Below are 230,686 nucleotides of genomic sequence, written 5' to 3' on the forward strand. Positions count from 1 at the left end.
AATTGTTCATCTGCTGAATCGGAATATCCATATCGTAGATTTCTTTTAATGCAGCACTCTGGATAATCTCTTCAGTCGTACCGTCTTTCACTACCCGGCCATTTTTTAAGGCCACGATGCGATCCGAGTACACAGACGCAAAGTTGATGTCATGAAGGACGATAACTACTGTTTTGCCAAGGTCATCGACCAAACGGCGCAGAATCTTCATGATTTGAACAGAGTGTTTCATATCCAGGTTGTTCAAGGGTTCATCCAAGAGGATATAATCCGTGTCTTGCGCAATGACCATTGCAATAAATGCGCGCTGGCGTTGCCCCCCTGAAAGTTCATCCAGATAGGAGTTCTCCATTTCCTTCAAATCCATATAATCGATCGACTGATCCACCATTTTTTCATCTTCATCATTGAGCCGACCTTTTGAATAAGGAAAGCGGCCAAAAGAGACAAGCTCGCGAATCGTCAAACGGACATTCATATAGTTAGACTGCTTTAAAATCGACACGCGTTTTGAGAACTCATTGGATTTCAACTTTTTTGTATTGGTTGAATCAATGAGAACTTCACCGGTATCTGCATCCAAAAGACGGCTGACCATAGAAAGCAGTGTGGATTTCCCCGCACCGTTCGGTCCGATAAAAGACGTAATTTGACCGCGCTGAATATCAACAGAGACGTTTTCCACAACTTGTTTTTTTCCGTACAGCTTTGTCAATTCACGAACTTGGATCATTTAGATCGACTCTCCTTTAATAGTAGATAGATGAAGTAAATTCCACCGATGAAATTGATGATAACGCTCAATGTCGTGTTGAAAGTGAAGATCCGCTCCACTACCCACTGGCCACCGACCAAGGCTACTACACTGATAACAATAGATCCTGTCAATAAAAATGAATGTTTATATGAAGTGAAGAATTGATAAGATAAGTTTGCGACAATCAAACCGAAAAAGGTAATCGGTCCAACCAGCGCCGTGGCAATCGCAATTAAGACAGCTGACAGCACAAGCATTTGTTTCACCAATGCATCGTAGTTTACACCAAGATTAATCGCTGTATCGCGTCCCAACGTCAGAACATCCAAAGATGCATTTTGTTTCCAAGCAAATGCAATCAACAAAGTAATAATGACCAGGGAGGTCCATACCAAATCTGAATTAACATTATTAAAGCTGGCAAACATCCGGTCTTGGATGATTGAAAATTCATTGGGGTCAATCAGGACTTGCAAAAAGGTGGTAATACTGCCGAAAAATGTTCCGCAAATGATGCCGACCAACAAAAGAAAGTAAATCGGCCGATCGTTCTTTTTGAAAAGCAAGCGGTAGAATAACAACGCGAATATCACCATTACGGCGATCGACAGCAAGAAATTCACTTGCTTGTTGACGATTGTAATATGATCTGAACCAAGGAAAAAGATCAGCAATGTTTGAAGCAGCATATACAGTGAATCCAAACCCATAATGCTCGGCGTCAATATCCGGTTATGGGTAATTGTCTGAAAGACAACCGTCGCATAGGCGATAGCAACTCCAGTCAACACCATGGCAAACACTTTGACACCACGTCTTGGCAATGCATAATCAAAACTTCCGTTCAAATCCTGGAACAGGTATACTCCACAAGCCGCTAAAGCCAAGCCGACTAATATGAGCATCTTATGTAGGTCACGCATATGCTTTCCTCCTAAACAATAAGAAGAGGAAAATAAAGCTTCCAATAACGCCGACCATCAAGCTGATGGAAATCTCATACGGGTAAATCAGCACTCTTCCCAAGATATCGCACACCAGCAAGAAAATAGCTCCAAGCATTGCAGTATGCGGCAATGTTTTTTGTAAATGATCTCCTTTGAAGATCGATACAATGTTCGGAATGATCAACCCGAGAAACGGGATAACCCCCACCGTCAAAACAACTGTCGCTGTAATCAAAGCTACGAGCACCAACCCGATGTTGACCACACTCCGGTATTTCATCCCCAAATTTTTGGAGAAATCTTCGCCCATGCCTGCAACCGTAAAACGGTTGGCGTACAAATAAGCGATGATAAAGACCGGAACACTGATGTAGAGAAGTTCATAACTTCCCTTCATAACCATCGAAAAGTCACCTTGCAGCCAAGCGGACATATTCTGAATCACGTCCGCTCGGTAAGCGAAAAACGTTGTGATGGAAGACAGGATGTTTCCAAACATCAAACCGACCAAAGGAATGAATATGGCATCTTTGAATTTGATGCGGTTTAGAATTTGCATGAAAAGGAACGTGCCGGCAAGCGCAAAAGCGAAGGCCACTGTCATTTTTTCCAGCATCGATGCATTTGCGAACAACAGCATCGACACAAGAATCCCAAGCCGAGTGGCGTCCAATGTACCTGCCGTTGTCGGAGACACGAACTTATTGCGGCTTAACTGCTGCATGATGAGTCCTGCCATACTCATCCCTGCACCCGCCAGCAAAATCGCGACCAGCCTTGGCAGACGGCTGATCAGGAATATCTGTGTCTCTTCCGATTGGAAGTCAAGCAAATCAATAATACTGATACTGCTCACTCCAACAAACAAGGAAACGATCGACAGTATGATTAATGTTGGTATTAAATAACGTTTCTTCATTACTGTCCCTCATCTGTCCTCAATAAATCCTTATTGATTATTCGATAGTGATAATCATTATCACTTCCGTACAGGTTTTAGTATATCATGCATGGAAACAGAGTCAATGATTAAATGAGAATAATTTTCAGTTAGCTGAGAATACGGCTCTTTTGTCAAAACTTTGTCAAATAATTAAAAAGCAAACAAAGAGTATACCGGCATGGCATACTCCTTGTTTGCTTTTCAATTTGATCCCGCTAGTCTGCCGAATGAGCAGCATGAAGTTTAGCTCACCGACTTAACCCGCGATTTCTTGCGCTTGCTCTATTACTTCTGCCGGTACAGCAATCGCTTCGATTTCATTGTATTCGCTGTAATCAGCCTGTATGTCTGATTTAATGTTCATCGGTTCCCCTTCTATATTCATATCCATGTCCATTTTCATGTTCATGTTGTTCGTCAGGAAGGTCTCTTTATCAATATTGATGATGTAATTTACCGAATGAATGGTCATGTCTTCGAGTCCCATCTGCGCTTCGATTTCCATTTGGCCCAAAGTTTTCTCCAACTGCTGATCCATTAACTCCTTAAACTTTTCTCCTGAAGCATCAAGCGTCAAAATGTACTCATCTGCTGTTTGCTCAAAAGTAAAATCATTTTGGAACTCAGCCAATTCTTCCAGTTGTTGAGATGGATCGGCTGTCTGCTGGTCTGCCAGCCCCTTTAAATCTTCAATGCTTTCATCCGGCATTTTTAACCAAGTATCCATTGTTTCTTCGTACATGTACAAGCCTTCTTCTGCAAAATACATTTCCATATTCATCGGATTGGTATTCTCAATGTCTTCTGAAACAATGGAAGTCTCTGCTGTTTGATGGAAAGCCAGTGGATCAGTTGCCATGTCCATCGCGGAGTCCACCTTCATGTTGATCACCATGCCGTCCGGCTGCATAGTCATCACTTGATCGGTTACAATATCTGCATGCAGCCCTGTAATTTCCCCAGAAGCTTCAACTGATTTTGTGTACACCTCTTCTGCAGTTAAATCGCTGTCTTCACCTTTTGCCGATTCATCTCCAGATGCCGGTTCCGCTGTTTCTCCACAAGCTGAAAGGCCGATGGCTAAAGTGGCTGTACTCATAAACATGATCCATTTTTTCAAAATGATCATCCTCCTGTCAGTTTATTTTAATTTCCTTATAATTCAAACCTGTCTATTCTACGAAAAATGTTGGGAAAAGTTTCATATTCACTATTTACCCTAATTCTGTTCGTTTATTTCATCAATTTCGATTATACTTTTTATTGTGAGAAAAAAACGAGGTGGAATTTTTGAGATTAAAACATTTTTTTAGTTATTACAAGCCGCATAAACGGCTCTTTATCATTGATTTTTCCAGCGCCGTCTTTGTGGCTATCCTGGAACTCGCATTTCCAGTCGCTGTTCAATGGTTTATCGACGATCTGCTGCCAAGCGGCAATTGGGGAACTATCACTACCGTCAGTTTCCTGCTGTTGGCCGTATTCCTATTAAGCACCTTCTTGCAGTATATCGTCAGCTATCTTGGACATAAACTGGGCATCAATATCGAAACGGATATGCGTGAAGAACTATTCACTCATGTCCAGCGGCAATCGTTCCGTTTCTTTGACAACACTAAGACCGGACATATCATGAGCCGCGTCACCAACGATCTTTTTGATATTGGTGAACTTGCCCATCATGGACCTGAAGATTTTTTCATCGCTATCATGACGTTCTTCGGAGCATTCGGCATTATGTTCTGGATCAACCCCAAACTGGCGCTTGTGACTTTAATCGTCATTCCGTTCCTAATCTGGCTTATCACTTTCTGTAATGTGAAGATGAACCAAGCCTGGGGCAGCATGTATGGAAAAATCGCTGATGTTAACGGCCGAGTAGAAGACAGTGTGTCAGGTGCACGAGTCGTGCAGTCGTTTACGAATGAAGAATTTGAAATCGAGCGTTTTAAAACGGATAACGACCGCTTCCGTCTGGCCAAAATCGTTGCTTATAAAGTGATGGCAGCGACACATTCAAGCATCTATATGATGACTCGTCTTCTGACTTTAATTGTGCTGGTTTACGGAGCATGGCTCAATTTTCAAGGTGAATTGTCTTATGGTGAACTCGTCAGCTTCGTTCTGTTCTTGAATGTACTGATCAAACCGATTGACAAAATCAGTGCATTGCTTGAACTGTATCCAAAGGGCATGGCCGGCTTCAGCCGATTCCGTGACCTGATTGACCAGGCACCAGACATCAACGACCGGAAAGGTGCGGTAGCCGTCCAGAAATTAAACGGCAATATCACCTTCGATAATGTCCATTTCGGCTATGATGACAATAAACCCGTTTTGTCAGGCATTGACTTGAAACTTCAGGACGGGGAAACCGTTGCGTTCGTTGGCCCTTCAGGAGCCGGGAAAACAACTATTTGTTCATTGATTCCCCGGTTCTATGACATTCAACAGGGAAGCATCTCTATTGACGGCATGGACATCCGGGATATGACCAAGCATTCCCTGCGTTCACAGATCGGCATTGTGCAGCAGGACGTCTTCCTGTTTACGGGAACCATTCGCGAAAACATTGCATACGGCAAGCGCGATGCCAGCGAAGAAGAGATTTTAGCTGCTGCTAAAAAAGCTCATCTTGAAGATTTTGTATTAAAACTGCCACAAGGCTATGACACCCAGATCGGGGAACGTGGACTGAAATTGTCCGGCGGCCAAAAACAGCGCCTTGCTATCGCTCGCATGTTCCTGAAAAACCCGCCCATCCTGATTCTGGATGAAGCTACGTCTGCACTCGATACGCAAACAGAGCGAGTCATTCAGGAAGCATTGGCTGAACTCGCTGAAAACCGTACCACTTTGATCATCGCCCATCGTCTCGCCACCATTCGCGATGCTGACCGCGTAATTGTAGTAACGGAAGACGGCATTGCCGAGCAAGGCGGTTACAGTGAATTGTTGGAAAGCGACGGCATTTTCGCAAATCTCCATCGCATCCAATTCCAGCAATAAGAAAGCCTGAAGACTTCTTCAACATGCTGAAAAGGCACATCTCAAGTTTTGAGATGTGCCTTTTCCTTTTCTATTTGCCGATGACAAACTCTTGATAGCGCTCGTGATCCGCATGGCTCAATTCCACTTTCAATACAGTGCCTTCCTCTTCGTATTCCGTTTCCAGAATGCTGGCATGTTCATTCAGATAAGCGACAATGTCTCCGCGATCAAAAGGAACGACCATGCGGCAAGTAACATAATCGGCAAAAATGCGTTTTTTAACGACTTCCAACAGTTCATCTAAGCCTTGGCCTTCTTTGGCAGCCATCCATAAACCGTCTCCATTCACTACTGGGTAACGGACTCCGGCCAAATCGGATTTATTGAAGACGTATAGCGTTGGCACATTCTCTACTCCAACTGCCCGCAGAGTTTGATTGGTCACTTCCATCATATAGCGGTGCTCTTCATTGGAAACGTCCACGACATGCAGCAACAAATCTGCGTTTCGAGCTTCCTCTAATGTAGACCGGAACGCCTTCACTAAATGATGAGGCAGTTTGCTGACAAACCCAACTGTATCTGTCAGCAAGAAGCTTTTATTGTCTTCCAGGCGAATCTGCCGGACGGATGTTTCCAATGTGGCAAACAGCATGTCCTTTTCAAATACCTGCTTCTCCTCATTCTGTCCGGTTTTAGCCAACAAGCCATTCATCACTGTCGATTTTCCAGCATTCGTATAGCCGACCAAAGACACGACAGGCATGCCTTTTTTGGTACGCTGCTTGCGCTGGGTGACACGCTGATCTTTGATATGCTCAAGCTCTTTATGAAGCTTCGAAATCTGCTCTTCAATTTTCCGGCGGTCGAGTTCAAGCTTTGTTTCTCCGGCTCCACGGTTGGCTACACCACCACTGCTGCTTCCGCCTTGACGGCCAAGCGAAGCGCGAAGGCCAATTAAGCGCGGCAGCATGTACTGAAGCTGCGCCAATTCCACCTGTACCTGAGCTTCACGCGTTTTTGCCCGCCTTGAGAAGATGTCCAGAATCAGCATAGTCCGGTCAATAACTTTGCACTCCAGGTCTTCTTCCAAATTTCGGATTTGCGAAGGCGATAGCTCATCGTTAAAAATCACCAGATTCGCATCTGCCTCTTCGTAGAAGGTTTTAATTTCTTCTACTTTGCCGCTTCCTACATAATGGGAGGGATTGATGCGATCCAGGTTTTGTGTGACCTCCCCGACAACCTCCACATTGCAGGCTTCTGCTAAATTATGCAATTCTTCCATTCCATATGTGAAATGAAGATCTTTTTGAAGCTGGACACCGACAATGACCGCTCTTTCTTGTAATTCATCCATTTATCATGTCCTCCTTTGTCAGGAAAGGAAAATTCCCACTCAATTCATCTATTTTACCACAGTTGTACTGCCGCTAAACTATAGGAGCGGCAGCCGGTACAATCCCTGCTCAAACTCCACTTCCGTTTCCCCACCAGTAAAGTTCACTTCTTCCAGACGTTCCTGCTGCTGATTGGTTTTTCTGAATACAATGCGGCAATTGGACAAATCAAGACTTCCGCCTAGAAGCTTTCGCCATTTATCAGCAGCTTCTTCTACATCCCATACACCAAAAACGCAGGAATCGATTGAAAGCGTTTCGTTCAATGCTTGAATAGCGCCGTTAGCGCGCAACTGTTTATAGCGCTGTTCACCTGTTTCTTCCCATTCGATGAAAAATGGAAAAGGCAGCTGTGCGGATACCTCTTCTTCAATGAATAGCATTTTCCACTTGATTAACTGCCCAGCTTCAGTCCGCCGCTCTGCATTCAGAACTCCTGTGGTTTTAATTCCACGGCCTTCTAAGTCTTCGTTCGTTTTTCTGATATTTTCAGTCCGTAAACAAATCGTCCCAAAACCGATTTGGTCATGCAGCAGCAACCGTGTTAGCGGATGCTCAGCTTGAGACGCAATTTTTTCGTTTTCCACGGACAGCCACTCAATATAACTGTCTTTCAAATAGAACAGGGCATTGTGCGTGCCCCATTTTAGATGTTGCCCTCCAACAGCTGCGTGGAATCCCTTTTTCCGCCACTGGGCTGCCGCTTCCTTGGGGTTTTCGCCTACAAAATGAACTATATGATCTAACTCCATAAAGCACCTCACTTTTTTTGCTATGTTATACCGTTCGCCACTGTCTCCCTAGTTCCCTTTTTGCAAGAGCTGGGAAACCTAAAACAGGGCTTCCCATAATTATTATCAGAAAATTTGATTTTTTTACCAAAACGGGTGGTTTTTCTGCTAGTTATTCGGTAGGGTAAAACTTAAGAAAAACTTATAGAAGGTAGGGAGTCAGGATGGATAGAAAATTATTTATGAATCCCGTATTTATAGTATCCGCCGCCATCATTCTTATACTTGTTGTTTTAGGGGCGGCTACGCCAGTCCAATTCGAGGAAGTAGCAGGAAGCTTATTCAGTTTCACTACCTTGAATTTTGGCTGGTTTTACCTGCTTGCCGTCTTTGTCATTACACTCTTCCTCATCATCATCGCATTGTCCAAATACGGCGGCATCCGGCTTGGCGCCGACACCGACCGTCCGGAATTTCCATTCTTTACATGGATCGGCATGCTATTTTCTGCCGGTTTTGGAGCTGGGCTTGTATTTTGGGGAGTAGCCGAACCAATGAGCCATTTTTTCACTACACCTTTCGGTACTGAAGCACAGACACCGGAAGCCGCAAGGATTGCCATGGGTTACTCGTTTTTCCACTGGGGTATCAGCCAATGGTCAGTCTTTGCCATCGTTGGACTCGTCATTGGATTTCTCCAGTTTCGCAAAGAGAAACCCGGCTTGGTTTCTACAGCGCTTGAACCGGTACTTGGCAAAAAGCCTTTAGTCAAACATTCCATCGATTCCCTTGCAGTTATTGCAACAGTGATGGGAATTGCTACATCTCTAGGCTTGGGTGTACTTCAAATGAACGGGGGACTGAATGCGGTCTTCGGCATCGAAAATGCCTTTCCGATACAATTGGCAATTATTGTTGTCATGTTCATTGCCTATACCATATCTTCTTCTACCGGCTTGAAGAAAGGAATTGCATACTTAAGCAACCTGAATCTGGGTCTGGCATTGCTCCTCATGCTATTCGTCTTTATTGCAGGACCGACTGTCTTCATCATGGAAACCTTCACTTTAGCAATGGGCGACTACGTCACCAACTTTATCTCCTATAGCCTGCGCCTCGAGCCTTATGAAGATGGGGCTTGGGTACAGGGTTGGACAATCTTTTATTGGGCCTGGTCGACTGCCTGGTCTCCATTCGTCGGTGCGTTTGTGGCACGTGTATCCAAAGGACGGACCATTCGGGAATTTGTTTTGGGGGTATTGGTCATTCCTCCTGCCATTGCCTGCGTCTGGATTGCCGTCTTTGGAGGAACAGCACTTTGGTATGACTTAAATCAAGGCACTGGAATTGCCGAAGCAGTCAATAATGACCTGACCTCAGCATTGTTCCAAACTTTTGAAGTGCTTCCTTTGAGCACCATCATGTCAGTTCTGGCAGTCTTGCTGATTTTCACGTTCCTCGTGACTTCTGCCGACTCGGCCACTTACATTCTAGCTTCAATGACCAGCTACGGAAGCTTGAATCCACCTACAGTCTTTAAAGTTGTCTGGGGTGTGCTGATGTCAGCAATTGCGGCAGTTCTGCTCTATGCAGGTGGATTGGGAGCTTTGCAAACTGCTTCACTTATATCAGCTCTGCCGTTCACGGTACTTCTGATATTGATGCTTTGGTCCTTTACTAAGATCATTCGTACAGAGGCACCACCTATACGAAAAGCCGAATTGCTCCGCCTGCAGGAAGAAATCAAAAAACAGAATGCTCTCCAAAAACAAAGAGATAAATAACCCTGTAATCGACAAAAGGCGTACAGCCCTTCAAGTGAAGGAGCTGTACGCCTTTTTGATTTAAGATTTATTTGTCTTCATTGATCAAACGAACTGTTTCGTCGAACTCTTTATCAATTTGCGCATCCGGTTTGTATGTTACCAGGCTAACAAGCCATGTAACAAGAAGACACAGGAAGAAACCAGGAATGATTTCATAAACACTGCCCATGAAATTGGTCATTTCAGTTGCTCCAGGATCTTCTGCTGCTGTTCCGATCAAATCCCAAAAGATGACCGTAACAGCCCCTACAATCATTCCGGCCAAGGCGCCTTTTGAAGTTAGCTTGCGCCAGAATAAAGATAATAGAATGATTGGTCCGAAAGCCGCACCAAATCCTGCCCATGCATAAGCGACTAATCCCAGAATGGTATTGTTTTGCTCCCAAGCAAGGTATGCAGCAATGACCGCGATAAGTGCTACAGCGATACGGCCCAAATTCACATAACCTTTAGGTGAAGATTCTTTTTTAAAAGCGATTTTGTATAGATCTTCAATCAAAGCAGATGAGCTCACCAAAAGCTGAGAAGAAATTGTACTCATAACCGCTGCCAAAACCGCTGCCAAAACAAATCCAGCGATTAATGGATGGAACAGAATCTGACTCAAGTCAAGAAAGACCGATTCAGGATCTACTAATGTTGCTGCAGGATTTTGCTGGAAGTAAGCAATCCCGATAAGTGCAGTTGCTGTTGCTCCAAGAAGACTGAAAATCATCCAGCCCATGCCGATGCGGCGAGCGATACGGACTTCCTTCAATGTTTTAATGGCCATAAAACGGACAATGATGTGCGGCTGGCCAAAATAACCAAGCCCCCACGCTACAGCAGAAATAACTCCAATAGTCGATGCACCGGAAACCAGGCTCAACATATTCGGATCTACTTCACGGATGCTTGCGGCGGTTTCACCAAATCCGCCTGTAGCGAAAATTCCTATTGCCGGTACAGCGATCAGAGCCGCTACCATCATGATACCTTGCACGAAATCCGTATAGCTGACGGCAAGGAACCCGCCAAATAAGGTATAGGCCACAACTACAATCGAACCTAGAACAAGACCTAAATGATAGTCCATTCCGAACGAACTCTGGAAGAATAAACCAGAAGCCACCATTCCGGATGAAACGTAGAATGTGAAAAAGATTAAGATAATAATACCAGAAACGATTCTTAATAAACGTGATTTGTCTTTCAAGCGATTCTCCAGGAAACTCGGAATCGTAATGGAATCACTAGTAACAAATGAATATATACGCAAGCGCGGTGCTACGAAGAACCAGTTTAAAAAGGCACCAATCGTCAAACCGATCGCGATCCATACTTCAACTAATCCACCGAGGTAAATAGCACCCGGCAAGCCCAGTAAGAGCCACCCTGACATATCCGATGCCCCGGCACTAAGAGCTGCAACTGCTGGTCCAAGCCCCCTTCCACCAAGCATGTAGTCGGATAAATCTGCTGTCTTTCGATATGCATACCAGCCAATAAACAGCATGGCAGCAAGATAAATAGTTAAAGCAATGATTTGATATGTAGTATCTGTCATTCTATCCCCTCCTTGTATAACAGTGTACCATTCTTGCTATTTATTAAAAGTCCCTTTTTCGGTTTTGCAATTGAACGAAGTGGGGAAAAGAGTGTCAAGGAGGAGATTATTATGCCATGGAGCAAAAATGATTATCCGGATTCGTTCAAGAATCTCGACAGTAATGTACGCAATAAAGCCATCGAAATTGCCAATGCATTGCTTCGCGACGGTTACGAAGAAGGCCGTGCCATTCCTATTGCACTAGACCGCGCCAAAGAAAGTGAAAGCAGGAATGAAGAACGGCCGGTCTACGAGATCAGAAAACATGATGAAGGCTGGCAATTAAAGAAAAAAGACAGCAAGAAAGCCATCTTGATCGAGGAAACCAAAGAGAGCCTGATGGGAGAAGCCAAGCGCTACGTCAACAAAAATAATGGGGAACTCCACATTTACACCGAAGATGGTTCATTGTCGGACACGCTTTACGAGTGACTTTAAAACTGTAAAAGGCTGCTGTCATTTGACAGCAGCCTTTTACTTGAACCAGCCTTTTTCTTTAAAACGGGAAATGGCTTCGATTCGGTTACCGACTTCCAGTTTTTCTAAAATCGTCGAAATGTAATTCCGAACGGTACCGGTGGTAATGAACAGTTCTTTAGCAATCTCTTTTGTACTCCGCCCTTCTGCGATCAGTTCCATTACCTGGCTCTCTCTTTCAGTTAAGGGATTTTCATCGGCATAGGCCAAATCCACCAATTCCGGGGCGTAAATCCGGCGTCCGTCCATTATGGTCCGAATGGAAGTAGCAAGATCTTCGCTTGGGCTGTCCTTCAGCAAATATCCACTGACTCCCGCTTTTCTAGCACGTTCAAAATAGCCCGAACGTGCAAATGTAGTGAGGATAATAATTTTGCATGGCTGATTTTTGAGGATTTCTGCCGCATCCAATCCGCTTTTTAACGGCATTTCAATATCCATAATACAAATATCAGGCTGCAGTTTTTCGACAAGCTCAATCGCCTCTTCTCCATTCGCCGCTTTGCCGACCACTTCCAGGTCCTCTTCCAAATCCAACAGCGAGCCCAAAGCCCCTAACATCATCCGCTGATCTTCAGCCAATACGATCCGAATCATTTCATCGCCTCCTTTGAACTATAAAGAATCACGTTTGGCACTCGGATATTCAATGTAGTCCCATCCATTATCTTAATATCCACCGAACCATTCACAAACTCAAGACGCTCTCGCATACCGGCCAGCCCATTTCCCTGTAAAGACGTGTTTCCTTCCGGGAATCCGTTGCCATCATCCTGTACTTGCACCAGAATCTCTTCAGGATTTTGTTTGATCAAGATGCTGCAACGTGTCGCATCACTGTGCTTGACGACATTTGTCACTGCCTCTTTCAGGCACATGCTGAGAACATTCTCCACCAGAAGCGGCGTATTCGTTACTTGCGGTGATCCATAGAACACAAAATCGATCTCAGCGGCTTTTAAAATCTGCTGGATTCGCAGCAGCTCTTCATCTAATTTGGTGCCGCGCATATTGGAAACCAGTTCACGCACTTCCTTTAAAGCTGTTCGTGCTGTCTGTCGAACATCATTTATTTCATTTAAGGCAGATTCAGGGTTCCGGTAAATCAATTTTCCAGCTAAATCGCTTTTCAAGCCAATTAATGATAACTTTTGGCCCAAGGTATCATGAAGATCACGCGCAATCCGTTCACGTTCTTCGATGATGATAAGTTGTGAAATGCGTTTGTTGGCGTCTTCAAGCTGGCCCTCCAACTTTTCTCGCTTGTTGCGGTTGTAGGTATTGAAAGGCAAAAGAATGACACCCAATATACTGAGCACAATAAACGGCAATTGGGATATATATAATTCACTGTGATCAAAAAATCCGAATACTACGGCCGCAATGGTCGTTCCGATATGGAGGCCATAGATAATGAAAAAACCAACTTTATTGCGAAGGTTTCCAATGAAAAAAGCTACAAAAATAGAGAGATAGACATAGCCGAACAACAGGATCATTCCAATGTTGACGGCCATTTCGAAACTCACCCATACATAGACGAAGCCGGTTTTAGAATTGAAAGAAAGCCGGTACGCAATGAAAAAAAGCAACAGCAGCAGAATGCCGAAAATAATTTCAGGGAGCGAAGATGAGCGAAAGATAAAGAAGAAAGGCAAAATACAAAAAATAACCCAAGCGTACAGGCTTAACCATGGGTTTTTAGGGAATATCTGATACCAACTTTGCATAAGGGCTTCCTCTTCCTTTCTATATGATTCAATCATAGCAAAAAATGAGCAAAAGAAAAAACCATTCCGTTAAGAATGGTTTTTCTGTTTGTTTTATTGTTCAGCCGTTTTCGAATTAGCGAGTAAATGTTTGATATCACCAAATGTAACGAATGTTTTATTCGGCGCATCATACAATTTGTAACGCAATGATTTAAGGCTGGATTTGATATTGATCGTTGTCGCTTGTTGAAGCGGCGGGGTAGAGACATGCACTTTTTCCAGGTTGTAGTTTGGAACACGTGGGCTCAAGTGATGCACATGGTGGAAACCGATGTTGCCAGTTACCCATTGCAATACTTTTGGAAGCTGGTAATACGAGCTTCCTTCTACAGCCGCTTTTACATAGTCCCATTCATTTTCGTCTTCAAAATACGAATCTTCGAATGTATGCTGCACGTAGAATAACCAAATGCCGAATGCTCCGGCTACAAACATCGTTGTTCCTTGAACGATCAAGAATGCCTGCCAGCCGATTGCCCAGATTAAGAGCGAGTAGATCACTACAAGTGAAATATTGATCAAATACGTGTTATTGCGTTCTTTTTTGCGTGCATCTTTACGATTGAAACGGCTTGAAATCAAGACAAGGAATAAAGGTCCGAACCCGAACATAACCAGTGGATTGCGGTACATGCGGTATTTGAAACGTTCCCATTTTGATGCTTCTACGTATTCTTCGATTGTCATAACCCAGATATCGCCGACTCCACGCTTATCAAGATTACCACTGGAAGCATGGTGTATCGAGTGTTCTCGCTTCCACTTTTCATAGGCAAAAAGTGTCATGATGCCTGTAATAGTACCGACAACTGCGTTTGCTTTTTTGTTTTTGAAGAATGATCCGTGTGTGCAGTCGTGGAAGATAATGAAAGTGCGGATAACGAATGCGGCCGCTACTACCGATAATGCAATGGTTAACCAAATGGAGACATCAAGTGCCTGATAAGCCAGGAACCATGCCAAAATAAAAGGCGGAATAGTATTCACTAATTGTCTTACACTTGATTTAACATCTGCTTTTTCAAAAGGAGCGATAAATTTACGTAACTGCGCTGTTTTTTCTCTGCTCATGTTTTTGTTTTCCTCCTCTATACGGACATTTTCAGTCCGGATAACTTATTAACCTAATCATAAAGGGAAAAGCGTATAGACATAAGACACAAACGTCTATATTTCTATATGACAGTTGTCATGTATTTCAAAAAATCTACTTCTTTAAAATTACAAGCAATATGTGTATACTGTAATTAATCAGAAAAATCAGAACGGAGTGAAGCGTATGACCGGTCTCGTTGCCGTCATTATGGTCTTTTCAATCCCGCTTGCAGGCATTATCAGCTCTCATCTCCAAACCCAGTCTAAACTCAAGCACAAAATGATTGAATCTGAGCTGGAGCTCGAAAAACTGAAGCACGATAATTTCGTGATCGAAACTCAAAAAATGCGGCTGGAACTGGAACAACTGAAATTGGAAGATGCCAAAAAAGATGAGCACCTGCTATTGAAGTAAACAGACTGAGTCCTGCTATTGAAGTAAACAGACTGAGTCCTGCCACAAAACCCAGAAGACCCGTCGCGCAATTGCGCGACGGGTCTTCTAACGTTTGGTTCTACACGGGCGCTTGCGCATTTCTTATTGTCCAGACTCCAGCGCCCAGCTCTTCGGGTCATAAGCCAACCCGGCTGTGCGGAAAAGAGCGCCGCTTTGCCGGTCTGTCTTATGCCCATCAGAGCTACACGGGCGCTTGCGCATTTCTATGCAAATACGCTGTTTTCTATTTCTTTTAATTGATGGAAATATGATTTTTTGTCCATCAGTTCTTGGTAGGATCCGCTTTCTACGATGCGGCCGTTTTCCATGACGACAATTTGGTCCATTTTTTCCAGACCTACGAGGTCATGACTGATAATGATGAAGGTGTCGTCCTGGCCGAGGCGGAAAAGTTCATCGTAAATGGCTCTGCCAGTTACGCTATCGACTGAAGAGACAGGCTCATCCAGGAACCAGAGTGATTTTCCTTTTAGAATAGCTCGTGCAATTGCCAGACGCTGTTTTTGTCCGCCGGATAAGTTTTGTCCTTTTTCTTCCACTGCCATTGTCAGCGGAAACAGTTCCAGCTGCACTTTGGCTAATGCCAGTTCCATCTGTTCATCAGTTGCCGCAGGATTGGCAATCACTAGATTACTTCGTATCGTCCCATAAAAGAAATGGTTTTCTTGAAGCACGACATTCATTTCCTCCCACAGGGATTCTTGTTCAACTGTTTCAATTGGCTTTCCGCCTATCGTATACTGCCCATGAGAAAGAGGAAAGACATTCAGCAGCAATTGTATAAGTGTCGACTTGCCTGAACCGCTTGGCCCGACAATCGCCGTCTTTGTACCTGGCTTCAAATGAATGGAAACTTTATCAACTGCCGAGCTTTTTTCTCGCGGATAACTGAAAGATGCTTCCGTAAGCCTTAAATCAAGCTGTCCAGTAGGCAGTTTATCCGTTCCTCGCGGAGCGGCTGGTTCCGCTACAATTTCCTCCAACCTTACTGCAGCTTTGCGGCTTTCTTCGAAATAGGCAGGGAAAGCGGCCATCGGTGCTACGTTTTCGAAAGCAGCAATGGAAATCATGACAAGCATAGCCAAATACAAGCCGTTAAGTTCGCCTGCCGCCACAAAATACGCGCCGACAGCCAATACGAAAAATGAAACCAGCAATGCCACCAACGAATTAATGGATTGAGCCAGATTTTCTTCAAGCCCCTCTTTTCGTTGGCCTTCGTTATAGTAATCTGCATCGTTTCTCAACTGCCGTTCTTTTGCAACAAGCTGCTGATGAATTTTCAGATCGCGAAAACCATAAAGGAATTCGGTGGCCTCAATAGCTAAACTTCCTCGGCTGGCTCTTACTTGTCCGCCTGTCCGCCGTTTTCTAATAGAAAACAATGCCGGAACTGCGACAACTGTCAGCAGCATTCCAACGAACATGACAGCAGCAATTCCCATGGAGAAAAAAGAGCTGAAGAAAATAGTGCTTAAAAAAACGATTCCTAGTACAACCGGTGGATAAAAAACACGCAGCAGAAAATTTTGCAGGCTTTCTACATCTCCAACGATACGGGACAATAAATCTCCACTTCGATACCTCCCAAAGATTCCAGGAGCAAGTGGGGACAGACGCTCAAAAAATGACACCCTTAAATGGCTGAGCATGGTAAATGTTGCACGGTGAGAATACAGACGCTCTCCGTACCGGCTCAATGCTGAAGCAAAGCCGAATAACTTCAAACAGGCGGCCATGACGACAAGCGTCGTCATGTGAGAGGTCAATGCAGCTTTAGATATTAAATAACCACTCGACCCCATCAGCGCCACGCTGGCGATTCCTGCTAAAAAACCGAAGAAGATGGCAATTGAGACATCCTTTTTCTCAACAAGTGTTAATTTCAGAATATGTTTTAATTCATTCATTTCGCGCCACCTCCTTGCTGTGCGGCAAGCATGTCTTCATAAGGACTGTAATTTCGCAGCAGTTCCTCATGGCTTCCAGCGGCATTGATTTTGCCGTTATCCAGGAAAAAGATTTGATCAGATCCTTTTATGGTATGCAGGCGATGGGCAACCGTTATTACCGTTGACGTTTTTTTCAGCTCGTCCAACGACTCCTGAAGGATTTGTTCAGTCCGTAAATCGAGGCCTGTGGTCGGCTCATCAAATAAAATCAAGGACGGTTTCTTAAGAAATGCACGGGCTAATGCAATTCGCTGCTTTTCTCCGCCCGATAATCCGCGGCCACCTTCTCCGATTAGGGTGTCAAACCCTTGCTCAAGCGCTGAGACCATTTCAGCGAGGCCTGCCTTTTGAGCTGCCGACAACACTTCTTCGTCGCTGACTTTCCGGTTCGTCCCCATCTCCATATTTTCACGGATCGTACCGGAAAAAAGGTAAGGGCTTTGCGATATATAACTTAATTGGTCGAACCAGGACTTCTCACTGACGTTCTCTCTCGGCACTCCATTTATCACCAACCGGCCCTCCGTTTGAGGTAGAAGTCCGGCCAACAAATGCATAAGCGTCGTTTTACCGGAACCGCTTTTCCCGATAATTGCCACTTGGCTGTAGGGAAAAATTTCCCCATTAAGCGGTGCCAGCGAAAACCCTTCTCCATACTGGAAAGCCAGTCCTTCCAATGAAAGATGAGGCGGCTCAGGTGCAACAGTCTCGCTCCCCCAAGTCAATGGCGAATGATTTTTCTCGAGTTCAGCAGACAATTGAGCAGCTGCCGATACGCTGCCACGCGCTGTATGGAAGGCACTTCCGAAATCTTTCAGGGAGTTAAAGAAATCCGGCACTAAAATTAATATGAAAAACGCTGTAAAAAAGCTAATACTGTCAAATACAACCAGACGCAGTCCGATTTCCAGCGCGATAATCCCAATACTCAACATTGAAATGTATTCCAGCATCAAAGAAGAGAGAAATGCTGATTTTAATACTTCCATTGTCGAGTCACGGAAACTCAAACTACTTTTGCGGATTGTCTGCTGTTGCTTTTCAGCCTGTCCAAATAATTTAAGTGTCGACAACCCTTGCAAGATGTCAAGAAAAGTACCCGAAAACTGACTGAGCTGTTCCATTTTTTCATCCGCTTTTTTCTTCGTTCCTTTTCCGACCATAGCCATAAAAATAGGGATAAATGGCGCGGTAATCAATATAATGATTCCTGATGTCCAGTTTTGAGTGAAGATTACAACCAGCAACAGCACCGGAATGATATAGGTTTGGATCATTTGTGGGATGTATTTACTAAAAAACCCATCAACTTCATCTACTGCATCCAACAGCAAGCTGACCTTTTGACCGGATTGGCCCTTAGCCGCTGATAATAATGGATTTTCAGTAAATGACTTTATTAACGTATTTCGAAATTCACTTTTTACGTCAGCTGCTAAATTAACACCCGCTCTGCCAATCGCATAACCAGCTCCTACACGCAGCAGAATAGCAGCGAATAGACCGCCGAACAATGGCAGCAAGCTCTCGAATGTAGCATTTTGAAGAAAAACGCGATCCGCAATGAATACGAAAAACAAAGCTTGTCCGATTGTAGCAATCCCTTTTACAAGTGATGCTGCTAACAGGAAAGTCATTTTGTTTTTTCGTTGAAATGCTAGCTGTTTTAAATCGTTCATGCTATTCTCTCCTTCGCTTTACCTCCTTCTATTATAAAGCATTCTATAGGGAAACCCTGTGTCAGGTGCCCATGCCAGCTGGATTTAAAGACGGATTTGTTACAGTGTTGTTCACAAATATCCTAGCTTTCCAAGCATGCAAAAACCTGCAGATTTGGGAAACCTGCAGGTTTGAAATGTTAATTTTCAATTGTCTTTTCATAAGAGCCTGTAGAAAAAATGGCCGTCTTTAACCAGGCCATATCTTCTTGTATTTTCAATTTCAAGGATTGGTCAACGCATTTTCGATATTCTTCCATTAACTTAATCAATTCGTATTCGAAAATGGCTAACTCTTCATCTGTAATCACTGCGAACACCCTCTTAGGTAAGCCGTTTATATACCATGCTTTATTACCTATCGTAGTAAGCCTATTATACCAAAACATTTATTTTTTTGCCATAAAAATAATTTTTTATTTTACAAAAGTAACAGTAGGATGGAATAAGAAGTTAGTCCAGTACAAAAGGCCAATAAACTGCTTTCTCTGTCTTCAGGCAGCTCTTCTTTTAAAACGTTTAAAATGACACCTCCCGCTAGGAAAGCAGTCAATACGGAGATAATCCATTCATGGACATCAGCAAAAGCTCCAATCCCCCAACCGATCAAAATTGCGGCAGCTAATAGCCACCTGCCGTATCGATCGTAATCTTCCTGGTGAGTGGCACGCAACGCTTTGTCATTGGTTATAAAATGCACCCCCATAGCAACGAAGAACAATGCCATCCCCCAAGTATCTCCATACTCTTCCCTGACAAGCAGATAAGCAATAACGCCATTGTAAAGAGCGAAGGTAACGATATGAACCCAGAAAATACCCGAAGCCGATGTAGGCTGATTTGTATGTTTATTTTTCCTTTTAGAGGTTTTGACCGAATGCTCCAGTGCATAAAAGATGACCAGACCGACCATAGCGATCAAGTATATATGATTTTCCAAAAACCGGAGGCTGCTATTTTCAAGCTCTCCTTGCAATTCATCCTGGAACACGCTCAATTCCGGCAATAAATGCAAGAAAACATAGGCCACCGATATACCGCCAGCAATGGAAAGAAACCGACTGCGCGGCAGCACTTTTAGAAACTTTAAACGTTTTGAAAAAAGATGAATCAAAATAAATCCGACGGCAAAAACAAAACTCAGCCAAATCATCTGTAAGCTCCTTCCTTTAAATATCATTGCTGTACAGCAAATTTTTAAAGAGTTCTGCCTTCAGGCAGCATATATCCTACATTCAACATAATCTTTCTTTTTATTTATGTCCCCTTAGTTGCAAAAGCGTAAACTAACCAGCTGTTTGACTCCAACGGCTTCTTTGTTAAAAATAAAAAAAGCGTCCCGAAAGACGCTTTAACCTTATCTTATTTGTTTCTTTTAAACTCCTGCTTTTTGGCTATGCTCAACGGATAACTCCCGTAGCTTGAATTTCTGTATTTTTCCTGAAGCCGTCATTGGATATTCTTTAGTGAACTCAATATAACGAGGAATTTTGTGACGGGAAATTTTGCCCTTGCAATAATCTTTCAGTTCCTCGGCGTCAAGTTGTTCTCCTTCTTTTAGAATCACCCACGCCATCAGCTCTTCTCCGTATTTCGGATCTGGCACACCTACTACTTGAACGTCCTGAACAGAAGGATGCTGGTAAAGAAATTCTTCAATTTCACGCGGGTAGATATTTTCCCCTCCGCGAATTACCATGTCTTTAATTCGGCCAGTGATGGCAATATAACCGTCTTCATCTTCAACCGCAATATCACCAGTATGAAGCCAACCTTCTGAATCAATGGCATTTTTAGTTGCTTCTTCGTTTTTATAATAGCCCTTCATGACATGATACCCTCTTGTACAAAGTTCTCCGGGGACTCCTGTCTCAGCCTTTTTTCCTGTCGTTGGATCGATGATTTTCACTTCCACACCCGTATGTGGCTTGCCCACTGTCGAGACTCGTTTTTCAATATCATCGTCAGCACGCGTTTGTGTGATGACCGGTGACGACTCTGTTTGACCATAAGCGATCGTTATTTCCGAAGCTCCCATATCATTAATGACTTTTTTCATCACTTCAATCGGGCAGGGCGATCCTGCCATAATGCCCGTGCGAAGCGTCGAGGTATCGAACGATTCAAATTCGGGATGGTTCAGTTCCGCAATGAACATAGTCGGTACCCCGTGAAGGCCAGTGCATTTTTCATCCTGTACCATTTGCAGTACGCGTTTTGGTTCAAATTGCTCCGCAATGACCATCGTTGTTGAATGAGTCACCGCCGCCATTGTCCCAAGTACACAACCGAAACAATGGAAAAACGGTACCGGGATGCACAACCGGTCTTTTTCCGTCAGATTCATCGTATCGCCAATCAGCTTGCCGTTATTGACGACATTCAGATGCGTCAGCATGACGCCTTTGGGAAATCCGGTAGTGCCGGACGTATACTGAATATTAATGACATCGTCAGGATCCATCGAATGGAAACGTTCCTCTAACTCAGAATCGCTGATCTTTTCCGCAAAAGCCTGGAATTCACTCCATGAATAGATTCCCGGATAACTATTATTGCTCATGACGATCACCCGTTTCAGATGAGGCAGCTTCTTGCTCGTAATTTTTCCCTTATCAGCCGTCGCCAGCTCAGGACAAACCGTATTCAGAATTTCTATATAGCTGGTCCCCTTGAACTCTTCCCCTAATATCAAAGTCGTCGCGTCCGACTGCTCCAATAAATATTCCAGTTCGCTCGATTGGTAGCTGGTGTTGACTGTAACCAGCACGCCACCCATTTTACCGGTGGCGAATTGGCTCAACAGCCACTCACGTTTATTATCCGACCAAATCGCCACGTGCTCCCCTTTTTCAATGCCGATGCCGATAAATGCCTTTGCAAGCCGGTCTGTTTCTTCGTCGAATTCCTTATAGGTTTTTCGAATTCCATGCTCCGGATAGACATAAGCCTCCGTATCCGGATTGCGTGCGGCCTGTTCTTTCACCACTTGGCCGACTGTTTTCTGCAAAATCACCATTTTCCATCCCCCTAATTGAAAACGTTTTCAGTCCCTTATATATTATCACAAAATTCCAAATTAATGGACCCGCTTTTGGGATGGAACTAAACGGACAGCTCGCCCTTTTCATGCACAGCGTGATAAACTAAACCTATTATGTAGAACGGAAGGGATAATCCATGGAATTACAAACAATGCATGACCAACTAACAAACCGTCTTTTGCAGCAACAGCTGGTGTCAGCAACCATCAGCCAGCCAAGGCTTAAATCAAATGACATCAAGCGAATCAAGTTGAAGCCGGTTGAAATAAAGAAGGAATACCTGATTCAATTTGAGTATCAGCACGAACATGTCCTGAAACATGAAAATCTGCCGGTTGAGGAAGCTTCAAGAAAATTGGCTTCGCTATTTACTGATTTCCGCCAAGCCCTGTTTCAATTTACAGAAGAAAAAGTACAGATTCAACTTTCCAAGAAGTTCAAAGTCAGCTGGAAAGCAGAGCAGACTGGCGAACAGAAAATTGAACTTTCGCATAACCGTAAAAAGCAATACTTACTGGAGGATGGGATTCCCTATCCATTTCTTGTGCGCCTGGGCGTTCAAAGCGCTGATGGCAAAGTCAAAAAGCAGAAATATGATAAATTCCGTCAAATTAATCGCTTTATCGAATTCATCGATGATGCGCTTGTTCATTTGCCGCAAGACCGCACAGTCCGCATCCTCGATTTCGGCTCTGGAAAATCGTATCTAACCTTTGCCCTGTATCATTATTTACGCATCGAAAAAGGGTTGGATTTACGCGTTACCGGCCTTGATTTAAAAAAGGAAGTCATCGAGGAATGTCAGCAAATCGCACAAGATCTCCGCTATGAGCAGCTGGAATTCCTTATTGGGGACATCAATGATTACAATGAAGAATCAGCTGTTGATATGGTCGTCACTCTGCACGCCTGCGATGTAGCAACCGATATGGCTTTGTCACGAGCTGTCAAATGGGATGCCAAAGTGATTTTAAGCGTCCCTTGCTGCCAGCATGAATTGAATAGCCAGATTGAAGCGCCAGAACTGGGCATTATGCTTCAGCATGGATTGATCAAAGAACGTTTCAGTGCATTGGCTACAGACTCTATCCGTGCAGAATTGTTGTCGCTCGTCGGTTATGAAACGCAATTGATGGAATTTATCGATATGGAGCACACACCAAAAAATATTTTGATCCGCGCCTATAAAACCGGCCGAAAACCGGCTGCCGGACAATTTGACCGCTACCGACAATTCACCGCTTTGCTTTCTGCCAAACCATTTCTTGAAACTGAATTAAAGGAGTACCTATGAAACGTAAAAACTTAGTGAATGGCATGATTCTAGCCTTTTCCGTTGTTCTGATCCGCTTTATCGATGTTCGCATCTATGACATGAACCTTGTTGTGACACTCCTGATTCTCGTTGCGCTTATTTATGGGGCCATGAGGCTAGTTGAACGCTTTCCGGCCTTGGATCAGCCAGTCAGCAAACGGACATCGTTCACAGTCAACACCATGGTAATCATCTCTATTTTTCTTGCGTTCTTTATCTTCAAACTCTAACAAACCGAAAAAAGCGATAGCCAAAATTTCTGGCTATCGCTTTTTTCTTATTCAAGGGGAATTTTCATTCGGTTTCTGCTGTGCCTGTTCCTCGATTGTTTTGTATATATAAGTTTCCACCGGTTCCAATGTAAATTTTAGGTTACTGGTCTTCAGATTGTTCTCTAAATAATCCAATTGGTGGTCTTCCACTGTGTAAGATTGCAGGTTCAAGATGTCGTTGACGTACAACATCCCCTCATTCGTCGCCATCGGGCTGTCCTCACCCGCTTTTTCACGGGCTTCAACTTGCTTCATACCGAAAATCAGGCCCTCATCTTCCAGCTCCTTCATCGCCGCCCCATAACGTTCTTCTCCAATTTCTTGTGATAAATGCTGATTTAATTTTTTAATGTCATCGAAACTTGCACCTTTGTAGTATTGCGTATAATAAGCCATTAAAACCTGTTCTTTATCGTTCAACTCTTCCATTGCCAACCCCTCCATCATTATGCTGTTATTTCTGTTATTCCCTTTTCCTCAAAGCAATATGCACGCTGATAGAATATCGTCTAAAAAAATGAAACCTTGGCCTTCCTGGTTCGTTACTACTACTGACACGATAACAGAAAGCAGGTGGCATCACATGGCTGAACAGGCGATTGTCCAGATCAAGAATCTGTCAAAAACAATCGGCAATAAAAAAATCATCAAAAACCTGAGCCTGGAGTTGCATAAAGGCGAGATCACTGGATTCCTGGGTCCTAATGGAGCCGGCAAAACTACAACTATCCGAATGATGGTCGGCTTAATGCGTCCCACTGAAGGAGAAGTTTGGATTGATGGCCAATCCGTACAGGCGAACTTTGAAGGAAGCATCCGCAAAGTTGGAGTAATTGTAGAAAATCCTGAAATGTATAAATACATGTCAGGGTATAAAAATCTCCTGCATTTTTCCCGCATGCATAAAGACGTTTCAAAGGGCCGGATCGATGAGGTCGTCAAACAGGTCGGCATGCAGAACCGCATCAACGAAAAAGTCAGTTCGTATTCACTTGGAATGCGTCAGAGGCTGGGCCTTGCGCAAGCGCTTTTGCACGACCCAAAGTTTCTCATTTTGGATGAACCTACCAACGGGCTCGACCCGGCAGGAATTCGCGAATTCCGAATATACCTTCAGAAAATCGCACGGGAAAGTGGGGTCGCCATATTTGTCTCGAGTCATTTATTATCTGAAATCGAACTTTTATGCGACCGAATCGCGATTATTCAAAATGGTGAATTAATCGACATCAAAAATGTCAACGAACTTCAACAGTCCCGTTATTATATTCAAGCAGAGCCTTTGGAACTTGTCGGAGAAGTTTTGACAGGCGCTGGATTTCCAACCGCCCTTCACGACAAAGGCTATTTGATCGATTCTGGAGCGGAACATATTCCCGGAGCCATCAACTTATTGGTCGGAGCAGGCGCGAGAATCTTTACAGTCCAGCCTTACCGCGAAACACTGGAAGCCCAATTCCTTGAAATGACGGGAGGCGGAGAAATTGCTCAAGCTCATACAGAATGAATGGATGAAATTATGGAGCCGGAAAATAACCTGGATCATGGTCATTTTACTGGTATTTGTGGTATTTGCTGGTCTGGGAATTACCAAATGGATGAATTCCACCGCTAATGAAGACGTCACTGAGAGCTGGCAGGATATTGCACAGGCAGAAATCGCCAACAGTACAATTATGCTGGCAGAGCCTGACCTCAGTGAGACGCAAATCGACTACTATGAAGGGCAGATCGCCATCGCAGAGCACCGTCTTGAAAATGATATTCCTGCATTGGAATACGCTAGCATGCAACAGCAAATGCTCGATACCCATATGATGATGTCACTCGTTACACTATTGGCAGTCATTGCAGCAGCGGGAATCGTAGCAGCTGAATTTTCACAAGGCACGATTAAAATGCTGTTGACGCGACCGGTGAAACGCTGGAAAATCCTTACGTCCAAGTACATCACAGTTTTGCTATTTGCTGTTTTACTGAGTGTGGTTTTGCTGATTTCGACGGCAGTGGCCGGTTTGCTCTTTTTTGGAATCGGGGATGGAGCACTTCTCATATGGAATGGATCTGAAGTAGTGGAAGCTTCCTTCTGGCTCGAAGCTCTTAAATTGGCAGCTCTTAAATTTTCAAGCGTCTGGATGATCAGTACGTTTGCCTTTATGCTGGGTACAGTCTTCCGTTCTAGTTCGCTGGCTATCGGTTTATCAATCTTCTTAATGTTTACTGGCATTCAAGCTGTATTTCTTTTACAGAATTATGAAATCGTCAAATACTATTTATTTACCCATACGGATTTGACACAATTCTATACCGGAAATATGCTGATTCCAGGAATCACCATGACCATGTCTGTTCTGGTGCTGATCGTTTACTTCCTTGTGTTCATGGCCATCAGCTATTGGACATTTGGAAGAAGAGACATCACAGCTTAACAAAAAAGCGCAAACGGCCGTTCAACTCCGACAGGCGTAAGACGATCTAGCGAAGCGGCATGTTTTCAGCCGCACAGTCAGAATGGCTTACGACCCGAGAAGTTGGCCGCTGGAGCTGGACAAGAAAGAAAAGCGCAAGCGCCCGTGTAGTCCCGACAAGCGCTGGAGCCTAGCAAATCAGAAAAGCGCAAGCAACCATAAGCTTAATCGCTAAAATCACGTCTTCTACCTATAATAAAACAAAAACTGACCTAGAACCTCTGGGTCAGTTTTTGTTTGAGCTTGTAGACAAAAGAATATATATGTCACTAAACGAATGAAACTTTATTTCATTTTACTTGCACCGGATCCTGCGCTCCAGGCGGACGCGTTCCGCGGTCTCGCGCCGAACTAACTCGGCCTTACGTCCGAGTGGATTTCGGCACTTCGCTTTCCCGCAGGAAGCGAGTCGGGCTGTGCCTGACTCGTTTGCGACGAAGCAGCGCAGCGATGCAGGAGCATATCTCTGCCCTTCGCCGCCTTGCGCTTCGGATCCTCGAGTGAAGGGTTTTTTAACAGTCTTACTCAGGCTTTATTTATCCTGAGCTGACTAGCAGCCTTCTGCCTTTGATTGAAACCATACGATCCCGACCGGGCTGGCCACGAAGACTCCTGTTGGAAGCAGCGCAGCGACGAAAGCTGAAGACCCCACAGGAAAGGCATTGGCCGAAGCTTGCAAGGACAAGCCTTTGCGACGAAGCTAGCGCAGCGATGCAGGAGCATGGGTTTTTCCAGTGACGAGGAGGCTGAAGCTGAGCCCACGGAAAGCGAAGTGGCCAGCCCGGTTGGATTATACATCCTATTCATTTTAATTTGACTTTGTCTACAGTCTGAAACAAAAACTGACCCAGAATCTCTGGGTCAGTTTTTGTTTATCCATTCTGTTAAAGTCTTTATTACTTGATTTTGTTGCTCAATCGCTGTTATTTCAGCTGAATTATCACCTTTTTGTCGCCCATACAAACCAAATTGCGCATGATTGCCACCTTCGATTTCCACAAACTCACTGTTCCCAGAGAACAGCTCCCGGCTGTCTTCAATATCATTAACCGTAGACAAGCCATCCCGTTCACCATAGATAGATAGCATCGGTAAGCGGCTTTCCGAAAAATCACTGGCTGGATAGGCGCCTAAAAAATAAAGACCTGCTAGCTTCGGCGAGGCGTCTTCGGCATAAAAAGAAGCAGCCACCCCGCCTAAAGAATGCCCGCCAAGAAACCATTCCTCAACTTCAGCATGTTCTTCTATTACGGCATCTGCTGTTCGAGAACCCAATATTCCAAAATTCAACGGCAATTGAGGAATGGACACCACAAAGCCTTGTTCACTTAGGGACTGCCCAAGATAAGCATAGGCTTCCTTTTCGACTTTAGCCCCCTGGTACAGGATCACTCCTTTGCCATTTGGTGATTCGGGCTGAAAAATCAATCCTTCCCCGTCACTTTCAATCGAAGACAAATCCACAAAATCAACCAATACCTCACTCGGCCCGTAATCAAATTGAGCATAAATAACAAAGCTGGCGACCGCAATCACCAATAACGCAAAAACGCTCATTGCAATACGGAACAGCCATTTTTTCATTGCGACACCTTCTGTTTGAGCACCTTAGTCTTAGTAAGCTAAGCCTACACGGCACTGAATAAATTTCTCTGACTTCAGCTGTTGATAAGCAAATTCAGCCGTATCTCCGACTGTTATCTCCTTGCCTTCTTCCGGCAACAACTCCCTTTCAGTACGATAATTGCCGCGAGCTTCTCCGTCCGGCAAGTATGTAGGGCAAACAATGGTCCAATGGAGATCTGTTTCATCAAACAGCCGGTAAACTACTTCATGCTCTTCGGCAGCAAAAGTCATCTTGCGCTTGGAATCTCCACCTTCATAGCGAAGCAATCCCGGGCTCAGGCGGCTGTTTAAGATTCCGGCTGTCCCAATTGTGATTACCCGTTTGATATTGTGCTTTTCCATCACTTTCACTATTAAAGGCGCAGCTTCAGACAATGTAGTGGTACGATCTGTGCCAATCGCACTGAAAACAGCCGCAGTTCCGGCGATTGTTTTTTCAATATCTTCCGCATTTCGGACATCCCCAACAATGATTTCCAAATTCGGATGTGCTTCTAGTTTTTCCGAACGTACCAAGGCCTTTACCTGGTGGCCATCAGTCAAAGCCCGCTTGAGGATCTCGCCTCCAACGCGGCCCGTTGCTCCAAATATCGCCAGCTTCATTACTTTTCCCCCTTGTATTCAATCTGTTGAAAAGAAGCTGTTTTTCAATTACTTAAAATGATAGCCTTTTTTCGCCAAAATCCCCTTTAAATCTTCACGACGCGGCTTTCTTAAGAAATCAGCCATCTGCTGTGTCCAAGTCGCTGTTTTCTGGTTTGAGCCACGGCTGGCGTAATAGGCTTCGATCGTGCTGTCATATTCCGGCAAAATGGTTTCGTATTTGGCTTCATTGTATTCATTTTCATGCAGAATAGCTTCAACCGGCAAACGCGGTTTCACACCATTTGCCTCGTTCGGAACACCTACTGTCAAGCCGTAAACCGGAAAGACACCCTCAGGGAGGCCGACCAATTCACTGATCGCTTCCATATTATTGCGGACACCACCAATATAGCAGATGCCGTATCCTTTTGATTCTGCTGCAAGCGCCAGATTTTGTGCCAGCAATCCAACATCCGTTACGGCGACAATCAGGTTTTCTGCGCGATCAAAAACGATTTCCTGTCCCTGCAGTCTGCCGGCATGCTGCAAGCGATTGTAATCAGCACACATCAGAAAGACAGCTCCTGCGCCTTCCATTTGTTTAGCGTTACTGGACAACTCACCTAGCTTGCGGCGTTTTTCGGGATCAGTTACCCAAATAATCGAGTATGCTTGCACAAAATGTGACGTGGCCGCATGCTGTGCTGCCTCGACTAGTTCACTGACTTCCTCCTGTGACAATTGCTTTTCTTTATAATCTCGTACGGAAGCATGTGCTTTCATTAATTCGATAACCATATATGGCAACCCCTCTCTATTTGTTTATCTTATCGTACCAAATTCTCTGCTGCGATACTCTTTTCGTGATTTTTGCTACAATAGAATCTATAGAGGTGAAGAACATTGAAAAATACGAAGACCGCTTTTTCCATCCTTTTTTTACTGGTTCTTGGCGGTTTTTTATTCATATGGATTGAAAAAGAAATGGCATTCCGCGAAGAATTGGAGAAACGGACTTTGCCTTCGAGTCTCCATCCTATCGTGGAAGAAAAACGGGATCAGCTGGTCGCAGAAGCTGCTGAAATCGGTATTGATGTCGTAATTACAGATGGCTATCGCTCGCCTGAAGAACAGGATATTCTCCATAGCCAAGGCCGCAGCATGTCCGGGAATGTAGTAACTTATGCAGAAGGCGGCGAATCCTACCATAATTATGGATTGGCTATCGATTATGCCCTGCGTCTTGATGATGGTTCAGTGGTATGGGATATTACACGGGACGATAATGGCAACGGTGAAAGTGATTGGTTCGAAGTCGCAGATATTGGGAAAAAGCTGGGCTTTGACTGGGGAGGCGACTGGCAGCGCTTTAAAGATTATCCTCACCTCGAAATGACTTTCGGTTTGTCGATCCGGGAACTTCAGCAAGGATGGCGTCCTGAAGACAAGATGGAATAGCAGCCCGCATGTCATATCCCTTTGTAACAGATACCCTTACTGCTTCGTCTACTTTACAAAGGAGGCAGAAGAGTGATGAAAACGATTGCGGCCATTTGCACCCTCATTCCGTCTTTATTGCTGATAGCCTGTGGTACTGATGAAACAAAAGAAGAACCTTCGGATGATCTATCTGGTTTTACAGTGACTGCTTCACAAGCTGAATCGGTAAAAGAACATTTTGTCTATCGCTTAGCTTCAGAAAAAGAACAATATACCGAGGGAGAGGAAATAGAAATATATGCCGAACTTGAATATACCGGTGAAGAGAAAAGCATGGAAATCTCACATGCGGCCTCGCCTTTCTATTTCCCCATCCATGAAGAAACGAGAGATTATTCGGTTGAGTATGTCATGAACGAACCGCTGCTGACCACTCGCTTGGTCCCAGGGGAACCGCTGCGGGAAAGCTATTCCGGAAATGGTGGGTATAGTGGAGAAGATGATGATGCCTATATTGAATTTGTCCAAAGCGTTATGAACAATGAGTTTCCTCCTGGATACTACACGCTCTCCGGATACGCAGATTTCACAGCTATAAACACCGATAATTCAAGCAAACATTACACCATCCCTTCACAAATCGATTTCAAAGTGGTGCCCAAAAATTAAAACAGCCCGGTTCAATTGAACCGGGCTGTCTTTTGCCGACGTGGTCTCGTCATCTCTTATTATAATCATGGAGGTAAGACAACGGTGTCAGGCAATAAAGCTCCTCTGGACACCTCCGAGAAATTTTATACAATTCCCAAAACAATTCTTCAGATATTTCATAACGGAAAATCGAGTCAGGCATTTTCTTTATCTTTGGAGCAGCCTGCTCACTTTTCACTTCTTCTATATCCACCCAAACCGTTTTGTATTCACTTGCAGCTCTTTCCACACTTAAACGTGCAAATAGCGTTATGTACTTTTCTCCGGCTTCTATATGGGTACCTTTCGACCTTGAAAAATAGAAATGGATATCTTCTTGGCAAGTCGGTGGAAGTTGCGACAAAATTCCCCTCACCCTTTCTTTATTAAATATAATAATCAAATAAAACAAATAAAAAAGCCGAAAAGACCTCTCCAATTGAGAGTAGCTTTTCGGCTTTGCTGGCAGCTCTATTCTCTGCAGCACTTGACCAAATTATTCAATTGCGTATTTGAGTAAAGCAAGAGACAGTCATATAGAATTCATAAGGTGGAAACGCTATTATTTCCCTGTTGCTTCTACCTTACTGGAATTTTAAGAGTTAGTAAAGAGGCTTATTTGAATAGTCTTTCCACTGAAAGTCAGTTGCTTCTAAGACCTTTGCGAATTTAGCTCCTCTCAAAATTCCAGCGCAAAAGAAACAGGAAGAGGAAATCGGCGATTTCCTCTTCCTGGTTTTTATTAGAGAACCGGACAGAACTATCCGATCATTTATTCACTTTGGTCTCATCAAGACTTTCTTTCATCCAAACTTCTCCGTCTCTATAAACCATTTCTTCTGGATAACGAAGATCCATAACCTCTTCCTGTGTTTCTTTTGAAGGTGCTTTAGTAGCCAATGAGACGACAATGATGGTAATGATTGCCGCTGCAGCACCAAACACTCCCGCACCTGTATCGATGATGCCAAACAATGTAAAGCCGCCATATTGGGCAGAGAAAATATAAATGAGCGTTACCGTCAAACCGACCAGCATCCCAGCAATTACACCTGGACCATTTGCGCGTCTCCACCAGACACCTAGAATTAGAGCAGGGAAAAACGTTCCGGAAGCCAAAGCGAACGCCCATGCAACAATCTGTGTGATAGCACCCGGGGGGTCCAAGGCGACAATACCGGCAGCGACAGTCGCAATAATGATTGACCAACGGCCAACTAATAGGCGTTGTCTTTCAGTCGCTTGCGGATTGATCGAACGGTAATAAATATCCTGTGACAGAGCCGCGGAAATAGCAATCATTAAGCCGCCGGCTGTAGAGAGGGCAGCTGCCATAGCTCCTGCCGCCATTAAACCGACAACGAAAACTCCCAGGTTCGCAATTTCGGGAGTCGCCATGACGACAATATCGCGACTGATGACCAGTTCCGACCATTGTAGAATTCCATCTCCGTTTTGATCAGCTACGGAAAGCTGGCCCGTATTGACCCAAGATGTGGTCCATGCTGGAAGATCCGCAATTGAGGAACCAGCGACTTGCGTCATCAAAATAAAACGGGAAAACGCAGCATAAGCGGGTGCAGAAAGATAAAGCAAGCCGATGAACAACAATGCCCATGCTCCACTCCAACGTGCTGCTTTCATAGTCGGAACTGTGTAGAAGCGGACAATAACGTGCGGAAGTCCCGCTGTTCCGGCCATCAAAGTAAACATTAAAGCTAAGAACTGCCAACGTGTCGCTTCTGTGAAAGGAACGACGTATTCTGAAATTCCCAGTTGAACATCCAGTACTTGAAGTTCACTGACAATCTGTCCGTAGGAAAGCCATGGTAAGGGGTTATTCGTAAGCTGCAGGGACATAAAGATAACCGGTATCAGATAAGCGATTATCAGCACGAGATATTGTGCAACTTGTGTCCAGGTAATTCCTTTCATCCCCCCTAACGCTGAATAAAAGGCGATTAAAGCCACACCAATCATGGTACCGATTGCAGTATCCACTTCCAGTAAACGACCGATTACTACCCCGGATCCTGAAAGTTGACCGATGGAATAAGTAAAACTGATAATGATTGTAGCGACAGCCGCAATCAAACGGGCTGTGCTGCTTCTGTAGCGATCCCCAATAAATTCCGGCACTGTGTAACGTCCGGATTTTCTCAATTGCGGGGCAAGCAGGAAAGTCAGCAGTAAATATCCGCCAGTCCAACCCATGATATAGGCAAGGCCATCGTAGCCAAGAAGCATGACTGTCCCAGCCATCCCGATAAAGGAAGCTGCGCTCATCCAGTCAGCACCGATCGCCATTCCATTAAAGACAGCCGGTACGTTGCGTCCGGCTACATAAAAGTCCGATGTTTTTCTAGCTAAGTTATAAAAAGCGATTCCGATATATAACCCGAAGGTCGCTAAAATAAGTCCTAGCGATACAAGAAATTGTGTATCCACTGATTTTCCCCCTTTTCAAGTCACAAGAAATTTAACCTCGTTGCTTTATCGCCTTCTTATTCTGAAGTACTTATGCAGTCGGCGATCATTTCTTCCTGTCCTGATCCAGGCCGAATTTCTTGTCGATGCGATCATTGACTATTGCATTGATGAATAATAAGAGGATGAAGATTAATACAGCGCCTTGTGCGCCCATGAAATAATGAAAAGGAAATCCGTTTACGCTGAAACCCGATAGCTCTTCTGCAAAAAAGACTACCCCGAATGACGCACTGAATCCAATAAGCAAATAGATGACTACGAGAGTTGTTCGAATACGGAAATAAGCATCTGCATCTTTCTTATCAATCTTTCTCAAGAATTTCACCCCATTCATTTAATGATGAGCCGGTTACTTTATCGATCATCCTTTCAAGTAAAAGATGAAACGGATTGTTTCCATGAAAGGCAGCGGAACCATGATGATTTTCACTAACATAAAAGCGAAAATCGAGCCAAAAGGCACTAAAAAGAAAAGCGGCTTTCGCTTTTTCAAACCTGCTACGACAGATAACACGGTAATTAAACCAAAAGCAAGTACCCAGATCATTTAAATCCCCCTTTAAAATATGAAAGCGCCGTCATTCCAAGGATGTATAGCTCTTCCAAAATTAACTTTTTAACGCCCCCTTACCAAAATTAGTATTTTTTAACACATTACATTATTTAATTATTCTAAACTTTCGAACTATTGTCAACAGTTTCTTTTAGGCATAAAGGATATTAAGAAATGAATAAAAAAAGAAAAGGACGCCCGTTCAAGCAGCGACTCACTTAAACAGACTCCCTTTCAATTTACTGTTGATCAAATAGATCAACAGAAACTTATATTTCCCTTTTACTCACCATGTGCCCAGGCAATTCGCGGGTCAATTTTTCTCGTCATCCTTACCATGACGGGCTGAAATCCCATTCGTGGCCAGAAATAAGAGGCTAGTTGGTTTGGAGTGTGCCAATCCGCAAAAATATAATCAAATCCTTGCTTTTTCATTTCACTAAAGCAATGATTTGCCAACGCACGCCCCACTCCTTTTCCACGAAGGTCGGGATTTGTGGAGGCTGCGGGCAGCTCTGCACAATTCTCAGGGATCACGAGGCTCATCCGATCTTCTTTACGGAAGTACACGTGAAATCCTGCTATCTGGTCTCCTTGTTCGGCCATCCATAAATAAGCATCCTGATCCTCAGTCAATGCCTCATAACTTTCCTGGACGTCTTCCATCGTTTCCCGTGTAATAGGCATCCAGGAAGGAGCCGCGGCTTGATGGATGCTGTTCCACATTGCCATTTTTTTCAACAGAGGCGCGTCTTCTCTGTCCCCTTTTCTAAACTCCAACTTTGGCAGGGCACCATTTTTCGGTTCAAAATCATCGAGAGACAGAATGCCATATTTCTGGTCGAAACCGAACGATTGATCCAGCCATTGATCAATAACCACTTCATTGCCAAGCGGCGCCATCAGCATGTGGTGAAAATAACCATGCTTGACCCATTCTGCTCCAGCATCTGCATACAACAGCCTTAATAGCCGAGGGTTTTCATGTTCGCTGATTGCAATGGACTCATAATCCATCCACACATAGCGTCCATGCTTCGCATCTTCCTTAAACTCATAAAGCAGGTAGCCAATAACATCAATGCCTCTCACGGCCACAATACCATTAATAAAAGGACGTTCCAATATTTTTCGCAAGACTTCTTCAGTATCATCAATTTCTTCAAATCTTTCAGGCAAAAAGTTGAAAATTTTCCGTTCACGTTCATGCCGCTTAGCAAGCAGCACCGACATCTGACGAATATGCTTTTCTTCCATTCCCATAATTTGAATCATCCAAGATCACTCCTCTGAATGAAGTTTCACTTTCAATATTCCATAGTCGCCAGCTCTCATTTTTTCACCAAACCGGACAGGAACCGGCTCTACAAAAATAGGGCCATCGACAATTATTGTATGGAATTCCCCTTCTTCTCCACAGGCATCCACGCCCGCAGCTTCGAGTTCATCGATTAATTCATTCGTAAACTCGCGTCCTAAAAAGCGCTCATCCAAGCGCTTTGTATCAACCACTGTGATAACAGCCCGGAAGCCCTCATTAATTAATTCCTTTAATAATTTTTTACGCGGTTCCTGCCACAGCGGATGGCTGACACCCATGTTCGCTTGTGCACTGACCTTTTGCACCCATTCCAAATGATCTTGCAAATCGATGTCACCATACACGCCCATGTCAATTCCCTGTGCCTTAAAGTTCTTCAACTGTTTGATAAATTCTTTTTCATACCCTGACCAACTTGCCTTTCCTATAACCAGTGGCAAGCCCATCCGCTCGGCCTGGGCTTCCATCACTTCAATTGGAAGACCGTGCGATCTTGATTTGGTGCCATCCTCTTCAAACATCGTGAATAACGCCAATGGCACATGCCCTTCTAGTACTGCGCGGTAATAAGCAAGCGCTGAATCTTTTCCGCCGCTCCATGACATAATAAATGAATTTTGCATAATACACCTCTTTTTTATAATTCCCTGTTGCTGTAGTTAGTTCGCCATAACAAGTTGAAAATCCTTTTGAGCAGAATAAATTTGGCGCCTCTACCTGTTGATTTCATACTTCAAACAACTAAGTGTTTTCCAAAATGTAACAGTTTTTCTTATATCGTACTCTTTTCAGTTTAACACGCTGAAGTACAGGGAAAACTTTATTAAATACAAAGGAGGCAGACAGATGCAACAGCACCAATTATACGTAAATGGCAAGTATACCGATTCCTCTGGAACAGAATGGATTGACATCATAAACCCCTCGACAGAAGAAGTGATTTCGCAAATTCCAAAAGGCACTAAAGAAGATGTCGACCGCGCCGTGGATGCTGCTTTTCAAGCACAAAAAGCCTGGGAACTTACACCGAACATTGAACGCGGCAAAATTGTCCGTAAACTTGGCGACAAAATCGCGGAAAAACGTGATACGTTTATAGATCTTCTCCAGGAAGAACAGGGAAAAAGCTATGAATTGGCAAGTGGTGAAGTCGATCTTGCCATTGATTATTTTCATTACATGTCTGAATGGGCACGGCGGATCGAAGGCGAGATTGTGCCGAGCGACCGGCCGAATGAAAATATCTTTATCTACAAAAAGCCGATTGGTGTCGTAGCCGGCATCGTACCCTGGAATTTCCCGGTTTTCATTCTTGCGAGAAAAGTAGCGACCGCCCTCGTCACTGGTTGTACGATTGTTTTAAAACCAAGTCAGCAAACACCCAACACTGCCATGGAATTCACGAAAATCATCGACGGCATGAAAGAAATTCCAGCAGGTGTCTACAATGTCGTAACAGGGACAGGATCCGAAATCGGCAATGCACTTGCATCCCATGAAAAAGTGCAGTTGGTTACCATGACGGGCAGTGTCCCGGCAGGCACAAAAGTTATGGAAGCTGCTGCGCAGAATATCACCAAGGTCAATTTGGAATTAGGCGGCAAGGCTCCGGCCATCGTTACTCAAAACGCAGACCTCGACTTGGCAGCTGAAGCGATCGCCACTTCCCGATTAGCAAATAACGGGCAGGCTTGCACAAACGCTGAACGAGTATATGTCCACGACAGCGTAGCGGAAGAATTCACGAAAAAACTCACCGCTGTTTTTGAATCAAAAACATTGGGAGATCCACGTCAGGACAAAGAAGCAGACATGGGGCCGCTTGTCAGCCAGGACCGTCTTGATACGGTGCATGAAATGGTTACACAAGCCGTGTCAGAAGGCGCAACTGTTGCAACCGGCGGTGAACGAGACAACAGCCGTTCCGGCTTTTTCTACAAACCTACGCTGCTGACAAATGTAAATCACCAATCCGCCATTATCCGGGATGAAATTTTCGGTCCTGTATTGCCGGTAACGACTTACAGTACGTTGCAGGAAGCCATCGAAAAGGCCAATGACACAGAATACGGCCTGTCATCTGCCGTCTATACAAACGATTTGAATGAAGCCATGCAGGTCGTCAACGAAATGAAATTCGGCGAAACTTACGTGAATCGCGAAAACTTTGAAGCGATTCAAGGCTATCACGCCGGAATGCGCAAGTCAGGACTTGGCGGAGCGGATGGCAAACACGGAATGGAAGATTTCCTGGTCACGCAAGTTGTCTATATGCAGTATAAAAACGGTAAATAAACGAAAGCAAAAACACTCGCTCATGAAAACGAGCGAGTGTTTTTGCAGTGACTTAGTTTGTTGAAGCACACCAATAGAAAAGCGGCTGAGAGTTCTCAGCCGCTTGATCTTGTAGACAAAAGAATATACATCTCACTAAACGAATGAAACTTTATTTCATCTTACTTCCACCGGATCCTGCGCTCCAGGCGGACGCGTTCCGCGGGCTCGCACCGAACTAACTCGGACTGGCGCCCGAGTGGATTTCGGCGCTTCGCTATCCCGCAGGAAGCGAGTCGGGCTGTGCCTGACTCGTTTGCGACGAAGCAGCGCAGCGATGCAGGAGCATGTGTTTTTCCAGTGACGAGGAGGCTGAAGCTGAGCCCACGGAATGCGAAGTGGCCAGCCCGGTTGGCTTATACATCCTATTCATTTTAATTTGACTTTGTCTATAGTCTGAAGCGGCTGAGAGTTCTCAGCCGCTTTTGCCTTTTTTATTTTCCGACCATATTTTCCGGTTTAACCCATTCGTCAAACTGATCAGCAGTCAGATGTCCGCTGTTTACAGCAGATTCTTTCAAAGTTGTACCGTCTTTATGCGCTTGCTTGGCAATTGCCGCCGCTTTTTCGTATCCGATATGCGGATTTAATGCTGTAACAAGCATCAAGGAGTTGCTGACATGATTTTGAATAACGTCCAGATTGGCTTCGATGCCTACTGCACAATGATCATTAAAACTGATTAAGCTGTCTGTCAAAAGACGGACAGATTGCAGGAAGTTGTATGCGATCACTGGCTTGAATACATTCAGTTCAAAGTTCCCCTGGCTTGCCGAGAAGCCGATTGTTGCGTCATTGCCCATAACTTGAGCCGCCACCATCGTCAATGCTTCGCTTTGCGTCGGGTTTACTTTTCCTGGCATAATCGAGCTTCCCGGTTCGTTTGCAGGAATTGTAATTTCACCGATTCCGCTTCGAGGACCGCTTGCCAACCAGCGTACATCATTGGCAATCTTCATTGCATCTGCTGCAAGTGCTTTGATGGCACCGTGTGTATAAACCATTTCGTCGTGGCTCGTCAATGCATGGAATTTGTTTTCAGCAGAAGTGAAAGAAGTTCCTACTGCTTCACTGATGAATTCAGCAACAGAAGGTCCGAATGTCGGATCGGCATTGATGCCTGTTCCTACTGCAGTACCTCCGATTGCCAATTCACGCATATGTTCAACGCTTTCGCGAATCATGCGCTCGCTTTTTTCAAGCATATGCTTCCAGCCGCTGATTTCCTGGCCAAGTGTCAAGGGTGTTGCATCCTGCAGATGTGTGCGCCCAATTTTGATGACATCGTCGAATTGCTGCGCTTTTTCATCCAAAGTTGCCTTCAGCTTTTGAACAGCAGGCACCAGGTTTTCAGTCACTGCCAAAACTCCCGCTACGTGCATCGCTGTGGGATATGTATCATTGGAGCTTTGAGACATATTCACATCGTCGTTCGGATGAAGTTTTTCATCGGAATTTTGTTCCGCCAATAGTTCATTGCCGCGGCGCGCCAGAACTTCGTTCATGTTCATATTGGATTGTGTACCGCTCCCAGTCTGCCAAACAACTAACGGGAAATGATCATTCCATTTTCCTTCAATCACTTCATTCGCTGCAAGTTCAACAGCTTTCATTTTTGCTTCAGACAATTTCCCCAGTTTATGGTTTGCTTTAGCTGTCGCTTTTTTCAGTTGGGCAAAGGCCATGACAACTTCATGCGGCATACGTTCTGTACCGATTTCAAAGTTCTGTACGCTGCGCTGAGTTTGAGCGCCCCACATTTTATCCGCTTCAACTTGAATTTCACCGATGGTATCTTTTTCTGTCCGATACTGCATTCCATTCACTCCAATTCTGCTGTTTATGTATACTTCTTTTCTATTATAACCATATTTGGCCGCAAAAGAGCGACCTTTGCAGTTAAAAATCGCCAGCTTTGCTGCTGAAAAACTCTTCTATTATCGCTTCGTCAGAATGCGGAACATACTCCCCTTTGACAATTTGCGCACCGTTTATTGATCCGCTGGAAAGCAGTATCAAATCATCTGGACCACTTTCCTGCAAGGCTGCCAGAACTGCTTCACGTCTTGAAGGAGCTGTTACTACCTGTTGCTTGTAAGGTACTGTAAAACCTTTCAATACCGCATCAATTACAGTGCCTGGTTCGTTGTCTCCCGGATGATCAACAGTGACCACAAGGACGTCGGCTTTCCCTTCAGCTGCTCTGGCCATTTTGGGCATTTTCGAGAAATCCCTTATTCCAATGCCTGCGATGAGCGCAATCAAACGCTTGTGTGATAGTTTTTTCACCTCGTGCAAGACGGCTGACAAAGCCACCGGTGTGTGGGCATAGTCTAGAATGACTTTTCGGTTTTCCGGACCGTGGATTACCTGGAAACGCCCTTCAACCTGAGACATTTTCGGCAGGACGGCCAAAATAGCTTCAAGCTCAATACCCGACAAAAGAGCCGCACCAATCGCCGCTGTCAAATTGGCCGCATTGTATTCGCCGTAAAGCGGCACATGAACTGGCCAACGTTTTTCTTGGTAGCATAAATCAAACTTCAGTCCGGTATCGGAAGATTCGCATGCTGTCCAAATCAAATCAGCTCCAGAATTCAGTTGGCTGCTATATGTCAAATGAGGATAGCTGATGACTTCCAGAATTTCTTCAGCCATTCCTTCATCATCAATATTGACTACAGTCGCTTTGGCCTGTTTGAACAATAATAATTTGGATTGAAGATAGTGTTCAAATGTCTTATGGTATTCCAGGTGTTCTTCTGAAATGTTGGTGTGGATAGCCACATCAAAGCAAATGCCTTCGACTCGTTTTTGATCTAGGGCAATAGAAGAAACTTCCATAGACACTGCACGATCACCTTCTGTTACAAACTTTTCAAAAATCTTATGGATGTCAGACGAAATTGGAGTCGTAGGTGTGCTCTTGTAGAAGGGAATCTTGCCATTTGCTCCCAAAATTCCTGTAGTCCCAATAAATCCGCAGGAAACACCGAGGAGATTGAACAAATTATAGACATATGTAGCTGTCGTTGTTTTTCCATTAGTTCCAGTGACGCCCACTTTGATTAACTTTTTCTGTGGTGAGCGGTAAAAGAAATCGGACATATAGGCGAGAGCCGCTCGGACATTTACCACTAAAGCGAATGAAAGAGTCGGATGCTGTGCTGCATATTCAGTCATTATAGTTTCGTTAGAACCGACAATTGTTGTTGCTCCATTGGCAATAGCTTCACTGATATACAGATGTCCATCAGTATTATCACCCGGCACACAAAAGAACGCACACCCTTTGACTGCCCGCGTTGAATTATACTCGATTGAACTGACTTCTGATTTTTCAGGTCCAAATTGCTTGATGACGGGGAAAGAAGGAATGCTGGTAAGTAGTATCTCCATTAAAAGGCTCCTTAGGGGAAAAAAATATGTCAAATACCTATAGTTTCACAGGAACATGTATCATTATTCTATCATTTCCGCCTAACTGAGCAAACAATTTTAGTCGAATTAAGTCGAATTTTTCTGAAATGACGTTTTTTTCTGTACTTTTACAATACACAAAGAACCCCTTGCTCAAACATATTAGTGAGCAAGGGGAGGCATTAGCTAGTTAAATTTTAATTTTTTCGATCGTTTGGTCTTTTTCAGCCAGTTCATAACGCAATTGTTCAATAGTTTGTGCATACTCCGATTTCCCTGTCAGGTTTTCCAGCATTTCTCGAACATCAATTCCTGAGGATTCTTTCAGTGTCTCCTGTAAAGTCGACATCAGATTGGTGGCGTATGAAGTGACTTTATTCGCCCCTCCACCTTCACCACTGCCTGTATCCACTACCGTAATCTTGTCGATATTGGCAAGCGGACTGGCAATTTCTCTTGCATATTCCGGCAGCATCTTGACAATCATGTCGAGTGTTGCTGCTTGTCCATACATTTCAAACGCCTCAGCAATCTTTCGTTTTGCTTCTGCCTCTGCTAAACCACGCAAACGAATGATATCTGCTTCTGATTCCCCTTGAGCACGTTGGGAGTCAGCACGCGCCTGACCGTCCAGCCGGATTTTCTCTGCATCGGCCTTCGCCATCGCTTCAACCCGGTACTTTTGTGCATCGGCATCGGCCAACTGTTTGGATTTTTCCGCTTCTGCTGCCTGTTCAACCGAATAGCGGTCCGCATCTGCTTTTTTCTTCACTTCAGAATCATATTGGCGTTCACGGCGCTGAATTTCTTTTTCTTCCAGTTCGATTTGTTTCTGGCGCTCAATAATCTGAATTTGCATTTCCTGCTCGACGACTTCCTGCTTGGCCTTTGCAGTTTCAAGCTCATAAGCCTGATCAGCACGAGCCTTCGCAACATCCTGCTCGCGGCGGTACTCAGCCACCTTCAGCAAATTCTCTTTCTCTGCTTCAGCAATTTCTGTCGCACGTTCAATTTCAGCTCTCTGCGCATCTTTGCCTGCTTCTGCGCGCTTAATGCGCGTCTGCATTTCAGATTCTGCAGTGGATATATCAGCATCACGTTTCACTTGGGCGATTCTTGCTTTACCTAATGAATCCAAATAGCCGTTTTTGTCACGGACATCCTTGATCGTGAACGATACGATGATCAATCCCATCTTCGCCAAATCATGCGAAGCGACACGCTGTACTTCCTGCGAGAACTTATCGCGATTCTTGTAGATTTCTTCTACTGTCATAGAACCCAAGATGGACCGAAGATGGCCTTCCAGTACTTCTTTGGCTTCGTTTTCCCGGTCTTCTTTTGACTTTCCTAAAAATTGCTCAGCAGCGGTGGCAATCTCCGATATGGATCCCCCAATTTTTATAATGGCAGTCCCGTCGGCCATCACTGGCACACCCTGCTCAGTATAGACTTCCGGTGTCGTCACTTCCAGCTTGCTCGACAATAAACTCAGTGGAGCAGCCTGCTGGAACACAGGAAGCAAGAAAGTACCTCCACCGCGTATGATTTTAATGCGGTTTCCAGAATCATCCGTGTGGACATTCTTTGAACCTAAATAACTCCCTGTAACAATCAACGCTTCATCCGGTCCAACCGTTTTGTATTTGGTAATGTAAACTCCGACAATCGCCAATAAAATAAATGCGACAACTCCTAGTGCAATCCAGCCCATCTCCATTTTAAATCCCCCTTGTCAATTTCATTTCTTTTTTAAAATCTAACGGTTCGTAGGCCTGCACATATAAAGTGCTGTCATTCACTTCGATGATCAATACTTTCTGGTCTTGACCGATGGCTTCATTGTCATAGCCGGTTGCACGCTTTGAAATCACTCCCGCGTAGGTTTCCAGGACCACTTCTCCGTATCCGTCGACAGGAATTGGAATGATGACATTCGCTACTTGTCCAGGGAGCGAATCTTCCGAATAGGCAATGGATGATTCAGCAGAAGACAATGGCAACAAAATAAAGAAGTAAAGCAATAAATCCAGTACAGCTGCGAGTGCTGCTGCAATCATCAAAACGGACCATTCATTGAACTGTGTAGCCGTTTCCAATAAAAAACCGATTGCGGCGCCAAATGTAATAAACGCTAACACCACAGTCGGATTGAACATTGGCAGAGCTTCTCCGAAATCAGCAATATCTCCAAAGAAAACATACAATACAGTCAGCGCCCCTGCTGCAAGCAAAACATACATATAAATTTGCTCCATCGGCAAGCCAAAAATCAGCATTCCAAAACCTCCCATTCCAGTAAGTCTATTTCCATCTTACTAATTAATACGAATTACAAGGACAAAAGTTTCAGAATTCTTGGAAATCCATAATAAAAACCCGTTCTTTTACAGAACGGGTTTGGCAAATTGCAGTTCGTGGAAACCATGTACCAATTGAAAACCAATTCCCACGTATCCTTCATTAAGCAATTGCTGCTGTTTTTCTAAATCATCTAATTTTACCGTCGTATGGTCAACATACTGAACAGCCGTATTTTCTAGATCTTTTACCAGAATATAGCGTTCTAATCCGACGTATTTTTCCTTCAAGGCAGCAATGTGCATTTGTTGGGTAAATTTGTCTTTTAGGCTTGGAATATTCATAGGCGCGACAGTACAGCAAACGTAGCGAAATTCCTCTTCTAGATTTGGCAATTCTTTCATAATGACTTCAGCTAATTTTTGTTGCAGGCGATTCCCGCGATATTCTGGAAGAACCACTGAAATTTCCTGGTAAATCACTTTTTGCAGTTCTTCCGGCGGAAGTCCAATATCCCAACCTAAATGCTCTTCATCGATTTCGGGAATCAGCAAGGCCCTAAACCCAATCAATTCATCTTCAACAAAGGCACCTACCAGCAACCCCCGCTCGTTCAAGATAAACAAAAATTCTTCGGTGGTCAAAGCTTGAAGTGCAGCTTTTTCAGGAAGCGATTCAATTACTCTTGCTTGAACCTGTTCTATTATGGGCAGATCTTCCAAATACAGCCGCTTCATAGAAAAAGGAAGTTTTTTGTGAAGCACTTGGTTGGTTATTGTGCCTTCATGCAGCAACTTCATCAGCAATTCTCCTCCGTATAGTTATGTAGCTTTAGAATACCACTTCCACCTTTGAACGTCTGCAAGTTTTTTCAATTACCTCATTAATTAATTTTTTTAACAAACGAGTATTTGATCTACTTGGAATCTATTTTAAAAATTCATCAATTTCTTTTTGACTGCGCAAGAAAATAACTTTGTTTCGCGGACTTTCTTCTATAAACTGCGCCATTCGTTTTCTCATCTTAGATTTTCTAGCACGATACGTAGAAATAATGAACTTCAAAAAGCCTTTATCCAACTTTTCCGGACAACCGCTCGCCATATCTGGACGTGTTTTTCCTTGATTGATGATCCTGCGCTTGAAGACACGATACAGGCAGATGTATAGCGGGAGTTCCAGGTAAATGAGAGTATCTGCCTTCTGCCTGCGCGTTTCATAGGTGCTGGTATAGTTCCCTTCGATGATCCAACAGTCCTCTTGAACCAATAACTGCTGTTTCGCTCTAAATTCTTTTTCACTGCTTTCTACCCAGCCAGGTTTCCAAAAATAAGTATCCAGATGATGGACAGGGATAGCTAATTTTTCTGACAACTTTCTTGAAAAGCTTGATTTGCCAACGCCTGCTGATACTCCAAGCACCATAATTTTCTTCATGACCTTTCCTCCTCCGCTGTTATTTCTTTCAGTTTTTATATTATAAGCCAACTTAGATTTAGACTGTAGCAAAAGAATATTTAATAATCACTTGCAATATATGTAACCCCATGTTATTCTAAGGAAGAATTATTTTTGTTCGGATGACTTTTTACAAAGTGTCAGATGTCCATCTGCAAGATTTGAGCAAGGATAGTAATACAATGTATGCTTACGCATACGAGGAGGAAACACACATGGAACAAGGTAAAGTAAAATGGTTTAACTCAGAAAAAGGATTTGGCTTCATCGAACGCGAAGGCGGCGACGATGTATTCGTACATTTCTCTGCAATCCAAAGCGAAGGCTTCAAATCTTTAGACGAAGGTCAAGAAGTAACGTTTGATATCGAGCAAGGCCAACGCGGTCTTCAAGCTACTAACGTTCAAAAAGCTTAATCTAAAGCCAACTTATCAATGAGCTCTTCTTCGGAAGAGCTCATTTTTTTGTGTGCACATATAGAGCCGCAGCCCGGAAAGTTTCCGAGCTGCGGTTTTCTTATGGTTTTGCTGATCGTGCATAAGCGTGGCTGAACGCGCGTAACATCAATCCAGACAGGTGCAAGAGCGTATTCCTTCTCCCAAGCAACCGCCTACACTAGTTTTTCTCCATTAAAAAAGACGATAGTTGCCTCAAACAGCAACTACCATCTTTTACTTTTCTTTAATTCAACCAAAAATACAGCTGGAAGACTGCAAAGATCAGCACACACACCGCAAGCGTGCCGAAAACGATAGCTAATGCCAATTTCTTTCCGGTCATACTTTCACTCCTTTTGAATTTTCAATTCTTCAATGAACTTGAAGATATCGTAAGCTCCTGCCCCTTTATTCGACTGGACTGTCAGAACGCTGCCGTCAGCCGGGTAAAATGCAGAATGAAAACTTACTCCAGGATCATAGCCCATAACTTGGTACTTTAAAACACCGTCATCTTCATTTTGAATCCATACGCCGTAGCCATAATCGCCATCTTCTCCAGATGCACGAGTCTGCAGCATCGTGTTCGCCATTTCTTCAGTCAATAAGGTGCCATCCATCAAACGGTTCCAGAAATTCGCCATATCACTCGCTGTGACGTATGCGCCTCCGTCAGCACCCCCGCGGATTGGAATAGCGTACTGATTTGTACGCCATACGCCATCTTCTTCAATATAGCCAAAAGCGGTTTGGCCAGGCAAACGATCCAATCGGAAGTAACCTGAATTGTACATTTTGGCAGGAGCGAAAATCCGTTCCTCCACTACATCAGCAAACTCTTTTCCAGTCACTTGTTCAACAATCAATCCGATTGCGATAAATCCTGCATTATTGTAATGAAATCTTTCACCCGGTTCAAACATCATTGGCTGGTCTTTGAACAAAGGAACAAAATCCGAAGCAGTTTGCATCATGTACATCGGCTGCTGTTTCCATAAGTCTTCGAAATCTTTCATGACCTGTTCATCAAAATAATCTGGTATGCCAGACGTATGCGTCAATAGCTGGTCAATGGTCACCTCAAAGTGAGAAAAAGTATTCGGAAGCAGATCCGATAGCTTATCGCTGAAACTTAACTTCCCTTCCTCCACCAATTGGCAAACAGCCACAGCTGTGAACAGTTTACTGCCTGAAGCAATACCGAATCGCGTATCAATCGCATTTGGCCGTTCATCGGCGCGATTGGCAAACCCCCTCGCAGCTGTCCAGGCTTTCTCTTGCTGCAGATAAGCCACTCCGGAAAAATCGATTTCGTCCATTTTATCCATTATGGGATTAGCTGGTTCTACCTGTTGAAATCGTCCTTCTTCCGTAATATTAATTTGGCGGCCGTCGTTCAATTCAATAGATAGCGGCTGGGTCTCGCTTTTTTGCTTGGAAAAATACCATGTGCGCTTTGGAGGCACTAAAATAATGTAAGCATGCCCACTCCCAAGAAAATTCAATGATTTCGGATCGACGCCTTTATTGCCGCGGACCGGGATATCCATCTCTTCAATCAACTCACCGACTTCTTCGACATACGGTGTGGTAATACTCACTTCGCTGATATTAAGCAAAGAATCAATAGTAAAATTACCCATACGGTCGACGCTGCGACGCGCGATAAATTCGATGACATTGCCTGCTGGATCCTGAAAATAAAACGCATCCGCATCAAAATTGGGATAAAACACTTCATCCATACCTTCTTGGCGGTTCAACGTCACCCGTTCACTCGCCCACCATTTGGCAAGAGTGAACTGATTGCCCGGAATGTTAAACGCATAATGATAGGCTGCCGGTTTTTCCGATTCACGAAATACCAATTGAGAGTCTCCAATCGCCAATGTAAAGCTGATTTCATCTTCTTCAACAATCCGGAATCCTAATTGATATTCGTAAAATCCTTTCATGTCTTCCAGCTGATTTGTGTATAAGGTCACCTTTTTAAACATGTCCTCACTCCTTGCCTTAAGCATACCGAAAAACCAAAGTTTTTACCTCTTTAAAGAAAAAAAAAGAGCACAAGGCTCTTTTTCTCTATTGCATTAAAACCCTTCAGTATACCGAAGCTTGATCATGTCGCGGCATTCGATGCCATTCTCCATAATCGGCTCCGGATAGTTTCGTCTGAAAAAATCGGGATCAATGGCATGCATGCGAAATCCGCATTTCTGATATAACGCCAACTGATCCAAGCTTGAATTGCCCGTGCCAATTTCAACAATCTCGAACTTCCGGCGAGCCGCTTCACTTAAGGCATGCTGCAGAAGTTGCCGGCCATAACCCAGCCCCCGGAAATTTTCGGCAACTGCTACATTTTTGATTTCCACGATCTCGGGCGATAAAGCACATAGGACATATACACCTACTATCGCACCTCCCTGCTCACCGATCATGCACCAGCCGGATTTACAATAGGCGCGGACCAGGCTTTCAGAAGGATCTGCCTCGAGCAATAAATCCATTGGCAAGGGTTCATGAGCCTGCAATGGACGAATATCCATTATTTTGGTTCTTTAAATCCTTGATCAATCAAATAATTTTCAGCATCATCAAAAGTCCCGAAGCTTTCTTCCAGGTTTTTCCCCGTATAAATGTTCCAGAAAGGCTCTTCGTAGACCAAGTCCAGCTTCACGTTATCTCGATTAACCCACGTCTTGTCATATGGCGGTTCCGGTTCCAGAGACAAATAATCCAGCGAATCAGCAAGTACGCTGCGCAATTCCTTTTCGGAAAAATCACGGATGTTGACGAAGCCTTTTTTATCCGCTTCATATTGCGGCAAGTTTCCTACATAGACAAAGCCGTTGCCTGTCGGATGCAAATGATAGACGACAATTTTTTTGTCGTACAGACTCTCTTCATAATGAAAATTCACACGTTTCATCGATACGTCTTTTCTTGTTAATTCCGGAAAAGATTCAATGATTTCCAGCTTTTGCTCAAATGTTAACAATCTCATTACCTCATTTCATAGTTTCATTTATTCCATCAAAAATCTTAGTAAGATCCAAGACATAGACCTGCTGGTTGCATAAAAAGCCCGCAGAAATATATGGTTACACCCATTTCGCATTTTCAATTACCATTTAGTATAACACGCCGGAGACATTCCCACATCCATAGAAAAAAGCTGCGCGAACGCAGCTTTTTCCATATAAATTGAATTGAACCATTCAGTTGTTGGCGTTCTGTAAAAAACTAGATTTTCGTCTTTTTATGTTTTATAACATCACTTTTTCTTATCGAACGGCCACCAAACGCCCCGGTCAAAGGATACCGAAATTGCTGGTATCAGGAGCGGCAAAACAATCAGTCCATACAGCAGCAATCCGGTAATGACGATCGTCGCAATCTGCACGAGGCTCAACACACCAGAAGGCATCATTGCACCGAATGTACCTGCTAAGATAATCGCTGCCGTAATGATGACTGTTCCCATTTTCGCCATTGATGTCCGCATTGCATCGCGAACGGTGATGCCGTTGAATGACTCTTCTCGGAACCGGTCAAGCAGGAAGATTGAATAGTCGACTCCCAGCGCCACCAGCATGACAAATCCGAAGAATGGCACTGCCCAGCTGATGCCATCGTAGCCAAGGCCATTTACAAAAATCAATTCCGCTATGGAAATTGATGTATAGTAGGTCAGTAAAAGTGAGCCAATCATGTACAGCGGCATAATCAGCGAACGGAATAACAGTGCCAGGACAATGAACAAGCTGATCAGCATGATGGCCACTGTATTCGTAAAGTCATTGGAAGATACTTCTTTCAAATCACTGTTGATACTCGAAATTCCACTGAACGCCACTTCCGCTTCCTCAAGCGGCGTTCCTGTTACAGTACGTTCAACCGTCTCTTTAATTTCAGCAGTAATGTCGATGGCTTCAGGAGAGTATGGATCTTCTGACAACACCACTTCCATCATCATTCCCGTGCCATCAGCAAAGGAGTAACGATCCAAGACCTGTCTAAACTCTTCACTTTCCAGTGTTCCTTCCGGAATGAATAAGCCTGTGTCACGTACAGCTTCGCTATCGCTCATTTCCTGCATCATATCCACTGCTTCAGTCAATCCGGTTTGAATTTCAGCAAGGCCGTCGTTCGAAGCACCGAGACCCTCTGCCAATTGTGTCAACCCAGCACTCAGTTCAGCTGTTTGGCCAGCTGCTCCAGCCAAGCCCTGCTGAATCTCTGCCAAACCGCCACTGATTTGCGTCAAAGCCCCTACAGTTTGAGGAATATTGCCTGTTTGCTGCAAGCCTTGTGAGACCTGCCCTAATTGTTGATTGATTTGCCCAAGTCCTTCAGCTGCTTCACTCAGCCCTTCAGCATTGCCTGTTTGTTCGCTGATGGCAGTCAAGTTGGTTTGAACTTCCGTAAGACCCGCCTGCACTTCACCAAGCCCGTCACGCGCCTCGCCGAGTCCATCAGCCATTAGACCAAGCTGTTCATCCACATATAGTTCATCAATTACATCGCCTGTCGGACGCGTAATTGATCGGACCGTTTCAACTCCGTTGATTTTTTCGATCTCTGCACTTAATGATTCAAAATAAGGGACAGTTGATCGGTCTGTTAGCGATTCGTCTGACTTAACAATCACTTGAACAGGCAGCGAATCGCCTTTTCCAAAGCCCTCTTCAATTGCTCGTAAGCCTTTCACCGACTCATATTCTGAACCGATTTCATCCACCGTGTTAAAAGACAGTGAGTTATTATACGTAAACAATAACGGTACTGTAATGACAGCCACCACCAGCATCGACAGCAATGGACGATTGATCGACAGCTTACTCATGGTGAGCCATAATTTGCTATCACTGTGAGAAGCTGATTTTTTTGTCGGCCAGAATAACTTTTCCTTCAATAAGGACATGAAGAAAGGCACAATGGTGTAGAGCACGAGCAGGAGAACAAATATCCCGACAGCTACAGCTACTGCCGATTTAAAAATCGGAAATTCAGCAAAACCAATAGCGAAGAATCCGATAAATACAGCAAGACCGCTGATGAGCAAAGTTCTTCCTGCCGTTTTATAGGTATTGACGATCGATTGTTCCACGCCATGTCCAGCCGACAATTCTTCTTTGTAACGGCTCAACAGCAAAATGCAATAATCCGTTCCAATCCCAAACAGAATTGCCACCAAGAATATCTGTGTATAGTTGGAAACCGGGAATCCGAACCAGTCGATGAAAAACGCAACAATCGATTGACTCAATAAATAAGAGATTCCGACTGCAACCAAAGGAATAAACGGTGTCACAATCGAGCGGAAAACCGCCAGCAATAAACCAAAAATCAAGATCACTGTAATGATTTCTGTTCGCTTTAAGCCTTCCTGCGCACTGATGTTCACATCATTGTTGATGATGGCTTCCCCAGTCACATAGGCAGTCAGATCCGCCCGGATAATAGTTTCTCTAATAGTGTCCGCAACAGCATTCACTTCTTCGTCGGTGCCATCAACTGTGACTGGCATCAGTACCGTTTTACGGTCTTCTGCAATCAGTTGATTTTCTAATTCTTCACTTTCAACAGGATTTAAGACACTTGTCACCGGGTCCCCCAGTGCTTCAATATCCGCCACCATTTGTTCGAGCGTTTCACGCGTCGCGTCTGTCATTTCATTTTCCAATGGGATGACAAGAGAGATGGTCTGTTCTGCAGCATCCGCCTCTGTCAGAATGCTTGAAGCGAGTTGCGAAGATGCTTCATCAGATAACTGAAAAGATCCAGCCTGTTCTGCCTGTTCCGTTAAATTGGGCGCTAGTAAGAATAAGGCCACTGTCAAAACAATCAAGCCGATGGCAATCGGCCATTTAAACTTTAATACGCTGTGCATGTATTACACTCCATCCATTTTTAAGATCGTTTTCAGCTTCCGGAAAATCGTAAGAAATTGGTCTATCTCTTCATCCGCGATATTTTCGGCCATCAATTTTTCAATATACTCCGTCAAAACTTTGTCCAGTTCCAGAATAATTGCCTGCCCTTTATCCGTAAGCTCTAGCAACTTTTCACGCCGGTCTGTTGTCTGGACAACCCGAACCACTTCTTTTTGCAGCAACTTTTTTATGCGGCTGGAAATCGCACTTTTATTAACTGCCTGCAGCACGGCTAACCTTGCTGATGTAATTTGTTTTTCCTTACCGATCAGCTTAAGCATTTGAATCTGCTCAGGTGAATACTCGTTCCACAAAGGATGATCAACCGATTTGATAACCCGTTCTGTTCCGTATATCATTACTTCCTCAAAAAGATCCACCGCTTCTTTTATTCGTGCATCCAAGATAGTTCACCCCCTAAACCAATAATATTAGTTTAGGGGGTGAACTATCTAGCGTCAAGCAATATCCATATATTGTCGCAAAAAAACCTGTGAACAAAAGTTCACAGGTTAGGTTATTCGATGTCGCGCGTGGCAGTATCACGGATCTCTGCGCGTCGTGCATACACATTCTTCGCAATGGTCTTGATTACTGCATATACGGGAATGGCTAAAATAATTCCCCATAGACCAGCGATATTTCCCGCCGCCAAAATCAGGGTAATGACAGTCAGCGGGTGAACATCAAGCGATTTGCCCATGACGTTCGGGGTGATGAAGTTACTTTCGATTTGCTGTGCAATAAGCATAATGATGGCTACATATACCGCCATAATTGGATCCTGCACAAGCGCGATGATGATTGCTGGAATGACCGCAATATATGGCCCTAAAAACGGAATGACGTTCGTAGCCATACCAATCAATGCCAACAGCAAAGCATATTCTAAACCGATAATGAGATACCCGATCAGAAGCATTATCCCAACAAGGAAACTGACAAACAATTGTCCTTGAATATAAGCCTGGAGGGTTTCATCAATGTCGTGCAATGTTTTGCGGATCCATCTTTTTCGCTCTCCGGAAAAGAAACCGGAAATAAACGGAACAAATTTCTTATGGTCAACCAATAGGTAAACCAGGAAAAACGGCACCAAAACCAATGTAATCACACCGGAAATAAAACTGGTGATAAAGGATAAAACCCATCCGCCGATATCGCCAAGCCGTTCACCAATTTGCCCGGACATGTCATTCAACTGTTCTTCAATCGAAGCAGGAAGCCGGTCACGTTGGTCGAATATGTATTGGCTATACTCTTCCACACTTTCAATTATTTCAGGTGCGTTATCTACCAAAGCATTTATTTGATCTGTAACAATCGGCCCGATCATGACATAAAACAAATAGAACACCAAGATGATTGAAAACAGAACTGTTAGAACAGCAGCCCATTTCGGAAATTTTTTCTTCATTAAAAAATTCAGGATCGGTCTTGTGAGATAGAACAAAACGCCTCCCAACAACAATGGAACAAAAATTGTTCCAGCAATAATGAATAGAGGGTCGAAAATTCCTTGTACTTCGATAAATAAACGAATGATGACTAAAGTCAGGATAATTCCTACCCCTACTTGAAACCAAAGCTTGTTCGTCAAGCATGTCACTCCCTTTCTTTTCAATAGTATACCCAGTTTACCATGAAAATATGGTATTATATTTTTTATGTTGTTTTGAAATTGTTGGATAAAAAGACATCATTGGCAAATAAACTATTTTATCAAGCAATGGAGGATTTAAAAAAATGGATCAATTATGGCTTACCATCAAATTTTTACTTCTTGGACTTTTCCAAGGACTCACCGAACCGATTCCTATTTCATCCAGCGGACACTTGCTGATTGCTCAATATTTTTTAGATGTACAAATTGAAGGAAGCGTGTCTACTTTCGCTTTGCTGGTCAACAGTGCATCCCTGATTGCTGTACTGATCATATACCGCGAGGATATAAAACGGCTGGTTGTTAATGGATTAAAATACTTTACTGTTAAAAATGCTGAAACAAAGCGAGATTTCATGTTTGTTGTCTACCTCGTAGTAGCAACAATCCCCGCTGCAATAATCGGCCTCTTATTCCAGGATCTGATTGATGATAATCTATCAACTATCGTAACCGTCGGCTTAACATTGATCGTTACCGGTTTCGGCCTTTGGTGGATCCGCAATATGCGCGGCCAACGAAAAGATGGCAATATGACGATGAAAGATGCAGTCATCATCGGCTTTGCACAGTCAATTGCACTTATTCCAGGAATCAGCCGAAGCGGTGCTACAATCGTGGCTGCGATGGCACGGGGCATCAATCAGGAAACCGCCTTGCGCTTCTCTTTCCTATTGTTTATTCCGATCAGTTTGGGGGGCGCTGTTTTAAGCATCACTGACATCGTCAATGACGCTAACTTGGCTGCCATGATTATTCCTTATACCATGGCTTTCCTCGGATCTCTTGTAGCTTCTTATTTCTCATTGAAATGGTTCATGAATATTATGGCGAAAGGCCAACTGAAATATTTTGCTTTTTATTGCTTTATCGTAGGTCCGCTCGTCATTCTGGCATGGCTCGTATTGAACTAAGAAAAACGCAAATGCTTGAACAGCCCACCAGTAATTGAAGAACTTAAAAAGGCAGGCAATCAATGGAAATTGATTGCCTGCCTTTTTCTATCGGTTAAAGAAATTAGCCGTGTAATATGGCTGGTTCTCTGAATTAAACGCTGTCCCAACACCTAAATATCCAAACTCAGGCTTTACGATATTCTCACGATGTCCCATGGAATTCATCAAACCTTCATGCGCAAAAATGCTGCTGTATTGTCCATACGCCAAATTTTCTCCGGCCACATAAAACGTGATGCCATCTTCATTCATCCGGTCAAATGGTGATTGACCCGCTAAGTTGGTATGACTAAAATATTGATTTTCCGCCATATCCTCACTGTGTTTACGAGCTGTCATTCTTGTCTGTTCATCCCATTTCAGCAGAGGCAACTCACGCTGGATACGTGCTGAGTTGGTTAATTCGAAAAGCAGGTATTCATAACCTTCCTTTAATTCTTCGGTCGGTTCTGTATAAATTTCAGTCCGCTCGTTCTCCAGTTCTTCATGAATCACTTGCACGGCAGTTACCGTATCTTCTTCATGAATATCATAAAAAACTGTCGTGTACGTATTTTCCGTTTTAAAAACATCGTATTCCTCACGGGTATCGAGTATATATTGAACATTCCCTTTTTGAAGACTTTTCAACGGGACTCCCAGCAGAGAACGAACTTCAGCTTTAGTAGAATCCATTGAAATACCTTCCGTCGAGAAAATCAAATCCTGATTGGTGAACATTCCGTTCACTTTGTTGTCCTTATCATAAGATAATAGTACATAGTTTTGATAATCCTGATGATAGCTATGCCAATCCGTTCCGTATTCATTACGCATCAGGCGAAGCGGCATGCCTACCTTTTCCTGAGCTTCATCCTTATCCATACCAAGCGTAACATTATGGATGGCAAACAAAGAATCGGTTTCAACCAGTTCCGGTTTTGCCACAGCTTCCGGCAGCTCAATTGAATTGGAAGCAATCAAAGACTGAAGTTGAGCACCAACACGCGAAGTGAAATTTTTCGCTCCATCCAGCGCTTGGGATACTTCCGGATCATCAGTGATGTTTTCAATTGTGCGATCGACAGAATCCAAAAAACTTAAATCGACATATTCACCAACCGGTTCCTCCCAAATCGGACGCGCGAAAAAAACGACCAGCAACAGAATCATCAACCAAAATAGTTTCCGCACATGCATCACCTCTTACCTTACAGTTTAATCGCAAACCCATCATCCATAAAGCAAAAAGCCTTTGGTACAGAAAAGCGCAGGCAGCCGTCTAGTCGCGACAAGCGCTGGAAGCCTTACCGGTAATGACGGTCTTTGCCGTTGCCGGTAAAGCCGAAGCGACTCGAGCGGCTGGCCTGCTCGAGTCTGGACACAGAAAAGCGCAAGCGCCCATGGAGCTCTGACGGGCATAAGACAAACCGGCGAAGCGGCGCTCTTTGCCGCACAGCCCGGTTGGCTTATGACCCGAAGAGCTGGGCGCTGGAGTCTGGACACAGAAAAGCACAAGCGCCCATGGAGCTCTGACGGGCATAAGACAAACCGGCAAAGCGGCGTCCTTTGCCGCACAGCCGGGCAATTGAGAAAAACACAAGCTTCCCTATGCATCAAAAAAAGATGCCATCACAAATGATGGCATCTTTTTCAACTAATTAAGCTTCTTCTGTAATAGCCGTTTTTTTAGGTGAACTGAAAAGAAGTGTAAACGCCAGACCCAATGCGAATGTCACCAAACTGGTAATAAGCGTGGTTGAGTCGGCTGAAAACCCTGGAAATACAACAAACAAAGACCCTAAAATCAGTCCGATAATCGCTGCATAAGTGACATAGGTGAAATGCTCCAACAAGTATTGAATGGCCTTGCTGCTGACAATGAATCCAACGATAACGCCGGCGCCGATAGCCAGAGCAACGGGGATGTTCAATGTCGATAGAGCATTAATAGCGGTTGAATAAACGCCTAGTAACAGCAAGATAAACGATCCGCTAATTCCCGGCAATAACATCGCCATACTGGCCAGCCAGCCAGAGAAAAACAGCAAAAAGAAAATCGGCAATGTGAGTGAGGTAATCGGCGCCAAATCTTCTTCTGTCGGAATAAAGGCAGTCACTGCCAATGCCGCTCCGATAACCAGCAAAATGATTAAGTGGCGTACAGTAAAGTTCTTTTTGACTTCCGCCTGCTTCATGATATACGGAATGACACCAATGATCAGTCCCATAAAGAAAAACTGTGTCGCTTCATAATGCTGTTCCAATAAATATTCGATGACCCTGCTAAATAGTAATAGCGTTATGACAATTCCGATGCCCAGCGGCACTAAAAATCCAAGATACTTTTTCCAATCACGGCTGAAAAAGCCGCTGATGGCTTCCAATAAGCGATCGTAAATTCCCAAAATAAACGCAATCGTGCCTCCGCTTACTCCCGGAATCAAATCACTGATTCCCATTAAGATGCCGCGGTATATATTCTTCCATTCCATTCGTCTAATCTCCTTGTCTTAAAATCACTTTCATTAGTATAGCATGTGCGAATTGGAAACTCGAGCTTCACTTCAAGTGTTCTATCCGCGGACAAAGCTAGGTCAAAATCTTCTTCGCTTCTTCTATAATTGTTTGCACTATTTCAGCAGCACCTATTTCCTTGGTCAAACTTCGCGTGGATTGTCCAGCCCATAACGACATATACGCTGGATCATTCGCTCTTGCTGCGGCTGCCCGAATGTCTTTGGTGATGGTGTTTTGGGAAGGAAAAGGCAATGGCTGGATGCCACTTTGTTCAAACTCCTGAATAAAACGATTTTTAATGCCCCTTGCCGGTCTCCCTGAAAAGCTTTTGGTCACCACCGTACTCTCTTCATTACTTTCAAATACCGCCTGCTTGTATGCCGCATGTGCTCCAGATTCTTTGGCGGCTACAAAACAGGTTCCGATTTGAATGCCTTGCGCACCAAGAATCAATGAGGCAACCAACCCACGGCCATCTACAATACCGCCTGCTGCAATAACAGGAATTTCCACAGCATCCGCTACTTGCGGAACCAGCGACAGTGTCCCAATCTGCGCACCCGCCGGATGATTTTCAAGAGAAAATGTGCTGCGATGTCCGCCTGCCTCACTGCCCTGGGCAACTATGGCATCTGCTCCAGAAACCTCCGCCTGCTTCGCTTCCTCTACCGTCGTGACCATAGCCACTATCTTAACCTGTCGCTCTTTGGCTACTTTCATCTGTTCGGCTGACAAACAGCCGAAAGCTGTACTGATGACTGGCACTCCTTCTTGAATACAGATAGTGAACTGCTCTACGCTCCAATCCGGTGACTGGTAAGAAGATTGGACTTCTTGAATTTCCAATTGCGAGCGAAAAGGGCTTAATGCTTTTTGCACTTCTGCTAAGCGGCTAAAATCATCATTCACGGTTGCAGCGAAAATATTGACTCCGAAGTTTTTTTTGGTTTTTGATCGAATCTCTCTAATGGTTTGCCGCAAAGCATCTGGTGTCATGTATGCAGCTCCCAAGGTTCCAAGTCCTCCTGCTTCACTCACTTCGACGACAAGTTCAACAGTCGTTGGTCCCCCGGCCATACCAGCTTGAATAATTGGATAGTCGATTTTCAACAATTGGCAAATTCTCGTTTCCAATGAAATCATAAAAAGCCCTCCCACATTTGAATTGTCTGCACTTTGCTGTTGTTCCCAGTATCCCGTAAACCGTCATAGACGGCAACAGGGAACTTTCCAACGGGGTGCATCGTTTCATATAGTAAGCACAAACACAAGAAGGCGGGATTTACTATGAAGGGGTTCCTTTCACTTATAGGCATCACTTTAATTGCTGGAGCATTTGGATTGATTCTCTTATCTTTTTATGGCAATCCTTTGGAAAAGATGATTAGCCAGGAAAGAATGTACGCATATATCGAAACACGCCAGAATGTTTTACCTGAAATACCGCAACAAAATCAGGTGACCACAAAGATTCCTGAACAGGCAGCCTTTACTACAGCAGCCTTTACTGCGATAGATAGCAGCTGCGTCAGAACTTCATTGGAATAACAAAAGCCGACTCACATTTCGAGTCGGCTTTTTTGCTATTATTACACCATCAAACGAATTGCATTGCCAGATGGATCTTTGACTTCCCAATAATCATCACGTTCTACAACCTCAGTTCCCATGACCCGAAGATTCTTAGCCAATTCTTTGCGTTTACTTTCTTCCAAAATCAATGTGTAATAGTGCAAGCCTGCTTCTTTTTCGGGTAATGCTGGGATACCCGTGCCATTCCAGACATTCATACCGATATGATGATGATATTTCTGATCAGCTAAAAATAATGCTTGCCCACCCATACTTGCAACAACTTCAAAGCCTAGTCCATCCACATAGAAGCTCTTTGCTTCCGCTAAGTTTGAAACATGCAAATGGATATGTCCCATTTTAGTTTTAGCAGGCATCCCTTTCCATGGTTCCGAAGATCTTTGCGCTGCTTCAACCAACCCTTGCGCGTCGATTGGATCTACTGCCATAGAAACTTCGTCATTTCTCCAATTCCATTGTTTTGGATCACGGTCGCGGTAGATTTCGATGCCATTGCCTTCTGGATCCGATAGATATAAAGCCTCGCTGACCAGGTGATCCGAAGAACCCAGCTGAATTCCTTGCTGGTGAAGATGAACCAAAACCTTGCCCAAATCTTCTCTTGTCGGCAGAAGAATTGCAAAATGGTACAAGCCAGCGTAGCGCCCTTGCTTCGACGTCACCCCCTCCATTGCTTCGAGCTTCACTAAAATTTTGCCCCCCGCACCGAGCTGCACGTGATGTTGATTTTCCGAAATAACATCAAATCCGATTATTTCCTTATAGAACTTTGTCATCTTTTTTAAGTCAGTTACTTTTATTCCTACTTCCCCCACATATGCGACGGGTTTCTCATGAAAATTCATTTGTATTCCCCCTACCATCTAGTTACTTTATGTAACAAATTATATTTATAAAACTATACTATGTCAAGTAACTTAATTCCTTTAAAGCAGCAAGTATTTATGCTATCATTATAGGAAAGGAGTGAGGATTATGGATACTTCTGTCATTTGTCCACGTTTTGAAACAGCCATTTCTCTGCTCAGTCAACGCTGGACAGGTTTGATTATTTATCAATTATTATCGGGACCCCAACGCTTCAGTCATTTAACAGAAGTAATTGGCATCAGTGGCCGCCTGTTATCTGAACGCCTGAAAAATTTGGAGGCGCAAGGATTGGTTACACGAACCGTGTATCCCGAAACGCCCGTACGGATTGAATATGCATTAACCGAAAAAGGCGCTTCATTAAAACCGGTTATGGATGAAATCCAAAACTGGTCTCAGGTCTGGGTAGATCCTCCAGAAATCAGAAAAGCATAAGCTGCCCGTCAGCTTGTACGCGAAGCTTTGCTATTTACAATAGTCTTTATTATTTTTGGCAATACAGCTATTGACTCTTCACAGCATTTTCTAAAGCAAATAAAAGAAGAGCTTATCCAGTTAAGTGGATAAGCTCTTCTTTTATTTTTCCTGCAACTGCATGATGTGCTTTAAGCCTTCATGGGCTGTACTGAATATCGGAGTTTTGCTGTCCAGCTGAACAATAGACATGGCAAGCTTTGGACTAATGCCTACGAGAATACATGTAGCGCCTATTAAATCAAGCGTGTCGTTCATCATCTGAATTTGATATCGAATCTGATCTTCAAACTTTTTAATGCCGCTTAAGTCGATTAGAACATACTCGATTTTTTTCTCGGAGCATTCCATTAGAACCGTAGCAATCAATTGATCCGTACGATTTTTATCAAGTTCTCCAATCAGCGGAAGGGCGATTGTTTTATTCCAGATGCTCAAAATAGGAATCGATAATTCTTTAATCAGTTGCGCACTGCGCTTTTGTTCTTCGGCTTGCATCGTGACGTCCATCAGCATGACAATATAACCTTCTGGTTCATTGTTCTTATCCATGATCGGTGTTATTACAATATCGGTCATTACTTGGTTTCGGATTGTAATGCGGGTGCGGTGAATTCCGGTTAATTTCTGCATAACCTGTTTCTGATGCTGCGGACGTTCATGGAATGCATCCATATTCATTCCAATCATTTCTTCACAGTCTGACATGCCATATAAAGGAGCAACTTCATTCATCAATCGGCAAGCTTCAGAATTCATCCACCTGATGGTATATGAATTATCTGCTATGAGAATGGTTTCGCCGATTACGTCAAGAGCATTCAGTAAAACTATATTTTCCGGTATCTTTCCTATGGCTGCCATGTTTTTTCACCTGATCTTTCGATTATCACTTACTCGTGTTCATATATTATGCCACAGCGGCATAGACATTTCCCGTTCTTTGAAAAATATTATTTCAGTGGCATAATCACTTTTTCTCTTGCCGTTGAATAGTTTCCATCAAACCGCTCAACACGTTCATTTCTTAACCAATACGTAACCGGAAACAGCTTATCTAAAAAATAACGGTCATGGGAAACTGCGATGATGGTCCCCGGAAATTCACTTAAGGCCTCTTCCATCACTTCTTTCGCTTCCAGATCGAGATGATTAGTAGGTTCATCCAAAACTAACAAGTTATGATTTTGATGCATCAACTGAGCCAGGCGAAGCCTCATCCGTTCTCCTCCACTTAACTGCCGTACCGGCTGGAAAACCATATTGCCGAAAAACAGGAATTTCGCAAGCATCGGCCGTGCATCATATTCTGATACAGCAATAGCTTCGCGAAACTCTTCAATAATCGTCCTGTCATTATCCATTTCCAAAGTATGCTGAGACAAATAACCAATCGACAAACCGCTACCTAGCTCCACTTCACCCGCATCCGCATGCTCTTTTCCTACAATCATATTAAGGAGCGTCGTTTTCCCTGTTCCATTGGAGCCTACTATGGCGGCACGTTCTCCATAACGGATATGCACGGAAACGTCATGAAATAAAATCCGGTCTCCAAATTCCTTCCAGACCTTGTCCAAAAAAACGACATCTTTTCCACTACGCCCATCTATTTTAAAATCCAGCGCCATCTGCTTTTTGGTCAATACAGGACGGTCCAGAACTTCAATGCGCTGCAAGGCTTTTTCCATGCTCTTAGCCTGACGATGCATACCTGCATTTGGTGGATTTGCCCGATTTGCCCACTCTTTCAAACGCTTAATGGTTTCTTTCATTTTTTGAATCTTCTTCTGCTGATCTTGGTATTGTTGAAATTCAATCAGCAAGCGAGCTTCCCGTTCTTTAACATAACTTGAATAATTACCGGCATACTGAATCAAGTCGCCTTGATCGAGTTCCCATATATGTGTAACGATTTCATCCAGAAAATAACGGTCATGGGAAACAAGGACGATTGTTCCTTTATAGTGGCTGATGTATGTGCCTAACCATTCGATTGCATCCAAATCCAAATGATTCGTTGGTTCGTCCAACAATAGCAGGTCCGGTTTTTGCAACAATAATTTCGCCAACCCTACCTTGGTTTTCTCTCCTCCACTCAAATGTCCCCATTGCTCGAATTTTAATTGCTTGATTTTCAATCCATTGAGCACTTGGTCGATCTTAACATCAATGTCGTATCCGCCATGTTGAATAAAATTATCCTGCAGCACTCCATAACGCATCAACAAGCGATCCAATTCTTCCGGAAGAGCATTTCCCATTCGCTTCTCCATCTTTATCAGCTGCTCTTGGATGTAAGTAAGCTCTGAAAATACATCAATCAGCAATTGTTCCACAGTCCGCTCTTCCGCTTCAGCAGGTGACTGCTCCAACAAGCCGACCCTGCTGTCTTTTTTCCATGTGACGATTCCTTCTGTAGGCTGCAGGATTCCGGCCAATATATTTAAGAGGGTCGTTTTTCCTTCTCCATTTCTTCCGACAAGGCCAATGCGCTGGCCTTCTATAATCTCTCCTTTTATGTGATTGAATAATTTTTGTGTAGCAAAGTGGCACATCAATTGTTGAAATTGGCTAATGATCATGGTTCTCTTCCTCTCTGTTGAAGAGACACGAGCACAGAAAAAAGGCACGCCAAGAGGCATGCCTTTGCTAAAAATCCGATTGCAGGCAGATGTCTCTTACTGGTAATTTTCATTCAATGCAGTTGGCTGAAAAAGGACAGACTTCTCCCGTCCAGCTACTCCAGTGAAAGTAACGCCATGAAGAATGTAGAGATATTCCTGACATTCTGTCATGCGCTTACCAGTTTGATTCATCTTACCCACCTCCTTCACGTATTTCTTACATCATACAATTCCAAATGATTATCGTCAATATGTTGACGGAATATTCTTTTTTATATTTCTTCACAATAAAAAGTAGGTATAAATCCCTTGAAATCGGGAAAACAGTAAAGTAACAGCACTATAGCAGAAAGGGGAATCAGAAAATGTCCATGTATTCTAAATTGGCTTTTGATAACGATACCCGAAAAGTAGAAAAGGCTTTGAAAAAGTACGAAGACAAAAAGACCGAAGCACTGGTGTTGCTAGCGGAAATTGACATGCTGGAAAAAATGGAAGATGTCCAGGACGCAGAACTCTGGAGACGGCAAGCAATGAAAGAAAAGCTTGTAACGGTTGAACGCCAGCGGAGGGACTTAACAGAGATGATTACAAATTACGTAGAGAAATATGGCGAACAAGATCTGCACCGTTACGCTGAATTGCTGCAAGAGCTTGAAAATGACAAAGCAAAATAAATAAAGCCGGAGTCCTTTAGGACTTCGGCTTTTTCCTACTCTTTTTCAGAAGAATTTCTGCTTATGGACTGCAGAATATCCCCAGTCCATCCTTTTTTCTTTAGATAGAGATAAAGGACGAAGGTCGAACCAAGAATCACCAAGAGCGCAGCGACATAACCAAATTGCCAATTCAATTCAGGCATATTTTCAAAATTCATGCCCCAAAGAGCTCCCCAGGCCATGATGGGTGTGAATAAAGTAGTCAAAACGGTCAAGGTTTTCATAATTTCATTGCCTCGGTAATTGGCGACTACATTTTCGATATCAACCATATTATTGACTTCGTCTTCATATGCATTGACGAGCATGACACAGCGGCCGATACGGGCAGCCGTTCTTTGATATTCCACTTCTTCCGCTACGCTTTCCCCGAAAGTTTCCACAATGGCCATCTTGATTTCCTGGAATCCCATGATCAGGTGTTTCCATAATAAAATCTCGTGGCGAATGTTTTCAATCTTCTCCAAGGTTTTTTTGTTGTTCTTCTCTTTGATTGCCCACAATAGATCGTGCAGACGCTCTTCAAAACTATCTATTTTATGTAAGATGGAAGCCACCATTTCACCAAGGATGACCATCATCACTTCTATAGAAGATGTGGCACTCTCCATTTGGCGAAGCATTTCCTCCTTCTCCAAATCCGTATCGTTTTCGAAGTCTATTTTATTGGTGACAAAGATATCGTGGGACAAATAGAAATGAAAGACTTCCCGCGCGCCTTGTGATTTGGCACTTTGCCTGTAAATCAATGAACCCCACAGTGACTCTCTGCCTCTTTCAACGGTGTGCGTATGAAGAATATTTACTGAAGGATTTTTTGATTTATCGATCCAATTGAACGTCTTTTCATTTTTGGGAAGATGTTTGCGAAAGTTATATTCTTCAGCACTTTCTTCTTCATGCCAAACAGCATGCTTGAATGTATATTGCGGCATTGTTTTTCCCCTTTCCAACCGCTCTGCGATGTAAAAAGCAAGCCAAAACTCGGCTTGCTTAGTCTTTTTGCTGCGTGTTGTCCCTATATTTTTCATTCGAGTTTTCCTTGTACTCCAAATCCCTGTCAGGCATAGGATCCATATCCTTTTCAGAAGGCATATTTCGACGCGGTTCGACTTCTGGAATCAGTTCTTCGCCTTCTTTATTTTCACGGTCTTTACTCATCCAAAACACCTCCTTGGATTCTTGTTATTCCCGTAATTACCCGTTTTGTTTTTTTATAATCCAATAAAGCAGTTTAGGTTAATGAATTGCTAGTAATTTAATCAACGCGGCATCATCGGGATATGCCAGCTCCAATTCGTCGATTTCAGCAATAGGTTTCCATGCCACATCGGCAATCCACTCATCCCCGGTGTGAAGAACAATTTCTCCGCCAGTCACTTGCACCTTGAAATAAGTAACTTCGAAAGATACAGCAGAGTCTTCATAATTTCCGGTTCTGGTGTTCAACTTCTCCAGAATGTCAATAGTCAAGCCAGTTTCTTCAAAGAATTCCCGAATGCAGCATTGCTCCACTGTTTCGTTTCCTTCCATACCACCCGCAGGTACTGTCCACTTTTTCTCTTCACCAGGCACTCCTTGCAACACTAATAATACTTCATTTTTTTCATTGACACAGACACCTGCTGCGCCTTTCCAATTTGACATTTCCATATGATCTCTCCTATAGGCTGATTTTCGATTTAAGCAACTTTTCCTTCTTCACAAAAGAGTAAATTGCCAGTTGTTGTTACGTTACCATATATTTCGGTATACCGGAAAGGCTTCCTTAAATAATTAATTCAGTGCAAAACAAAACGGCTTGCTTTAGCAAGCCGTTTTACCGGGGGTATTACTCTGCCTTTTTTCGATGTTCCTGTTCTAAAACTATGCCGTGAGTCGCATCCGGCAGACCAAGATCTCCGGAAAAGCCATTTGCTCTATAAAAGGCATCTGCTGAAGAAGAATCCGTTCGGACAACCAATTCCCGGAAATGCCCTTGTGCATCTTTGAGAATCTGTTGCAATAGCTTTGTACCAATTCCCTGTCTGCGGGCACTTGCTGAGATATAGAACCTGCGTAGCCTGCCGACGCCTTCTTTACTGGAATAAGGATCACGGTTTAAACCGCCAATTGCTACCAGGTGATCATGATGATCCCACACTCCATAGAGTATCTCGCCCGTCTTATTGAATGTATTGCTTCCGTCTTCATACTGATCTACGAGCCTTCTCAAAAAACGATAGCCTTCCGCTTCACTTTCTTCAACCAGTTTTGAAACATCCACTTGTTTTAAGTCTTCGATTTCTTTGATTTTCACTGTCATGTCGCATCCTCCTCATTATGGATATCCACTTTCCATTTACGGATTTTCAGACAATCTCTTACCCTTTCAGTGTATAGGAGTTGCGATTCGATTACCAATAAATATCAGAATTTTCTTTCATTAATAACGCAAAGAAGACTGCACTATCTGCAGTCTTCTTTGGTTAAAGAGCCGCATCTTCAATTGCAGCTTTCTTTTCTTCCGTTTTCCTAATGATAAAAATACTGGCTTCATAGAGACCAGCCATCGGAATCAACACCAGCAGTTGGCTCAAGAAATCTGGAGGCGTAATCAATGCGGAAACGATCGCCAGTACAAGGTAGGACCATTTCCTGACTTTTTTCATCGACACTGAAGTCAGTACCCCTATAGAAGATAAAAACAATGCGATAATCGGCAGTTCAAAAAGCAAACCTAAAGGAACTGTCGTCATGATAAGGAAATGAATGTATTCATTTGCTGAGATCATGACGTCAAAATTCGCCATCCCCATACCAATAAGGAACTGAAAGCTCAACGGATTGACGATAAAGTACCCAAATGCGATACCTAAAACAAAAAGTAAAAACATGACAGGAGAGTAGAGCCCCAGAAACCGCGCCTCTCTTTCCTCAAGCCCTGGTTTTACAAATTGCCAAATGAAATGGATCAAGAATGGCAACGATAACCCCAAAGCCAATGTAGCGGAAATAGAAGTATAAAATTTAATAACCTCTAAAGGGCCTAAAATAACCAAGTTATTGCCTTTGACGATGTAAGGAAACCAAAAATTCAATGTAGAAAAAACGATCACCAGAAAGAAGAGAAACACAATGGCACTTTTAATAAGCTGCTTCCGCAGTTCCCCTAGATGATCGACTAACGTCTCCACTTGCATTGCCGGTTCTTCTGTCGATGGTTTTGGCTCTTTAGTGGGAGGTTCCGGCATTTTCTCTGGAACCTTTTCCGTAGGCTGGTCTGGCTGTACCGCTTTTTTACGCAACGGGCTTGTTAAGTTTCTGTCTCCATACGGATCCATTTAACCACCTTCATAGCTTTTCAGATTTTTTTAAGTCTTTCTCTTCAACAGTGTCTTTTTTTACTGTTTCTTCGTCATCATCATCCATTAACCCTTTAGTCGAACGCTTGAATTCAGAGAACGTTTTGCCGACTGCTCCGCCGATTTCCGGCAGTTTTTTCGGACCAAATATGATTAGGACAATCACCAAAATTATGATTAGTCCTGGTACGCCAATTGAAGCTAATCCACCCATCTTGTTTCCTCCTTTATCCTGCCTTAATGGGCAGTAAAATTTCGCTTAGACCAATTAACACTCAGTACAACAACTCCACTGAGTGAGTTTTTTCTATCTTAAACGAGTGATCCGCCTTCACGGCTGTAACGAATAATGCCTTCAGCACACCGGTAAGCCAATGCTCCGACGGTTCCGGTTGGATTGTAGCCTCCATTATGCGCAAAATTACCGGCTCCTACAACGAATAGATTTTCAGCATCCCAATGTTGGAGGAAATTGTTTACCACACTAGTTTGAGGGTCTGCCCCCATAATGGTGCCACCCGTATTGTGGGTGGTCTGGTAAGGAACGATATCATAATCAGAAATCGGACTGCCTGCTACCACTGTTTTGGCACCCATTTCTTGCATAATTTCCCCTGCTCTTTCCGTGATGTAGCTATGAAGTGCACGATCCTGATCGGTAAAGTTATAAGTCAACTGCAGCAACGGTACACCGTATATGTCTTTATAAGTGCCGTCAAGCGCCATGAAATTTTCTCTGTGCGGCATTGAAGCTCCTTGGCCGCCAACATTCAAGGTTCTCGTATAGTTTTCTATAGAAGCGCGTTTAAAGTCCGCTCCCCATGACGGGGTGTCTGGAGGAACCGGATTGTGGAGAATCGGCCGGGATCCGGTTTGTGTCATGGATAAACTGGCTCCGTGTATAAATTCCAGATCACTATGGTCAAAAGCATCTCCATTAAAATCATCAACGGTCATTCCAAGTGCTCCCGCTCCCATAAAGGTATTCATCTGTTCATCAAAGAAACCAGATGCTCCTGGCAAAATCTGATACGCATAATTTTTGCCAAGCGTCCCCTGTCCCGTTTCCGGATCATATTGCTGACCAATATTAGAAACCATCAGCAACTTAGCATTATTCAGGATATAGCTTGTTAAAACAACGACGTTTGCCGGTTGAATGAATTCCTCAAAAGTTTCCGTATCGTAATATCTGACTCCGGTGACGCGATCCCCTTCTTTCATCACTTCGACCACGTTGGCATTGAACTTAATTTCGTAGTTGCCTGTTTCTCTGGCTGTCGGAACAACGGTAATTTCCGGAGAAGTTTTTGCTCCGTACTCACAGCCGAAGCGTTCACAGAATCCGCAGTATTGGCAGGCGTTGATTTGCTGGCCATCCGGATTTTCATATGCTTCCGAAAGGTTAGCAGAAGGCATCATAAATGGCGATAGCCCCAGATTGGAAGTAGCTGTTTCAAACTTTTGCAGAATCGGTGTTTTTTTCATCGGCGGAGTGGGATAGGGACTCGAACGCTTACCCCAAAATGGGTTATTGTCTTCACCCGAAATTCCGGCTGTCTTTTCAAATCGATCAAAATACGGTTCTAATTCATCATATGTGATTCCCCAATCCTGAATCGTATATTCAGCCGGCAATTTGTTGGCTCCATACTTTTCATCTGTCAGAGTCTTGATTTGGAAATCGTAAGGAAGAAAACGCCAATTCTGGCCATTCCAGTGCGTCCCGGATCCACCTAAACCTTCACCCAGCAAAAAAGACCCCATTTGACGCATCGGCAACGCCCGCTGTTGGCGGTTGTTGCGGAAAGTAATGGTTTCCCTTGATAAATCCTGCATCAATTCATAGCGGATAGCGTAGCGGTATTCATCATGGACAATACTGAAATCTTCTGTCCCACGCTCTCGGCCACGTTCCAGTCCTACAACTTTCAAACCTTCTTTCGCACATTCAGCGGCAATGATTCCACCTGTCCACCCTACACCTACCGTTACCACATCAACGCTGTCTAAAGTTGTTACCATATAATTTCCCCCTCTTCATTTAATGCTGCATGCCAAGAGACTGAGGTTCGATTTCAACAAATTCTTCGCTATCGATCTCACTGATATAGGCTGCCTGATGACCAGGGAACCCTTTCATGCGCCAGCCCTCCATGTTATGATTACCGCCATAAATCGGATCCGCATAAGCCCCTTCCAATGTCGCCTGTCTTAACAGGCGGAAAAAGAACAATGAAGTGGTCCCTTTCATCTGGATCTCATCTTCTTGGAAAGCTGTTAGGATTTCGTCCATCTGTCCGCCCTCCAAATCAACAAAATTGGCATTGAATCGGTTTTGCGCTTCCTGCTGCATGAGCTGAATTCCCTGCCGGAACATTTCATTTCTTTTTAACCGGCTTTGATAGCCTTGTGTAGTCTCTCCTTCATAAAAAGGACCTTGCATATATTCTTTTGAATTTTCACCGTAACTGCCTGCCAACTGCTGATCGATAAAATAAGCTACCCCTAAACCAATGGCGCCCGGTCCCAAATCATCCTCCGGAAAAATCCGCTCAGTGGCCTGGTTCAAAATTTCAAATTCTGCATTGTTCTTGAAGAAGACCAATCCTCTGAGTCCGCCGGCAGATCCCGTTTCTTCTTGAGGAGTTCCAGGAGCATTTGTTGCCGTTTCCGATTGATTTGTATTAGCACCGATCAATCCACCGATAATTCCTCCGCCAATTAATGCGCCTGTAGCAATGCCTGAGGTTTTTAAAAAATCCCGCCGAGAAAAATTCTTATCTTTTTTCGCCATCACGCTACCCCCTTCTATAATTAACGTAAAGAAAATTCTGAATATTGATTACTATACCCGCTCATCTATTTCTTATTCATAATTTTTAAAGAAATTTCTGACAATCTTCCGTAAAAAAAGAGAGACGGTTCCCAAAAACTTTAGGAATCGCCTCTCTTCTATTATTATTTAACAATAAAAAAAGCCAAGGGAATGAACACCTCGGCCTTGTAGCATAATGATTTTAGTTTAATACTTTAATAGTGATGTTTTTGCGTCCCCATTGCAAGGCTTCCCCTTGTGACGGAATGAAGACATCAATTTTATTGCCTTTGATTGCGCCGCCAGTATCTCCAGCGATTGCTTCTCCATATCCTTCGACCCAAACTTTAGAGCCAAGCGGAATAACTGAAGGATCAACTGCGATTACTTTTTGGTTTGGATTTGAACGAAGGTCAATTCCTGTCGCTGTAGTTCCTGAACAGCCTGCGCAATATGCTGTGTAAGCTGTAGCAGAGACAGTCATTGTTTTACCAGACTGTGTTGAAGCTGCTGCAGGAGCTTTTTCTGCAGGTGCACTTGCTGGTGCTGGTGCTGGTGCTGCTGATTTCGCTGGAGCTGGTGCTGCTGCAGTTTTAGCTGGTGCTTTTTCTGCTACTGCCGTTCCGCCTTTGACAACCAGTTGCTCACCAGGGTAAATAAGGTGTCCGGAAACGCCATTCCAACTAATTAAGCTGTCCAATGAAATTCCATGTGCACTAGCGATTTTAAATAGGGTATCGCCTGATTTTACTGTATATGTTGAGTTGTCCGCTTTTGTTTCTGATGATGCTTGTCCATCGACTTTAAGTTCCTGGTTCGGCAAGATCAAATCTGAGGATAAGTTGTTCAATCCTTTTAAGCTTTCTACTGATACGTTCTTATCTTGTGAAATTTCCCACAGAGTGTCACCTGATTGGACTGTATACGATGATGATGCACTAGCTGTAGTTGCTGCTCCCACACTTAAAGCTGCGATAGCAGTTAGTGTAACGATTTGCTTTTTCATAAATTGAAATTCCTCCTTTTCACTAACTTGAATGATCATAACACCCTCACATGTCAAGGACATGACAGAACGACAGATGGAACATAACAATTTCGTGACACAGAATTACACTTTGTTACAATCTGTAATAAAACTGATAATGAGCCGGCACTTCTCTAATAAACCTGAAAGAAGTTCTACTTAGACAGTTTAGCTCTTGAAAATGAGGGAATATTACAATGTTCTTTAAAGAAAGAAAATTAGGGGGGAGTCACTTGAAAAATGTCACTGTAGTTTTTTGGACTTCGTTAATGATTTGTTTAGGGATGGTCGGCTGGGGACTGATTACACCGGAGAATTTCAAGACCCAGACGGGAGCACTTACTTCAGCGATCTCCAGTACATTTGGCTGGTATTACTTACTCACCGTATTTTTAATACTTGTTTTCTGTGTATATTTGATTTTTTCCAGATTTTCAAACTTGAAATTAGGGAAGCCAGGAGACAAGCCAGAATTTTCTCTTGCCTCATGGTTTGCGATGCTGTTTAGTGCAGGAATGGGAATGGGGCTGGTTTTTTGGACAACAGCTGAACCGATCTCCCATGCATTTATCAGCGCACCCAAATCAGAATTGGGATCCGATCAGGCCATTCAGGAAGCGATGCAATTCTCGTTTTTTCATTGGGGACTGCATGCATGGGCCGTTTATGGAATCGTCGCATTGGTTCTGGCTTACTTCAAATTCCGTCACGACGCACCAGGGCTAATCAGCGCGACGCTGATTCCTTTGTTTGGTAAAAAACTGATGGCCGGACCACTAGGAATACTGATTGATACACTGGCTGTCTTTGCAACAGTAATCGGTGTTGCTTCAACGCTTGGGTTTGGATCTGCTCAACTGAACGAAGGTATTTCCTTCCTTTTCGGTACACCGAACACATTTGCATTTCAAATGCTCATCCTTGCTGCAGCAACGGTCCTTTTCATCGCTTCTGCCTCTTCCGGCATTGGACGCGGCATCAAGTACTTGAGTAATATCAATATGATTCTTGCTTTTGTTCTGCTTCTGCTCTTATTAATTGTAGGACCCACCATTTATATTTTTAATTCATTTGGCGACGCAATCGGTGGCTATTTGACCAATTTCTTTTCGATGAGTTTCAATCTTGAGCCGATCAACGAAGATCGACGGGCTTGGGTTGATGGATGGACGGTATTCTACTGGGCATGGTGGATCTCATGGGCGCCATTTGTCGGCATCTTTATTGCCCGCATTTCCCGCGGGCGGACAGTAAAAGAATTTATGCTGGGAGTCTTGTTAGTGCCTTCATTGGTCTGTTTCATCTTTTTCGCGGTGTTCGGCGTTTCCGCATTAAATCTGGAACAAAACAACATTGCCAAAATTTCTGATTACAGTCTTGAGACTGCGACTTTTGGGGTTTTGCAATATTACCCACTTGGGATTTTACTATCTATTATTACTCTATTCGTCATTGCCATCTTTTTCATCACTTCTGCCGACTCTGCTACGTTCGTTCTGGGAATGCAGACAACTGGAGGAATGTTGAATCCTCCTAATCTGGTCAAAATTACTTGGGGCCTCATTCAATCGGCTGTTGCTGCCATCGTTGTCTATACAGGCGGCACCCAAGGTTTGCAGAATTCTTTAATTATTGCAGCCCTGCCCTTCTCTGTGGTCATCATCTTAATGGGGGTTTCATTCCTTAAAGAAGCTTCTCACGATCCATTGGTGAAAAAGCAAAAGAAAAGCAGGTAAATCAAAAAACCCCGACACATAAAAATGTGTCGGGGTTTTTTGAAATTATTTGAAAACACTGGTGCTGTGTAAGGGCTGAACTTTTGATTTTGGATCCAGGTAAGATTTAGCGTTATTGATGGCAGTCGGCGCTTCGCCAAAGCCAACGGCAATCAATTTGACTTTGCCTTCGTACGTGGCGATGTCTCCAGCCGCGTAAATGCCAGGGATGCTGGTTTCCATCTTGGAGTTGACGATGACTGAATTTTTGTCCATCTCCAAGCCCCATTCCTTAATTGCCCCCAGTGAAGTGATGTTGCCGTAGTTGACGATGACATGGTCTACGTCCAGGTGTTCTTCGTTGCCTTCTTTGTCAATTAGCACGAGCTCGTTTACCTGGCCTTTTTCGCCCACAAGTTCTTTAACGCCGTACGGTTTTTTAACCTCTACTTTTGAGTCCATCAGGACATCAATATTCGCTTCGTGCGCTGTCATTTTATCTCTGCGGTGGCTCAATGTCACATGGGAAGCAACATTTTCAAGCATCATCGCCCAGTCAACAGCTGAATCCCCGCCGCCTAAGACGACTACTTTTTTGTCACTGAAAACTGTCAGGTCTTTAACACCATAATGAAGGGTTTTGCCTTCGAAAGCTTCACAGCCATCGACTGCAAGTTTACGGGGCTGGAATGCACCAACACCGGCAGTGAGCAGGATGGCCTTGGTGTAATGCAAGCCTTTGTCTGTTTGAATGACAAAATGATCACCGTGACGTTCAGCAGCAGTGACGGTTTCTTCCAGGCAAATTTCAGGATCTCCATATTTCGCCTGTTGAACAAGATTGTCTACCAGATCCTTCGCTAATACTTTCGAAAATCCACCTACATCGTAAATGAATTTATCTGGGTACAGCTCTGTCAGCTGGCCGCCTAACTGCGGCAAACTGTCTATAATTTTAACTTTCATCTTGCGCATACCGCCGTAAAAGGAAGCAAACAGGCCAGTGGGCCCGCCGCCGATAATTGTAATATCAAAAATTTCGCGTTCTCCCATTTATAACACTCCTAATCTAATCAATATCTATATCCTATCATATTTACCCTAGCTTCACGCCATTAGACTTATGACGGAAATTAAAAAAATAAAAGTTTGAATTATCTGTATGCTTTCCTTAAACTGAAGAATGGATACATAAGAGAGGATGAGTTTAATGGATTTAGCAATCAATGAAAAAGTGGTTATCGTCATGGCTTCAAGCAAGGGATTGGGTAAAGCGACGGCACTTGAGTTTGCGAAAGAAGGTGCTACTGTTGTCATCTCAAGCCGCAATCAGCAATCTCTTGAGAAAACTGCTATTGAGATTAAAGAAGCTTCAGGAAATCAGCAGGTATTTTCCAAAGTCTGCGACATCTCTCAAGAACAAGATATCGAGAATCTGGTCAAATTCGTTGCCGATCAATTTGGGCGGATCGATGTGCTGATTAACAATACCGGCGGACCCAAAGCGGGTGGATTCGATAAAATTGAAGATGCGGACTGGTATAAGGCATTCGACCAAAACTTGCTCAGTTATATCCGCACCTCCCGCGCTGTGCTCCCCTATATGAAAGAACAGCAATTCGGGCGCATCATCAATATCTCTTCTTCTTCCGTCAAAGAAGTGATCGACGGCTTGATTTTATCCAATACACTCCGCGCAGGAATGGTCGGATTTGCAAAGACCCTTGCACGTGAAGTAGCAGGAGATAATATTTTAGTAAATACAGTCGGACCGGGCCGGATCAGCACGGATCGAGTGGCAGAGTTAGATCAGATTGCAGCTGAAAAGCAAGGAGTTCCTGTTGAGCAGATCGTTGAAAAAAGCAAATCAGGCATCCCTGCTGGCCGCTACGGCGAGCCAGAAGAATTCGCCAAAGTCATCGTTTTTCTTGCCTCAGCTGCCAACTCTTATTTGACTGGCCAATCCCTGGTTGTAGAAGGCGGTTCATTAAAAGCTTTGTAATATGCCAAATGATTATACAGCCGCTCGAAAAATCGATATACTGGGAAATGAACCAATTACAAAGGAGATGTTTTAGAATGGCGAAAAAAGGACACATCCACATGGAAAATGGCGAAATCATCGAATTCGAACTTTTTCCAAACGAAGCACCAAACACGGTTGCAAACTTTGAGGAGCTTGCAAACTCTGGCTTTTATAACGACGTAACTTTCCACCGCGTGATTCCTGGTTTCGTAAGCCAAGGCGGAGACCCAACCGGCACTGGTGCTGGCGGCAGCGGCAAAACAATCAAATGCGAAACTGAAGGCAACCCGCATAAACACCAAGCTGGAAGCTTATCAATGGCACATGCCGGAAAAGATACTGGCTCAAGCCAATTCTTTATCGTTCATGCACCACAGCCGCATCTTGATGGAGTCCACACGGTTTTCGGACAAGTGACTTCTGGACTTGAAACTGCCAAAGCAATGAGCAATGGCGATAAAATGACAAAAGTTCACGTCTTTGACGAAGAATAAGTCTATATAAGCTTAAACGGCCTGGGATTTTTCCAGGCCGTTTTTGTTTTTAACAAATTAAATAAACCTTCTACAGTTTTCTTCATTACAACTTTACAGTGTTCTTAATTTTATTTTTACTAAGCTGAATTTACTTTCTCTTATTAAGACAAAAATTTTCCAAAAATTAAGTCAATTAACTGATATTATATCAAATAAGTGGTATATTAATCGTAAGAGTTTTATCATACAGGGGGTGGGTCAGGTGAAGAAATTCTTTTTCTTACTGCTGCTTATAGCCCTGGTAATTATGGTTGCTGCCTGCACGCAGGAAAGTGAACAATCTGAAGAAGAAAGCGGGTCTGCCGGAGAAGAACAAACAGTCGAAAACCCAGAAGGAACAATGAGTACAGAAGAACAGCCGTATGTCGTGGGAACTGACACTTCTTATGCACCCTTTGAATTTCAATCTGGCGGTGAGTACACGGGAATTGACATTGAATTGATGAACGCGATTGCGGAACTTCAGGGATTTGAAATTGAGTTCAATCCAATGAATTTCGATGAAATTATCCCCGCCTTGGAAGCCGGAGATTTGGACATCGCGATTGCTGGAATGAGTATTACAGAGGAACGACAAGAAATTGTAGATTTCTCAGACCCTTATTTTGATGCTGGATTAGCTCTTGCCGTTACTTTAGATAACACGGAAATTAACTCGCTGGAAGATTTGGAAGGAGAAGTGGTAGGGGTAAAAAATGGAACTACCGGTTCTAAGTATCTTTACGATAATCGCGACGAATTCGGTTATAGAATATCCAGTTTCGATGAAAGTCCCACTATGTTTGCGGAAATGAAAAATGGCTATTTAGATGCAGTCGTGGAAGATTATCCAGTCATAGCTTATGCTATCAGCACGAAAGACTTGGAAATTAAAATTGTAGAAGAGCGATTGACTACTGAACAATATGGCATCGCTGTGTTAAAAGGAGAAAATGACGAGCTGCTTGAACAAATTAACGCTGGCCTTCAAGAACTGCGCGATAATGGTAAATACGATGAAATTCTTAACAAATACTATATTCCCTAAATCGAAAGGACTGTGAAAAAAACGAGTGAACCCGCCCTGAATGTATACCCAGTGCGGGTTTTGTGCGGCTTTTTCGAGCTTTGCGATCGACAAATCTGAAAATACGATTCATTGCTGACTAAATACGTTTCCCTAAAAAAAATAGGCAGAAAAAAACACGCCCACAGGCGCATTTTTTACAAAACTTTGCTCAAAAACGCTTTTGTCCGCTCGTGTTGCGGATTGCCGAACAATTCCTTCGGTACATTTTCTTCTACAATGTAACCACCATCGATAAACAGCACGCGGTCCCCCATTTCAGCGGCAAACCCCATCTCGTGTGTAACCACGACCATTGTCATTCCTTCACGTGCCAGTTGTTTCATGACATCCAGTACATCTCCTACCATCTCGGGATCGAGTGCCGAAGTCGGTTCATCAAAAAGCATGATCTTGGGATCCATTGCGAGCGCACGTGCAATCGCGACACGCTGTTTCTGTCCGCCGGAAAGCTCACCTGGATAAGCCTTCGCTTTCTCACGCAAGCCGACTTTGTCCAACAATTCGTAGGCTTTTTTCTCACTGGCTTTTCTGTCGCTCTTCTTCACTTTCATCGGTGCCAGAATGACGTTTTCCAGTACGGACTTGTGAGGAAACAAATTGAACTGCTGAAACACCATGCCAACATCCTGGCGAATTTGATTGATATTCACTTTCGGGTCAGTAATATCCACTCCCTCGATATAAACATGCCCTCCGGTAATCTCCTCTAACCGATTCAAGCAGCGAAGGAACGTACTTTTTCCGGATCCTGAGGGACCGATGACACAGATCACTTCTTTCTCTTCCACTACGGTACTCATATCTTTAATGACTTCCAGGTTGCCGAATGATTTTTTTAAGTTTTCTACTCTGATCATAGTCATCGCAAAACAAACTTCCTTTCTACAAAGCTCGCCAGCATGGAGAGCAAGTATATGACGACAAAGTAAATAATCCCTAGGATTAAGTACACGTTAAAAGCATCGAATGTTGCACTGGCCTGGATACGACCTTCCTGTGTCAAATCCGCTACCCCAATTACTGACAACAGGGATGTATCCTTCAATGAAATAATCGCCTGATTGGTGATGGTCGGCAGCATTCTTCTGAAAGCCTGCGGCAAAATGATGTAACGCATGTTCTGTGTTGAATTCAATCCTAGTGAACGTGCTGCTTCTGTCTGCCCTTTATCAATCGATTGGATTCCGGCACGGATAATTTCCGAGAAGTAAGCACCTGCGTTGATGGCAACCGTCACAATACCTGCTGTTGTATTATCCAAAGAGATAAATTCCAATGAATTCAAGCCGAAATAAATGAAGAACAGCTGGACGATGAACGGAGTCCCCCGAATAGCGTCAACAAAAATTTTCGCAATCCAGTTTAGGATTTTAAGCGGCGCCAATCGGAACAGTGCAATAATCAATCCGATTAGAAACCCAATAACGATGGCGATTGCAAAAATGTATAACGTAACTTGCAGCCCTTCCATCAAATATGGAAAAGCATTAACAATTGTATCCATACAAATATCCCCTTTGCATAAAAAAATACAACGCGCTTCTGCGCGCTGCATTTATTTTTTATTCTGCGATATACTTCGCAAGAATTTCGTCATATTCTCCACTAGCACGCAATTCTTCAAGACCAGCATTGATTTTTTCAAGAAGCTCTGCATTTTCACCTTTTAATACAGCAATTCCGTACTGATCTCCAGTTAGGCGTTCACCGACTGTTTTTAGAGCAAGACCACTTTCAGCAATCGCATAGGCGATGACCGGATAATCTTCCAGCAACACATCGGCATTGCCGTTAGAAACTTCCTGGAACATAGATGGGCTGTCTTCGAATTGTGCAATTGAGTAGCCATATTCGTCTTCATTGTCACGAGCGAATTGTGCACCGGTTGTACCGCTCTTGACAGCTACAGTTTTGCCTTCAAGATCTTCCAAAGCAGTGATGTCATTGTTGTCTTCAGCTACAACAAGAGACAGTCCTGCATCAAAGTAAGGATCAGAAAAATCGACCACTTCTTTGCGTTCATCTGTAATACTCATGCCGGCAATTGCTACATCCAATTGACCTGCCTGCAAAGCCGGAATAATTCCTCCGAAATCCATCGGACTGAATTCAATGTCAAATCCTTGGTTTTCAGCAATCGCTTTAATCAAATCAATATCGATTCCTGTATATTCGCCGTCCACTTCAAATTCGAAAGGCGGATAGGTTGTATCAATCCCTACTGTATATGTGTCCCCTTCAGTTCCACTATCACCGCTTGTCGCACCTTCTTCACTTTCATCGGATCCACATGCTGCGATCACGAGCATCATTGCAATCAATAGTGCTAAAAGACTCCACTTCTTCATTTTATTGCCCCCTTGTTTTCTTTCTTCGGTCAATCTAAATAATAATATATCATAATTTTCTCAATTCCATAACCTTTGATAGAAAATAACCAACATTCTGCAAAATAACCCAGTACTAATTAACCTCTTTGTTGCGCCACTTCTCTTTTTCTGCGCAAACGGATGAATAATCGGAAGTTATGGACCAAGGTTTTCACTACTGCATATGTCGGAATGGCTATTAAAATACCGATAAACCCATATAGAGCCCCCGCAATCATCAGCAACAGAATAATCGTCAGCGGATGAATATTCAGTCGGCTGCCCATTATATTTGGCGTGATCAAATTCCCTTCAATTTGCTGAACTACTAGTAAAACCAGTACAACTTTTACTGCCATCCAGAGATCTCCACTCATTAATGCGACAAATAAAGCAGGGATGATTCCAATGATGGGACCTAAAAATGGGACAATTATCAGAAACATGGCAAAGATCGCTAAACTCAGAGCGTAATCCAGTCCGATAATCAGGTATCCGATATACATTAATATTCCCACTACAGCAGCTACAATCGCCTGACCCACAATAAATGTCGATAAAGTCCGATCAACATCTGTTAGTAGTTTTTCGCCTTCAAGCTTATGCTCTTCAGGTAAATACTTTATTAAATGCGGCACGAACTTTTCATCATCCTTCAATAGAAAGAACAGGACAAAAGGAACCACTATCAGCACAATGGCAATATTCATAAGCATTGCTAAAATGTTCATTACATTATCCAGTAAACCTTCTGATAGATTCTCCAAATAATCCAACGCCCATGCTTTTATCTGCGGACCTGAGATTCCCCCCAGCTGTAAACCGGATAATAAGGTGTCCGATTCCTCCGTTACTTCTTCTACCTTTTCAGGAGCCAGATCCGCAAAGCTTTCAACTTGGGATGAAACAATAGGTCCGAAAAAATAAATTAGAATGGATAAAACAAAAATTATAATTGTAAAGACGATTCCGATTCCTGCAATTTTGGGCACATACTGCCTAAGCCATTTTACAAAAGGCCGCAGCAGGTAATAAAGGAGTCCTCCTACTAAAATAGGGGCAAAAATAGTAGCGATGACGATCCGCAATGGTTCGAAAATATAATCAATTTTCCCCAGAAAAAATAAAGTGATAGCAACAAGCAGCACCGCGGTTGTATATTCAAAAAATGGTTTCCTGATCCACAAATCTGTCCTCCGCCTTTCCTGCAATGCTGGAAAATTCCAGCACGCAAAAAAGCGAAAACAAAGAGAAGCTTTGCTTTCGCTTTTTACCGTGTTTTATTTATCTTCTTCAAGTTCGCGCATCTCTTTATGAGTTTGCGGGAAGGCATTTGCCTGCCATTCGTCGCGGTATGCAGAGTCTAATTGGGACAACCCCTGCTCAGTAGAATCTTCTAAAGCTTCAACGCTTTCGCGCTCATCTACTTTCGAACTGTTGCGCATATCCGTATCTTCTTTTACACGGACGGTATTTTTTTCTTGGTATGCCTTGTAAACAAAAATTCCAGACGCTGCTGCGAGCGCACTGCCTATAAGCGTATTCATTGTTGATTTTTTCATTAGAATCCCTCCAAGAATGCATGGTTTCTTTCACTTCTACTTGTATACCCTATATATGATTTTTTAACTAGCTGTGAGCAACTTTTTTATTCATTTAAGATTTCAGCTGCTGTAAAGCCTTTTCTTCTGCCGGAATTCGCACAAGAAGAAGCAGAAGCGCATTTGCAATACTGAAGATTAAAGCTGTTCGCCACGCGCCAAAAATGAGAGGCAGCGAAGCAATCTCTAAAGCAACGACCAGGTAGTTGGGATGCGGCAGCCAACGATACGGCCCTTTCTTCACTTTATCCGCCCCGGGCAGAATAAGTATTTTAGTATTCCAAAAGCGCCCAAGAGACGATAAAGCCCAGACACGAAGAAACTGCGCCATAGCAAAGGCCCCTAGAAAGATTTTCCAGCCAGTTCCAGGTTCTGGTCCGATTGCCCAAACTTCAAGCAGCAGCGAAAGAAAGAAAAGCACATGAAGCAAGACAATCCATTTATAATGTCCAGCGCCAAATTCAATGGCCCCTTGCCTTTTCATGACCTTTTCATTAAACCGAGCATATAGTATTTCCAATAGCCTTTGCAAAACGACAAACCCGACCAACAGTAAGAAGAAACTCATAACGTTGAATCTCCCCATTCAAGCCACAGCATTTCAGAACTAAAGCCAGGACCTAAAGCGGTAAGCAAGCCCTCTTCTCCGTTCTTTGGCTTTTTTTCCATAAAATCCTTTAATACATAAAGAACCGTAGGCGAAGACATATTGCCGTATTCGGCCAGCACAGCTCTTGAAATATTCGTCTTGTCAACTGTCAGACCAAGTGACTTTTCATAAGCCCTCAATACTTTCTTGCCGCCGGGATGTGCGATGAAGTATGTAATATCTGAAGAAGTCTTCGATATTTTTTTCAAAAAGACATCTACATTGGGTTTTAGCCACTTTTCGATTATTTTTGGAATATCACGCGAAAAAACTACATGCAGGCCTTCGTCTTTTATATCCCACCCCATCACATCCTCAGAATCCTGCATTAAAGTCGATTGTGAATCTTTAATACGGAATCCTTCACCCGACATGTCCACTTTGTCTCCCGTGACCAAAGCACAGGCTGCACCATCCGCAAAAAGGGAGGTGCCAATCAAATTGCTTTTTGAGGTATCCGATCGCTGAAAAGTCAGACTGCACAGCTCCAGGCAAAGCACCAGGACTCTAGATTCAGGATAAGCACGGCAATAATCGTCAGCACGGCTAATCCCCGATGCCCCTCCCGCACATCCAAGCCCCCATAAAGGAATTCGCTTGATGTGGGGCGGCATTTTTAAAACATTCATGATTCGCGCGTCAATAGTCGGCGTCGACATTCCTGAACTCGATACAAAAATAAAAGCATCTATATCCTCTTTATTCACCCGCGCTTCTTCTAGGCACCTAGCCACCGCGCGGCTTCCCATTTTCACTGCTTCTTCCACGTAAAGGCGGTTCTTTTCCTCTAGCCCACGCTCTTTTTCAAACCATTCCAAAGGAGCAGCAAAATAACGGCCTTCAATCTGACCGTTTCCAAATACCCGCAATAACCGTTCAATGTCATCATAGTGCCCCCCGAACAAGCTTCGGACTACATGAACAATCTCTTTTTGATTGACATAGTAGGGAGCATTCTCCGTAACTACTTTACGAATCATGGACATCAGGATTTCCTCCTCTGCATCTTATTTCATCTCTTTTTTCGTTCGACAGGAGTATTCCAAAATTACCCTATTGAGCTTCATAATAAACTTATTTGCCCGAACCTTGTATACTTGAAGAAAAGATAAGGAGGTAGCATATGGCGGTTAATCAGCAGATCCTCGGATGGCAATTAAACAACTATGATGACTTCTTTAAAGCTTTACAGGAAAAACAGCACCCGCTGATTCCAGTCGCTCATCGCGGCCTCTGGAATCCTGCGCCAGAAAATTCACTTCCTGCAGTTCAAAGCTGCATCGATCACAATATCTTTTTAATTGAATTAGACATGCAGTTGACCAAAGACGGCCACATTGTTCTCATGCATGACAGTACAGTCGACCGGACGACAAATGGCTCAGGAGAAATAAACCAACTGACGTTAAAAGAAATAAAGGAATTATCGTTAAAAGAATTGAATGGTGGATCCAACGCAAAAAACACAAAAGAAAAAGTGCCTACGCTTCTCGAAGTTCTTTCAATGATTAAGGGCAAGGCAATGGTCAATGCGGATAAGGCATGGGACTTGCGCCATGAACTCTATGCTCTGGTTGAACAATATGATTTGTTTGATTATTTCATGTTAAAAAGCGATAAACCTGTTGAACAACTAATCGCTTTTTTTGACTCGAATCCACGAAACATGTCTTATATGCATAAGCTGAGTGACAAAAACCTTCACCAACTTGATCAGTTGCTGGAGACTGTTTCTCCAACAGCAATTGAACTTCTTTTTTATACAGAGGAAGATGAAGTGATTTCCGAGGCTATCATCTCCAAACTTAAAGATCAAACGAATTTGTGGGGCAATGCGCTTGATTTCGCTGAAAATGCACGCCGTTCCGACTCACTATCTCTTTTAGATCCTGATATGGGCTGGGGTTGGTTTATTGACCGCGGCATCAGCCTTATCCAAACAAACTATCCCCTGCAATTCATGGATTATGCAGAAAAGAGAATGAACATAAACGAACCCGGCTGAACTTTAAGCCGGGTTCACTTCTTTTAATAATTCCTTTACCTTTTTACCGACAAGGCTTGCTGATGCCGGATTTTGTCCAGTTACTAAACGCCCTGATTCGATAACACAAGCTGTAAATGGCAACTGTGCTATTTGAAACAAAGTTCCTTGGTTTCTTAGGGCCTGCTCTAGTGAAAAAGGAATATCCCCATACATTCCCATTATCTTTTCCTCCAAATCCGAAAAACCAGTCACTACATGGCCAGCCAGCAGGTTCCGCCCATCAGATAAATGGATGTTCTGCAAAGCGCTCGGTCCATGGCAAACAGCTGCAACCACACCGCCCCTTTCATATATGGATGCTGTCAGCTGCTGCAATCCTGGATGGTTAGGAAAATCAATCATTGTACCATGCCCGCCTGTAAAATAAATAGCGGCATAGTCCCTGTCTTTGACTTGATCAGGCGTCATTGGTTTTTTCAATTTCCCCATCAATTCATCATTCATGTAGTAGTGGCGTGTTTGCTTATGGACCACGGCTTCCATCAGGCTAAGCGGATCAATCGGAACCCGGCTGGAGGCGGTACTGATAATGTCCACATCGAAATGTTCTTTAATTTCATGATAGAAATCAGTTAATTCTCTTAACCAAAGCCCCGTTTTTCTACCTCTTGCTCCAACTAGCGCTTCATTTGTCACTACAATAAGTATTTTCTTCATAATTGTCTCCTCTCTCAATTGAATTCACGTATTTCTCCTTTATTCCCCATATAGCAGAAAACTACTCTCACTCTTATATATACCTTGTTTTATTAGTTTATATAACAATTAATTATTACTTTTTACTTTTTTATGTGGTAAAATAAGATCAAATAGGGAGGGATAAATATGAAGACTTTTTTGTCTTTTATTGCAGCTGCCATCCTGATGTTCAGTTCGTTTTTGTCTCCCGCCAAAGCGATTGTTTTGTTTGATGACGTATTTGCCGATCATCCGTTTGCTTTTGAAATTGCTTACCTGTACGAAGAAGGAATCATCAATGGATATCCTGATGGAACCTTCAGACCAAACGATCCGGTTAAACGCTCCCATGCCGTTGCCATGATTGGACGAGCTCTGAATTTGGACGATACTTCCCGCTCAACAGGCTTTAGAGACGTTCCCGCCAGCCATCCGTTTTCCGGTTATATCGCTTCTGCTGTTGAAGAAGAAATTGTTGTCGGCTTCCCGAATAATTATTTCAGACCTGACTGGACTGTGACTCGTGCACAAACTGTCACAATGTTAGACAGAGCTCTCCATTTCCCGAAAGCTCCAGACAATAATTTCAAAGACATGAAGAAAGGCCACTTCGCCTTTGACGCGGTTTCAAGGCTCGCTCATTACGGGGTTGCACGCGGTTATCCGGATAATACTTTCCGTCCGGACATCCAGGTAACACGGGCTCAATTTGCTGCGTTTCTGGCCCGCGCCATCGAGCCGTCTTTCATTCCCGAAAAACGGGACTTGCTTATGACAGCCAATGACATTCTGGCGGACCTTCAAGCTGAAGATTTCGCTGGTGTTGCAGCTTATGTGAGAACCTCTGATGGATTGACTTTCTGTCCTTACAGTGGCGGTTGCATCGACAACGGAGGCGTCACATTCACAAAAGCACAACTGCCTGCTTTCATGAATGACCCCAACGATTATTTATGGGGTTATCAGGACGGCAGCGGCTTCGAAATCAATTTGACACCCGCCGAGTATTATGATCAATATTTGATGGACGCCACCTATACTGCCAAAGAGCGCTATGGGCGAACTGTCCAGCCAACAACGCATGAGTTTATTCACCGCCTTTACCCTGAAGCGACTATTGTCGAATACTATTTCCCTGGTACTGCTCAATATGATGGAATGGATTGGCAGAGCTTGAACATGGTATTCGAGAAGAATAGCAATGGCAACTGGGTGTTAGTGGCCATCATCAATGACCGTTGGACCATCTAGCTCTTGAAATTAAACAAAGAAAGACCCGGCATTTTCACATGCCAGGTCTTTCTTTGTTTTCCCCCGATTTCTTTAATAGTAGAGTTAAGGCAGTTTTAAATTTCTCATTGTCTTCAGGCCGCCGTTTCTTCGGTCCTTTCATTCTGCCTCCGCCTTGCCGAATTTTTTTGGCGACATGGCGTCCATGAAGCAATTGTTCAATATTCTCATCTGAATAGACGCGTCCATTCTGGTCAATCGGAATACCCCGTTTGGCAAGTACCATCGCTGCTAGTCCATAATCCTGGGTTACCACAATATCTCCCTTGCGGACCCGGTTAACCAGTACAAAATCTACAGCATCTGCTCCTTTTGACACTGTAATCGTTTCTGCTCCTTCCCTATGCATTTCATGAGAAGTATCACAAATCAAGATGACCGGCAGTCGGAAGGCTTTAGCCAAATCGATTGTCTGCCCCACTACCGGACAGCCATCTGCATCGATCAGAATTCTGACCATTATTTCTCCACCTCTTCCGCCATCTCATCTACCAATTTTTCTGCTGCCCTTCGGTAAAGATTACTGGTATGAGCCAATGATGCGATAAGCAGTACACGCTCCAGTTCTTCAGAATCCTCAAGCCCCCGAACTTGTTTGGCAGCTTCTTCTGCCTGGCGCTTCAAACCCTCCGCAAAAATTTCCGAGTTATCCTGCTGAAGGTTCAAATAGCTACTGTAAAACTGTTCTAGATTCAATTTCTGGTGCGCTGCTTTTTCATTGATGCCATTTAATACCTGTTTGACATCGTTGATCGACAACGTGCTTTTCATCTGGTAAATCAAGCTGATGAGCATGATGTGGTTGCGGCTGTACTTTTTATTTTGGACCGGGTAGAACAATTTTCCTTTAGCATAGTTATTGATCATGGTTTTTGTCAGGATCTTCTCTTCAGGATGCCTCTTCGATTCGGCAAAACTGGACTCGAACAATTGAATGACTTGATCAATATAGAGATCAATCTTCGGAATATCCTCTGGCAGAACCTGATTATGGAAAGCCATCGCTTCGATAAGTTCATTTGATTTCTCCATGTTTTCTCGCTCCCTGGGGTGTTTCATACTGACTATTTTACATCATTATCAAAAATTCTCCAAACTTGACTCTATATATCAATACTAGTATCTTTATATGTAGTTTCAATAACTACATCTACCAAGGAGTTGTTTTTTATGACCACTTATATCCGAGAGCCCTTTAACGCCTTATCGCATTTAGCTGGAGCGGTATTGTCTTTAGCTGCACTTTTAGCAATGGTCCTTAAAGCTGCCTATGCCGATGAATCTGCTTTGCATGTAACAGCTGTCGCCATTTTCGGCATCAGCCTGATTCTCTTATACACAGCTTCTACCATTTACCACTCAGCAATTTCACAGCCCCATGTCATTGCATTTTTGCGGAAACTGGACCACTCGATGATCTTTGCTTTGATTGCAGGATCGTATGCCCCGTTCTGTTTGATTGCACTCGGTGGAACACTTGGCTGGACCTTATTTTCCCTTGTTACTATTTTAGGATTAAGCGGAATTTTCTTTAAGATGGTCTGGTTTCATGCACCTAGATGGCTGTCTACCGCCATTTATATTGCTATGGGCTGGATCATCATCTTCGCTGTCGTGCCACTGGTGGACAGTTTGTCTTTAACGGGCTTGCTGCTGCTAGTGGCAGGTGGAATTTCTTATACTGCAGGCGGCATCATTTATGGAACAAAACCCAATTTCCTGTCTTCCAAGCATCTGGGATTCCATGAAATTTTCCACCTCTTCATCCTTTTCGGCAGCCTCTGTCATTTCTTGTCTGTCTATTTTTATGTATTATAAAGAAAAGCGGAAGCAGCCGTTTAGCTCTGACAAGTGCTGGAAGACTTCCCGGTAATGGCGTTCTTCAGCTATTGCTGGAAAGTCTGAAGCGCCCATAAAGCTGAATAAGGAATTGCACTTAAGAGCATTTAAAACAAATTGTTAGAATGCTATGATAGGTTAAACCGTCTGAAAGGGGCTTTACCTATGAAAACTATAGACTTACAGCATTCCGAAATGGCTACTGCTTTATATGAAGCATACATTGAAGGTCATACAATCTCTAAAGAACGAATCCCTGCTTCATTAGAGAAGAACCGTGCTTACTCGGTCCAACACGCTGTAACTTCCAAGAAAACCAACGATAACGAAGAAGAGTTGAAGGGCTACAAAATCAGCTTGACGAGTAAAGAAACGCAACAGCTCTTTCAATCAGAAACTCCGTTATACGGTGCCCTTACTACCTCCGCATTGTCAGACGGCATTATTGATCTGAATTCAACGTCTTCTCCATTGATTGAAATCGAATTGATTTTTATTGCCAAAGAAGATTTATCCGCAGCCGACGATGTCCATGCACTTTTGGAGAAAACCCAAGTAGCACCTGGCATTGAAGTACCCGACTCCCGTTTTGACGATTGGTTTCCAAAAATCAGCCTCGGGCAAGTGATCGCAGATAGTGCAGTTGCCGGGAAGATCATTGCAGGTACACCACTAGACAACGTCACTTATGCTCAACTCGAAAAGTTACCGGGTAAACTTACATTGAATGGCGAAGAAATTGCAGCTAGCGACTCCTCCGAAGTGTTGGATCATCCTGTCAATGCAGTCAAATGGCTGGTCAATGAATTGGCTGGACATGGATTGACTGTCAAGAAAGGTATGTCTATTTCTTCCGGTACGTTCATTTTGCCTAAAACGCTGGAAAGAGGGCTTTATGAAGCCAGCTATGGTGAACTGGGGTCGGTAACTTTAACAGTTCGATAAACAAAACTTGTACCTCTTACGAATGCAGCAACACCAACTCACACCAAAAGCGGTTCACAAATAATGTGAACCGCTTTTTTTCTTTTATAGGTTAGCAGGTATTCTAAATTTGCTCATGATCCATACATAATAAGCAGCGACACCGAACATGAAAATTCCTAACAATAAATAAAGATTTGCATAGCCTGCGATTCCAGCGATGACTCCAAGAGATACGGAACCGATGGCCAATCCGCTGTCATAAAGAGCAAAGAAAGTACCGGTAGCATACCCACTGCGATGCTTTTCCGCTGCTTGGATGGCTAAGGTTTGGAAACTTGGAAGCAACGTGCCATAACCTAAGCCGACTAAAGCTCCAGAGAACAGCAGCATCCAAGAAGAAGTCGTAAAGCTCAAGGAAATTAAGCCGATTCCGAACATGATGCATGAAGGTATAATGACGATGTTTGGTCCAATAGAGTCAAATAGACGCCCCGTGAATGGCCGGACGAGAAGCATAGCTACTGCATAGACCATAAAGAAAAAGCTTGCCGTCTTAATCAGACCAAGAGACTCTGCATAAACGGAAATAAAGGCAATAATTCCGGCATATGCAAACGACACCAAGAAACCGACGCTGGCAATCGGCATGGATTTTTTTTCGATAAAATCACTAATCGCCAGCTTTCTTTTTTCCTTCTTCGTCCGAATATCTTCTCCGACATCAACGGATAATACACAGAAGAAGCCAATAATCATAATAAATCCCAAAATCATAAAGATGAGTTGATACGACAAAAATGGTTTTAAGGTCAAACCGATGAAAGGTCCAACAACGACAGCTAAGTTCATGGCAATGCCATAATAGCCAAGTCCTTCTCCGCGGCGTTCGGGCGGGACAATTTCCGCAGCGATCGCTCCGCCTACAGTAGTGACAAGACTAAACCAGATGCCTTGAAAAAAACGCAATGCAAGTAGCGTTTCGAAATCTCCAATCAATACGTAGAAGAACGTGCTGATCATAAACATCAATACCGAAATCACTAAGATTTTCCTCTTGCCAAATTTCTCAAGAATCATTCCAGCAATAAACCGAATAATGATGGCAGATACGAGAAACACCGAAACAGCTATGCCTCCCTGGGCTGCCGTCCCTTTCAGATCGTCCAGTACGTAAAGAGGAATCAATGTCATCAATGCGTAAAAAACAACAAAAATAAAAAAGGTGCTAATTGAAATATTAATAAAACTTTTCGTCCAAATCGGTCTTTTTTCAGCCATGCTTTCCATCCTTTTCTTTAGAACTCTTCACATTTATTTTTTTCAGCAGAATCAGCAGCTGATTTTGTTCTTCATCAGAAAGCCCGGAAACTAAATTCTCTTCTACATTCCTGACCTGTTTTTCAATTTCCGGCACTTGCAGCAAGGCAAATGGAGAAAGTTCGACAATCCGTTCACGCTTGTCTTCGCCTTCTCTTCTCGCAATCCAGCCGCTCTCTTCTAAGCGCACAATGGTTCTTGTAACCGTCGGTGCTTCCACGTTCAAATATTGCCATATCTCTTTTTGCGTCATTGAACCAAACTGCTTCAGACAAAAAAGAATAGACCATTGGGAACTATATAGCCCAAATCGCTTTATGGCCTCGTTTACTTCTTTAATGGATAACCGGGATTTTTGATTGATTTCGTGAAACAATAGTTTTTTCATAGGTACACACCTTCGAATTTATTTACTTAGGTAAGTATACGTCTCTTTAATTTGCCTGTAAAGAAAAGTATTTCGGTTCCCAAAGAATTTCAGTCATACTTATTCAGGCTCATTGGACATAAGGTGCGCTAAAATTTGGATAGGAAGCAAAAAAAGCCATTCCCTTTTATATCAAGGAAACAGCTTTTTTGTTAGATCAAAAACCCATTTTTCTTTGCATCAAATAGCAATTCTTCTCTGAATTTTGGATGGGCGATTGCCGCCAAACGCTTGGCCCGTTCTGAAATGGAAACTCCGTGCAAACGGGCTACTCCGTACTCTGTGACAATATTGTCTACATCGTTTTTTCCTGTGGTCACTACAGATCCTGGAGCAAGTTGCAGTTTAATGCGGGACAATGTATCGTTCTTTGCAGTTGACGGCATGCAAATATAGCCTTTGCCATTTTCCGCGAACCGGACACCTCGCGCAAAGTCGACTTGTCCTCCGCTTGAAGAATAATACTTTCCGCCAACCGTTTCAGAAGCACATTGCCCGAACAGATCGACTTCAGTTGTTGAATTGATGGAGACAATGTTCTTTTCTTTTGCAATTTCCCGTGGATCGTTGACGACGCTCACCGGAAGAAACTCAACCGCTGGATTATTATCAATAAAGTCATATAGTTTTTTGGAACCAAAAGCAAAAGTCGCGACAATTTTTCCAGGATTCGTAAATTTACGGGTTCCATCCACCGCACCTGCAGCTACCAGTTTTGCCACACCATCCGGCAGCATTTCCGTATGGATGCCCAGATGACGATGATCTGTCAGCATACTAATTACCGCATTGGGAACTGCACCGATTCCAATCTGCAAAGTATCTCCGTCCTGAATATCCTGAATAATCGAAGACGCAATCAGCAGGTCCTTATCACTGACTTCAAGAATCTTTTCTTCTGAAAGAGTAGCGTGATGTTCCACATATCCCGAAATTTGACTTACATGAATTTGATTGCGGCCATATGTACGGGGCATTTGATCGTTCACTTCCAGAATAAACGGTACCTTTCCGATGAAATCAGCCACATAATCAGCTTGTGTTCCCAAAGTAAAATACCCGTGCTCATCCATTGGCGAAGCCACTGTCAAAATCATCGACATTTTCGTAACTTTTTGGAGCATACGCGGCATTTCGTGGAAATTATTTGGAACCAGTTCCATCTTCGCCTGCTGATATACTTTCCGTGTAGCACCACTCAGGAAATACGAAACATGCTGCAATTGTTCTATTTCCCCTTGAATGTACGAACGCGACCGTAAAGCCAACATCTGATGGATTTTTACGCCATCCAATTGCTCGGCATTTTCTTCCAATATGTCCAATAACCGAATCGGCTCCCCATTGGCAATCGGAACGATCAGATCTGCTTTCGAATCAATTAAATCAATGACTTCCTGTGGGCTTAAGTTTTTTCCCATTTCATAGCCTCCCCTTTGCTTCATTATTCTCCAACTTTACCATATATAGCGAAGGCCTCATCATTTCCAAAATTTATGAATTATTCCGTCTTTTCACCCAAAGAAAAGAACCGTCAGTTTTTCTGACGGTTCTTGTTTTTTAAGGCAAATCCAAGACCGGCCAAGCCAAATAACGCCATAAGTGCCCATAAAATTAAAAGAATAAAAGAGCCTATCCCATTTGAATCCTGCAATACAGCCGTCAGCTGTAAAGCGAAGAAAGCCAGACTAACCAGGGCAATTGCACCGAAATAAATGATTCGTGCTTTAAAACTGAAATTTTTCATTTTTTAAACCCCTTTGATTTTTCATTGGTTTCCAAACGATTTTTCGTCCAAACCAGTGTAAACAACAAGAACAGCTCAAATGCGTTGGTAACCGCGGAACTGTCCACAGGGATTGGCACTGCACTACCGATGCCCATAATCACTGCCCCAATCAGCATCCATTTCCAGCCGGCCTTTCTCCACAACACTGCCCCAGTAAAAACAAGAGCAACTGTTACAAGCAGAACCATTATCGGCGGCCCTGAAGCGGGTTCTGCTGATACATAACGCAATACGCCGTATTGTTGTTCCGTCATAAGCTCTAAGCTCCAAGTCTCAAGAGCCAGTTCGATAATAATTAATGCTGCAGTGTATAGCATAAATCCGTAGAACACTGCCCTTTGTCTTGCCCATCTGATGTGAGCCAGATTCATTGCTCCCCAACAGAACAAAACTAGCAGCGGCGTAAAGAAAGCATGGCTCCAGAAACGAAGTAGGTTCAGGCTCTCCAGGACTGATCCCTCTCCGATATATTTTCCGATTGCAATTATGCCATTATCATAAATCAAGCCAACCAGCACCAAATACAAGAATGCCGTAAAGTTCCACGATCGCTGTTGTGTAACTCCCCAAATCGTAAGGCCAATATAAGCAGCTGTAAAGAAAAAGTAAAGAGCTGTGTCCACCGTATCACCTTCCGCAATTTACCTATTGCTTTTATCATTCACTTATATGGGGAATTTCAAACGCGCCAGTCAGCAAACCCCTAATTTATTTGAGGAGGAATTTTGTACGGCTATAGCCTTCTTTTGATTTCTCGACTTCCAATATGGCGGGAATCGCTGCTTTCAATTCCTGCACATGGGAAATAACACCGATCATCCGTCCCGATTTTTGCAGGTCGATTAAGGTTTCAATTGATTTATTGAGTGATTCTTCGTCCAGCGAACCGAAGCCTTCATCGATGAACATCGTATCAATCGAGACATTTCCTTGGAAGCTTTGAATGACATCCGCCATTCCAAGTGCCAGACACAGTGAAGCATTGAATTTTTCCCCACCTGACATGGTCTTCACGTCACGCGTCTGCCCTGTGTAAGCATCGTAAACATCCAAGCCCAACCCACTTTGTTTGCCCCGCGACTCCTGGCGGTCGCTGCGGATCAAGTGGAACTGTCCATTGGATAAATTCTTCAGCCGCTCATTGGCAGACAGGAGGATTTGCTCTAAATATTCAATCTGCAGATAGCGTTCAAATGAAATCTTCAAACCATTTTGACCGCGGATCATGTCATGCAGGTCCGCAATCCGGTTTAAATTTTGCTCAGCTTCAAGTGCTTTCCCAATCACTTCCTGAATACTGGTAATTAACCCCACTCCCGCTCTTGCAAAGTCCTGAGAACGATTGCGCTCTGCAAGTGCCTGCTCATAAGCGGTTTTCAATTCTTTCAGCTCTGCTTCTGCCTGACTTATGTCTTTTCGGCTTTTTGCAGCGAGCAATTCTTTCAGTTCGCTGACTTGTTTCATTAGGGTATGACGGACTTGGTTGAATTTCAATATATCCTCTTTCAATTCGGCAAATGCAGCATCCGTCAGTTTCGCCTGCTGATAAGCTTCTTCAGAATCGAATGCTGATTTCGCCAAGGCTTCAGCAAATTGCTGCTGTGCTTTCTCTCTTTTTGTGGTTATTTCTGCTGCTGCAGCTTTGACATGCTGGACAGTAACCAACGCACTTGCCAGCTGCTCTTTCGATTTTTGAAATTGCTCTTGAACGCTGATCCATTTTTGTTCAAGCTGCCGTTTTCGTGAGGTAGCTTCCTGTAACTGCTCGTTCAGGACAGACAACTCTCTCAGTTGTTCCGGAATCGATGCCAATTCGTTTTCAAACACCGCTTTTGTCGTCTGGAAAGTTGAATTGTGCTTCTGCATTTTTTCCGTTAAGCTATGTTTGTTTTTCTCAAGTTGTTCAATTTTTCGGGAACAATCTGCGAGTTGTTCTTTCCATTTCCGAAGTTCCAATTTGCCAGCCTGCTGTTCCATTGTTTGCTTTGTTAGCTTCTGCTTTGCTTGCTCTAACTGGCTTGCATGTTCTTCCGCCTGCTCAGCATCTAAGTTAAGATTTGCTAGATCTTTGTCTTTGTTCTCCAGCTGCTCCTGCAAAGCGAAAAGCTTGGCTGAAGCATTACGGTATTCTCTATCCACTTTATCGAAATCGGCTTTTGCCGCTTCCACTTGTTCTTTCGATACCGTCAGTTCTTCCGTTTTCAAATTGGCACCCGGATGATCCAAACTTCCGCAGACTGGACAAGCTTCGCCATCATGCAATTGTTCCGCAAGAATGTGTGCCTGATTGGCAAACCACTGACTCTCAAGCTGACGATAAGATCTATCTGACTGTTCGAAGGCCGTCTTATTCGCTTGCTGTACAGCTTGCTGCTGCCGTCTCTGCTCTTTCAACGAAATGAATTCACCTGTTACCCGGTACTTTTCAGTCACTGCTGACAGCTCCAGCTGCGTTTCATCAGCAGATTCCAGAAACTCTTCCAATTTGGCGATTCTTTCATCAATATTCTGCTTCTCAATTTTTTGATTGGTGCATTCCTTGTCAGCCTGGTGCAGGAGCTTTTCTGATCGTTGCGCATCTTTTTCAAGATTTACAAGAGTTTCTTTTTTGCGATCCAGCTCTTGAATAGCTGGCAGCAGCTTGTCCAGGTAGACAATCTGTTCATTCAGTTTGTCGCGTTCACCCTGAAGTTTTTGCTGTTCACTATAAGCCTGTTCTGCAGAAAGCTTGTCATATTCCGCCTGCTTTTGCTGCTCGATGGCTTTTTCCTGGAGTTCTTTTTTCTCTTGTTCCTCTTTCTGCAAATCTTGAAATAAACTTTCAAGCCCCGAAATATATCCGGCACGCTCCGCTGATTGCAAGATTTTTTCCTTTTCTGCATACTCGGGCTGCTGCTGTTCCAGTTTTTCAAGCTGGTTTTCTTTAGAATCCAGTTCGCTGAAGCGGTCATTCCATTTCCTTGCTTCGTGATAGGCATTCATTTTATCACTATGAAGTTGGTAGACGGTCTGGTATCTTTGTTCGTCCACGCTAATTTTTTCCTTGTAGTAGACGGCTTCTTTTTCCAATCCGGCAAGCACCTGATTAATATTCATGTGCTCGCGGCTTAAAACCTCAAAAAGTTCAGAGTCACGTTCCGGCAACGAAGAAGTGATGCGCTGGATGTGGCTGCTCAAATGGTGCTGCTCGCGTTCAAATATTTTCGCCGCTGCCTCCTTTTTTTGCTTGAGGCGCTCGCTGATTAGCTTATACGGTTCCGTTTTAAAGATTTTACGAAGAATTTCCTCTTTGTTGTCTGTTTCGGACGTCAGCAGTTTGCGGAACTCCCCTTGTGGAAGCATGACAATCTGGCTAAACTGATTTTGTGAAAGGCCGATAATTTCCTCTACGCGGCGGTTGATCTCTGAGACAATCTGGCGCTCGACACATGGTTTTTCGCCTTCTTCGCTGCGTTCAAAAAACTCGTAGCGTTCTCCCGTCGGGCTTTTATTGCCTTTTTTCACATGGCTCATCTGACGCAAAATCCGATAGATTTTACCATGGATTTCAAACTCCATCTCGACACAGGTATGGGTACCGTCATCGGCAAAATCACTTCTCAATATGCGCGATTCACTGCGGTCCGAGCCACTCGCTGACCCATACAGCGCAAAGCAGATTCCATCAAAGATAGTCGTCTTTCCTGAACCCGTACTTCCTGAAATGACGAAAAGCTGGTTTCCCTGCAAATCGGCAAAATCAATTTCTTCGGTGTTTTTATAAGGTCCGAATGCGGTCAGTTTCAGCTTTAAAGGTCTCATGATTTCACCTCTTCTTTTCCAGCCGGTTCCTCTTGCAAAAATTCCTGCAGGACATCTTTGAAGATATCGGCTGTTTGGACTGTCGCTTTTTCGCCTTTTACTTCTTCATAAAACGCATGGAATAAGGACAAGGAATCCATTTTACGGCGTGAACCAGCTTCTGTTTGAGCCATGCTTCCTGAAAAATTTCTGCGCTCCACATGCATGGCATTCGGGTACACTGAGCGCACTTTCTCCATCGGAAATAGTACAGGAGCATCGTCCAATAAGGTCACGAACACGTAATCATCACTTATTTCGTGTTGAAGAATTTCATCCATAGTCCCTTCAACAGTACGCATATTGCGCCTCGGCGAGAACAAGCGCTTGGTCACTGAAACATCTCCTTCAGCATCCATTTCAACAATATGGAATCCTTTTTGGTGATGCTCTTCTGAAATTGAGTACTTTAAAGGCGATCCCGAATAACGGATGGTTTCATTCAGCACATAATGAGCTTTGTGCAAATGACCGAGCGCCGTGTAATGAAACCCGATGAAATGATGGGCATCCACATGCTCTGCTCCGCCAATCGAAAGCGGCCGTTCAGAATCACTAGTATTCTCTTCCTGTTCGCCATGTGGGGTTACAAAAGCATGGCCAACAAATACATGCCGGGCCTGTGAATCATAAACGGATTTAATGTTATCAGTGATGGCTTTCATGGCATCATTATGGGTACGGATTGTCTCATCATTAAACGCATAGCGGACCATCGAAGGATCCGTATAAGGCACTAGATGAAAATGGACTTCGCCGAATTGATCGGCAAGAACCACAGCCTGATGGTTTTTTTGGACATGTCCTGCGATATGGATTCCATTCATCTTCATCATTCGGCTGCCGAAGTTCAACCTTCCGGGACTGTCGTGATTTCCTGCCACAGCCAAGACCGGCGTCTTTAACTCCAACACGATTTTCGCTAGTACTTCATCCAGTAAATTGACAGCATCGGTTGGCGGCACTGCACGGTCATAAAGATCTCCAGCAATGATAACCGCATCTGGCTGTTCTTCTTTTATTGCATCTATAAATTGCTCCAGCACAAACTGCTGTTCTTCTGTCATATAAATTCCTTGCACCAGCTTGCCTAAATGCCAGTCAGCGGTATGAAAAAATTTCATTGTATTGCCCCTTTCTTCACTTATAAAAGAATATATGTTCGTTCCATTATACACGATACTGTCTGCTTGTTTTAATTGGATTGTTGTTCTATAATAAGAACAAACGTTCTTATTAAGAGGAGGGTAAATCATGAAAGCACAAATTCTGAAGGCTTTTAAATACCAGCAGCTCGTCGATATGATGTATATGGCTAATGACGGCAGCATCAGTAAACGCCGCATCAAAATTTTAAAGGTGTCTGGAGATTCATTCCAGGCTTATTGCTTTCTACGCCACAAGAAACGCACCTTTAAGATGGAAAATGTGCTTTCATTGATGCCTGTCACGCGTAAAGAGCGTCAGATTATTTGAACCTTACGCCCTTATGATACACTGAAAGAAATGGCTTTTGGAGGGTGAAATGATGAGACTAACTGTTTATTTGGCCGGAGAAATACACAGTACCTGGCGCGAAGAAATCAAGAAGAAATCGGCTGCCTTGGATTTGCCGATTGATTTTGTCGGTCCTATGGAAATTCATGAACGCTCGGACAATATCGGTGAAGACATTCTGGGTGTACAGCCAGATTCCATCGCTAAAGATCAAGCGGCTTCAAGCTTCAACAATCTGCGTACCGGCGTCCTGATGCACAAAGCCGATTTGGTCATCGCCCTTTTCGGCGAACAGTACAAGCAGTGGAACACGGCAATGGACGCCAGCACAGCGATTGCTTCAGGCAAGCCGGTTATCATCATCCGCCCGGAAAAATTGCACCATCCCTTGAAAGAGTTGTCACGAAAAGCGAATGCCACAGTTGAAACCTGCGATCAGGCAATTAAAACTTTAGCTTATATTCTTGAATAAAAACGGCCATTCTTCACCTTATGAAATTTGAGGTGAAGAATGGCCGTTTTTCGGTTTTTATACAAACTCATCCTGCATCGCTCCGCTAGCTTCGTCGCCTTCGCCTTTGTCAAAGACCTTGCTCCTGCATCGCTCCGCTAGCTTCGTCGCAATAAAAAAAAGCCCCAGAGGGCTTTTTTTTATTGGTACCAGCTTCCGACTATCGGGTAGTCGAATTGTTCGTTGTTAAGTGCTCTGATAATCCCCATAATTGGAATAATGACAGCCATTAGTCCAAAGACAATTAGCATCGGAATCCCAATAAGGACAACCGTCAGCAAACTGGAAATGAAAATTAGTACACCTAAAACAAGTTGGAACAACAGCGCTTGGATTGACAACTTCTTCACTTCTTTGTCTGCTGAAATCAGAAAAACAATCACAGGAACAAGGAACGGAGCAAAAAATGCACTGGCATGGACGAGTATTTTCAAACCTGTGTTTTCCATCACGTAAACCTCCAGTCAAATACTTTCTTATACTCTATATACGGATGGCCAACTGAAAGGTTTCAGGATTTTTATTTATTCATGCTCAAAACGACTTTTCCGAACTGGTTACCCGAAGCTAAATGATCAAAGGCCTCTTGGGCTTGATCCAGCGGAAATACTTGGTCGATAATCGGCCGCATATTATGGGATTCCATATGCGACAGCATGGCGCGAAGTTCTTCGCGGCTTCCCATCGTCGAACCGAACAATTGATATTGCCCATAAAAGAATTTGCGCAAATTGAAATCGACATTGTCATCAGTGGTAGCACCAAAAATAACAATCCGCCCGCCTTTTTTCAAAATGTCGAGTGAACGGTTGAAGGTAGCCGCTCCTACACTGTCAATGACAAGGTCTACGGTTTCATCCGCTAACTCTTTCGCCCAATCGCTATCAGTAGGAATCGCCAGATCAGCTCCGATTTTCATAGCCTGCTGGCGTTTTTCTTCGCTTCGTGATGTAACAATCACCCGAGCTCCTGAATTTTTGGCAAATTGAATCAAGAAGGTCGCAACGCCGCTTCCTGCACCCGGAATAAACAAGGTACTGCCTTTTTTCAATTGCCCTTTTGTAAACAAAGCACGATATCCAGTCAATGCCGGCAATACTAGACTTCCTGCCTCTTCCCAGCTTAAATGACGAGGCTTCTTTTCCACCTGTTCAGCGGACAAAGCTATTTTTTCTGTAAAAGTTCCATGGTCGGGCATACCTAAAATATCGAACTCAGCGGGCGGTGCATCGCTGTTTGTATACCACCGCAATGCAGGATTGATGATCACTTCATCTCCATAAGCAAAGTTGGTTACATCTTCACCTACCGATTCCACCACCCCTGCCCCGTCCGATCCAATGATTAAGGCTTCCGGATTGTCCCCATAACGTTTAACCAATCCCAAATCTCTGCGATTGATACCTGCAGCTTTTAGAGACACTACAACTTCTCCTGATTTGGCTGTCGGCTCTTCTAGGTCTGCTAACTTCAATTCCCCTGACTCTATTACAAATGCTTTCATTTATTTCATCCTTCCTGAAAGTATTCACTAAATAATTCCAACTGTGTTTTGCTGATAATGTCCTGTGAAAAAAGTGGAACATGGACCAATTTTTGTTTCGGGAAAGTTTCATTGATCTGCTGGAGGTATTTTTTTTCGTGCTTTTTCCGTTCCAATAAAAATTCCCCATCCGCCTCTTTAGGCAATATTTTATTGATGATGAGAGTTTTTACATGGAGGTGATAATTATGCAGCAGGTCTAGCGCTTTTTTTGTTTCCAAAATGGGCAGTCGTTCCGGATTCAGTACAAAGATAAACCCGGTTTCCTGTTCATCGAGCAGCAGATCCCGTGCTTTTGAAAAACGCTCCTGCCGTTCTCTCAGCACATCATAAATCGGATCTTCCCTTGGTTCACCATCGTTCAGCAGCTGCGTGTAATTTTCATTGGTCTTGCGGCGCTTTTCAAGCAACCCTTCAATCCAAACCCCCATCAATTCCGGCAAGGTCAACAGGCGGATGGTATGGCCTGTCGGAGCGGTATCAAAAACCAATTTATCAAAGTTTTGGCGCTCTTCCAAAATAATATGGATCAGCTTATCGAATAAAGCTGCTTCATCTGCACCCGGAGAAGCCTTTGCGGTATCCAATTGGCGGTTTACTTCCTCCATCATACTGGAATGGACGGTGCCTTTGATATTGGCTTTAACCGTTTTAATGTAATTATCGGTTTCAATTTCAGGATCGATTTCAAGGGCATAGAGATTATCAGCAATCGATTTTGTTTTGCCGCCAATTTTTTGATTGAAAATATCACCCACATTATGGGCAGGGTCCGTCGAAATCAATAAAGTTTTATTGCCATTTTTCGCTAATTTCCAGGCAATGGCTGCAGCTGATGTCGACTTTCCGACACCACCTTTTCCACCAACAAAAATAATGCTTTTTGATAATACATCCATTCTTTTCCCTCATTCCTAATAAAACTAACAGCAACGAATTCCGGTTAACGGAGATTTATCCATCCCCATCCGTAAATGCCAATCATGAAACTCTTCAATCATATAAGGATACAATTCCAAGGTGTAGTAATAGACCGGATTTGGTATCCCCAGCATCTCCGAATAAAGCATCAAAAGAAAAAGGTCGTCTTCATCTCGAAGTTCACGTGCAATTTCAGAACGATGCGGCAATTCAAGGACGGCCTCATAAAAAGCGATCAACTGTTTTAATTTGTCGAACACCAACATATCAGCACCTCTTCCTTATAAAAACGGAAGGGACCACAAACTACATGATCCCTTGGCCGTCTTCCTATTTTTTTCTGCTTTACTAATCAGTGGGTTGAAGCATTCACTGCTTGAACTTTTGCTTTATTCGTCGTCTCCTGAGAAATCAGGATCTGTTTTCTTCAGCAAAGCCTGGATAGCTGTCAGGATAATCCAAAGTGTAAAGACGAAAATGATGGCTCCAAAGACGAACAGCAGCGTACTTGGCTGGTCTGCATACCAAGCCCATTGGAGGAACACTTGCTGGAACATTGCCCAAAGCGTCATGAACATCAAGAAAATCATTGGAATAAGTGTAATCATGTAATTGCGTCCGAGTTTTCGAAGCCAGATGGAAATCAGCAACAGACTGATGCCGGCGAGCAGCTGATTGGCTGTACCGAATAGCGGCCATAATAAGTAGCCGCCTGAACCAAATCCATTTGGCCCTTCAGGAAGCAGGACCAGCGCCGCACTAGCTCCGACAGCAATTGTCGTCGCAACATGCTTTTTCTCAAGAGATGGAATCTTGTATTCTACTCCCAATTCCGAAATGATGTAACGCATTAAACGGACCGAAGTATCCAAAGTTGTGGCAGCAAATGATACAACAATGATTGACACAATCGTTGAAGCAACTTCTGATGGAATCAGAAGGCCTTGAGCCAAATTGGTAGCGCCTTCGATAAATGCTCCTAAACCTGCTCCGTTGGAAGCCTGGAAACTGCTATAAGTTGCAAAAAATGACTCACGGTCAGGGAACAAGGTAATAACGGCAATAATTGAAATCAGCGCCAAGACCCCTTCACCTACTGCACCTAGATAACCAACAAAACGTGCATCGGTTTCTTTATCCAATTGTTTTGAAGTAGTTCCCGATGATACCAGACCATGGAAACCGGATATTGCTCCACAAGCAATGGTAATGAATAGCAACGGGAACCAGGAGATATCTGCATCTGGATTCGTTGCTGGCGCTGTAATTTCCGGATTAGTAAACAATAAACCAAGATAAAGAATTCCCAGCCCAACAATTAATTGATGAGAGTTGATAAAATCACGCGGCTGGAGCAATTTCCAAACCGGCAAAGTCGAAGCGATATATACGTAGATCATCAGCACGATGATCCAGATAAAGAAGGCTGTTGAAATTGCCCCGAGTCCGAATAGCCCTGCTCCATCTTCACCGCCCATATATTGCACAAGATCTATTTGCATAAAGCTCACTTGGCTGGCAACAATAGCCGTTATGTACATGACTGCCAAAGCGACCAGTGAAGGAATCAACATTTTCTTATTTTTTCTGTATACTGCGTAGCCAATCCAAATCGCTAACGGAATCTGGATGAATACCGGTATGACACTGGCAGGGTAAGAAATGAACAGATTGGCAATTACCCATGCGAATACCGCATTGACCATCAGAACCAAAATCAAAATAATGAACAGGAACAAAATCTTCCCACGCTGACCGATCAAGCGATGCGCTAGCGTCCCTACTGACTGGCCTTTGTTTCGGACTGACAGAACCAATGTCCCGAAATCATGGACACCTGCCGCAAAGACTGTTCCGAGCACTACCCATAATACTGCTGGCAGCCAACCCCAATAAACAGCGATGGCCGGTCCTAGTATTGGCGCTGCTCCAGCTACCGAAGTAAAATGATGCCCCCATAACACGAATTTGTTGGTGGGCACGAAATCTACTCCGTCTTTAAAGCGATGTGCCGGAGTAACATAGTTCGGATCAAGCCTAAAAATCTTTTCTGCTACAAATTTAGAATAAAAGCGGTACCCCAGTATGAATATAAAAATTCCAATGGCGGCCAATGCAATGGCATTCACAATCCCAACCCCTTTTTCATTTTTTTGCAAACGCTGACAAATCGCTTGTCATTTAATCATAGAGGAGTGTCACAATAATGTAAATGTTCTGATAAATTATTACTCTCCTGAATAGTAGTTGAAATAAAGAGATGAAGTTCCAGTACCTCACACAGAGGAAAATTATTTCTTTAATTTGTGTTATGTATCTTTGCTTCGTATAGCTTTAATTTGGTGTAAATGATTTCAAGAACAGGCACTGAAACCTGTATCTCCTTTGCTTTAGCAAAAAGATACCCCTGCAAATGTTCAGCTTCTGTAGGCTGCATTTTTTCAATATCCCGCTGCATCGATGATTTCATTCCTGCATCCATACTGTTGATCCTTTTTAACTGGGTTTCAGCAATGCCTGGTTTTATCGGCGCACCTATCTTTTCCATGATGAGTGCAAGCTCTTCCAAAAGTGTTTGAATGGTGTGCTTTCCTGTTTCAAGATCCCGTATCGGTCCGATAGGCGATTCCATCATTGAAGTAATGCCGGACATCGCTGTAATGAACAAATATTTATGCCACATTTCCTGATTGATGTTATCGCTCCTGTTAAATTCAGCTTTGGTTCCAGAGAAAGCTTGCTCCAATTTTCTGATCCGCTCAGTCTTCTCTCCTGTCCGTTCTCCATAAACTAATTGATGGACGGGACTTGTCTGGATAATTGTGCCATCCTCGGCCAAAGTGGTTTCGACAAAGCATAGACCTCCAATGACTCTTTCTTCTCCAAACGCTTCAATCAGCGGCTTCATATGTGCTATACCGTTTAATAAAGGCAAGATCATGGTCTCTGTGCCGACAAATGACTGAACATCCTCTATTGCATTTGCAAGCTGGTAGGATTTAGTAGAAATCAGCACGACATCAAACTCCGGGCTTTGCTCTTTTTTAGTAATTAGCTTAGGTGATAATTGCAGGTCTCCATGTTTACTTTGGATTCTCAATCCTGTCTTCTGTAATTTTTCTTTTCTGCTTTCTCTTACCAGAAAGGTGACGTCTTCTCCTTTTTCCAGCAACCGTCCGCCAAAATACCCTCCAATAGCACCTGCTCCTACAATCAAAATTTTCATTGGCTCACTCCTTTTTATATTTTTTCATAGAACCAAATCCCGTTCTCCATTTCGCGTGTGCACTCCTTCTTATGTCGAAGATATTCCAGGTGTGCCAGTGTTTCTCCAACAGCAAAGCGCATTTCATGAACGGTCAAAGGTCGACTGAATAGACTTTCGCATGTTTCGAAAATACTCAATGGTTTAGTGACGGCTTGCAATGTCTCTTCCAGCCGTTCATCATGATGAGCCAACAACTCATCTATTCGCTGAGTAGCTCCGAAAAAAGGATTCCCATGAGATGGAATAACAAATTCTATATCTAATTTCCTGACGTTTTTTAATGAATTTAGGTACAAACCCAAAGGATCCGGATTTCCATGAAACCAATATGAAATATTTGGAGTGATTTTCGGTAAAATATGATCTGCAGAAAAAAGGGTTTTTCTCTCTTCATTGTAAAAACAAATCATACCATCTGAATGACCAGGTGTAGAAATAACCCGGTATTCGAAACGTCCAATCTGTATGAAATCTCCTTCTGAAAGATATTGTTCAACCTTCGGCAAAGGCGAGACCAGCGATTTGAATTCTGCTGTGTTCTTTACCATTTGAGACGCTTGGGCTTCTGGAATTCCTGAAGCCCGATAGTTTCCGGGAATACTTTCTAAGAAGGGATCTGCCCACGCAGCCATTCCAGCTTTTGCATCCGTTTCTGTTATCCACACTTTCGCATCTGTTTTTTCCTGCAATCCACCGGCATAACCAAAATGGTCAGGATGGTAATGAGTTACTAGTATATCTGTGACTTTTTTAGTCTTCAGCTTGCGTTCCCAAAAGGCTCTTGTTTCGTTATTGTTGAGTCCGGTATCAATTACTGTCCAGCCCTGCTCATTTTCTGCCATGAAGCAATTCACATGATTTAAACGGAAAGGCAAATCAATTCGAATCGCTTCAACTCCAAGCTCCTCCAACATAGCCACAATTTCAAGGCTGTTGTTTGAAAGAGGCTGCATCATGGTTTAAGCACCAACTTGCCAATGGTTTTCCGCCCTTGCAGTGCATGATGCGCTTTAGCGGCTTCCGAAAGTGGGTAGGTTCCTCCAATTGTTAAAATCAATTCTCCACTCTTCATGTATGCCAACAACTCTTTGAAGCTCCGCTGGAACAATTCCGGATAGCGCATAATTTGAGGCAGAAAAAAGCCGATGACTGATTGATTCTTGCGCATTAACTGGCCGGGATTGAAAGTGGCCTGTTCACCGCTAGCCGCACCAAAAATGACAAGACGGCCAAAGGGGGCCAAGCACTTTACGGTTTTATTAAATACTTCACCGCCCACCATTTCAAGTGCCAGGTCCACTCCTTTGCCGTCAGTGATGCTCTTTACTTTATCAACCCATCCTTCTTCTGTGTAGTTGACCAGATGAGTGGCGCCCATCTTCTGTGCGTGAAATAACTTTTCTTCTGTGCTGGCAGTGGCAATGATTTTTCCAGCACCAAAAATCTTGGCCAATTGGACAGCAATGGCACCAACGCCACCCGCTGCAGCATGAATCAACACTGTTTCTCCTTTTTCCAGGCGCCCCATGGTTTTCAAAATGTGGTAAGCACTCAATCCTTGAAGTGGAAGGGCGACAGCTTGATCAAAGTTGACCTCATCTGGAACTTCCGTTAATACACTTTGGTCGACTGCGGCATATTCGGCGTACCCTGCAGAACCGATAAGCGCGACTACACGGTCGCCAGTTTTAAATTTCTCAACATTTTCTCCCACTTCTACAATTACCCCAGCCACTTCTGATCCAGGAATATAAGGCAGTTCTGTCGGTACGACATACTTCCCTTCTCGCCTTGCCGTGTCGGCATAATTAACGCCAATTGCTTTCACTTCAATAATAACCTCTGTGGCAGCAGGATTTGGCTTTTCGGCTTCAACAAATTGCAAAACTTCCGGCCCGCCATATTCTTCAAACTTGATTACTTTCATTCTTAATTCCCCCTAACAAATATAATGTTCTGCACCTAATAGGTTTTTAGCAATCTGCCGTTTCACTTTACCGATACCGCCTTGCTGCAGCCGGCTTAATTCACCTGTCACAATAGCTGTGTAGCGCGCAAGCTGATTTTCTGAAGTCGCTGCCTGCATTATTTTGCGGGCTGCCATTTCTACTTCCAGTAATGTGTCACCAGTCAATGCTCGTGCCAAAAATATTTTTTGTCCCAGCTGTTCCTGCTTGTCCGTTTCAATAGCTTTAGCAGTTCTCATAACTGTCGATTCAAGTGCATATAAAGCGATGGCGATATCCGCCAATGCCATCAAAACTTCCTGCTCTTCGCTGAGTGCGCTCCCGTATGTTTCATATGCTACACCTGTGCAAAGCAAAAAAATACGACGAATCGCTTTCACCGCCTCTATTTCCCGGGAAATAGGCGCTTCCCCGATAGGCACAGGGGATTTCATCTCTTCAATAGCAGCTGCTGTCAGCTCAGGCAATGGCAGCTTCCCTTTTGCTGCCTGTTTCAATAGATTCCCGGGAATCAACAGGCGATTCACTTCATTGGTTCCTTCAAAGATACGATTAATACGAGAATCCCTGTACATTTGTTCCACTTTGTATTCCTTGATATAGCCATAGCCTCCGTGCAGCTGCAATGCTTCGTCAACTACAAAGTCGAGTGTTTCCGAGCCATGTACTTTGCAGACCGCACATTCAACCGCATATTCCATCAGCTGTTTGGCAATCACTCCGTAGTCTTCTGATTCATAAAGACCTCCAAGTGCATCTTCTAGGTAACCAGCAGTCCGGTATTGAAGAGATTCAGAAGCATATATACGTAATGCCATATTAGCCAGTTTTTCCTGGGTAGCTGTAAAGTCAGCAATCGCTTTTCCGAATTGGCGCCGCTCGCTTGTATATTTCAATGCCAGCTCCAACCCATACTTTGCCGCTCCCATACAAGCAGAGCCCAGATTAAAACGGCCAAGATTGAGCACATTCAATGCAATGACATGACCCTTTCCGATTTCCCCGAGCAGATTTTCCACCGGTACTTCGCAGTCCTCGAAGATAACAACGCGTGTAGAAGAGCCTTTGATCCCCATCTTTTGTTCTTCGGGACCAAGAGACAGGCCGGGATGGTCCTTTTCCACGATAAATGCAGTAAAATCGGAGCCATTTACTTTTGCGTAAACAATAAAGGTGTCCGAGAAAGCCGCATTGGTGATAAACATCTTTGTTCCGTTCAATATGTAATGCGTTCCAGCCCCATTAAGTTTTGCAGTGGTTTTAGCAGACAAAGCATCTGATCCTGCTCCAGGTTCAGTAAGACAATAGGCACCGATAAATTCGCCGGTAGCCAGTTTCGGCAAATATTTCTCTTTTTGCTGTTGTGTTCCAAAATAAGTAATTGGTAAAGTCGCAATGCATGTATGGTTAGAATGTGCCACGCCATATCCTCCAGCCGACCCCAATGATTCTCCAACGAGCCCTTTACTGATTTTGTCTAAGCCGAGGCCCCCATATGCTTCAGGAATGCTATGACCGAGCAGGCCGAGTTCTCCCGCTTTTTCAAACAGCTCTCTGACCAATCCAAAATTTTGCATCTCGATTTCTTCGTTATTTGGACGCACTTCCTTCTCGAGGAAGCGTTTGGCAGTCTTAGCGATTAATTGATGCTCATCTGTGAAATCTTCCGGTATAAAAAAGGATTCAGACGGCTGGTAAAGAAAAGCCGCCCCTTTATACCCTGAAATTTTAGTTTTCATGAGGGCTCGCCTCCTTGATTAAATGTCTTTCCAACTGTTTACGATGAAATTCGGGCAGAGCTTCGCTTTTTTGAGTCTGGAAATTAAAATGAACAGCACTTGCCTGGCCTTTCGCAATCAGCTCGCCACTTTCAGTATCTTTAATTTCGTGCACTACTTGAAAACTGGAATTGCCGATTTTGCTGACGCGTGTTTGAACGGTCAATTTCTGATTGTAATAGCCTTGATTGACGAAATCACACGAAGCTGAAGCAAGAATGATTTTCCAATTGTTAATGTCTCGGCCAAACCCCAACTCGGCAAAAAATTCGACCCGTGCTTCTTCTAAGTAAATGAAGTAGCTAATATTACTGATATGGCCCAATGCATCTGTTTCACTGAAGCGGACTTTCACTGGAATTTCGTGCGCCATGTTTGTTCCTCCTTTATAAATCAAGCGATGCCGTTAAGAACCAAGTCACTGTATATATCAGCCAAGTGTTCTGCTGAAATTTCTCCTGACGGATTAAACCATTGATAGCTCCAGTTAGTGATTCCCAAAATGGCAAAGGCGACTATTTCAGGTTCAATACCTTGTCTAAACTCATGTTGAGCAACACCTTCACGCAGGATGCTCTCAAGATTTTTCCGGAACTGCTCACGCTTCCTTTTTACTTCCACTGCATTTTCTTCGCAAAGATGTCGCATTTCCCTGAAGAAGACTTTGCCGCTCGGACCATGATTTGCAATATCTGTGATCAACAGAGCAACAAGCTGGATCAATTTTTCGCGATTGCTGTGTTGTGTTTGCTGAATTTTCTCTTGATGTTCCAGTAGATCATCGATATAACTCAAATGAATATCCATCAACAGCTGCTCTTTGCTTGAGAAATAATAGTAGAAAGTGCCTTTCGTGACACCTAATGTCTCGACAATATCCTGTATGGAGGTTTCACTGAAACCTTTCTCCTCGAAAAGAAGAATACTTTGCTGTTTAATTTCTTTTTTCATGATTATTTCCCGCCATTCGTTTTCCGGTAGTTTACAGAACGTGCATGCCGCCATCGACGACAACGACATCTCCGGTTATGTAATCAGAAGCTTTTGAAGCCAGGAACAAGGCAGTTCCTTTCAAGTCCTCTTCTGTTCCAAAGCGGTTTAGAGGTGTTTGAGCAAGGAGGCCATCTTGTCCTTTCTCCATTACCACTTTCGACATCTTAGTTGGAAAGAACCCTGGAGCGATGGCATTCACATTAATATTGTGCTGTCCCCATTTTGCAGCCAAATCTTTTGTAAAGGTAATAACCGCTCCTTTGCTCGTGTTGTAGCCAATGGTATCCATTAATATTGGATCGATCCCCCCCAATCCGGCAACCGAAGAAATATTGATGATTTTCCCACTCTTTTGCTCGATCATGACCTTTCCTGCTTCACGGCTCATGAGGAAAGTGCCCGTGACATTTACGTCCATTACCTTTTTCCATGCATCCAGTGGCATATCAGCCACTGGAGCTCCCCATGTAGCCCCTGAATTATTAACTAAAATATCGATAGACCCAAACTTATCAAGTGTCTGTTGAACCACATTTTTCACATCATCTTCATTGGTGACATCACAAGCCAGAGCCAGTGTACGGATTCCCATCTTATTTAGTTTGTCTGCAGTTTCCTGACAAGCCTCCACTTTCCGTGAACACAATACAAGGTTCGCCCCTGCTTCAGCAAAAGCCTCCGCCATCATGGCGCCAAGTCCTCGGCCCCCACCTGTAACAATCGCTGTTTTGCCATTTAGTTTGAATAAATCCATTACATTCATTTTCATCCCCCTCACTGATTTCAAGATTTTATATACTAACTAGTTAGTATGTTCAGAATACTTAAATTTAATGTTACCGCTTTCAATTCTTGTTTGCAAGAAGCGATCCAATTAAAAAGAAGGCGGGTCCGCTACTTCAGGTTGCGGACCTGCCTTCTTTTTAGTTATCACCTTTTTTTTCATTCGCATTGTCTGGTTGCTTCGTTTCCTCTTTAGCTGCCTTGTCCGCTTTCTTGAAATCGTCACTATAATGCACTTCCTGCGCAGCCTTTAAATCCAATTCCTTATCAGCTAACTTTTCATGAGGTTCTTTTTCCTTACTCATCTTAAAGAACTCCTTCCTCTTAAAATTTATATATACTTCTTATTGATGCCAGTTTTCCCGGTCAACTTTTCCCTAAACATTTACTCAGGTAAAAAGTCCACGATTTGATGTAAATCCACATTTCCTCCCGATAGGACGACGACCACTTTTTCATTTGCCGCATTCACTTTCCCAGCCATGACAGCGGCAAGTGCCGTGGCACCCGATGGTTCTATTAGCTGCTTCGTGCGTTCCAGAAGAAATTCAAACGCCTCTCTTATTTCCGCTTCAGTAACCAGCACTAAATCATCCAGATGCTCTTTCAAAATCGGAAAGGTCAAATCGCCAGGCTGCGAAGTGCGCAAGCCATCTGCAATAGTAGATGTCCCAGCAATTGATATGATTTTCCCTTGCTGCAAAGATAAAAAAGTGTCGTTTGCAGTCTCCGGCTCCACACCGATCACTCGAACCTCAGGCTTCAGCTTTTTAGCAGCACACAAAATTCCACCTATTAAGCCTCCGCCTCCAACAGGAACAACAATGACAGCGGCTTCGGAAACCTGTTCCAAAACTTCGATTGCAATTGTTCCTTGACCTGCGATAACAGCAGAGTGATCATATGGCGGAATATAAACGCCGCCATTTTCTTTTGCCAATTGTTTGGCTCTCGGTATCCGGTCAGCGGAGGTCAACCCGCAATATTCCACTTTGGCGTGATAAGCCTCGATTGCTTTTACCTTTGCGCGATTGGCATCTTCGGGTACGACAATCACTGCTGGGATTCCCAGCTGACCTGCAATATAGGCAACGGCCTGTCCATGGTTGCCGGACGAAGCTGCTGTGATGAAGTTCGCACCTTCCGCCAATGCCTGTTTCACCGCGTTTGTGGCTCCGCGTATTTTAAAAGAGCCGGTCTTTTGAAGATGCTCTGCCTTTAAAAACACTTCCATTCCACTGCGTTCATTCAAAAGTCTAGAAGTTAAAACCGGCGTTCTATGGATCGTATCCTGAATTTCGTCGTGCGCCTTTTTTATCTCATCCAAACTAATCATTTCATCCACTCCTTACCTTGTTGAGGGAAGTTCTCCTATATAACGAATTTTATCACAACAAATTTAAATAAATTAATTATTCAAATCCATAAAATTGCAGTATTTTTCTTTTTGCTGTTCATTGAAATAAGCATATGACTATACAATCAGTTCTTATTGCAATCTAGTCAGCGTATACAAAAGAATTTCTTTCACTCTAAATGGTTTGGCGGGTGCGAGTATTCAATCCCCTTGCTATACGGTAGACTAAGATTGCGAATCCTTGAAAAGGAGTGAATAAATTGTTGAAACGATTAGTGGTTACCGGCTATAAACAGCACGAACTGGGTATATTCGATGAAAAGAATCCAGGCATCCGGTTCATTAAAAAAGCTTTGGAAAATCGATTTCGTGCTTTGCTAGATGAGGGACTGGAATGGGTGATTTTAAGTGGACAGCTCGGAGTTGAAACTTGGGCTGCAGAAGTGGTTTTGGATATGAAGGAAGAATTTCCGGAATTGAAATATGCAGTACTAACACCTTTTCTTGATCAGGAAAAAAGGTGGAACGAAACAAAACAGGAGCAATACCAGATGATACTCGAAAACGCAGATTTTCATCGCAGTTTGACCAGCAAACCTTACGAAGCACCTTGGCAGTTTATTGAGAAAAACAAATTCCTCCTGCGCAATTCTGACGGCATCCTGATTGTCTATGACGAGGAAACGGATGGGTCGCCGAAGTTCATCAAAAAAGAAGCGGAGCGCTATGCTGAGAAATCAGACTATCAAGTATTAACGATAACCGGTGATGATTTGCGGGTTGTGACAGAAGAAGAACAAATGAATGATTGGGACCATTAAGAGATTCCTCTCCTCCTTATTTAGTTGACTCAACAGCGACTTTTAGGTAACCTTAACAACTATGTTAAAAAAATTACATCAGGAGGAACTATGAAGAAAGCTTCGAAAGTCTTTTACATTACATTTGCGCTGGTTATCTTAACTGTTGCTTTCGGCGTGATTGCGCCCGAGCATTTTGAAACTGTTACTGGAAACATCCGCAGCTATATCAATACAGCATTCGGCTGGTATTATTTACTAATTATGGCCATTCTGCTGATTCTTGTAGTCATAATAATGGTTAGTCCATATGGACAAATTCGGCTTGGCAAAGATTCAGACCGGCCTGAATTTTCAACATTCAGCTGGATTTCCATGCTGTTTTCCGCAGGGATGGGGATCGGCCTCGTCTTTTATGGCGCTTCTGAGCCTCTGTCCCATTTTGCTGTTCAAACAGCAACAACGGAACTTGGATCAGACGCAGCTTTCAAGGAAGCTCTTCAGCGCTCCTACTACCATTGGGGTACACATATTTGGACAATGTATGGAATGGTCGCACTTTCTTTAGCGTTTTTCCAATTCAGAAAAGGTGAACCTGCATTAATTTCATCAACACTGAAGCCGATTTTCGGGGACAAGATGAACGGTCCTCTAGGGACTTTCGTCGATGTGCTCGCTGTGTTTGCAACTGTCTTCGGCGTAGCCACATCACTCGGCTTTGGCGCTGCTCAAATTAACGGGGGCATTGCCTATCTATTTGGTGTACCGCAGGAACATTGGGTACAGATACTCATTATAGGCGTTGTAACTTTACTGTTCATTGCTTCAGCATGGTCAGGACTGAACAAAGGAATTAAGTACTTATCCAATGCCAATATGGTTTTAGCGCTAATTTTACTCGGACTGGTACTGGTATTGGGCCCCACTCTTCTGATTCTAAATATGTTCACTGAAACATTTGGTGAATACATTCAGAATTTAATCAGTTTGAGTTTCCAATCTGCGCCTCTGGATGCAGAAAACCGCAATTGGCTGGATAGCTGGACCATCTTTTATTGGGCATGGTGGCTTGCCTGGGCTCCATTTGTCAGCATGTTTATTGCCCGAGTTTCTAAGGGACGTACAATTCGTGAATTTTTGGCCGGTGTCGTACTCGCTCCAAGCATTTTTGCTGGAATCTGGTATGCCACTTTCGGCACCACAGCAATCAACTTCCAGAAGAGCGGCGTCGATTTAACCGTCTTCCCAACCGAACAGACCTTATTTGCGATGTTCAGTGAGCTGCCTTTTGGGATCTTCATGTCTATTATTGCAATTATGCTGGTCACTACATTTTTCATTACTTCAGCTGACTCGGCTACTTTTGTACTGGGAATGCAGTCAACACATGGCTCATTGCTGCCAAGCAATCAAATCAAAATCCTTTGGGGGGTTGCTCAGTCGACAGTAGCTGCGATTCTGCTATCTGTGGGGGGATTGACGGCGGTACAAAATACCATCATCATTGCGGCACTGCCTTTCTCCTTTGTAATCATCTTAATGATGTTTGCTTTGTTCAAGGCATTGAATCTGGAATTGCAATTGATAAAAAATAAAAAATAAACCCTAGCCGTCTTCAGGAGCATTCCTGTAGACGGCTTTTCTTATTGATTAAAGAAAGAAGGACCGGGTATAGGATAATGAGACAATACACTTGGAGGTGTTCTGGAAATGCAGAAAGAAACCAAAAAAATCATCCAGGAATCATTGGATGCATTGCTTGAGAACGATTCATTTCTTCCTGATCTGGCAAATCGGAAACAGGCTTTCGCTTCACTCAGCGCCATCCTTTCCACACCCGATAAAATACATAAATCATTCCTGCGGGTTCCCCTGGATGACGGAAGTGTCGTGAGAATCCCTTCTTATCGCGCACAGCATAACAATGCAATGGGACCATATAAAGGCGGAATCCGTTTTCATGAAAGTGTTAATGAAGAAGAAGTCATCAATCTCGCCTTTTTAATGACCTTGAAAAATGCCCTTCATAAAGTGCCATTCGGTGGAGGCAAAGGTGGGATTGTTCTCAATCCACGAGAATACTCGGAAAAAGAACTGAATCTTATTTCCAGAAAATACGTCCGCTATTTTGCTGATGTTATCGGTCCGGATAAAGATATTCCTGCTCCTGATATGGGATCGGGCGAACGTGAAATGGATTGGATGATGGCGGAGTTCAAGAAAGTTCATTACGGAACCCCTTATTTAGGAAGCTTTACCGGTAAAAGTGTCGTCAACGGCGGTTCTCTTGGAAGACGGGAAGCAACCGGAAAAGGCGTATACTTTACATTCCGTTATCTGCTCCATGATTACGTAAAGGCAAATGAACAACTACTTTCTAACAGCAACAACCGCTTTGCCAAGACTACCTTGGAGCTTTACGACCGCCCTTTGAAAATGGCTGTTCAGGGCTTCGGAAACGTCGGATCGGTTGCAGCGCTTGAAGCATACAAATGTCCGTTGATTGACCATAAGATTGTTGCCGTCAGTGACCGCAACGTTACATTATTCAATGATGACGGGTTGGACATTCCAGCGTTGATCGAGTTCACCAAAACCAACCGCGGGGATTTGCCATCAACAAATGAACAGCTCGAAAGTTCCAACATCAAAGCCGACATAAAAGAGCGGGACAGCCTTGTCACCCTCCCTGTCGATGTCCTTGTTTTGGCGGCATTGGAAAATCAGATTCACAAAGACAATATGAAGGAAATCCAAGCACGGATAATCGTTGAAGGTGCGAACGCACCAACAACATCAGAAGCTGATGAATACCTGAACGAGCAAGGGGTTGTCATCATACCAGACATTCTGGCAAATGCCGGCGGGGTCATCGTTTCTTATTTTGAATGGCTGCAGGGCCGTGAAACCCAGTTCTATACTGAAGCGGAAGTTTATCGTTTACTGATAGAGAAAATGCAGGAAACAATGGATATGATGCTTCCGCAATATTATGGCGATCCATTCGCATTACGCCAAAATTGCTTTATCCATGCCGTCATGAAGCTATCGACTGTCATCTATCGTCAAGGCAAGCTTTACTAAGGAAAAGCGGAAGCGCCCGTGTAGCTCTGACGGGCATAAGACGAACCAGCGCCGTGGCGTTCTTTGCCACACAGCTGGGGTGGCTTATGACCCGAAGAGCTGGGCGCTGAAGTCTGGACATCAAGAAAAGCGGAAGCGCCCGTGTAGCTCTGACGGGCATAAGACGGACCAGCGCCGTGGCGTTCTTTGCCACACAGCTGGGGTGGCTTATGACCCGAAGAGCTGGGCGCTGGAGTTTGGACATCAAGAAAAGCGGAAGCGCCCGTGTAGCTCTGACGGGCATAAAATTATATATTGATGATTATTGAAAACGCACAACCCAATTTGTAGGGTTGTGCGTTTTTTACAGTTCCGACATTCTGCGCTGGTGAGAAATTCTATAAGCATCATGCCGGAAATTCAGAATCCGGTCTTCCGAACACTCAATGCCGTCGGTCATTAAAGTCGGATCGAAAACAATTGCATCTGCTTCCGGTGCTTCTTCTGTTATCTCCAAATAACCGATTGTCAGTTTTTCGCGATCGTCCGGCCATTCTTTTGTCGGATCGTCGGTGGGGTCTTCCGGCTTCCCTAAAATCACTTCCAGACGAAAGTTCACTGGTCCTTTTGCAAGACGTTCTTCTATATCCGCTTCAAAATAGCCCACGCGCAAGGTACCTACCTCAAGTGGGGACAAAGTCTCCACTCCATCTTCCGGCTGCCAGAGGTACTTGATTGGCTGCCGATGGCCAGCTTGATCAATAAAATAAAAAGCATGAACCGAGTTATACTGTCCTGTAGCAAAACTGGCCGGTGCCTGCATTTTTCGGATATTGTTTAGCATCGCTCCACTTTCAGGATAGTCTGAAAGCAAGGCACCCAGTTCCTTCAAATTGGGTTTCCCTTTCTTAAATGACTTTACAACCCCCAGCATTTCCATGAAGATTTCAGGCGTTTTGGCAAAAAAAATGGGAGATGTAACGCCAACGATATTAGTGGCGTCGCCGTTCGGCAACCGGAATTGGACGGCCATTCCCTTGACCGGCGACATTGCATCGGCCCAAGTAGGGTCTGGAGAAAAATGCGAAAAGCGTACAAATGCTTCACTTTCACCTTTTTGAAAATGTGTTGCCGTCGTCCATTGACTGGCAGCACCGGTTGCCGTAAATTGAGCTCTGTAGCTTTTCCCTCTGGCATGGGCTCGGCGGTAACCTGTATGCGTGCCAAACACCTTTTCAATTCGATCAATAGCCGTTTCTGCTAATTTGTCCATTTCATCACCTCTTAATAACTCTATACCCCTTCACACCGTCTTTAACAGTTTAATGCTGATCTGCATACATCCACCACGAAACCGTAGCTCCGAGACCCACTATACCTATAAGAAACACCAATAAAAAACTGCCGATCTCAAGAGCTGGACCAGTTCCAGCGATCCCACTAAATATAGCTGGCACCGCCCAAGGAAAATACTCCCCGTGACCAGCTGCCGCAATGATTTGTGCCAGCACCACCATAAATAGAATAAAACCGATAGGCGCTAAATACCCTCTGCCGTAACAGGCCAAAAAAGCTGGCAATGTGCTAAGCGCTAGCGTGAGAATTGTCGTGACCAATAAAATAAAGCCACCCTCCATAGCAACTTCATAAGACAATCGGGGAAGTTGGATGACAAGGCCGATAGCGACGCCGAGCAGGATGACATAAACACTCAACAGAAAGTTCGTAAAAAGTACGGCTAAAAATTTTGCGAGGATAATCACCATTCGATGGGAAGGCAAAGTCAGTAAATCCTTGATGGTCCGATCTGCATACTCTCTTCCAAACACCCAACTGGTCACAAATCCGAATACCAGAATGCCTCCAACCGCAATTATTTGAGCCAGCATACTCAGATAAGCCGGCCAATCTGCAACTCCAAAAATCTGCGCCTTGTCTCCGATTAGTCCTGAACTTTCAGCGAGCTCTGGATTTTTTAAAACAAATATAAAAAATCCGGCCATTAAAGGAGCCATTGTAAAGACGGCCAAGGTAATCCAAATCATCTTTGACTTTCGAATCTTCAACAATTCCATATGAGTCGCCGTAAAGAAAGTCATCGTATCCCCCCATTCACTGTGTAATGATACGTAGAAAGTACGATTCCAGCTCTTCTTCTTCCACAGCCAAGTGGGTCGGGGGAAATCCTTCAGAGACTAAATAACGAGAAATTTCATCCGGATGTCTGACTGCATGTTCAGTGATTGTTTCAATTCTTCCTGTTGCGTTAAAAATGGCTTGATACCCTGCATGATTTAACGCAGCCATCGCTTTTTCTTTTTCCTTTGCATCTACAACCAACCGTTTGTTAAGCAGATCTTTAAATTGTTCTGTTCTGATTTCCTGAAGCAGTTGCCCATGATGAATCACCCCTATTTTAGTCGCAATTTTAGCTACCTCGCCCAGTAGGTGACTTGACATAAAAATTGTTACCCCCAGCTCGTAGGCTAAATAGCGAAACAGTTCACGGACTTCCACAATGCCGGTTGGATCCAGGCCGTTAGAAGGTTCATCCAAAATCAAAATTTCCGGCTTATGCAATAAAGCCTTTGCTATTCCGAGACGCTGGGTATTGCCTAATGAAAGTTTCCCAGCCTTTTTGTCTGCATATTTTGTCAGCTTTAATTGGTCCATAACTGTTTGTACCGCTGCAGGATCGGAAACGCGCCTCAAACGGCGAAAAATTTCCAAATTCTCTTTTACTGTAAGTTCGGAATAGGCATAAGGCGTTTCCACGAGACTGCCGACTTTCGCCCATAAAGAGTAATTGGCAAGTCCAATTTTCTGCCCTTGAATATAACAGGCTCCATTGCTGGGGCGAATCATTCCTAAAAGCATTTTGATGGTAGTCGTTTTGCCCGAACCGTTTAATCCAATAAAACCGTAGATTTCCCCTTTCTCAATTTCCAGAGAAACATCTTCTACAGCTGAAAAGCCCTTGTAATGCTTGGATAGATGAGACAATTGAATGAGTGGTTTCATCTTTACTGCTCCTTCGTTAAAGCTTCTTTACCTCTCTAAAAAAACAGAATTTTCATTTATATTATCTGCCTGTTTCTTCTAATATACAATCGCTTTTTGGATATTGAATAAATTTCCTTGAAGCGCTTGAATATTTTCTACCGGAAAGGGAATACAAAAAAGAATGCAGAACACAAACTAAAGGAGGCATTGTCCATGGATTTTAAACATGAAAACAATAAGTTCTCGGCATTAGAGAATTCCGAAGAATTGGCTTTTCTAAGCTATGTACCCAATGGAGATATATTAACTGTCGACCATACCGAAGTTTCTCCACAGCTGGAAGGTCAGGGAATCGGCAAGAAATTGGTAGCTCAAGTCGTTGAATACGCCCGCAGCGAAAACAAAACGATTGATCCGCAATGTCCATTTGCCAAAGCAGTCATTGAAAAAACACCTGAATATCAAGACGTACTGTGAAATTGAACCAGCATCCGTACCAAAGCGGATGCTGGTTTTTTGTATTGTTTGAGGAGCGCGTCAACGGGAACATGAACAATAAAAGGGGTTGAAAAATGTGAAGACATCACTTGAAGAAGCCGTCAGACTGAACGCACAGCCATTCAGTTCAGTCGAAGATTTGACACCTCTTTTAGAAGCAATCGGTGATGCAAAATTTGTCCTTTTGGGAGAAGCAACACATGGAACGTCCGAATTTTACACGTGGCGGGCAGCTTTGACCAAAAGATTGATTTTGGAAAAAGGTTTTTCCTTGATCGCTGTTGAAGGTGATTGGCCTTCTTCCCAACGGGTGAACCGTTACATTAAAGATTTTGATCAAGACGAAAAACAACCGCATGCAGTACTTCAGGCTTTTAAACGATGGCCTACCTGGATGTGGGCCAATGAGGAAATTGCTGATTTTATCAACTGGCTGAACAAACACAATCAAACAAATCAACAAAAAGTCGGTTTTTATGGCATTGACGTTTATAGCTTGTGGGAATCCATGGAAGAAGTACTCCTTTACTTAACAGAAACCAATCCGGCGGGTGGAGATACCGAATTGGCAAAGAAGGCTTTTTCCTGCTTCGAGCCCTTCAACCGCGAACCTGACCATTACGCCTTGACTGCTGCAGACTTCTCCAAGTCATGCGTGGAAGAAGTCTCCCGGTTGCTGGCCTCGATCCGTTCGAATGAAGACCTATACAAAGATGAATATGAAAGTGACTTAGATCTGAAGATCAATGCCCTGGTCACGAAAAATGCAGAAGACTATTACCGTGCCATGATGCAAAGCGGTGAAATGTCATGGAATATCCGTGATGAGCATATGGTGGAAGCCATCAACGAAGTTCGGGATTATCACGGCAATGAGGCAAAAATCATTATTTGGGAACACAATACCCACATTGGCGATGCCAGTGCCACTAATATGAAAAACGATGGCATGACCAACGTAGGACAGATTTTGCGTGAACAAAACCGTGTAGAAGATGTTTATTCCATTGGCTTTGGCACCCATTCAGGAACCGTCATTGCCGCACCTTCCTGGGGAGAGCCTGCTGAAAAAATGGAAGTTCCTCCTGCCACACCAAACACTTGGGAAGATCTTCTGCACCGTACGGGGGCATTCGATAAATTTCTTCTGTTTCATTCGGAAAATTTCAGTCTTTTTGACCGCTGGGTTGGCCATCGTGCAATCGGGGTAGTCTACAATCCCAAGTATGAAGCTTATGGAAACTACGTACCTTCAAAAATGTCCCAACGCTATGATGCTTTTGTTTTTATTGACCGCACTCACGCCTTATCTCCACTCCAAGTCGAAGACCGCTTCTAAAAAGAAGCGGTCTTTTCGAGCGTTTCATTCGACCCTAAAATTTTGAATGTTATGATAAAAGAAGACTTGCTTAGCAGGAATTAATTCTACTAAGCTTTAGTTGCAGAAATGACGAATTATCAAAGGAGCTGTACTGACAATGACGGAAAAGAAACAACTTGGAAAGACCGGCTTATACATTAACCCAATTGGCCTTGGCATAAACGCTGTAGGCGGACACAACCTTTATCCCGATTTAAACGAAGACACCGGCAAGGAACTGGTTCATGCCGGTATTGATAATGGATTAAATTTTATTGACACTGCTTACGCTTACGGCTATGGCCGATCAGAAGAACTGCTTGGCGAGGTGCTGCAGGAATCAGGCGCACGCCATGAGATGGTGGTAGCGACCAAGGGCGCGCAACGCCGGCAAGGGGAAGAACACATTACGGACAACTCTCCGGCATTTTTAGTCCAGTCCGTCGAAGAAAGCCTGAAACGACTTCAGACCGATTACATCGATTTGTTTTATATTCATTTCCCTGACGAAGAAACACCGAAAGCCGAAGCCGTCGGAGCCCTGCAACGCTTAAAAGAAGAAGGAAAAATCCGATCAATCGGTGTATCGAATTTCTCCATGGAACAATTGAAAGATGCCAATCAAGACGGTTATGTGGACGTTTTTCAAGGCGAATACAATCTGCTGAAGCGTCAGGCAGAAGATGATTACTTCCCTTACGTAAAAGCACAAGGGATTTCCTACGTTCCCTACTTCCCGTTTGCTGCAGGCTTGCTTGCCGGAAAATACGATAAAAATAAAACCTTCGATGATTTACGGACAAATATGCCTCATCTTCAAGGGGAAGAATTCGAACGCAACTTGGAAAAAGTTCGGAAGCTGAAAGACCTTGCTGAAGCGAAAGGCACTGAAACTGCTCATATCGTATTGGCCTGGTACTTGGCGCGTCCTGAAATTGATGGGGTTATTCCAGGGGCTAAACGTGCTGACCAGGTGTTGTCGAATTTAAGTGCACTGGACGTCGAACTAAGTACTGAGGAAATCCTTGAAATTGGATCTATCTTCAAAAATTAACCTAAACAAAAAGGCGACCCCTGAAGGTCGCCTTTTACAATGCTTATTTAAATTCGCCGTCGTTAATATTATACAAATAACTCCAGTTATCCGCTTTATATAGCTGGTGGAAAGTAAGGCGATCACCAGTACCCAGTGTCACTTCTTCTCCAACAATCGCTACTATCATCGCTGTTCCCCCATTATCCAGGTTCAAGTACACATCTCCGATAGAAGGACGAATGGCGTTTTTCTCACGTAGAACTTCCTCTAACTGAGCATCTTGCTCCAGCTGTTCAGCTGAAACTTTGGATTTATCCAGATAGACGATATCGTTGCTGCCTTCTTCTTCTCCAGGCACCATAACAAGAAATTCTTTTGACTTCACGGTATTCTGTCGACTAGTAATGACATTTTTTCCTTCAACCGATTCAACTTTTTCAAATTCATTCAATGAATAATGATCCATGTAATCGGGATCTGGTTTAGTGATTAGAATATAACCGCCTTCTTCTGCCGGCCGATCTTCCCGTAAGGTATATCTGGATCCGAAGAATAAGAATGTATCCATATGTTTTGGTTTGTAGAATGTGACTTCATCAGCCTTGCAGGCGACTTGTTCCATATCCTTTACGCGGAACATCAGCACCGACTTTTTAGCCAGCGGTTTTACAGAATACACCTTGTGTAATTCATTTTGATAATAAACGAATTGCCCTTTCCGTACTTGCAGTAATTTCATCATTTACCCTCCGATACTGTTGTTGCTATGGCTTTATTCTAGAGTAAAAATAGATAGAAGTCCATGCAGGGACTTGAATTGTTTGGTATGCTACTATCACAAAAACTATTTACAGGCGAGGTGCCTATATATGGACAATGAAAATAGAGATGAATACATTGTAAAGAAATACCAGGAAGATGAACAAATTATGGTTCAGCTCTTTGTTCAATGGTGCACAAATCACCAATTGGATCCGGCCGAACTTTATCACCGAGCATATCCTGGACAGCTGCAAAGTCCTATTTTAGCTGCAGCAATCGATCAAGTAGATGCAGAAGAACTCGATATTGATCATGGCACATTGTTGGATGTCCTTCAGATGTTCGGAAATGACGATTTGGCTTTTGTGGTATCGGAAGAAATCGATAAGCTTTTAAAAAAGTAAAAGATCAAGTGCCTGTGCACAGGATCTTTTACTTTTTGCGTTTCCGCAGTTCTTTAGCTTTATTTTCAATATAACTGGTGCGCAAATTTTCATACCGATTGGATGCTACATTGCTGTAGATTTTATCAAATTTCGAATCATCTTCGACGGGTTCAACTTCTTCAATTTCCTCTGCTTCAACGGATTCTGATCGTTCTGTCAGCCCTTCTTCTTTCTTGTCTTTAAGCATTAACCCCACTCCTTCTTTTAAGCCTGCTGTTACTTAAAACTTTCCCTTGATCGTAATTGGATAAACACATAAAAAAAGCGGCCTTCTCATTTAAAAGATGGCCGCTTCCTCTATCAGACAGTTAATTTACTATTTTTTAATTCTTTACCGAGGAACTTGGCAAGTTCAAGCATTCCATATTTTCCGGCTCCCGCTTCTGCATCAGCGTTGTAGTTGGTATTGGTGTTCACATCATAAGTAAAGATATCCCCATCCGCGTTGCGAATAAATTCGATTCCAGCTACGTTAATATCATTTTGACGCAAGAAATCTTCGTATTTTCTCAGGATTGGATCATCAAAACCTTCAATCACTTGAAATTTCGGCTTTTCTTCAACTTCTTCCCCCACTGGGCAGAACAAATCATCAATCCGGCAAGCATCTGCGGGACACAACTCAAATCCTTCAGATGTATCTACTTGAACAGCGTAGACAAATTTTCCGCCGACAAATTCGCAGCGGGTTATAAATGGTTCCGGTGCTTGAATGTACTCCTGAATCAATGTAATTCCATCAATCGAGGGTTCAAATTCAGTGCCGTCGACATATTCCTTCAACGCTTCGAGCGAGTGGAACAAGCGCACACCCAACCCTTTACCGGCACGGTTATGTTTAGTGATGAAAGACGGGACATCCATTTTTTCTGCAGCTTGTAAAATTTGTTCTTTGCCATTTACAGCAATTGTTTTCGGTGTTTGGATTCCTGCTGCGTTTAACGCCATATATTGGTTGACCTTACTGACTTCGAGGCGCAAGGCGCGGCTCCCGTTAAAAACAGTACGCCCATGATGTTCAAGCCATACCAGTAAGGATTCAGTCAGTTCAGGCGCGAAACGATGGCCTCTTGTATGAGAAGATGCACTCATACGGCTGTAAAAAACGCCTTCAGGCGGAGCTTCGCTCAAATCAACTAAGCCTTCATCAATAAACCAGTCTTCATAAGGCAATCCCAATTCATCAAGCCGTTTGAATAAATGGGTAGTCCACTCTTCATTTTCGTGAATTACATAGATTTTCTCTGACATGCTGTATCCTCCTAGATGTTCAGCGCTTTAATCGCTTTTCTTTTTTCTTCAACCAATGGCATCACTTGCTGTGAAAATCGCTCCATTTCTTCCAGTTGCGGAGAAAATTGCAGCAACAGCAGGTCCAGTCCTGCTTCTTCATAAGCGACAATCCGCTCCGCAATCTGGTCCGGTGTACCAATTAAGTTTGGGCGCAAGCCACGATTTGATACCGAATAATCTTCCAGTTTTATTTGCTGCTCCAATTGCGATTTGCTGACAAAATCATTGTACCCAACATAACCGTCCGTTTCTTTCACGTCAGTAATGCGCGCGTACTCTTCAGCAACTTGCTCTTCTGTATCACGGCAAATCACGTATGCTGCCATGCCAAATGTCTGCAGAGGAGATCCACCAGCTTGCTGTCGCAGTTCTTTCATGCCACTGATTTTCTCTTGAATTTCTTCCAGAGTCCCGCCATGCATTACATAGGAATCGCAAGACTCCACTATTGATTTCTTGCCTCGCGGACTTTCCCCACCAGCGTAAAGAATTGGGTGCGGACGTTGCACCGGTTTAGGTTCAAGACGGGCGTTTTGAATATCGTAATATTTTCCTTTAAATGAAAATTCCTCTTGTGTCCACATGCCTTTGACGATTTTCAAAAACTCATCCGTCCGATCGTATCGCTCATCGTGTTCTGTAAACTCTCCGCCATATTGCCTTGCCTCTTCTGCCCACCAAGCTGAAACCACGTTCAACGTAAAACGGCCGTTTGATATTTGATCAATGTTGGCAGCCATTTTTGCTGCAATTGCCGGGTTATGAAATGCGGGACGGATGGCTGTCATAATTTCGATTTTTTCAGTCACTGCCGCCAGCGCTGCTGCAGTAGACCAAGCTTCAAGGGAATCAGCTGCCATCCCTTTAATATCATTTAAATTCAATTCCGCAATCAAGGTAGTGTCATAACCCCATTTTTCTGCGGATTGAACAACTTTTTTCGCATACTCAAATGTTGGCGGCATCTGTTCTTCGTCCACGTTCCGCAACCAACCGCCAAAAATCGGCAACCAAAACCCATATTTCATCTCATTTCACACCTTCCTGCTTAAATCAATTTCTCAAAAGATTCAATCTTTAAAAGAATAAAGAAAGTATACAATAAAACCTTCAATCCTTACCAGTAAACTAGACTTTAAATTCATGATAAAAATAAAGGGAGGGTTGCCGCTTTTATAAAAGCCGATTATTTAGCAAATGAAGCAGGCATGACCACTGCGGTGACTTCCCCTGTCGCGCATAGCGTTTCTCCTGCATAGACTTCTGTTTGCACCTTGAATTTTTTCGGATGGATTTCTTCAATTCTGCCCATTGCCTTTAAAGCAATTCCTTGAGGAGTCGGCTTTAAATAATCGACACGCAGGGAAGCCGTGACAAAACGCGGCGGCTCCTCTCCACTGCCAGCTTCAAATCCTTTTTTACGGTGGAGCGCCAGCGATGCGGATCCTGTTCCGTGGCAGTCTACGAGGGAAGCTATCAATCCGCCGTACACAAATCCAGGAATGGCTGTATGCTCAATTTTCGGTGTATACCAAGTTATGGTTTCTTGTCCATTCCATCCTGTACGGAACTTATGACCTTCTTTGTTCAGGCGCCCGCAACCGTAACACCAGGCAAAGTCTTCTGCGTAATCGTCCTGAATAGCATGTTCAATCGTTTCTGTCATAGATCTCCCTCACTTCTTAAGTATAATTTTTTACTTTCATTCTTTGTTATGTCCTCCATATTACGCTTTAATCAACTATTTTCTAGTCAAGAATCGTTTAATTGGATAGTCAGCAGGGAACACAAAAAATATAACTGGAAGATAATTGGAAGTTGGTTGAATTTACATGAAATCTTACAGCGTAGCGCCAAACCAGGACGCCTCCCGTTGGATTGTAAAATTGGAAGATGTCGCACCCACAGATTCTTATACATCTAAAGATGGTGCAATCGCAGCTGCGCAAAAACTGGCTAAAAGCAACAGCCCTAGCAAGGTGGAGATTTTAGATGACAACCACAATGTCATTGATACAAAAGAATACTGATTAAACTTGGGATGGCATGCCCCCGGGTTTTATTAGTTGAAGGGGAATTTATCCATTAACTTTTCATTCTCTCTTTAGGAAAAGTGGAATAAAAATGCAAAGGAAAAAGCATGATCCTTTTCATCAGATCATGCTCTTCCTTTTCCATCCCTCGAAAATCCTGAGGGATTTTTTGCACGCGGAAAATTTTATTAAATTCTTTCTACAAACTGTAAATCTCTGACGAATACGAAACTCTCGTCATTGCAGTTTAGTTACGCTGACTGTCACTTGCCGATAGGGCAATTAGGTTCACATCTACTTCTCAGTGAAATTTTTGGTTCTGCAGTCAGGCTTTCAATTGCACTTCCACAAAAAACTTACGGCTTACTGTTTGAAACACTTTCCGGATAGAAACCCAATTAACAATGGTTCCTGACAAGAGTGAATATCGTCAGTAAAGCAAATTTCCCGCCAAGGCTGTGCAGTTTCTCGTCTGAAGGCGATTCTGGATCGGATCCAGTCGTATTCTTCCGACGGTGATTCCGCCTTGTATTCATATAGTACCCATCCTTCTATTAAATTTAAACCTGTTTTTTAAATATTTTTTATTAAATTCTGAATAATATTTTTACATTTCACCGATCTCCCTCTATACTATTAATTAGTTCGAAATCCGTAATACTATAGAGGAGAGATTCGTATGGTTAAAAGTTTGCCGGCACGTTCAGCTATTCCTGTTGAAGAGACGTGGGACACGTCCAGTTTATTTACCGATTCCAAAGAATTTGACCGCGCATTAGAAAGTTTGGAAAAAGAAGTGGAAGCTTTTAATCAAAAAACCCAAGGAACGATTACCGATGTTCCATCCATCATCCAGGCTTTAACCGATTACAAATTCATCATTGAGAAACTAGTTCCGATAAGCACATACGCCAGCCTGACAATCAGTATCGATCAGACAAACGATCAATCACAGATGCAATCCAGCAAATTCAGTGCAGCTTCCGCTAAAATCAGCAGCAAGCTGTCTTTCATCAGCAGCGAGCTCCTGGCTTTACCGAAAGAAACACTGGAAAAGGCCATGCAGGAATCAGCTGAGTTCAGCGTGTTTCTAGAGAAACTGCTACGTAAAAAACCTTACCAGCTGCATCCTGAAGTGGAAAAAAGCCTAGCCGCTTATTCGTCCACATTTAGTGCCCCTTACGGTCTTTACAACACAACAAAAATGGTCGATATGAATTTTGAAGACTTTGAAGTAAAAGGCCAAAAGTATCCGCTCAGCTACGTTTCCTTTGAAGGCGATTGGGAAGCAGAGCCCGATCCAGAGCTGCGCCGTGCAGCATTTGAAGCTTTTTCGAATAAATTAAAAGATTATCAGCATACCACCGCCAAAACGTATGATATGCAATTGCAGACAGAAAAAACGACGGCAGATCTTCGTGGCTATGACAGCATCTTTGACTACCTGCTCTTTAACCAGGAAGTAGACCGCTCGCTTTATAACCGCCAAATCGACTTGATTACTAAAGAGCTTGCACCGCATATGCAAAAATACGCAAAATTATTGCAGAAGGTGCACGGCCTTGACCGGATGACTTTTGCCGATCTAAAAATCTCTCTGGACCCGAGTTATGAACCGGAAATTACAGTGGAAGAATCCAAACAATACATCGATGATGCGCTCTCCATCATGGGCACTGATTATATTGAAATGGTCAATCGCTCTTATTCCGAAAGATGGATCGACTTTGCACAAAACAAAGGAAAATCAACCGGTGCTTTCTGCTCGAGCCCATATGGCGATCATCCCTATATTTTGATTTCCTGGACTGGCCGCATGAACGAAGTCTTTGTTCTTGCCCACGAACTCGGGCATGCTGGCCATTTCTATAACGCCAACCGTGAACAGAATGTCTTTAATGCGCGGCCATCCCTTTACTTTATCGAAGCACCTTCAACAATGAATGAAATGCTCGTAGCCAATCATTTATTGAAGAACTCGGAGGACCCGAAGTTCAAGCGCTGGGTCATTTCATCGATTGTCGCGAGAACCTATTACCATAACTTTGTTACTCATCTGCTTGAAGCTGCTTATCAGCGAAAAGTCTATGAACGGATTGATTCCGGACAAAGTGTCAACGCCGGCGTTCTAAACACAATCAAACGCGGCGTGCTGGAGGAATTCTGGGGAGATGCCGTCGATATTACGGATGGCGCCGAGTTGACTTGGATGCGCCAACCGCATTATTACATGGGCCTATATCCGTATACCTACAGTGCAGGATTGACCATTTCTACTCAAGTATCGAAACGAATTTTAAATGAAGGACAGCCAGCGGTAGAAGAATGGTTGAAAGTCTTGAAAGCCGGCGGCACGAAAACACCAGTAGAACTTGCTCAAATGGCCGGAGTTGACATCACTACCGACCAGCCGTTGCGTGATACCATTGCCTATATCGGCGAACTGGTGGATGAACTGGTGCGATTGACAGAAGAGATCGAAGCTGAATAAAGAAAAGCGCAAGCGCTGGAAGCCTGAGGACTTCGCTTTTGCTGCTAAGAATGAAACCATAAAGAGCTGTACGCACTTAGATGCGTACGGCTCTTTTTAGGATTTCTTGTTCTGCCACAGTAATAGCTGCTCCACGAAAATGGCAATAATGGTACCCGTGATCAGTCCGTTAGACATTGTAGCTGCCAGAACCGATGGCAAATTCGCCACGCTTGCAGCTGGAACGAACATGATGCCGATACCGCTCATTAAACCGAAAGCAGCCACTTTATAGGAATGCTGACGGTTTTTTTCGTTCTCCAATTCGGTAAAGGCCATCTCTACCATTTTGGTGAATACGGCAAAGATGACTGCGTAAGCCACAGGAGCCGGCAGCGAAGCAAGGATTGCCATAAGAGACGGAAATAAACTGATCAGGATAACGATGACTCCTCCAAAAATGAACGGCTTTAATGCAGGTGTTCTGGTAGCGCTGACAAATCCAGCCGCTCCTGAAATCGGTACAGGTCCGATGGAAGAAAAAAGGCCAGCTAAGATATGGTTGATACCCGAAGCAACCGAAGCCTGCTTAATACGATCTGGCGCTTGGATCCCAAAAGAGTTTTTTAAAACGCTCTCCATCACTTTAATGGAAGCCATCATGTTGGCAATCAATAAAATGGTCAGGAATAAAGCTGTAACAAACATTCCACTATCCCAAATTAATGGTCCAAAGACCAGCATTTCCGGCAAGGAAACCAAGCCGCTTCCCCCGCTTCCTGCTTCGGGCGATTTGCCTAATATCCAGAAAATCAGCCAACCTGCTGCAATCGCAAACAGAATAGAGTAACGGCTGACCCAGGGCGCTTTATGGCTCATAAAAAAGAAAGTCAATAAAATCACTATAATGCCGCCCATTAATACCACACCATCTACCGGGTCGCCCTCTGAGACGATGCCCAGTAAGCCCGCGAGAATCGACTCGCTGATTTGAAGCACCAACAGCAAGAGGTAAACAAACGTTATCGTAGGTGTAAACAAAATCTTTAATTTGTCGACCAAACCCGTATAAGCGAAGATAATAAAAAGGACGCCACTGTATAATAAGCCGCTTTGCAGCGCTTGAAGCGATTCTTCCATAGAGGAATACATGATCCCGACCAAACCGGCATAAACGATGAAAATCCCCCACCACAAACCAGCCGGCCCTTCATTAATGGGCATACGGTGTCCGACAAAAGCCTGGACTAAACAAGCGATGCCCAACACAAACATGGTTCGCTGTACAAATAGCGCCGTATCCGTCGTATCCAGGCCAAAGATGCTGGCAATTGCAATTGGTGCTGCTATGGAAGAAGCAACCAGGAAGACCGCCCATTGCACACCGCCAAAAATGTTTTTCATAAGCTCTTTCCCCACTTCTTCGTTCTTCTCAATTGCTTACAGTATACACCTATTGAAAAGATCAAAAAAAGCCCTGACAATGTCAGGACTTCAGTTTATCGCGGGCTGCTTTTTCTTCGTTCACTTTGTCTACAGTTTCTTGTGGATTTTCAACGTTTTCATCCGATTTTTCCGCGTCAAAACCATCTTTGTAAACGGCCGGATAGCCTTGCTCTTCCAATTGTTTCACTTGCTTGCGAGAAGCTCTAACCAATAACCGCACAATCAGCACGGACAAAATGAATATAATAACGACAGAAATAATCCCGGGGATGTATTCCGATTTGTCTTCAGGAAAATATAAAAAATCCATTGTGTTGATTCCCACCTTTTAAGCTCAAGTTTCATCTCATTATACATGATTCCCACAGCCATTTAATGGAGGAACGTGAACATTTCATGGCAAGTTCCATTAGGATTTCTTTGATTTCAAGCAATAAAAAAAAGCCGATCCCCGTTGAAATCGGCTCTTTCTTAAAGTCGTCAGTAGCTTTCAGAAACTACTGTGAATCGACTATTCTTATGTTCACCGCTTTCGATTTCATCAACTAACGCAATTGCATAGTCTGCATAGCTGATGTAACTCTTTCCTTTGCTGTTGACGATAAATGCATCGTCGCCTTTCTGATAACGCCCCGTACGACGGCCTTCCGGATCGAAAAAAGCTGCGGGACTCAAAAATGTCCATTGAATGCCTTCTGAAGCTTCAAGATCGGCTAAATTTTGTGCTTGGCCGTTGGCGATTGATTTGAACGCTTCGGGAAACTCTGGAGTTTCTGCCAAACGTGTCGTTCGTGCTTCATCAACAAACAGACTGCCGGCGCCTCCAACCACAATCAACCGGGTGCCCGGAGCATCTTTAAGCGAATTAATAAGGTTTCTTCCTGCTTCGATATGCTGCTCTGCCTTTTCTGGGGGAACACCGAATGCATTTACCACCACATCGAAGGGAGCTAAATCTTCTGAAGTCAAACTGAAAACATCCTTCTCCAGCACTGGAACGTCAGAATTCTCGACTTTCTGAGAGTTTCTGACAATCGCTGTCACTTCATGCCCTCTCTTTAAAGCTTCTTTTAAAATTAAATTACCTGCTTTTCCAGTGGCACCAATAATTCCGATTTTCACTTACCTCTCCTCCAGTCTCTACAATCTGTAAAGATAAATAAAAGAATCAGCCTGCGACTATCGTATTTTGAAACCGCATGTACGATTTTCAAAACGGTTTAGATAGAACGTGCAGCTACAGACTTAAAGCGATTTGCAGCTTGTTTAAGAATTTCAAATGAACGTTTTCTCTTTTCCTGATCGTAAATATAGGAGACAGCGATTACTTCATCAACCTGCAGTTCTGCTATAAATTTCCCTAAGCGTTCACTTAGCGCCTCTTCATCGCCTTTAAAGGTGTATTGGGACATTCCACGTACCATCATTTCTTCACGATAGCTCCACTGGCCATCCATCGTATCCAACGGCGGCTGCAAAGGGTTCTTGCTGCCTCTTACCACATTTAAATAGAATTGATCACTGGATGTGGAAAGCTTTTCAGCTTCCTGGTTAGTATCAGCTGCAATGACATTTACACAAACCATTACGTACGGTGCAGCCAAGTATTCAGATGGCTGGAACCCACTGCGGTAAATTTGAAGAGCTTGCTCCAACTGCTGCGGCGCAAAATGTGCTGCAAATACATATGGCAGTCCAAGACGTGCAGCTAGTTGCGCACTTGAAGTGCTGGATCCTAGAATATAGACCGGCACTGCCGTTCCAACACCCGGATGCGCCCGGACAGGACCTTGTTCTTCAAGAGGCTTTAAGTAATTTTGAAGTTCGACGACGTCCTGCGGAAACGCAAACGCTGTTTCCTGAGTGGTTCTGCGAAGCGCATGTGCTGTCTGCATATCGGTGCCCGGAGCTCGTCCAAGACCGAGGTTCAAGCGGCCCGGATGCAGCGTTTCCAACGTCCCGAATTGCTCTGCTACAACTAGCGGTGTGTGGTTCGGCAACATGATGCCGCCCGATCCCACTTGAATGGATTCAGTATTTTCAAGAACTTTGGAAATTAGAATCGCGGTAGCAGAGCTGGCAAGTGTTGCTGTATTGTGGTGCTCAGACAACCAGAACCTCCGATAACCCAATTTCTCTGCATGCTGTGCAATTGAGACCATTTCATCTAGTGCATCTTTAGTTGTTCCACCTTCGCGAACCGGAACTAAGTCCAGAACGGAAACCGGAAATGAATCTATAGGGTATGGCATTTTTTTACTTCCTTTCATCCTTCGTATGCTCTAAGGATAAAAGGAAAATATCGGGTATACAAACTATCTGCCTGCTGATTGATGATTTAGAGTTCATAGCTCTTTCCAATTACTGCAAACTCGACTTCACCAGAATAACTGGATTTTGCTGCGTTTAAAATTTCAGCTAAATCTCCGTATTGAGGCAGATGGGTCAACAGCAATCGCTTGGCATTGGAGCGTTCGGCCAGTTCCCCTGCCTGACTGCCGCTCATGTGACCTTGAATAATACCCAGGTATTTTTCATAGAGATTGGATTCTGCTATCACCAGATCCGCATTTTCAGAAAAGCTGACCAATTCCTCTTTCCAGCTGGTGTCTGCAGTGAATACCGCTGTCCGCCCATTGGCTGTGAATTTCATAGCCAGACAATACACCGGATGAATCGTTTCACAGAATGAAACCTGCCAGGGACCTAGATTCAGTGTTTCTGATTCTTGAATAGCCCGCCCTTCCGTCACACCTTTATAGAACAATTTCTTGAATTCATCCGGATCCTTGTCATGCGCATAAAACAGGAGAGGTGTATCCCATTCCTTCAACTGCATGCCCACCATTGCGGCATGCTGCAGTACCCCGATGTCGGCAATATGGTCTGGATGGTAATGACTGATGATCACTGCATCTAAATCACGTAGCTCTGTGTAGTTCTGAACAGCCGCTAACACCCCGCTTCCGCAATCAACTAAACAACGAAATCCGTCTTGTTCAATTAAAAATGCTGAAGTCGCTTCATTTTTATTGGGATAACCTCCCCAAACGCCAATCGGTATGATCTTCAAAAAATCCACTCCTGTCTCTAATTTCTTTCAGTATAACTGATTGAACAAAGATCCTCTTGTTTAATCCCCCTCTTCCAGTGGTATGCATATTAGTAAGATACAAATTTACTTTGGAGGGATTACATTGACTTTAAAAATGACAGTTGAAAACGCAGTGCAAGCCAAAAAGGAAATTGAGAAATTAGAAACACAAGGATACTCTCTTGACGATATCTACATTTTCGCACACGACAAAAAGCGCAATAAGGACATTACCAAGGCATTAGACACGGAAGAAGTCGGCATAAAAGAGCAAGGCTTCTTGGACAGCATGAAAAACATGACCAGTTCACGTGGAGACGAACTTCGTGCGAAATTAGCAGCTGCTGGTTTATCCGACCAGGAAGCAGAAGAATATGAAGAAGAACTTGATAAAGGAAAATTGGTTATCGTCGCAAACAAAGACGTCGAATAATTGATTGCTAAAGCATCGTCGATTCAATCGGCGGTGCTTTTTTATGCGTTATATTGATCCACGGACTACTAATTGTTTTTTAACTATTCTAATATGTTATTTTTAACCATCTAACGGCATAGGTATATAGGGTTATCTATAGATTTAATCCCTTTTTCTTGTTGTACCCCATTATTCCATTTGTTATATTTAGATAGGGATTTTTTAATTTTTAAAAAACTTATCACTGCATCAAATCGCAACAAGGGGGAACAACATGAAAAGTTTAAAAATGGGAAGTGCCTTTGTCGGCATTATTGTTGGAGCCGGATTTGCTTCTGGCCAGGAAATTCTACAGTATTTTACAAGCTTCGGTTATATGGGAACAGTTGCAGCAATTCTTGCAACCGCTTTATTTGCCTATTTAGGGATGAGTTTGACAAGGCTCGGAAGCCGGATGAAAACTACATCGCATAAAGAAGCCATTTTCGGTATTAGCGGAAGAATCATTGGTACAATCGTCGATTACATAATCATTCTTACTCTTTTCGGAGTAGGAGTCGTGATGATTGCAGGAGCAGGTTCTATTTTCTCTCAGCAATTTAATTTACCAGCACCTTTAGGAAGTACAGTCATGGTAGTCTTGGTAGTTTTGACCATTATGATGAATGTCCAAAAAGTCATTGCAATCATTGGCAGCATTACTCCATTTTTGATTATTGCTGTCATCGGTTTGGCAGTCTACAGCCTAGTGACGATGGATTCCTCATTTGCAGCACTTAATTCAATTGCGAATGAACAAACTTCAGCTTTGCCAAATTGGTTCATATCTGCCATCAATTACGTTTCATTTAATATTGCGGTGGGTGCTTCAATGGCCATTGTCATGGGAGGCACTGAAAAAGATGAAAAAGTTGCTGCACGCGGCGGCTTTATTGGTGGACTTATCCTCGGCGGCTTGATTATTTTGAGCCATTTGGCGATTTTCTCCAAAGTGGACATTGTGGGCAGCGCAGAAATGCCTTTGCTGCAAATCGCTGATGATATTTCTCCTGTTCTTGGAGTCTTTATGTCATTTGTTCTCTTCGGCATGATTTACAATACGGCAGTCAGTATGCTGTTTTCATTCTCAGCACGCTTTGTCGTAATGGGAACTAAAAAATTCCGTATTTTTGTCATCATCGTCGGAATTATCGCTTACATCTTAAGTTTCGTTGGATTCACTGAACTTGTGAGACTGTTCTACCCAATTGTAGGCTATCTAGGATTATTCCTAGTTGCAGCTTTAATTGTAGCGGACATTCGAAAACCCCATAAAGAGAAATTGCAATAAACGGAGTTCTTCTCCGCTAACACGGGAGCCGCCAAAGCATGCCACACTGCTTTAGCGGCTTTTTTATGGTACGGTTAATTTAGAAAAGTGGAAGCGGCCGTTTAGATTCGACCGGCATAAGACAGTCCAACAGTGTAACGCTCTTTGTATGCAGTTAGGTTGTCTTATGACCCTAGCATTTGGCTGCTGGAGTCTGGACAAAGAAAAGAAGTAATTGCCTCGTCCGGCAGAACTTAAATTTAATTTAATCTTATCCCACTCCAATAAAGTGGAAGGAGTCTTTCTTTATGAACCAATTTATCAAAACACCTGAACAGCAAGCGTTAATCGAACAGCTTCACGCCATGCATCCGACTTTCCAGGCACGTGAGCCCGCATTGGATGCCCACGGCTCCTTCCCTTTCGATAACATCAAAGATTTGAAAAAAATAAACTATCATACTTTGTCGCTGCCAAAGGAATATGGCGGCCAGGGATTGGGGCTCTATGAATATGTCTTGGCACAGGAGGCCATAGCGGAAGGGTCAGGAGCAACAGCGCTTTCAATCGGTTGGCATGTCGGCATTGTCCTGGAATACGCAGAGAACCGCCATTGGCATGCAGATTCGGCTGAATGGCTGATGGCAGAAATTGCAAACGGTGCATTCATCAATACAGCCGCTACAGAAGCAAACGCCGGCAGTCCCGCAAGAGGCGCCTTGCCGCGTACAACCGCTGTTCTTGATGGCGATTCGTACATTGTCAGTGGAGAAAAAACCTATACATCCATGGCACCGGCTCTTGACTATATTTTTGTGACCGCCGCTGCAGAAAATGATGAAGTCATTACCGTCATCATTCCGCGCCATGCCGATGGAGTCTCAATTGATGAAACTTGGGATATGCTGGCGATGCGCGGCACCGCAAGCCATACATTGGTTCTCGACAATGTCCGGATTCCCAAATCCTATATTTTAAAACCGACTGGGGCTGGAGCCGCCGCTAAAGGCTGGCTGCTTCATATTCCTGCCTGTTATATTGGCATTGCCGCTGCCGCTAGGGCCTATGCAGTAAAATTTGCTGCTAATTACAAGCCTGCATCTCTTGGCAAACCGATTGCGGAAACCCCTGCCATCCAACAGACCATAGGTGAAATGGAGCTCGAACTGACGACCGCACGCCATCTTTTATATGGAACTGCAGAACGTTATGTTCTTGCAGACAATAAAGCTGAAATGGATGAAGCTCTGAATATCACGAAAATCGCCGTCACTCATGCAGCAATGGGCGTAGTGGACAAGGCGATGAAAATTGTCGGCTCCCGCGCTCTTTCGGAAGACAATCCGATGCACCGCCATTACCTTAACGTTCGGGCCGGACTCTATAATCCGCCGATGGAAGATATGGTTAAAAGTCAGCTGGCGGCGCAGGCTATCCAGCAATTTACCCACCACTTAAAAACAGAGGTGAAATAACTTATGGAAACGACGCTTTGGATTAATGACACTGAGATACATGCTTACAACTTTAAAGAAGAGTTGGTTAAAGAGCTTAATTCCGAAAAGGAAAAAAGAAAGATTTCCTTCGACTTTAAAGTCACCAGTGAAGAGTATCATGACATCGCAGTACTGCTTTATGAAATGCATTTTCGGATTCGTGTTCCAGCTAAAAAAGTTGAGTTTGACGCATCTATCTCCAATTATTCAACATCCATCACCGATCTATATAAACCCAATCAAGTAGCCGATTATTACTTGGAATTGATTGAACAGGATTAGGCACGTTGAACGTAGAGGATTTTCCTCAGCAGAGAATGAAAAAGTCATGAATCGAACTTACTCTTTAATCAGGTACAAAAAGAAGCCCAGGACATCAAGAGATTCTGGGCTTCTTTTTAATTCCGCTTGAAACGGCTTCCTTTTTTCTTCCGCCTAAGTCTCATCATCAGCTCTTCAGCCTGTTCGCTTTTAGAAGAGGTTGTCTTTTGATCCAAACTAAGAGCCAATTGGCCATTTTCTGCATCAATGGTAAACCATGAATTGATCTGGCTTCCTTCAGGCAAGCGATTGGCGGGCAAGACCAATTCAATGCCTTCTGCTTCCACTAAAATAACAGCATGTCTGCCGTCTTCAATCCGGTCCAAAATGCCTTTCATCGTGTTACCCTCCTATGCATGCCAGGCCCTGCTCTTGAATAGCTTCCAGCGTCCCTTGGCCGATTCCTTTTATGTCAGTCAATTCCTCTAAATTTTCAAATGGCCGTTGATCGATAATAGCCTGCGCATAAGCATCGCCAATCCCCGAAATCTCTTTCAACTCTGCCGAAGAAGCTATGTTCACATCAATGCAGCGGTTTTCCCCTTCAGTCGGAACCCCTTCCCGCTGTGTCTCTACGGTGTAGGATTTCCCATCTGTCTTAACCAGGATTGTCCCGTTGACATCTGTGCCATACACTTTCACTCCTGCATTTTCAGCGGCAGCTATTACTTCCGCATGCGGATGTCCGTAGGAATTATCGGCGCCTGCACTATAAATCGCAACTTCAGGAGCCACGGCCTCTAAAAAGGACGGACTTGTCGAAGTATTGGAACCATGATGCCCCAGGTGCAGAACTTCCGCATCGAGATTTGTGCCGCTGTCGATCATTTCCTGTTCTTGCTTAACGCCCGCATCTCCTGTAAAAATGAAACGGACATCGCCATAAGTCATTTTCATTGAAACCGATTCTTCGTTTGCCGCTCCGGTGATTTCATCCGGGTACAGCACTTCGATCTGGAGAGAACCCACATCAAAAACATCCCCGCTTCTCGGTTCAACGTAATCCGAACCGCTTGCTTCAATGGCCTGCAGCACATTAGTGAAGGTATTGGAGCTGCTCGTATTGCCTGACATCCACACTTCTCCAACATCAAATTCACCTATCACCTGCGCCATCTGCCCAATATGATCGGCATCCGGATGTGTCCCCACGACGATATCAATGTCTTTAATTTCTTGTTTTTTTAAATAATCCACCGCTTCTGTAGAGTTCCAATTACCTGCATCAATTAACATTGAGAATCCTTCAAATTCAAGCAATGTGGAATCTCCCTGGCCCACATCAATATAATGTACGGTCAGACCGTTCTGGGCAACTTCCTCTTTACCCGGCTCTTTAAGTTTTGATTGTTCACTTTGTTGACTGCTTTTTTTGTCTTTGTTTTCTTCTTTTGGCTGTTCAACTGTTTCTGCACACGCTGCCAGCAACACCATAACAAAGACTGCCAGTAAGGCCCACGTCATCTTTTTCAAAAACTCACTCCTCTTTCTCCAGTGAATTTTACCACATGCAATGAAAAATGAAAAAGCAGGACAAGAAAATTTCCTTGTCCTGCCTGATTTTGTTTATGTAGACATATAGTCGCCGCCGTTCATATGCAGGAACTGACCTGTCATGTATGAATTTTGCGGGTCTGCAAGAAACACATACGCTTTAACCAGCTCGTACGGCTGTCCAGGGCGCCCTGCCGGCACGTCTTCTCCAAAATCATCGGCCACATCCGGATTCAAATCACCAAAAGTTTTAGTGATCAATGGCGTCCAAATCGGTCCGGGTGCAATGCCATTTACCGCAATCTCCTCACGTACAAGACGCCGGGCCAGCGATCGGGTCATTGCCACCATTGCTCCATTGGCTCCTGCATAATCAATCAAATCCGAATGTCCTCGGTAAGCATTGATGGAGGCGGTATTGATAATGCGCGAACCCTTTTTTAAATGTGGAAGCGCCGCTCTCGTCAAATAGAACATGGCAAACGCCTTGATTTCAAAAGTTTTCAACATCTGCTCATCGGTAATATCGAGCGGCGAAGTCTGCGGATATTGGTAGCCGGCATTATTCACCAGGATATCCACTTGACCAAATTCAGCTAAAGTGAATTGGATCAACTGGTCGCAATTTTCCGATTTGCCTAAATCACCGCTTAACGCTTTGGCTTCTCCACCATAGCCTTCAATCAATTCAACGGTTTTTTGGGCCCCTTCGTCGTCATCGAGATAACCGATGACCACTTTCGCACCTTCCTTAGCGTAGGCAATTGCCACTGCCTGACCAATACCACTGCTGGCGCCAGTGACAATCGCCACTTTGCCGGCGAGTGCCCCACTGGCCTTGTAATCTTTTAAGTCAGTGTTATCGAATTCTCTGTCTGCCATATTCTCACCCTTTCAGCTTTTAATGTACGCTGGGGATTTTCGTTAAATGCCAGACATCATCTGAATATTGCTGGATGGTACGATCGCTTGAAAAAATACCGGAAGCCGCAATGTTTTTTACACACATTTCAGCCCACTTTTCCGGATGCGCATAGACGTCCAAAATTTGTTCATGCGCTTTCGCATAACTGCGTATATCCTTTAATATGAAATAAGGATCGCGGTTCTCCAGCAATTGCTCAACAATAAAGTCGACATTCGTTTTTCCTTCTGTCCATTCCCCTTTAATCAGCTCTTGCATCAACTGTGCAATTTCCGGGTCCGACTCGATGATTTCTTTCGGATCGTAGGACCGGTCCTTTTCATACTGCATGACCTGTTCGGCCCTCATTCCGAAAACAAATGCATTTTCCTCGCCAACCTGTTCAAATATTTCAACATTTGCGCCGTCAAAAGTACCCAAAGTCAAAGCACCGTTCATCATCAGCTTCATATTTCCAGTTCCCGATGCTTCTTTCGAGGCGGTTGATATCTGTTCACTGACATCCGCTGCGGGAATCATATATTCTGCTTGCGTTACATTGTAATCCTCAACAAAAACGACATGCAGATGCTTTCTTGCTAAGGGGTCGCTGTTTACTTTTGCAGCTACCGTATTGATCATTTTAATGACTTGTTTAGCAAAGTGATAGCTTGGTGCCGCTTTACCTCCAAAAAAGAAAGTCCGTGGATATGGCCGATACGTCGAGTCCCGTTTAATCCGATCATACAGCATCTGAATGTGGAGAATATTCATTAATTGGCGTTTATAGCCATGGAACCGCTTGATGTGAATATCAAAAATCGAATCCTGATCCACAATGACATTTTGGTTTCGCTGAAGGTGATGGATTAAATGCTCTTTTTTCAAGCTCTTGATTGCTTGGAACTCTTGAAGAAAGGCATGATTTTGAGCAAGATAATGCAATTCGTTCAACCGCTCAGGTTCCTTGATCCATTGCGGTCCGATTGTCTCTGTAATCAGCCCTGACAACTCCTGATTCGCTTTTAGCAACCACCGGCGATGCGTAATGCCATTGGTTTTATTATGGAACTTATCCGGAAATTGTTCGTTCAGCTCTTTCATTTCACGCTTTTTCAAAATCTCCGTATGCAGCTTTGCTACGCCATTTACTTTATAGCTTCCCACTACAGCTAATACCGCCATCTTGATAATTCCATTTTCGATAATTGACAGTTTGTGAAGGGATTCCTCGTCGAGTTCCTGCTTCTGCAAGCTCTCTTTAAAGCGCCGGTCGATTTCTTCGATGACCATATAGATTCTCGGAAGCAAAGACTGAATCAGCCGGCTGTCCCACTTCTCCATAGCTTCTTCCAGAATCGTATGATTGGTATAAGAAATCGTACGGTTAGTTACATCCCAAGCTGTTTCCCAACTTAAGCCGTGATCATCTATCAAAAGACGCATCAATTCTGGAACCGCCAGAGCCGGATGCGTATCATTGATTTGAATGGCCACATTTTCAGGAAGTTCTTCTATAGCAAAGTTACGATTTTTCAAAATGGTTTGGAGAGATGCGCTGCAGAGAAAATACTGCTGCTTCAGGCGCAAAATTTTTCCGGCATCCAACGAATCATCAGGGTACAGCCGATCTGTTATTTTGGCAGTCTCGTGCTCGTACACAGCATAATCCTTGTCTCCAGGAAATGGCCGATCTGAAACTTCCGCTTGCCATAACCGAAGTGTATTAACGGTACCACCGTTTGCACCTACTACCGGCATGTCATAAGGCACCGCTTTAACCCACTCGGAATTTTCCACTTTGACCTTTAGACCGTCCAGCCCCATGACCAATTGAACATCTCCATAATAAGGAATATCCACCGCCAACTCTTCACGGCGAACATCCACATTATGCTCCTTTTGAATCCACTGAGTCGGCTGCTCTGTCTGGTAGCCATTGACGAAATGCTGAGTGAATAAACCACCTTTATAGCGCAAGCCATAACCATGTCCAGGCAATTCAAGCGAAGCCAAGGAATCTACAAAACAAGCGGCCAATCTTCCCAAACCGCCATTGCCGAGCCCCGGCTCTGTTTCAAGCTCCTCCATCTCAGATAGTTGAAAACCCATCTCTTCCAGGCCTTCCTTGACGATATCATAATAATTTAAGTTGATAAGATTTTGGCCAAGAACCCGTCCAATTAGAAATTCAATGGAGAAATAATATAATTGCTTTTCATTATTCTCTTTATACAATTGGCTGGTTCGAGTCCAGCGATCCTGAATGCATTCGTGCGTCATTTCCCAAAGTGTTTCGTAGGCCAGTTCTAGAGTTCTTTCCATTCCCTTGTGTTCCATTCGAGTGACAAAGCTATTCTTGAACTCTTCTTTTGATGAAAACATAATTGGCACACCCCTTTAGGTTATCCTTTCATAGAGTTTAGCGTATTCTGCTGCAGAGCGCGACCAGGAATAATTGCCTTCCATGCCATTTTTTTTGATGGCTTCCCAATGCTCCGGCTGCTTATAAAAAGCCAGCGATCGGTTAAGCGCAGCATCGAACGGGCTATCCTGTGAAAAGTCGCTCAAAAAACCATTTCCGGTCTTCAAATTTTCGTCATATTCCACAACCGTGTCTTTCAGGCCCCCAGTTTTATTGGCTACCGGTACAGTTCCATAACGCATGGAGATCAATTGGCTCAAACCACATGGTTCGAAATGGGAAGGCATCAGGAAAATATCCGCCCCCGCATACAATAAATGAGCGAAGCTTTCATCAAAGCCTACGTGAACGTAAACCTTGTCCGGAAAATCGGCGGCCAATTCCCGAAAGAACTGTTCGTATTTTTCTTCTCCAGAACCCAATAATACAAATTGAACATCCTCTTCCTTCAATAAAGCAGGAAGCACTTCCTGCAAAACATCGATTCCTTTTTGTCCTGCCAGCCTCGAGATCATCGTTAATAGGGGCACGTCTCCGCGTTCTGGAAGACCAGCTTTCATCTGGACCGCCCGTTTGTTGACCTGCTTTCCTTCCAGACTCATTGCATCGAATTCACGCTCAATGGACAGATCCGTTGCCGGATTATAGACTTCTGTATCGATGCCATTCAAAATACCGACCAAATCCTGCTCTTTTTCTTGGAGAAGACCATTCAATTTTTCTCCATAAAAATCCGTCAAGATTTCATCGCGATAAGTTGGACTGACAGTTGTTACTTTATCCACATACAAAATACCGGTTTTCAATGCATTGAAATCGTCATTCCACTCCGCGATGCCTTCGTCATAATAACGTTCATCCATTTCGAAGTTTTCCTGAAATGTATCTTTTGAGAACTTTCCTTGAAACTGCAGATTATGGATTGTTAATACTGTCTTAATTGCCTTAATAGATGAATACCGCTCATCTTCCTTTAGCAAGAAAGGAATTGCGGCAGTATGCCAGTCATGGACATGAAGCAAGTCCGGCTGCTTTGTTTGTCGCTGCACGATCTCCAGTACCGCACGATTGAAAAAGGCATATCGTTCAGCATCGTCTTCCTGGCCATAAATTTGATCTCTTTTGAAGTAGTCGTCACTTTCTACAAACAAAAATTTCACATCAGCATGGTCGTATTCAAAAACCCCAAAAGATTTTTGCTGGCCTTTAAAACTGAATTCAATTGATTCTTTAAAGGCGAATTCGGCGGTATACTCTTCTGAAATCACACTGTATTTTGGTACGATGACGTTGATTTCATGGCCTAATCTGCTGAGTTCTTTTGGCAATGCTCCTATTACGTCAGCCAGTCCCCCAGCTTTTGCAAAAGGCGCACATTCTGCTGCTGCCATAATGATCTTCATCGTACATCCTCCTTCGTGACACGTTCTCCTTTGCGCAGAACAATCGGCTGTTCCGGCGTTCCATTCAATACCACGCCTTCTCCGATATAGACGTCTTTATCCGCAATAACATAAGACAGATTGCAATTTTCTTCAACAATACATTTTTGCATGATAATGCATTTTTCTATACGTGCATTTTTCTTAATATAGACGGCCCGGCTAACGATACTGTCTACCACTTCCCCCATGATCGTACTGCCGTTTGCAACCAGCGCTCGCTTAACACGGGAACCCTTGACATATCGTGTCGGCGGTTCATCTTTGACTTTCGTATAAATTGGACGGTTGGGCAAGAACAGCCGCTTTCTGTTTTCTTCATCGAGCAGCGCCATTGAAGCTTGGAAATAGTTTTGTACCGAGTCAATAATGGCAAAATACCCTTTGTATTCATATTCATTGTAAGTGTAAGGGCTCTTCTTCAAATTAACGACATCTTCGACACTCACTACCTTTTTTTCACGGTGACTTCGGATTAGATCAATCAGTAAATTTTTTGATAGAATATAGGTTTTCAATGAAATTCCTTCGCTCACAGCTTCCGTAATGTCTAGACCTGAATCGATATGCTTGTTGAGCATATCCCTGAAGTCCAATTGGTTAATAGTGAAACCATTGGTTACTACAGCGTAAGGCTGAGCACTTTTTGTGAAAAATTGCATATGTTCTTCTAATGCGGCAAATGCACCAACGCTGGAGAGTCCACCGTCGCGTTGGGTAACTGGCAGGAAAAACAACCCGTTTTTCCTGCGGTCCAAATCCCAGCTTTTTCCTACACCAATATGATCGAGCAAAGAAGCAACTGGATAAGACGGGAACACACCAACCGTATTAATACCTGAATTGACAAGGTTTGATAGAGGAAAATCAATTAATCGATAACGTCCAGCAAAAGGTACAGAAGAAACAGTCCTTTGCATTGTCAAATCCTGCAGCCCTTCTTTTTTAACAGAAGCATCCACTACAGCCAGTAAGTTCATTTTCTGCCACGCTCCTTCCATTCATCCAATTGTTCTTGGGTCAATAAGACCACCTCGTCTTGCTGGTCAGCAATCTCGAAGCCCTCAGGAACTACCAATCTCGGCGGCACAATCGCCCGATGAAGTTTGGCGCCTTTGCTTATCGATACCCCGCTCATCACGACACTTTCAGAGACCGATGCTCCTTCTTCAATTTTCACTTTCTGAAATATGACAGATTTTACAACTTCTCCCGAAATGACACAACCTTCGTTTACCATCGATCCTTGTACATCGCCGCTTTCAGTAATGATTTGCGGAGGAAGCTGTGGATTCGAAGAAAAAATTCGCCAGCCTGGATCGTGCAAATTCAAGCCTGAATTTAAATCCAGCAAATCCATATTGGCTTCCCACAGGCTTTCAACCGTTCCAACATCTTTCCAATATCCTTTAAACGGATAAGCGACCATTTTTTGACCATTTTCCAGCATATTCGGCAGGATGTCTTTCCCAAAGTCATGGGAAGACTCTTCATTTACATTGTCCGTTTCTAAATACTCTTTTAATTTTTTCCAGTTGAATACATATACACCCATAGAAGCCAAATTGCTTTTCGGATTTTTCGGTTTTTCATCAAATTCCATGACATTCAAATTATCATCGACGTTAACAACTCCGAACCTGCTGGCATCTTCCCATGGCACCTCTAACACTGAAATCGTTACGTCTGCTTCATGTTCTTTGTGGTATTCAATCAGCAGCTCATAATCCATTTTATAAATATGGTCTCCAGAAAGAATCAATACATATTCGGGTTCACACGACTGAAGAAAACTAATGTTCTGGTAAATTGCACTGGCTGTTCCTGCATACCATTTGATGCCATCAATCTCAGCATAAGGCGGCAGCATTGTCACCCCTCCGTTATGGCGGTCCAAGTCCCACGGTGTCCCAAGACCGATATACTCGTGCAGCATATGAGGCTGGTATTGAGTTAAAACTCCGACGGTCTCAATTCCTGAATTGGTGCAATTTGATAACGGAAAGTCAATGATCCGATACTTCCCGCCAAACGGAAGCGCTGGTTTGGCTATTGTATAAGTTAGTGATTTTAACCGGCTACCCTGTCCACCGGCCAATAGCATTGCTACTACTTTATCGTTCATCCTGCTCCACTCCCATCCTGTTTTTGTTTCCATATATTCATCGTAAACGCGGGCAAATCCATTACTACGGAATACGGCAAGTCATCATATGGGGCATCTGCCGCTTCAATAACTGCTTTCCGGTATTGCTTCCCTGTTGTAAAAATTTTTTCATACGCAGTGCCTTTCGGAACTCCCAATTTAAAATCAGTATAGTGATGGTTCGAAAAATTGCAGACAACGATGCACTCATCCTGCGGCATATAGCCTCTTCGAACAAAAGCAGCCACGCTTTGTTCATGGTTATCCGCATCGATCCAGGTAAAGCCATCAGGATGATCGTCCAATTCAAAAAATGCTTTTTCAGCTTTATAAAAACTCAGCAATTCTTTTGTGAAATCAGCCATTTTTCTATGATCTTCATCTTCCAATGAAGGCCAATCCAATTCAGGTTTAAATTCCCACTCTTCGAAATGGCCAAATTCCTGCCCCATGAACAACAATTTTTTACCCGGATGAGCAATCCAGAAACCAAGCAGCAACCGCAGTTGAAGGAAGCGCTCATCCAGCGTTCCTGGCAGCTTATTCAATAAAGACCCGCGGCCATTCACTACTTCATCGTGGGAAAGTGCGAGGAGATAGCGCTCTTGGTACTGGTACACGAGGGAAAAATTCATCTTTTGATGGACTTCAGAACGCTGGGAAGGCGGTGTTTCCATGTAATCCAACGTGTCACGCATCCAGCCAAAGTTCCATTTATAATGAAAACCGACACCACCGTCAGAAACTTCATGAGTTACTTTAGGATAATGCCAGGCATCTTCTGCAATCAACAGTGTTTCCGGATAAAACTCCTTTAAACTGTTTGTCAACTTTCTCAAAAAATCGGCGCCTTCTTTATTATGGGGACGCTCTTTCCTATTTGGAATAAACAACAAACAGACCAATGCATCCATGCGAAAAGCATCGAATTTAAATTCATTCAGCCAATAGTGGGCACTCGATATCAAAAAGCTGACAACTTCACCTTTTTGAATATCAAAATTTAAAGTGCCCCAGTCCGGATTGGCACGCCGCTCTTCCCGTTCATCTTCGTACAAAGGAGTTCCGTTGAACATCACCATCGCATGCTCATCCACACAAAAATGTCCCGGAATCCAATCTAAGATCAAACCGACTTTGTGTTCCGCGCATTTGGCGATAAAATATTTCAGATCATCTGCGGTTCCATAGCGACTGGTTGGCGCAAAATAACCCGTTGTTTGATAACCCCAGGATTCATCAAGCGGATGCTCTGTAATGGGCAGAATTTCTATGTGGGTAAAGCCCATATCCAAAATATACGGAATGAGCTCTGAAGCCAATTCACGATAATTCAAGAAACCTCCTTGCGCATTACGCTTCCAGGTTCCGATATGTACTTCGTAAATGGCCATCGGTTTTTCAAAATGGTTCTTATTTTGAATCTTCTTTTGATGCAAAACAGTTTTCGACCACGTGTGCTTGGACGCTGCTGCTACTACCGACTTGGTTCTCGGGCGCATTTCGCTCGCTTGGGCATAAGGATCAGATTTTCGCAATAGTTCTCCGTTCGGTGTTTCAATGATGTATTCATAGGCGTATCCAGTAAGTCTTTGAGGAATCTGCAGTTGCCAGATCGTCGAATCAAAGGGATGCTGCTGCATTCCAAAAATTTCTTCTCGTTGGCTTGCAGGATCTGTACAAGCTACTGCTACGCTAGCTGCATCCGGAACCCATATCGTGAATCTTGTTTCCTCTGCAGCGACATGCGCGCCAAAGTATAGATACGCATCTTTCATCAGCCCTGTATGAAAAGCTTCCAGCTTTTCACGAGTAAGAAGACTTTGCAGATCATTCATTTTCACACCCCCAAATTTTTTACAGTTCCGTGTCTCCTTTAATTCTACATAAGTTATGTAAATCCCTTGTAAAGATGCTTAATTGTTCAAATATTTAGTTAAATATAAAAATCAGTAAGTTTACCGTTCGAAATGTCTACACATTTCTAACCACTTACGTACTTGTTTGCGGAGAGAATATCTACTACGCTTAGAAGGATATCTGTTATCGAAAGCGAGGCTGAAATTTTTGCAAAAATATAGAGGGTTGTTGCTGGCTGTTTTCTTCAGCATTTTTTTAGCTGCATGTACCCAAGGCATTGAAGATCCACTCGAGTGGGAAATAGAGGATTTTACGTTCACCAATCATAATGATGAAGACTTTGGCTTAGCCGACTTGGAAGGCGAAGTATGGCTGGCTGATTTTGTTTTTACTAATTGTACTACCGTCTGCCTGCCAATGATGGCAAATATGACAGACTTGCAGGGAAGATTAAAAGAAGAAGGTTTGGATGTCCAGATCGTTTCCTTCAGTGTGGATCCAGCGTTTGATAAACCCGAAATTCTGAAATCCTACGCCGAGAATTATGGAGCCGATTTATCCAGTTGGAATTTACTGACGGGCTATACTCCAAAAGAAATTGATGAATTTGCTATGAAAAATTTCCAGACTTTAGCTCGGAAACCTGCCAATGATGAACAAGTTATTCATGGCACCTATTTTTACTTGGTAAACCAGGAAGGTGTCATCATGAAATCATATGATGGATTAAATCCACCGGTTGAAGAGATTTTGGCTGATGCGGAAATCCTATTGACGGAGGAATAATTATGAAGAAAAAGAGGATATGGATGCTTGCATTGCTGCTTGCCGCCGCTTTATTGCTGTTGTTTTTCTTTATACCCAGGGAAAATACACCCGCACCGGAAAGTCGTGTAATTCTGGAGCATTCATTCAGAACGTATATTGCACCCTCCTGCTTTGAACAAGCTGATGCTACAAACTTCTTGGAAGAAGCGACGCTGGAACAGGCCCAAGAACTCAATTATCCCCCGCATTCTTCCTGTACCGAAAAAGCCTTTGAAGAAAATAACGACAGCGGCTTTATCCGCCTTCTTAAAGAACTGGGTATCATGGAAAAAGAATCAAAAGACTGGTAATAAAAACAGGCAGAGAAAACTACTCTCTGCCTGTTTTTATTCGTTACTTTATTTAGTGAATCACTTTGACACACACCGGGGCCGTCGTCTGGACAATATTTTCAACCGTGCAAGGGGCACCTGAATGATGGACTTTTAAAACAGTTAAGGTATGAGAGTTCTCATTCGCCACGACCAGCCATTCATTTCCTGGAATTATGGCGAAATGCCGTGGGCCTTCCCCGCCCGAATCCGTTAATCCGACCACTTCCAAAGTTCCGTTATGCTGAACAGCAAAAGAGGCAATGCTGTCATGGCCACGGTTCGAAGCATAAACGAAACGTCCATCACTTGAAACGGCAATTTCCGCACTGGTATTTCCCCCTTTATAGCTGTCGGGAATTAAGGGAAGCAATTGCAAAAATTCCAATTGCCCTGACTGGCTGATTCTATAAACCATCAGCGTAGAGTTTATTTCATTCAATGAATACACAAAAGGTTTCGTGGGATGAAAACTTAAGTGCCGCGGCCCTGCTCCTGCTTCTGTTTGAATTGAATAGCGAAGCGCCAGTGCACCTGTATCAGCGTCCAGTTTGTACGTAAATATCGTATCGGTCCCTAAATCGGACACCAAAAATAAGTTTTTTCCGGGAACCTGTATGACTGAATGTGGATGTGCGGCATCCTGCCTATCTGCATCCGGTCCGGACCCTCCGTGCTTCACCGAAGCCGCCAAAGTTCCAATTGACCCATTCGCATGAAGAGGATAAACATTAACAGTAGCACCTGAGTATGTAACAGACAAAAGCCATTGTCCGGTTTCGTCGATCGTGACGTGAGCAGGATGATCGCCATTTGAAGATTGACGATTAATTTCCACTATTTTTTTGGCGATAGGATGGATCCAATAGCTGACCAGCTCCCCATTCCCCACTTCGCTCGCCGCAACAAAGCTGGTACCATTTGGATGAACAGCGAGAAAAGAAGGGCGTTCAATACCCGCCACACCCAATTGCTCTGTTAGTTTCCCAGTATTGTCTTCAAATTCCCAAAGTTTAATGCCCGGTTCTTTTTCTGATGAATACGATCCTGTCAGCAAAAAGCTGGTTGCCATCAAATTCCCCCTCGACTGTCTAATATGGAAATCAAATTTAAGCCGCCGATATTTCGGCTTAGATTCCGATCCAAATTCGATTGCTTAAGTACTATATAAAGAATTCTCCTGCATTGTTTCCCTGATTCACAAAAAATAGAAAGCGGATTTCGAGTGCTTTGATTCGATTTTTTAATTTAGTTTATCAATTTTATAATTCTCGTGAATTTCCGATACAGATGAGGTAAAGTAAGCTATGAACCTGACTAATCCATAAAATGAGAAAGAAGGTTGCTCATGAGAAATTTCGGTTTATCCATTCGTGAAAAAAGCATTGTCTGCATCGGCTTTATGGGAGTCGGTAAAACAACCGTCGGCAAGCTGTTGGCTCAAAGACTCTATCGCAGCTTCATTGACATTGATGTGGAGATCGAGAAGGAATTTGCCATGCCAATCCCACAAATATTCGAAGTGTATGGTGAGCAGGCATTTCGTGCCAAAGAAAAAGAGTTGATTGTGAAATACAGCCAGCAGCCATTGAATATTATTTCTGTCGGCGGCGGTGCCTTTCTGCAAAAAGAAATACAGGACATTTGTATGGCTAATTGCATCGTCCTGTTTCTCGATATTACATGGGAGTCGTGGAAAGACCGAATCCATATTCTCGTTGACAACCGCCCTTTGTTGAAAGGTCGCTCTCTTGAAGATATGAAAACGCTGTTTCTGGAACGGCAAGTTATTTATTCATTGAATCATTCCAAATTCCAGGTGGATAACTTTAAAGCTGAAGAAGCTGCTGATTATTTGGCTGATGCTTTGAAATTGTCATGGGAGATTCATGCACCGCAGCCAAAATGAAAGTCGAAACCGCCATCTACACATGGCGGTTTTTTTGTCGTAAGACCCACTACACTATCACCTTATTCGTTTTACTATTCAGTCAATTTAATTATACGCCATCAATTGAGAGCTTTCAATTTTCAAAAGCATCGGTTTACCAATCTACAAGTGAGCACCTTTTAAGGCACTCATCTGTTTTAAGATTTCCTCACAAATGAATAGCTGTCTGGATAAATAACTGGACCATGAGATAAAAAGCGACAGCGAATTTCAAATTGAACTGGAGACCGTTCCGGATTCCACTTAATCCATTGACACTGCTTAAAATAATTACCGGCATAACGAATGGAGACAGGATGATGGAGATGACACTTCCTGAAGTCACTGCTAAAACAACTAGTTCCGGCGGGTATGGAAAAGGAATAGCTTCTAAAACGCCTGTCACCAATACAATAACCGGCAGAGGGCCTAATCCGATAAAGCCCAACAGGATCACAATGAACGGAACCAGGAACAACACATTCAATACCGGAACGATTCCGGTCAAAAAGTTCATGCCATCTATTACGTAGTCCCCTATATCCGATTGATTTAACGCATAGATCAACAGCCCCGCTGCAATTAAAATACTGAATTGCTGTGCCTGTTTAGCGACCCCTGCTGAAAAATAATAACGGGTTTCAGCAAAGAGACTGGAAGATTTTTTTTTGATAATAAAATATAGAAAAGTCCAAACAAGTATGACTAGTGGAATGGTTAATAAAAATTCCAACCCCGTGAGTTCATGAACAAGAAAAATTGTCCCGAACAATGAAATGAACAGGAATACGAATTCAGCCACATCCTTGTTCCACTTCCCTTGATTCCGCGAATTTTTCATCGCCTTTTCGATTTCCTGCTTTAACACAAAAGAAAAATCCACTCCGTATTTCTTTTCCTGATAGTAGGAGAAAATGACGGATAAGACCGTTCCAGCAAAAGCGAAGACAAACCCAAGCAGCATCGACTTCCAAAGAGTCGCTTCCAGCGCTTCCACTGCAAAAATGAAACTCGGAATGCTGATGACCCATAATGTAGAAAGTCCAAAGCCCCGCAGGATAGCTGTTCCTTTAAAATTCTCCCATGCCTCGTCTTTATGCTCCTTTAAAAAAGTATCGATAAAGCGGTACATCATCGGCACAACACCAAACAAAAGAAAGTGAGAAATCACTTGGGTCATCGCCATTAACCCAAAGTAGAACTTCTGGCTTTTATTGAGAAAGTTATGAGCAAAACTCATTATTTCCTCAATATAAGGCTCTTCTTTTAAAACCCAGCTGATCATTGGCACAATCAACAATAAACCGATCAGATTTCTCATTTGCTGCAAGCCTTGAATGACGTCACTAACAGGGGAATTACTCGTAAAAAACAGCACCATTAATGCCGTGGCAACTAAAAATAATTGCAATTGAATTTTTTTAAATGGCAATAAAAACAATGCCGACAGCAAAATCAAAGCACCTAAAACAGCAAGCATATCGGTTAATGTGCGGCTCTCATAAAAGTAAGTAATAAAATGCACTAAGGCATATATTGAAACTGAAAAAATAAATCCTATACCGGCTTTCCGGTTCATTTTAGTACCTCCTGACCTCTTCATTATCTGTTTCCATTCTACACTTTTTTTGTATTTTATATTTTCTTAGCTTAGGTATTTCCAATTGAAGGCCAATTCGAATGACAGAAAAACATACCAAGATTTCATACGCTTCTTAAGATTTTTTGTTTTCAGTTAATCTGTGATATGCTCTGAGGTAACAATGAAATGTACAGCAACTTCCTCCGGAAAATAAACTGAATTTCATTGAATAAAGCATTTTCTATTTTTAAAATGAGCTTGTCGACAAAGTGTTCTAACAGCATGGGAGGAATTAATAGTGGGTGTAACAAAAAGTTTTTTCATTACGTTGTCCAAAAATCGGCCATTGAACAGTGCTGCTAAAAAATGGGGATTGAAACTAGGCGCTGGGAAAATGGTGGCTGGGACTGATATTCAAAGCATGATGCAGTCAGTAAAAGAACTGAATGCGAATGGCATCAGTGCAACAATTGATAGTCTTGGCGAATTTGTTTACACCAAAGAAGAAGCGACACAAGCTAAAGAGGCTATATTGAAAACACTGGAAGCCATTCAGATCCACGGTGTGAATGCGCATATGTCGGTTAAATTGACGCAAATTGGCTTAGATGTCGATCCCGCTTTTTGTCTAAAGAACATCCAAGAAATTGTGGCAGCTGCTGCCAACTATGATATTTTCATAAATTTAGATATGGAAGACTATGATCACTTACAACAAACACTAGATATTCTTGAAGCGCTGCTCGAGGAATTCGAAAATGTCGGCACAGTTATCCAAGCCTATTTGTACCGTTCCGAAAAAGATGTGGAGAACCTGAAAAATGTTCGCCTTCGTCTTGTAAAAGGTGCATACAAAGAAAGCGCAGAAGTCTCCCTTCAGGAAAAGAATGAGATCGATGAGAATTTCTTGAAATTGATCAAGATTCACCTTCAAGCACCTGGATATACTTCCATCGCAACCCATGACCATCATATTATTGAGCAAGTCAAAGCTTTTGTTAAAGAAAAAAATATCCCGTTGGATAAGTTTGAATTCCAGATGCTGTACGGTTTCCGTTCAGAAATGCAGAAAGATCTTGCAAAAGAAGGTTATGCGTTCACTACTTATGTGCCTTTTGGACAAGATTGGTATGCTTATTATATGAGGAGACTGGCTGAAAGACCTCAAAACATTGCATTAGCCTTCAGAAGCATGGTTTCTAAATAAAAGGAAAAGCATCTCCAAAAAAATCGGAGATGCTTTTCCTTTTATTAACTTTCTCCACGTTACTTTCCACTATTTATCAAAATTACGTGGATGCTTCCAGCGCTTGTCGGAGCTACATGGCTGCTTCCGCTTTTCTACAATCAATCTAAATTTTTCACTTTTATTGGCGTTAGGTCGCGTTGAAGATTTTTTCTGTGTCTTTCGTATTGCGCTGGCAGCATCAACGCTTCTCCTAAAGTTTCCGGCGATTCGTCAATCGCGAATCCTGGTGGATCGGTGGCGATTTCAAATAGGATGTCTCCATATTCACGGAAATAGATCGCGTTAAAGTAATTGCGATCCTGAACAGGGGTGACACCAAGCCCATAGGTTTCCACTTGTTGCTTCCAATCCAGTTGATCCGCATCGTCAAGTGCCCGCCAAGCGATATGATGGACTGTCCCGACCCCCATCTGTCCTGTTCCAACTTGAGACAATTTCACATCAATAATATTGCCAAGGTCGCTTGCGGCACGCAAGCGCAGAAGTCCATCTTCTTCACCAATTCTTTCAAAGCCCATGACCGTTTCCAGTAATTCAGCCGTTTTTTCTGCATTGGCTGTGTACAGCGTTGCCCCGCCAAATCCTTTAATGGCCACAGCTTCCGTTATTTCACCGATTGCCCACATATTCGGTTCGCCTTGCTGTCTTTCAACCAGCTCCAAATGCAAGCCGTGCGGATCATCAAATGTTAGGTATTGCTCTTCAAAACGTATTTTTTTTGAAAATGGCACGTTGAATTTTTCCAATCTTTTTTCCCAAAACACTAAGGCGCCAACAGGAACTGCATAAGTGGTGACACCTACTTGGCCATCTCCAATTTTTCCTTTATAGGCATTTCCCCAAGGAAAGAAAGTGACGATGGTTCCCGGTTTTGCGGTTTTATCACCAAAATACAAATGATAAGTTCCTGGATCGTCAAAGTTCACTGTTTTTTTGACTAGTCGCAATCCTAGTACACCCGCATAAAAATCCACATTTTCCTGTGGATCTCCTACAATTGCCGTAATGTGATGAATTCCCATCGATTTTTTTGTCATTGTGCAACACTCCCTCAGCTATCTTTCACTCTGCTTACTCACCTTACCACTCCATTATCTTGAACTGAAGATATTTGACTGGAGTTTTCAAACTAACGCTTGTCGTCATTTGGCAGATTGTTTTCATGTTCTGCCATTTTCTTTTGTTTGTTATTTTTGATCTTTTCTAAGTTTTCCTGATGTTCTTTTTTGTCTTCTTCAATCTCTTTTTTTGCTTCCTTTTCTTCAGACTTGGACATATCCGTATTTTTCTGTTCTTCTTCAATTTGATCTTTTTGATGCTCTTTGACTTCCTCTATTTTCTCCATATCTTCATTGTATTGTTCTTCAACTTCTGAAGTAGAAGGCAGGAAAGGTTCATCATTAAAATCGGTTCTTCGGCCGTAGCGGAGCATTTCATAGATGATCAGGCCGTTATTCGGCATTCCATTGGCTGTTTTCATCGGCACGATATCAAACACCACATAATAGAACGCATAAAAAACAAAACGTTCCCAAAAAGTTGCATATTCTTCCAGCATCCCATTTGCCAGAAGCGCATTTATTGTAAGTGCCACTACCGTATTCACCAAAATCGGACCCGCATAAAGGGAGATATACGCAATTTTCCCTTCCCTTTTCAATGAGTCGTATGAGAACCAACTATATAAATGATAATATTTACGTACATCAAACATGCCTAGCTTAAAAATTCTAGGTCCCGACCCAATGGTCATCCGAGGATTTTTCACACCCAGTATTAAACTCATTAACAAATAGCCCGATTCCCTTAAAAAGACAACTACCGGTAAAATAATAAATGCAGAAATTATTAAGGCGATCAAATCGGCTAATCCAAACATTCACTCACTCCATTCGAAAGCTTAAAAAAGCTTTACCTCTTAAGTTACCCATCTTATATTGCATTTTAGCTTAAAGCCTGTTACAAATATATTTCATTTTATTAAAGTTAATTCGTTGGTCCCTATCTTTTTTCATGTTAGCATAGCTATTATATAAAAAAGCCAGACTAATTGCCTGTAATTGGATAGAGATATGATGGACAAAAGAAGTATTTACACTAGAAGGTATGAAATGCGGGGAAAATTCATTTTAAAGGATGGATACTGTGGGAGTTAAAATCAAACGCTGGACTCAAAAAAAATGGGTTGTCTCTCTTTCTTTTATTGCTCTTTTATTGACTATGTTCGTTTTCGAGGAGATCTCTTCTTCTCCTGATGCTTCAGCATCCATACAAATAGCGGGTTCTGCCGCATTCAGCTCGCCGCCCGATATCAATGAGATCCAGGAGCGAGTCAGCGTTGTAAAGAACCTAGCATACAGCGATTCTAGAAATAGCTTTTTGGATATCTACCACCCTAAGAACGCTACTGCTATGATGCCTGTCATTTTATGGATTCATGGCGGAGGTTATGTGGGAGGGTCTAAAGACAGCCGTCAGGATTATGCGATGGCTTTGGCAGATGCCGGCTATGTAGTGGCGAATATGGATTACGCGTTAGCTCCTGCTTCCCGTTATCCCGGCCCGGTGTTCCAAGCCAATCAAGCGCTTGCCTATATGCAGCTTCACGCTGCTGAATATGGCGGTGACATGAAGACGGTGTTCGTGGGAGGCGACTCAGCTGGCGCACAAATTGCCAGTCAAGTTGCTGCTCTTGTTTCAAATGCGGAATTGGCCAACACCATGGCAATCCAGCCAGCAATATCAAACAATCAGCTTCAAGGAGCATTGTTATTGTGCGGCCTCTACAATTTAGACACCGCTCGGGCCACTGCATTTCCAAACATTGATGTATACCTGACAGCTTATACCGGCGCTGAACCGTTCGAATCATTTCCGAAAATTGATGAACTTTCTACGGTCCAGCACATCAGCCCTGAGTTTCCTCCCGTTTTCATAACCGTTGGCGATGCGGATCCTTTTGTTTCCCAGTCCGTGGAACTGGTTGATGTTCTCCAATCCAATGAAGTATCAGTCAACTCTGTATTTTTCGAAGGTACCCAGAAAAATTTGAAGCATGAATATCAATACGATTTGAGTACACAAGATGCGCGGGATACATTTGAAGAAACCTTGAAGTTTCTGTATATCCACAGCAAGTAAAAAAACGAGCGAATCGCTTATAAGCGGTTCACTCGTTTTTGTTTTATCCTTGATTTATTGCACTTTCTTTTACGACAGGAGCAGCTGCACGCTGTCTCTTTCTTGAAGGAAGCATATTGAAAAGGATGTTCAGGACAATAGCCGTCACACTTCCAGCCACAATGCCGTTACTGGTCAAAATTTGTAGGCTTGACGGCAATTGAACAAACAATTCAGGAACGACCGTAACGCCCAATCCAATACCGACAGCACAAGCTACGATCATAGAGTTTTCTTGAGAATCCGTAATAATCGTGCTCAGCATTTTGATGCCTTGTGCAATCACCATACCAAACATCGCAATCATTGCTCCCCCTAAAACTGATGGCGGGATAATCGTTGTTACAGCAGCAATTTTAGGAACGAATCCTAGTGTAATTAGCATGATGCCTGCTATCAGAATAATTTTGCGTGATTTGATGCCAGACATTTGAATCAACCCGACATTTTGCGAAAACGCAGTATAGGGGAAAGAGTTAAAAATTCCTCCTAGTACAATGGCTAAACCTTCTGCACGGTACCCTTTTGCTAAGTCTTTCTCTGCAATTTTCTTTTTTGTGATATCTCCAAGAGCGAAATATACACCAGTTGATTCAACCAAAGAAACCATCGCTACTAAAATCATGGTAAGAATAGCAGGCCACTCGAATGTCGGAGCTCCAAAGTAAAAAGGTTCGACCATGTGAAAGTAAGAAGCATCTGCAATAGGAGAGAAATCCACCTTCCCAAGAAAAAAGGCAGCTACTGTACCGGCAACCAAACCCAGGAGGATGGAAATCGCTCGGAGAAAACCGCTAGTAAAACGGTACATGAACACGATGAACAAAAGCGTGCCGAAAGATAGGCCGATATTGGCAAGAGAACCAAAATCACTGGCTCCCTGGCCGCCTCCCATATTATTAATAGCTACTGGAATTAACGTGATTCCGATGATGGTCACCACTGTTCCTGTAACCACAGGCGGGAAAAACCGGACAAGACTGCCAAAAAATCCACTGATCAAAACGACAAATAACCCAGAAACTAGAATAGCGCCATAAATAGCGGAAATGCCATATTGTCCGCCAATTGCTATCATTGGGCCAACTGCAGTAAATGTACAACCAAGTACAACCGGAAGTCCGATTCCAAAGAAGCGGTTACTGACGATTTGAAGAATGGTCGCTACCCCGCAAAGAAGGATATCAATTGCGACAAGATAGGTCAATTGTTCAGGAGTAAGCCCAAGTGCTTCCCCAACAATCAGCGGCACCAATACTGCACCGGCATACATCGCCAATACATGTTGAAAGCCTAACGCCGTTTCGCCGAATGCTTTTTTCATTGAACTTTCGCCTCCTCGTAAAATGCCACTTTGCCATTCTCTAAAGACGAAATGTGCGCCAATGTTTCCACACGAATTCCGCGTTTACGGAGCAATTTCCCACCTGGCTGGAATCCTTTTTCAATGACAATGCCGATACCGGCCAACTTGGCACCCGCTTGTTCAACAATATCCAATAACCCTAATGCGGCTTGACCATTGGCAAGAAAATCATCCATGACCAGCACAACATCATCTTCCTGAAGAAAGTCCTTTGATACGGAAATATCATTGGTTTCATTTTTGGTGAACGAATGGACACTTGCCGTATATAAATGATCTACTAATGTCAACGATTTTCGTTTTCTTGCAAACACCGCCGGCACCCCCAAAACCAATCCGGTCATCATCGCCGGTGCAATCCCTGAAGATTCCAACGTCAAAATTTTTGTGACGCCGTCTTCCTTAAAGCGCAAGGCGAATTCTTCTCCAATCGCCTGCATTAATGGCGGATCAATTTGATGATTTAAAAACGAATCTACTTTCAATACAGATTCCGATAAGACTTTGCCGTCTGATATAATTTTATCCTGCAATTTTTTCATGCTGCCAGCTCCTCTTCTATCACGGCTGAAGGCATGAAAAAAAGCCCTCAGAACGTGCATCCATTCATACCATGAGTGGAGCAATGTCCTTCGAGCTTGAATTCGAAAGGAAACAAAAAGAATAAACACCTAAAAAAGGTGCCATTCAGCTGTTTCGTTGCTTCTCATAGTCAGTTCGTTTACGGCAAACCGGTAGAAACTTGCGGGCCATATCCCCGCGATTATATGAGTGAATCGTATTTGAATGGTCTTATTATAGCACGCTGTTTTTGCTTTTCAAGAGAGTTGAAAATTAAAAAAATATTCCATTTATTCAGATATAATCCCTGTTTCTTCTGCCTCTGACCTTCGTAAATGTCTGAGCAATTCCTGACGAATAGCTGCAGGAATTTTTTCGGATTTCTTGCTAGCTAAATTGTAATTTACGTAAACGGCATTGTTCCGCGCGCAAAGTTTCCCGTCCTGATATAGCTCTTCGTATAATTCCAGACTGCTTCCGCCAATCTTTTCCACCCAGACTTTAACTTCAACATCCATGCCAAAGTAGATTTGTCCTGTAAATTCCAATGTTGTCTTGACTATGACCATTTTCCAATTCGCAAAATCATGATCAGGTGTAAACAGTTCAAACAACGGGTTTCTTGCTGCTTCAAACCATACCGGCAAGCTCGTATTGTTAATATGGCCTACCGCGTCTGTTTCCGAAACTCTTGGTGTCAATACGGTTGTATACATGTGTTTCCTCCTTTCTTTTAAGACATTCCCTGCGCTTTTTCGTCTAATCTAACCTAAATTGCCATTATCTTGAAAACCAAAACCGGTTGGAGAACAGCAAAAAAGATGGCACCGATTTGGTATCCATCTTTGCCCTTTAATTGTTGATGTACTTCTCGAATACATCACCGAAATCTTTAACGTGATACTGGTTGCGGACAGAAGTCATCCACGTAAAACCAAAATCGGTCAATTTTGAGTACTGGTCATCCAATACCACGTCACCGGCTCTTGAATTCTGCAAAACAGTGACGGCCTTCTCCAAACTGTCATTGGCCATTTTGATGATGATTGAATTTTCATGGGTATTTTCCGCGATTCTTAACAGCGATTTATAAAGATCTGTTAGCCGGTCCGCCTGTTGTTTTTGAACGTCAATTTTAAAAGGAACTGAACCTACAGTAAATGCAAGCTCTAAATCCAAATCGATTTTACCGGCTGTTTCGAGGACAACATTTGAAATGGTGTGCTGAGAATATGGATAGCGTCTCAGTGTCCGCTTGGAAGACATCGCACTTTCTCCATCAACGTGGATAATGGCAAGATTTGTGAAACAGTATTCGTCCGCTTTTGTTTTGATGAGAAAATAGATTTTTTCTCCGTCTTCGTACATGACGTAGTCATCGGAATCGGTTTTATCAAAATCCTGCGGATCGATTATTTTCCCAATATCCGATAAACCAAGTGCCTCAGATGCCATCTTTTTAAACATGTCGCCAATTCCCCTTTATCCATAAAATAATGGTGCTTATTAATTTATTCTAGCAAAAAATTGGAAATAGAACACCGGTAATAGTTAGATAATCCATAAAAAAGAACGAGAGAACGATCTCGTTCCATTTTACCTATGGCGATTATCGGCAGTCCTGTCCACTTTATAAGTAAATTCCACCTCTACAGTTTTGTTTGCAGGAATGTGTACACGGAATTCCAATTCATCTGATTGCTTTAATTCATAATCATGGGTGGATGATTCCATCTGCCAAATTCGATCGGGTATGTGATGATCGACTTCGATTCGTACGTATTCGGATTTTTGGTTCTGCAGCTTATAAACATAGGTTACGTATTCGAAATTTCCACGTTTGTCCCGTTTTTTCTCCCAGCTTTTACTGACAATATCGAAAGCTTCCCCTATAAGCAATGACACTTTCTGTTGTGCTGCCGTATGGCTGATGACATTTTCTCCTATAAATTCCATTTCCCCATCCTGGTCTTGTTCATATACTTTTAAAATTCCTTTGTGCAAAGGAATTCCTAGCTTATTGGTTGTGGTGTTATCGAATTCCATTATAACTTTCGCCTGTTTACTGTCTGCTTCTACTTTATAAAGCTTACGAAAAGCAGCTTCCCTTATTTTCAGGAAACCGATTTGTTTCTTCTGTCCATGCAAGATAGATACCGGACGATCGATGGTGTAGCTATGGTGATCCGCAAAACTATGTTCTTCAAAAAAAGATTCCGGCTCTTCCGATTTAGCAAACAGCTTGGCCCGCGAATTTATTGGATGGGCATCCATATACCGATTAATCTTTCCAGCAGCTAGTTTAAGCCGGCTCTCCAACAAATCAATGCCACTGTGATTAGTAAGCTGTATCCACCCCGTAAGTGTCAGCTGTGAACCCGAAATTTCAGCGACATAACTTGTCTGCCATTCCAAACCTTGGGTTAAGTAAGAAACTTTCACTTCGAGATCCTGTTCAACGGCTTTTATTTTCCAAGTCAGTACAGGTTTCGTCAATAGGCCTGCAGGCAATGCCGGCAGAATCAGCTGCCCAATCGGATCAATGACAATATCCCCCGTATCGACACGTTCACCGATAATATTTCCCGAAATAGTGAGCAACCGTATTTTCATCTCTTCATCCAGCTCTGCATTTCTTACAGTTATCACTTCATCAAGATACTTTTCCAACAGTCTTTCCTTACTGACCAAATCGGAATCATAGCTTTGTTCCAGTACATGAAGCCCCTCAATTAAGACGGAATCGACTTCAATTTCCGAAGCAACATCCATGAATTCGATTTCTGTTACTTCTTTATTTCCTGGAATCATCCGCGTCTCCTTAACCAATCCAAATCCATCGTTGTAGACGGTTAAACTTAAAGACGTCTGCTGTTGGCGCATTGAATGGAATTTCATCCGGATCTCTCCCTTTTAAGAGCCTATACTACTGATCTAATCGGAAAACAAAAAACTTTCTTTGCAGCTTAGAATGCACTGCTGAATGGAACTGCTTATATACCCCTCACCATTACAAGGCTGAAATTCAACTTGGGTAACGCCCAAAATACTTTCTCAGATACGCAATGATTTCCAAACGACATTCTTCTGTTAGCGGCGACTTTTTTGGATGTATTAATTCTCCATACAGCATCTCTCCTAAAAATCGAAGCTCTTCTTGATATTGATGATTTTTCTGATAATCGTATACTTTTACTTTTATGTAAACCGCCGTTCCTTGTTCGACAAAATCGGTGACGGTGATTTGGCAGTTCATGGTTCTTCCTCCCACTTTTTGTTTCTGTTGCTAACGGGATTTCTCTAAATACCTCATAAGATTTCGCCAATCTCTCCGCTCTTCGCTGTTCGGATCGTGAACAAGGACATTCTCGCGATTGAAAATCATCACCGGCCGATGTTCAAGATTATATGCCCGCCATTCAGGCAGCTTCGGTGTATTCGGATTACCGCTTCTGGCAAAACGGATCCAGGAATGATGCATCTCTTCAGCTAACTTTTTCCGCTCTTCCGAAGAACCGGTCATTTTTTCGACCCCTGGCTTCGAAATCGTATTCCATACAAACGGAATCTCCAAACTATGACAGGCTTTCAGCTCCCCCCCATAAGCAGGCGTTTCCCAATCGAATCTATACACCCATACCGGTGCACCCAACTTGACCTGCAATTCGGCCAGTTGCAAAGCCGGAAATGTGAACAGGCTCATGGTCATCAATTTATCATACATATCCTGGTTCAACTCTTCTCCGTTTATCAGGTATTCGGAAATCCCTAGCCAGTTTAAACCGAATGCATGTTCAAAGATTGAAGAGATTTCTTCCTCGTCACTTTGTTTCCATCGTGGATCAAAAAAGCTGAAAAGCCGGTATTCATCTTTATTTGTACCAATCAGGACCGGAATCTCTTTTGCAGCTCCTTCCGCTATTGCTTGCTCAGGATGCACGGGAAGCAAATAGCCTTCAACTACGGGAACAAGACTCATCGCCGGCAATAGAGCAGCAGTATCGACTAGCTGCTGAGCTGGGATTTGCCTGATTTTGTCCACTTCACCATGGTTGATTTTCAGAGCAGCAAGAAGACGGCTGCTAACTTTTTCCGCTATGGAAGAACTGAGAACATTTACCGCTGCACCACTTTGCAGGATGGCTTGATGGAATAATCCTTGTGCTTTTGGAACTGCCATCAGCACCCCAATGCTCATGGCACCGGCAGATTCTCCAAATACCGTTACACGTGCCGGGTCTCCTCCAAAATTCTCAATATTATCCTTTACCCATTGAAGAGCAGCAATCTGATCTAGAATGCCGCAATTGCATGATCCTGAAAAAGCATCGCCTCCAATGCCGCCCAGATGCAAAAAACCGAGAGCTCCTAAACGATAATTGAACGTCACAACGACAACATCCCCTTCCGCGGCAAAAGAATGTCCATCGTATAATTGTCCAGATCCTGCGCCTGTAGTAAAAGCCCCGCCGTGAATCCATACCATGACCGGACGGCGCCGACTGTCAGCTGAGGGTGACCAAACATTTAAGTAAAGGCAATCTTCACTTGTATTGTCCGTTTGAGTGCCCAAAAATTCCATGATGCCATTACTCGCCTGTATAGCTGATGGTCCGAATAAAGAAGCTTCCCGAACTTCCGTCCATGGATCCGGTTGCTGCGGCGCCCGAAAGCGTCGGTCTCCAATAGGCGGCTTAGCATAGGGAATGCCTTTCCAAACGGTGACATTGCCTTGCTGCTGGCCCCTCAGCTTTCCATATAGACTTTCAACAATGGTCGCTGCCATAATTTCCACCCCTAACTAATGATGCTTTGACCCCTATATTCTACCATTCATCTTCCTGAATAGCCTTGTTTTTTCTGATTATTGAGTTAAATTAAACGATTTAGCGTTTTAAGCTAAATTTAAACAGAAAAAAGATCCGGAAGCTAATGTCCGAATCTCTTTCTCCTCTTCTATGGCAACCAAATTTGCTCTTTCTTCTCTAGAATAAACCGATTGCTTTACCGTCAGCAGTTACATCCATATTCAAAGCAGCAGGCTGCTTGGGAAGGCCTGGCATTGTCATAATATCTCCAGTCAGGCATACGAGAAAACCTGCTCCCAGCTTAGGAATGATTTCCCGGATTGTGATGGTAAACCCTTCAGGACGCCCCAGTAATTTGGGTTGATCCGATAACGAATACTGGGTTTTAGCCATACAGATCGGCAAGGAGTCCCAGCCGTATTTTTTCAATTCGACCAACTGCTTTTGTGCATGATCCGATAATTGGATGTCCATTCCTCCGTATACTTTTTGAACAATCGTCCGGAGTTTATCTTCAATTGAATCATCTTCTTTATAAAGATGCCGGAAGTCGGTTGGACGCTGTAGTTCCTGTTTGACAAGTTTAGCCAAAGCGATTCCGCCTTGTCCGCCTTTCCCCCAAACCTCTGTCATGGCAACGGCTACACCTTCTTTTTCTGTCCACTCCAGCACTGTATCCAATTCCGAGTCACTGTCTCCAGCAAAACGGTTTAGCGCCACAACCGGCTCAATGCCAAATTGACGGATCGTGTCCACATGTTTTGCCAAATTGACCATACCGCGTTTGACGGCATCTGCATTTTCTTCTGCCAATAGATTCTTTGAAATCCCGCCATGCATTTTAAGTGCACGGACAGTCGCAACAATTACGACTGCGTCCGGATGAAAGCCGCCTTTTCTCGATTTGATGTGCATAAATTTCTCGGCACCCAGATCTGCACCGAAGCCCGCTTCCGTTACGACAATGTCTGCTATTCTTCTTGCTGTATTCGTTGCGATCAACGAGTTGCAGCCATGGGCGATGTTCGCGAATGGACCGCCGTGGATGATGGCAGGCGTTCCTTCGATAGTTTGGACCAAATTAGGCTTAAAGGCCTCTTTCAGCAATAAAGTCAAAGCCCCTTCCACTCCAAGGTCTCTTACTGTAACCGGCTCCCGGTCGTACGTATAGCCAATGACCATCTGCGCCAACCGCTCTTTCAGGTCGGCTAAAGAAGTAGCCAAGCACAGGACCGCCATAATTTCCGAGGCTACCGTAATATCGAAGCCATCCTGGCGCGGCACGCCTTGTCCAGGTCCGCCAAGTCCGATTGTCACTTGGCGCAGTGCACGATCATTGATGTCCAATGCCCGTTTCCACGTAATGCGCCGCGGATCAATAGTTAAAGAATTCCCTTGATGCAGGTGATTATCAATAAATGCAGCGAGTGCATTATTGGCAGAAGTGATGGCATGAATATCCCCTGTAAAATGCAAATTGATATCTTCCATTGGCAAAACTTGTGCAAATCCGCCGCCAGTAGCTCCACCTTTCACACCCATGACCGGACCTAAAGATGGTTCGCGGAGCGCAACTGCGACCGATTCATCTAATTGTTTAAATGCATCTGCTAATCCTACCGTAACGGTAGACTTCCCTTCTCCGGCAGGAGTCGGGCTGATAGCTGTAACCAGCACCACTTGTCCCATTTTTTGAGCAGGCGGCAATCGATCCACATTAATCTTTGCTTTAAAGTTTCCGTACAATTCCAAGGCTTCTTTAGAGATGCCTGCCTGTTCTGCAATTTCCAAAATCGGCAGAATAGTCGCTTCGCTCGCAATTGATAAATCCGTAAACGCCATGAATAGAATCCCAACTTTCAATTTTTTATTCAGTATAACCTGTTTTTATCAAAATAAAAATAACCGGCTCTCCGAATTTTAGAGAGCGGCTATTTTATAAGTAGTTTCTAGTTCAAACTGCTTTGCTTTATATTATTTCCTGGAAAAACAATAACAACTGCTCCAACAAAGATTGGTGCCGTGATTAGAACCGCATATCACCGACAATCATCAATTCAGGAAAATCTTCTTCCACTGTTGCTAATAGATCATTCTCTTCCAACTGTTCATACAGTTCTTCCTCGTCAGCCTTTCGGATCGGCTCCAGGTTTTCAGTGAGATCGTGGAATTTAAGAATGTATTTTTTCTGTCCGTTTTTGGTCAGTACATAGACGTCAAGCGGGTTATATTTTTTTACGTTCTTCAACTGCTGGTACTCCAGAATTGAGGCCGCATCCAACTTGTTGAAATGAGTAAAAAGAAAGGATTCAGAACGTCCCTGTTCCGCTGAAATAAAGCTCATTTTTGCTTGATGGCGATTAATGAAGCGTTCAGACAAAGACTGGTGAAAAGTAATCGTTTCCCATTCGACGTCATTGCTGTACTTTTCGATAAAACGTTCGGATAAAACCTGATGGCGCGTAACCAGTGTCCAGTCCACTTGGCGGGCATGGCGATGAATCATCGGCATCGGCAAATATTGATGGCGTGACAACTCTGTCCAATCTAATTTGTCTTGATGCTTTTCCATAAATGCCGGAGACAACCCTTTCGAGTTGGCCAACTGCTGCTTCATCGAAACAAGCTTCCAGTATTCCGTTACATCGAATGGTCTGCCTTCTTTTTCAAGGGTTTTTTGCTGCTTTTTACCGAGCTCTTCCGAAGCAATCGGACGCCACTTCTTTTCATCTGCGTACTTTTCAATAAAGGTTTCGGAGAGCTTCTGCGTTTTTATAATGTCTGCCCAAAACAAACGATTTCTGTATTTCCGGATAAAACCTTCCGACAAATCTTGATGACTCGAAATCAACTTCCAATTTACTTGATCCAGATTTTCTTTGATAAATCGTTCGGATAACTGCTCTTCCTGGCAAATCTGATTCCAAGAAATCGAACGTTTGTCTTTCAGGTTCCTTCCTTCCATTAATTCTGTTAAGGAATTAAACATATAAACCACTCTCTCTTTGCTTTTTTGATAGTGTTTATAGTAACATGCCTCTCCATGAAAAACCCGCACTCCGGTCGAAACCGGAATACGGGAGATCCACTTTGGCTGCTATTGCTCTTCTTGGTTTTCTCTATTCTCTGTATCGTCCTCTATATCCGGGATCCGTCCGCTATCCGTCATCTCCATATCGTTTTCCAGTTCTCTCTGTTCCTTTTCCAACTGCTTTTGCTTCAATTCCTCTAAATTTTTGTCTCTTGCCATCGTAACCCCTCCTTATCTTCTATTATTTTTCATATTCCCGCATGTCAACTAATAAAACTGAACACAAATTCCCTTTTATGAACTTTCACACTCTTGCTTTTTCTATTGCATTATCTATTTAGGGCTAAGAAAAACTGGAAATCGGTGATGCGAGCCCACGTTCAACCCTTCCTCACCCGATCCCGAAACACAGAACATAAAATACACAAAAAAACACCTCCGTTTGAGCACTCAAAACAGGAGGCGTTTTTCCATTCGATTTTATTGCTTTTTCTTTTTGACAATTGCTACCGTGCATCTTGAAACGCAAATAAGTTTTTCTTCTTCATCAACAATCTTAATATCCCAAACCATTGTCGTTCTGCCTTTATGTAATGGCGTGCCGATTGCTGTCACTATTCCTTCTTGCTTGCCGCGCAGGTGGTTAGCGTTGATCTCCAAGCCGACAGCAATCTCTGTTTCCTGATCGATTAACTGCCAGGTCCCTACACTGGCCACCGACTCTGCCAGCACAACAGACGCTCCTCCATGGAGCTGCCCAAAAGGCTGGTGGGTTGCCGCATGTACAGGCATGGTCGCTACTACTTTATCAGGAGTGATATCGCCAAACTCAATTCCCAGTACACCCGCAATCGTTTCTTCCACTGGTTTCATTTGCATAATGACATTCTCCTTTTCCATTTTAAACCCCTCAGCCCTTGCTTGCACTCGGCTGAGGGGGCATTTTTCTTATACGTTGTTTTTCGCGTACAGTTCACGCAATAGGAATTTTTGTATTTTCCCGCTGGCATTCCGGGGAAGCTCATCGACAAAACGGTAAGTTCTTGGTCGTTTGTAGCGGGCCAACTTGTCGTTATTGATGCAGAATTGTTCCAACTGCTCTTCGGTCAGAGTGGAATCTTTAACAACAACAAATGCCATAACCGCCTCGCCCCATTTTTCATCAGGAATTCCGAGCACCGCAACATCTTGGACCAGTTCATGCTCGTGCAAAACATCTTCCACTTCGCGCGGATAAATATTCTCGCCGCCGCTGATGATCATATCATCAACTCGGTCAGCTACAAACAAATAGCCATCTTCATCGAGATATCCCAAATCACTGGTATGGTACCAATCTTTGTACAGCACGCGGGCCGTTGCCTGTGGGCGATGAAAATAGCCAGCCATCATGCTTGGTCCTCGAACGATAATTTCACCGACCTCGAATGCCGCTAATCGTTCATCCGGCTCCGAAGGGCCTTTTTCGTTAGGCCGGACGATTCGGATTTCATGATTAAAGGCAGGTTTGCCGGCAGACCCCGCTTTGGTCAACTGCTCATCTTCAGCCAAAAATGTAATAGCCGGCCCCATTTCTGTTTGGCCATAAGCTTGAATTAAATCGATTCCCAGCACTTCTTTTACATGCTTGACCAGAACAGGCGCCATTGGAGCCGCTCCATATAATCCGCGCTGCAAGGTTTTGACTTTCAAATTTGCTCCTTCCAGATCAGCCATCATACTCCACATGGTCGGTACCGCAAACATGACTGTAACCTTTTCTTTTTCAACTGTCTCTACGACTGCCTGCGGGTTAAATTGGTGCATGATGATGCTTGATGCCCCCGCCTGGACACGCGGAATGATGCAGCAATGTAATTCTGCACAGTGAAACATCGGCGCAATTACCAAGCCGATATCATTTTTTGTATATTTCAGCATTGCGATGCATGTCAGACTTTGTTCAGCCATGTCCCGATGACGATGAATGACACCCTTTGGCCTACCCGTTGTTCCACTTGTATACATAATGGCATACGTATCCATTTCATCGACCGGCACACATGGATCTGTAGCAGGTGCCTCGTTAACCTTCTCGCGGTAACTGACAGCGTAATCCGGAGCTTTTTCATCTATATACCAGAATTGAATACTCGGAAACTGTGCAGCAATGCCTTCAATCGTTTCCTTTAAAGCCTCTTCAAACAAAACGACTTCAGGGCTTGCATCATTTAATATATACGCCAACTCTTCAGGCTTCAAACGGAAGTTGATAGGGTTAAAAATAGCACCGATTTTTGCACAGGCAAACAATGCAGTAGGCAACTCACTGTTATTGAACAAAAAGCTTGAAACACGATCTCCTCTGCTGACTCCCTCTGCCGTCAATGCATTTGCTAAACGATGAACTTCATCACTCCATTGCGAATAGGTCCATCTTTGTTCCCTTCTTATATCAACTAGCGCTTCTTTGTCCGGATACCTGCTCACCGTCTGATCAAAGATTTTGCCAAGTGTCGCATACATTTTTCTACCTCCTCCTTTTAATGAAAGCGTTCTCTCCCGGTTTCTTTTCATGATGTCAGAAAAAAGGTAATATTGCAACAATTCAAAGTATCATTTTCAACTAAGAAATTAGTCCTCTTTCTTAAATAATGAAAATTTCAAAACAAATCATCATATCGACAACTACATCTTCAACAATAGTTGTTCATAGACAATTAAAGAGAAAATCTATAAATATAGAGCAGTAATTTAGTATTAGCTATTAACTTTTTCCAAATCATGCCGATAGTTATTATGTGAACGCTTCTTTTGATTGCCTATAAGGCTATAAAAATCATTTTTTCGAAAAGAATTATAAAAATCATTTTTTGTTACCATTATCTTTGTAACACAAATGTAATATTGAAACTTATTGCCTATATTGGATTAATTATATAGAATTAAGTAAATTACAGAGAATAGATCGAATTATCGATAAATAGAGAAGAAAAAGGGGTTTGAGAATGAGAAAGATTATTTTTACATTATTCGCAGCTACTGCATTATCTTTGGCAATCGGAACTTCCGATACTGAAGCCAGTACTTACACAGTTAAACCAGGAGATACCTTATGGAAAATCGCTTCAAGCAATAATGTTTCAGTCAATCAACTATTAACATGGAATAAGCTGTCATCCAATTCAATTTATCCGAATCAATCAATTAAAGTTTCAGCCGTTTCGACGCCGGTCGCTTCTCCACAAAAGACCAGTGTTTCAAAACCAGCCGCAAGTTCTGTAAATACATATACTGTTAAAGCAGGAGACACTTTATCACATATAGCCAGGATCCATAGCACCAGTGTCAATTCGATCTTGCAATTGAACAAACTGTCAGGCAGCACCATCCACCCCGGACAGAAAATAGCAGTCAGCGGAAAAGTACAAGCTACCGCACCGGCTACTGTAGTGAAAGCACCTACACCTGCTCCGACTGTCTCTAAAGCCAGCACTTATCGTGTAGTCAGCGGCGACACATTAACCAATATTTCCAAAAGACATGGCATGTCCGTTTCTCAGTTAATGAGCTTAAACAAATTAACTACAAGCTCGATTAGAATCGGCCAAGTATTGAAAGTGGATGGCAGTTCAGCCATTAAGCAGCCTGTGACGGTGTCCAATCCCACACCTGCGGCTCCTGCAGCTTCAGGTAAAATTTCAACAGTAATCTCAACAGCCAATTCTTTGTTGGGAACGCCGTATAAATGGGGCGGCGCTGCACCAGGTGGATTTGATTGCAGCGGATTCATCTATTATGTATACAATCAGGCAGGCTTCTCTGTACCAAGAACAAATACAACAGGACTCGATGCCGCATCATTTAATGTGAGTTCCCCTGAAGTCGGAGATCTTGTATTCTTTAAAAATACCTACCGTGCAGGAATTTCTCATGTCGGTATTTATGTTGGCAACAACAGTTTCCTACACGCTGGCGGAGATCGTGTTCAAATTACTAGCTTGAATGACAGCTATTGGGGCAAACACTTCGACAGTTACCAACGTCTAAACGTAATGAGATAATAAGGAAAGCGCAAGCTACAGCAAGAAAGAAAAAGCAGTGTCGTTAAATCGACACTGCTTTTTCTTATTGTCATCTATGCTCAAGCGAAGTGTTTGACATCAAGAACCTCTTCTTTATTTATAATGATTATCATTTAATATTGATTTTAAATTAAAAACTGTTATCATTAAGTTGTAACCAGTTACATAAAAAAGAGAATGAGGTGTTCGATTCATGAGTACAAACAAAACAGGCTTAACTACTAGCTGGGGCGCCCCAGTCGGTGATAACCAAAACTCTCAAACAGCAGGACAACGCGGTCCTGTCCTATTGCAAGACGTTCATTTGCTTGAGAAACTTGCACATTTCAACAGAGAACGCGTGCCTGAGCGCGTAGTACATGCTAAGGGCGCAGGAGCTCATGGTTATTTCGAAGTAACTAATGATGTATCTAAATATACGAAAGCTGCTTTCTTATCGGAAGTCGGCAAGAAAACAGATTTATTTGCCCGCTTTTCAACTGTAGCCGGTGAACTGGGATCTGCCGATACTGTCCGTGACCCACGTGGCTTCTCTTTGAAATTCTATACAGAAGAAGGAAACTACGATCTAGTCGGCAATAATACGCCAATCTTCTTTATCCAAGACGCAATCAAATTTCCTGACTTTATCCATACACAGAAACGCGATCCACGCACCCACTTGAAGAACCCTAACGCGGTGTGGGACTTCTGGTCATTATCGCCGGAATCATTGCACCAGGTGACTTATTTGATGGGCGACCGCGGAATTCCGGCAACCCTTCGCCACATGCATGGTTTTGGCAGCCACACCTTCAAATGGACCAACGCGGAAGGCGAATCTGTTTGGATTAAATACCATATCTTGACTGAGCAAGGCATCCAAAACATTACTCAGGAAGTGGCTGACAAAATTGCCGGCGAAAACCCTGATTTCCATACGGAAGACCTCTTCAACGCAATTGAAGAAGGCGATTTCCCTGAATGGAAAATGTATGTACAAGTTATGCCTTTAGAAGATGCGAACACGTATCGCTTCGACCCATTCGATGTAACGAAAACATGGTCCCACAAAGACTATCCATTGATGGAAGTTGGCCGCATGGTACTTAACCGCAACCCTGAAAATTACTTCGCCGAAGTTGAGCAGGCTACTTTCTCGCCTGGCACATTGGTTCCTGGCATCGATGTATCACCGGACAAAATGCTTCAAGGCCGCTTGTTCGCATACCACGATGCTCACCGTTACCGCGTAGGCGCTAACCACCAGATGCTGCCAATCAACGCAGCAAAAAATCAAGTCAACAACTACCAGCGCGACGGCCAAATGAACTTCGGCAATAACGGCGGCGGTTCAGTTTATTACGAGCCAAACAGCTACGGAGGTCCTGCTGAAACTGCAGCAGCTAAACCAGCTCCGCTTGAAGTATCCGGGGTTACAGATTCAGTCCCTTATTTCAAAGAAGATTATTATACACAACCAGGCGACCTATATCGTTTACAAAGCGCTGAAGAACAAGAGCGTCTTGTGGCAACATTCGTTGGCGGCTTAAGTGCTGTTGACAGAGAAGATATTAAACTTCGCCAAATCAGCCATTTGTACAAAGCTGATGCTGAATTCGGTACACGTGTTGCTGACGGTCTTGGTCTTCAAGTACCGGATCTTACTGAAGCAAAATAATTAATTGATAATTTACTACTTATATTCTCAATTAGCACTTTATCCATTATTTGGATAAATGGCTTTTTATAAGGAGCATAATAATCTTACATTTTTATCCACCAAAAAAGAGACCAGTAATGGTCTCTTTTTCCTTACTTCTCTTTTACGTCCATTAATTTGTTGGCAATAATTTTCGCTAGATCAGAACCATTTTGTATACAGGCGCCAATTCCTACTCCAAAATAAGACGAGCCCGCCAGTTTAATATTGGGAACCAGTTCTTCCATTTTCAATTCCAGTGCGCTGATAGCTGTTTTATGTCCCATATGGTAATTAGGCATCAGGTTTTTCCAACCGGTTACTTCGATTGCTAGAGGTGCTTCCTTAATCCCTAAGCTTTTCCGTACATCTCCCATCGCCACATCAACCAATTCCTCTTCAGACAAATTCTTCAGCACGCCATAGGATGGATGTGAACTTTTATAGAATAGGCGAACTAGAAGCTTATGGTTTTTCGAGGTATGACTCCACTTCCGGCTGGTCCATGTACAGGCATTGCAATGCAGATCGCTTTCCTGAGACACGATGAATCCCGTACCGTCTTCTGGGAGTTGATTATCGGGAATATCAAATCCAAGGTAGACGCTGATCAAGGAGGAATTTAAAAACTGATCGAATTCTGCATTCAGTTCTGTCATTCCCAAAAGCTGCTGCGCAACCTGATGAGGAGTCGCCAGAATCACGAAATCCGCCTCTATCGCCTCTCCGCCTTCCAGCTCCACAAGATAACGTTCGTTGTTTTTTTTGACCGCCTTTGTTCCGACCCCTTTCAATATACGTACATGTTCTAGTTTTTCTTCTATTGCATCAATCAGAACCTGCATGCCTTGATCGAATGATATGAACTTCTTATTGGCGGCGCCTTGGAAGAATTCTTTGTTTGCCTCGAACCCTTTTATGATACTGCCGTATTTATTTTTATAATCAACCAGGTAAGGCAATGTAGAAGCTAGGGTCAATTCATGTAGATTTCCTGAATAAACGCCGGACAATACAGGCGCAATCTGGTTTTCAACCAATTCCTTACCGAGAAATGCTTCAAGAAATTCTCCAATTGAGCTGTCGCGTGTAAAGTTTTCATTGATGCTGTCAAAATCCTTTAACGCTTCCTGCTTGCCTTCTTCTGAGACAAGCGTTGAACTGAATAGCGCTTCTCTACTCATCGGAATGCCGAACACAGTATCCTTCGGAATTGCATGCAGTACATTATTTGCATACAGATAAGAAATTCCCGTACCGTTGTATACGACACGGTCCTTAATGCCAAGATCTTCAATCAACGGCATGACGCTGGCATGACGAGCAACAATCGAGTCGGCTCCAACTTCCATGATGAATTCATCATCCGCCACCGTCTTGATCTTGCCGCCCAACTCCTGCTCACGTTCAATCAGCACCAATTCCATATCAAGATTTTCTTCGAGCTTCAATTTCTGTAAATAATACATTGCGGAGAGGCCTGTAATGCCTCCACCGATGACTACAGCTCTTTTCAACTTTATCCACTCCTTGCCTATGCTTACATTTTACCAATATTTCTGCCTGTCACCAGGGATCTTTTTGTCTTTTTTGATACGCTTTTCTTCCTTCTCCATGTTAGGATAAAAGGTAGATACCCGCATTTGCTGTGCGGAAGGGAGAGACATTAATGATGAATGCTATTGATCAGAATATCATAGAAAGACGATCAATCAAGAAATTCAAGGTTGATGCTGTCAATGTTGAGGAAATTATCGAACTGCTGAATGTTGCAAAATGGGCACCAAACCATAAAGTTAACGAACCTTGGCGCTTCCAGCTCTACACAGATGCTGGAAAAGAGAAATTTGTGCAGGCGTTTATTGAATCGATGCGCACACCGGACGGTGAAATCCCTCCAAAAGCACTTAATAAAGCCGACTACTTCCGCAGCATTCCACTTCACCTGGTCGTCATCATGCCGGAAGATCCGAGACAAAGAAGATGGGATGAAGACTACGGCGCGGTTTCTTCTATGCTGCAGAATTTTCAATTGGCCGCATGGGAGCGCGGCATTGGAATGATCTGGCGTTCCAACGACTGGATCTACAATCCTGTGTTTCGCGAAGCGATCGGTGTGAAACCAGGCGAAAAAATCGTAGCCACTATGATGATTGGCTACCCCGCCCATGTCCCTGCAAAACAGGAACGGACGGATATCCGCGAAAAACTGACGATAATCAGTGAGTAACAAAAGAAGAAATCAACAAAAGATACCGCAGACTGCGGCATCTTTTTTGTTTGCAAGGAATTTATTTATTTCATCAATTCGGACTCGGGTGTATAGATTTTTTTAAGACATTGGGAACTATTTCGAGTAGTAGTGGTCTAATGAAGAAAGAACTCAGAATTTTGAAAGAAGAGGATGAAGGGACGATGAAAACAGCTTGGATGGTTCTTTTGTACCTATTTATTTTCGGTTTATCCCTTTACTTTTATTCCACTCAACTGAATGGTCCGACTGCAGATCTTCACCAACGCCTCTTGCCTGTCGAGATCAAAACAATTAAGGCAGGAATGAGCGAAGACGAGCTTCAGAAAATCGTAGAGGACGCCAAACAGGGCGGCGACACCCTGTCCATTGCAGGCATGCAGCATAGCCAGGGCGGACAGACCGTCTATCCGGACGGAATTATGATTGATATGAAGCCATATAATCAAATAATAGAAGTTAACGAAGAAAAAAAGACAGTGATGGTGCAAAGCGGTGCCACCTGGGCAAATATTCAGGAGGCAATCAATCCTTATGGCTTATCGCTGAAGGTTAGTCAATCACAGAACATTTTCACCATTGGCGGTTCACTGAGCGTTAATGCGCACGGCTTGGACATTCGCAACGGCAGCTTAGCGGACACAGTGGTTTCAATGCGCCTGATGAATGCTGATGGAGAAATTCTACAGCTCAGTCCTCAGGAGAACACCGAACTATTTTATGCTGCCCTCGGCGGCTACGGCTTGTTCGGCATCATTTTAGACGTAACGCTGCAGCTGACCGATGACGAATTGTATGAAACTGATACAGCACGTATGACTTACAGTGACTACCCATCTTACTTTAAGCAACATGTTCAAAAGAATCCGGATGCCAAAATGCATTTGGCCCGTATTTCAATTGCGCCGGAATCGTTTATGAAAGATATGTATGCCATTACCTATAAGACAGCTTCTGACCAAGGACAGCTTTCTGCTTATCAGGAACTGAAAACTGAAAACCTCGTAGCGGTTCCAAAGTTTTTCCTGGGACTATCACGCATCAATGAAGCAGGAAAAGACAGTTTTTGGAATGCCCAAAAAACCTATACCAAACAAATCGATGGAAATCTTGTGTCACGAAATAACGTCATGCGTTCGGACTCAGAATTCATGGAGTATGACAATAGCCGGAAAACCGAAATTCTTCAGGAGTACTTTGTTCCAGTGGATCAATTCGAAGATTACATCCCGGAGATGAAAGCAGTTCTTGAAGCCCATCCTGATTTCAATTTATTGAATGTTACCATCCGCTATGTCGAACAAAACGAGAAAGCGGTATTATCCTACGCCAAAGAGGATATGTTTTCTCTCGTGCTGTTGGTCAATCAGGGAACCGACGCAGAAAGCATAGAGAAAACACAGCAAGTCGTTCGAGAGATGATCGATGTGACACTCGCACATAATGGCAGTTACTACTTGCCTTATTTTGGCTATCCCACCAAAGCCCAAATGCAGGCAGCCTATCCAAAAACTGAAGAATTTTTCGAATTAAAAGACCGCTTAGATCCGGAACATCGTTTTATGAATCTCTTTTATGAGGAGTATCGGCCATGAACTATAAACGCTTCATTTACTACCAAGGCACCATCGGCATGGCATCCAGCATGATTTTTCCTTTTTATATCCTGCTGATTAAAAACGTCGGCAATAGTTATGCCCAGTTTGGCTGGGCATATGGTTTGTTCGCATTGACGGCTGCCTTGTGCTATCCGCTGATCGGCAAATACGCCGATCATGTCGGAGATAAAACGCTGTTGGCTGTGTATTCATGGGGCATGGCCATTCTGTTGCTGTTTTTTCCGCTGGCTTCGGAAGTTTGGCATGTATATATTCTGCAAGTATTCATGGGGATGCTTGGAGCCGTTCAGAAAAATTCGGAAAAAACGGTTTTGGCACGTTATGTAACCAAAGAAATCGCCGGCACTCAAATCGGCCGCTACCATGTTTGGACATCTGTCGCTACAGCTGTTGCTGTCATTGCCACCGGTTACCTCATCGATTTCCTGACAATCGCCAGTATCTTTTATGTTGCTTCCCTGGTTTTCGCTTGGAGTGGCATGCTGTTATTGAAATTAAATATGCCCGAACCACAACAGTGAATGATTAAGTCTGCTTATCAATAGTTCCATGTAATTCAAAAAACGTCCATGTTTCGGCCATTTTGATGGCCGAAACATGGACGTTTTTTTTACTAAAGAAATCAAACGTATTCTTTTTTCAGCACAGACATTGCTCCTACTGCTCCAGAAAACTCACCATTCTCGGGGAACACAGGAACCGAACCGCGCAAAATGGTATAGCTCGTTACAACTTCCTTCAATAATGGATTATCAATGAAAGAAGACCCAATGTAGACAATCGTCGAGCTTCTGCATTGACCGGCTGCCTGGACACTGACCGTACTGACCGTTTCGCCGACTAGGCCGATAACTGTCGCCAATAATTCTTCTTTCGTCAACTCATCTGAAATTGAAAACAAGTTCTGTCCGAAATTACTGGCTGTCAATTCACCTGAAATCGGCGGTTCTTTGCCTTCATAGATGTGCTTAACCTTTAAATCGATCCGGTCACGAGAACCCTGTCTTGCCAGTGCTACAATTTCATCGTAATGGGTGACGCCAGTCAATAGATGGCTAAGCCCTATCAAAGTGCCGCCGCCGACACCGGTGCCGCCTAAGCGTCTTTGAACATTATCTTGGATGCAATGGATGGAGGTGCCGGTTCCGACATTGGTCACCAAATAGGCATCTTCTAAAAGTCCTGCCTCTTCGAGAAGGACCTGCACACCCAGATGGGTCGCTTCAAATTCCACCATTTCCTTTACCGGCTGATCGAGCAAGGATACCAGAACACCGGATTTCCCTCCCGTTACACACACTTTACTGTCGACAAGACCGTTTACCCAGTCTGCGACTTGCTCAATCTCTGCAATTGGATACTTTTGAAAATGGACTACTTCTTTTTCCGTATAGGCCACTTTAATCAACGTACCGCCTGCATCTATTCCGACAATCATTTCCGCACCTGCTCTTTCTCGCATCCTTTTAGAAAAATGCCAGATAATAAATACACATATGATGAAATTCTACCATACTCGAATATTTTATGGGAGATGTTTGCACGCTGCTCTAAAAGCTTTTTTTCTGTTTTTTTACTATCTGTTAAAATTTGTCCTATAAGCTGAAGCTATTTTTATTTTCTCCTCTTATTTATTAATCAGCTGGGTATACTGCCTATAAAGAAGGAGGGATTTAACATGACCCATAAGGTTTGGTTTCAAACAGCTGTTGCCATTATTCTCACGTTAGTGATTATTCGATTGTTCATTGAAGTACAAGGTGTATTTTCTCCGCTATTTGTCGTCGTGGAAACGATTTTTTTGCCTTTATTGCTGGGTGGGGTACTTTTTTACCTGACAAGGCCGATTCTACGGTTTCTGCAAAAAAAGAAATTCCCTAAATGGGCAGCTATTTTACTTATTTTCGCTTTAATCGCCTTTCTGGGTTGGTTGTTTTATATCCTCATCGCTCCAATTGTTTCCGAACAGATAAATTCTCTTGCAGGAAATGCTCCGGAAATCATTGAAAGTGCAGAGGATTATGGACAGTATCTTTTGAATCAACGCGAACACTTGCCGGATTCTGTCCGGGAACAAGTAAACAGCCTGACCGGACAATTTACGGACTGGGCATCCAATATCGGTTCTTGGATTTTAACATCCTTGATGGGGCTATTGTCAGGAGTGCTCGCTCTCATTCTCGTCCCGTTTTTCCTTGTGTATATTCTAATTGATCATGAGAAGTTTGCACCGTTCATCGCTCATTTCTTCTCTGGCGAAAGAAAAACCTGGATCCGTAAAACCTTGCACGATGTGGATGAAACCCTAAAGTCCTATATCGTGGGACAATTATTTGTCAGCTTGACTGTAGGGGCTATGTTGTTGATCGGCTACTTGATCATTGGACTTGAATATGCATTCTTGCTGGCACTTATTGGAGTTGTGACCAATGTCATTCCGTTTCTTGGGCCTTATATCGCCGTAATTCCGGCAATGATCATTGCACTGGTTCAAGACCCGATTATGGCTGTATATGTGGCCATCATCATGCTTGTGGCTCAGCAAATCGAAGGGAATTTGATTACGCCAAACATTATGGGCAATGCGCTCGATGTTCATCCGCTGACGGTTATCACATTAATATTAGCCGCTGGAAACATTGCCGGTATTTGGGGCATCATACTGGCAGTCCCCTTCTATGCTGTAGTAAAAACCATTGTCACCAACATCTACTCTAAACGGCAAGAAATCGAGCACACAGCAACAAAAGAAGTGTAAGAAGAATGCATAGAAAAGCCGAGTGTTAACCAAACACTCGGCTTTTTTGCTATCGTCATGTATCCAAAAAGTTTTTTCCCACCAACTCTTTAGAAGATAAAATAAACGCTTCCACTAAACGAACGGTATTTTCGAGATCTTCCAAATCAACAATCTCAATAGGGGTATGTGTGTAGCGGGAAGGAATGGATATAGCTCCTGTTGAGACTCCTGTAGAAGTCATATGAATCGCGCCTGCGTCTGTTCCGATACCCATAAAAATCTCCTGCTGGTAAGGGATGTCCTGCTCTACCGCAACTTTTTCCAGGAGGCCCGTGACTAGCGGATGTGAAATCAATGATTTATCCGCAATTTTTATACACGGTCCGCCGCCAAGTGTTCTTGTGCCGGTCATCAAGACGTCATACGTATCACTTGTAGGTGTGGTATCAATAGCCAAGGCGAAGTCCAGCTTCTTGTTTGGAGATAGCACAGAAGCCCCCCTTAAGCCCACCTCTTCCTGTACAGTGAAGACGCAGTATATATCACCATGGTTTTTTTCCGGCTTTTCCTGAAGTCGGTCGATCAGCTCAATCAAAACAGCGCAGCCCGCCCGGTCGTCCAGCGCTTTTCCGACTATCCGATTGCGCTTTTTGTCGCCTGCTAATTTCAGGCCGCTGCCATAGCTGACCGGCTGGCCGACTTTAATGCCCATTTCGAGAACTTCATCCGCAGAAACCGCCCCAACATCGATATAGAGATCACGATGCGAAGTAATCCGTTTTGGGTCATCCCATTTCACATAATGGACAGCCAATGCGCCGATTACACCATCCACATAGCCATCCCTACCTTTAATGGTGACGGGCTGAGCCAGCAAAATTCGATTATCAAAGCCGCCCAGCAACTCGAAGCGCAATGTGCCGTTCGGTTCGATTTTCTTAATGATAAAACCAATTTCATCTGCATGTGCAGCTAGTAAGATTGAAGGCATCTCCGGATCAGTCGCATTTACTGTAGCAATTAAGTTGCCTAGAGCATCCACTTCCAACTTGTCCACTTTGTCTTGAATTTCATTTTTGATGTACCGTTGAACGTCCTGTTCAAAGCCACTCGGTCCCACCAATTCGCACAGATTTTTCAGCAATTCATACAAAACTCATCGCCCCTTGAACTTTTAGTTTGATAGATAGACATCTGTCATCAAGTCATTGCTCATTGGATGAGGCTTATAATCTTCCACATAATCGCTTTGTGCAAGCGGCGGAGTCGTATAAGCTAGCATCACCCACGGCGCATCTTCTTGGAACAGTGCTTGCGCTTCTTGGTAAAGCTCTGTCCGTTTCTCCTGATCGATGGTTTCCCGTGCTTCCGTGATCAGAGAGGTAAACTCGTCGCTCTTGTAGAAAGCGATATTCTGTGCGGGCACTTCTGCATTTGTTTTGCTCAAGTTCGGATACAGGAAGTTGTCGGGATCGGCCATTACACCCGTCCAGCCATACATCGCCATGCTGTGCTTTCCGCTTTTCGTATCATCCAAATAAGTAGCCCATTCCATTGAGACAATGTCTGCCGTGATGCCGATTTCGGATAAGTCCGATTGAATCGCTTCAGCAATTTTCATCGGCTCTGGCAAGTAAGGACGCGGATTGCTCATGGTATATAATTCTGTTTCAAAACCATTTTCGTAGCCGGCTTCAGCCAACAGCTTCTTCGCTTCTTCGACATTGTAATCGTATTTTTCCAACGTATCGTCATGGCTCCATAGAGACGGAGGCAATGGACTCGTAGCTGGATCTGCCAACCCATTATAAAACGCATCGACAATCTCTTCTTTATTGATTGCCATATTGATCGCTTTGCGCACTAAAGGATCATCAAACGGTTCTTTTTCCATATTGAAGGCCATATAGCCGATATTGAAACTTGGACGTTTCTGCAGCTCGAGTCCTTGTGTTTCTTCCACGATAGTGGTGTCGCCTGCGTTCATTCCATCCAAAACGTCGATTTCCCCTGTCTGCAAGGCGTTCAAACGCGCCGCATTTTCAGGAATCACCTGATAGATGAGCTTGTCCAGATACGGTTTTCCTTCCATCCAGTAATCAGGATTTTTCGCCAACGTAATTGTACTGTTGCGGCTCCACTCTTCGAACATAAACGGCCCTGTTCCCACCGGATGCTCATATAACTCGGCGCCGTATTGCTCAATCGCGGCCGGGCTTGCAATCCCGAACATGGAAATGGCTAAATAACTGAGGAACGGAGCGGTTTTGCGCTTCAGTTTGATTTCGAGCTCGTGTTCGCCTGTCGCTACGACATGCTCAATCAAATGATTCTCGTCTCCCTTAAATCCACCGTATAGGAAAGGGTAATAAGGAAAATCTCCTTGATGATACGGGTTTTCTGGATCCATCCAGCGTTCAAAATTAAAGACGACGGCCTCCGCATTAAAGTCGGTTCCGTCATGGAATGTAACGCCTTCGCGCAATTGGAATGTCCATGTCAATCCGTCTTCGCTGGAACTGTATTCAGTTGCCAGCTTTGGCTGCAATTCTAAATTATGATCGTACTCCAGCAAAGTTTCAAAAACATTATGGGTGACACGTATAGATTCACCATCCGTCACATTAATCGGATCCAGACCAACAGAATCCGCGCCACGGCCATAAATCAAGGTGCCTCCCTGCTTGTCTTCCTCCGTCATTTCTCCCTCACTGTTTTCTGTATTCACCGTTTCAGTGTTACTTGAACAAGCTGCCAGCAATAAAACCAAAATCAGCAAAAGATAATATAAACTATGTGGCTTTTTCTTCATACTTTTTCCTCCCTGCATGTCTTTTCCACTTTTTGTCTACATAACGTAAGCTAATTATAGTAGTTAGTAAACAAAAAGAATATAAAATTAAGTATATTCATTTTAATTAAAATTATCAAATAAATATTAAATATATTTATTACTCCGCCATTTACTTTATACCTCTTAAATCGGACTCCCTTAGAATTTTTTTGAATCATGTGCTTTTCTCTTCAATTTTGGGTATAAGGTTCTTATGCACTAGTGCATTGTTGTAGCCGCTACCCAACATTCTTACTTTTAGAGAAGGAGAGTTATTTATGCCGTATGTATTAATGGAAGATGACACAGCTTTGTACTATGAGATCAACGGTCAGGGAACGCCTATTGTTTTTGTCCACCCCCCTGTTATGGGACATATGGTTTTTAAGCATCAAAAAAGACTGTCAAAAGATTATCAGCTCATTTTCTATGATCTTCGGGGCCATGGCCGAAGTTCAAAGGGAAACACACCTTTATCGATAGAGCTTCTTGCGAAAGATATAAAATGCATATTAGATGAACTGAATATCCGTAAAGCCGTTATATGCGGGTTTTCCAATGGTGGTACGATTGCACAGGAATTTGCACTATTATATCCAGAACGTACAGAAGCTCTTATTTTATGTGGCAGCTATTCGCAAGTTAATAGCTTTAACTTAACGAGTATGCTCAGATTTGGTATGGCGATGGCTAAAATTCGTAAAATTCCATTGGTCGCCAAAATTCAAGCAAAGTCTCATAAATACTTTAAAGAAGACGAAGCTGAATTCTATGAATACGGCAAATCAGCTCATTCTGAGAGTGTTTACGAATTTTGCAAAGCCGGCCTTTACTACAATTCCACGCCATCTCTTTATCGTTTAAGTATGCCCGTTTTATTGGTTTATGGTTCACTTGAAAAAACGATGCACCATTATAGGCTCCCTTTTCAAAAATATGCATCGAATCTTAAAGTGGTTTACATTGAAGGAGCCAGCCATGAAGTGCCACCTCGCCAGTTTCCTGAGTTTAACCAAGTGATCCATCAATTTCTACAATCACAAAGAAAAGTGGAAGCATCCATTTTATAAGTACGCAAACAAGGCATTCTGCTTAAAATAAGCGGAATGCCTGATTAGATATTTCTATTTACTTTTATTTTGCCGGGAAACTGCGCTGTAAGAAGAGTTTACCAAGTTGAATAATTGTTCAATTTTATTCATAATATCCAGGGCTAACAAGCCATTGCCTTCAGCGGTTTTGGGGTAGCCGAGCGGCATGGTGCGCCGAACCAATTGCGCATACAATTCAGCTTCTGTCAGCCCACGGGCAAACTCTTTTTCTGCAATATTTTTGATTAATGCCAACGCTCCAGAGACATGCGGCGTCGCCATTGACGTGCCTGACAGACTGGCATACTTTCCTCCGGGAAATGTGGAATAGATATCGATGCCCGGCGCCACTAAATCAATTTCATCGTTCGTATTGCTGAAATTTGCAATTCGGCGATCAAAATCCACTGCTCCCACTTGGATTACTTCCCCGTATGCTCCAGGATAGGCGAATTCATCGGTGTCATGAAGATCATCCCCTTCATTGCCTGCAGCACAGACAACAGGGATGCCGACTCCTATTGCCCGTTTGATTGCTTCATGGAGTTCAGCTACATCTTCCGGTCCACCCAGCGACATGGAGATGACACTCACTGTCTCACCTTCGGGCCCTCTCCAATCAATCGCAAAATGAATTCCATCAATGATTCCCTGATATTCGCCACCCCCTTTTCCTGTCAGCACTTTCAAGATGAGCAAATGGGCTGCAGGAGCTACTCCCGCTATTCCCCCTTCTTCTCTATATGAAGCGGCGACAGTTCCAGCCACATGAGTTCCGTGACCATTGTTGTCATCAAAATTCGATGGATCTCCATTAAAATCAGAAGTGAAATTTCTGCCGCCAATTATGCGCTCTTGCAGATCGGGATGATCTACTTGGCAGCCTGTATCGAGAATGGCGACAACATTGCCTTTTCCTCTTTCTGCATCGTCCCATACTTCTGGTGCATGAATCATCCGTACCCCTTCTGGGATCTGGGGTGCCTGTTCAGCTATTTCTTCTACACGGTAAGGAATTAAATGTAGATTCGCCATTTATTTCACTCCTCATAATTTCCAATTATTTTCTTACTTTCCTAATTCGTCGAATGGGATCAGAACCCTTTATTATTTTATAGAAAAAAAGATTCGTGAAAAAATAGACTTTACTGTATACCCCATATTCGTTTAAATCCACCCACCCCAATAGTGACAGCGCCAACTCCCTTGTCACCGTCAAACTTTAAGTCCCTACACAATTGCTAATTTCAAAACCGTATTATGAATCGCCCTAAGGGAAGACATGAACAAGTTATTTCAAGGAGACAAAGGGTTTTAATGATCGGTACAGAATACAACAAGAATAGTTAAAAGTGAGGAGCCGATTACATGAAGAGATGGATGATCTATGGTGCGAACGGCTATACCGGCGAATTGATTGCGAGAGAAGCTGTCAGCAGAGGAATGTCTCCTGTACTTGGTGGACGCAGCGCCGATAAAATCCGTCCATTGGCAGAAGAGTTATCACTGGAATTTAAAGCCTTTCCGTTAGATGAGCATGCCGCTGAGCACTTGCAAAACATTGAGTTAGTTCTTCACTGTGCAGGCCCTTTTCAAGTGACCAGCAAACCTATGATTCAAGCCTGCTTATCGTCAAAAACTGATTACTTGGATATTACCGGGGAAATATCTGTATTCGAACATACCCACTCCCAGCATGCACTGGCCCAAAAACAAGGAATCATCCTATGTTCAGGAGTCGGCTTTGATGTCGTACCCACAGACTGCATTGCCTTAAAATTGAAAGAAGAAATGCCCGATGCCCTCGAATTGGCGCTTGGCTTCGATTCGGATTCAGGCATCTCCCCCGGTACGTTTAAAACAATGATCCAAGGTCTCGGATCAGGCAGCATGCGCCGAAGAGAAGGAAATTTAGAGGCTGTACCGCTCGGTAAACAGCACCGAAATATCGATTTCGGACGCGGTTCACGTTCCGCTATGGGAATTCCCTGGGGAGACGTCTCAACCGCCTTTTATACGACCGGCATTCCTAATATTTCTGCCTGGATTCCTATGCCAAAACCACAAGTTTATGGGACACGTTTGATGGGGGCAGTCCTGTCTCTCCTGGCATCAGATTGGGTAAAAAAGAAACTAGAGAAGCAAGTGGAGAACCGGATAAAAGGTCCCGACAGCGAAGACCGCTCCAAATCACCTGCCTATATTTGGGGAGAAGCCAAAAATCTAAAAGGCGTTGTCAAAGTCGCTCGAATTAAGACAGCCAATGTATATGACCTGACAGTTTATGGCTCTCTGGAGATTGTCAGCCGTTTACTAGTTGAAAATATCGAAGGTGGATACTATACACCTGCCGGGCTTTTTGGCCCAGCTCTAGTGGAAAACTTGCCGGATTCAGGAAGATTTGAAATCGATTTATTTTACCCGTATTAAAGGATCCTTTATTTTGACATTGATGATTGATATCTCTTCCATTAATTCAAAGCGCTTCATAAGATGGAGTTTCAACTTCCAGCTTCAAAAAAAAAAGACAAATTCAGGCTATCCGAATTTGTCTTTACTCTCAGTTACTATCTGTTTTCATTAATTGCATCCGTTGGTTGAATAAAGTCGGATAAGACAGGAAACCAAGCATAACACTCGTTACAGCTGCTGTTGTCAGCAACAGAAACATGATCAATAACTGGAACTGAACAGCTTGGATCGGGTCTGCTCCTGCAATGATCTGCCCGCTCATCATACCAGGTAACTGAACGAGCCCGACTGTTTTTTGGCTTTCAATTGTCGGAATCATGCTAGCTTTTATCGAGCTGATCAATTGTGTGTGTATGGCCTGTTTAGGCGTACCGCCAAGTGACAGGATCAGCTCGGTTTCGTCTTGATGAGACTCGACTTCTGCTGTAAACCGGTTGAGGAAAAGGATGGATAAAACCATTGAGTTCCCTACAACCATTCCGCTGATGGGAATGATGTACTGAGCAGTGGCCGGTGTGATGTTGAAACCAAGCAAGATGCCTTGTGTTAACACTTCCACGAATATTAAAGTTACGGCCACTTTCCAAATGATGCCTCGGATAGCTGCCCCTTTTTTCTGGGCATTATGTGTAGCCGCCACCACCATTAAAGCGACCATCAGAAAAATATAAATTAGGCTTTCCGAGTCAAAAACGAATTTCAATACATAGCCGACCGCTAACAATTGAACGATTGAACGCAACGTGGCGATGATTGTGTCCCTCTCCAAGCCGAGATTCAAGGTTTTGGATAACAGAAGAGGAATTACGACAAAAATTAGGGTGATCGATAAGGTTAAATAGCTCATCCCGCTTCCCCCCTAACGAACCGTCTAACTTTATCATTCGCTGGATCATTGAGCAGGTTACTTTCACCCGTCTCGACCACTTCACCATCCATCATCACCCAAGTAAAATTTCCGATTTCAAGAGCCTGCTGGAGATTATGAGTGATCCAAATGATGGTAGTGCCATATTTCTGGTTGATTTTGACGATTAATTCCTCAATTTCTTTTAAAGAGGTGCGATCCAGTGAAGAAGTAATTTCGTCGAGCAGCAAAACTTCAGGTTTGTTGACGAGTGTTCGGGCAATAGAGACTTTTTGGCGCTGTCCACCGGATAAGTCTTTGACTTTCCGTTCCATCAACTCTTCTGCAAGTCCAACATCCTGCAGTAATTCAACCGCTTCCGTCTTGGACAAGGACTTTCCTTGCAGTTCCAGCGGCAGGCTTAAATTCTTATATACACTGCCAGCAACCATCGGAGCGCTTTGAAGTGCAATACCCACCAAACGGCGAAGTTCAACTGGCTCATAATCTTCAATCGACCGATCTTTGATGTAAACCTCTCCTGATTGGGCCGATAATAAGCCGTTGCATAATTTTAATAAAGTCGTCTTGCCGGCTCCCGACGGGCCCACCAGTGTCGTAATCTTTCCTTCAGGAAACGACCCTGTAATATCTTTCAGTATCGGATTATCCACAAAAGAGAAATTTACATGATTGAAGTGGACAGCCGGTTTATAATCTACAGACATGAACATCGCTTCCTTTCGAGCAGAAAAACAGCACATATTTTACTATGTGCTGTTCGCATTACTATTATTCTTCCAGCTTGCGCTGCGCGAACTCATCATCCATTTTCAGGAAGTATTCGCCGCCTTCTTCTATCGCTCTAACTCTTGCAATAATATCGCGGAACGACTTTTCTTCTTCCATCTGTTCCTCGATAAACCAATCCAGGAAAGAAAGCGTTGCATGTTCCTGCAGCTCGTCAGCCAATGTCACTAATGCGTAAATATTGCTTGTTACGCTTTTTTCTTGCGATAAGGAGTTCTCCAAAACGTCGAGTGCACTGACAAAATGATTTTTCGGCTCGGTCAAAGCCTGCAGAACTGGCTTTTCATCCATCGTCACCAAATAGTGGTAAAACTTCATTGCATGATAATGTTCTTCTCTCGATTGAATCAAATAGAAGTTCGCAAAACCGTGATAGCCTTTTTTGGAAAAGTATGCTGCCATTGCAGTATAAGCATGTGCTGCCTGCAGTTCATTGTTGAATTGATCGTTCAATGCATTCGTTAGTTTTTCTGATAACATCGTTATTCCTCCTTTTTCTTATTTAGAATTATTATAATGTAGTCAATATACCATAGCTTTAAAAGTTAATCAAATCAAATGAGAAAATGATGGATTAAATGAGAATTAATATCAATTATTACAGAGTTTTATTTTATTTAAATGATAATTATTATTGTTTAGAAAACATTCAGGACTAATAACTTACTTTTAGTAACAAGATGTAGTACGATATCATATAGATAGGGCTCATATAGGGGGAAACTTAGATGACAGACATGAAATTAGATCCTAAAGTGTTTGCGATATTAAAAGAAAAAATTCAAATGATTGAAACCGAAGAAGGCGCTGTTTATCTGGTCGGACCGATTCGGCTGCCTGTAAACTTATATGATGAGACTTTCATATTCAACTGGTATTGCTGGTTAAGCCTCGAAGAAGTCACCGAAGATTACGAGAGCATCATCGAGAAATTGAGTTCGGCTAATCTTGCAGAATATCAACAGTCAAGCGTCCTAGTTTATGGTGATTTCGAGAACGAAGCAGAAGCATTGATCCGCATGCATTCCATCTGCCACACGGGCGATATTTTCGGTAGTAAGCGCTGCGACTGCGGCTATCAATTAAAACAATCTATGAAACGAATTACAGACCATGGCACCGGAGCCTTATTTTATTTAGCCAACCATGAAGGCCGTGGCATTGGCCTCTTCAGCAAAGCGATGGCCTATGTCTTGCAGGAAAACGGCTACGATACAGTTGAAGCCAATGAACGTTTAGGATATGTGGACGATTCTAGAAATTACGGGGATGCCATCGCAGTACTCCAGACATTACGCACTAAACCGGTGACTTTGATGACAAACAATCCGAAGAAAGTGGATGCCATTGAAAAAGCGGGTCTGGAAATCGCTTCGAGAACGTCTCTATGGGGAGATGAGTCGGAATACAACTCAAACTACCTGAAAACCAAAGTCAAGCGTTCAGGCCATCTTAAAGACGGGGAGGACATCATGAATGTCAAACCATGAATTTTATATGGATTTTGCGCTCAACAACGCGAAGACTCTAAAAGGTCAGACAGATCCTAATCCGCTGGTCGGTTCCGTAATCGTCAATGACAACCGTATCGTTGGAATCGGCGCCCACCTAAAAGCAGGGGAACCGCATGCTGAAATCCATGCGCTGCGCATGGCCGGTGATATGAGCCGCGGTGCCACGATTTACGTGACACTAGAGCCTTGTTCCCATTTTGGACGGACGGGTCCCTGTGCCCAGGCGATCATCGACGCTGGAATTAAAAGGGCTGTAGTGGCTACCTTGGATCCAAATCCGCTCGTTTCCGGAAACGGCATCCGGATGCTTGAAGAAGCCGGCATTGAAGTGATTGTCGGGGTGCGCGAACAGGAATCACAGAAAATGAACGAAGTATTCAATAAATTCATCGTTGATAAGACCCCTTTCGTTACGCTAAAAGCGGCATCTACGCTCGATGGAAAAATTGCTACTCATTCACTCGACAGCAAATGGATCACCTCTAAGGAAGCACGCTTAGATGTCCACCTTCTGCGCAGCCAGCATATGGCGATACTGGTAGGTGTCGGTACCGTTATTGCAGATGATCCTGAGTTGACTGCCCGTATTCCAAATGGCAGAAATCCGCTTCGTATTGTCCTTGATTCCACTCTGCGCATTCCACTCGATTCAAAACTTATCACGGATGGAGCAGCGAATACGTGGATTTTTACGAGCCAAAATTACGATGCAGATAAACGGAAAACATTGGAGGATTTGGGGATTTCCATTTACGAAACCAGCAGTGAAACTCAGGTGGATGTCTTGGACGTCGTTCGCGTACTAGGTGAGAAAGGTATCTCTTCTCTCTTCATCGAAGGCGGAGGTACCATCAATGCTGCGTTTTTAGAAAATAGGTTGATTGATAAAGTGGTATTTTACTTTGCCCCAAAAATTGCAGGCGGCAAAATCGCACCCACTTTTATTGAAGGAACAGGTGTTGAGTTGATGAAAGACGCCATTGACCTTCGCGATGGTGAATTCAGCAAAATCGGTAAAGACTTTAAATTTACGGGTTATCCCGAAAAGCGAGGAAGCAGCTAATGAGATTCGGGTTTGATGTAGACGATACCTTGATCAATTTACGTGAGTATGCGTTTCATTATTATCAGGAGCAGTTAGATAAAAGCGTAGACATCGATATTTTCCATGCTTTAAACCGCGTAGAAATACATGAAGCATTTGGGTTGAGTGATGAGGAAGGCAAAACCATGTGGAACCGCTCATTGGATTTTTTGTATTTTACTGACTGTCCTCTTTATCCCGGTGCACTTGAATTGCTAAAGCAGCTCGAATCGGATGGTCACGAAATTTATTACATAACGTCCCGTCCACCTGAACATACAGAAAACACCTTCAAGTGGTTGGTTGCCCAAGGATTTCCCATTGAAAAAGAGCATTTTTTCTGTGGCATGAAGGATTCTGAAAAAGCGGGAATCATCAAAGATCTGCAATTGGATTATTATTTCGACGATAAGCCGGCAGTTCTGGAGACTTTAGCAAGCGATCCGGTAAAAGCCATTGTCAAAGACCAGTCTTATAACCGCCATCTCAACTTGCCGCGCGTGAAAAACTGGAATCAATTGGGCGATTTGATTAACAGCGAAATGAAATAAGAAAAGGAATGAAGAAAGAAACTTCAATAGCTAAAGTTTTTTCTGTTGCATATTCTTTTCAATAATATAAAAAAACCACATTCCTTGGAATGTGGTTTTTTGTCCTATACGCCTGAGTAAGCCAGAAATCCGCCGTCTACAGGGATCGTGATGCCTGTGACAAAGCCGGAATAGTTTTCATCAATGAGCCAAAGCATTGTTCCGACCAAGTCTTCGGGCTTGCCGAAACGTTTCATCGGTGTGCTGGCCATGATCTTGCCGGACCGGGGAGTTAGTGAACCGTCTGCATTGGTAAGCAGGTCTTTGTTCTGTGTTGTCAGAAAAAAGCCTGGCGCAATTGCGTTGACACGCAAATTTTCTTCTGCAAAATGAACAGCCATCCACATTGTAAAATTATTGATAGCCGCTTTTGCCGCGCTGTACGCCGGTACTTTGGTCATCGGTGAATAGGCGCTCATGGAGGAAATATTCAAAATAACCGGTGCGTCCTGCTTCAGTAATTCTTTGCCAAATACTTGGCTGGCTAAGAAAGAGCCGGTGAAGTTGCTGGCAAAAACGCGGGAAAAGCCGTCTTCCCCCAACTCGAAAAAGGACTTTCCAGCAGCATCTTCTTCATGAATTTCAATATCTGTAATGGCATCAGGATGATTGCCTCCTGCTCCGTTAATGAGGATATCAATCCGTCCGAAGGCCTCCAAAATCTGCTCTTTGGCTTTTTCCAAGGAAGCTCGATCTAACACATCGGCAGCCACAGCAATCGCCTTGCCGCCTGATTCGTTGATTTCATCTGCCACCCCTTGTCCTTTTTCAGCTGTCCGATTCAAGATAGCCACATTTACTTTTTGACTGGCAAGCTGACGAGCCATTTCTGAACAAAGGACGCCGCTTCCACCGGTAATGACCGCTGTCCGTCCTGCAATATTTTCATGAGTTGAAAACATAGTATCCCCCCTTTATTTTGTTTGGTGTGCATCCCATAGTCCTAAGAGATACATAATGCCAAGTGCCCGGTCATATAGACCGTATCCAGGTCTGCATTCTTCATTCCAGATATGGCGGCCATGATCTGGACGGGCATAGCCCGTATAGTTTTGGTTGGACAATTCCCGGACCACGCCATTTAGGTCGATAGAACCGTCCTGCGTATAATGGGAGGTTTCAATAAAATCGCCGTTGTCGAAGATTTTAACATTACGCAAATGCGCAAATGGCGAGTGCTTGGCGTATTTTGAAGCCAAGTCTACCATGTCGTTTTCAGGATTCGCGCCCATGGATCCTGTGCAGAAGGTGATGCCATTGGCAGGTGAATCCGAGATGGAAATCAGCCGTTCCCAGCTCTTTTCTCCTGTCATGATGCGCGGCAGCCCAAAGATTGACCACGGTGGATCGTCCGGATGAATAGCCATTTGGATACCACTCGCTTCAGCTGTCGGTAAAATCGCATTCAAAAAATAAGCAAGGTTTTCCCATAATTGCTCTTCATCCATGCCTTCATATTCCGCAAAAAGTTCTTGAATCCTTGCCATTTTCTCTGGCTCCCATCCTGGGAGGGTCAGATCAGAAGCTGAAGAAACTGTTTCAATCAGCTCGGCAGGTTCCAGAGATTCGATTTTCTCCTTTTCAAAAAATAAAGCAGTTGAGCCATCCGGCAGTGGATGATAGAGGGCCGTTCGGGTCCAGTCAAAAATCGGCATAAAATTATAGCAAATTACTTTGACACCGGCTTCCCCTAAATTCCGGATGGTTTGTTTGTAGTTTTCAATATACTGATCACGCTCTTCATTGCCAAGCTTGATGGATTCATGTACGTTGACACTTTCCACTACGTCAGCGTGGAAACCGTGGGACTTAATATAATCGACTTCAGAGGCAATTTCTTCCTTCGTCCAAACTTCTCCTGCCGGCTTGTGGTGAAGCGCCCAGACAATCCCTTTTGTTCCTGGAATTTGCTTGATCTGTTCTAACTGCACACTATCATTGCCGCGGCCGTACCAGCGAAATGTAATATTCATAAGAGCCCTCCTTCTTTAAGCTAATTCATTGAGATAGTCTTTAACCAACTGAGTAACGCCCTGCTCTCCAGATGATCGGTAAGCTTTGGTCAAGTCACTGCCGATACCTACTGCTACAGCTCCGGCATTCAACCATGCGTTCATGTTCTTGATATTGATGCCTCCTGTAGGCATAATGCGCACTTTTGGCAAGGGGCCATTGACTGAACCGATAAAAGAAGGTTCAAATCCATTGGCAGGAAACAGTTTCAGGATATCACATCCCCATTCCGTCGCTTCGACCATCTCTTTGATCGTCATGCAGCCCGGCAAATAGGGAACATTGTAGCGATTGCAGACCTTAGCGATTTCCGGGTTGAAATTCGGGCTGACGACAAATTCGGCGCCATGCAGCAAGGCATGCCGTGCAGTCTCTGCATCCAGAACCGTTCCCGCGCCAATCAATGCCGGGGAATCTGCCAGTTTATCAAATACCCGTGAAACATTCGGAGTTGTATAAGTTAATTCAATCGCCTTTAAGCCACCTTCTATCGCGGATTCAGCAACTGCTATCGCTTCATCCGCATCTTTACCACGGATAACGGCAACAATTTTGGCATTCAGAATCTGTTGGTAAATCTCCATTTTCGGAATCATCTACATCTCTCCTCAGTCAAAGACAATTAACGCTTTTCTTACTTTATCCGGATTTTTTTCAACAAATGTAAATGCATCTTTTACTTCATCTAATGAAAACTTGTGGGTGATCAAGCCACTTGATTTCAGTTCATCGCTGTTTAACAGACTTACCACTTTTCCAAACTGGTTGGTTTGCAGCCTGGAACCCACGATGGTGATTTCCTTCTTGGTAATCGGCAGTTGTGGAATCGCCGATGGGCGCTCATCAAATCCAAGAATGACCACACTTCCTGCAGGAGAAACCACGTCAATGCTCAACTCTACCGTGGCAGGAAGGCATACCGCATCAATCACTACATTGGCTCCTTCGTTCGAGGTAAGCTCAAGAATCCGTTCTTTCACAGATTCATTGCCTGCGTTGATCACTTCATCTGCACCACTTTCTTTTGCAAATGCCAACCGTTCTTCGTTCAAATCGGTCATGTAAACAGTGGCCCCGGCAACTTTAGCAAGCTTTAAAATACAGATGCCGATAGGGCCGCAGCCTTGAATAAGAACTGTATCTCCTTTTTCAACATTTCCACGCCAGACAGCCTGGGCACCGATTGTGTATGGCTCAGCCAAAACGACTTCGTCCCAACTTGACTCTTTATTCACAGCGTGAAGCTGTTTTTCGGGTAATACAACAAACTCACGCATGCCTCCATCTTCGTGAACACCAAAAACCGATAATTTCTCACAGACATTTGGACGGCCTTTTCTGCAGGCATAGCATTCACCGCAATAATTGATTGGTTCTACGACCACATGGTCCCCGACCTTTAGGCTTTTAACGCTATTCCCAACTTCAACTACTTCACCAGCCACTTCATGTCCAACTACTCGGGGGTACGTAGCTAATGGATTAGTTCCATGGTAAATATGCATATCGGAACCGCAAATCCCTACCCGTTTCACTTTGACCAGTACTTCATCATCTTTTTGAATTGCCGGAACTTCCAGCTCAATAATTTGCATTTCATTCGCTTTTGGAACTTGTACTGCTTTCATTTTCACAACCTCCTATTCAAATAGACTTGGTAAGAACAATGTAATTTGTGGAATAAATGCAACCATCATAAGCACCACTAAACTGACTCCTAAAAATGGCAGCAATTCCCTTGCGGTTTTTCCGATAGAGACTTTCCCAATCTGGGAAGCCACAAAGAGGCAGACGCCCACTGGCGGCGTGACTAATCCAATGACTAAATTCAACACCATCATAACACCAAATTGGATAGGATCCATTCCAACTGTCAGTGCGACCGGCAGCAGAACTGGGAACAAAATAACCAAGGCCGCAATCGTTTCCATGAAGGTACCCACGAAAAGGAGCAATACGTTGATCAATAGAATGACAATAATAGCATTCGTTGAAATCCCAAGAATCGATTCTGCGACAAGCTGTGGAATCTGTTCTCGCACCATTATCCAGCCAAACAGATTGGCGAAGCCTACGAGCAGCATGATGGATGCTGTAGCCGTCATGGAAGATAGCATGATTTCCGGTATTTTCTTAACCGGCAATTCCTTGTAGACAAAAATACCGATGACAAAAGCATAAAGAACAGCAATGATTGAAGCTTCCGTCGGTGTAAAGAAACCGCCTAAAATTCCGTAAAGAATGATAAACGTCATCAACAATGCCCAAAAAGCACCGGTGAAGCTTTTCCAAATTGCTTTGATGGGTTGACGTTCACCTTTCGGGTAGTTCCTTTTAACTGAAATTAGGTAAGTGGGAATCATTAACCCAATACCCAAGAGAAGACCTGGAAGCGCACCTGCTAAAAATAGATCTCCGATAGATAACGATGCTAAAGTTCCTACAATAATCATTGGCAATGAAGGCGGAATAATCGGTCCCACTGTAGAAGAAGATGCCGTTACAGCAGCCGAAAATCCAGCACCGTAGCCTTCTTTTTTCATAGCAGGTATCAATATAGAACCAATGCTCGCTGTATCTGCAAGAGCTGTTCCCGAAATTCCTGCAAATCCCATTGACGCACCAACGTTTGCAAGTCCTAAACCACCGCGGATGTGTCCGAAAAGATCGTTTGCAAACTGGATGATTCGATTAGTGATTCCACCTGCATTCATTAAGTTACCGGCCAGGATGAATCCTGGAATACAAAGCAGAACAAATGAGTTTAATCCACCGAACATCCGTTGAGGGATGATGTTGAGCGGAATACCGGCCAACATCAGATAAATAAAGGAAGCCAGTCCTAAACTGAAAGCAACCGGAACTCCCAGAAAAATTAATACGATAAAGGATACAAAGAGCAAAGTAGCCATCAGTGATCATCCCCTCCATAGTTTTGACTGTAATCTTGTTTGTTTTTGATGAGGTCAATAATCTTAATGACTGCATAAAATACTAGGAAGACGCTCATGATCAGTAAAGATGCGTGAATAACTGACATTTGGAACGGCATCGTTGCCGATCTTTGATTGTCACCGAGCAAAGTGAAGTTGTATCCTTCAACGACCATCACCAGACTTAACAGAATGATCGCCAAATAAATGATCACTTCATAATACCTTCGAAAATTATTGGACATTCGGTTAAGAAGCATATCTACGTTGATAAATTCATTACGCATCAAGGCTAATGGGGCACCGAAAGCAATTCCGTATAAAAAAAGGTACCGCGTCAATTCTTCCGTCCAAATAAAGGAAAACGGGGCAAAACGTGAAATTATCTGTATAGTGACGATAATGATTACACCAGCAAAGCTGAGGACGGTTAAAAAAGCAAGTGTACTGTCAATCAATTTTCGGAACTTTGACATCCGAATTCATTCCTTTCTCAATGGAAAGGCACATTTGACCATGACAGCCAAACATGCCCTACTCACATATTATTCAACTGCAAGGATCTGTTCGTACAATTCCAATTGTTCCGGAGATAAAGAAGATTCTACAGCCGGTGTCATTGCTTCACGGAAAGCATCTTGGTCAACATCTACGAATTCCATTCCCGCATCCATCAATTCCTGCTCGACTTCAGCAATTTCAGCTTCGTATAATTCATCGCCGAAAGTTTGTGCTTCTGCGGCAGCATCTTGTACGACTTGTTTCAAGTCATCAGAAAGTGCATTGTACTGCTCATTGCCAACTAGAATGTAAATCCATGAATAGACGTGTTCTGTGCGGTTCACATAATCCTGAACTTCAGCCAATCCACCACTTTGGATTAAATCCACCGGGTTTTCCTGACCATCGATTACACCTTGCTGCAAGCCAGTGAAAACTTCATTGAAATCCATTACTTGCGGAGCAGCACCAGCAGCCTGCCACACATCCAAGAATAATGGAACGTTCGGTACGCGCATGCTGAATCCGCTCAAGTCGTCTGGAGAAGTAATCGGCTCATTAGATGTCAAGTTACGCGGAGCGCGTGTATGGTAGTAAAGAGCCGTCAAACCTGCCTCATCACTGATTTCCTGCTTGATCTGTTCACCAATTTCTCCTTCAACCACTGACTTCACATGATCAATATCACGGAAGGCATAAGGAACTGCCATTAATGCGGCATTGGGAGCCCAGTTTTGCAAAGTTTCTCCTGAAATAACCATGTCAGCTGTTCCCGCTTGAATCGAATTGATCGTATCTGTTTCTCCTCCAAGAGAGTTATTCGGATAAATGGTAATCTCCATTTGGCCATCTGAATTCGCTTCAACCAATTCTTCGAATTTCAAAGCCGTTTGGTGCCAGATATGATTTTCATCAGCTAAATGGCCGAATCGCCACTCAATTGTTTCTCCTGATCCTGAACCGCCTTCTTCTGAACCTTCATTTGAACCACATGCGCCTAATACCAATACCGATGCAAAAATACCTGTTAACAATTTCTTTTTCATCTTTAAATCTCCCCTTTGATTTTATTGTTTTTCAAATACTCATAAACAGTTACCGCAATCTGAACGCCTTCTTTTCGATTACGTGTTTCGTTTTCCTGTTCAATTTCTCCTGGAACCAGCACTCGATTAAATCCTTCTGCTGCTGGAACTTCCCGGATTTCTTTGATCATTTTATCCATCTGTTCTAGAAAGCTTTCGGTATCGGTAAAAAAGGAAGGATTGATTGCACAGAAATAATGGCCAAGTTTCCGTTTTTTATCCAACTCCTCATACATTGAATTAATATGAGGACCGAACGCCATACCAGCCAGCAGTCCTGAGAAAATATCAACAATCATCGATAAACCAGAACCTTTTGGACCACCAAATGGCGTTAAGGAAACTACTTTCGCAGGATCTGTTACTGGTGAACCTGCTTCATCCACTCCCCATCCCTCTGGAATATCTTTGCCTTCTTCTTTATGCTGCAGAATTTTTCCTAATGCGACATTTGACGTAGCCATATCTAAAATGAAAGGTTTTTCGGACTTCGCAGGAACTCCATAAGCAATTGGGTTCGTTCCAAGGAAAGATTCTTTTCCACCGAAAGGAACAACAATTTTATCGGTATGAGTCATTGCGATACCAATCAATTTATGTTCTGTGGCTTCTTGAACAAAATAACTAAGCGCGCCGCAATGACTGCTGTTCATGGCTGTAACCATGCCTACACCATTTTCTTTGGCCATCTCAATTGCGTGATTCATTGCAATATCCGCTATGACATGCCCAAAGCCATCATCTCCATCAACTACACCCGTCACCGGACCAGTTTGATTAAATGAAATCTCAGGCTTCGGATTAATGCCGCCTGCCTTTAACCTTTTCATATAATGTTCGGTGCGAAGCGCCCCATGTGAATTCACTCCGCGCAAATCAGCGTGAATAAGAATTTCAGCGACTTTGGCAGCATGTTCCTGGCTTATATCAGCACTTGCCAACTTTTCTTCGATCAACTTTTGAACTTCCTCAAAAGGTACCGTTGCTGTTGTCATAACACTCCTCCTATTCCACGTTAATTTGCCGCTCTATAAGGCAGAGGTTCCATCAATGTTATCGTTCAACTACTTTTTTATCTCCGAGAAAATTCTCTACTTCTTCTAGATATGGCAGCCCTTCATTGTCTCCCGTAACTGTTGTGACTAAAGCACCTACCCCATTCGCGAAGCGCAATAAAGACTCTTCATCAAATTGGTTTAAGATTCCATATATATATCCTGCATCAAAGCCATCTCCCGCACCAACTGTGTCGACAGGTGTTACTGAAAAACCAGGCGCTGAAATCCAGTGCCCATTTCTGTATAATCTGGATCCATTTTCTCCATCTTTAATGACCAAATCCTGCAAGGCAAACTTAGCTGTATATGCCACCAATTCTTCCAGAGTTTTCTTTTCTGAAATCATTTGGATTTCATCCAATCCCGTCAACAGGATATCGACTTCCGGAAAAATGGCCTCGTAGGCTTCACGCGCTTCCTCGATGCTCCATAACTTTAATCGGATATTGGGATCGAACGAAACAATAATCCCTTTCTGTTTCGCTATTTTAAGAATTTTCTTGGCAATCCTCATATTCTTCTTTCCAAGAGCCAAGTAAACACCCGTTAAATGGACTGCGTGGATGTCCTCAAACAAATCTTCCGTAATATCATCTTCTGTGAGAGTAGCGATTGGGGAAGGTTCTCGGTAATAAAACGTTTTTCCTGTTCCGTTTGCATGGATTTCTTTAAAATTTAATGAGGTTGGCACACCCTCGACGAAACTGACGGATGATACATCGATCCCTTCACCTCGGGCGAAGTTATAGATTACCCGGCCGAAATCATCTTTCCCCAACCTGCTGATCCATTTGCTGTTAAGCCCCAAACGTGCACAGCCAATGGCAAAATTCATTTCAGCCCCACCGACTTTCCGCTCAAACTGGGTCACGTATTTCAGCGGCCCTGTCGTGGACGGATTCATAGTAATCATGGCATCTCCTATCGTTAATACACCAAATTCTTTAGACAAACTCTCACCTCCTTTACTTTATATGGATTCTCGTTCAACTAAAATCGGCCGGTATCGCTGTTCTGCATATTCTTCCTTGAAATCTTTGCTGACTATCAATTTCAGTAATGTCTCTGCTGCATGATGCCCGATTTCAAAAGTGGGCTGCTTAATGACTGAAATTGGTGTCGTAGCCATTTCAAGAAATGGAGAATCATCAATGGCAATTACGCCGATATCTTCTGGAATAGACAGCTTATTTTTTTTAATGAACTTCAGTAATTCAATTAAAGCTAAATCGTTCGTAGCAAAAAATGCTTCTGGACGATTGGTGGATTCCCATAAACCTTGAAGTCTATTGCTGATAAGTTGTCGTTCCGCTGCTACGATCCAATCTTCTTCTACGGCCAGTCCATGAGATGCTAACGCTCTCTTAAAACCTATGATGCGTTCGATACGCGGTGTCACATTTTGAGCAATAGAGGTGGAAACCAAACCGATTTTCTTTCGTCCTTTTTTCGCCAGTTGATCTACCGCTATCTGTGAAGCGCTTTCATTATCTAACAAAAGTGTCGGGAAAATCGGTTCATTGATTACTCGGTCAACAAAAACGATTGGGAATTCGGCATTCTTCAACTGTTTATAATAATCGTTATTGCCATTCGTAGGGAAGATGATTAAACCATCAACTTGCTTTGCTACTAGCATGTCGATATAGGAACGCTCTTTATCCGGCTGATCATCTGCGTTGCATACAAACAAATGAAAACTATTTCTTTCACATTCATCTTCGATAGCGCGAATAATTTCAGTAGAAAATGTATGCAAGATATTTGCTACTATTACACCAATCGTTCCTGTTTTTTTCTGTTTCAGGCTTTTGGCTACCTGATTTGGAATATAGCCTAATTCCTTGATAGCTGCTTCTACTCTATGTTTTGTTGGTACAGCCATAAACTCAAAACGATTATTTATATACTGGGAAACAGTGCTTTTTGAAACTCCCGCCTTTAACGCTACGTCTTGCATTGTTATTTTTTTCATTCTATCCCCTCGCACTAAACCGGTTTAGTAACTCGTTTAGCCAAAGTATAAATGAAACCCCTTTCAAAATCAATACCTTTTTTTCAGAAAATTTGGTTTACCCACTACAACACTTCAAAAGTCATAGAAAGCTATCGTCATTGGATTGTAAGATAATTATTATTCTAAAAAAAGGATGGGGAAAATTTCCCATCCTTTTTGTTATTCAACTTTATTTTCTTCGCTCAAATGGCATTGACCAAAAGCATCGTCCAAGGTATCGTACCTTCCAATACGATGGACTTTTCCATGTTTGATCTCCATAAAAGTATAAATGGTAACGTGGCCATTCTGATCTTCCCATGTAGCTTCTTGAACGCAAATCACTTCGTCACCTTTAGCATAATAGCCTTGCGTTTCCATATGAATGCCTGACTCGCGAATCCATTGCTGAAGGATATCATGGCCTTCTGCTGCACCCCTTGGACCGATCAATTCAATATGTGGATCTGAGACTTCCAGCACACCTTTAATGTCTTTTTCGTTTACTTTTGTTGTCCATTGATCTGCAATTTTAATATTGTCCTCCATTTTATCTTCTCCCTTCATCCAGACATCGCCCTGCTTTTCCTGCGATTCTATGAGGTTGAAAAAGAAGATAGGAAAAAACCTATCTTCTTTAGTAATTCTCGTTTTTCAATTTTTTAAACGTCTCCACAAATTTATCTGGATCTGTATAAACTTTGTAGGTCAAGACACCTCGATGTGTGTGGAGATACAGTAAGTTGGCTTCAGAAGAAAAGGACTTATAAGAAATATCCCATACATTCGCTACATGGAACTTAGTTGCAGAAGTCACCAGCGTATCTTTGTACAATTGGATATTGCACTCAGTTTCGACGATTTTCATTTCGCCAGCTTCGATGGAACGCTCCGTGTCGATATAAGTGATGGACGACAATAAATTCAGTTGTTCCAAGTCAGCATTCCTCCTACAGATTCTTTTCTAAAAGTTTACCGTATAGAGAGGGTTTTAAGCAAAACATACGTTTATTTCATTATTAATAGGATGTTGCTAAGTAAATGGGCCAGCTTATCAAATAAATGATAAACTATTCTCACAACTACTTCATTATCCAGGAGGGCTGTTATGGAAAACTGGTTTGCTGCTACATCCACCTATTCTTTCGATCCTTTTTCATTCAGCCACCTATTGGCATTGGCGATTGCTTTTACTGGACTGATCGTATTGATTTCAGCTAAAAACCAGTTGAGGAAAAAAAAGAAGCTATTTCAGTTAATGCGCTGGACATTGTTTGCCTTTCTTTTCCTATCTGAAATTTCCTATCAGTACTGGGCCATTACAAATAAGGTATGGAGTTTCAGCGAACAGATGCCTTTGCACCTATGCGGAATAGCCTCTCTTACTGCTATGATCGGTTTACTGACTATGCGCCCTCTTTGGATTCAAATCTCATTTTATATCGGCATCATTCCAGCTTTTTTGGCCTTGATCACCCCAGAACTTCCCTATGATTACCAGCATTTTCGCTTCTGGAAATTTTTTGTCCATCATACTTCGATTTCTTGGGCCTGCTTGTTTTTAGCGTTGTCCCGACCTAGCGCTATTACCATGCGTTCCGTCTTTTCCGTTTATGCTTTATTGCTTGCTTGCGCTGCCCTTATCGGTTTTTTAATCAATCCAATAACCGAATCCAACTATCTTTACTTGATGCAGCGCCCGACCACCACTTCTCCACTGGATTTTTTTGGTGATGGCCTTTGGTACTACATCAATCTTTGTCTAATCACCCTAATCCTTTTTTTCTGCCAATACTTGCTGTTCCGAAAATTTATCAAAGCCTCTTAATCCTGCTATTCCGTCTCAAAGTATTCATTGATCAAATCTCCATTCACACCAATAGCCGCTGCACTTCCTTCGCCAGCTGCAATGACCAGTTGGGAAGGGACAATCAACGAAGCATCACCTGCTGCGTAAACATTCCAGACATTTGTCCGTCCGTAATCATCCGTTAAGATTCCGCCATGTTCGTTTTGCTCGCAGCCAAGCTCTTTAGCAAATGGCGTGGCATGGCTCCACAGAGGTGTCACAAAGCCGCCTGCCCGGTCAATTAAAGTACCATCTTCAAGTCTGACGCTGCGTAATTGTCCATTTTCACCTTCCAAGCCGTCAACGATATCCTCTACCACTTTTATACCTTTTCGAAGCAGCTTCTGCTTATCCTCTTCTTCCAGCCGTCCCTCACCATTTGTAAAAACAATCAAGTCATGGCTCCAGGTATAAATTTTTTTCGCCATTTCAAATACCTGCTTGTCTGCAATAACGGCTAATGGTTGATCGCGCAGTTCCCAACCGTCGCAGTATGGACAGCTGAATAAACTGGTGCCATAAAATTTTTCGATATCCGGAACATTCGGCTGTTCTTCTTTCAAGCCTGTTGCAATGATAATTTTAATACTGTGAAACACGTCACCACTTTCCGTTGCCAGTTCGTAATGTGTTTCAGAAATACGATTAATGCTGGTTATACGCTGTTTTTTTATTTCTACACAATCGTATTTTTCGATATCCTGACGTCCCAGACGTTTGAGTTCTTCCGGTTCAATGCCATCCCGAGTAATAAAACCGTGTGATTCCCTTGTCACTAGATTGCGTCCGTTATCATCATCAAACAACAATGTATTTCTTCTGGATCTACCCAGTACTAATGCAGCATTCAATCCCGCAGGTCCGCCTCCGATTATTGCGCAATCATATATCATAACATCCATCCTTTATTATCGTTTCTCCCGAAAATTCCCCTTTCTTCTCTTTACTAAACAAATGTTTTAACTATATTGTGGTTATGCAAATAAAAAACAAGGCTCCCGCTTTCAGAGGGGACTAAAAGATCGGCACGGATATCGGTTGACCTCCGGCGTCAGATTGAGCGGCATGGCCTTGCAAGGCGCCATGGCGATTTTCACAGTGAACCTAAACTGAATTCTTCGATTACTGGATGAGCGCAGGCAAGCTACGGAACAATAAAGGTGAAAAAAAAGAGTCAGACGGCAGTTAATCCTACCTTCTGACTCTTTTTTTAGTATCCCGCTGATTCCAAGGGAGGGTTTTTCAGTCCCCTTCTTTTTAGGCTTGTTTCACTAATAATCCCGTTAAGATATCGATAAAGAACTGGTTTTCTTCTGGCGTCCCAACAGAAACTCGTACGTAGTCAGGCAATCCCCATATTTTACCGTGGCGAACAATGATCCCTTTCGCCATCAATTCCTTGTACAACTTCTCGCCATCTTCGCCTAATTGTACAAGCACGAAATTGGCCATGCTTTCTATATAGGTTAAGCCCAGCTCGTCAAAAGCTTTGTAAAGCTGTTCACGTCCAGCTTTATTGGCTTCCTGTGAAGTTGTCACGTGTTCAATATCTTCGATAGCGGCAGTTGCTGCAATCTGCGCTAATGTATTGACGTTAAATGGCTCTTTCACTTTTAAAATCGACTGAATGATCGGTTCTGAAGCAATTCCAAAACCAACCCGCACTCCGGCAATGCCGTAGATTTTCGAGAAAGTCTGCAGGGTCAGTACCGGGTATCCGGCATTGATGTATTCGATGCCGTGTGTGTAATCTACAGCATCTGCAAAATGGCTGTAAGCAGCATCGATCACTACCAATACGCCATCAATCGCTTCAACTAATTTATCCAGATCCGCTTTAGCCATATACGTTCCTGTCGGATTGTTTGGCGTACAAATGTAAATAATCTTAGTTTTGTCTGTAACAGCCGAAATCATTGCATCTACGTTGAATTCGAAGCCTTCTGAAAATTTGACCGGCACCACTGTAGCGCCCATAATATGTGCTCCAAAATCGTACTCGCTGAATGATGGTGATGGGACAATCACTTCATCCCCTTCTTCCAGGAAAGCCTCCGAAATCAAGGTAATCAATTCGTCCGCACCATTTGTCGGAATGACTTGCTGCGGATTCACTTGAAATTCATTGGCAATGGCCTTTTTCAATGCGCTGGCATCTGCATCAGGATAACGGTTCAATTCCGCCAAACCATTCTGGATGGCTTCTAAAGCTTTAGGGGATGGTCCCATTGGATTTTCATTGGAAGCCAATTTAATGACACGGTCCAAGCCCAATTCTTTCTGTACTTCCCAAATCGGCTTTCCAGGCGAGTAGGGTTGGATTTTCTCCAAAGTTTTGCGTGCTTTAATATTGTTTGAGCTTGTCATAGCGATTCCTCCAAAAGATGTAAGTGATGTACCATTTATTTATATGTTTATAAACCAACCCGTCTCAACAGTCAAATCAACCGAATAACCATTCCGTTCGTTGGCCATATTGAGAACTCCTTAGACTCGATCTTCGTCCTCAAAACAAAAGAGTAAAGATAACCTTTAGTTATAGAATGGTTGGTCAGAACAGCCTGCTGCTTCTCTCCATTATACAGAATTGCCGCATTATTTAAACATGTCTGTGCAACTATTTGTGTCGAATAATAAATTGTGGTTTACTTTTAAACAGATGAAGTTATAGAGGAGTTTTAAAATGATCAAGAAAATGAAATTCGCATGCGCCCCATTCCTTTTACTGCTGACATTGAGCGCATGCTCTGATAATGAAGAAGCCTTACCTGAAGAAAACGCAAATCCCGAAACGACTGAAGAAGCAGCCTCAGAGGCCACTCCCGAAAAATCCTCTCTAGAATTGCCGACTGAAGAAGAAGTTGTTGTCGTGGTCAATGGAGAAGAAATTTTAGGGAATGTTTATAATAGTGTTGCACGGCAGCTGGAAAAAACATTAGCCGCCCAGGGCCACACCACATCCGGAGAAACTGCCGAGCTGCTGAAAGAACAGACAATGTCTGTGCTGGTGGGCAATAAAGTGATTTTGCAGGATGCTGAAGAAAAAGGCTATACAGCTGACGAAGCAGCAGTTGAAGAACGTCTGGAAGAGTTGAAAGGCCAGTTTGAGACGGAAGAAGCAATGGATGAAACATTGAAAGAAACCGGATTTAGACTGGAGGATATGGAAAATCAGCTCCGTGAACAATTGGTGTATGAACAGTATGTTGCAGAAGAGGTAGAAGCTGGCGAAGTGACCGATGAAGAAGTAAAAGAAGCCTATGAGGGGTTTGTTGAGACTTCTGAAGAAGAAGCTCCACCCTTCGAAGAGATGGAACCGACTATCCGCCAATCTCTGGAAGAGCAAAAAACACAAGAGGCTGTATTTACCCGCATAGAAGAACTGAAAAAAGAAGCTGAAGTTGAGGTCAAAATATAAATAAAAACATCCTGCTCAACTTGGGCAGGATGTTTTTATTATGCCAGCTTTTCTGAACAGTAAGCGAGAATTTCTTCTTCTTCCTCGTCTTCAAGTCCGAACTCAAGCGCGCCTCTTGTTTGCTTGTCGATAAAGTTGTAATGCGCTATGCGGGGGCCCGCTTCTTCTGCAGCAATAATGACACGCAGTTCCAGACCACCTTCGGTATATAATTCATCATCTTCGTCGACTTCGACATTTAACAAAAATTCATAACGGTCACCTATCATAATGCCTGTAGGGTCGTTAATTTTGTGAAACACATAATCTGTAATTTGCATTGTAACACCTCCGTTCTTCTATTCTAGCCTTTCTGCACCTATTTGGACAGGTGAACGGCGAAATAAACGTTTAATGCACTATTGAAAGGGAACATAGATAGAGTGAAGACAATTAAAGGAGTGGAAATCGAATGAACGTATTAGTTATTGGAGCAAACGGTCAAGTCGGCCGCAATATTGTCAAAGAGTTAGCTGAATCCAAACATGAAGCGACCGCAATGGTCCGTAAAGAAGAACAGATAGATAAACTGAAAGAACTTGGTGCCTCCAAAGTCGTACTGGCAGATCTGGAAAAGGATTTCAGCGATGCCTTTGAAGGAATCGATGCAGTCATTTTTGCAGCAGGATCAGGACCTTCAACAGGCGCTGACAAGACTTTAACCATCGATTTATGGGGATCCGTCAAAGCAGCTCAATATGCACAGGATAAAGGGGTTAAGCGCTTTGTCCAATTAGGATCAATGGGATCAGATGATCCAGATGCCGGTGGCGAAGAGATGAAGCCGTATCTCGTTGCGAAGCGCACAGCAGATGAATTGCTGCAGGCAACCGATTTAGACTACACGATTGTCCGCCCTGGAGCGCTTTCAGACGAAGACAAATCCGATAAAATCGAAGTATCTCTAGAAGGCTTCTCTTCTATGGAAGGAAGATCCATCCCAAGAGCAGATGTAGCACATGTGCTTGTTGAAGTACTTGACCGCAGCAATACTTATAACAAAGTATTCGAAGTATTGCAAGGAGATCAGCCGGCTAGTGAACAATTGAAGAACTTATAGAAACGACCTGAATAGCCGGAAAAAAGAGCGGATGGATTTCCGCTCTTTTTTATGTTAAAATAGGCAATACGATAATAGAGGACGTGATAAGCATGATTAATATCCAACCACCAAAAGCGGATGTGACAATTACACAGCGCAAACAGGAAATTACAGGTGACGAAGCCGTCATCAAACCGTTATACGGCTTTATCGATCTGCATGAAATTCCGCGCGATAAAGGCGGCATCATCCAATTCTTTAACCACAGCGGTGAGTTGTTGTTTGTCGGAAAAGCCCGCAAACTTCGCCAGCGTGTGAAGAAACATTTCGAAGATTCGGTATCACCGTTGAAAAATCACCGTGAAGAAGTTTACCGCATTACTGTTTCCATCGTAGATGATCCAATGGAACGTGATATTTACGAGACGTATTTGATTAACACACAAAAAGCTAAATACAATGTAGATAAAGTATTCTACCAAGAACAACAATAAAGAAGGAGGCCTGCGGGCTTCCTTTTTTTATTGGTCTATATGGTTGCCGTCAGATGTATCCGTCAACCATTTTTCAAGATAATGATGGGTATGCCCTTCCGGAAAATCATGGATTACTCCAAATTCCGAGAAACCCTGTTTTTTATAAAATTCAGGCGCTTGAAAGCTTAACGTATCCACAATCATCAATCGATGGCCCTTGCTCCGCGCATAAACTTCCGCTTGAGCCATCAGCTTTGCAGCAATCCCTTGACCTCTGGCTGACGGGTCCACCCATAAGAAATCGATATGAAGATGCCGCCAAAAACCAGTGGCTGTCAGTCCTCCAATGATTTCCTCCCGATCATTACGAACGATGAAGCTCATTTGTTCGAACCCAGATGTTTGTTCTCTCGGTAAACTCGCGTTATTGTGTTCAATCACCTTTTTTCGAATAAAATCCCGATCTTGTGCTACTTCCTGCTGAATGATTTTCACCGGATTGTTCCCCCTTTTATTTATCCTCTCTCCATTTTCCTGCTTTTATGCCTCTTCTACAATAGCTATGTTTTAATTTGCTTCTCAAAAGGAATATACAATTAATAACTATGTTTTTTGGAGGAACCTTTATGTCATCCTATATAAAAGAAACCTTATCTGCCCGCTGCCAAAGTGAATATGACCCACTCCGGCGTGTCCTGCTTTGCCCGCCGCGCTACATGGCAATAAAAGATGTTATCAATGATGTGCAGAAGAGATACAAAGAGGAAAACATTAACGTGGACAAGGCGCTCCATCAGCATAATGAATTTATCCAGGCATTAGCTGATGAAGGCATCCAAACCGACCTGATTGAGCCTTCCGAAAATTATCCTGAACAAGTTTTTACACGTGATATCGGATTTACCATCGGTGAGACAGTGTTCATCAGTGAAATGGCCTCTGAAATCCGCCAAGGAGAAGAACGGGAGCTTCAGAAATGGATGGAAGCACACGAGGTCAACTTTAAGCAGTTGACGGGCCATCGCATTGAGGGCGGCGATGTCATCATCGACCGGGATACTGTCTTTGTTGGAGTCAGCAGCCGTACTTCTAAAAAAGCCATCCGTGATTTGCAGCTTCAGTTGCCGGATTTTGAAGTTATCCCTGTTTCTTTTAATGAAAAATATCTGCATCTTGATTGTGTATTTAATATCCTCTCGCCCACAGAAGCATTAATTTTCCCAGAAGCACTGGACATGGCCACTGTCCGGATGCTGGCAGAGCGCTATACCTTAATACGCGTCAATGAAAAAGAGCAGTTTGCGCTCGGCACAAATGTGCTGTCAATCGGTGATCGGAAAGTTTTCAGCCAACCACAGAACCGGCAGGTCAATAAGCAGCTGACTGCCCGTGGGTTCCATGTAATTGAAGTCGACTACTCCGAAATCATCAAATCAGGCGGCGCTTTCCGCTGCTGCACGATGCCGTTGGTCCGTGAGTAAGTGTCTTTGAATCGCCTACTATTGAAATATGGACATGTGCGGGAAAATCTAAAAATCACACTTTCTTGAATCATAGTAAAATCCCAAGCTCTAGCGGCTTAGGATTTTCTGCTTATTCTATAGATTGCTTGCTACTTCCTGAGTTACTTGCATAATAAATTCTTTCATCAATTCCACCCCATCTGGCGTACCGATGGACTCAGGATGGAATTGGATGCCGTAAACTGGATGTTCCCGATGTTTAACGGCCATGATGGTATTATCATCAAGCGCTCTCGATTGCACTTCCAGGCAGTCAGCCAGAGTTTTCGGCTCCAATACGAGCGAATGATAACGCATCACCGGCAATGGATGCGGCATGTTTTTAAACAGACCTTGCTGATTATGTGAAACTTGCGAGACCTTTCCGTGGCGGATAAAAGGAGCTTCTACCACTTTCCCGCCAAACGCTTCACCAATCAATTGTTGGCCAAGACAAATGCCCAGAATCGGAATAGAGTGATGCAATTTCTGAATCAACTCAATCGATTCAGGCAATTCCCGCGGATGGCCAGGCCCAGGCGATAGAATGATGGCTTGCGGGTTTTTCGATTTGATTTCATCGAGTGTCAAAACACCATAGCGTACCACCTCAACTTCCACACCCATGGCAGCTACTGCCTGATAAATATTATAAGTAAACGAATCGTAATGATCGATTAACAAAATCATCCGAACACCTCCGTAAGTGAGCGTGCTTTGTGCAGCGTTTCCTCGTATTCCGCTTGTGGATCCGAATCAAAGACGATGCCAGCACCAGCTTGGACATGGACCATATCATCCTTGACCACGAACGTACGGATCGCCAACGCGACATCCAGGTTGCCATTAAAGCCGAAGTAGCCGATTGCCCCTCCATAGACCCCTCTGCGCTCTTCTTCGAATTCTTGTATCAATTGCATGGCCCGCACTTTTGGAGCTCCTGAAACGGTTCCAGCTGGCAAACAGGATACTAATGCATCCAATGGGTGCATTTTTTTGTCGAGCTCCCCTGTAACTTCCGATACCAGATGCATCACATGCTGGTATTTCTCGATAACCATGTATTTCGGCACTTCCACAGTTCCAACTTGAGCCACTCGTCCTACATCGTTGCGGCTGAGATCCACCAGCATTTTATGTTCTGCCTGTTCTTTCTCATCACCTGCCAGCTCTTCTGCCAATTGGTCATCTTCTGAGATTGTTCTGCCGCGCTTGCGTGTGCCGGCAATCGGATTGGTCACCATATGGTTGTCCCGGATCGTCAACAGGCTCTCCGGTGAAGCTCCTACGACAGCATAGTCATCAAAATCGATAAAAAATTGGTAAGGAGACGGATTTTGCTTGCGCAATTTGCGGTACAGTGTAAAAGCATCCCCCTTATAGCTGGCAGACAGACGCTGTGACAGGACTAGCTGGAAGACATCACCTTTGCGGATATGGTCTTTTGCCTGATCTACTTGTGTGCGAAAAAAAGCATCGCTGGTTTTAGAAACGAATTCCAGAGATTCGTGATCTGCTGCAGCTGATGATTTTTCCGGTACGGATAATTGCTTTTCAATTTCATCAAGCTTATTTTCAAATGACAATATCGTCACATCATTTTTTACATGGTCAAAAACCACAATGGTTTCATAAACTTGCAGATGAATGTCAGGCATCTGCAAACTGTCTTTCTTCGGCGCTTTGATCGGTTCATACACTTGTATGGCGTCATAGCCGATATAACCGAGAGCTCCGCCTGTAAAAGGCAACTCTTCTACTTCCGCTTCATAACGGGGCATCAGCCCTTTTATCAGTTCCAGCGGCTTGCCCTCATGCACTTTTTCGGTACCTGTCCGAAAATCGATTTCCCGCAGTTGCCGCCCATGGCCAATATATCCGATAGACGGATTCGCTCCAATAAAAGAATAGCGTCCGGTGACACTGGTCTTCAATGAACTTTCAAGTAAGCATTTGCGTGCTCCTGTTAATCGGTTAAACACCGCAATTGGCGTCAAAGAATCTCCATCAATTTTTCTCATCTTCATTTCTTTACTCATCTCGACTCATCTCCATTTCTCAAATGCGCAATTTGTGATTGCATCTCTTGATTCTCATCTCTTGCTAAAAACAAAAAAGCCCTCTGCAGGAACAGAAAAGTTCCTTGCAGAGGACGGATTGACCGCGGTACCACCTCATGTTAAAGCTGACACAGCTTTCACTTGATCCCCGATAACGCAGGGAAAACGGATTCTTCTACTGGTTTTTCAAAGAATCACTCATAAGCCCATTCACACAGACACCCCACCAGTTTCCACCTGCCACTGGCTCTCTTTGAGAGGTTGATCTGCGCTACTCTTCTTACTCATCGATTTAGCTCTGCTATGCTCTGCTCAACTAGATTTCGGCGGTGTCGCTTCCGACCCCTTCAACCGCAATCCGTACAAAAAAGGTTGTGCCCATCTTATTCAATTTAAGCTCATTTGTCAACTAAAAACATTACTTATTTAGATAATTCTGTATTTACTAAGAAGAATAAGGTATAAATAAAGTAAGCGTTTTTAAATTTTACAGTAGAGGGAGGAGAAAAGACGATGAAAAAATATTCATTTCTATCATCAGGGGTTATAGCCTTCAGTTTATTGCTTTCAGGTTGTGCAGGTGAAAGCACAAGCGATACAAGCAACGAAGGTGGAGAAGACAGTACTCAGATTAGTTTTATCCACTGGAGAGGCGAAGATAAAGCTGTATTGGATGATATCATTGCCCAATTCGAAGAGGAAAATCCCAACATTTCTGTGGAAATGACCATTTATCCCTCTGAGCAGTATCAGGCAACTGGGCAGCGTCTGCTGCAAGACGGCTCTACAGGTGACGTCTTCACATCCTTCCCTGGCGCACAATTCGAAGCCATTGCCAGTGCCGGCATATTTGAAGATTTGAGCGGTGAAGATTTTGTTTCCAATTTTGACGAACAACTGATTAGCGTTGGGGAAAAAGACGGAGCTCAGCTTGCACTTCCTTATCAATTGGTCTTTAATATGCCTGTTTACAATAAAGGCATGTTCGAAGAACTGGGCTTAGAAGTGCCGAAGAGCTGGACTGAATTTCAGGAAATGGCTGACACACTTCTGGAAAATGACATTACACCGATTGCCTTTCCTGGAGCTGACATTGGCCCCAACCAATTTATGAACAGCATGATGATGAACAATGCACCTGATGAAGATGTTTTTGAAAAGCTTCAGAATGGTGAAGAATCATTGACCAACGAATGGTGGGTCAAAACATTGGAAGATTTCCAGCTGCTTGAGCAAAAAGGCTATATTCAAGCAGATGCACTAGGTACTTCCCAGGATTCTGCAATGGCTATGGTGGCTAACGAAGAAGCTGCTATGCTTGCGACTGGGTCTTATCATATGTCTGCTTTGCTCGACCTGAATCCAGATCTTCAGTTGGATTTGATGGCTCCGATCACAGTCGAAGAAAGCGAAGCGGTTTATGAAGGCATCAATACGGCCACCTTTATGTTGGCAGTAAACAGCAAATCAGATAAAAAAGAACAGGCAAAAGAATTTGTCGCATTTCTCAGCCAACCGGAAATTGCTTCCCAATACGCCAACGAAACCGGGCAGCACTTAACGGTCAATGATGTCGAATACGAATCTGAAGTGCTGAAGAACACAGCTTATTGGATCGATGAAAGAAAAACCCGGTTCCAACCGCGCTTCCTAATTACCAATGCCCAAATTGAAGCAGCAGTCCTGAGTTCCATTGAAAACGTTTTGGGCGGGGCAGATCCAATGACAGCGGCTGAAGAAGCACAGCAGCTTGTAGAAGAAAATAGGGAATAACTAGGATGAAAATTTCTAAATCCATTTATTTCTTCTTTTTACCGGGTGTTCTTTTATATGCGATTTTCTTTATTTATCCAACAATCAGCGCCTTGTTCTATTCGTTTACAGATTGGGACGGCCTCAGTTCGAGTTTTCAATTTGTCGGAATTGACAATTACGAGCGCGCCTTTACAGGAGATACCATTTTCCGAAAAACCATCGGAAATAACTTGAAGTTCATGCTCGTAGTGGTTGTCTTCCAAACGCTCGTGGCTTTGGCCTTCGCCTTAATAGTGCTAAAGAACACGAAGACTACCATCTTTTTGCGAGCGCTTTATTTTTTCCCGACCATACTGTCTTCTGTCTCAGTAGCTTTTATATGGTCATTCATTTACGATCCGTCACTTGGTATCTTGAACCAAACACTAGAGCTGGTTGGACTGGATTTCTTGAGGCAGAACTGGCTCGGCAATGCCAATATTGCCATTTATTCTTTGGCGATTACCCAAATCTGGTTCCACGCGGGGCAAATGCTCATTATTTTTGTAGCAGGCTTGCAGGCAATTCCGGAGGATCTTTACGAAGTGGCCAAAATAGAAGGCGCAACCAAATGGCAGACTTTCCGCAAGGTGACGTGGCCATTGCTGGCACCTTCCGCTACGATTGTTGTAGCGTATACCACTATTCAGTCGTTTAAAGCATTTGACCTGGTCTTTGCGATGACTGGCGGAGGGCCAAACAATTCAACCCAAATCGTGGCCACCTATATTTTTGATATCGCCTTTAGAAGTTATCAATTTGGCTATGCAAGTTCCATTTCAGTTATCTTTATGGTGATCATCGCGATTATTACGTTCCTGCAGTTCAAAGCTCTGCGCTCAGACCGAATCTCATACTAAGAAAAGTACAAGCGCCCGTGCAGCTCTGACGAACATAAGACAGACCAGCAAAGTGGCATGTTTGCAGACCCACAGCTGGATTGGCTTATGACCCGAAGAGCTCGGCGCTGGAGTTTGGACGATAAATAAAAATCAAAATTTTAATTTCTTAAGCTTCAAGAAAGGAGGATAAAAGCTTGTTCTTCCGAAGATTTTCTTTACTCATCTATGCATTGCTGATTTTAGTTCCTTTACTGATTGTGATTTTGACTTCCATGAAAACTTTACAGGAAACATTTAGAAGTCCGTTGGGTTTCCCAGAAGGCGGCCTGCAATTCGAGAATTACACAGCTATTTTCCAGGAACAAACGATGGCTGGCTATTTTATAAACAGCACGATCGTTACTTTGTTTTCTGTTTCTTTAACCTTGTTTTTTGCTTCTATGATTGCTTACGGCATCACACGGCTCAACAACTGGATTGGTAATTTCTTGTTCATCCTTTTCACACTCGGCATGATGGTGCCAGCTCAGGTTAGCATGATTCCCCTTTATTCGCTGATGCTCAATCTCGGGTTGACCAATAGCTTATTGGGGCTCATTCTAGTTAATATCTCCACTACTTTGCCGATCGCCGTCTTTATATTGACCGGTTTTATGAAAACTTTGCCGAGAGAATTATTTGAAGCCTCGACAATAGACGGTGCCGGAAATTGGAAAATCTACACCAAGGTTGCAATGCCGTTGTCATTGCCTTCACTATCAGCTACAGCGATTTTCCTTTTTGTGATGCACTGGAACGACTTGCTATATCCTCTGCTGTTCATTACGGATAACGCCTATAAGACCTTGCCGCTCGCTTTACTCGAGTTCCAAGGTGAGTACTCAACAAATTATCCAATGCTCTTTACTGGTGTAATCATTGCTTCAGCACCCATGGTTATTGCCTATGTTTTCCTGCAACGCTATTTCGTTGCCGGCATGACAGCTGGTGCTGTAAAAGGTTAGTAAAAAGGACGACAACGCCCACAGAGAGCGTTGTCGTCCTTTTTCATTGCCAGAACATCGGCTTATCGACCATGAACCAAAGCATCAACAATAATAAGAAAATATAAATCCATAAAGAACGTTTCAATCTCTTAACCAGCACTAGTTGAACGGCGTCCTCTTGGCCGAACTGACGAAGAGTCGGCGTAAATGCGCGTGCCAAGAAAAAAATAGAAGCTACCATCACGACCAGCGTACATACAATCCACGGCGTGCCCCACCCCCATGGACCCTGCCAAATTAACAGGATGCCGGTTGCTACTAACACGTGGCCAGCATGTTTAACTAGTCGGGCAGCAGATTTGAAAGTTGTCACAAGTGAATCCAGCACTGGACCAAAAGCAGTTTCCATTCGCCTAACCAAAGGAAGCAGCACAAAAAAAGGACCGATGGATAAAACGGCACTTAAAATATGAGCGTATAAAGTGATTGTATACATTTTGTTGTTACTCTGCAGCCATATGGAATTCATGAACCCAAACAGTCATATCGGGCAGCCACGGCATACCTGGATGAAACGACAAAATGGACTTTTTGTAATCCTCGACTGATGCATAGCCTTCCCGGTTGACCATTTCATCCGTCAACTCGCCAAGTGTTTGCTGATAGACCTGATCTACAACAAATTTCTTGTTATTCAATACCAGTATTTCTCCGACATCTGCATACCGTCCATTTCGGCGTGTAGCCGACTTTGTCCCCATCAGAACTTTTTCGACATCTCGTTTATTGGTTACAAGCTTTTCGATACTGCAAGTTTTTGGGGGCAGTTGCCGTTCATTATTTTCAGACATTGCTATTCCACCTCTCATCATTCTTCTTCAGTATAACCCTTTTCACTCTATAAAAAAATCGCTCTGACAGTGTCAGAACGATGCTGAAAATTATTTTGCAAATACATGTTTGCCAATTTTAGTGATTGTAGTACGCGAGAAAATCCAAGTATCTGTAACACCGCTTGGATTATAATAATAAGTTGCACCAAGTGAGGGGTCTGAGCCTTTAACGGCAGCTTTCACTGCTTGATAAGCCGATGAATTTGGTTTTAAGCTGTATTGCCCATCATTTACGGCAGTAAACGCATTACGCTGAAAAACTACATTGTATGTACTGCTTGGAAATGCTGAAGACTCCATACGGTTCAAGATGACTGCAGCTACTGCTACTTGTCCTGTATAGCTTTCTCCTCGTGCCTCTCCATTTACAACGCGCGCCATCATATCAACCTCTGAAAGTTTTGCCCGTGTCAATGGGCCAGTAAAACCTGTAGATGGAACATTGAAATCACGCTGGAACTGGATAACTGCCTCTTTTGTTATAGATCCATAATAACCTGTAGGCGTAGTATGGAAGTAACCTAATTTCTGTAAAGTTGACTGAAGCTCAGTTACATCTTGTCCAGAAACACCTTCATGCAAATCTGGAGAATGCGCTTCTACGGAGTTGTGGGAAAAACCTAAGAATAGAACTGTAAACAAAGCGAATACTAATACTTTTAAATTCTTCATGCTTTCTCTCCCTTCTATTCCAAGAATCAACAAAAGATTCTTTTTAATAGTATATAATTGGAATTGAAAGAATACAATCCCTCGTAACTACTTAGTTTTATTGAAAAAATGCCCGAAAGTTGTAGTATATTGTTTTTTATTAAAAAACCCATGTTTTTTACCCCTTAAAATTAGGTATTTTTACTTACATTCGTGAAAAAAAGGAGGGCGACACGTGTGTCGCCCGAGCTTGTAGACAAAAGAATAAATAGTTCATCCAACGAATAACTACTTATTTCATCGTATTGATATCGAATCCAGCGCTCCAGGCGGACGCGTTCCGCGGGCTCGCGCCGAACTAACTCGGCCTGACGTCCGAGTGGATTTCGGCACTTCGCTTTCCCGCTGGAGTCGCCGCCTTGCGCTCCGGATTCTTGCGTCAAGGGTGACCAGGTTTGCTGGGACTATTTTTTCTGGAACTGACTAGCGGCTTCTTCCTTTGATTAAAGCAACACGTTCCAACCGGTCTGGCCACGAAGACTCCTGTGGAATCAGCGAAAGCTGAAGACCCCGCAGGAACGCAGTGACGAGGAGGCTGAAGCTGAGCCCACGGAACGCGAAGTGGCCGGACCGGTTGGGGATATGCACCTCTATTCATTTTGGTTAGACTGTGTCTACAGTCTGGAGCGACACGTGTGTCGCCCTCCTTTTTTCTTCTCTATAATCTCTCATAATGAAGCTGTGCAAATTGTCCATACGATTTCACTGTTTTCAGCTTCAAAGGGATTTCAAAGTCAAACTGCTGAAACAGTGGAATTCCTTTGCCGATTAATACGGGAGCAATGGAAATAATCCATTCATCAATGAGATTCTCTTTAACGAAACTGCGGAGCAAATTGCTGCCCCCAATTACCCAAATGTTTTTCCCCGGTTTTTCTTTAATTTCTTTCACGAAACTGGGAATGTCTCGATTCGTAAACGTTACATACGGATTGTCCCCTGCAGAAGAGGAGGTATAAACATAACTAGCTGTCTCTTGATAAGGAAATTTGCCGTTTTCCGCCTCCATCACCCAATCATAGGTTCTGCGTCCCATGACTACAGTATCGATGGTTTTCATGAATTCAGTATACCCCGCGTCTCCTTCTCCTTCTGTTTTGAAAAGCCATTCAAGAGAGTCGTCTTCTGTTGCAATATAGCCATCCAAACTTGCAGCAATGTAACAAACGATTTTTCTTTCGCTTTCCATGATTGTGTCCCTCCTTAAAGATCTGTTTCACTATAGCTTTTATCAAAAAAGAGTCTCAGCATCAAAACTGAGACCCTTTCTTTATTTACTTTCCAATTCCGCCATCGCTTTATGTGTTTGTGGAAATCCATTGGCCTGCCATTCAGAACGGTAGGCAGAGTCCAATTGTGTCAATCCGATTTCTGCTTCGTCCGTATCGGCATTGACACTTTCTTCACGATCCACCTCTACACTATTTCTCATATCATTGTCTTCATATACCCAAACTTTTTTTGCCCGATTCTTTTTATAGGCTGTCAGCAAAAGAATGCTGCTGGCCATTGCTACTCCTGTATAAATAAAGTTTTTTGTCATATTCTTTTTCATATATATCCCTCCGGTTATCTTCAAGGTTCCTACTTTCTTTACTTCCCTCTTTCCTAAAAATTTAATCCTGGTCATCTGCCTCGGAGCTGGGTTTCGACGGCAAGGTATTTATTTGGTAAAGTGGAAGAAAGAAACTGACTGGAGGCGTTCAGATGAAGAAGATTGTTATTGTTTCAGATACTCATATTCCATTCCGCGCCAAAAAATTGCCACAACCATTGGTGGATGCATGTCAGGAAGCTGACTTTATCATCCATGCCGGTGATTGGCAGACGATGGATGTTTATCACGAACTGGCGGCTTATGCAGAAATCGATGGCGTTACCGGAAACGTTGACCCTTGGGATATTCTTGAAAAATTCGGCCGTAAAAAGATTCTTACCTTTGGTGAGTTGAAAATAGGTGTTGTTCACGGCGACAGTGACCGCAAGCCTACCGAACAACAAGCTTACGATACCTTCAGCAATGACGCTGTTGACATCATCGTATTCGGCCATTCCCATACACCGGTCATGCGGGAAGCTGACGGAGTCACATTGTTTAATCCAGGCTCACCGACCGATAAACGCAGACAAGCGCAATTCTCGTTCGGTTTATTGGAAATTGGGGATAGCTGGGAATTGAAGCATGTGTTCTTCGATAAAGAAAGTTAATTCGAAATTCCACAACGAGTTCTCAATGCTTGATTTGATCATCAGACACAGCAGAATACAGCTAATAAAAAAATCAGACCTCCATTAACGGGGGTCTGATATTTCTTTGCATTCTTTTATCAGCACAAATCCAAGCTGTTTTAATGCCGACTCAAGATTCGCTTCAATCAGTACATCTTTCAAGGCAGCGGCGAAATGTGGGACCTTTAATGCCATGAAAGGCTGAATTCCTGTGATAACAGGTGTCACGCCGATGATTTTAAGGATATTTACAAGCTTCAACAAATATTCCCCAACAATAGAATTGATTTGTAAAACTCCTGAAACATCAATTATTAAGTACTCCATCGATTCATTACTGCATTTTTCAAGAACATGCTCGATAATAACTTGTGCACGCTGAGCCGTGATCTCTCCGATTACCGGAACAATGGCGACGCCTTTTGTTACAGGGACAATGGGTGCAGTCAATGTTTGAATTTGGTCATTTGCTTTTTCAAGTTCCAGCACATAGGTCAACAATGTCGACATCATTTCAAAAGTATAAAGTTGATCTTCTGAAAGCCGGTAGTATTGATCGTCCAACCCGCAGATGGTGCCATAGACAGTTCCATCCTTGTAATAGACCGGGATGCCCACAAAAGTGCCTTGGCCATAATTTGCGGTGATCTCCATAGAGCGGGTCATGTCATTTTCCGAAACATTATCTATGACCAAAGCTTGGGGACCATGATTGATGCTCAAACTGCAGAAGGATTGAGGAAGCGGCATCGAACTGCCTTCTTTGACCAGCTCTTTACCGGAGTTATGCACTTTAATAATATGGTTAGTCTGACCGTCATTCTTAGCAATAAATAAGGAATTGATTCCAATTTGTTTACTTAGAAGCTGCAAGATGTACGCGGCAGCCTCATCAAAATCACTAAAATTCCGTTCCTTTTGCGTGTTTTCCACTGTCATTCCCCCGTCCCCTTTGTTTCTATACATTGTATTTTCTATGATAAATAAATCAGAAACTATTAATTGAGGAGATAACTAATTTTCACCAATTGAATTTTTTCTTTATGCTTTTATGCTAGGCCGAACATTTTCTTTTCAGTGCCGGGCTTTCCCGCCCTTTCTATTACAGAAACAGATACAACTTGAACATGCCTATATTACTACCTTAATTGTACAATTAAAATCTTTAATTCCATATTTAATTTATGTAACAAATGTTTCGCTCTATTCATATAAAGGTTCACTATTGTTCAGAAAAGGGTATATGCATAACAATAGCATGTGGAGGTGGGAAAATGGAAAACGAATTCGATGTTCTTGTATTGGAGCAATCCGATACGTTAATTTATTTTAGATGGACAGATACTGAAGATGTATGCCGCGTAAAAAGAGATGAGCAAATCGTTTATACAGGCACCCAAAATTCATTCAAAGACGAGGGATTAAAAAAAGGTGAATTGTATACGTATACCCTCGAGCGGCTGAATGCATCGGGAAATTGGACAGACAAAATCAAGCTTCATACTGGCACTGAAAACCGTAAGAAGGATAGCATCAATCGTTTAGAAGAAATTGTCCTTACTGCTATCGTTTCTGAAGGCCGGGTTTCTTTAGCTTGGGGAGAAATTGAAGGCATCATCCGTTTCGATATTTACCGGAATGGAAAATTTATTGAGACGGTTGAAAAAAATCAATATACCGATCGGCAAGTTCCTATGGATGAGGAATCAACTTTCTGGATTCGCGGCAAACGTCCTGTAGCAGACGCCGAGGAAAGCTTCAGTGAAGGCAAGTTCACTATAGCAAAAATTTTTGGCGCATTGAATTGGAATTCAACAAAAGAAAAGGCAGCTATGGAAGATTTTTGGCTGACCAAAAAAATTGCTCCTTTGAAGTCATTATTATCGGATCAGGAAAAACCGAAGATTTATCCAGTCTGGCACTTCCGCTATAATACGTTCCTGCCTGAATTGATATTAAAAAATCCGAACTTGTTATCACCTTTCCCTTACTTCCAAGGCGACGGCCGAGAGTTCGACCCTGACTCATTACATTACCGGACCCAGGTCAATTTCACAGTCGATTTAAAAGAAGAAGAATCGTCATTTTCCTATGACAAGGATGTCGGTCCTACTATCGGCTATAATTGGCGGAAAAAATTCAGCAAAGCGGATGTCGCTTCCGCTGAAGGCATTGAACTGGAAAAGTTTGAAGAAACCGGCCATAAAGTTACCATCACTTTAAAACACGCTGTCGGAAATCCGATTACCACTTCTCCGGATATCGATTATCACGTGTCTGCCGCTTTTTATAGAGATGGCACTTATGACATCGTCGGAATACATGATCAATCACCAAATCATGAAGTCTATTTAAAGTTCGGTGATGACGGAAAATGGATGGAAGTCCACCAGACCGAAAGTGAAGGATTGGCTTATATGGCAGGTCCCATTGCCAGCCAGTATTGGCGGATATCCAATTTTTATTGATCACTGTTTCACTCATTCACCAAACAAAGCCCGAACCGGAACAGACTCCGGATTCGGGCTTTGTTTATTTTAGTTATTCAAACTTCATTGGCTTGCCTGATGTCTAAAGGAGCTCCAAGGGCGCTTTCGCTTTTCTTGTTGTCCAGACTTCAGCGCCCAGCTCTTTGGGTCATAAGCCAACCCAGCTGTGTGGCAAAGAGCGCCACTTTGCTGGTCTGTCTTATGCCCGGCAGAGCTATTACGGGCGCTTTCGCTTTTCTTGTTGTCCAGACTTCAGCGCCCAGCTCTTTGGGTCATAAGCCAACCCAGCTGTGCGGCAAAGAGCGCCACTTTGCTGGTCTGTCTTATGCCCGGCAGAGCTATTACGGGCGCTTTCGCTTTTCTTTTCTTATTTATCCAAAAATCGCTTGCGGATATGAGGGGGCGGCAGCATGCAGCTGTCCAGCTTGCCAAACACTTTGTAACGGTTTTTGGCTACTATATCGTATGCTCCATCGCGGATTGCCCGTGGGAATGGTTTCAAATAATAGGCTAGCTTCCAAAGTCCGGTTAGATGATTTGAAATCATCAAGGCACCTTCAGATTTCACGTATGCCTGTCCATCTTTTATTAATACCACACTATCGACATCTTCGGGTACCTTGTATTTCTTAGAAAGTTCCTGACCGACTTCACTTTGCAATGAAGCAAATTGGTAATAGCCCGCCGGATCATGATTTATGATGAACTGAACGCTCGAATCGCAAAAATTGCAATCTCCATCAAATAATACAATGGCATGTTCCATACTGGTTTCCTCCTTTGCCAAAAATAGTTCTGTTATCTAAATATCCTCTTTCTCCCTTATTGAAACACTTCATCAGTTGAAACTGTTCCTTGGTGAAAAAATAATTTCCAGCCATTTTGACGTTTTTTCCACACGGAACTGCGATTTGTCACTCTTCCGGTTTTTTGATTAATCAACTGATAGGTAGTTAATCTAGCTGCCGGCCCCAATTCATGAAGGCTAAAAAATTTTATTTCCATTGGATCTGGACTTAATGTGTCATCTTCACTGTAATGTGATCGTTTAATGACTCCGCCCGAACTGCCGAATTCAAAAAACTCATCGTCCAGCACATCGCCCAGCTTCTCGGCTGAAACCCGTACTTCCGGATGCAGATGGCTGCATTCCAATTCATACATTTCTTCAGTCAATTTATCCATAGCCATGCTCCTCACGTAGTATTTCCCAGGAAATACTTTCTCTAATTAAAACCCCCTGGCGCTAAGACAGGGGGTAAAATTCAAATTCTATTTATCATCTTTGAAAAAATCCTGAGAATCTTCATTTGGCTGATCCTGCGGGGTATCGGATGATCCAAAGTCTTCTACATCTTCAAAACTATCCTGATAATCACGAATGGCGTTGTCTTCTTTCTCAACCGGCTGCCCTGTAGATGGCTGCAGCACATCTTCTTCCGGTGGCCGGCTTTCCAAGTCAAGCTCTTGATCCGCATGGTCGATACAAGTCAATGCGGTCGGCAATGCTTCTAACCGTTCGAATGGAATATCTTTGCCGCACACGGCGCACGTACCGTAAGTGCCCTCTTCAATAGCTGCTAAAGCTGCCTTCGCTTCCTCCAGTTCTTCTTCCTTAAACTGAGTAAGTGCTATACCGCGCTCCTGATCATACAAATCGGTTGCATTGTCGGCTGGATGGTTATCGTAATTTGAAAGCTCCGTCGTCTCGAACTCTTCTGTATGTTCTACGCGCTCTTCAAGCGATTCTACTTGTTTTTGTAATTGGTTTTTCAATTGCTTCAGCTGTTCATCCTTCATCCAATTTCCTCCTCAAAAAACTCACTTATCCTATATATTGCCTTTATGGAGGAAATCAAACCTGGAAGAATACTTAACGCTGCAGTTTTAACGCTTAAAAATCATCAAATCGGTCTAGTAAACTCAATAAATAATCATCCAAACGATGACGCATTAATTCATCAGACAGGCCTTTCATACCAAAAGCTTGCCATCCCGGATAAACAACAGGTGAGCCATCAAGTGTATCTGTCAGCGAAACAAGATCCCAATAAGGATCGTAAGTGAACGAACTTCCGGCGTAGCGTTGGTAGGCTGCCAAAAAATCGTTGGCTACAGAAATCCCATACATCTGAGCCAGATTGACACGGCAATGGCCGACATCAATTCCCGCTGGACCACGACAAGCATTCACCCAATCTACGATGGCGGTGATTTCTCCATTCTCCCATAAAATATTGGCGGGATGAAAATCCCGGTGAATAAAGCATTGCTGAGCTTGCGGCCGGCTTCCGGCAACAATATAAAATGCACGCATCCAATCGTTCTGAACTTTAGACCATGTCGGCTTTTCCAATAGGAACGCATTATTATAAGAAAAGTATTCGTGAGGGAAGTCGTCTGCATTTATTTGGTGCAGTTTAGCTAAAAGCGCTGCCAGACTTTCCAGCCACTTCTCATCATTGGATGGTTGAAGTACAACAGATCCGGATACCTTTGTCATCAATACAGCTGGCATTCCACTTTGTTCGCCTGTTTCATCATAGGCGATTAAATGCGGTACAGAAAAGCCGGCTTGTTCAGCGAATTGAAGGCTCGCTGCTTCATGCTTTGCTAAATCCGGCTCTTTCTTCAGCCAATCTGCTTTATGAAAAAGCCTTAGGACGTAGTAGAAGATATTGCCGTTCTCGCGGATAGCCAGTTCAAACAATAGGGAAGAAGTTCCGCCTGTCAGCGGCTTGATGTTTGTAATTTCTGCTGTTTCTCCAAGTTGCGCTTTTACCCATTCCACTGATTGCGTCCGTAAGCCATTCTGATCGTTTCCTTCCATCCTTGCCGCTCCTTTCTGCCCATCTTTTAGTTTTAGTGTACCATGAACATTTGGAGTCTCCATAATTTATAGATGACATAAAATAACCTAAAAACCACTTCTCTGCATAATGAACAAAAGCTACAAGGAGCGTTTAACTGAATTTCACAAGGGTATGGGGTGATAAAACGCCAAGGAGATGAATACAATGAAAATTGTTACCCCCATTCCAAGAGCCAAAGAATTAGATAGCACCCTACCATTGATCAATGAAGGCTTTAACTTTAGTTTGAATCGTCGCAGAGAGCTTGGATCCGATATTTTTGAAACACGCCTAATGGGCCAAAAAGCTATTTTCATGGCTGGCGAACAGGCTGCAGATCTTTTTTACAACAATAAGTATTTTAAACGCCAAGGTGCGATGCCTCTTCCTTTGAAGAAAAGCCTTCTAGGCGAAGGCGGGATTCACGGCCGGGATGGCGAAGACCATCACCACTTCAAAAGGATGTTCCTATCCATGATGACTCCTGAAAGGCTGGAAGATATTAAGCGAATGGCGATTGAGGAATTGGATGCCAAAGTAAACAGCTGGGAAAACAAAGAACAGGTAGTCTTAATGGATGAATTGAATGAAATTCTTACGCGCGCCGTTTGCCATTGGGCTGGTTTGCCGTTGAAGGAAGTTGAAGTCAAACAACGCACCAACGAACTGGCCTCTATGGTTGACTCTTTTAACGGATCTTTGACCGACTTTACAGAAGGTGCACAGAGCCGCCAAAGCCAGGAAAAATGGCTGAAGGAGATTATCCAGGATATTCGTTCTGGTGTCTATAACCCGCCTCCCTACACGGCTGCCTATATCGTTGCCCACCACAAAGACACCAATGGCAAGTTATTGGATCTTCAAACCGCCGCTGTCGATTTAAACAATGCTTATCGGCCAATGCTCGCAACTGTTTATTTTATCGCCTTTGGAGCACTTGCGCTTCATGAATTTCCTGATACCCGTGTCAAACTTAAAGAAAATCGGGATAACTATAGCAGAATGTTCGCACAGGAAGTGCGCCGCTATTATCCTTTTGCGCCGGCTATGGCAGCCAAAGTAAATACTAGCTTTGTATGGCACGGCTACAAATTCAAAGAAGACATGCTTGTTGTTTTGGATTTATTCGGAACAAATCGTCATCCTGACAGCTGGGAAGAAGCAGACCGATTTATGCCGGAAAGGTTTAAAAATTGGAACGGCAGTCCTTTCTCCTTTGTTCCACAGGGCGGCGGCGATCATCATGTCGGTCATCGCTGTGCCGGTGAATGGATGACTGTTATGGTGATGGAGGCATTCTTCAAATATTTCATTGAAAATATCAGCTATACGGTTCCTGAGCAGGATCTGAGTTATGATATGACACGCCTTCCAACTATGCCTAAAAGCAGATTTATCATCAGCAATGTTAAAAAGATCAAGGAATCGCCCGATAACATTCGTTACGACCAGCAAAACCAATCGATTTTGCGCCCCCAGCATTGACCATACGTCACACTTGAAGTTTAAGTATTAAAGATTAGCATTCCTTCGCTTACTTTCAGCTTCTTGCTATAATTAAATAAAATTCGCTGATTGACAACAAATAGCAAGTCTTATACTATAGGTTAGTAAAAGTAAATAACCCGGCAACGGGAGAGGTTCATAGCATTTCACCCTCTATAAAAAACTATGGATTGTTGAAACTCAGCCAAATCCACATGCGATTTGGCTTTTTCTTTTGTCCATTTTTTATAGCCCTCTTCCAAGCCGGCCATCTAAAGGAGGCCGTTTTTCATGGCAGGAAGAAACGAAGAAACACTTGACCATTTATCATTGCTTGGCAATCAGAATACCAAGTATAAGTTTGAATACGATCCGGAGATCCTGGAGCCAATCGATAATTTGCATAGCCGCGATTACTTTGTAAAGTTTAATTGTCCAGAATTCACATCACTATGCCCGCAGACAGGACAACCTGATTTTGCGACCATTTACTTGAGCTTTATTCCAGAAAAGAAACTGGTGGAAAGCAAATCGTTGAAACTTTATTTATTCAGCTTCCGCAATCATGGAGATTTTCACGAAGATGTGGTTAATATCATCATGAATGATTTAATCAACTTGATGGATCCCCGTTATATCGAAGTGTGGGGTAAATTCACGCCGCGCGGTGGATTGTCTATCGATCCTTACACAAACTATGGCAAACCAGGCACAAAATACGAAGAAATGGCATCGTACCGGATGATGAACCACGACATGAATCCTGAGACGATCACCAACCGGTAAGGGGGCACAATAGATGTTGCTTTACTTGAACGGTGCGTTTGTCGGCCTATTGGTTCTTTCGAATATTTTGGCAGTCAAATTATTTAGTATCAGTGAGTGGGCCGTATTGCCAGCTGCGGTCATCGTTTATGTTTTTACATTTCCTATTACAGATACGATTGCAGAAGTATATGGCAAAGAAGCGGCGAGACAAACTGTCACTGCAGGATTCGTTACACAGCTTTGTGCTCTGGCATTCATTTTCTTCGCCATCCATTTACCGGCTGCTCCTTTCTTTGCTGATCAGCAGTCGTTCGAAACCATTTTTTCAGCTGGTTTCCGAGTGACATTAGCGAGCCTTGTTTCCTACTTCATCAGTCAAAACCTGGATGTTACCATTTTTCATAGATTGAAAAAACAACATGGCGATTCAAAATTGTGGGTGCGCAATAATGCTTCAACGATGGTCAGCCAATTGGTGGATACCACCATTTTCATCACGATCGCTTTTTACGGTACTATGCCGACAAGTGCATTGCTCGGCATGATTGCTACACAATATGTATTTAAATGGCTAGTGGCAGCAGCCGATACGCCATTTGTCTATTTACTGGTCAAATTGTGCAGACGTGAACAGCTTTCCAACAAGCAGATTTACGGACAACAAAAATCGGAAGCTCTCCAATAGAGCTTCCGGTTTTTTTATTGCATATAATAAAATGAGTACACTTGCTTAAACTTTCGCCCGCACTTTCTGTACACGGTTTTTACTGCCCACTTTAACGTCAGCCAATACCATATCTGCCACAATCGGCAAATGATCAGAAACCGAAGTTTCAATAACCGCTACTTGAACGACATTCACATCAATATCGGAAAAAATGTAATCGATTCGCGTTGCCGGCCAAAAAACTTCATCTGTTTCTTTGTTTACATACGGAGAAGGATACGTGTAGGCGTCCCCTCTTTTCATTTTAAGGAAGGCATCTCTAAAATGTTTGTTCAACTTTTGCATATGAACGTTTGAGGAAGAAGCGTTAAAGTCTCCCGCGATAATCCGCGGAAAGTGGCTTTTCCCAGCAATCGCCAAAATTTCATCGATGCTAACGGCAAGTTCTTCATCTTTCAATGCTAAATGAGTATTGAATACACTTAAGTAAATGCCATCCACTTCAATGACAGTTTCCAAAATGCCCCGCTGTTCATTATTACCGAACGGACAATAAACCTGCGACAATAAATGATTCTCTACATACTTAATCGGATATTTGCTTAAAATCACATTGCCGTATTGGCGATTCGGTCTTTCAGAGTCTTCAGGTACAAAATTCATATTGGCTCCGTAAGCTGCATACATGCCAAGTCTTTCGCTCAGCCACTCCACTTGGTCCACAAATGAACTGCGGGCAGAAAAATAACGGTCAACCTCCTGCAGGGCGATGATGGTAGCACAGGAATCCTCAATGACTTCAGCAGTCTTTTCTAAATTTACGATTCCATCCATCCCTAAACCATGAGCAATATTAAACGACATGACTTTAACAATCGGTGTCTTCTTGTTCTTCCCGTGCATGCAAACCTCTCCTTTTCGATTAAAACGAATCGTTGGCAGCTGCTTTAATTGCTTTCAGTATACCAAGCTGACAGGAATATGCCATAACAAAGGTGTAAACAATTGTTAATGATTTGTAAACAGAAAAGCTGCAGCAGCCAAGTAGATTCAACAGGTATAAGACGGTCCTGCGAAGCGGTGGTTCTTCATCCTCACAACTAATTTGGAATTTATGCACGTTTGGGAAAATTTATGCACGTTTCAACTAATTTGTGCACGTTACAGAAATTTTATGCACGCTCAGAAAAATCTACCTTACCAAATCGCAGTTAAACTAAACAAAAAAATTGCAGACACCCCAATTGCTCAGGGCTGCCTGCATTCGCAAAATTTTTCTTTTATTTTTCTTCCGTATAGACTGTAATCGCATCCCGCAGAAATTTCGCTGCTCCCGGATGCACCTTATCGTAATACACAGCAAAGCGTTCGTCTGCCACATACATCTCAGCCAGCCCCATATGTGCTTCCCCGCTATAGGATGGCCAAGTAAAGCCCAGCCACTGGCGATGCAAATCAGCTGTTCGCTGCGCTTCATCGCTTGAGGGATCCTCTGTTTTGACGGCATCTGCCAAACTGTCCAATACTCGCTGCTCCAAATTGGTGAATTCACGATACTGCTCTTCGCTCATATGGAGCATTTTGGCGTTGGACTGATCGACTACCTCGTCACCGTATTTGCCGCGTATTTCTTCTCCATATTGCCGTTCATTGTCATCCACCAGTTTTTGCTTGAATCCGTGAAATTTCTCTTTATCAGCCATGACGCTCTTCCCTTCTTTTGCGGAAATGGTCTTTTCCACATTGGTAATCAAGAGGTCCAATTGCATGCGTTTGGCGAGAAGTTTTCCCCGGTGCTCTTTCAAGGCTCCAGGACCATCAAAACTGGGATCGTTGACGATGTTCTTTATTTGCTCTAAATCCATCCCAAGTTCACGGTAGAAAAGGATTTGCTGCAGCTTATCCACTTCCTGCTGGCCATAGATCCGATATCCCGACGACCTCTTTCTTGCCGGCTTCAAGAGTCCGATTTCGTCGTAATAGCGCAATGTCCTTGTACTGATGCCAGCCAAGTTCCCCAGCTTCTGCACGGTGTATTCCATCTCTCCACCTCCCGATAATTCCAACATACACCTTGACGCAACGTTAAGGTCAAGCAATTTATTCAAGTTAATTGCTGTTCGGCAAACTCACGGTAGAGAGAGTGCGAAGCCGTCAGTTCCCGATGTGTACCAATGCCAGTCACGCGCCCTTTTTCAATAAAGACAATTTTATCTGCGTCCACAATCGTCGACAACCGGTGAGCGATCACCAAAGTTGTGCGCCCTTCCATCAACCGGCTCAAAGCCTGTTGAACGATGCTTTCTGACTGGCTGTCCAAACTAGCAGTCGCTTCGTCCATCATTAAAATTTTCGGATCGCGCAAAAAAGCGCGTGCAATCGCGATGCGCTGACGCTGGCCGCCTGATAATTTCACTCCACGTTCCCCAACCTCGGTATCCAGTCCATCAGCAAAGCCGCGAATAAAATCTTCCGCATAAGCCATGCGTGCGACGCGCCAAAGCTCTTCGTCAGAAATCATTTCCGACTCCGGTAAGCCATATGTCAGATTTCCCCGGATGGTTCCGCCCATCATAGCGCTTTCTTGGGAAACATACCCGATCTGATCCCGCCAGGAAGCGATTGACAGTTCATTGACAGGGATGTTTCCAATCGAAATCTCTCCTGACACCGGCTCATAAAACCGTTCGATTAAACCGAAAACGGTGGTCTTTCCGCCTCCGCTCGGTCCTGCAAAAGCAATCATTTCACCTGGCTGCGCTTCAAACGATACATCTTCAAGCACCTTTTCTCCCTTTTCATAAGCAAAGCTCAATCCGTGGACACGCAAAGTTTTTCCGGTGATGTCCACATCCGGCTTCTGCTGCTGTTCTTCCAATGGCAGTTCCAAAATGCCGATAATGCGTTCTGTAGCACCTTTGGCCTTTTGAAGCTCTGTGAAAAACCGGGCAAAAGTAGCCATCGGCACAATGATCTGAAATAGATACAAGAGAAAAGCGACCAGCGATCCCGTAGACATTTCCCCATTCGCAACACGAATTCCGCCGTAGCCAATAATCGATACAATGACCACCATAACGACCAAGTACATCAGCGGAGCAATTAACGCATAGATTTTCGCTTCTTTCATGCCGAGTGAGAATAGTTTATGGATTCCCTCTATGCCTCTTGCTTCTTCAACCTCTTCAGCTGTCGATGATTTCATCAAGCGGATTTCGCCCAAGGTTTGTTGGACATGTCCTGTAAACTGAGCGGTCTCATCCTGCAAATTACGGGAAATCTTAGCCATTTGACGTCCTAATGGAATCATGACCGCAATCGTCAACGGCACCGAGAGCATCATGACCAAAGTCATTTTCCAATCCAGGATGACTAAAATGATCACTGCACCAATAATGGAAATAATGCCTGTAACGAAGGAAGGAAAATGATCCGTGATCAAATTCCGTACGATTCCTGTGTCATTGACGACACGGCTCACAGTCTCTCCGCTGGAATGCTGATCAAAATAACTGACACGCAAACGAATCAATTGACCCCACATCCGTTCTCTCAAACCGGCCACAACCCGCTGTCCAACCATGCTCAGCAAATAAATTGAAACGCCATTAATGACAGCCTGGACAATGAAAGCAAGGCCAATTCCCACAATCAGCGGTACGCTCAAAGATTCCAGAGAAAAGCCATCAACCAGATTTTTGGTCAACAGCGGCACTACTAGACCTACGAGGGTGGTAATTAAACTGGCGAATAGGCCAATAGCCAAAGCCAGTTTAGGAATCTTCAGAGACAATAGCAATGAAATGAATGGCTTCAATCCGCCATCCTGTTCTTTCTTCTTCATAATAAAAGCCCCTGTTCATTTTAAAATGAGTTAAGTGAATTTGGCGTAAATGCATGTATCGGTCAACCGCTTGCCGTCTACTGACCGTTCGTCGTTTCGCAGAACACCTTCCAAGACAAATCCAAGCTTCTCAGGAATTGCCCGGCTTTTGAGGTTTTCAGCATCGCATTGAATTTCAAGGCGACGGCATTTCAACGTAGCAAACGCCAAATCGGTCAATGCTGATACAGCCTCCGCCATATAGCCTTTTCCAGTAGCTCTGGAATCCAGCCAATAGCCAATTTCCATTTTCGGCACATCCCATTCAATGCTATGAAATCCGGTACTGCCGATAAAATTTCCAGTCTCTTTGTCAAAAATCAGGTAACGCAAAACTTCCTTTTTGATAAAATTTAAGTGCGCCTCCAATTGGTTGATTTCCGTATCTTGCGGAGATGGCTCTTCCAGCGCAAATCCAAGCCAAGGCTTTAATTCATCAAGGGAGGCCTGAATAGCTGCGTTCACGACAGCCCCGTCTCCAGGTCTTGGCATGCGCAGCAGCAAACGCTCTGTTCTTATTTCAGTTGGTACTTCCGGCAATTCCTTTGTCATTTAACATTCCCCTTTTCCAGTTCATTCCGCTTTATGAAGCGGCTGCAATTTTCCGGTCACGCGGCAGCCACAGACCGACCAAGCCGATGATCGGCAATAAGGATACAACAATCATGGTTTCGTAAACTCCGATGGCATCCATCAATATCCCGATGACCACAGCTCCGATGGCGCCCATGCCAAAAGCCAAACCAACCGTCAAGCCGGCCATCGTTCCAATTTTGCTGGGAACGAGCTCCTGTGCGTAAACGACTGTGACAGAAAAACTCAACATAATAAAGAATCCGATCAACGCCAAGAAAAACAGGACAGCATAAAGCGGGAGGTATGGCAATAAAGCCGCCAGTGGAATCGGAACGATAATGGAAAGCAAAATTACGTTCTTGCGCCCGATTCTGTCTGCCATGGGTCCTCCAAAGAAAGTGCCCGCTGCACCCACTCCAAGAAACAAGAAGACATACAGTTGTCCCTGTTGAATTGTCAGACCGTAGGATTCAATCAAATGGAAAATATAAAAACTCGTCATATTCGTAACGTAGAAAGAACGAGCAAAAATAATGATCATCAAAAGCGACAAAGCAATGCCCACCTGTTTTTTCGTCATTTCAGGCAACGAAGACAGCAGCACTTTCTTCACTTTCTGAAGCTTTTCCTGCTCCAGCTGCTGTTTGTACCAGAAAGAGATTTTTGTCAGTATGAATATACCAAAAGCAGCGACGAACAAGAACAAAGCAGCTCCTGTCTGTCCGAGCGGCACTAAGATAAAAGCACTGATCAGTGGCGCCAATGCTTGTCCGGAGTTTCCGCCCACTTGATAAATTGACTGGGAGAGACCCCGTTTGGATCCAGCTGCCATATAGGAAACACGCGAGCCTTCCGGATGAAAAACTGCGGAGCCCAGACCAAGAAACGTGACCGACACAAGGATCATCCAATATTCCGGCGCAAACGCTAATCCCGCAATACCGACAAAGGAGCTTGTCATGCCGAGTGGAAGTGCAAAAGGCATCGGTTTTTTATCACTGATGAATCCTACAACCGGCTGCAGCACAGAAGCAACAATATTCAGCATAAAAGCAATCAAGCCCAATTGAGTGAACGTCAAGCCAAGATCCGCTTCGAGTATCGGGAACATTGCTGGAATTACGGACTGCAAAGAATCATTTAGCAAATGGCAGCCGCCAATCGCAAACATTATCGGATAAACCGGATTTCCGGCTAAAGAAGAAGAACTAATCGCTTTTGCCATGATGTAACCTCCAATGCAGGTCTATAACTTACAATATTTTCATTATAGAGGAATTTACAAAGCAAAAACACCTGCGGAAACTCACACAGGTGTTTGATGTACTAGTTGTTTATGCAGCCATTAAGCAGCTGAAGTTTTCAGTTGCTGCCAATTTTCAAGCCGCTTGTCTAAAATGAAATTACCGAATGGCAAAAAGGCCGAAGCAACGGCACCAATCGAGAAGCGGAATGGCCATCTAAAAATGAACGTCATATAGATGGTGACTAAAATGTAAATACTGAACAGCGCTCCATGAATAGGTCCAATCATGCTGACAGCTTCCGGAAATTCAAAGAAATATTTTAATGGCATGGCAATAAAAAGCAAAATCAATAATGAACTGCCTTCAAGCAGTCCTATAAAACGAAATGTTCCCAATGCATTTTTGAACATTAACTATCCCTCACAATCTGCCTCTATTATAAAATTGGAAAGGAGCACTGTACAGGAATTTGCGAAGAAATAGGCTAGAGTTTTACGACCGCACACAAATTTTAGACACATACTTGGCTGCTCTAGTGTAGAAAATCAGAACCCGCTTTACACTGTCACTATTCCTCAACCTAGTTTTACAAAAAGAACTTTCAGGTAATCGCCTTCTTTGAATTCCTTTTGCACCCGAAAATCGTTCGGCAAGGTGAATTCCTCCACAATGCTGTATTTTCTGCCAAGGTCTTTAAATGCTTTATCAATAAACCCCTTAAATTTTTTCATTCCAAAAGAGGCACTGTTTGTCGAAGCGACAATAACACCATTTTTTTCTGTAATGTCAATCGCTTCTTTCATTAGATTTGTATAGTCTTTGGAAGTGCTGAAGGTGTATTTTTTCGAACGCGCGAAGCTTGGTGGATCCAGGATGACTACGTCAAACTTCAATTCTTTGCGTTTGGCATATTTAAAATAATTGAAGACATCCATGACCAGGATATCCTGTGTCTCGAAATCAATGCCATTGACGCTGAATTGTTCGATTGTTTTGCTCGAGCTTCTCTTCGCCAGATCCACACTCGTCGTCTTTACCGCTCCGCCGAGTGCCGCCGCCACTGAAAAAGCACCCGTGTACGAAAAGGTATTGAGCACCGTCTTGCCTTTGGCATATTTCTGCTTGATAGCATTCCGTACATCCCGCTGGTCCAGAAAAATACCAGTCATGGCCCCGTCGTTTAGGTAAACAGCAAAGTTCACCCCGTTTTCTTTGACGATCAGTGGAAATTCACCGCGTTGGCCCGTTACGAAATCATCTTCTTCAATATATTGCCCTTTCGTATCGAACCGTTTTTTCTGGTAAATGCCTTTGCATTCGGCAACATTCTGAAGCGCCGCAATCACTTGGTCCTTAAAGGTATAAACCCCTTCACTGTACCAGCTAAGCAAATAAAAGCCTGCATAGTAATCGATGATCAATCCACCAAAGCCGTCGCCTTCGCCATTAAATACACGAAAAGCCGTCGTCTCCGGGTTGCTGAAAAATGCTTGTCTGCGGTCAATAGCAGCTACCAACTTGCGTTCAATAAATGCCTGATCAATGTTGTCATTTTCATCGCGCGTCAAGACCCAGCCGAAGCCCTTGTTTTGCAGCCCGTAATAGCCCTTAGCTAGAAAACGCCCCTGCTTATCAACTAGCTTCAAAATGCTTCCTTCTGTTTTCAGCAGATCAGGATTTTCCAATGCTTCTTTGGAAATCAAAGGATACCCTTTAGCGTATTCTGTTTTATATTTATCATTTATTTTAATTGAAATTTCCGATTTCATTGTTCCCCATCCTAACTGTCAAACACCGTTTTGCTTTATAATTAGTGTATACGATAGCCGGCCTTATGCCCACCCTCGCCCTGTGAATTTTGTAAGAATGCCACTAGGAGGAATTACCATGAAACAGAAGTTCCATGTCTATAACATTCTGTTAACCACAGGAGAATACCTGGAAAATATTCGAATTGAAGGACCCCTTGAAGATCATTTTTCAGGCGTGGCTGTAAGTCTGTTTCCGGTGGAGGATATTGAAGGAAAGACGATTGTCTTAAGCATTTTTCATATCGTCAAGGCTGATTTAATCAAAGTAGAAGAATAGCGATTCACAATCTAAAAAAAGCGTTTTGCACAATGGATGCAAAACGCTTTCTACTTATTCTTGAATCCATTCCCAGGCTTCAATCATTTCATCCATCTGAAAATGCTTTACTTCAAGATGCGGCAGCATGTTTTCCATTTCTGCCAATTGCCCCTCTAAATAACTTGAACTGATCACAGCGAATTTATGGAATTGATTCCACGCCTCCATATTCACCTGCATACTTTCTCCAAGACCTGTAAAAGCGGAGCCTTCCACTTCATTGATAACTGCATAAATATTAAATTTTCCTTTATCAGCAAATTTATCCTGGATAATCTTATCAATCTTGAGTGCATCTTCTTTTGTTGCTGCTCCTTCAAATTCAATCGCAATGGTTTCAGTGTCCTTACTCGGTACAAATGACAGCATAATTTCCCTCCTTCAGCTTATTGCGTTTGTTACTGTTCAGCTTTTATCCAACTCCACGCCTGTTTCATTTCATTCATCTTAAAATGTTTGGCTTTGATGCCCGGTAGAAAATCACTGAGATTCGTCATAGTTTCAAGCCAGTTTTTCTCACTGACGACGGCCAATTTATGGTATTGGCTCCATCGTTTCATATCAATCTTGGCTTCTTCTGCGATGGCTTTGAGTGTCGGCATCTCTGGCTGCTGCATAATGGCATAAGCATTAAACTGCTGATCTTCTGAAAACTGTTCCTCAATCGCCTGCTCGAGTTTTTTTAAGTCTTCTTTTGTCACCGTTCCGCTTATCTCAAAAGCAAGTGTCTGTGAATCCTGACTTGGAATAAATGACAGCATCCCTATTCCTCCTTGTTTCTTATAAATCCGATGTTATCCTTCTTATTCCCTATTCCGCAGTCAGCAAACGGGTTCAGTCTAACTCTTACAGTCGTTTAGTGATATATTGCATAAAATATTTCATTGCCAGTTTAAATTGGTGTATAATGGGAAGTATCAAGCAGTAGAAAAGGAGATTTTGCAATGCCTATTCCAATAGATTATTCGAAGCCCATTCGTGTCTCAGCCAAAGAAAGTGCCTACCTTCAATTGCAGCAATGGATCATTGACGGCACGCTACAGCCTGAAGAAAAATTAGTCGATACGGAACTGGCACAAGCATTGAGCTTAAGCAGAACCCCTATCCGTGAGGCCCTTCAATTATTGGAAGTCCAAGGATTTGTGGAAATGTTTCCTGGAAAGGCAACACGCGTCACCACTATAAAAAAAGATGATCTCAAAGATCTCCTGCCGCCTCTGGCAGTTCTGCAGGCACTCGCAGCAGAACTGGCAATTCCCAACCTCAACGACACTATTTTTGGTTCATTAGAGGAAACCAATCAACGATTTATAGAAGCAATCGACAGTCAGGACGGATTTTCAGCCTTGAAAATTGATCAGGAATTTCACCAGATCATTGTTGATGCCGCAAATAATCCCTATATCCATTCAATACTCAGCAGCCTTCAATCTCACGTCAGAAGACAGTTTTTTCACCATTCACTCATGTTGACGAAAAGTTCTTATGATGAACATGTACAGATTATCCAGACTTTAAAAGAAAAAGATCCGGGAAAAGTGACAGAGCTCATGAAGTCCAATTGGGTCCGTACCATAGAAGAACTATCTGCCGAGAAAAGCCTGTAGCAGGCCAATTAAAAAAAGCTGCATCAAAAGCGAGGGGGCTTTTGATGCAGCTTTTTTATTTTACAGCTGATCCGGTAATCCGGACCAGCCAGTGGTACCTGAAATTATGCGTTGTGCTGGGCCGTCTGAACCTTCACATGTTTTTTACTGCGAGCAATGACGGTCGTAATGGCGATAACAATCAAAGCGGGCAAGAGCCATCCAAGTCCGTTGTTGTGTAGCGGAAGAACAGTGGTATAAAAATCGACAATTGACTGCAGCCACGAAGGATTGTTAACGCCCAACGAAGAAGTTAAGGTTTTCAAGCCATCGACGATGCTGAT

General features: G+C 43.4%; 237 protein-coding genes, 2 riboswitches and 1 other annotated feature (2 of these 240 cut by a window edge). Of the genes, 70 read left to right on the plus strand and 167 right to left on the minus strand.

The features are described from left to right. The 4 genes from FQV26_RS14780 to FQV26_RS14795 all read right to left on the minus strand — a co-directional run. A protein-coding gene (locus FQV26_RS14780) for an iron ABC transporter ATP-binding protein (protein WP_146558308.1) crosses the window boundary here: on the minus strand, positions 1-733 show its 5' portion. The gene continues 29 nt to the left of window position 1, outside the view; the window shows 733 of its 762 coding nt (coding positions 1-733); the start codon lies at positions 731-733; its stop codon lies beyond the left edge, outside the window. Further along, positions 730-1,680: an iron chelate uptake ABC transporter family permease subunit gene (locus FQV26_RS14785; RefSeq protein WP_146558309.1), complete on the minus strand. Its 951-nt coding sequence runs from the start codon at positions 1,678-1,680 to the stop codon at positions 730-732. The genes FQV26_RS14780 and FQV26_RS14785 overlap by 4 nt, the downstream gene beginning before the upstream one ends. Then, a complete protein-coding gene (locus tag FQV26_RS14790) occupies positions 1,673-2,623 on the minus strand; it encodes an ABC transporter permease (RefSeq protein ID WP_146558310.1) in 951 nt (316 codons plus the stop codon). The genes FQV26_RS14785 and FQV26_RS14790 overlap by 8 nt, the downstream gene beginning before the upstream one ends. Positions 2,624-2,903: 280 nt before the next feature. Further along, positions 2,904-3,767: a DUF6612 family protein gene (locus FQV26_RS14795; protein ID WP_146558311.1), complete on the minus strand. Its 864-nt coding sequence runs from the start codon at positions 3,765-3,767 to the stop codon at positions 2,904-2,906. A 170-nt stretch (positions 3,768-3,937) separates the two neighbouring features. Here FQV26_RS14795 and FQV26_RS14800 point away from each other — a divergent pair, with 170 nt between their 5' ends. Continuing rightward, positions 3,938-5,656 carry an ABC transporter ATP-binding protein gene (locus FQV26_RS14800; protein ID WP_146558312.1) on the plus strand — a complete coding sequence of 573 codons (1,719 nt, stop codon included), beginning with the start codon at positions 3,938-3,940 and terminating at the stop codon, positions 5,654-5,656. Between the two features lie 70 nt (positions 5,657-5,726). On the opposite strand, the gene hflX is transcribed toward FQV26_RS14800, so the two are convergent. Then, positions 5,727-6,998: a GTPase HflX gene (gene hflX / locus FQV26_RS14805; protein WP_146558313.1), complete on the minus strand. Its 1,272-nt coding sequence runs from the start codon at positions 6,996-6,998 to the stop codon at positions 5,727-5,729. A gap of 78 nt (positions 6,999-7,076) precedes the next feature. After that, positions 7,077-7,790: a VOC family protein gene (locus tag FQV26_RS14810; RefSeq protein WP_146558314.1), complete on the minus strand. Its 714-nt coding sequence runs from the start codon at positions 7,788-7,790 to the stop codon at positions 7,077-7,079. 203 nt (positions 7,791-7,993) lie between these two features. Between FQV26_RS14810 and FQV26_RS14815 the strand changes: the two genes are divergently transcribed. Next, positions 7,994-9,553, plus strand: a complete 1,560-nt coding sequence (locus FQV26_RS14815; protein WP_146558315.1) for a BCCT family transporter — start codon at positions 7,994-7,996, stop codon at positions 9,551-9,553. Positions 9,554-9,620: 67 nt separating this feature from the next. On the opposite strand, the gene putP is transcribed toward FQV26_RS14815, so the two are convergent. Then, positions 9,621-11,141 carry a sodium/proline symporter PutP gene (gene putP, locus FQV26_RS14820; RefSeq protein WP_146558316.1) on the minus strand — a complete coding sequence of 507 codons (1,521 nt, stop codon included), beginning with the start codon at positions 11,139-11,141 and terminating at the stop codon, positions 9,621-9,623. 111 nt (positions 11,142-11,252) lie between these two features. Between putP and FQV26_RS14825 the strand changes: the two genes are divergently transcribed. Beyond that, positions 11,253-11,615, plus strand: a complete 363-nt coding sequence (locus tag FQV26_RS14825; protein ID WP_146558317.1) for a DUF2188 domain-containing protein — start codon at positions 11,253-11,255, stop codon at positions 11,613-11,615. 42 nt (positions 11,616-11,657) lie between these two features. Here FQV26_RS14825 and FQV26_RS14830 read toward each other — a convergent pair whose 3' ends face one another. From FQV26_RS14830 to desA, 3 genes are all read right to left on the minus strand, one after another. Further along, entirely contained in the window at positions 11,658-12,257 is a 600-nt protein-coding gene (locus FQV26_RS14830) for a response regulator transcription factor (protein WP_146558318.1), read from the minus strand. Beyond that, the gene (locus FQV26_RS14835) at positions 12,254-13,390 is read right to left on the minus strand and encodes a sensor histidine kinase (protein WP_146558319.1); all 1,137 of its coding nucleotides are present in this window, start codon (positions 13,388-13,390) and stop codon (positions 12,254-12,256) included. Before FQV26_RS14835 ends, FQV26_RS14830 begins: the two co-directional genes overlap by 4 nt. 93 nt (positions 13,391-13,483) lie before the next feature. Then, a complete protein-coding gene (gene desA, locus FQV26_RS14840; RefSeq protein ID WP_146558320.1) occupies positions 13,484-14,503 on the minus strand; it encodes a Delta(5) desaturase DesA in 1,020 nt (339 codons plus the stop codon). A gap of 208 nt (positions 14,504-14,711) precedes the next feature. Here desA and FQV26_RS14845 point away from each other — a divergent pair, with 208 nt between their 5' ends. Then, entirely contained in the window at positions 14,712-14,942 is a 231-nt protein-coding gene (locus FQV26_RS14845; RefSeq protein WP_146558321.1) for a hypothetical protein, read from the plus strand. A 245-nt stretch (positions 14,943-15,187) separates the two neighbouring features. Here the strand turns inward: FQV26_RS14845 and cydC are convergent, their stop codons facing one another. The 5 genes from cydC to FQV26_RS14865 form a co-directional block, all read right to left on the minus strand. Beyond that, positions 15,188-16,894, minus strand: a complete 1,707-nt coding sequence (gene cydC, locus FQV26_RS14850) for a thiol reductant ABC exporter subunit CydC (RefSeq protein ID WP_146558322.1) — start codon at positions 16,892-16,894, stop codon at positions 15,188-15,190. Continuing rightward, positions 16,891-18,615 (minus strand): thiol reductant ABC exporter subunit CydD, encoded by a 1,725-nt coding sequence (gene cydD / locus FQV26_RS14855; RefSeq protein WP_146558323.1) that lies wholly within the window; start codon positions 18,613-18,615, stop codon positions 16,891-16,893. The genes cydC and cydD overlap by 4 nt, the downstream gene beginning before the upstream one ends. 179 nt (positions 18,616-18,794) lie before the next feature. After that, entirely contained in the window at positions 18,795-18,965 is a 171-nt protein-coding gene (locus tag FQV26_RS18850; RefSeq protein WP_186759987.1) for a hypothetical protein, read from the minus strand. 110 nt (positions 18,966-19,075) lie between these two features. Beyond that, on the minus strand, positions 19,076-19,807 hold the full coding sequence (locus FQV26_RS14860; protein WP_146558324.1) for a hypothetical protein: 732 nt from the start codon (positions 19,805-19,807) through the stop codon (positions 19,076-19,078). A 222-nt stretch (positions 19,808-20,029) separates the two neighbouring features. Beyond that, on the minus strand, positions 20,030-21,673 hold the full coding sequence (locus FQV26_RS14865; protein ID WP_146558325.1) for an AMP-binding protein: 1,644 nt from the start codon (positions 21,671-21,673) through the stop codon (positions 20,030-20,032). Positions 21,674-21,834: 161 nt separating this feature from the next. Here FQV26_RS14865 and FQV26_RS14870 point away from each other — a divergent pair, with 161 nt between their 5' ends. Both FQV26_RS14870 and FQV26_RS14875 read left to right on the plus strand, forming a co-directional pair. Further along, positions 21,835-22,992: a class I SAM-dependent methyltransferase gene (locus FQV26_RS14870; protein ID WP_146558326.1), complete on the plus strand. Its 1,158-nt coding sequence runs from the start codon at positions 21,835-21,837 to the stop codon at positions 22,990-22,992. Continuing rightward, positions 22,989-23,243 (plus strand): hypothetical protein, encoded by a 255-nt coding sequence (locus FQV26_RS14875; protein WP_146558327.1) that lies wholly within the window; start codon positions 22,989-22,991, stop codon positions 23,241-23,243. Before FQV26_RS14870 ends, FQV26_RS14875 begins: the two co-directional genes overlap by 4 nt. Positions 23,244-23,294: 51 nt before the next feature. Here FQV26_RS14875 and FQV26_RS14880 read toward each other — a convergent pair whose 3' ends face one another. Then, entirely contained in the window at positions 23,295-23,714 is a 420-nt protein-coding gene (locus tag FQV26_RS14880) for a hypothetical protein (RefSeq protein ID WP_146558328.1), read from the minus strand. 154 nt (positions 23,715-23,868) lie between these two features. Here FQV26_RS14880 and FQV26_RS14885 point away from each other — a divergent pair, with 154 nt between their 5' ends. Continuing rightward, the gene (locus tag FQV26_RS14885) at positions 23,869-24,792 is read left to right on the plus strand and encodes an ABC transporter ATP-binding protein (RefSeq protein ID WP_146558329.1); all 924 of its coding nucleotides are present in this window, start codon (positions 23,869-23,871) and stop codon (positions 24,790-24,792) included. Then, positions 24,770-25,714: an ABC transporter permease subunit gene (locus tag FQV26_RS14890; RefSeq protein ID WP_146558330.1), complete on the plus strand. Its 945-nt coding sequence runs from the start codon at positions 24,770-24,772 to the stop codon at positions 25,712-25,714. Before FQV26_RS14885 ends, FQV26_RS14890 begins: the two co-directional genes overlap by 23 nt. A gap of 900 nt (positions 25,715-26,614) precedes the next feature. On the opposite strand, the gene FQV26_RS14895 is transcribed toward FQV26_RS14890, so the two are convergent. The 3 genes from FQV26_RS14895 to FQV26_RS14905 are packed head-to-tail and all read right to left on the minus strand — an operon-like array spanning position 26,615 to position 28,762. Next, complete coding sequence (locus FQV26_RS14895; protein ID WP_146558331.1) at positions 26,615-27,337, minus strand: alpha/beta family hydrolase; 723 nt, start codon at positions 27,335-27,337, stop codon at positions 26,615-26,617. Positions 27,338-27,367: 30 nt separating this feature from the next. Beyond that, positions 27,368-27,982, minus strand: coding sequence for an NAD(P)-dependent oxidoreductase (locus tag FQV26_RS14900; protein ID WP_146558332.1), 615 nt, complete (start codon positions 27,980-27,982; stop codon positions 27,368-27,370). Positions 27,983-28,030: 48 nt separating this feature from the next. Further along, a complete protein-coding gene (locus FQV26_RS14905; protein ID WP_146558333.1) occupies positions 28,031-28,762 on the minus strand; it encodes an NADPH-dependent oxidoreductase in 732 nt (243 codons plus the stop codon). A 105-nt stretch (positions 28,763-28,867) separates the two neighbouring features. Between FQV26_RS14905 and FQV26_RS14910 the strand changes: the two genes are divergently transcribed. Further along, positions 28,868-29,422, plus strand: a complete 555-nt coding sequence (locus FQV26_RS14910; protein ID WP_146558334.1) for a M15 family metallopeptidase — start codon at positions 28,868-28,870, stop codon at positions 29,420-29,422. A 75-nt stretch (positions 29,423-29,497) separates the two neighbouring features. After that, positions 29,498-30,073, plus strand: a complete 576-nt coding sequence (locus FQV26_RS14915; RefSeq protein ID WP_146558854.1) for a hypothetical protein — start codon at positions 29,498-29,500, stop codon at positions 30,071-30,073. Positions 30,074-30,862: 789 nt separating this feature from the next. Here FQV26_RS14915 and FQV26_RS14920 read toward each other — a convergent pair. The 5 genes from FQV26_RS14920 to FQV26_RS14940 all read right to left on the minus strand — a co-directional run bounded on the left by FQV26_RS14920 (position 30,863) and on the right by FQV26_RS14940 (position 35,081). Further along, positions 30,863-32,542, minus strand: a complete 1,680-nt coding sequence (locus tag FQV26_RS14920; protein ID WP_146558335.1) for a sodium:solute symporter family protein — start codon at positions 32,540-32,542, stop codon at positions 30,863-30,865. An 85-nt stretch (positions 32,543-32,627) separates the two neighbouring features. Further along, positions 32,628-32,900 (minus strand): DUF4212 domain-containing protein, encoded by a 273-nt coding sequence (locus FQV26_RS14925; RefSeq protein WP_146558336.1) that lies wholly within the window; start codon positions 32,898-32,900, stop codon positions 32,628-32,630. A 45-nt stretch (positions 32,901-32,945) separates the two neighbouring features. Continuing rightward, positions 32,946-33,131, minus strand: coding sequence for a hypothetical protein (locus FQV26_RS14930; protein ID WP_146558337.1), 186 nt, complete (start codon positions 33,129-33,131; stop codon positions 32,946-32,948). A 288-nt stretch (positions 33,132-33,419) separates the two neighbouring features. Continuing rightward, a complete protein-coding gene (locus tag FQV26_RS14935; RefSeq protein ID WP_146558338.1) occupies positions 33,420-34,412 on the minus strand; it encodes a GNAT family N-acetyltransferase in 993 nt (330 codons plus the stop codon). A 6-nt stretch (positions 34,413-34,418) separates the two neighbouring features. After that, a complete protein-coding gene (locus FQV26_RS14940; protein ID WP_146558339.1) occupies positions 34,419-35,081 on the minus strand; it encodes a Dph6-related ATP pyrophosphatase in 663 nt (220 codons plus the stop codon). Between the two features lie 223 nt (positions 35,082-35,304). Here FQV26_RS14940 and aldA point away from each other — a divergent pair, with 223 nt between their 5' ends. Next, positions 35,305-36,753: an aldehyde dehydrogenase gene (aldA, locus tag FQV26_RS14945; RefSeq protein ID WP_146558340.1), complete on the plus strand. Its 1,449-nt coding sequence runs from the start codon at positions 35,305-35,307 to the stop codon at positions 36,751-36,753. A gap of 473 nt (positions 36,754-37,226) precedes the next feature. Here aldA and fumC read toward each other — a convergent pair whose 3' ends face one another. The 6 genes from fumC to FQV26_RS14975 form a co-directional block, all read right to left on the minus strand. Further along, positions 37,227-38,609 (minus strand): class II fumarate hydratase, encoded by a 1,383-nt coding sequence (gene fumC / locus FQV26_RS14950; protein ID WP_146558341.1) that lies wholly within the window; start codon positions 38,607-38,609, stop codon positions 37,227-37,229. Between the two features lie 82 nt (positions 38,610-38,691). After that, the gene (locus FQV26_RS14955; RefSeq protein ID WP_146558342.1) at positions 38,692-40,191 is read right to left on the minus strand and encodes a UDP-N-acetylmuramoyl-L-alanyl-D-glutamate--2,6-diaminopimelate ligase; all 1,500 of its coding nucleotides are present in this window, start codon (positions 40,189-40,191) and stop codon (positions 38,692-38,694) included. A gap of 211 nt (positions 40,192-40,402) precedes the next feature. Then, positions 40,403-41,932, minus strand: coding sequence for a flotillin lipid rafts scaffold protein FloT (locus FQV26_RS14960; RefSeq protein WP_146558343.1), 1,530 nt, complete (start codon positions 41,930-41,932; stop codon positions 40,403-40,405). Position 41,933: 1 nt separating this feature from the next. Next, positions 41,934-42,491 carry an NfeD family membrane protein gene (locus FQV26_RS14965; protein WP_146558344.1) on the minus strand — a complete coding sequence of 186 codons (558 nt, stop codon included), beginning with the start codon at positions 42,489-42,491 and terminating at the stop codon, positions 41,934-41,936. 108 nt (positions 42,492-42,599) lie between these two features. Next, positions 42,600-43,313: a hypothetical protein gene (locus tag FQV26_RS14970; RefSeq protein ID WP_146558345.1), complete on the minus strand. Its 714-nt coding sequence runs from the start codon at positions 43,311-43,313 to the stop codon at positions 42,600-42,602. Between the two features lie 127 nt (positions 43,314-43,440). Further along, complete coding sequence (locus FQV26_RS14975; RefSeq protein WP_146558346.1) at positions 43,441-43,950, minus strand: P-loop NTPase family protein; 510 nt, start codon at positions 43,948-43,950, stop codon at positions 43,441-43,443. A gap of 236 nt (positions 43,951-44,186) precedes the next feature. Between FQV26_RS14975 and FQV26_RS14980 the strand changes: the two genes are divergently transcribed. Beyond that, complete coding sequence (locus tag FQV26_RS14980; RefSeq protein ID WP_006830093.1) at positions 44,187-44,387, plus strand: cold-shock protein; 201 nt, start codon at positions 44,187-44,189, stop codon at positions 44,385-44,387. A 368-nt stretch (positions 44,388-44,755) separates the two neighbouring features. Here the strand turns inward: FQV26_RS14980 and FQV26_RS18860 are convergent, their stop codons facing one another. The 6 genes from FQV26_RS18860 to FQV26_RS15010 form a co-directional block, all read right to left on the minus strand. Further along, the gene (locus FQV26_RS18860) at positions 44,756-46,405 is read right to left on the minus strand and encodes a serine hydrolase (protein ID WP_186759989.1); all 1,650 of its coding nucleotides are present in this window, start codon (positions 46,403-46,405) and stop codon (positions 44,756-44,758) included. A gap of 93 nt (positions 46,406-46,498) precedes the next feature. Then, positions 46,499-46,957, minus strand: a complete 459-nt coding sequence (locus tag FQV26_RS14990) for a GNAT family N-acetyltransferase (RefSeq protein ID WP_146558347.1) — start codon at positions 46,955-46,957, stop codon at positions 46,499-46,501. Then, a complete protein-coding gene (locus tag FQV26_RS14995) occupies positions 46,957-47,409 on the minus strand; it encodes a hypothetical protein (RefSeq protein WP_146558348.1) in 453 nt (150 codons plus the stop codon). Before FQV26_RS14995 ends, FQV26_RS14990 begins: the two co-directional genes overlap by 1 nt. Before the next feature lie 276 nt (positions 47,410-47,685). Continuing rightward, positions 47,686-50,304 carry an MMPL family transporter gene (locus FQV26_RS15000; protein ID WP_146558349.1) on the minus strand — a complete coding sequence of 873 codons (2,619 nt, stop codon included), beginning with the start codon at positions 50,302-50,304 and terminating at the stop codon, positions 47,686-47,688. A gap of 3 nt (positions 50,305-50,307) precedes the next feature. Then, positions 50,308-50,751 carry a MarR family winged helix-turn-helix transcriptional regulator gene (locus tag FQV26_RS15005; RefSeq protein WP_146558350.1) on the minus strand — a complete coding sequence of 148 codons (444 nt, stop codon included), beginning with the start codon at positions 50,749-50,751 and terminating at the stop codon, positions 50,308-50,310. A gap of 113 nt (positions 50,752-50,864) precedes the next feature. After that, positions 50,865-51,947, minus strand: a complete 1,083-nt coding sequence (locus tag FQV26_RS15010; RefSeq protein WP_146558351.1) for an AI-2E family transporter — start codon at positions 51,945-51,947, stop codon at positions 50,865-50,867. Positions 51,948-52,093: 146 nt separating this feature from the next. On the opposite strand from FQV26_RS15010, the gene FQV26_RS15015 reads away from it, so the two are divergent. Then, positions 52,094-52,924: an undecaprenyl-diphosphate phosphatase gene (locus FQV26_RS15015; protein ID WP_146558352.1), complete on the plus strand. Its 831-nt coding sequence runs from the start codon at positions 52,094-52,096 to the stop codon at positions 52,922-52,924. Between the two features lie 87 nt (positions 52,925-53,011). Here the strand turns inward: FQV26_RS15015 and FQV26_RS15020 are convergent, their stop codons facing one another. The 3 genes from FQV26_RS15020 to FQV26_RS15030 all read right to left on the minus strand — a co-directional run bounded on the left by FQV26_RS15020 (position 53,012) and on the right by FQV26_RS15030 (position 56,608). After that, positions 53,012-54,139: a CAP domain-containing protein gene (locus FQV26_RS15020; RefSeq protein WP_146558353.1), complete on the minus strand. Its 1,128-nt coding sequence runs from the start codon at positions 54,137-54,139 to the stop codon at positions 53,012-53,014. 467 nt (positions 54,140-54,606) lie between these two features. Next, the gene (locus FQV26_RS15025) at positions 54,607-55,440 is read right to left on the minus strand and encodes a DUF368 domain-containing protein (protein WP_146558354.1); all 834 of its coding nucleotides are present in this window, start codon (positions 55,438-55,440) and stop codon (positions 54,607-54,609) included. Between the two features lie 97 nt (positions 55,441-55,537). After that, positions 55,538-56,608, minus strand: coding sequence for an NAD(P)H-dependent flavin oxidoreductase (locus FQV26_RS15030; RefSeq protein WP_146558355.1), 1,071 nt, complete (start codon positions 56,606-56,608; stop codon positions 55,538-55,540). 144 nt (positions 56,609-56,752) lie between these two features. Here FQV26_RS15030 and FQV26_RS15035 point away from each other — a divergent pair, with 144 nt between their 5' ends. Further along, entirely contained in the window at positions 56,753-57,013 is a 261-nt protein-coding gene (locus tag FQV26_RS15035; protein ID WP_146558356.1) for a hypothetical protein, read from the plus strand. Positions 57,014-57,054: 41 nt separating this feature from the next. Here FQV26_RS15035 and FQV26_RS15040 read toward each other — a convergent pair whose 3' ends face one another. Further along, the gene (locus tag FQV26_RS15040) at positions 57,055-57,903 is read right to left on the minus strand and encodes a VOC family protein (RefSeq protein WP_146558357.1); all 849 of its coding nucleotides are present in this window, start codon (positions 57,901-57,903) and stop codon (positions 57,055-57,057) included. A gap of 130 nt (positions 57,904-58,033) precedes the next feature. Here FQV26_RS15040 and FQV26_RS15045 point away from each other — a divergent pair, with 130 nt between their 5' ends. Then, positions 58,034-58,363: a winged helix-turn-helix transcriptional regulator gene (locus FQV26_RS15045; protein ID WP_146558358.1), complete on the plus strand. Its 330-nt coding sequence runs from the start codon at positions 58,034-58,036 to the stop codon at positions 58,361-58,363. Between the two features lie 141 nt (positions 58,364-58,504). Here the strand turns inward: FQV26_RS15045 and FQV26_RS15050 are convergent, their stop codons facing one another. The 3 genes from FQV26_RS15050 to FQV26_RS18870 form a co-directional block, all read right to left on the minus strand. After that, the gene (locus tag FQV26_RS15050) at positions 58,505-59,266 is read right to left on the minus strand and encodes an STAS domain-containing protein (protein WP_146558359.1); all 762 of its coding nucleotides are present in this window, start codon (positions 59,264-59,266) and stop codon (positions 58,505-58,507) included. 89 nt (positions 59,267-59,355) lie between these two features. Then, positions 59,356-60,987: a ribosomal protection-like ABC-F family protein gene (abc-f, locus tag FQV26_RS15055; RefSeq protein ID WP_146558360.1), complete on the minus strand. Its 1,632-nt coding sequence runs from the start codon at positions 60,985-60,987 to the stop codon at positions 59,356-59,358. Positions 60,988-61,083: 96 nt separating this feature from the next. After that, a complete protein-coding gene (locus FQV26_RS18870; protein WP_186759991.1) occupies positions 61,084-61,221 on the minus strand; it encodes a hypothetical protein in 138 nt (45 codons plus the stop codon). A 173-nt stretch (positions 61,222-61,394) separates the two neighbouring features. On the opposite strand from FQV26_RS18870, the gene FQV26_RS15060 reads away from it, so the two are divergent. After that, positions 61,395-61,706: a hypothetical protein gene (locus tag FQV26_RS15060; protein WP_146558361.1), complete on the plus strand. Its 312-nt coding sequence runs from the start codon at positions 61,395-61,397 to the stop codon at positions 61,704-61,706. Between the two features lie 35 nt (positions 61,707-61,741). Here FQV26_RS15060 and FQV26_RS15065 read toward each other — a convergent pair whose 3' ends face one another. The 9 genes from FQV26_RS15065 to FQV26_RS15100 form a co-directional block, all read right to left on the minus strand. Next, the gene (locus tag FQV26_RS15065) at positions 61,742-62,683 is read right to left on the minus strand and encodes a magnesium transporter CorA family protein (RefSeq protein ID WP_146558362.1); all 942 of its coding nucleotides are present in this window, start codon (positions 62,681-62,683) and stop codon (positions 61,742-61,744) included. A 58-nt stretch (positions 62,684-62,741) separates the two neighbouring features. Then, on the minus strand, positions 62,742-62,909 hold the full coding sequence (locus FQV26_RS18875; protein WP_186759993.1) for a hypothetical protein: 168 nt from the start codon (positions 62,907-62,909) through the stop codon (positions 62,742-62,744). Between the two features lie 78 nt (positions 62,910-62,987). Next, positions 62,988-63,401 carry an NUDIX hydrolase gene (locus FQV26_RS15070; protein WP_261384357.1) on the minus strand — a complete coding sequence of 138 codons (414 nt, stop codon included), beginning with the start codon at positions 63,399-63,401 and terminating at the stop codon, positions 62,988-62,990. A gap of 178 nt (positions 63,402-63,579) precedes the next feature. Continuing rightward, a complete protein-coding gene (locus FQV26_RS15075; RefSeq protein ID WP_146558363.1) occupies positions 63,580-64,053 on the minus strand; it encodes a GNAT family N-acetyltransferase in 474 nt (157 codons plus the stop codon). A gap of 163 nt (positions 64,054-64,216) precedes the next feature. Then, positions 64,217-65,071: a twin-arginine translocase subunit TatC gene (gene tatC / locus FQV26_RS15080; RefSeq protein WP_146558364.1), complete on the minus strand. Its 855-nt coding sequence runs from the start codon at positions 65,069-65,071 to the stop codon at positions 64,217-64,219. Between the two features lie 10 nt (positions 65,072-65,081). After that, on the minus strand, positions 65,082-65,306 hold the full coding sequence (tatA, locus tag FQV26_RS15085; RefSeq protein ID WP_146558365.1) for a twin-arginine translocase TatA/TatE family subunit: 225 nt from the start codon (positions 65,304-65,306) through the stop codon (positions 65,082-65,084). A gap of 98 nt (positions 65,307-65,404) precedes the next feature. Next, complete coding sequence (locus tag FQV26_RS15090; protein WP_146558366.1) at positions 65,405-67,117, minus strand: GMC family oxidoreductase; 1,713 nt, start codon at positions 67,115-67,117, stop codon at positions 65,405-65,407. Positions 67,118-67,136: 19 nt separating this feature from the next. Next, complete coding sequence (locus FQV26_RS15095) at positions 67,137-67,889, minus strand: gluconate 2-dehydrogenase subunit 3 family protein (RefSeq protein WP_146558368.1); 753 nt, start codon at positions 67,887-67,889, stop codon at positions 67,137-67,139. A gap of 223 nt (positions 67,890-68,112) precedes the next feature. Further along, positions 68,113-68,916, minus strand: coding sequence for a LysM peptidoglycan-binding domain-containing protein (locus FQV26_RS15100; RefSeq protein ID WP_146558370.1), 804 nt, complete (start codon positions 68,914-68,916; stop codon positions 68,113-68,115). A gap of 254 nt (positions 68,917-69,170) precedes the next feature. Here FQV26_RS15100 and FQV26_RS15105 point away from each other — a divergent pair, with 254 nt between their 5' ends. Beyond that, entirely contained in the window at positions 69,171-70,673 is a 1,503-nt protein-coding gene (locus tag FQV26_RS15105; protein WP_146558372.1) for a BCCT family transporter, read from the plus strand. A 45-nt stretch (positions 70,674-70,718) separates the two neighbouring features. Here FQV26_RS15105 and FQV26_RS15110 read toward each other — a convergent pair whose 3' ends face one another. Next, positions 70,719-71,705, minus strand: a complete 987-nt coding sequence (locus tag FQV26_RS15110; RefSeq protein WP_146558374.1) for an NAD(P)/FAD-dependent oxidoreductase — start codon at positions 71,703-71,705, stop codon at positions 70,719-70,721. 157 nt (positions 71,706-71,862) lie between these two features. Between FQV26_RS15110 and FQV26_RS15115 the strand changes: the two genes are divergently transcribed. The 3 genes from FQV26_RS15115 to FQV26_RS15125 all read left to right on the plus strand — a co-directional run bounded on the left by FQV26_RS15115 (position 71,863) and on the right by FQV26_RS15125 (position 74,241). After that, on the plus strand, positions 71,863-72,654 hold the full coding sequence (locus FQV26_RS15115; protein WP_146558376.1) for an SDR family oxidoreductase: 792 nt from the start codon (positions 71,863-71,865) through the stop codon (positions 72,652-72,654). Positions 72,655-72,731: 77 nt separating this feature from the next. Then, positions 72,732-73,172 carry a peptidylprolyl isomerase gene (locus FQV26_RS15120; RefSeq protein ID WP_146558378.1) on the plus strand — a complete coding sequence of 147 codons (441 nt, stop codon included), beginning with the start codon at positions 72,732-72,734 and terminating at the stop codon, positions 73,170-73,172. Positions 73,173-73,416: 244 nt separating this feature from the next. Next, on the plus strand, positions 73,417-74,241 hold the full coding sequence (locus tag FQV26_RS15125) for a transporter substrate-binding domain-containing protein (protein ID WP_146558380.1): 825 nt from the start codon (positions 73,417-73,419) through the stop codon (positions 74,239-74,241). A 176-nt stretch (positions 74,242-74,417) separates the two neighbouring features. On the opposite strand, the gene FQV26_RS15130 is transcribed toward FQV26_RS15125, so the two are convergent. From FQV26_RS15130 to FQV26_RS15160, 7 genes are all read right to left on the minus strand, one after another. Further along, entirely contained in the window at positions 74,418-75,146 is a 729-nt protein-coding gene (locus FQV26_RS15130) for an amino acid ABC transporter ATP-binding protein (RefSeq protein WP_146558382.1), read from the minus strand. Continuing rightward, complete coding sequence (locus FQV26_RS15135) at positions 75,143-75,787, minus strand: amino acid ABC transporter permease (RefSeq protein WP_146558384.1); 645 nt, start codon at positions 75,785-75,787, stop codon at positions 75,143-75,145. The genes FQV26_RS15130 and FQV26_RS15135 overlap by 4 nt, the downstream gene beginning before the upstream one ends. A 58-nt stretch (positions 75,788-75,845) precedes the next feature. After that, positions 75,846-76,631 carry a transporter substrate-binding domain-containing protein gene (locus FQV26_RS15140; RefSeq protein ID WP_146558386.1) on the minus strand — a complete coding sequence of 262 codons (786 nt, stop codon included), beginning with the start codon at positions 76,629-76,631 and terminating at the stop codon, positions 75,846-75,848. Between the two features lie 119 nt (positions 76,632-76,750). After that, on the minus strand, positions 76,751-77,839 hold the full coding sequence (locus FQV26_RS15145; protein WP_146558388.1) for an AI-2E family transporter: 1,089 nt from the start codon (positions 77,837-77,839) through the stop codon (positions 76,751-76,753). 93 nt (positions 77,840-77,932) lie between these two features. Then, entirely contained in the window at positions 77,933-78,214 is a 282-nt protein-coding gene (locus tag FQV26_RS15150; RefSeq protein WP_146558390.1) for a hypothetical protein, read from the minus strand. A gap of 94 nt (positions 78,215-78,308) precedes the next feature. Next, entirely contained in the window at positions 78,309-78,821 is a 513-nt protein-coding gene (locus FQV26_RS15155) for an isoprenylcysteine carboxyl methyltransferase family protein (protein ID WP_146558392.1), read from the minus strand. After that, on the minus strand, positions 78,818-79,888 hold the full coding sequence (locus FQV26_RS15160; protein ID WP_146558394.1) for a type III polyketide synthase: 1,071 nt from the start codon (positions 79,886-79,888) through the stop codon (positions 78,818-78,820). Before FQV26_RS15160 ends, FQV26_RS15155 begins: the two co-directional genes overlap by 4 nt. A 137-nt stretch (positions 79,889-80,025) precedes the next feature. Here FQV26_RS15160 and FQV26_RS15165 point away from each other — a divergent pair, with 137 nt between their 5' ends. Continuing rightward, positions 80,026-80,907, plus strand: coding sequence for a glycerophosphodiester phosphodiesterase family protein (locus FQV26_RS15165; RefSeq protein ID WP_146558395.1), 882 nt, complete (start codon positions 80,026-80,028; stop codon positions 80,905-80,907). A gap of 3 nt (positions 80,908-80,910) precedes the next feature. Here the strand turns inward: FQV26_RS15165 and FQV26_RS15170 are convergent, their stop codons facing one another. After that, on the minus strand, positions 80,911-81,606 hold the full coding sequence (locus FQV26_RS15170; RefSeq protein WP_146558397.1) for a type 1 glutamine amidotransferase domain-containing protein: 696 nt from the start codon (positions 81,604-81,606) through the stop codon (positions 80,911-80,913). Positions 81,607-81,774: 168 nt separating this feature from the next. Here FQV26_RS15170 and FQV26_RS15175 point away from each other — a divergent pair, with 168 nt between their 5' ends. After that, on the plus strand, positions 81,775-82,878 hold the full coding sequence (locus FQV26_RS15175) for an S-layer homology domain-containing protein (protein WP_146558399.1): 1,104 nt from the start codon (positions 81,775-81,777) through the stop codon (positions 82,876-82,878). Positions 82,879-82,912: 34 nt separating this feature from the next. Here FQV26_RS15175 and FQV26_RS15180 read toward each other — a convergent pair whose 3' ends face one another. Both FQV26_RS15180 and FQV26_RS15185 read right to left on the minus strand, forming a co-directional pair. Next, positions 82,913-83,377: a YaiI/YqxD family protein gene (locus FQV26_RS15180; protein WP_146558401.1), complete on the minus strand. Its 465-nt coding sequence runs from the start codon at positions 83,375-83,377 to the stop codon at positions 82,913-82,915. Then, complete coding sequence (locus tag FQV26_RS15185) at positions 83,377-83,949, minus strand: DUF1836 domain-containing protein (protein WP_146558404.1); 573 nt, start codon at positions 83,947-83,949, stop codon at positions 83,377-83,379. The genes FQV26_RS15180 and FQV26_RS15185 overlap by 1 nt, the downstream gene beginning before the upstream one ends. Before the next feature lie 138 nt (positions 83,950-84,087). On the opposite strand from FQV26_RS15185, the gene trhA reads away from it, so the two are divergent. Both trhA and FQV26_RS15195 read left to right on the plus strand, forming a co-directional pair. Continuing rightward, entirely contained in the window at positions 84,088-84,735 is a 648-nt protein-coding gene (trhA, locus tag FQV26_RS15190; RefSeq protein ID WP_146558406.1) for a PAQR family membrane homeostasis protein TrhA, read from the plus strand. 186 nt (positions 84,736-84,921) lie between these two features. Next, positions 84,922-85,701 (plus strand): 2-keto-4-pentenoate hydratase, encoded by a 780-nt coding sequence (locus FQV26_RS15195; RefSeq protein ID WP_146558408.1) that lies wholly within the window; start codon positions 84,922-84,924, stop codon positions 85,699-85,701. An 84-nt stretch (positions 85,702-85,785) separates the two neighbouring features. Here the strand turns inward: FQV26_RS15195 and FQV26_RS15200 are convergent, their stop codons facing one another. The 7 genes from FQV26_RS15200 to FQV26_RS15230 all read right to left on the minus strand — a co-directional run bounded on the left by FQV26_RS15200 (position 85,786) and on the right by FQV26_RS15230 (position 94,180). After that, positions 85,786-86,961 (minus strand): MFS transporter, encoded by a 1,176-nt coding sequence (locus FQV26_RS15200; RefSeq protein ID WP_146558410.1) that lies wholly within the window; start codon positions 86,959-86,961, stop codon positions 85,786-85,788. Further along, positions 86,954-87,388, minus strand: coding sequence for a MarR family winged helix-turn-helix transcriptional regulator (locus FQV26_RS15205; protein ID WP_146558412.1), 435 nt, complete (start codon positions 87,386-87,388; stop codon positions 86,954-86,956). The genes FQV26_RS15200 and FQV26_RS15205 overlap by 8 nt, the downstream gene beginning before the upstream one ends. Positions 87,389-87,579: 191 nt before the next feature. Further along, complete coding sequence (locus FQV26_RS15210; protein WP_146558414.1) at positions 87,580-88,848, minus strand: acetyl-CoA hydrolase/transferase family protein; 1,269 nt, start codon at positions 88,846-88,848, stop codon at positions 87,580-87,582. Positions 88,849-88,961: 113 nt separating this feature from the next. Beyond that, the gene (locus FQV26_RS15215; RefSeq protein ID WP_146558416.1) at positions 88,962-89,174 is read right to left on the minus strand and encodes a hypothetical protein; all 213 of its coding nucleotides are present in this window, start codon (positions 89,172-89,174) and stop codon (positions 88,962-88,964) included. After that, positions 89,171-89,839 carry a hypothetical protein gene (locus FQV26_RS15220; RefSeq protein WP_146558418.1) on the minus strand — a complete coding sequence of 223 codons (669 nt, stop codon included), beginning with the start codon at positions 89,837-89,839 and terminating at the stop codon, positions 89,171-89,173. Before FQV26_RS15220 ends, FQV26_RS15215 begins: the two co-directional genes overlap by 4 nt. 85 nt (positions 89,840-89,924) lie before the next feature. Continuing rightward, positions 89,925-93,017: an AAA family ATPase gene (locus tag FQV26_RS15225; RefSeq protein ID WP_146558420.1), complete on the minus strand. Its 3,093-nt coding sequence runs from the start codon at positions 93,015-93,017 to the stop codon at positions 89,925-89,927. Beyond that, the gene (locus FQV26_RS15230) at positions 93,014-94,180 is read right to left on the minus strand and encodes an exonuclease SbcCD subunit D (protein ID WP_146558422.1); all 1,167 of its coding nucleotides are present in this window, start codon (positions 94,178-94,180) and stop codon (positions 93,014-93,016) included. Before FQV26_RS15230 ends, FQV26_RS15225 begins: the two co-directional genes overlap by 4 nt. 130 nt (positions 94,181-94,310) lie before the next feature. Here FQV26_RS15230 and FQV26_RS15235 point away from each other — a divergent pair, with 130 nt between their 5' ends. Together FQV26_RS15235 and FQV26_RS15240 are read left to right on the plus strand one after the other, a co-directional pair. Beyond that, positions 94,311-94,532 (plus strand): transcriptional regulator, encoded by a 222-nt coding sequence (locus tag FQV26_RS15235; RefSeq protein WP_146558424.1) that lies wholly within the window; start codon positions 94,311-94,313, stop codon positions 94,530-94,532. A gap of 52 nt (positions 94,533-94,584) precedes the next feature. Further along, positions 94,585-95,025 carry a YtoQ family protein gene (locus FQV26_RS15240; RefSeq protein ID WP_146558426.1) on the plus strand — a complete coding sequence of 147 codons (441 nt, stop codon included), beginning with the start codon at positions 94,585-94,587 and terminating at the stop codon, positions 95,023-95,025. A 179-nt stretch (positions 95,026-95,204) separates the two neighbouring features. On the opposite strand, the gene FQV26_RS15245 is transcribed toward FQV26_RS15240, so the two are convergent. The 14 genes from FQV26_RS15245 to FQV26_RS15310 form a co-directional block, all read right to left on the minus strand. Next, the gene (locus FQV26_RS15245) at positions 95,205-95,513 is read right to left on the minus strand and encodes a DUF4870 domain-containing protein (RefSeq protein ID WP_146558428.1); all 309 of its coding nucleotides are present in this window, start codon (positions 95,511-95,513) and stop codon (positions 95,205-95,207) included. 71 nt (positions 95,514-95,584) lie between these two features. Beyond that, entirely contained in the window at positions 95,585-96,568 is a 984-nt protein-coding gene (locus FQV26_RS15250) for a zinc-binding dehydrogenase (protein ID WP_146558430.1), read from the minus strand. A gap of 5 nt (positions 96,569-96,573) precedes the next feature. Further along, complete coding sequence (locus FQV26_RS15255; RefSeq protein WP_146558432.1) at positions 96,574-97,506, minus strand: ArsA family ATPase; 933 nt, start codon at positions 97,504-97,506, stop codon at positions 96,574-96,576. Between the two features lie 24 nt (positions 97,507-97,530). Next, the gene (locus tag FQV26_RS15260; RefSeq protein ID WP_146558434.1) at positions 97,531-97,794 is read right to left on the minus strand and encodes a cory-CC-star protein; all 264 of its coding nucleotides are present in this window, start codon (positions 97,792-97,794) and stop codon (positions 97,531-97,533) included. A 123-nt stretch (positions 97,795-97,917) separates the two neighbouring features. Then, positions 97,918-99,657, minus strand: coding sequence for a carbon starvation CstA family protein (locus FQV26_RS15265; protein WP_146558436.1), 1,740 nt, complete (start codon positions 99,655-99,657; stop codon positions 97,918-97,920). Positions 99,658-99,827: 170 nt separating this feature from the next. Next, a complete protein-coding gene (locus FQV26_RS15270; RefSeq protein ID WP_146558438.1) occupies positions 99,828-100,754 on the minus strand; it encodes a ketopantoate reductase family protein in 927 nt (308 codons plus the stop codon). 14 nt (positions 100,755-100,768) lie between these two features. Beyond that, positions 100,769-101,752 carry an MBL fold metallo-hydrolase gene (locus FQV26_RS15275; protein WP_146558440.1) on the minus strand — a complete coding sequence of 328 codons (984 nt, stop codon included), beginning with the start codon at positions 101,750-101,752 and terminating at the stop codon, positions 100,769-100,771. Then, complete coding sequence (locus tag FQV26_RS15280; RefSeq protein ID WP_146558442.1) at positions 101,749-102,723, minus strand: quinone oxidoreductase family protein; 975 nt, start codon at positions 102,721-102,723, stop codon at positions 101,749-101,751. Before FQV26_RS15280 ends, FQV26_RS15275 begins: the two co-directional genes overlap by 4 nt. A 12-nt stretch (positions 102,724-102,735) precedes the next feature. Then, on the minus strand, positions 102,736-104,502 hold the full coding sequence (locus tag FQV26_RS15285) for an acyl-CoA dehydrogenase family protein (protein ID WP_146558444.1): 1,767 nt from the start codon (positions 104,500-104,502) through the stop codon (positions 102,736-102,738). Then, positions 104,492-104,914, minus strand: coding sequence for an acyl-CoA thioesterase (locus FQV26_RS15290; protein WP_146558446.1), 423 nt, complete (start codon positions 104,912-104,914; stop codon positions 104,492-104,494). Before FQV26_RS15290 ends, FQV26_RS15285 begins: the two co-directional genes overlap by 11 nt. 20 nt (positions 104,915-104,934) lie before the next feature. After that, positions 104,935-105,492, minus strand: coding sequence for a TetR/AcrR family transcriptional regulator (locus tag FQV26_RS15295; RefSeq protein WP_146558448.1), 558 nt, complete (start codon positions 105,490-105,492; stop codon positions 104,935-104,937). Positions 105,493-105,523: 31 nt separating this feature from the next. Beyond that, complete coding sequence (locus FQV26_RS15300; RefSeq protein WP_146558450.1) at positions 105,524-106,297, minus strand: SDR family oxidoreductase; 774 nt, start codon at positions 106,295-106,297, stop codon at positions 105,524-105,526. Between the two features lie 160 nt (positions 106,298-106,457). After that, positions 106,458-106,622 (minus strand): YfhE family protein, encoded by a 165-nt coding sequence (locus tag FQV26_RS15305; protein ID WP_146558452.1) that lies wholly within the window; start codon positions 106,620-106,622, stop codon positions 106,458-106,460. 80 nt (positions 106,623-106,702) lie between these two features. Beyond that, complete coding sequence (locus FQV26_RS15310; RefSeq protein ID WP_146558454.1) at positions 106,703-107,653, minus strand: threonine ammonia-lyase; 951 nt, start codon at positions 107,651-107,653, stop codon at positions 106,703-106,705. A gap of 281 nt (positions 107,654-107,934) precedes the next feature. Here FQV26_RS15310 and FQV26_RS15315 point away from each other — a divergent pair, with 281 nt between their 5' ends. The 3 genes from FQV26_RS15315 to FQV26_RS15325 all read left to right on the plus strand — a co-directional run bounded on the left by FQV26_RS15315 (position 107,935) and on the right by FQV26_RS15325 (position 111,558). Next, positions 107,935-108,495 carry an SLOG family protein gene (locus FQV26_RS15315; protein ID WP_146558456.1) on the plus strand — a complete coding sequence of 187 codons (561 nt, stop codon included), beginning with the start codon at positions 107,935-107,937 and terminating at the stop codon, positions 108,493-108,495. 90 nt (positions 108,496-108,585) lie between these two features. After that, complete coding sequence (locus FQV26_RS15320; RefSeq protein WP_146558458.1) at positions 108,586-110,076, plus strand: BCCT family transporter; 1,491 nt, start codon at positions 108,586-108,588, stop codon at positions 110,074-110,076. A 108-nt stretch (positions 110,077-110,184) separates the two neighbouring features. Then, positions 110,185-111,558 (plus strand): Glu/Leu/Phe/Val family dehydrogenase, encoded by a 1,374-nt coding sequence (locus tag FQV26_RS15325; RefSeq protein WP_146558460.1) that lies wholly within the window; start codon positions 110,185-110,187, stop codon positions 111,556-111,558. A gap of 343 nt (positions 111,559-111,901) precedes the next feature. On the opposite strand, the gene FQV26_RS15330 is transcribed toward FQV26_RS15325, so the two are convergent. The 3 genes from FQV26_RS15330 to FQV26_RS15340 are packed head-to-tail and all read right to left on the minus strand — an operon-like array spanning position 111,902 to position 114,558. Next, positions 111,902-112,810, minus strand: a complete 909-nt coding sequence (locus FQV26_RS15330; protein ID WP_146558462.1) for a catalase family peroxidase — start codon at positions 112,808-112,810, stop codon at positions 111,902-111,904. Positions 112,811-112,859: 49 nt separating this feature from the next. Beyond that, on the minus strand, positions 112,860-113,636 hold the full coding sequence (locus FQV26_RS15335) for an ABC transporter permease (RefSeq protein WP_146558464.1): 777 nt from the start codon (positions 113,634-113,636) through the stop codon (positions 112,860-112,862). Positions 113,637-113,649: 13 nt separating this feature from the next. Further along, a complete protein-coding gene (locus FQV26_RS15340; RefSeq protein WP_146558466.1) occupies positions 113,650-114,558 on the minus strand; it encodes an ABC transporter ATP-binding protein in 909 nt (302 codons plus the stop codon). A 195-nt stretch (positions 114,559-114,753) separates the two neighbouring features. Between FQV26_RS15340 and FQV26_RS15345 the strand changes: the two genes are divergently transcribed. The 3 genes from FQV26_RS15345 (at position 114,754) to FQV26_RS15355 (ending at position 117,452) form a co-directional block, all read left to right on the plus strand. Next, the gene (locus FQV26_RS15345) at positions 114,754-115,017 is read left to right on the plus strand and encodes a GNAT family N-acetyltransferase (protein ID WP_146558468.1); all 264 of its coding nucleotides are present in this window, start codon (positions 114,754-114,756) and stop codon (positions 115,015-115,017) included. 97 nt (positions 115,018-115,114) lie between these two features. Continuing rightward, on the plus strand, positions 115,115-116,377 hold the full coding sequence (locus FQV26_RS15350; RefSeq protein WP_146558470.1) for an erythromycin esterase family protein: 1,263 nt from the start codon (positions 115,115-115,117) through the stop codon (positions 116,375-116,377). A 139-nt stretch (positions 116,378-116,516) separates the two neighbouring features. Continuing rightward, a complete protein-coding gene (locus tag FQV26_RS15355) occupies positions 116,517-117,452 on the plus strand; it encodes an aldo/keto reductase (protein WP_146558472.1) in 936 nt (311 codons plus the stop codon). 43 nt (positions 117,453-117,495) lie between these two features. Here the strand turns inward: FQV26_RS15355 and FQV26_RS15360 are convergent, their stop codons facing one another. Beyond that, complete coding sequence (locus FQV26_RS15360; RefSeq protein ID WP_146558473.1) at positions 117,496-118,173, minus strand: hypothetical protein; 678 nt, start codon at positions 118,171-118,173, stop codon at positions 117,496-117,498. Between the two features lie 130 nt (positions 118,174-118,303). On the opposite strand from FQV26_RS15360, the gene FQV26_RS15365 reads away from it, so the two are divergent. Beyond that, positions 118,304-118,600 carry a BTB/POZ domain-containing protein gene (locus FQV26_RS15365; protein WP_146558475.1) on the plus strand — a complete coding sequence of 99 codons (297 nt, stop codon included), beginning with the start codon at positions 118,304-118,306 and terminating at the stop codon, positions 118,598-118,600. A gap of 28 nt (positions 118,601-118,628) precedes the next feature. Here the strand turns inward: FQV26_RS15365 and FQV26_RS15370 are convergent, their stop codons facing one another. The 4 genes from FQV26_RS15370 to FQV26_RS15385 all read right to left on the minus strand — a co-directional run bounded on the left by FQV26_RS15370 (position 118,629) and on the right by FQV26_RS15385 (position 121,601). After that, entirely contained in the window at positions 118,629-118,829 is a 201-nt protein-coding gene (locus tag FQV26_RS15370; protein ID WP_146558477.1) for a hypothetical protein, read from the minus strand. 113 nt (positions 118,830-118,942) lie between these two features. Continuing rightward, positions 118,943-119,893 carry an ATP-grasp domain-containing protein gene (locus FQV26_RS15375; protein ID WP_146558479.1) on the minus strand — a complete coding sequence of 317 codons (951 nt, stop codon included), beginning with the start codon at positions 119,891-119,893 and terminating at the stop codon, positions 118,943-118,945. An 11-nt stretch (positions 119,894-119,904) separates the two neighbouring features. Then, on the minus strand, positions 119,905-120,963 hold the full coding sequence (locus FQV26_RS15380) for an LLM class flavin-dependent oxidoreductase (RefSeq protein WP_146558480.1): 1,059 nt from the start codon (positions 120,961-120,963) through the stop codon (positions 119,905-119,907). 158 nt (positions 120,964-121,121) lie between these two features. Continuing rightward, the gene (locus tag FQV26_RS15385; RefSeq protein ID WP_146558482.1) at positions 121,122-121,601 is read right to left on the minus strand and encodes a PaaI family thioesterase; all 480 of its coding nucleotides are present in this window, start codon (positions 121,599-121,601) and stop codon (positions 121,122-121,124) included. 166 nt (positions 121,602-121,767) lie between these two features. On the opposite strand from FQV26_RS15385, the gene FQV26_RS15390 reads away from it, so the two are divergent. Further along, positions 121,768-121,965, plus strand: coding sequence for a DUF2188 domain-containing protein (locus tag FQV26_RS15390; protein ID WP_146558484.1), 198 nt, complete (start codon positions 121,768-121,770; stop codon positions 121,963-121,965). Positions 121,966-122,647: 682 nt separating this feature from the next. Next, entirely contained in the window at positions 122,648-124,459 is a 1,812-nt protein-coding gene (gene pepF, locus FQV26_RS15395) for an oligoendopeptidase F (RefSeq protein ID WP_146558486.1), read from the plus strand. Between the two features lie 96 nt (positions 124,460-124,555). Here pepF and FQV26_RS15400 read toward each other — a convergent pair whose 3' ends face one another. From FQV26_RS15400 to FQV26_RS15420, 5 genes are all read right to left on the minus strand, one after another. Continuing rightward, positions 124,556-125,842, minus strand: a complete 1,287-nt coding sequence (locus tag FQV26_RS15400; RefSeq protein ID WP_146558488.1) for a purine/pyrimidine permease — start codon at positions 125,840-125,842, stop codon at positions 124,556-124,558. Positions 125,843-125,924: 82 nt separating this feature from the next. Then, the gene (locus tag FQV26_RS15405; RefSeq protein ID WP_146558491.1) at positions 125,925-126,194 is read right to left on the minus strand and encodes a hypothetical protein; all 270 of its coding nucleotides are present in this window, start codon (positions 126,192-126,194) and stop codon (positions 125,925-125,927) included. A gap of 170 nt (positions 126,195-126,364) precedes the next feature. Then, positions 126,365-127,006 carry an NAD(P)-dependent oxidoreductase gene (locus FQV26_RS15410; RefSeq protein ID WP_146558493.1) on the minus strand — a complete coding sequence of 214 codons (642 nt, stop codon included), beginning with the start codon at positions 127,004-127,006 and terminating at the stop codon, positions 126,365-126,367. A gap of 98 nt (positions 127,007-127,104) precedes the next feature. Further along, on the minus strand, positions 127,105-128,136 hold the full coding sequence (locus tag FQV26_RS15415) for an LLM class flavin-dependent oxidoreductase (protein WP_146558495.1): 1,032 nt from the start codon (positions 128,134-128,136) through the stop codon (positions 127,105-127,107). An 86-nt stretch (positions 128,137-128,222) separates the two neighbouring features. Further along, complete coding sequence (locus FQV26_RS15420) at positions 128,223-128,957, minus strand: MBL fold metallo-hydrolase (RefSeq protein ID WP_146558497.1); 735 nt, start codon at positions 128,955-128,957, stop codon at positions 128,223-128,225. Between the two features lie 124 nt (positions 128,958-129,081). Here FQV26_RS15420 and FQV26_RS15425 point away from each other — a divergent pair, with 124 nt between their 5' ends. The 4 genes from FQV26_RS15425 (at position 129,082) to FQV26_RS15440 (ending at position 132,480) form a co-directional block, all read left to right on the plus strand. Then, positions 129,082-129,411, plus strand: coding sequence for a YflT domain-containing protein (locus FQV26_RS15425; RefSeq protein ID WP_146558499.1), 330 nt, complete (start codon positions 129,082-129,084; stop codon positions 129,409-129,411). A 256-nt stretch (positions 129,412-129,667) separates the two neighbouring features. Continuing rightward, positions 129,668-130,723 carry a YkvI family membrane protein gene (locus FQV26_RS15430; RefSeq protein ID WP_146558501.1) on the plus strand — a complete coding sequence of 352 codons (1,056 nt, stop codon included), beginning with the start codon at positions 129,668-129,670 and terminating at the stop codon, positions 130,721-130,723. A 287-nt stretch (positions 130,724-131,010) separates the two neighbouring features. Beyond that, positions 131,011-132,177, plus strand: a complete 1,167-nt coding sequence (locus FQV26_RS15435; protein WP_146558502.1) for an acyl-CoA dehydrogenase family protein — start codon at positions 131,011-131,013, stop codon at positions 132,175-132,177. A gap of 3 nt (positions 132,178-132,180) precedes the next feature. Beyond that, the gene (locus FQV26_RS15440; protein WP_146558504.1) at positions 132,181-132,480 is read left to right on the plus strand and encodes a DUF3219 family protein; all 300 of its coding nucleotides are present in this window, start codon (positions 132,181-132,183) and stop codon (positions 132,478-132,480) included. Positions 132,481-132,596: 116 nt separating this feature from the next. On the opposite strand, the gene FQV26_RS15445 is transcribed toward FQV26_RS15440, so the two are convergent. The 8 genes from FQV26_RS15445 to glgB form a co-directional block, all read right to left on the minus strand. Then, positions 132,597-132,857 (minus strand): DUF3006 domain-containing protein, encoded by a 261-nt coding sequence (locus FQV26_RS15445; RefSeq protein WP_146558506.1) that lies wholly within the window; start codon positions 132,855-132,857, stop codon positions 132,597-132,599. A 4-nt stretch (positions 132,858-132,861) separates the two neighbouring features. Beyond that, entirely contained in the window at positions 132,862-133,983 is a 1,122-nt protein-coding gene (locus FQV26_RS15450) for an MBL fold metallo-hydrolase (protein WP_261384378.1), read from the minus strand. Between the two features lie 102 nt (positions 133,984-134,085). Then, entirely contained in the window at positions 134,086-134,895 is an 810-nt protein-coding gene (locus tag FQV26_RS15455) for an SDR family oxidoreductase (protein WP_146558510.1), read from the minus strand. A gap of 19 nt (positions 134,896-134,914) precedes the next feature. Continuing rightward, complete coding sequence (gene glgP, locus FQV26_RS15460; protein WP_146558512.1) at positions 134,915-137,302, minus strand: glycogen/starch/alpha-glucan family phosphorylase; 2,388 nt, start codon at positions 137,300-137,302, stop codon at positions 134,915-134,917. A gap of 15 nt (positions 137,303-137,317) precedes the next feature. Next, positions 137,318-138,745 (minus strand): glycogen synthase GlgA, encoded by a 1,428-nt coding sequence (glgA, locus tag FQV26_RS15465; RefSeq protein WP_146558514.1) that lies wholly within the window; start codon positions 138,743-138,745, stop codon positions 137,318-137,320. Then, a complete protein-coding gene (locus FQV26_RS15470) occupies positions 138,742-139,764 on the minus strand; it encodes a GlgC family sugar phosphate nucleotidyltransferase (protein WP_146558516.1) in 1,023 nt (340 codons plus the stop codon). Before FQV26_RS15470 ends, glgA begins: the two co-directional genes overlap by 4 nt. Further along, positions 139,761-140,909 (minus strand): glucose-1-phosphate adenylyltransferase, encoded by a 1,149-nt coding sequence (locus FQV26_RS15475; protein WP_146558518.1) that lies wholly within the window; start codon positions 140,907-140,909, stop codon positions 139,761-139,763. Before FQV26_RS15475 ends, FQV26_RS15470 begins: the two co-directional genes overlap by 4 nt. Beyond that, positions 140,906-142,768 (minus strand): 1,4-alpha-glucan branching protein GlgB, encoded by a 1,863-nt coding sequence (gene glgB, locus FQV26_RS15480; RefSeq protein ID WP_146558520.1) that lies wholly within the window; start codon positions 142,766-142,768, stop codon positions 140,906-140,908. Before glgB ends, FQV26_RS15475 begins: the two co-directional genes overlap by 4 nt. Before the next feature lie 229 nt (positions 142,769-142,997). Here glgB and FQV26_RS15485 point away from each other — a divergent pair, with 229 nt between their 5' ends. Together FQV26_RS15485 and FQV26_RS15490 are read left to right on the plus strand one after the other, a co-directional pair. Further along, on the plus strand, positions 142,998-143,576 hold the full coding sequence (locus FQV26_RS15485) for an SCO family protein (RefSeq protein WP_146558522.1): 579 nt from the start codon (positions 142,998-143,000) through the stop codon (positions 143,574-143,576). 2 nt (positions 143,577-143,578) lie between these two features. Then, positions 143,579-143,908: a hypothetical protein gene (locus FQV26_RS15490; RefSeq protein WP_146558524.1), complete on the plus strand. Its 330-nt coding sequence runs from the start codon at positions 143,579-143,581 to the stop codon at positions 143,906-143,908. Between the two features lie 52 nt (positions 143,909-143,960). Here FQV26_RS15490 and FQV26_RS15495 read toward each other — a convergent pair whose 3' ends face one another. Next, on the minus strand, positions 143,961-145,001 hold the full coding sequence (locus FQV26_RS15495; RefSeq protein ID WP_146558526.1) for a lactonase family protein: 1,041 nt from the start codon (positions 144,999-145,001) through the stop codon (positions 143,961-143,963). A gap of 276 nt (positions 145,002-145,277) precedes the next feature. On the opposite strand from FQV26_RS15495, the gene FQV26_RS15500 reads away from it, so the two are divergent. Continuing rightward, on the plus strand, positions 145,278-145,838 hold the full coding sequence (locus tag FQV26_RS15500) for a shikimate kinase (protein ID WP_146558528.1): 561 nt from the start codon (positions 145,278-145,280) through the stop codon (positions 145,836-145,838). A 190-nt stretch (positions 145,839-146,028) separates the two neighbouring features. Here the strand turns inward: FQV26_RS15500 and FQV26_RS15505 are convergent, their stop codons facing one another. Then, positions 146,029-147,438, minus strand: coding sequence for a hypothetical protein (locus FQV26_RS15505; RefSeq protein WP_146558530.1), 1,410 nt, complete (start codon positions 147,436-147,438; stop codon positions 146,029-146,031). Positions 147,439-147,739: 301 nt separating this feature from the next. On the opposite strand from FQV26_RS15505, the gene FQV26_RS15510 reads away from it, so the two are divergent. Further along, positions 147,740-148,648, plus strand: a complete 909-nt coding sequence (locus tag FQV26_RS15510; protein WP_146558532.1) for a proline dehydrogenase family protein — start codon at positions 147,740-147,742, stop codon at positions 148,646-148,648. Between the two features lie 140 nt (positions 148,649-148,788). On the opposite strand, the gene FQV26_RS15515 is transcribed toward FQV26_RS15510, so the two are convergent. Further along, positions 148,789-149,727, minus strand: a complete 939-nt coding sequence (locus tag FQV26_RS15515; RefSeq protein ID WP_146558534.1) for a ring-cleaving dioxygenase — start codon at positions 149,725-149,727, stop codon at positions 148,789-148,791. A gap of 92 nt (positions 149,728-149,819) precedes the next feature. Next, positions 149,820-150,569 (minus strand): hypothetical protein, encoded by a 750-nt coding sequence (locus FQV26_RS15520; RefSeq protein ID WP_146558536.1) that lies wholly within the window; start codon positions 150,567-150,569, stop codon positions 149,820-149,822. A gap of 257 nt (positions 150,570-150,826) precedes the next feature. Here FQV26_RS15520 and FQV26_RS15525 point away from each other — a divergent pair, with 257 nt between their 5' ends. Continuing rightward, positions 150,827-151,831 (plus strand): alpha/beta hydrolase, encoded by a 1,005-nt coding sequence (locus tag FQV26_RS15525; protein ID WP_146558538.1) that lies wholly within the window; start codon positions 150,827-150,829, stop codon positions 151,829-151,831. Positions 151,832-151,874: 43 nt separating this feature from the next. On the opposite strand, the gene FQV26_RS15530 is transcribed toward FQV26_RS15525, so the two are convergent. The 12 genes from FQV26_RS15530 to FQV26_RS15580 all read right to left on the minus strand — a co-directional run bounded on the left by FQV26_RS15530 (position 151,875) and on the right by FQV26_RS15580 (position 164,141). Beyond that, positions 151,875-153,194, minus strand: coding sequence for a nucleobase:cation symporter-2 family protein (locus tag FQV26_RS15530; RefSeq protein WP_146558540.1), 1,320 nt, complete (start codon positions 153,192-153,194; stop codon positions 151,875-151,877). After that, positions 153,191-153,778 carry a xanthine phosphoribosyltransferase gene (locus tag FQV26_RS15535; protein WP_146558543.1) on the minus strand — a complete coding sequence of 196 codons (588 nt, stop codon included), beginning with the start codon at positions 153,776-153,778 and terminating at the stop codon, positions 153,191-153,193. Before FQV26_RS15535 ends, FQV26_RS15530 begins: the two co-directional genes overlap by 4 nt. Before the next feature lie 147 nt (positions 153,779-153,925). Beyond that, a riboswitch (purine riboswitch) is annotated at positions 153,926-154,027 on the minus strand. A gap of 60 nt (positions 154,028-154,087) precedes the next feature. After that, positions 154,088-154,513, minus strand: a complete 426-nt coding sequence (locus tag FQV26_RS15540; protein ID WP_146558545.1) for an acyl-CoA thioesterase — start codon at positions 154,511-154,513, stop codon at positions 154,088-154,090. Positions 154,514-154,649: 136 nt separating this feature from the next. Beyond that, positions 154,650-155,264 (minus strand): PH domain-containing protein, encoded by a 615-nt coding sequence (locus tag FQV26_RS15545; RefSeq protein WP_146558547.1) that lies wholly within the window; start codon positions 155,262-155,264, stop codon positions 154,650-154,652. A 129-nt stretch (positions 155,265-155,393) separates the two neighbouring features. Beyond that, positions 155,394-156,695 carry a DUF4139 domain-containing protein gene (locus tag FQV26_RS15550; protein WP_146558549.1) on the minus strand — a complete coding sequence of 434 codons (1,302 nt, stop codon included), beginning with the start codon at positions 156,693-156,695 and terminating at the stop codon, positions 155,394-155,396. A gap of 127 nt (positions 156,696-156,822) precedes the next feature. Next, on the minus strand, positions 156,823-157,053 hold the full coding sequence (locus FQV26_RS15555) for a hypothetical protein (RefSeq protein ID WP_146558551.1): 231 nt from the start codon (positions 157,051-157,053) through the stop codon (positions 156,823-156,825). A 30-nt stretch (positions 157,054-157,083) separates the two neighbouring features. Then, positions 157,084-158,583, minus strand: a complete 1,500-nt coding sequence (locus tag FQV26_RS15560; RefSeq protein WP_146558553.1) for a carboxylesterase/lipase family protein — start codon at positions 158,581-158,583, stop codon at positions 157,084-157,086. Between the two features lie 199 nt (positions 158,584-158,782). Beyond that, positions 158,783-160,447, minus strand: a complete 1,665-nt coding sequence (locus FQV26_RS15565; protein ID WP_146558555.1) for a formate--tetrahydrofolate ligase — start codon at positions 160,445-160,447, stop codon at positions 158,783-158,785. Positions 160,448-160,631: 184 nt separating this feature from the next. Further along, positions 160,632-161,594, minus strand: coding sequence for a hypothetical protein (locus FQV26_RS15570; protein WP_146558557.1), 963 nt, complete (start codon positions 161,592-161,594; stop codon positions 160,632-160,634). Positions 161,595-161,702: 108 nt separating this feature from the next. After that, positions 161,703-161,855, minus strand: a complete 153-nt coding sequence (locus tag FQV26_RS18880; RefSeq protein WP_186759996.1) for a hypothetical protein — start codon at positions 161,853-161,855, stop codon at positions 161,703-161,705. A gap of 261 nt (positions 161,856-162,116) precedes the next feature. Next, entirely contained in the window at positions 162,117-162,515 is a 399-nt protein-coding gene (locus tag FQV26_RS15575) for a hotdog fold thioesterase (protein WP_146558559.1), read from the minus strand. Positions 162,516-162,584: 69 nt separating this feature from the next. Further along, complete coding sequence (locus FQV26_RS15580) at positions 162,585-164,141, minus strand: fatty acid--CoA ligase (RefSeq protein ID WP_146558561.1); 1,557 nt, start codon at positions 164,139-164,141, stop codon at positions 162,585-162,587. Positions 164,142-164,623: 482 nt separating this feature from the next. On the opposite strand from FQV26_RS15580, the gene FQV26_RS15585 reads away from it, so the two are divergent. Further along, positions 164,624-165,679, plus strand: a complete 1,056-nt coding sequence (locus FQV26_RS15585; RefSeq protein ID WP_146558563.1) for a C40 family peptidase — start codon at positions 164,624-164,626, stop codon at positions 165,677-165,679. 214 nt (positions 165,680-165,893) lie between these two features. Beyond that, positions 165,894-167,360 carry a catalase KatA gene (katA, locus tag FQV26_RS15590; RefSeq protein ID WP_146558565.1) on the plus strand — a complete coding sequence of 489 codons (1,467 nt, stop codon included), beginning with the start codon at positions 165,894-165,896 and terminating at the stop codon, positions 167,358-167,360. 134 nt (positions 167,361-167,494) lie between these two features. Here the strand turns inward: katA and FQV26_RS15595 are convergent, their stop codons facing one another. Beyond that, positions 167,495-168,898 carry a protoporphyrinogen oxidase gene (locus FQV26_RS15595; protein ID WP_146558567.1) on the minus strand — a complete coding sequence of 468 codons (1,404 nt, stop codon included), beginning with the start codon at positions 168,896-168,898 and terminating at the stop codon, positions 167,495-167,497. Positions 168,899-169,053: 155 nt separating this feature from the next. On the opposite strand from FQV26_RS15595, the gene FQV26_RS15600 reads away from it, so the two are divergent. The 3 genes from FQV26_RS15600 (at position 169,054) to FQV26_RS15610 (ending at position 171,772) form a co-directional block, all read left to right on the plus strand. Further along, a complete protein-coding gene (locus tag FQV26_RS15600) occupies positions 169,054-169,611 on the plus strand; it encodes a nitroreductase family protein (RefSeq protein ID WP_146558860.1) in 558 nt (185 codons plus the stop codon). A 185-nt stretch (positions 169,612-169,796) separates the two neighbouring features. Further along, positions 169,797-171,227 (plus strand): FAD-binding oxidoreductase, encoded by a 1,431-nt coding sequence (locus FQV26_RS15605; protein WP_397431482.1) that lies wholly within the window; start codon positions 169,797-169,799, stop codon positions 171,225-171,227. Beyond that, on the plus strand, positions 171,224-171,772 hold the full coding sequence (locus FQV26_RS15610; protein ID WP_146558569.1) for an MFS transporter: 549 nt from the start codon (positions 171,224-171,226) through the stop codon (positions 171,770-171,772). Before FQV26_RS15605 ends, FQV26_RS15610 begins: the two co-directional genes overlap by 4 nt. Positions 171,773-171,873: 101 nt before the next feature. Here the strand turns inward: FQV26_RS15610 and coaW are convergent, their stop codons facing one another. Beyond that, a complete protein-coding gene (coaW, locus tag FQV26_RS15615) occupies positions 171,874-172,689 on the minus strand; it encodes a type II pantothenate kinase (RefSeq protein WP_146558571.1) in 816 nt (271 codons plus the stop codon). Between the two features lie 240 nt (positions 172,690-172,929). Here coaW and FQV26_RS15620 point away from each other — a divergent pair, with 240 nt between their 5' ends. Next, complete coding sequence (locus FQV26_RS15620) at positions 172,930-174,009, plus strand: AI-2E family transporter (RefSeq protein ID WP_146558573.1); 1,080 nt, start codon at positions 172,930-172,932, stop codon at positions 174,007-174,009. Between the two features lie 55 nt (positions 174,010-174,064). Here FQV26_RS15620 and FQV26_RS15625 read toward each other — a convergent pair whose 3' ends face one another. Both FQV26_RS15625 and FQV26_RS15630 read right to left on the minus strand, forming a co-directional pair. Continuing rightward, entirely contained in the window at positions 174,065-175,144 is a 1,080-nt protein-coding gene (locus FQV26_RS15625; protein WP_146558575.1) for a M42 family metallopeptidase, read from the minus strand. Between the two features lie 21 nt (positions 175,145-175,165). Continuing rightward, the gene (locus tag FQV26_RS15630; RefSeq protein WP_146558577.1) at positions 175,166-176,803 is read right to left on the minus strand and encodes an ABC transporter substrate-binding protein; all 1,638 of its coding nucleotides are present in this window, start codon (positions 176,801-176,803) and stop codon (positions 175,166-175,168) included. 299 nt (positions 176,804-177,102) lie between these two features. Between FQV26_RS15630 and FQV26_RS15635 the strand changes: the two genes are divergently transcribed. Then, positions 177,103-177,894: an alpha/beta fold hydrolase gene (locus tag FQV26_RS15635; RefSeq protein ID WP_146558579.1), complete on the plus strand. Its 792-nt coding sequence runs from the start codon at positions 177,103-177,105 to the stop codon at positions 177,892-177,894. A gap of 54 nt (positions 177,895-177,948) precedes the next feature. Here FQV26_RS15635 and FQV26_RS15640 read toward each other — a convergent pair whose 3' ends face one another. Then, entirely contained in the window at positions 177,949-178,950 is a 1,002-nt protein-coding gene (locus FQV26_RS15640) for a S8 family peptidase (RefSeq protein ID WP_146558581.1), read from the minus strand. Positions 178,951-179,283: 333 nt separating this feature from the next. Here FQV26_RS15640 and FQV26_RS15645 point away from each other — a divergent pair, with 333 nt between their 5' ends. Further along, positions 179,284-180,345 (plus strand): saccharopine dehydrogenase family protein, encoded by a 1,062-nt coding sequence (locus tag FQV26_RS15645; protein WP_146558583.1) that lies wholly within the window; start codon positions 179,284-179,286, stop codon positions 180,343-180,345. Between the two features lie 130 nt (positions 180,346-180,475). On the opposite strand, the gene FQV26_RS15650 is transcribed toward FQV26_RS15645, so the two are convergent. From FQV26_RS15650 to FQV26_RS15660, 3 genes are all read right to left on the minus strand, one after another. Then, positions 180,476-181,234, minus strand: coding sequence for an ABC transporter permease (locus FQV26_RS15650; protein ID WP_146558585.1), 759 nt, complete (start codon positions 181,232-181,234; stop codon positions 180,476-180,478). After that, positions 181,231-181,962 (minus strand): ABC transporter ATP-binding protein, encoded by a 732-nt coding sequence (locus tag FQV26_RS15655; protein ID WP_146558587.1) that lies wholly within the window; start codon positions 181,960-181,962, stop codon positions 181,231-181,233. The genes FQV26_RS15650 and FQV26_RS15655 overlap by 4 nt, the downstream gene beginning before the upstream one ends. Positions 181,963-182,026: 64 nt before the next feature. Further along, positions 182,027-182,524 (minus strand): ferritin, encoded by a 498-nt coding sequence (locus FQV26_RS15660; RefSeq protein WP_146558589.1) that lies wholly within the window; start codon positions 182,522-182,524, stop codon positions 182,027-182,029. 248 nt (positions 182,525-182,772) lie between these two features. Here FQV26_RS15660 and FQV26_RS15665 point away from each other — a divergent pair, with 248 nt between their 5' ends. Genes FQV26_RS15665 through FQV26_RS15675 form a run of 3 tightly spaced genes read left to right on the plus strand, consistent with a single transcriptional unit; the run spans position 182,773 to position 185,193 of the window. Beyond that, entirely contained in the window at positions 182,773-183,534 is a 762-nt protein-coding gene (locus tag FQV26_RS15665; RefSeq protein ID WP_146558591.1) for a GTP cyclohydrolase II, read from the plus strand. Further along, positions 183,521-184,621: a bifunctional diaminohydroxyphosphoribosylaminopyrimidine deaminase/5-amino-6-(5-phosphoribosylamino)uracil reductase RibD gene (ribD, locus tag FQV26_RS15670; protein ID WP_146558593.1), complete on the plus strand. Its 1,101-nt coding sequence runs from the start codon at positions 183,521-183,523 to the stop codon at positions 184,619-184,621. Before FQV26_RS15665 ends, ribD begins: the two co-directional genes overlap by 14 nt. Next, a complete protein-coding gene (locus tag FQV26_RS15675; RefSeq protein WP_146558595.1) occupies positions 184,621-185,193 on the plus strand; it encodes a 5' nucleotidase, NT5C type in 573 nt (190 codons plus the stop codon). The genes ribD and FQV26_RS15675 overlap by 1 nt, the downstream gene beginning before the upstream one ends. A gap of 104 nt (positions 185,194-185,297) precedes the next feature. On the opposite strand, the gene FQV26_RS15680 is transcribed toward FQV26_RS15675, so the two are convergent. From FQV26_RS15680 to FQV26_RS15735, 12 genes are all read right to left on the minus strand, one after another. After that, positions 185,298-186,134, minus strand: a complete 837-nt coding sequence (locus FQV26_RS15680) for an SDR family oxidoreductase (protein ID WP_146558597.1) — start codon at positions 186,132-186,134, stop codon at positions 185,298-185,300. Between the two features lie 12 nt (positions 186,135-186,146). Then, positions 186,147-187,205 carry a mannonate dehydratase gene (uxuA, locus tag FQV26_RS15685; RefSeq protein ID WP_146558598.1) on the minus strand — a complete coding sequence of 353 codons (1,059 nt, stop codon included), beginning with the start codon at positions 187,203-187,205 and terminating at the stop codon, positions 186,147-186,149. Between the two features lie 15 nt (positions 187,206-187,220). Next, positions 187,221-187,841, minus strand: a complete 621-nt coding sequence (locus FQV26_RS15690) for a bifunctional 2-keto-4-hydroxyglutarate aldolase/2-keto-3-deoxy-6-phosphogluconate aldolase (protein ID WP_146558600.1) — start codon at positions 187,839-187,841, stop codon at positions 187,221-187,223. 12 nt (positions 187,842-187,853) lie between these two features. Next, complete coding sequence (locus FQV26_RS15695) at positions 187,854-188,873, minus strand: zinc-binding alcohol dehydrogenase family protein (protein ID WP_146558602.1); 1,020 nt, start codon at positions 188,871-188,873, stop codon at positions 187,854-187,856. A 12-nt stretch (positions 188,874-188,885) separates the two neighbouring features. Beyond that, on the minus strand, positions 188,886-190,160 hold the full coding sequence (locus FQV26_RS15700; RefSeq protein ID WP_146558604.1) for a TRAP transporter large permease: 1,275 nt from the start codon (positions 190,158-190,160) through the stop codon (positions 188,886-188,888). After that, positions 190,157-190,654, minus strand: a complete 498-nt coding sequence (locus tag FQV26_RS15705) for a TRAP transporter small permease (protein ID WP_146558606.1) — start codon at positions 190,652-190,654, stop codon at positions 190,157-190,159. Before FQV26_RS15705 ends, FQV26_RS15700 begins: the two co-directional genes overlap by 4 nt. A 69-nt stretch (positions 190,655-190,723) precedes the next feature. Continuing rightward, positions 190,724-191,725 (minus strand): TRAP transporter substrate-binding protein, encoded by a 1,002-nt coding sequence (locus FQV26_RS15710; RefSeq protein ID WP_146558608.1) that lies wholly within the window; start codon positions 191,723-191,725, stop codon positions 190,724-190,726. 2 nt (positions 191,726-191,727) lie between these two features. Then, positions 191,728-192,759, minus strand: coding sequence for an ureidoglycolate dehydrogenase (gene allD, locus FQV26_RS15715; protein ID WP_146558610.1), 1,032 nt, complete (start codon positions 192,757-192,759; stop codon positions 191,728-191,730). A 58-nt stretch (positions 192,760-192,817) separates the two neighbouring features. Next, positions 192,818-193,774 carry a sugar kinase gene (locus FQV26_RS15720; protein WP_146558612.1) on the minus strand — a complete coding sequence of 319 codons (957 nt, stop codon included), beginning with the start codon at positions 193,772-193,774 and terminating at the stop codon, positions 192,818-192,820. Positions 193,775-193,792: 18 nt separating this feature from the next. Next, positions 193,793-194,797 carry a LacI family DNA-binding transcriptional regulator gene (locus FQV26_RS15725; protein ID WP_146558614.1) on the minus strand — a complete coding sequence of 335 codons (1,005 nt, stop codon included), beginning with the start codon at positions 194,795-194,797 and terminating at the stop codon, positions 193,793-193,795. Between the two features lie 201 nt (positions 194,798-194,998). Then, positions 194,999-195,367, minus strand: coding sequence for a nuclear transport factor 2 family protein (locus FQV26_RS15730; RefSeq protein WP_146558616.1), 369 nt, complete (start codon positions 195,365-195,367; stop codon positions 194,999-195,001). Positions 195,368-195,455: 88 nt separating this feature from the next. After that, positions 195,456-195,755, minus strand: a complete 300-nt coding sequence (locus FQV26_RS15735; RefSeq protein ID WP_146558618.1) for a hypothetical protein — start codon at positions 195,753-195,755, stop codon at positions 195,456-195,458. Positions 195,756-195,926: 171 nt separating this feature from the next. Here FQV26_RS15735 and FQV26_RS15740 point away from each other — a divergent pair, with 171 nt between their 5' ends. Continuing rightward, positions 195,927-196,646, plus strand: a complete 720-nt coding sequence (locus FQV26_RS15740; protein WP_146558620.1) for a YwaF family protein — start codon at positions 195,927-195,929, stop codon at positions 196,644-196,646. Positions 196,647-196,651: 5 nt separating this feature from the next. On the opposite strand, the gene FQV26_RS15745 is transcribed toward FQV26_RS15740, so the two are convergent. Together FQV26_RS15745 and hisC are read right to left on the minus strand one after the other, a co-directional pair. Beyond that, a complete protein-coding gene (locus tag FQV26_RS15745) occupies positions 196,652-197,560 on the minus strand; it encodes an NAD(P)/FAD-dependent oxidoreductase (RefSeq protein ID WP_146558622.1) in 909 nt (302 codons plus the stop codon). Positions 197,561-197,924: 364 nt separating this feature from the next. After that, positions 197,925-199,034, minus strand: coding sequence for a histidinol-phosphate transaminase (gene hisC, locus FQV26_RS15750; protein ID WP_146558624.1), 1,110 nt, complete (start codon positions 199,032-199,034; stop codon positions 197,925-197,927). 316 nt (positions 199,035-199,350) lie between these two features. On the opposite strand from hisC, the gene FQV26_RS15755 reads away from it, so the two are divergent. Beyond that, positions 199,351-200,085: a SurA N-terminal domain-containing protein gene (locus FQV26_RS15755; RefSeq protein ID WP_146558625.1), complete on the plus strand. Its 735-nt coding sequence runs from the start codon at positions 199,351-199,353 to the stop codon at positions 200,083-200,085. Positions 200,086-200,123: 38 nt separating this feature from the next. Here the strand turns inward: FQV26_RS15755 and FQV26_RS15760 are convergent, their stop codons facing one another. Next, entirely contained in the window at positions 200,124-200,405 is a 282-nt protein-coding gene (locus FQV26_RS15760) for a DUF6509 family protein (RefSeq protein WP_146558627.1), read from the minus strand. A gap of 131 nt (positions 200,406-200,536) precedes the next feature. On the opposite strand from FQV26_RS15760, the gene FQV26_RS15765 reads away from it, so the two are divergent. Beyond that, complete coding sequence (locus tag FQV26_RS15765; protein WP_146558629.1) at positions 200,537-201,184, plus strand: SDR family oxidoreductase; 648 nt, start codon at positions 200,537-200,539, stop codon at positions 201,182-201,184. A gap of 92 nt (positions 201,185-201,276) precedes the next feature. Beyond that, entirely contained in the window at positions 201,277-201,660 is a 384-nt protein-coding gene (locus FQV26_RS15770; RefSeq protein WP_146558631.1) for a nucleotide excision repair endonuclease, read from the plus strand. A 27-nt stretch (positions 201,661-201,687) separates the two neighbouring features. On the opposite strand, the gene FQV26_RS15775 is transcribed toward FQV26_RS15770, so the two are convergent. Further along, the gene (locus tag FQV26_RS15775) at positions 201,688-202,137 is read right to left on the minus strand and encodes a GNAT family N-acetyltransferase (protein ID WP_146558633.1); all 450 of its coding nucleotides are present in this window, start codon (positions 202,135-202,137) and stop codon (positions 201,688-201,690) included. Positions 202,138-202,268: 131 nt separating this feature from the next. Between FQV26_RS15775 and FQV26_RS15780 the strand changes: the two genes are divergently transcribed. Further along, positions 202,269-203,123, plus strand: coding sequence for a dimethylarginine dimethylaminohydrolase family protein (locus FQV26_RS15780; protein ID WP_146558635.1), 855 nt, complete (start codon positions 202,269-202,271; stop codon positions 203,121-203,123). Between the two features lie 117 nt (positions 203,124-203,240). Here the strand turns inward: FQV26_RS15780 and FQV26_RS15785 are convergent, their stop codons facing one another. Together FQV26_RS15785 and trpE are read right to left on the minus strand one after the other, a co-directional pair. Then, the gene (locus FQV26_RS15785; RefSeq protein ID WP_146558637.1) at positions 203,241-203,834 is read right to left on the minus strand and encodes an anthranilate synthase component II; all 594 of its coding nucleotides are present in this window, start codon (positions 203,832-203,834) and stop codon (positions 203,241-203,243) included. Continuing rightward, entirely contained in the window at positions 203,831-205,183 is a 1,353-nt protein-coding gene (trpE, locus tag FQV26_RS15790; RefSeq protein ID WP_146558639.1) for an anthranilate synthase component I, read from the minus strand. The genes FQV26_RS15785 and trpE overlap by 4 nt, the downstream gene beginning before the upstream one ends. Positions 205,184-205,289: 106 nt before the next feature. After that, positions 205,290-205,501 (minus strand) — a binding site (T-box leader). 216 nt (positions 205,502-205,717) lie between these two features. On the opposite strand from trpE, the gene FQV26_RS15795 reads away from it, so the two are divergent. The 3 genes from FQV26_RS15795 (at position 205,718) to FQV26_RS15805 (ending at position 208,844) form a co-directional block, all read left to right on the plus strand. Further along, a complete protein-coding gene (locus FQV26_RS15795) occupies positions 205,718-206,977 on the plus strand; it encodes an ABC transporter substrate-binding protein (protein ID WP_146558641.1) in 1,260 nt (419 codons plus the stop codon). A 5-nt stretch (positions 206,978-206,982) separates the two neighbouring features. Beyond that, positions 206,983-207,858 (plus strand): carbohydrate ABC transporter permease, encoded by an 876-nt coding sequence (locus tag FQV26_RS15800; RefSeq protein ID WP_146558643.1) that lies wholly within the window; start codon positions 206,983-206,985, stop codon positions 207,856-207,858. Positions 207,859-208,034: 176 nt separating this feature from the next. Next, positions 208,035-208,844, plus strand: a complete 810-nt coding sequence (locus tag FQV26_RS15805) for a carbohydrate ABC transporter permease (protein WP_146558645.1) — start codon at positions 208,035-208,037, stop codon at positions 208,842-208,844. 43 nt (positions 208,845-208,887) lie between these two features. Here the strand turns inward: FQV26_RS15805 and FQV26_RS15810 are convergent, their stop codons facing one another. The 5 genes from FQV26_RS15810 to FQV26_RS15830 form a co-directional block, all read right to left on the minus strand. After that, positions 208,888-209,322 carry a hypothetical protein gene (locus FQV26_RS15810; RefSeq protein WP_146558647.1) on the minus strand — a complete coding sequence of 145 codons (435 nt, stop codon included), beginning with the start codon at positions 209,320-209,322 and terminating at the stop codon, positions 208,888-208,890. Positions 209,323-209,329: 7 nt separating this feature from the next. Further along, the gene (locus tag FQV26_RS15815) at positions 209,330-209,677 is read right to left on the minus strand and encodes an ASCH domain-containing protein (RefSeq protein WP_146558648.1); all 348 of its coding nucleotides are present in this window, start codon (positions 209,675-209,677) and stop codon (positions 209,330-209,332) included. 90 nt (positions 209,678-209,767) lie between these two features. After that, positions 209,768-210,391, minus strand: coding sequence for a cell wall hydrolase (locus FQV26_RS15820; RefSeq protein WP_146558651.1), 624 nt, complete (start codon positions 210,389-210,391; stop codon positions 209,768-209,770). Positions 210,392-211,088: 697 nt separating this feature from the next. Next, positions 211,089-211,619 (minus strand): dihydrofolate reductase family protein, encoded by a 531-nt coding sequence (locus FQV26_RS15825; protein ID WP_146558653.1) that lies wholly within the window; start codon positions 211,617-211,619, stop codon positions 211,089-211,091. An 81-nt stretch (positions 211,620-211,700) separates the two neighbouring features. Further along, a complete protein-coding gene (locus FQV26_RS15830; protein ID WP_146558655.1) occupies positions 211,701-211,985 on the minus strand; it encodes a hypothetical protein in 285 nt (94 codons plus the stop codon). A 152-nt stretch (positions 211,986-212,137) separates the two neighbouring features. On the opposite strand from FQV26_RS15830, the gene FQV26_RS15835 reads away from it, so the two are divergent. Then, a complete protein-coding gene (locus FQV26_RS15835) occupies positions 212,138-212,638 on the plus strand; it encodes a metallophosphoesterase family protein (protein WP_146558657.1) in 501 nt (166 codons plus the stop codon). An 84-nt stretch (positions 212,639-212,722) separates the two neighbouring features. On the opposite strand, the gene FQV26_RS15840 is transcribed toward FQV26_RS15835, so the two are convergent. Next, positions 212,723-213,598 (minus strand): STAS domain-containing protein, encoded by an 876-nt coding sequence (locus tag FQV26_RS15840; RefSeq protein WP_146558659.1) that lies wholly within the window; start codon positions 213,596-213,598, stop codon positions 212,723-212,725. Between the two features lie 335 nt (positions 213,599-213,933). Here FQV26_RS15840 and FQV26_RS15845 point away from each other — a divergent pair, with 335 nt between their 5' ends. After that, the gene (locus FQV26_RS15845; protein WP_146558661.1) at positions 213,934-215,127 is read left to right on the plus strand and encodes a DUF3238 domain-containing protein; all 1,194 of its coding nucleotides are present in this window, start codon (positions 213,934-213,936) and stop codon (positions 215,125-215,127) included. A gap of 388 nt (positions 215,128-215,515) precedes the next feature. On the opposite strand, the gene FQV26_RS15850 is transcribed toward FQV26_RS15845, so the two are convergent. The 4 genes from FQV26_RS15850 to FQV26_RS15865 all read right to left on the minus strand — a co-directional run bounded on the left by FQV26_RS15850 (position 215,516) and on the right by FQV26_RS15865 (position 217,978). Further along, a complete protein-coding gene (locus FQV26_RS15850; protein ID WP_146558663.1) occupies positions 215,516-215,914 on the minus strand; it encodes a thiol-disulfide oxidoreductase DCC family protein in 399 nt (132 codons plus the stop codon). A 56-nt stretch (positions 215,915-215,970) separates the two neighbouring features. After that, entirely contained in the window at positions 215,971-216,333 is a 363-nt protein-coding gene (locus FQV26_RS15855) for a nuclear transport factor 2 family protein (RefSeq protein ID WP_146558665.1), read from the minus strand. Between the two features lie 87 nt (positions 216,334-216,420). Next, on the minus strand, positions 216,421-216,948 hold the full coding sequence (locus FQV26_RS15860; RefSeq protein ID WP_146558667.1) for a TraR/DksA C4-type zinc finger protein: 528 nt from the start codon (positions 216,946-216,948) through the stop codon (positions 216,421-216,423). Positions 216,949-217,042: 94 nt separating this feature from the next. After that, on the minus strand, positions 217,043-217,978 hold the full coding sequence (locus FQV26_RS15865; protein ID WP_146558669.1) for a phosphotransferase family protein: 936 nt from the start codon (positions 217,976-217,978) through the stop codon (positions 217,043-217,045). Between the two features lie 187 nt (positions 217,979-218,165). Between FQV26_RS15865 and FQV26_RS15870 the strand changes: the two genes are divergently transcribed. The 3 genes from FQV26_RS15870 to FQV26_RS15880 all read left to right on the plus strand — a co-directional run bounded on the left by FQV26_RS15870 (position 218,166) and on the right by FQV26_RS15880 (position 220,938). Then, positions 218,166-219,485 carry a cytochrome P450 gene (locus FQV26_RS15870; RefSeq protein ID WP_261384367.1) on the plus strand — a complete coding sequence of 440 codons (1,320 nt, stop codon included), beginning with the start codon at positions 218,166-218,168 and terminating at the stop codon, positions 219,483-219,485. Between the two features lie 146 nt (positions 219,486-219,631). Further along, positions 219,632-219,679: riboswitch (PreQ1 riboswitch) on the plus strand. 97 nt (positions 219,680-219,776) lie between these two features. Further along, positions 219,777-220,271, plus strand: coding sequence for a preQ(1) synthase (gene queF / locus FQV26_RS15875; RefSeq protein WP_146558673.1), 495 nt, complete (start codon positions 219,777-219,779; stop codon positions 220,269-220,271). Positions 220,272-220,284: 13 nt separating this feature from the next. Further along, positions 220,285-220,938 (plus strand): queuosine precursor transporter, encoded by a 654-nt coding sequence (locus FQV26_RS15880; protein WP_146558675.1) that lies wholly within the window; start codon positions 220,285-220,287, stop codon positions 220,936-220,938. Between the two features lie 45 nt (positions 220,939-220,983). Here the strand turns inward: FQV26_RS15880 and FQV26_RS15885 are convergent, their stop codons facing one another. The 7 genes from FQV26_RS15885 to FQV26_RS15915 form a co-directional block, all read right to left on the minus strand. Further along, positions 220,984-221,823, minus strand: a complete 840-nt coding sequence (locus FQV26_RS15885; protein ID WP_146558677.1) for an endonuclease/exonuclease/phosphatase family protein — start codon at positions 221,821-221,823, stop codon at positions 220,984-220,986. A 377-nt stretch (positions 221,824-222,200) separates the two neighbouring features. Continuing rightward, positions 222,201-222,962 (minus strand): MerR family transcriptional regulator, encoded by a 762-nt coding sequence (locus tag FQV26_RS15890; protein ID WP_146558679.1) that lies wholly within the window; start codon positions 222,960-222,962, stop codon positions 222,201-222,203. A gap of 62 nt (positions 222,963-223,024) precedes the next feature. Continuing rightward, a complete protein-coding gene (locus tag FQV26_RS15895) occupies positions 223,025-224,764 on the minus strand; it encodes an ABC transporter ATP-binding protein (protein WP_146558681.1) in 1,740 nt (579 codons plus the stop codon). Positions 224,765-224,794: 30 nt separating this feature from the next. Beyond that, positions 224,795-225,355, minus strand: a complete 561-nt coding sequence (locus FQV26_RS15900; protein WP_146558682.1) for a GNAT family N-acetyltransferase — start codon at positions 225,353-225,355, stop codon at positions 224,795-224,797. Between the two features lie 31 nt (positions 225,356-225,386). Continuing rightward, positions 225,387-226,604: an MFS transporter gene (locus tag FQV26_RS15905; protein ID WP_186760003.1), complete on the minus strand. Its 1,218-nt coding sequence runs from the start codon at positions 226,602-226,604 to the stop codon at positions 225,387-225,389. 120 nt (positions 226,605-226,724) lie between these two features. Continuing rightward, entirely contained in the window at positions 226,725-227,036 is a 312-nt protein-coding gene (locus FQV26_RS15910) for a DUF3817 domain-containing protein (RefSeq protein WP_146558684.1), read from the minus strand. Positions 227,037-227,201: 165 nt separating this feature from the next. After that, complete coding sequence (locus FQV26_RS15915; RefSeq protein WP_146558686.1) at positions 227,202-228,395, minus strand: class I SAM-dependent rRNA methyltransferase; 1,194 nt, start codon at positions 228,393-228,395, stop codon at positions 227,202-227,204. Positions 228,396-228,513: 118 nt separating this feature from the next. On the opposite strand from FQV26_RS15915, the gene FQV26_RS15920 reads away from it, so the two are divergent. Beyond that, positions 228,514-228,714: a hypothetical protein gene (locus FQV26_RS15920; protein ID WP_146558688.1), complete on the plus strand. Its 201-nt coding sequence runs from the start codon at positions 228,514-228,516 to the stop codon at positions 228,712-228,714. Between the two features lie 54 nt (positions 228,715-228,768). On the opposite strand, the gene FQV26_RS15925 is transcribed toward FQV26_RS15920, so the two are convergent. Together FQV26_RS15925 and FQV26_RS15930 are read right to left on the minus strand one after the other, a co-directional pair. Continuing rightward, complete coding sequence (locus FQV26_RS15925; RefSeq protein WP_146558690.1) at positions 228,769-229,125, minus strand: SpoIIAA family protein; 357 nt, start codon at positions 229,123-229,125, stop codon at positions 228,769-228,771. Positions 229,126-229,154: 29 nt separating this feature from the next. Next, positions 229,155-229,517: a SpoIIAA family protein gene (locus tag FQV26_RS15930; RefSeq protein WP_146558691.1), complete on the minus strand. Its 363-nt coding sequence runs from the start codon at positions 229,515-229,517 to the stop codon at positions 229,155-229,157. A 183-nt stretch (positions 229,518-229,700) separates the two neighbouring features. Between FQV26_RS15930 and FQV26_RS15935 the strand changes: the two genes are divergently transcribed. Beyond that, complete coding sequence (locus FQV26_RS15935) at positions 229,701-230,363, plus strand: GntR family transcriptional regulator (protein ID WP_146558693.1); 663 nt, start codon at positions 229,701-229,703, stop codon at positions 230,361-230,363. Positions 230,364-230,467: 104 nt separating this feature from the next. Here FQV26_RS15935 and brnQ read toward each other — a convergent pair whose 3' ends face one another. Further along, positions 230,468-230,686, minus strand: the 3' portion of a protein-coding gene (gene brnQ, locus FQV26_RS15940; RefSeq protein ID WP_146558694.1) for a branched-chain amino acid transport system II carrier protein. The gene runs 1,152 nt beyond the window's last position; the window shows 219 of its 1,371 coding nt (coding positions 1,153-1,371); its start codon lies beyond the right edge, outside the window; the stop codon is at positions 230,468-230,470.

It is taken from the genome of Planococcus sp. CPCC 101016 (assembly GCF_007859295.1).
Lineage (GTDB): Bacteria > Bacillota > Bacilli > Bacillales_A > Planococcaceae > Planococcus.

Coding starts and splice junctions, on each gene's coding strand:
- FQV26_RS15225 (WP_146558420.1), bottom strand. CDS start 93,017: ATGAGACCTTTAAAGCTGAAACTGACCGCATTCGGACCTTATAAAAAC.
- glgP (WP_146558512.1), bottom strand. CDS start 137,302: ATGTTTTCATCAAAAGAAGAGTTCAAGAATAGCTTTGTCACTCGAATG.
- FQV26_RS15570 (WP_146558557.1), bottom strand. CDS start 161,594: ATGTTTAATTCCTTAACAGAATTAATGGAAGGAAGGAACCTGAAAGAC.
- FQV26_RS15755 (WP_146558625.1), top strand. CDS start 199,351: ATGATCAAGAAAATGAAATTCGCATGCGCCCCATTCCTTTTACTGCTG.
- FQV26_RS14885 (WP_146558329.1), top strand. CDS start 23,869: ATGGCTGAACAGGCGATTGTCCAGATCAAGAATCTGTCAAAAACAATC.
- FQV26_RS15730 (WP_146558616.1), bottom strand. CDS start 195,367: ATGGAGGACAATATTAAAATTGCAGATCAATGGACAACAAAAGTAAAC.
- FQV26_RS15365 (WP_146558475.1), top strand. CDS start 118,304: ATGGACAATGAAAATAGAGATGAATACATTGTAAAGAAATACCAGGAA.
- queF (WP_146558673.1), top strand. CDS start 219,777: ATGGCAGGAAGAAACGAAGAAACACTTGACCATTTATCATTGCTTGGC.
- FQV26_RS15860 (WP_146558667.1), bottom strand. CDS start 216,948: ATGAAGGATGAACAGCTGAAGCAATTGAAAAACCAATTACAAAAACAA.
- FQV26_RS15210 (WP_146558414.1), bottom strand. CDS start 88,848: ATGGGAAAAAACTTAAGCCCACAGGAAGTCATTGATTTAATTGATTCG.
- FQV26_RS14975 (WP_146558346.1), bottom strand. CDS start 43,950: ATGAAGAAAATTATGGTGCTTGGAGTATCAGCAGGCGTTGGCAAATCA.
- FQV26_RS15780 (WP_146558635.1), top strand. CDS start 202,269: ATGTCATCCTATATAAAAGAAACCTTATCTGCCCGCTGCCAAAGTGAA.
- FQV26_RS15880 (WP_146558675.1), top strand. CDS start 220,285: ATGTTGCTTTACTTGAACGGTGCGTTTGTCGGCCTATTGGTTCTTTCG.
- FQV26_RS15665 (WP_146558591.1), top strand. CDS start 182,773: ATGACAGACATGAAATTAGATCCTAAAGTGTTTGCGATATTAAAAGAA.
- FQV26_RS15915 (WP_146558686.1), bottom strand. CDS start 228,395: ATGAAATCGGAAATTTCAATTAAAATAAATGATAAATATAAAACAGAA.
- FQV26_RS15675 (WP_146558595.1), top strand. CDS start 184,621: ATGAGATTCGGGTTTGATGTAGACGATACCTTGATCAATTTACGTGAG.
- FQV26_RS15580 (WP_146558561.1), bottom strand. CDS start 164,141: ATGTATGCGACACTTGGCAAAATCTTTGATCAGACGGTGAGCAGGTAT.
- FQV26_RS14810 (WP_146558314.1), bottom strand. CDS start 7,790: ATGGAGTTAGATCATATAGTTCATTTTGTAGGCGAAAACCCCAAGGAA.
- FQV26_RS14785 (WP_146558309.1), bottom strand. CDS start 1,680: ATGCGTGACCTACATAAGATGCTCATATTAGTCGGCTTGGCTTTAGCG.
- katA (WP_146558565.1), top strand. CDS start 165,894: ATGAGTACAAACAAAACAGGCTTAACTACTAGCTGGGGCGCCCCAGTC.
- FQV26_RS15285 (WP_146558444.1), bottom strand. CDS start 104,502: ATGAAAACTAAAATTTCAGGGTATAAAGGGGCGGCTTTTCTTTACCAG.
- FQV26_RS15205 (WP_146558412.1), bottom strand. CDS start 87,388: ATGAAAAAACTATTGTTTCACGAAATCAATCAAAAATCCCGGTTATCC.
- FQV26_RS15370 (WP_146558477.1), bottom strand. CDS start 118,829: ATGCTTAAAGACAAGAAAGAAGAAGGGCTGACAGAACGATCAGAATCC.
- FQV26_RS15405 (WP_146558491.1), bottom strand. CDS start 126,194: ATGGATTTTTTATATTTTCCTGAAGACAAATCGGAATACATCCCCGGG.
- FQV26_RS15745 (WP_146558622.1), bottom strand. CDS start 197,560: ATGATATATGATTGCGCAATAATCGGAGGCGGACCTGCGGGATTGAAT.
- FQV26_RS15120 (WP_146558378.1), top strand. CDS start 72,732: ATGGCGAAAAAAGGACACATCCACATGGAAAATGGCGAAATCATCGAA.
- FQV26_RS15620 (WP_146558573.1), top strand. CDS start 172,930: ATGACCCATAAGGTTTGGTTTCAAACAGCTGTTGCCATTATTCTCACG.
- FQV26_RS15280 (WP_146558442.1), bottom strand. CDS start 102,723: ATGAAAGTAATCAAGTTTGAAGAATATGGCGGGCCGGAAGTTTTGCAA.
- FQV26_RS15295 (WP_146558448.1), bottom strand. CDS start 105,492: ATGAAAAAAGAAATTAAACAGCAAAGTATTCTTCTTTTCGAGGAGAAA.
- FQV26_RS15435 (WP_146558502.1), top strand. CDS start 131,011: ATGAACCAATTTATCAAAACACCTGAACAGCAAGCGTTAATCGAACAG.
- FQV26_RS15450 (WP_261384378.1), bottom strand. CDS start 133,983: ATGACGTGGGCCTTACTGGCAGTCTTTGTTATGGTGTTGCTGGCAGCG.
- FQV26_RS15065 (WP_146558362.1), bottom strand. CDS start 62,683: ATGCCGCAATATACATTCAAGCATGCTGTTTGGCATGAAGAAGAAAGT.
- FQV26_RS15785 (WP_146558637.1), bottom strand. CDS start 203,834: ATGATTTTGTTAATCGATCATTACGATTCGTTTACTTATAATATTTAT.
- FQV26_RS18870 (WP_186759991.1), bottom strand. CDS start 61,221: ATGAATCAAACTGGTAAGCGCATGACAGAATGTCAGGAATATCTCTAC.
- FQV26_RS15100 (WP_146558370.1), bottom strand. CDS start 68,916: ATGAAAAAGCAAATCGTTACACTAACTGCTATCGCAGCTTTAAGTGTG.
- fumC (WP_146558341.1), bottom strand. CDS start 38,609: ATGCAGTATCGGACAGAAAAAGATACCATCGGTGAAATTCAAGTTGAA.
- FQV26_RS18860 (WP_186759989.1), bottom strand. CDS start 46,405: ATGTTTAAAAAGGTGACCTTATACACAAATCAGCTGGAAGACATGAAA.
- FQV26_RS15415 (WP_146558495.1), bottom strand. CDS start 128,136: ATGCCATACCCTATAGATTCATTTCCGGTTTCCGTTCTGGACTTAGTT.
- glgB (WP_146558520.1), bottom strand. CDS start 142,768: ATGAATGATCTGCAAAGTCTTCTTACTCGTGAAAAGCTGGAAGCTTTT.
- FQV26_RS15360 (WP_146558473.1), bottom strand. CDS start 118,173: ATGAAATTACTGCAAGTACGGAAAGGGCAATTCGTTTATTATCAAAAT.
- FQV26_RS14815 (WP_146558315.1), top strand. CDS start 7,994: ATGGATAGAAAATTATTTATGAATCCCGTATTTATAGTATCCGCCGCC.
- FQV26_RS15520 (WP_146558536.1), bottom strand. CDS start 150,569: ATGTTTGGATTAGCCGATTTGATCGCCTTAATAATTTCTGCATTTATT.
- FQV26_RS14875 (WP_146558327.1), top strand. CDS start 22,989: ATGAAACGTAAAAACTTAGTGAATGGCATGATTCTAGCCTTTTCCGTT.
- FQV26_RS15630 (WP_146558577.1), bottom strand. CDS start 176,803: ATGAAGAAAAAGCCACATAGTTTATATTATCTTTTGCTGATTTTGGTT.
- FQV26_RS15160 (WP_146558394.1), bottom strand. CDS start 79,888: ATGTCCATGATTCGTAAAGTAGTTACGGAGAATGCTCCCTACTATGTC.
- FQV26_RS15710 (WP_146558608.1), bottom strand. CDS start 191,725: ATGAAAAAGAAATTGTTAACAGGTATTTTTGCATCGGTATTGGTATTA.
- FQV26_RS15185 (WP_146558404.1), bottom strand. CDS start 83,949: ATGGAGAAATCAAATGAACTTATCGAAGCGATGGCTTTCCATAATCAG.
- FQV26_RS15815 (WP_146558648.1), bottom strand. CDS start 209,677: ATGTCTGAAAATAATGAACGGCAACTGCCCCCAAAAACTTGCAGTATC.
- FQV26_RS14990 (WP_146558347.1), bottom strand. CDS start 46,957: ATGGATATTCGTCCATTGCAGGCTCATGAACCCTTGCCAATGGATTTA.
- FQV26_RS15925 (WP_146558690.1), bottom strand. CDS start 229,125: ATGCTGTCATTTGTACCGAGTAAGGACACTGAAACCATTGCGATTGAA.
- FQV26_RS15870 (WP_261384367.1), top strand. CDS start 218,166: ATGAAAATTGTTACCCCCATTCCAAGAGCCAAAGAATTAGATAGCACC.
- FQV26_RS15760 (WP_146558627.1), bottom strand. CDS start 200,405: ATGCAAATTACAGATTATGTGTTTCACAAAATTAACGACCCTACAGGC.
- FQV26_RS15765 (WP_146558629.1), top strand. CDS start 200,537: ATGAACGTATTAGTTATTGGAGCAAACGGTCAAGTCGGCCGCAATATT.
- FQV26_RS15830 (WP_146558655.1), bottom strand. CDS start 211,985: ATGAAAAAGAATATGACAAAAAACTTTATTTATACAGGAGTAGCAATG.
- cydC (WP_146558322.1), bottom strand. CDS start 16,894: ATGAATGAATTAAAACATATTCTGAAATTAACACTTGTTGAGAAAAAG.
- FQV26_RS15635 (WP_146558579.1), top strand. CDS start 177,103: ATGCCGTATGTATTAATGGAAGATGACACAGCTTTGTACTATGAGATC.
- putP (WP_146558316.1), bottom strand. CDS start 11,141: ATGACAGATACTACATATCAAATCATTGCTTTAACTATTTATCTTGCT.
- FQV26_RS15310 (WP_146558454.1), bottom strand. CDS start 107,653: ATGATTAGTTTGGATGAGATAAAAAAGGCGCACGACGAAATTCAGGAT.
- FQV26_RS14940 (WP_146558339.1), bottom strand. CDS start 35,081: ATGCAAAATTCATTTATTATGTCATGGAGCGGCGGAAAAGATTCAGCG.
- FQV26_RS14915 (WP_146558854.1), top strand. CDS start 29,498: ATGAAAACGATTGCGGCCATTTGCACCCTCATTCCGTCTTTATTGCTG.
- FQV26_RS15000 (WP_146558349.1), bottom strand. CDS start 50,304: ATGCACAGCGTATTAAAGTTTAAATGGCCGATTGCCATCGGCTTGATT.
- FQV26_RS15180 (WP_146558401.1), bottom strand. CDS start 83,377: ATGGTCAGAATTCTGATCGATGCAGATGGCTGTCCGGTAGTGGGGCAG.
- FQV26_RS15170 (WP_146558397.1), bottom strand. CDS start 81,606: ATGAAGAAAATACTTATTGTAGTGACAAATGAAGCGCTAGTTGGAGCA.
- FQV26_RS14870 (WP_146558326.1), top strand. CDS start 21,835: ATGGAATTACAAACAATGCATGACCAACTAACAAACCGTCTTTTGCAG.
- allD (WP_146558610.1), bottom strand. CDS start 192,759: ATGACAACAGCAACGGTACCTTTTGAGGAAGTTCAAAAGTTGATCGAA.
- FQV26_RS15050 (WP_146558359.1), bottom strand. CDS start 59,266: ATGGCAGCCATAGGAAAGATACCGGAAAATATAGTTTTACTGAATGCT.
- FQV26_RS15245 (WP_146558428.1), bottom strand. CDS start 95,513: ATGGAAAACACAGGTTTGAAAATACTCGTCCATGCCAGTGCATTTTTT.
- FQV26_RS15905 (WP_186760003.1), bottom strand. CDS start 226,604: ATGGCAAAAGCGATTAGTTCTTCTTCTTTAGCCGGAAATCCGGTTTAT.
- FQV26_RS15885 (WP_146558677.1), bottom strand. CDS start 221,823: ATGCACGGGAAGAACAAGAAGACACCGATTGTTAAAGTCATGTCGTTT.
- FQV26_RS15380 (WP_146558480.1), bottom strand. CDS start 120,963: ATGAAATATGGGTTTTGGTTGCCGATTTTTGGCGGTTGGTTGCGGAAC.
- FQV26_RS15770 (WP_146558631.1), top strand. CDS start 201,277: ATGATTAATATCCAACCACCAAAAGCGGATGTGACAATTACACAGCGC.
- FQV26_RS15645 (WP_146558583.1), top strand. CDS start 179,284: ATGAAGAGATGGATGATCTATGGTGCGAACGGCTATACCGGCGAATTG.
- tatC (WP_146558364.1), bottom strand. CDS start 65,071: ATGGATCCGTATGGAGACAGAAACTTAACAAGCCCGTTGCGTAAAAAA.
- FQV26_RS15240 (WP_146558426.1), top strand. CDS start 94,585: ATGAGACTAACTGTTTATTTGGCCGGAGAAATACACAGTACCTGGCGC.
- FQV26_RS15575 (WP_146558559.1), bottom strand. CDS start 162,515: ATGCAAATGAAACCAGTGGAAGAAACGATTGCGGGTGTACTGGGAATT.
- FQV26_RS15110 (WP_146558374.1), bottom strand. CDS start 71,705: ATGGGAGAACGCGAAATTTTTGATATTACAATTATCGGCGGCGGGCCC.
- pepF (WP_146558486.1), top strand. CDS start 122,648: ATGGTTAAAAGTTTGCCGGCACGTTCAGCTATTCCTGTTGAAGAGACG.
- FQV26_RS15430 (WP_146558501.1), top strand. CDS start 129,668: ATGAAAAGTTTAAAAATGGGAAGTGCCTTTGTCGGCATTATTGTTGGA.
- FQV26_RS15795 (WP_146558641.1), top strand. CDS start 205,718: ATGAAAAAATATTCATTTCTATCATCAGGGGTTATAGCCTTCAGTTTA.
- hisC (WP_146558624.1), bottom strand. CDS start 199,034: ATGACAAGCTCAAACAATATTAAAGCACGCAAAACTTTGGAGAAAATC.
- tatA (WP_146558365.1), bottom strand. CDS start 65,306: ATGGGTGGATTAGCTTCAATTGGCGTACCAGGACTAATCATAATTTTG.
- FQV26_RS15165 (WP_146558395.1), top strand. CDS start 80,026: ATGGCGGTTAATCAGCAGATCCTCGGATGGCAATTAAACAACTATGAT.
- FQV26_RS15895 (WP_146558681.1), bottom strand. CDS start 224,764: ATGAAGAAGAAAGAACAGGATGGCGGATTGAAGCCATTCATTTCATTG.
- FQV26_RS15340 (WP_146558466.1), bottom strand. CDS start 114,558: ATGAAACCACTCATTCAATTGTCTCATCTATCCAAGCATTACAAGGGC.
- FQV26_RS15910 (WP_146558684.1), bottom strand. CDS start 227,036: ATGTTCAAAAATGCATTGGGAACATTTCGTTTTATAGGACTGCTTGAA.
- FQV26_RS14865 (WP_146558325.1), bottom strand. CDS start 21,673: ATGGTGATTTTGCAGAAAACAGTCGGCCAAGTGGTGAAAGAACAGGCC.
- FQV26_RS15030 (WP_146558355.1), bottom strand. CDS start 56,608: ATGATTTCATTGGAAACGAGAATTTGCCAATTGTTGAAAATCGACTAT.
- FQV26_RS15250 (WP_146558430.1), bottom strand. CDS start 96,568: ATGAAAGCATTTGTAATAGAGTCAGGGGAATTGAAGTTAGCAGACCTA.
- FQV26_RS15335 (WP_146558464.1), bottom strand. CDS start 113,636: ATGACTTTCTTTACGGCGACTCATATGGAATTGTTGAAGATTCGAAAG.
- FQV26_RS15555 (WP_146558551.1), bottom strand. CDS start 157,053: ATGAACTGCCAAATCACCGTCACCGATTTTGTCGAACAAGGAACGGCG.
- ribD (WP_146558593.1), top strand. CDS start 183,521: ATGTCAAACCATGAATTTTATATGGATTTTGCGCTCAACAACGCGAAG.
- FQV26_RS15300 (WP_146558450.1), bottom strand. CDS start 106,297: ATGAATGTAATGGATTTATTCAAACTAAATGGCAAAACAGCGATTGTT.
- FQV26_RS15115 (WP_146558376.1), top strand. CDS start 71,863: ATGGATTTAGCAATCAATGAAAAAGTGGTTATCGTCATGGCTTCAAGC.
- FQV26_RS15725 (WP_146558614.1), bottom strand. CDS start 194,797: ATGAAAAAAATAACAATGCAAGACGTAGCGTTAAAGGCGGGAGTTTCA.
- FQV26_RS15680 (WP_146558597.1), bottom strand. CDS start 186,134: ATGTTTTCAACTCATGAAAATATTGCAGGACGGACAGCGGTCATTACC.
- FQV26_RS15565 (WP_146558555.1), bottom strand. CDS start 160,447: ATGGCGTTTACGGATTTATCAATTGCGAGCGAAGCGACTATTCTGCCG.
- FQV26_RS15505 (WP_146558530.1), bottom strand. CDS start 147,438: ATGAACCGGAAAGCCGGTATAGGATTTATTTTTTCAGTTTCAATATAT.
- FQV26_RS15545 (WP_146558547.1), bottom strand. CDS start 155,264: ATGTTTAAAAAGATGGCATCTGAGGCACTTGGTTTATCGGATATTGGG.
- FQV26_RS14960 (WP_146558343.1), bottom strand. CDS start 41,932: ATGGAGATGGGCTGGATTGCACTAGGAGTTGTCGCATTTATTTTATTG.
- FQV26_RS15320 (WP_146558458.1), top strand. CDS start 108,586: ATGAAGAAAGCTTCGAAAGTCTTTTACATTACATTTGCGCTGGTTATC.
- FQV26_RS15135 (WP_146558384.1), bottom strand. CDS start 75,787: ATGGATACAATTGTTAATGCTTTTCCATATTTGATGGAAGGGCTGCAA.
- FQV26_RS14825 (WP_146558317.1), top strand. CDS start 11,253: ATGCCATGGAGCAAAAATGATTATCCGGATTCGTTCAAGAATCTCGAC.
- FQV26_RS15375 (WP_146558479.1), bottom strand. CDS start 119,893: ATGTCAGAGAAAATCTATGTAATTCACGAAAATGAAGAGTGGACTACC.
- FQV26_RS15015 (WP_146558352.1), top strand. CDS start 52,094: ATGGATCAATTATGGCTTACCATCAAATTTTTACTTCTTGGACTTTTC.
- FQV26_RS15305 (WP_146558452.1), bottom strand. CDS start 106,622: ATGAGTAAGGAAAAAGAACCTCATGAAAAGTTAGCTGATAAGGAATTG.
- FQV26_RS15490 (WP_146558524.1), top strand. CDS start 143,579: ATGAAGAAAAAGAGGATATGGATGCTTGCATTGCTGCTTGCCGCCGCT.
- FQV26_RS14845 (WP_146558321.1), top strand. CDS start 14,712: ATGACCGGTCTCGTTGCCGTCATTATGGTCTTTTCAATCCCGCTTGCA.
- FQV26_RS15660 (WP_146558589.1), bottom strand. CDS start 182,524: ATGTTATCAGAAAAACTAACGAATGCATTGAACGATCAATTCAACAAT.
- FQV26_RS15825 (WP_146558653.1), bottom strand. CDS start 211,619: ATGGAAAGCGAAAGAAAAATCGTTTGTTACATTGCTGCAAGTTTGGAT.
- FQV26_RS15800 (WP_146558643.1), top strand. CDS start 206,983: ATGAAAATTTCTAAATCCATTTATTTCTTCTTTTTACCGGGTGTTCTT.
- aldA (WP_146558340.1), top strand. CDS start 35,305: ATGCAACAGCACCAATTATACGTAAATGGCAAGTATACCGATTCCTCT.
- FQV26_RS15150 (WP_146558390.1), bottom strand. CDS start 78,214: ATGAAAAAATCAACAATGAATACGCTTATAGGCAGTGCGCTCGCAGCA.
- FQV26_RS18875 (WP_186759993.1), bottom strand. CDS start 62,909: ATGAGTAAAGACCGTGAAAATAAAGAAGGCGAAGAACTGATTCCAGAA.
- FQV26_RS15610 (WP_146558569.1), top strand. CDS start 171,224: ATGAACTATAAACGCTTCATTTACTACCAAGGCACCATCGGCATGGCA.
- FQV26_RS15535 (WP_146558543.1), bottom strand. CDS start 153,778: ATGAAAAAATTGCAGGATAAAATTATATCAGACGGCAAAGTCTTATCG.
- FQV26_RS14835 (WP_146558319.1), bottom strand. CDS start 13,390: ATGCAAAGTTGGTATCAGATATTCCCTAAAAACCCATGGTTAAGCCTG.
- FQV26_RS14895 (WP_146558331.1), bottom strand. CDS start 27,337: ATGAAAAAATGGCTGTTCCGTATTGCAATGAGCGTTTTTGCGTTATTG.
- FQV26_RS15600 (WP_146558860.1), top strand. CDS start 169,054: ATGAATGCTATTGATCAGAATATCATAGAAAGACGATCAATCAAGAAA.
- FQV26_RS15890 (WP_146558679.1), bottom strand. CDS start 222,962: ATGGAATACACCGTGCAGAAGCTGGGGAACTTGGCTGGCATCAGTACA.
- FQV26_RS15740 (WP_146558620.1), top strand. CDS start 195,927: ATGGAAAACTGGTTTGCTGCTACATCCACCTATTCTTTCGATCCTTTT.
- FQV26_RS15935 (WP_146558693.1), top strand. CDS start 229,701: ATGCCTATTCCAATAGATTATTCGAAGCCCATTCGTGTCTCAGCCAAA.
- uxuA (WP_146558598.1), bottom strand. CDS start 187,205: ATGAATATTACATTTCGCTGGTACGGCCGCGGCAATGATAGTGTGCAG.
- FQV26_RS15140 (WP_146558386.1), bottom strand. CDS start 76,631: ATGAAGAAGTGGAGTCTTTTAGCACTATTGATTGCAATGATGCTCGTG.
- FQV26_RS15345 (WP_146558468.1), top strand. CDS start 114,754: ATGGATTTTAAACATGAAAACAATAAGTTCTCGGCATTAGAGAATTCC.
- FQV26_RS15705 (WP_146558606.1), bottom strand. CDS start 190,654: ATGTCAAAGTTCCGAAAATTGATTGACAGTACACTTGCTTTTTTAACC.
- FQV26_RS15440 (WP_146558504.1), top strand. CDS start 132,181: ATGGAAACGACGCTTTGGATTAATGACACTGAGATACATGCTTACAAC.
- FQV26_RS15235 (WP_146558424.1), top strand. CDS start 94,311: ATGAAAGCACAAATTCTGAAGGCTTTTAAATACCAGCAGCTCGTCGAT.
- FQV26_RS15850 (WP_146558663.1), bottom strand. CDS start 215,914: ATGGAACATGCCATTGTATTATTTGATGGAGATTGCAATTTTTGCGAT.
- glgA (WP_146558514.1), bottom strand. CDS start 138,745: ATGAAGATCATTATGGCAGCAGCAGAATGTGCGCCTTTTGCAAAAGCT.
- FQV26_RS15260 (WP_146558434.1), bottom strand. CDS start 97,794: ATGTTGGTGTTCGACAAATTAAAACAGTTGATCGCTTTTTATGAGGCC.
- FQV26_RS15560 (WP_146558553.1), bottom strand. CDS start 158,583: ATGGCAGCGACCATTGTTGAAAGTCTATATGGAAAGCTGAGGGGCCAG.
- FQV26_RS15690 (WP_146558600.1), bottom strand. CDS start 187,841: ATGATTCCGAAAATGGAGATTTACCAACAGATTCTGAATGCCAAAATT.
- FQV26_RS15070 (WP_261384357.1), bottom strand. CDS start 63,401: ATGGAAATGTCAAATTGGAAAGGCGCAGCAGGTGTCTGTGTCAATGAA.
- FQV26_RS15840 (WP_146558659.1), bottom strand. CDS start 213,598: ATGACAGTGGAAAACACGCAAAAGGAACGGAATTTTAGTGATTTTGAT.
- FQV26_RS15900 (WP_146558682.1), bottom strand. CDS start 225,355: ATGACAAAGGAATTGCCGGAAGTACCAACTGAAATAAGAACAGAGCGT.
- FQV26_RS15845 (WP_146558661.1), top strand. CDS start 213,934: ATGGAAAACGAATTCGATGTTCTTGTATTGGAGCAATCCGATACGTTA.
- cydD (WP_146558323.1), bottom strand. CDS start 18,615: ATGAACGATTTAAAACAGCTAGCATTTCAACGAAAAAACAAAATGACT.
- FQV26_RS15175 (WP_146558399.1), top strand. CDS start 81,775: ATGAAGACTTTTTTGTCTTTTATTGCAGCTGCCATCCTGATGTTCAGT.
- FQV26_RS15195 (WP_146558408.1), top strand. CDS start 84,922: ATGAAAACTATAGACTTACAGCATTCCGAAATGGCTACTGCTTTATAT.
- FQV26_RS15500 (WP_146558528.1), top strand. CDS start 145,278: ATGAGAAATTTCGGTTTATCCATTCGTGAAAAAAGCATTGTCTGCATC.
- FQV26_RS15515 (WP_146558534.1), bottom strand. CDS start 149,727: ATGACAAAAAAATCGATGGGAATTCATCACATTACGGCAATTGTAGGA.
- trpE (WP_146558639.1), bottom strand. CDS start 205,183: ATGAGTAAAGAAATGAAGATGAGAAAAATTGATGGAGATTCTTTGACG.
- trhA (WP_146558406.1), top strand. CDS start 84,088: ATGACCACTTATATCCGAGAGCCCTTTAACGCCTTATCGCATTTAGCT.
- FQV26_RS15810 (WP_146558647.1), bottom strand. CDS start 209,322: ATGTATACAATCACTTTATACGCTCATATTTTAAGTGCCGTTTTATCC.
- FQV26_RS15455 (WP_146558510.1), bottom strand. CDS start 134,895: ATGGCAGACAGAGAATTCGATAACACTGACTTAAAAGATTACAAGGCC.
- FQV26_RS15820 (WP_146558651.1), bottom strand. CDS start 210,391: ATGAAGAATTTAAAAGTATTAGTATTCGCTTTGTTTACAGTTCTATTC.
- FQV26_RS14905 (WP_146558333.1), bottom strand. CDS start 28,762: ATGGTTATCGAATTAATGAAAGCACATGCTTCCGTACGAGATTATAAA.
- FQV26_RS15075 (WP_146558363.1), bottom strand. CDS start 64,053: ATGACAGTGAAAATCAAAGAAATCGAAGACTTAAAACAAGTGGATGTT.
- FQV26_RS15090 (WP_146558366.1), bottom strand. CDS start 67,117: ATGGTAACAACTTTAGACAGCGTTGATGTGGTAACGGTAGGTGTAGGG.
- hflX (WP_146558313.1), bottom strand. CDS start 6,998: ATGGATGAATTACAAGAAAGAGCGGTCATTGTCGGTGTCCAGCTTCAA.
- FQV26_RS15445 (WP_146558506.1), bottom strand. CDS start 132,857: ATGAAAGGCATTTTGGACCGGATTGAAGACGGCAGACATGCTGTTATT.
- FQV26_RS15130 (WP_146558382.1), bottom strand. CDS start 75,146: ATGACTATGATCAGAGTAGAAAACTTAAAAAAATCATTCGGCAACCTG.
- FQV26_RS15470 (WP_146558516.1), bottom strand. CDS start 139,764: ATGAACTTACTGGCTGTAGTGGATGCTTCTGTTAAAAAAGAAGGGCTG.
- FQV26_RS15640 (WP_146558581.1), bottom strand. CDS start 178,950: ATGGCGAATCTACATTTAATTCCTTACCGTGTAGAAGAAATAGCTGAA.
- FQV26_RS15835 (WP_146558657.1), top strand. CDS start 212,138: ATGAAGAAGATTGTTATTGTTTCAGATACTCATATTCCATTCCGCGCC.
- FQV26_RS18880 (WP_186759996.1), bottom strand. CDS start 161,855: ATGGCAAGAGACAAAAATTTAGAGGAATTGAAGCAAAAGCAGTTGGAA.
- FQV26_RS15475 (WP_146558518.1), bottom strand. CDS start 140,909: ATGAACGATAAAGTAGTAGCAATGCTATTGGCCGGTGGACAGGGTAGC.
- FQV26_RS15040 (WP_146558357.1), bottom strand. CDS start 57,903: ATGAATTTTCATGAGAAACCCGTCGCATATGTGGGGGAAGTAGGAATA.
- FQV26_RS15200 (WP_146558410.1), bottom strand. CDS start 86,961: ATGGCTGAAAAAAGACCGATTTGGACGAAAAGTTTTATTAATATTTCA.
- FQV26_RS14930 (WP_146558337.1), bottom strand. CDS start 33,131: ATGATCTGGGTACTTGCTTTTGGTTTAATTACCGTGTTATCTGTCGTA.
- FQV26_RS14790 (WP_146558310.1), bottom strand. CDS start 2,623: ATGAAGAAACGTTATTTAATACCAACATTAATCATACTGTCGATCGTT.
- FQV26_RS15655 (WP_146558587.1), bottom strand. CDS start 181,962: ATGTCTGTAGATTATAAACCGGCTGTCCACTTCAATCATGTAAATTTC.
- FQV26_RS15540 (WP_146558545.1), bottom strand. CDS start 154,513: ATGTATACAACCGTATTGACACCAAGAGTTTCGGAAACAGACGCGGTA.
- FQV26_RS15060 (WP_146558361.1), top strand. CDS start 61,395: ATGTCCATGTATTCTAAATTGGCTTTTGATAACGATACCCGAAAAGTA.
- FQV26_RS15695 (WP_146558602.1), bottom strand. CDS start 188,873: ATGAAAGCAGTACAAGTTCCAAAAGCGAATGAAATGCAAATTATTGAG.
- FQV26_RS15865 (WP_146558669.1), bottom strand. CDS start 217,978: ATGGAAGGAAACGATCAGAATGGCTTACGGACGCAATCAGTGGAATGG.
- FQV26_RS14860 (WP_146558324.1), bottom strand. CDS start 19,807: ATGATTTGGCTGAGTTTTGTTTTTGCCGTCGGATTTATTTTGATTCAT.
- FQV26_RS15035 (WP_146558356.1), top strand. CDS start 56,753: ATGAAGGGGTTCCTTTCACTTATAGGCATCACTTTAATTGCTGGAGCA.
- FQV26_RS14970 (WP_146558345.1), bottom strand. CDS start 43,313: ATGAAGTTGCTGCATGAAGGCACAATAACCAACCAAGTGCTTCACAAA.
- FQV26_RS15275 (WP_146558440.1), bottom strand. CDS start 101,752: ATGATGCAGCCTCTTTCAAACAACAGCCTTGAAATTGTGGCTATGTTG.
- FQV26_RS15495 (WP_146558526.1), bottom strand. CDS start 145,001: ATGGCAACCAGCTTTTTGCTGACAGGATCGTATTCATCAGAAAAAGAA.
- FQV26_RS15385 (WP_146558482.1), bottom strand. CDS start 121,601: ATGACAGAAACGATTGAACATGCTATTCAGGACGATTACGCAGAAGAC.
- FQV26_RS15390 (WP_146558484.1), top strand. CDS start 121,768: ATGAAATCTTACAGCGTAGCGCCAAACCAGGACGCCTCCCGTTGGATT.
- FQV26_RS14830 (WP_146558318.1), bottom strand. CDS start 12,257: ATGATTCGGATCGTATTGGCTGAAGATCAGCGGATGATGTTAGGGGCT.
- FQV26_RS15650 (WP_146558585.1), bottom strand. CDS start 181,234: ATGAGCTATTTAACCTTATCGATCACCCTAATTTTTGTCGTAATTCCT.
- FQV26_RS14900 (WP_146558332.1), bottom strand. CDS start 27,982: ATGAAGCTGGCGATATTTGGAGCAACGGGCCGCGTTGGAGGCGAGATC.
- abc-f (WP_146558360.1), bottom strand. CDS start 60,987: ATGATCATTAGCCAATTTCAACAATTGATGTGCCACTTTGCTACACAA.
- FQV26_RS15155 (WP_146558392.1), bottom strand. CDS start 78,821: ATGAGTTTCTTCTTACTGTTGGTCGGGTTTGTCGTTTTGCAAAGGCTA.
- FQV26_RS15855 (WP_146558665.1), bottom strand. CDS start 216,333: ATGGATAAATTGACTGAAGAAATGTATGAATTGGAATGCAGCCATCTG.
- FQV26_RS15215 (WP_146558416.1), bottom strand. CDS start 89,174: ATGAAAAATTTCAGTTTTAAAGCACGAATCATTTATTTCGGTGCAATT.
- FQV26_RS15095 (WP_146558368.1), bottom strand. CDS start 67,889: ATGGCGAAAAAAGATAAGAATTTTTCTCGGCGGGATTTTTTAAAAACC.
- FQV26_RS15525 (WP_146558538.1), top strand. CDS start 150,827: ATGGATACTGTGGGAGTTAAAATCAAACGCTGGACTCAAAAAAAATGG.
- FQV26_RS15530 (WP_146558540.1), bottom strand. CDS start 153,194: ATGAAAAAAGCATTCGGCGAAACGGCGTTAGGCTTTCAACATGTATTG.
- FQV26_RS15290 (WP_146558446.1), bottom strand. CDS start 104,914: ATGGCGCACGAAATTCCAGTGAAAGTCCGCTTCAGTGAAACAGATGCA.
- FQV26_RS15920 (WP_146558688.1), top strand. CDS start 228,514: ATGAAACAGAAGTTCCATGTCTATAACATTCTGTTAACCACAGGAGAA.
- FQV26_RS15585 (WP_146558563.1), top strand. CDS start 164,624: ATGAGAAAGATTATTTTTACATTATTCGCAGCTACTGCATTATCTTTG.
- FQV26_RS14980 (WP_006830093.1), top strand. CDS start 44,187: ATGGAACAAGGTAAAGTAAAATGGTTTAACTCAGAAAAAGGATTTGGC.
- FQV26_RS15045 (WP_146558358.1), top strand. CDS start 58,034: ATGGATACTTCTGTCATTTGTCCACGTTTTGAAACAGCCATTTCTCTG.
- FQV26_RS15325 (WP_146558460.1), top strand. CDS start 110,185: ATGCAGAAAGAAACCAAAAAAATCATCCAGGAATCATTGGATGCATTG.
- FQV26_RS14965 (WP_146558344.1), bottom strand. CDS start 42,491: ATGCTGATTTTTGGCTTGCCGATGGAGCAAATTTATATGTATGTTTTG.
- coaW (WP_146558571.1), bottom strand. CDS start 172,689: ATGATTGTCGGAATAGATGCAGGCGGTACGTTGATTAAAGTGGCCTAT.
- FQV26_RS15270 (WP_146558438.1), bottom strand. CDS start 100,754: ATGAAAATTTTGATTGTAGGAGCAGGTGCTATTGGAGGGTATTTTGGC.
- FQV26_RS14955 (WP_146558342.1), bottom strand. CDS start 40,191: ATGGAGATACTACTTACCAGCATTCCTTCTTTCCCCGTCATCAAGCAA.
- FQV26_RS15930 (WP_146558691.1), bottom strand. CDS start 229,517: ATGCTGTCATTTATTCCAAGTCAGGATTCACAGACACTTGCTTTTGAG.
- FQV26_RS15255 (WP_146558432.1), bottom strand. CDS start 97,506: ATGGATGTATTATCAAAAAGCATTATTTTTGTTGGTGGAAAAGGTGGT.
- FQV26_RS15025 (WP_146558354.1), bottom strand. CDS start 55,440: ATGGAATGGAAGAATATATACCGCGGCATCTTAATGGGAATCAGTGAT.
- desA (WP_146558320.1), bottom strand. CDS start 14,503: ATGAGCAGAGAAAAAACAGCGCAGTTACGTAAATTTATCGCTCCTTTT.
- FQV26_RS15400 (WP_146558488.1), bottom strand. CDS start 125,842: ATGAAAAACATTTTTGGCGGTGTGCAATGGGCGGTCTTCCTGGTTGCT.
- FQV26_RS15355 (WP_146558472.1), top strand. CDS start 116,517: ATGACGGAAAAGAAACAACTTGGAAAGACCGGCTTATACATTAACCCA.
- FQV26_RS15605 (WP_397431482.1), top strand. CDS start 169,797: ATGAAAACAGCTTGGATGGTTCTTTTGTACCTATTTATTTTCGGTTTA.
- FQV26_RS15550 (WP_146558549.1), bottom strand. CDS start 156,695: ATGAAATTCCATTCAATGCGCCAACAGCAGACGTCTTTAAGTTTAACC.
- FQV26_RS15330 (WP_146558462.1), bottom strand. CDS start 112,810: ATGGACAAATTAGCAGAAACGGCTATTGATCGAATTGAAAAGGTGTTT.
- FQV26_RS15230 (WP_146558422.1), bottom strand. CDS start 94,180: ATGAAATTTTTTCATACCGCTGACTGGCATTTAGGCAAGCTGGTGCAA.
- FQV26_RS14880 (WP_146558328.1), bottom strand. CDS start 23,714: ATGGAAGAGTTGAACGATAAAGAACAGGTTTTAATGGCTTATTATACG.
- FQV26_RS14935 (WP_146558338.1), bottom strand. CDS start 34,412: ATGATTCAAATTATGGGAATGGAAGAAAAGCATATTCGTCAGATGTCG.